The organism is Chromohalobacter sp. 11-W (assembly GCF_029889905.1).
Classification (GTDB): domain Bacteria; phylum Pseudomonadota; class Gammaproteobacteria; order Pseudomonadales; family Halomonadaceae; genus Chromohalobacter.
On sequence record NZ_JARANZ010000004.1, the window covers coordinates 1 to 229,974 of the forward strand.

198 protein-coding genes, 6 tRNA genes, 1 other RNA gene, 1 pseudogene and 1 riboswitch (1 of these 207 only partly in view) are annotated in these 229,974 nt (G+C 61.5%); of the genes and pseudogenes, 123 read left to right on the forward strand and 83 right to left on the reverse strand.

What is annotated here, in order from left to right; all coding sequences use genetic code 11:
- Positions 1 to 233: 233 nt before the first annotated feature.
- The 5 genes from OP494_RS06705 to OP494_RS06720 all read left to right on the forward strand — a co-directional run bounded on the left by OP494_RS06705 (position 234) and on the right by OP494_RS06720 (position 3,682).
- On the forward strand, positions 234 to 824 hold the full coding sequence (locus OP494_RS06705) for a hypothetical protein (protein ID WP_280539978.1): 591 nt from the start codon (positions 234 to 236) through the stop codon (positions 822 to 824).
- Entirely contained in the window at positions 824 to 1,750 is a 927-nt protein-coding gene (locus OP494_RS06710; protein WP_280539980.1) for a Kiwa anti-phage protein KwaB-like domain-containing protein, read from the forward strand. Before OP494_RS06705 ends, OP494_RS06710 begins: the two co-directional genes overlap by 1 nt.
- Before the next feature lie 3 nt (positions 1,751 to 1,753).
- Positions 1,754 to 2,095, forward strand: coding sequence for an SOS response-associated peptidase family protein (locus tag OP494_RS17175; protein ID WP_348521698.1), 342 nt, complete (start codon positions 1,754 to 1,756; stop codon positions 2,093 to 2,095).
- A 182-nt stretch (positions 2,096 to 2,277) separates the two neighbouring features.
- A complete protein-coding gene (locus OP494_RS06715) occupies positions 2,278 to 3,333 on the forward strand; it encodes a hypothetical protein (RefSeq protein ID WP_280539982.1) in 1,056 nt (351 codons plus the stop codon).
- Complete coding sequence (locus tag OP494_RS06720) at positions 3,311 to 3,682, forward strand: ASCH domain-containing protein (protein ID WP_280539983.1); 372 nt, start codon at positions 3,311 to 3,313, stop codon at positions 3,680 to 3,682. The genes OP494_RS06715 and OP494_RS06720 overlap by 23 nt, the downstream gene beginning before the upstream one ends.
- Before the next feature lie 200 nt (positions 3,683 to 3,882).
- Here OP494_RS06720 and OP494_RS06725 read toward each other — a convergent pair whose 3' ends face one another.
- Positions 3,883 to 4,161 carry a hypothetical protein gene (locus OP494_RS06725; RefSeq protein ID WP_280539984.1) on the reverse strand — a complete coding sequence of 93 codons (279 nt, stop codon included), beginning with the start codon at positions 4,159 to 4,161 and terminating at the stop codon, positions 3,883 to 3,885.
- A 186-nt stretch (positions 4,162 to 4,347) separates the two neighbouring features.
- Here OP494_RS06725 and OP494_RS06730 point away from each other — a divergent pair, with 186 nt between their 5' ends.
- A complete protein-coding gene (locus OP494_RS06730; RefSeq protein ID WP_280539986.1) occupies positions 4,348 to 5,001 on the forward strand; it encodes a hypothetical protein in 654 nt (217 codons plus the stop codon).
- Positions 5,002 to 5,160: 159 nt separating this feature from the next.
- On the opposite strand, the gene OP494_RS06735 is transcribed toward OP494_RS06730, so the two are convergent.
- Both OP494_RS06735 and OP494_RS06740 read right to left on the reverse strand, forming a co-directional pair.
- Entirely contained in the window at positions 5,161 to 6,237 is a 1,077-nt protein-coding gene (locus tag OP494_RS06735) for a type I restriction endonuclease (RefSeq protein ID WP_280539988.1), read from the reverse strand.
- A gap of 209 nt (positions 6,238 to 6,446) precedes the next feature.
- Complete coding sequence (locus OP494_RS06740) at positions 6,447 to 6,971, reverse strand: cytochrome b/b6 domain-containing protein (RefSeq protein ID WP_280539989.1); 525 nt, start codon at positions 6,969 to 6,971, stop codon at positions 6,447 to 6,449.
- 196 nt (positions 6,972 to 7,167) lie between these two features.
- On the opposite strand from OP494_RS06740, the gene OP494_RS06745 reads away from it, so the two are divergent.
- Positions 7,168 to 8,382: an ABC transporter substrate-binding protein gene (locus OP494_RS06745; protein WP_280539990.1), complete on the forward strand. Its 1,215-nt coding sequence runs from the start codon at positions 7,168 to 7,170 to the stop codon at positions 8,380 to 8,382.
- Positions 8,383 to 8,520: 138 nt separating this feature from the next.
- Here OP494_RS06745 and OP494_RS06750 read toward each other — a convergent pair whose 3' ends face one another.
- The 7 genes from OP494_RS06750 to OP494_RS06780 all read right to left on the reverse strand — a co-directional run bounded on the left by OP494_RS06750 (position 8,521) and on the right by OP494_RS06780 (position 16,897).
- Positions 8,521 to 9,465 carry a branched-chain amino acid ABC transporter permease gene (locus tag OP494_RS06750; RefSeq protein ID WP_280540243.1) on the reverse strand — a complete coding sequence of 315 codons (945 nt, stop codon included), beginning with the start codon at positions 9,463 to 9,465 and terminating at the stop codon, positions 8,521 to 8,523.
- Positions 9,465 to 10,334 (reverse strand): branched-chain amino acid ABC transporter permease, encoded by an 870-nt coding sequence (locus OP494_RS06755; protein ID WP_280539991.1) that lies wholly within the window; start codon positions 10,332 to 10,334, stop codon positions 9,465 to 9,467. The genes OP494_RS06750 and OP494_RS06755 overlap by 1 nt, the downstream gene beginning before the upstream one ends.
- A 3-nt stretch (positions 10,335 to 10,337) precedes the next feature.
- Entirely contained in the window at positions 10,338 to 11,045 is a 708-nt protein-coding gene (locus tag OP494_RS06760) for an ABC transporter ATP-binding protein (protein ID WP_280539992.1), read from the reverse strand.
- Entirely contained in the window at positions 11,042 to 11,857 is an 816-nt protein-coding gene (locus tag OP494_RS06765; protein WP_280539993.1) for an ABC transporter ATP-binding protein, read from the reverse strand. Before OP494_RS06765 ends, OP494_RS06760 begins: the two co-directional genes overlap by 4 nt.
- 142 nt (positions 11,858 to 11,999) lie before the next feature.
- On the reverse strand, positions 12,000 to 13,754 hold the full coding sequence (locus tag OP494_RS06770; protein ID WP_280539994.1) for a methyl-accepting chemotaxis protein: 1,755 nt from the start codon (positions 13,752 to 13,754) through the stop codon (positions 12,000 to 12,002).
- Between the two features lie 108 nt (positions 13,755 to 13,862).
- Positions 13,863 to 15,377: a Na+/H+ antiporter NhaC family protein gene (locus OP494_RS06775; protein WP_280539996.1), complete on the reverse strand. Its 1,515-nt coding sequence runs from the start codon at positions 15,375 to 15,377 to the stop codon at positions 13,863 to 13,865.
- A gap of 293 nt (positions 15,378 to 15,670) precedes the next feature.
- Positions 15,671 to 16,897 (reverse strand): multidrug effflux MFS transporter, encoded by a 1,227-nt coding sequence (locus tag OP494_RS06780; RefSeq protein WP_280539998.1) that lies wholly within the window; start codon positions 16,895 to 16,897, stop codon positions 15,671 to 15,673.
- A gap of 235 nt (positions 16,898 to 17,132) precedes the next feature.
- Between OP494_RS06780 and OP494_RS06785 the strand changes: the two genes are divergently transcribed.
- Complete coding sequence (locus OP494_RS06785) at positions 17,133 to 18,134, forward strand: aldo/keto reductase (protein WP_280539999.1); 1,002 nt, start codon at positions 17,133 to 17,135, stop codon at positions 18,132 to 18,134.
- A gap of 227 nt (positions 18,135 to 18,361) precedes the next feature.
- Here OP494_RS06785 and OP494_RS06790 read toward each other — a convergent pair whose 3' ends face one another.
- Complete coding sequence (locus OP494_RS06790; protein ID WP_280540001.1) at positions 18,362 to 21,484, reverse strand: efflux RND transporter permease subunit; 3,123 nt, start codon at positions 21,482 to 21,484, stop codon at positions 18,362 to 18,364.
- Positions 21,484 to 22,629, reverse strand: coding sequence for an efflux RND transporter periplasmic adaptor subunit (locus OP494_RS06795; RefSeq protein ID WP_280540003.1), 1,146 nt, complete (start codon positions 22,627 to 22,629; stop codon positions 21,484 to 21,486). The genes OP494_RS06790 and OP494_RS06795 overlap by 1 nt, the downstream gene beginning before the upstream one ends.
- 289 nt (positions 22,630 to 22,918) lie before the next feature.
- Here OP494_RS06795 and OP494_RS06800 point away from each other — a divergent pair, with 289 nt between their 5' ends.
- Complete coding sequence (locus OP494_RS06800; RefSeq protein WP_280540004.1) at positions 22,919 to 24,103, forward strand: NAD(P)/FAD-dependent oxidoreductase; 1,185 nt, start codon at positions 22,919 to 22,921, stop codon at positions 24,101 to 24,103.
- A 29-nt stretch (positions 24,104 to 24,132) separates the two neighbouring features.
- Positions 24,133 to 24,555, forward strand: a complete 423-nt coding sequence (locus OP494_RS06805; RefSeq protein ID WP_280540006.1) for a hypothetical protein — start codon at positions 24,133 to 24,135, stop codon at positions 24,553 to 24,555.
- Positions 24,556 to 24,601: 46 nt separating this feature from the next.
- Here the strand turns inward: OP494_RS06805 and OP494_RS06810 are convergent, their stop codons facing one another.
- From OP494_RS06810 to OP494_RS06825, 4 genes are all read right to left on the reverse strand, one after another.
- Positions 24,602 to 24,892, reverse strand: coding sequence for a YqjK-like family protein (locus OP494_RS06810; RefSeq protein ID WP_246939257.1), 291 nt, complete (start codon positions 24,890 to 24,892; stop codon positions 24,602 to 24,604).
- Positions 24,879 to 25,274 carry a phage holin family protein gene (locus OP494_RS06815; RefSeq protein WP_280540007.1) on the reverse strand — a complete coding sequence of 132 codons (396 nt, stop codon included), beginning with the start codon at positions 25,272 to 25,274 and terminating at the stop codon, positions 24,879 to 24,881. Before OP494_RS06815 ends, OP494_RS06810 begins: the two co-directional genes overlap by 14 nt.
- Complete coding sequence (locus tag OP494_RS06820) at positions 25,274 to 25,606, reverse strand: YqjD family protein (protein WP_082021365.1); 333 nt, start codon at positions 25,604 to 25,606, stop codon at positions 25,274 to 25,276. Before OP494_RS06820 ends, OP494_RS06815 begins: the two co-directional genes overlap by 1 nt.
- 83 nt (positions 25,607 to 25,689) lie before the next feature.
- Complete coding sequence (locus tag OP494_RS06825) at positions 25,690 to 26,754, reverse strand: phospholipase A (RefSeq protein ID WP_280540011.1); 1,065 nt, start codon at positions 26,752 to 26,754, stop codon at positions 25,690 to 25,692.
- 116 nt (positions 26,755 to 26,870) lie between these two features.
- Between OP494_RS06825 and mscK the strand changes: the two genes are divergently transcribed.
- Positions 26,871 to 30,356, forward strand: a complete 3,486-nt coding sequence (mscK, locus tag OP494_RS06830) for a mechanosensitive channel MscK (protein WP_280540013.1) — start codon at positions 26,871 to 26,873, stop codon at positions 30,354 to 30,356.
- Between the two features lie 15 nt (positions 30,357 to 30,371).
- Here mscK and OP494_RS06835 read toward each other — a convergent pair whose 3' ends face one another.
- The 5 genes from OP494_RS06835 to OP494_RS06855 form a co-directional block, all read right to left on the reverse strand.
- Entirely contained in the window at positions 30,372 to 31,130 is a 759-nt protein-coding gene (locus tag OP494_RS06835; protein WP_280540016.1) for a TlyA family RNA methyltransferase, read from the reverse strand.
- Positions 31,131 to 31,213: 83 nt separating this feature from the next.
- On the reverse strand, positions 31,214 to 32,314 hold the full coding sequence (locus tag OP494_RS06840; RefSeq protein ID WP_280540017.1) for an ABC transporter substrate-binding protein: 1,101 nt from the start codon (positions 32,312 to 32,314) through the stop codon (positions 31,214 to 31,216).
- Positions 32,311 to 33,693: a sensor histidine kinase gene (locus tag OP494_RS06845; protein WP_280540018.1), complete on the reverse strand. Its 1,383-nt coding sequence runs from the start codon at positions 33,691 to 33,693 to the stop codon at positions 32,311 to 32,313. The genes OP494_RS06840 and OP494_RS06845 overlap by 4 nt, the downstream gene beginning before the upstream one ends.
- Complete coding sequence (locus tag OP494_RS06850; protein ID WP_280540019.1) at positions 33,690 to 34,379, reverse strand: response regulator transcription factor; 690 nt, start codon at positions 34,377 to 34,379, stop codon at positions 33,690 to 33,692. The genes OP494_RS06845 and OP494_RS06850 overlap by 4 nt, the downstream gene beginning before the upstream one ends.
- A complete protein-coding gene (locus tag OP494_RS06855) occupies positions 34,376 to 34,966 on the reverse strand; it encodes a helix-turn-helix domain-containing protein (protein ID WP_280540021.1) in 591 nt (196 codons plus the stop codon). The genes OP494_RS06850 and OP494_RS06855 overlap by 4 nt, the downstream gene beginning before the upstream one ends.
- Positions 34,967 to 35,163: 197 nt before the next feature.
- On the opposite strand from OP494_RS06855, the gene OP494_RS06860 reads away from it, so the two are divergent.
- Genes OP494_RS06860 through OP494_RS06870 form a run of 3 tightly spaced genes read left to right on the forward strand, consistent with a single transcriptional unit; the run spans position 35,164 to position 38,113 of the window.
- Positions 35,164 to 36,150, forward strand: coding sequence for a tripartite tricarboxylate transporter substrate-binding protein (locus tag OP494_RS06860; protein ID WP_280540023.1), 987 nt, complete (start codon positions 35,164 to 35,166; stop codon positions 36,148 to 36,150).
- Positions 36,147 to 36,599, forward strand: a complete 453-nt coding sequence (locus tag OP494_RS06865; protein WP_280540025.1) for a tripartite tricarboxylate transporter TctB family protein — start codon at positions 36,147 to 36,149, stop codon at positions 36,597 to 36,599. The genes OP494_RS06860 and OP494_RS06865 overlap by 4 nt, the downstream gene beginning before the upstream one ends.
- Complete coding sequence (locus tag OP494_RS06870; RefSeq protein WP_280540027.1) at positions 36,599 to 38,113, forward strand: tripartite tricarboxylate transporter permease; 1,515 nt, start codon at positions 36,599 to 36,601, stop codon at positions 38,111 to 38,113. The genes OP494_RS06865 and OP494_RS06870 overlap by 1 nt, the downstream gene beginning before the upstream one ends.
- Positions 38,114 to 38,224: 111 nt before the next feature.
- Here OP494_RS06870 and OP494_RS06875 read toward each other — a convergent pair whose 3' ends face one another.
- Entirely contained in the window at positions 38,225 to 40,210 is a 1,986-nt protein-coding gene (locus OP494_RS06875) for a hypothetical protein (protein WP_280540244.1), read from the reverse strand.
- 69 nt (positions 40,211 to 40,279) lie between these two features.
- A complete protein-coding gene (locus tag OP494_RS06880; protein ID WP_280540029.1) occupies positions 40,280 to 41,503 on the reverse strand; it encodes a carboxylate--amine ligase in 1,224 nt (407 codons plus the stop codon).
- Between the two features lie 224 nt (positions 41,504 to 41,727).
- On the opposite strand from OP494_RS06880, the gene ffs reads away from it, so the two are divergent.
- The 7 genes from ffs (at position 41,728) to OP494_RS06915 (ending at position 46,940) form a co-directional block, all read left to right on the forward strand.
- Positions 41,728 to 41,824, forward strand: an RNA gene (gene ffs, locus OP494_RS06885) — signal recognition particle sRNA small type.
- Positions 41,825 to 41,995: 171 nt separating this feature from the next.
- On the forward strand, positions 41,996 to 44,044 hold the full coding sequence (dnaX, locus tag OP494_RS06890) for a DNA polymerase III subunit gamma/tau (RefSeq protein WP_280540030.1): 2,049 nt from the start codon (positions 41,996 to 41,998) through the stop codon (positions 44,042 to 44,044).
- A gap of 45 nt (positions 44,045 to 44,089) precedes the next feature.
- A complete protein-coding gene (locus tag OP494_RS06895) occupies positions 44,090 to 44,416 on the forward strand; it encodes a YbaB/EbfC family nucleoid-associated protein (RefSeq protein WP_280540031.1) in 327 nt (108 codons plus the stop codon).
- Positions 44,417 to 44,419: 3 nt separating this feature from the next.
- Positions 44,420 to 45,031: a recombination mediator RecR gene (gene recR / locus OP494_RS06900; protein WP_040243845.1), complete on the forward strand. Its 612-nt coding sequence runs from the start codon at positions 44,420 to 44,422 to the stop codon at positions 45,029 to 45,031.
- A 28-nt stretch (positions 45,032 to 45,059) separates the two neighbouring features.
- A complete protein-coding gene (rnd, locus tag OP494_RS06905; RefSeq protein WP_280540033.1) occupies positions 45,060 to 46,187 on the forward strand; it encodes a ribonuclease D in 1,128 nt (375 codons plus the stop codon).
- Between the two features lie 12 nt (positions 46,188 to 46,199).
- Positions 46,200 to 46,490, forward strand: a complete 291-nt coding sequence (locus tag OP494_RS06910) for a YcgL domain-containing protein (RefSeq protein WP_280540035.1) — start codon at positions 46,200 to 46,202, stop codon at positions 46,488 to 46,490.
- A 3-nt stretch (positions 46,491 to 46,493) separates the two neighbouring features.
- On the forward strand, positions 46,494 to 46,940 hold the full coding sequence (locus OP494_RS06915; protein WP_280540036.1) for a YcgN family cysteine cluster protein: 447 nt from the start codon (positions 46,494 to 46,496) through the stop codon (positions 46,938 to 46,940).
- Positions 46,941 to 47,019: 79 nt separating this feature from the next.
- Here the strand turns inward: OP494_RS06915 and OP494_RS06920 are convergent, their stop codons facing one another.
- Complete coding sequence (locus tag OP494_RS06920; RefSeq protein ID WP_280540037.1) at positions 47,020 to 49,140, reverse strand: prolyl oligopeptidase family serine peptidase; 2,121 nt, start codon at positions 49,138 to 49,140, stop codon at positions 47,020 to 47,022.
- Positions 49,141 to 49,188: 48 nt separating this feature from the next.
- Between OP494_RS06920 and OP494_RS06925 the strand changes: the two genes are divergently transcribed.
- The 13 genes from OP494_RS06925 (at position 49,189) to pstB (ending at position 67,321) form a co-directional block, all read left to right on the forward strand.
- Positions 49,189 to 49,644 carry a hypothetical protein gene (locus OP494_RS06925; RefSeq protein WP_280540039.1) on the forward strand — a complete coding sequence of 152 codons (456 nt, stop codon included), beginning with the start codon at positions 49,189 to 49,191 and terminating at the stop codon, positions 49,642 to 49,644.
- Positions 49,645 to 49,682: 38 nt separating this feature from the next.
- Positions 49,683 to 51,497 (forward strand): vWA domain-containing protein, encoded by a 1,815-nt coding sequence (locus tag OP494_RS06930; protein WP_280540041.1) that lies wholly within the window; start codon positions 49,683 to 49,685, stop codon positions 51,495 to 51,497.
- A 436-nt stretch (positions 51,498 to 51,933) separates the two neighbouring features.
- Positions 51,934 to 53,625: an AMP-binding protein gene (locus tag OP494_RS06935; RefSeq protein ID WP_280540043.1), complete on the forward strand. Its 1,692-nt coding sequence runs from the start codon at positions 51,934 to 51,936 to the stop codon at positions 53,623 to 53,625.
- Between the two features lie 82 nt (positions 53,626 to 53,707).
- On the forward strand, positions 53,708 to 57,691 hold the full coding sequence (hrpA, locus tag OP494_RS06940; protein WP_280540045.1) for an ATP-dependent RNA helicase HrpA: 3,984 nt from the start codon (positions 53,708 to 53,710) through the stop codon (positions 57,689 to 57,691).
- Positions 57,692 to 57,740: 49 nt separating this feature from the next.
- Positions 57,741 to 58,883: a beta-ketoacyl-ACP synthase III gene (locus tag OP494_RS06945; RefSeq protein ID WP_280540047.1), complete on the forward strand. Its 1,143-nt coding sequence runs from the start codon at positions 57,741 to 57,743 to the stop codon at positions 58,881 to 58,883.
- Positions 58,883 to 59,632, forward strand: a complete 750-nt coding sequence (locus tag OP494_RS06950) for a VacJ family lipoprotein (RefSeq protein ID WP_280540049.1) — start codon at positions 58,883 to 58,885, stop codon at positions 59,630 to 59,632. Before OP494_RS06945 ends, OP494_RS06950 begins: the two co-directional genes overlap by 1 nt.
- A gap of 15 nt (positions 59,633 to 59,647) precedes the next feature.
- Entirely contained in the window at positions 59,648 to 60,787 is a 1,140-nt protein-coding gene (locus OP494_RS06955; protein WP_280540050.1) for a PP2C family protein-serine/threonine phosphatase, read from the forward strand.
- The gene (locus OP494_RS06960; RefSeq protein ID WP_280540052.1) at positions 60,780 to 61,295 is read left to right on the forward strand and encodes an STAS domain-containing protein; all 516 of its coding nucleotides are present in this window, start codon (positions 60,780 to 60,782) and stop codon (positions 61,293 to 61,295) included. Before OP494_RS06955 ends, OP494_RS06960 begins: the two co-directional genes overlap by 8 nt.
- 196 nt (positions 61,296 to 61,491) lie before the next feature.
- Complete coding sequence (locus tag OP494_RS06965) at positions 61,492 to 62,709, forward strand: Bcr/CflA family multidrug efflux MFS transporter (RefSeq protein ID WP_280540053.1); 1,218 nt, start codon at positions 61,492 to 61,494, stop codon at positions 62,707 to 62,709.
- A gap of 97 nt (positions 62,710 to 62,806) precedes the next feature.
- Entirely contained in the window at positions 62,807 to 63,847 is a 1,041-nt protein-coding gene (locus OP494_RS06970) for a PstS family phosphate ABC transporter substrate-binding protein (protein ID WP_280540054.1), read from the forward strand.
- Positions 63,848 to 63,961: 114 nt separating this feature from the next.
- On the forward strand, positions 63,962 to 65,218 hold the full coding sequence (gene pstC / locus OP494_RS06975) for a phosphate ABC transporter permease subunit PstC (RefSeq protein WP_280540055.1): 1,257 nt from the start codon (positions 63,962 to 63,964) through the stop codon (positions 65,216 to 65,218).
- A gap of 17 nt (positions 65,219 to 65,235) precedes the next feature.
- A complete protein-coding gene (gene pstA / locus OP494_RS06980) occupies positions 65,236 to 66,402 on the forward strand; it encodes a phosphate ABC transporter permease PstA (protein WP_280540056.1) in 1,167 nt (388 codons plus the stop codon).
- Positions 66,403 to 66,427: 25 nt separating this feature from the next.
- Positions 66,428 to 67,321, forward strand: coding sequence for a phosphate ABC transporter ATP-binding protein PstB (gene pstB, locus OP494_RS06985; protein ID WP_280540057.1), 894 nt, complete (start codon positions 66,428 to 66,430; stop codon positions 67,319 to 67,321).
- A 137-nt stretch (positions 67,322 to 67,458) separates the two neighbouring features.
- Here pstB and OP494_RS06990 read toward each other — a convergent pair whose 3' ends face one another.
- The 7 genes and pseudogenes from OP494_RS06990 to arsH all read right to left on the reverse strand — a co-directional run bounded on the left by OP494_RS06990 (position 67,459) and on the right by arsH (position 74,011).
- Positions 67,459 to 67,800, reverse strand: coding sequence for a TraR/DksA family transcriptional regulator (locus OP494_RS06990; protein ID WP_280540058.1), 342 nt, complete (start codon positions 67,798 to 67,800; stop codon positions 67,459 to 67,461).
- 13 nt (positions 67,801 to 67,813) lie between these two features.
- Entirely contained in the window at positions 67,814 to 69,037 is a 1,224-nt protein-coding gene (locus OP494_RS06995; protein WP_280540059.1) for an MFS transporter, read from the reverse strand.
- 28 nt (positions 69,038 to 69,065) lie between these two features.
- Positions 69,066 to 70,232 carry a cyclopropane fatty acyl phospholipid synthase gene (gene cfa, locus OP494_RS07000; protein ID WP_280540060.1) on the reverse strand — a complete coding sequence of 389 codons (1,167 nt, stop codon included), beginning with the start codon at positions 70,230 to 70,232 and terminating at the stop codon, positions 69,066 to 69,068.
- 207 nt (positions 70,233 to 70,439) lie between these two features.
- Positions 70,440 to 70,627, reverse strand: a pseudogene (locus OP494_RS07005) (sodium-independent anion transporter); the annotation flags it as partial.
- Between the two features lie 358 nt (positions 70,628 to 70,985).
- Positions 70,986 to 72,206, reverse strand: coding sequence for an organoarsenical effux MFS transporter ArsJ (gene arsJ, locus OP494_RS07010; protein ID WP_280540061.1), 1,221 nt, complete (start codon positions 72,204 to 72,206; stop codon positions 70,986 to 70,988).
- Positions 72,207 to 72,216: 10 nt separating this feature from the next.
- The gene (locus tag OP494_RS07015; protein ID WP_280540062.1) at positions 72,217 to 73,233 is read right to left on the reverse strand and encodes an ArsJ-associated glyceraldehyde-3-phosphate dehydrogenase; all 1,017 of its coding nucleotides are present in this window, start codon (positions 73,231 to 73,233) and stop codon (positions 72,217 to 72,219) included.
- 67 nt (positions 73,234 to 73,300) lie between these two features.
- Positions 73,301 to 74,011 (reverse strand): arsenical resistance protein ArsH, encoded by a 711-nt coding sequence (arsH, locus tag OP494_RS07020; protein WP_280540063.1) that lies wholly within the window; start codon positions 74,009 to 74,011, stop codon positions 73,301 to 73,303.
- Positions 74,012 to 74,069: 58 nt separating this feature from the next.
- Here arsH and OP494_RS07025 point away from each other — a divergent pair, with 58 nt between their 5' ends.
- On the forward strand, positions 74,070 to 74,396 hold the full coding sequence (locus OP494_RS07025) for a metalloregulator ArsR/SmtB family transcription factor (protein ID WP_280540064.1): 327 nt from the start codon (positions 74,070 to 74,072) through the stop codon (positions 74,394 to 74,396).
- 16 nt (positions 74,397 to 74,412) lie between these two features.
- On the opposite strand, the gene OP494_RS07030 is transcribed toward OP494_RS07025, so the two are convergent.
- The 3 genes from OP494_RS07030 to OP494_RS07040 form a co-directional block, all read right to left on the reverse strand.
- On the reverse strand, positions 74,413 to 75,705 hold the full coding sequence (locus OP494_RS07030) for an arsenic transporter (RefSeq protein WP_280540065.1): 1,293 nt from the start codon (positions 75,703 to 75,705) through the stop codon (positions 74,413 to 74,415).
- 109 nt (positions 75,706 to 75,814) lie between these two features.
- Complete coding sequence (locus OP494_RS07035; protein WP_280540066.1) at positions 75,815 to 77,176, reverse strand: TrkH family potassium uptake protein; 1,362 nt, start codon at positions 77,174 to 77,176, stop codon at positions 75,815 to 75,817.
- 55 nt (positions 77,177 to 77,231) lie between these two features.
- Positions 77,232 to 77,888, reverse strand: coding sequence for a TrkA family potassium uptake protein (locus OP494_RS07040; RefSeq protein WP_280540067.1), 657 nt, complete (start codon positions 77,886 to 77,888; stop codon positions 77,232 to 77,234).
- Between the two features lie 204 nt (positions 77,889 to 78,092).
- On the opposite strand from OP494_RS07040, the gene OP494_RS07045 reads away from it, so the two are divergent.
- Complete coding sequence (locus OP494_RS07045; RefSeq protein ID WP_280540068.1) at positions 78,093 to 79,553, forward strand: sodium-dependent transporter; 1,461 nt, start codon at positions 78,093 to 78,095, stop codon at positions 79,551 to 79,553.
- 102 nt (positions 79,554 to 79,655) lie between these two features.
- On the opposite strand, the gene OP494_RS07050 is transcribed toward OP494_RS07045, so the two are convergent.
- The gene (locus tag OP494_RS07050; protein WP_280540069.1) at positions 79,656 to 80,429 is read right to left on the reverse strand and encodes an SIMPL domain-containing protein; all 774 of its coding nucleotides are present in this window, start codon (positions 80,427 to 80,429) and stop codon (positions 79,656 to 79,658) included.
- 105 nt (positions 80,430 to 80,534) lie between these two features.
- On the opposite strand from OP494_RS07050, the gene OP494_RS07055 reads away from it, so the two are divergent.
- The gene (locus OP494_RS07055) at positions 80,535 to 81,413 is read left to right on the forward strand and encodes a cobalamin-binding protein (RefSeq protein ID WP_280540070.1); all 879 of its coding nucleotides are present in this window, start codon (positions 80,535 to 80,537) and stop codon (positions 81,411 to 81,413) included.
- Between the two features lie 23 nt (positions 81,414 to 81,436).
- Here the strand turns inward: OP494_RS07055 and cobO are convergent, their stop codons facing one another.
- Positions 81,437 to 82,036 carry a cob(I)yrinic acid a,c-diamide adenosyltransferase gene (cobO, locus tag OP494_RS07060; protein ID WP_280540071.1) on the reverse strand — a complete coding sequence of 200 codons (600 nt, stop codon included), beginning with the start codon at positions 82,034 to 82,036 and terminating at the stop codon, positions 81,437 to 81,439.
- Between the two features lie 73 nt (positions 82,037 to 82,109).
- Positions 82,110 to 82,841, reverse strand: coding sequence for a ParA family protein (locus OP494_RS07065; protein ID WP_280540072.1), 732 nt, complete (start codon positions 82,839 to 82,841; stop codon positions 82,110 to 82,112).
- A 194-nt stretch (positions 82,842 to 83,035) separates the two neighbouring features.
- Between OP494_RS07065 and OP494_RS07070 the strand changes: the two genes are divergently transcribed.
- Positions 83,036 to 83,947 (forward strand): oxygenase MpaB family protein, encoded by a 912-nt coding sequence (locus OP494_RS07070; protein WP_280540073.1) that lies wholly within the window; start codon positions 83,036 to 83,038, stop codon positions 83,945 to 83,947.
- On the opposite strand, the gene OP494_RS07075 is transcribed toward OP494_RS07070, so the two are convergent.
- The gene (locus tag OP494_RS07075) at positions 83,901 to 84,218 is read right to left on the reverse strand and encodes a hypothetical protein (protein WP_052445088.1); all 318 of its coding nucleotides are present in this window, start codon (positions 84,216 to 84,218) and stop codon (positions 83,901 to 83,903) included. The genes OP494_RS07070 and OP494_RS07075 overlap by 47 nt on opposite strands.
- 150 nt (positions 84,219 to 84,368) lie before the next feature.
- Between OP494_RS07075 and OP494_RS07080 the strand changes: the two genes are divergently transcribed.
- From OP494_RS07080 to OP494_RS07090, 3 genes are all read left to right on the forward strand, one after another.
- Positions 84,369 to 86,045: a VRR-NUC domain-containing protein gene (locus OP494_RS07080; RefSeq protein ID WP_280540074.1), complete on the forward strand. Its 1,677-nt coding sequence runs from the start codon at positions 84,369 to 84,371 to the stop codon at positions 86,043 to 86,045.
- Positions 86,042 to 88,363 (forward strand): helicase C-terminal domain-containing protein, encoded by a 2,322-nt coding sequence (locus OP494_RS07085; protein ID WP_280540075.1) that lies wholly within the window; start codon positions 86,042 to 86,044, stop codon positions 88,361 to 88,363. The genes OP494_RS07080 and OP494_RS07085 overlap by 4 nt, the downstream gene beginning before the upstream one ends.
- 171 nt (positions 88,364 to 88,534) lie before the next feature.
- On the forward strand, positions 88,535 to 89,554 hold the full coding sequence (locus OP494_RS07090) for a sodium:calcium antiporter (protein WP_280540076.1): 1,020 nt from the start codon (positions 88,535 to 88,537) through the stop codon (positions 89,552 to 89,554).
- Positions 89,555 to 89,582: 28 nt separating this feature from the next.
- On the opposite strand, the gene OP494_RS07095 is transcribed toward OP494_RS07090, so the two are convergent.
- The 7 genes from OP494_RS07095 to OP494_RS07125 form a co-directional block, all read right to left on the reverse strand.
- Positions 89,583 to 90,659, reverse strand: a complete 1,077-nt coding sequence (locus OP494_RS07095) for a PA0069 family radical SAM protein (RefSeq protein ID WP_280540077.1) — start codon at positions 90,657 to 90,659, stop codon at positions 89,583 to 89,585.
- 94 nt (positions 90,660 to 90,753) lie between these two features.
- Positions 90,754 to 91,053 carry a winged helix-turn-helix domain-containing protein gene (locus OP494_RS07100; RefSeq protein WP_280540078.1) on the reverse strand — a complete coding sequence of 100 codons (300 nt, stop codon included), beginning with the start codon at positions 91,051 to 91,053 and terminating at the stop codon, positions 90,754 to 90,756.
- Between the two features lie 91 nt (positions 91,054 to 91,144).
- A complete protein-coding gene (locus OP494_RS07105) occupies positions 91,145 to 92,986 on the reverse strand; it encodes a TonB-dependent receptor (RefSeq protein ID WP_280540079.1) in 1,842 nt (613 codons plus the stop codon).
- 120 nt (positions 92,987 to 93,106) lie between these two features.
- Positions 93,107 to 93,325: riboswitch (cobalamin riboswitch) on the reverse strand.
- Positions 93,326 to 93,402: 77 nt separating this feature from the next.
- Positions 93,403 to 94,647, reverse strand: coding sequence for a NupC/NupG family nucleoside CNT transporter (locus tag OP494_RS07110; protein WP_280540080.1), 1,245 nt, complete (start codon positions 94,645 to 94,647; stop codon positions 93,403 to 93,405).
- 202 nt (positions 94,648 to 94,849) lie between these two features.
- Positions 94,850 to 95,692 (reverse strand): OmpA family protein, encoded by an 843-nt coding sequence (locus OP494_RS07115; RefSeq protein WP_280540081.1) that lies wholly within the window; start codon positions 95,690 to 95,692, stop codon positions 94,850 to 94,852.
- Positions 95,689 to 96,507 carry a MotA/TolQ/ExbB proton channel family protein gene (locus OP494_RS07120; RefSeq protein WP_280540082.1) on the reverse strand — a complete coding sequence of 273 codons (819 nt, stop codon included), beginning with the start codon at positions 96,505 to 96,507 and terminating at the stop codon, positions 95,689 to 95,691. The genes OP494_RS07115 and OP494_RS07120 overlap by 4 nt, the downstream gene beginning before the upstream one ends.
- A 143-nt stretch (positions 96,508 to 96,650) precedes the next feature.
- Positions 96,651 to 97,403 carry a glycerophosphoryl diester phosphodiesterase gene (locus tag OP494_RS07125; RefSeq protein ID WP_280540245.1) on the reverse strand — a complete coding sequence of 251 codons (753 nt, stop codon included), beginning with the start codon at positions 97,401 to 97,403 and terminating at the stop codon, positions 96,651 to 96,653.
- A gap of 313 nt (positions 97,404 to 97,716) precedes the next feature.
- Here OP494_RS07125 and OP494_RS07130 point away from each other — a divergent pair, with 313 nt between their 5' ends.
- Positions 97,717 to 98,289: a hypothetical protein gene (locus OP494_RS07130; RefSeq protein ID WP_280540083.1), complete on the forward strand. Its 573-nt coding sequence runs from the start codon at positions 97,717 to 97,719 to the stop codon at positions 98,287 to 98,289.
- Positions 98,290 to 98,430: 141 nt separating this feature from the next.
- Positions 98,431 to 99,408, forward strand: coding sequence for an NADPH:quinone reductase (locus OP494_RS07135; protein ID WP_280540084.1), 978 nt, complete (start codon positions 98,431 to 98,433; stop codon positions 99,406 to 99,408).
- Positions 99,409 to 99,646: 238 nt separating this feature from the next.
- Here the strand turns inward: OP494_RS07135 and OP494_RS07140 are convergent, their stop codons facing one another.
- The 7 genes from OP494_RS07140 to betI form a co-directional block, all read right to left on the reverse strand.
- Positions 99,647 to 102,097, reverse strand: coding sequence for an acyl-CoA dehydrogenase (locus OP494_RS07140; RefSeq protein ID WP_280540085.1), 2,451 nt, complete (start codon positions 102,095 to 102,097; stop codon positions 99,647 to 99,649).
- A 165-nt stretch (positions 102,098 to 102,262) separates the two neighbouring features.
- Positions 102,263 to 105,358 carry an efflux RND transporter permease subunit gene (locus OP494_RS07145; RefSeq protein WP_280540086.1) on the reverse strand — a complete coding sequence of 1,032 codons (3,096 nt, stop codon included), beginning with the start codon at positions 105,356 to 105,358 and terminating at the stop codon, positions 102,263 to 102,265.
- Positions 105,355 to 108,489, reverse strand: coding sequence for an efflux RND transporter permease subunit (locus tag OP494_RS07150; RefSeq protein WP_280540087.1), 3,135 nt, complete (start codon positions 108,487 to 108,489; stop codon positions 105,355 to 105,357). Before OP494_RS07150 ends, OP494_RS07145 begins: the two co-directional genes overlap by 4 nt.
- Complete coding sequence (locus OP494_RS07155; RefSeq protein ID WP_280540088.1) at positions 108,486 to 109,709, reverse strand: efflux RND transporter periplasmic adaptor subunit; 1,224 nt, start codon at positions 109,707 to 109,709, stop codon at positions 108,486 to 108,488. Before OP494_RS07155 ends, OP494_RS07150 begins: the two co-directional genes overlap by 4 nt.
- Before the next feature lie 239 nt (positions 109,710 to 109,948).
- Positions 109,949 to 111,631, reverse strand: a complete 1,683-nt coding sequence (gene betA, locus OP494_RS07160; RefSeq protein WP_280540089.1) for a choline dehydrogenase — start codon at positions 111,629 to 111,631, stop codon at positions 109,949 to 109,951.
- Between the two features lie 81 nt (positions 111,632 to 111,712).
- A complete protein-coding gene (betB, locus tag OP494_RS07165; protein WP_280540090.1) occupies positions 111,713 to 113,182 on the reverse strand; it encodes a betaine-aldehyde dehydrogenase in 1,470 nt (489 codons plus the stop codon).
- A gap of 43 nt (positions 113,183 to 113,225) precedes the next feature.
- Positions 113,226 to 113,837, reverse strand: coding sequence for a transcriptional regulator BetI (gene betI / locus OP494_RS07170; protein ID WP_280540091.1), 612 nt, complete (start codon positions 113,835 to 113,837; stop codon positions 113,226 to 113,228).
- A 237-nt stretch (positions 113,838 to 114,074) separates the two neighbouring features.
- Between betI and OP494_RS07175 the strand changes: the two genes are divergently transcribed.
- The 5 genes from OP494_RS07175 (at position 114,075) to OP494_RS07195 (ending at position 115,818) form a co-directional block, all read left to right on the forward strand.
- Positions 114,075 to 115,025 carry a choline ABC transporter substrate-binding protein gene (locus tag OP494_RS07175; RefSeq protein WP_280540092.1) on the forward strand — a complete coding sequence of 317 codons (951 nt, stop codon included), beginning with the start codon at positions 114,075 to 114,077 and terminating at the stop codon, positions 115,023 to 115,025.
- A gap of 94 nt (positions 115,026 to 115,119) precedes the next feature.
- Positions 115,120 to 115,196 (forward strand) — tRNA-Met (locus OP494_RS07180).
- 345 nt (positions 115,197 to 115,541) lie between these two features.
- Positions 115,542 to 115,617: transfer RNA gene (locus tag OP494_RS07185), tRNA-Asn, on the forward strand.
- A gap of 21 nt (positions 115,618 to 115,638) precedes the next feature.
- A tRNA-Asn gene (locus OP494_RS07190) sits at positions 115,639 to 115,714 on the forward strand.
- A gap of 28 nt (positions 115,715 to 115,742) precedes the next feature.
- A tRNA-Asn gene (locus OP494_RS07195) sits at positions 115,743 to 115,818 on the forward strand.
- 19 nt (positions 115,819 to 115,837) lie between these two features.
- Here the strand turns inward: OP494_RS07195 and ligB are convergent.
- Positions 115,838 to 117,646, reverse strand: coding sequence for an NAD-dependent DNA ligase LigB (gene ligB / locus OP494_RS07200; protein WP_280540093.1), 1,809 nt, complete (start codon positions 117,644 to 117,646; stop codon positions 115,838 to 115,840).
- Positions 117,647 to 117,758: 112 nt separating this feature from the next.
- The gene (locus OP494_RS07205; protein WP_280540094.1) at positions 117,759 to 119,825 is read right to left on the reverse strand and encodes a carboxy terminal-processing peptidase; all 2,067 of its coding nucleotides are present in this window, start codon (positions 119,823 to 119,825) and stop codon (positions 117,759 to 117,761) included.
- 131 nt (positions 119,826 to 119,956) lie between these two features.
- Here OP494_RS07205 and OP494_RS07210 point away from each other — a divergent pair, with 131 nt between their 5' ends.
- On the forward strand, positions 119,957 to 121,255 hold the full coding sequence (locus OP494_RS07210; RefSeq protein ID WP_280540095.1) for a M18 family aminopeptidase: 1,299 nt from the start codon (positions 119,957 to 119,959) through the stop codon (positions 121,253 to 121,255).
- 68 nt (positions 121,256 to 121,323) lie between these two features.
- On the opposite strand, the gene OP494_RS07215 is transcribed toward OP494_RS07210, so the two are convergent.
- The 9 genes from OP494_RS07215 to OP494_RS07255 all read right to left on the reverse strand — a co-directional run bounded on the left by OP494_RS07215 (position 121,324) and on the right by OP494_RS07255 (position 128,501).
- Positions 121,324 to 121,400: transfer RNA gene (locus tag OP494_RS07215), tRNA-Met, on the reverse strand.
- Positions 121,401 to 121,485: 85 nt separating this feature from the next.
- Positions 121,486 to 122,577 (reverse strand): redox-regulated ATPase YchF, encoded by a 1,092-nt coding sequence (ychF, locus tag OP494_RS07220; protein ID WP_280540096.1) that lies wholly within the window; start codon positions 122,575 to 122,577, stop codon positions 121,486 to 121,488.
- A 98-nt stretch (positions 122,578 to 122,675) separates the two neighbouring features.
- A complete protein-coding gene (pth, locus tag OP494_RS07225) occupies positions 122,676 to 123,260 on the reverse strand; it encodes an aminoacyl-tRNA hydrolase (protein WP_280540097.1) in 585 nt (194 codons plus the stop codon).
- A gap of 20 nt (positions 123,261 to 123,280) precedes the next feature.
- The gene (locus OP494_RS07230; protein WP_280540098.1) at positions 123,281 to 123,937 is read right to left on the reverse strand and encodes a 50S ribosomal protein L25/general stress protein Ctc; all 657 of its coding nucleotides are present in this window, start codon (positions 123,935 to 123,937) and stop codon (positions 123,281 to 123,283) included.
- A gap of 117 nt (positions 123,938 to 124,054) precedes the next feature.
- A complete protein-coding gene (locus OP494_RS07235; protein WP_175575845.1) occupies positions 124,055 to 124,996 on the reverse strand; it encodes a ribose-phosphate pyrophosphokinase in 942 nt (313 codons plus the stop codon).
- A 63-nt stretch (positions 124,997 to 125,059) separates the two neighbouring features.
- Positions 125,060 to 125,134: transfer RNA gene (locus OP494_RS07240), tRNA-Gln, on the reverse strand.
- 75 nt (positions 125,135 to 125,209) lie between these two features.
- The gene (ispE, locus tag OP494_RS07245) at positions 125,210 to 126,094 is read right to left on the reverse strand and encodes a 4-(cytidine 5'-diphospho)-2-C-methyl-D-erythritol kinase (protein ID WP_280540099.1); all 885 of its coding nucleotides are present in this window, start codon (positions 126,092 to 126,094) and stop codon (positions 125,210 to 125,212) included.
- Entirely contained in the window at positions 126,091 to 126,729 is a 639-nt protein-coding gene (gene lolB / locus OP494_RS07250; RefSeq protein ID WP_280540100.1) for a lipoprotein insertase outer membrane protein LolB, read from the reverse strand. The genes ispE and lolB overlap by 4 nt, the downstream gene beginning before the upstream one ends.
- Positions 126,726 to 128,501: a tetratricopeptide repeat protein gene (locus OP494_RS07255; RefSeq protein WP_280540101.1), complete on the reverse strand. Its 1,776-nt coding sequence runs from the start codon at positions 128,499 to 128,501 to the stop codon at positions 126,726 to 126,728. The genes lolB and OP494_RS07255 overlap by 4 nt, the downstream gene beginning before the upstream one ends.
- Before the next feature lie 257 nt (positions 128,502 to 128,758).
- On the opposite strand from OP494_RS07255, the gene hemA reads away from it, so the two are divergent.
- The 5 genes from hemA (at position 128,759) to OP494_RS07280 (ending at position 133,423) form a co-directional block, all read left to right on the forward strand.
- Positions 128,759 to 130,033 (forward strand): glutamyl-tRNA reductase, encoded by a 1,275-nt coding sequence (hemA, locus tag OP494_RS07260; RefSeq protein WP_280540102.1) that lies wholly within the window; start codon positions 128,759 to 128,761, stop codon positions 130,031 to 130,033.
- Positions 130,030 to 131,115, forward strand: coding sequence for a peptide chain release factor 1 (gene prfA / locus OP494_RS07265; RefSeq protein ID WP_280540103.1), 1,086 nt, complete (start codon positions 130,030 to 130,032; stop codon positions 131,113 to 131,115). Before hemA ends, prfA begins: the two co-directional genes overlap by 4 nt.
- Positions 131,115 to 131,972, forward strand: a complete 858-nt coding sequence (prmC, locus tag OP494_RS07270; protein ID WP_280540104.1) for a peptide chain release factor N(5)-glutamine methyltransferase — start codon at positions 131,115 to 131,117, stop codon at positions 131,970 to 131,972. Before prfA ends, prmC begins: the two co-directional genes overlap by 1 nt.
- Positions 131,973 to 132,130: 158 nt before the next feature.
- Positions 132,131 to 132,628 carry an Lrp/AsnC ligand binding domain-containing protein gene (locus tag OP494_RS07275; protein ID WP_040243754.1) on the forward strand — a complete coding sequence of 166 codons (498 nt, stop codon included), beginning with the start codon at positions 132,131 to 132,133 and terminating at the stop codon, positions 132,626 to 132,628.
- A 39-nt stretch (positions 132,629 to 132,667) separates the two neighbouring features.
- Positions 132,668 to 133,423, forward strand: coding sequence for a HesA/MoeB/ThiF family protein (locus OP494_RS07280; RefSeq protein WP_280540105.1), 756 nt, complete (start codon positions 132,668 to 132,670; stop codon positions 133,421 to 133,423).
- Between the two features lie 134 nt (positions 133,424 to 133,557).
- Here OP494_RS07280 and OP494_RS07285 read toward each other — a convergent pair whose 3' ends face one another.
- Complete coding sequence (locus tag OP494_RS07285) at positions 133,558 to 134,817, reverse strand: 6-phosphofructokinase (protein ID WP_280540106.1); 1,260 nt, start codon at positions 134,815 to 134,817, stop codon at positions 133,558 to 133,560.
- 142 nt (positions 134,818 to 134,959) lie between these two features.
- Between OP494_RS07285 and mpl the strand changes: the two genes are divergently transcribed.
- The 3 genes from mpl to OP494_RS07300 are packed head-to-tail and all read left to right on the forward strand — an operon-like array spanning position 134,960 to position 137,566.
- Complete coding sequence (mpl, locus tag OP494_RS07290) at positions 134,960 to 136,330, forward strand: UDP-N-acetylmuramate:L-alanyl-gamma-D-glutamyl-meso-diaminopimelate ligase (protein WP_280540107.1); 1,371 nt, start codon at positions 134,960 to 134,962, stop codon at positions 136,328 to 136,330.
- Positions 136,320 to 136,946, forward strand: coding sequence for a flavin prenyltransferase UbiX (locus OP494_RS07295; RefSeq protein WP_280540108.1), 627 nt, complete (start codon positions 136,320 to 136,322; stop codon positions 136,944 to 136,946). Before mpl ends, OP494_RS07295 begins: the two co-directional genes overlap by 11 nt.
- Positions 136,943 to 137,566 carry a LysE family translocator gene (locus tag OP494_RS07300; protein ID WP_280540109.1) on the forward strand — a complete coding sequence of 208 codons (624 nt, stop codon included), beginning with the start codon at positions 136,943 to 136,945 and terminating at the stop codon, positions 137,564 to 137,566. Before OP494_RS07295 ends, OP494_RS07300 begins: the two co-directional genes overlap by 4 nt.
- Before the next feature lie 40 nt (positions 137,567 to 137,606).
- Here OP494_RS07300 and OP494_RS07305 read toward each other — a convergent pair whose 3' ends face one another.
- The 3 genes from OP494_RS07305 to OP494_RS07315 are packed head-to-tail and all read right to left on the reverse strand — an operon-like array spanning position 137,607 to position 140,810.
- Positions 137,607 to 139,010 carry a bifunctional DedA family/phosphatase PAP2 family protein gene (locus OP494_RS07305; RefSeq protein ID WP_348521700.1) on the reverse strand — a complete coding sequence of 468 codons (1,404 nt, stop codon included), beginning with the start codon at positions 139,008 to 139,010 and terminating at the stop codon, positions 137,607 to 137,609.
- Between the two features lie 2 nt (positions 139,011 to 139,012).
- Entirely contained in the window at positions 139,013 to 139,948 is a 936-nt protein-coding gene (locus OP494_RS07310) for a diguanylate cyclase (RefSeq protein WP_280540111.1), read from the reverse strand.
- Positions 139,941 to 140,810, reverse strand: coding sequence for a hypothetical protein (locus OP494_RS07315; RefSeq protein ID WP_280540112.1), 870 nt, complete (start codon positions 140,808 to 140,810; stop codon positions 139,941 to 139,943). The genes OP494_RS07310 and OP494_RS07315 overlap by 8 nt, the downstream gene beginning before the upstream one ends.
- A 63-nt stretch (positions 140,811 to 140,873) precedes the next feature.
- Between OP494_RS07315 and OP494_RS07320 the strand changes: the two genes are divergently transcribed.
- The 11 genes from OP494_RS07320 to lipB all read left to right on the forward strand — a co-directional run bounded on the left by OP494_RS07320 (position 140,874) and on the right by lipB (position 151,236).
- Positions 140,874 to 142,223, forward strand: coding sequence for a glutamate-5-semialdehyde dehydrogenase (locus OP494_RS07320; RefSeq protein WP_280540113.1), 1,350 nt, complete (start codon positions 140,874 to 140,876; stop codon positions 142,221 to 142,223).
- Positions 142,210 to 142,866 (forward strand): nicotinate-nucleotide adenylyltransferase, encoded by a 657-nt coding sequence (gene nadD / locus OP494_RS07325; protein WP_280540114.1) that lies wholly within the window; start codon positions 142,210 to 142,212, stop codon positions 142,864 to 142,866. The genes OP494_RS07320 and nadD overlap by 14 nt, the downstream gene beginning before the upstream one ends.
- A 141-nt stretch (positions 142,867 to 143,007) precedes the next feature.
- Positions 143,008 to 143,379 (forward strand): ribosome silencing factor, encoded by a 372-nt coding sequence (rsfS, locus tag OP494_RS07330; protein WP_178998144.1) that lies wholly within the window; start codon positions 143,008 to 143,010, stop codon positions 143,377 to 143,379.
- Entirely contained in the window at positions 143,376 to 143,843 is a 468-nt protein-coding gene (gene rlmH, locus OP494_RS07335; RefSeq protein ID WP_280540115.1) for a 23S rRNA (pseudouridine(1915)-N(3))-methyltransferase RlmH, read from the forward strand. Before rsfS ends, rlmH begins: the two co-directional genes overlap by 4 nt.
- A gap of 63 nt (positions 143,844 to 143,906) precedes the next feature.
- Positions 143,907 to 145,808, forward strand: coding sequence for a penicillin-binding protein 2 (gene mrdA / locus OP494_RS07340; protein ID WP_280540116.1), 1,902 nt, complete (start codon positions 143,907 to 143,909; stop codon positions 145,806 to 145,808).
- A 34-nt stretch (positions 145,809 to 145,842) separates the two neighbouring features.
- On the forward strand, positions 145,843 to 146,940 hold the full coding sequence (gene rodA / locus OP494_RS07345; RefSeq protein WP_280540246.1) for a rod shape-determining protein RodA: 1,098 nt from the start codon (positions 145,843 to 145,845) through the stop codon (positions 146,938 to 146,940).
- Positions 146,941 to 146,995: 55 nt separating this feature from the next.
- Positions 146,996 to 148,030, forward strand: a complete 1,035-nt coding sequence (gene mltB, locus OP494_RS07350; protein WP_280540117.1) for a lytic murein transglycosylase B — start codon at positions 146,996 to 146,998, stop codon at positions 148,028 to 148,030.
- On the forward strand, positions 148,027 to 148,932 hold the full coding sequence (locus OP494_RS07355) for a septal ring lytic transglycosylase RlpA family protein (RefSeq protein WP_280540118.1): 906 nt from the start codon (positions 148,027 to 148,029) through the stop codon (positions 148,930 to 148,932). The genes mltB and OP494_RS07355 overlap by 4 nt, the downstream gene beginning before the upstream one ends.
- Before the next feature lie 48 nt (positions 148,933 to 148,980).
- The gene (locus tag OP494_RS07360; protein WP_280540119.1) at positions 148,981 to 150,159 is read left to right on the forward strand and encodes a D-alanyl-D-alanine carboxypeptidase family protein; all 1,179 of its coding nucleotides are present in this window, start codon (positions 148,981 to 148,983) and stop codon (positions 150,157 to 150,159) included.
- A 117-nt stretch (positions 150,160 to 150,276) separates the two neighbouring features.
- Positions 150,277 to 150,573 (forward strand): DUF493 domain-containing protein, encoded by a 297-nt coding sequence (locus tag OP494_RS07365; RefSeq protein ID WP_280540120.1) that lies wholly within the window; start codon positions 150,277 to 150,279, stop codon positions 150,571 to 150,573.
- Positions 150,574 to 151,236, forward strand: coding sequence for a lipoyl(octanoyl) transferase LipB (gene lipB / locus OP494_RS07370; protein WP_280540121.1), 663 nt, complete (start codon positions 150,574 to 150,576; stop codon positions 151,234 to 151,236).
- Between the two features lie 139 nt (positions 151,237 to 151,375).
- Here lipB and lipA read toward each other — a convergent pair whose 3' ends face one another.
- The 3 genes from lipA to OP494_RS07385 form a co-directional block, all read right to left on the reverse strand.
- Entirely contained in the window at positions 151,376 to 152,428 is a 1,053-nt protein-coding gene (gene lipA / locus OP494_RS07375) for a lipoyl synthase (protein WP_280540122.1), read from the reverse strand.
- A 267-nt stretch (positions 152,429 to 152,695) separates the two neighbouring features.
- Positions 152,696 to 153,718 (reverse strand): zinc-binding alcohol dehydrogenase family protein, encoded by a 1,023-nt coding sequence (locus OP494_RS07380; protein WP_280540123.1) that lies wholly within the window; start codon positions 153,716 to 153,718, stop codon positions 152,696 to 152,698.
- 88 nt (positions 153,719 to 153,806) lie between these two features.
- Positions 153,807 to 154,781, reverse strand: coding sequence for a LysR family transcriptional regulator (locus tag OP494_RS07385; protein ID WP_178998154.1), 975 nt, complete (start codon positions 154,779 to 154,781; stop codon positions 153,807 to 153,809).
- A 176-nt stretch (positions 154,782 to 154,957) separates the two neighbouring features.
- Here OP494_RS07385 and OP494_RS07390 point away from each other — a divergent pair, with 176 nt between their 5' ends.
- Entirely contained in the window at positions 154,958 to 156,373 is a 1,416-nt protein-coding gene (locus OP494_RS07390) for an acetyl-CoA carboxylase biotin carboxylase subunit (protein ID WP_280540124.1), read from the forward strand.
- 13 nt (positions 156,374 to 156,386) lie between these two features.
- On the forward strand, positions 156,387 to 158,201 hold the full coding sequence (gene oadA, locus OP494_RS07395; protein WP_280540125.1) for a sodium-extruding oxaloacetate decarboxylase subunit alpha: 1,815 nt from the start codon (positions 156,387 to 156,389) through the stop codon (positions 158,199 to 158,201).
- A gap of 12 nt (positions 158,202 to 158,213) precedes the next feature.
- On the opposite strand, the gene OP494_RS07400 is transcribed toward oadA, so the two are convergent.
- Both OP494_RS07400 and pyk read right to left on the reverse strand, forming a co-directional pair.
- The gene (locus OP494_RS07400; protein WP_280540126.1) at positions 158,214 to 160,424 is read right to left on the reverse strand and encodes a DUF3141 domain-containing protein; all 2,211 of its coding nucleotides are present in this window, start codon (positions 160,422 to 160,424) and stop codon (positions 158,214 to 158,216) included.
- Positions 160,425 to 160,583: 159 nt separating this feature from the next.
- Entirely contained in the window at positions 160,584 to 162,053 is a 1,470-nt protein-coding gene (pyk, locus tag OP494_RS07405) for a pyruvate kinase (RefSeq protein ID WP_280540127.1), read from the reverse strand.
- A gap of 432 nt (positions 162,054 to 162,485) precedes the next feature.
- Between pyk and topA the strand changes: the two genes are divergently transcribed.
- The 6 genes from topA to OP494_RS07435 all read left to right on the forward strand — a co-directional run bounded on the left by topA (position 162,486) and on the right by OP494_RS07435 (position 168,644).
- Positions 162,486 to 165,119, forward strand: a complete 2,634-nt coding sequence (gene topA, locus OP494_RS07410) for a type I DNA topoisomerase (RefSeq protein WP_280540128.1) — start codon at positions 162,486 to 162,488, stop codon at positions 165,117 to 165,119.
- Positions 165,116 to 165,577 (forward strand): DUF6586 family protein, encoded by a 462-nt coding sequence (locus tag OP494_RS07415; protein WP_280540129.1) that lies wholly within the window; start codon positions 165,116 to 165,118, stop codon positions 165,575 to 165,577. Before topA ends, OP494_RS07415 begins: the two co-directional genes overlap by 4 nt.
- A 99-nt stretch (positions 165,578 to 165,676) precedes the next feature.
- The gene (locus OP494_RS07420; protein WP_280540130.1) at positions 165,677 to 165,916 is read left to right on the forward strand and encodes a hypothetical protein; all 240 of its coding nucleotides are present in this window, start codon (positions 165,677 to 165,679) and stop codon (positions 165,914 to 165,916) included.
- Positions 165,917 to 166,093: 177 nt separating this feature from the next.
- Positions 166,094 to 167,206, forward strand: coding sequence for a cobalamin-independent methionine synthase II family protein (locus OP494_RS07425; protein ID WP_280540131.1), 1,113 nt, complete (start codon positions 166,094 to 166,096; stop codon positions 167,204 to 167,206).
- A gap of 379 nt (positions 167,207 to 167,585) precedes the next feature.
- Positions 167,586 to 167,849: an Lpp/OprI family alanine-zipper lipoprotein gene (locus tag OP494_RS07430; RefSeq protein ID WP_178998162.1), complete on the forward strand. Its 264-nt coding sequence runs from the start codon at positions 167,586 to 167,588 to the stop codon at positions 167,847 to 167,849.
- Positions 167,850 to 168,029: 180 nt separating this feature from the next.
- Entirely contained in the window at positions 168,030 to 168,644 is a 615-nt protein-coding gene (locus OP494_RS07435) for a L,D-transpeptidase (RefSeq protein ID WP_280540132.1), read from the forward strand.
- Here the strand turns inward: OP494_RS07435 and OP494_RS07440 are convergent.
- Together OP494_RS07440 and mfd are read right to left on the reverse strand one after the other, a co-directional pair.
- The gene (locus tag OP494_RS07440; RefSeq protein ID WP_280540133.1) at positions 168,626 to 169,735 is read right to left on the reverse strand and encodes a L,D-transpeptidase family protein; all 1,110 of its coding nucleotides are present in this window, start codon (positions 169,733 to 169,735) and stop codon (positions 168,626 to 168,628) included. The genes OP494_RS07435 and OP494_RS07440 overlap by 19 nt on opposite strands.
- A gap of 152 nt (positions 169,736 to 169,887) precedes the next feature.
- Positions 169,888 to 173,340, reverse strand: a complete 3,453-nt coding sequence (mfd, locus tag OP494_RS07445; protein ID WP_280540134.1) for a transcription-repair coupling factor — start codon at positions 173,338 to 173,340, stop codon at positions 169,888 to 169,890.
- Positions 173,341 to 173,613: 273 nt separating this feature from the next.
- On the opposite strand from mfd, the gene OP494_RS07450 reads away from it, so the two are divergent.
- The 11 genes from OP494_RS07450 (at position 173,614) to OP494_RS07500 (ending at position 184,604) form a co-directional block, all read left to right on the forward strand.
- Positions 173,614 to 175,068, forward strand: coding sequence for a glyceraldehyde-3-phosphate dehydrogenase (locus tag OP494_RS07450; RefSeq protein ID WP_280540135.1), 1,455 nt, complete (start codon positions 173,614 to 173,616; stop codon positions 175,066 to 175,068).
- A 309-nt stretch (positions 175,069 to 175,377) separates the two neighbouring features.
- On the forward strand, positions 175,378 to 176,727 hold the full coding sequence (locus OP494_RS07455; RefSeq protein ID WP_280540136.1) for a Na(+)-translocating NADH-quinone reductase subunit A: 1,350 nt from the start codon (positions 175,378 to 175,380) through the stop codon (positions 176,725 to 176,727).
- Between the two features lie 2 nt (positions 176,728 to 176,729).
- Positions 176,730 to 177,965 carry an NADH:ubiquinone reductase (Na(+)-transporting) subunit B gene (locus OP494_RS07460; RefSeq protein WP_280540137.1) on the forward strand — a complete coding sequence of 412 codons (1,236 nt, stop codon included), beginning with the start codon at positions 176,730 to 176,732 and terminating at the stop codon, positions 177,963 to 177,965.
- Complete coding sequence (locus tag OP494_RS07465) at positions 177,962 to 178,738, forward strand: Na(+)-translocating NADH-quinone reductase subunit C (RefSeq protein ID WP_280540247.1); 777 nt, start codon at positions 177,962 to 177,964, stop codon at positions 178,736 to 178,738. The genes OP494_RS07460 and OP494_RS07465 overlap by 4 nt, the downstream gene beginning before the upstream one ends.
- A gap of 2 nt (positions 178,739 to 178,740) precedes the next feature.
- Positions 178,741 to 179,415, forward strand: a complete 675-nt coding sequence (locus tag OP494_RS07470) for an NADH:ubiquinone reductase (Na(+)-transporting) subunit D (RefSeq protein WP_280540138.1) — start codon at positions 178,741 to 178,743, stop codon at positions 179,413 to 179,415.
- The gene (gene nqrE / locus OP494_RS07475) at positions 179,415 to 180,035 is read left to right on the forward strand and encodes an NADH:ubiquinone reductase (Na(+)-transporting) subunit E (RefSeq protein ID WP_040243701.1); all 621 of its coding nucleotides are present in this window, start codon (positions 179,415 to 179,417) and stop codon (positions 180,033 to 180,035) included. Before OP494_RS07470 ends, nqrE begins: the two co-directional genes overlap by 1 nt.
- Before the next feature lie 22 nt (positions 180,036 to 180,057).
- Positions 180,058 to 181,290: an NADH:ubiquinone reductase (Na(+)-transporting) subunit F gene (nqrF, locus tag OP494_RS07480; RefSeq protein WP_280540139.1), complete on the forward strand. Its 1,233-nt coding sequence runs from the start codon at positions 180,058 to 180,060 to the stop codon at positions 181,288 to 181,290.
- The gene (locus tag OP494_RS07485) at positions 181,287 to 182,339 is read left to right on the forward strand and encodes an FAD:protein FMN transferase (protein ID WP_280540140.1); all 1,053 of its coding nucleotides are present in this window, start codon (positions 181,287 to 181,289) and stop codon (positions 182,337 to 182,339) included. The genes nqrF and OP494_RS07485 overlap by 4 nt, the downstream gene beginning before the upstream one ends.
- Positions 182,336 to 182,593 carry a (Na+)-NQR maturation NqrM gene (gene nqrM / locus OP494_RS07490; RefSeq protein WP_040243697.1) on the forward strand — a complete coding sequence of 86 codons (258 nt, stop codon included), beginning with the start codon at positions 182,336 to 182,338 and terminating at the stop codon, positions 182,591 to 182,593. Before OP494_RS07485 ends, nqrM begins: the two co-directional genes overlap by 4 nt.
- Before the next feature lie 175 nt (positions 182,594 to 182,768).
- The gene (gene sthA / locus OP494_RS07495; protein ID WP_143333958.1) at positions 182,769 to 184,187 is read left to right on the forward strand and encodes a Si-specific NAD(P)(+) transhydrogenase; all 1,419 of its coding nucleotides are present in this window, start codon (positions 182,769 to 182,771) and stop codon (positions 184,185 to 184,187) included.
- Positions 184,188 to 184,319: 132 nt separating this feature from the next.
- Positions 184,320 to 184,604: a YrhK family protein gene (locus tag OP494_RS07500; RefSeq protein WP_280540141.1), complete on the forward strand. Its 285-nt coding sequence runs from the start codon at positions 184,320 to 184,322 to the stop codon at positions 184,602 to 184,604.
- 5 nt (positions 184,605 to 184,609) lie between these two features.
- Here OP494_RS07500 and OP494_RS07505 read toward each other — a convergent pair whose 3' ends face one another.
- From OP494_RS07505 to OP494_RS07515, 3 genes are all read right to left on the reverse strand, one after another.
- Positions 184,610 to 185,470, reverse strand: a complete 861-nt coding sequence (locus tag OP494_RS07505; protein WP_280540142.1) for a DNA replication terminus site-binding protein — start codon at positions 185,468 to 185,470, stop codon at positions 184,610 to 184,612.
- A gap of 139 nt (positions 185,471 to 185,609) precedes the next feature.
- Positions 185,610 to 186,509: a carbon-nitrogen hydrolase gene (locus OP494_RS07510; protein ID WP_280540143.1), complete on the reverse strand. Its 900-nt coding sequence runs from the start codon at positions 186,507 to 186,509 to the stop codon at positions 185,610 to 185,612.
- A gap of 4 nt (positions 186,510 to 186,513) precedes the next feature.
- A complete protein-coding gene (locus tag OP494_RS07515) occupies positions 186,514 to 187,611 on the reverse strand; it encodes an agmatine deiminase family protein (RefSeq protein WP_280540144.1) in 1,098 nt (365 codons plus the stop codon).
- A gap of 226 nt (positions 187,612 to 187,837) precedes the next feature.
- On the opposite strand from OP494_RS07515, the gene OP494_RS07520 reads away from it, so the two are divergent.
- Positions 187,838 to 189,079: a lipoprotein-releasing ABC transporter permease subunit gene (locus OP494_RS07520; RefSeq protein WP_280540248.1), complete on the forward strand. Its 1,242-nt coding sequence runs from the start codon at positions 187,838 to 187,840 to the stop codon at positions 189,077 to 189,079.
- Positions 189,072 to 189,800 carry an ATP-binding cassette domain-containing protein gene (locus tag OP494_RS07525; protein ID WP_280540145.1) on the forward strand — a complete coding sequence of 243 codons (729 nt, stop codon included), beginning with the start codon at positions 189,072 to 189,074 and terminating at the stop codon, positions 189,798 to 189,800. Before OP494_RS07520 ends, OP494_RS07525 begins: the two co-directional genes overlap by 8 nt.
- Positions 189,801 to 189,809: 9 nt before the next feature.
- Here OP494_RS07525 and OP494_RS07530 read toward each other — a convergent pair whose 3' ends face one another.
- A complete protein-coding gene (locus tag OP494_RS07530) occupies positions 189,810 to 190,337 on the reverse strand; it encodes a DUF2062 domain-containing protein (RefSeq protein WP_247619981.1) in 528 nt (175 codons plus the stop codon).
- Between the two features lie 120 nt (positions 190,338 to 190,457).
- Here OP494_RS07530 and OP494_RS07535 point away from each other — a divergent pair, with 120 nt between their 5' ends.
- The 7 genes from OP494_RS07535 to murB all read left to right on the forward strand — a co-directional run bounded on the left by OP494_RS07535 (position 190,458) and on the right by murB (position 198,061).
- On the forward strand, positions 190,458 to 192,734 hold the full coding sequence (locus OP494_RS07535; RefSeq protein WP_280540146.1) for a DNA internalization-related competence protein ComEC/Rec2: 2,277 nt from the start codon (positions 190,458 to 190,460) through the stop codon (positions 192,732 to 192,734).
- Between the two features lie 112 nt (positions 192,735 to 192,846).
- Entirely contained in the window at positions 192,847 to 194,586 is a 1,740-nt protein-coding gene (msbA, locus tag OP494_RS07540) for a lipid A export permease/ATP-binding protein MsbA (protein WP_280540147.1), read from the forward strand.
- Positions 194,583 to 195,575, forward strand: coding sequence for a tetraacyldisaccharide 4'-kinase (lpxK, locus tag OP494_RS07545; RefSeq protein ID WP_280540148.1), 993 nt, complete (start codon positions 194,583 to 194,585; stop codon positions 195,573 to 195,575). The genes msbA and lpxK overlap by 4 nt, the downstream gene beginning before the upstream one ends.
- A 3-nt stretch (positions 195,576 to 195,578) precedes the next feature.
- Positions 195,579 to 195,803 (forward strand): Trm112 family protein, encoded by a 225-nt coding sequence (locus OP494_RS07550; protein ID WP_280540149.1) that lies wholly within the window; start codon positions 195,579 to 195,581, stop codon positions 195,801 to 195,803.
- Positions 195,800 to 196,573, forward strand: a complete 774-nt coding sequence (gene kdsB, locus OP494_RS07555) for a 3-deoxy-manno-octulosonate cytidylyltransferase (RefSeq protein WP_280540150.1) — start codon at positions 195,800 to 195,802, stop codon at positions 196,571 to 196,573. The genes OP494_RS07550 and kdsB overlap by 4 nt, the downstream gene beginning before the upstream one ends.
- Entirely contained in the window at positions 196,570 to 197,073 is a 504-nt protein-coding gene (locus OP494_RS07560) for a low molecular weight protein-tyrosine-phosphatase (RefSeq protein ID WP_280540151.1), read from the forward strand. The genes kdsB and OP494_RS07560 overlap by 4 nt, the downstream gene beginning before the upstream one ends.
- Positions 197,060 to 198,061 carry a UDP-N-acetylmuramate dehydrogenase gene (gene murB / locus OP494_RS07565; protein ID WP_280540152.1) on the forward strand — a complete coding sequence of 334 codons (1,002 nt, stop codon included), beginning with the start codon at positions 197,060 to 197,062 and terminating at the stop codon, positions 198,059 to 198,061. Before OP494_RS07560 ends, murB begins: the two co-directional genes overlap by 14 nt.
- Positions 198,062 to 198,194: 133 nt before the next feature.
- On the opposite strand, the gene rne is transcribed toward murB, so the two are convergent.
- Entirely contained in the window at positions 198,195 to 201,701 is a 3,507-nt protein-coding gene (gene rne, locus OP494_RS07570; RefSeq protein WP_280540153.1) for a ribonuclease E, read from the reverse strand.
- 718 nt (positions 201,702 to 202,419) lie between these two features.
- Here rne and OP494_RS07575 point away from each other — a divergent pair.
- From OP494_RS07575 to sppA, 3 genes are read left to right on the forward strand one after another with little or no spacing between them, the layout of a single operon-like run.
- Positions 202,420 to 203,367: an RluA family pseudouridine synthase gene (locus OP494_RS07575; RefSeq protein WP_280540154.1), complete on the forward strand. Its 948-nt coding sequence runs from the start codon at positions 202,420 to 202,422 to the stop codon at positions 203,365 to 203,367.
- Between the two features lie 57 nt (positions 203,368 to 203,424).
- A complete protein-coding gene (locus OP494_RS07580; RefSeq protein WP_280540155.1) occupies positions 203,425 to 204,135 on the forward strand; it encodes an HAD-IA family hydrolase in 711 nt (236 codons plus the stop codon).
- Positions 204,132 to 205,211, forward strand: coding sequence for a signal peptide peptidase SppA (sppA, locus tag OP494_RS07585; protein WP_280540156.1), 1,080 nt, complete (start codon positions 204,132 to 204,134; stop codon positions 205,209 to 205,211). Before OP494_RS07580 ends, sppA begins: the two co-directional genes overlap by 4 nt.
- A 32-nt stretch (positions 205,212 to 205,243) precedes the next feature.
- Here the strand turns inward: sppA and OP494_RS07590 are convergent, their stop codons facing one another.
- The gene (locus OP494_RS07590) at positions 205,244 to 205,825 is read right to left on the reverse strand and encodes a nucleoside triphosphate pyrophosphatase (RefSeq protein WP_040243670.1); all 582 of its coding nucleotides are present in this window, start codon (positions 205,823 to 205,825) and stop codon (positions 205,244 to 205,246) included.
- A gap of 122 nt (positions 205,826 to 205,947) precedes the next feature.
- On the opposite strand from OP494_RS07590, the gene OP494_RS07595 reads away from it, so the two are divergent.
- The 15 genes from OP494_RS07595 (at position 205,948) to OP494_RS07665 (ending at position 218,804) form a co-directional block, all read left to right on the forward strand.
- Positions 205,948 to 206,475 carry a YceD family protein gene (locus tag OP494_RS07595; RefSeq protein WP_280540157.1) on the forward strand — a complete coding sequence of 176 codons (528 nt, stop codon included), beginning with the start codon at positions 205,948 to 205,950 and terminating at the stop codon, positions 206,473 to 206,475.
- 29 nt (positions 206,476 to 206,504) lie between these two features.
- Positions 206,505 to 206,675, forward strand: a complete 171-nt coding sequence (gene rpmF / locus OP494_RS07600; protein WP_040243667.1) for a 50S ribosomal protein L32 — start codon at positions 206,505 to 206,507, stop codon at positions 206,673 to 206,675.
- Between the two features lie 24 nt (positions 206,676 to 206,699).
- Positions 206,700 to 207,833, forward strand: a complete 1,134-nt coding sequence (plsX, locus tag OP494_RS07605) for a phosphate acyltransferase PlsX (protein WP_280540249.1) — start codon at positions 206,700 to 206,702, stop codon at positions 207,831 to 207,833.
- A 5-nt stretch (positions 207,834 to 207,838) separates the two neighbouring features.
- Positions 207,839 to 208,795 carry an ACP S-malonyltransferase gene (gene fabD / locus OP494_RS07610; protein WP_280540158.1) on the forward strand — a complete coding sequence of 319 codons (957 nt, stop codon included), beginning with the start codon at positions 207,839 to 207,841 and terminating at the stop codon, positions 208,793 to 208,795.
- A gap of 20 nt (positions 208,796 to 208,815) precedes the next feature.
- Entirely contained in the window at positions 208,816 to 209,559 is a 744-nt protein-coding gene (fabG, locus tag OP494_RS07615; RefSeq protein ID WP_280540159.1) for a 3-oxoacyl-ACP reductase FabG, read from the forward strand.
- 98 nt (positions 209,560 to 209,657) lie between these two features.
- Entirely contained in the window at positions 209,658 to 209,891 is a 234-nt protein-coding gene (gene acpP, locus OP494_RS07620) for an acyl carrier protein (protein ID WP_011506901.1), read from the forward strand.
- 173 nt (positions 209,892 to 210,064) lie between these two features.
- Positions 210,065 to 211,297, forward strand: coding sequence for a beta-ketoacyl-ACP synthase II (gene fabF, locus OP494_RS07625; protein ID WP_280540160.1), 1,233 nt, complete (start codon positions 210,065 to 210,067; stop codon positions 211,295 to 211,297).
- A 5-nt stretch (positions 211,298 to 211,302) separates the two neighbouring features.
- Positions 211,303 to 212,118, forward strand: coding sequence for an aminodeoxychorismate lyase (pabC, locus tag OP494_RS07630; RefSeq protein ID WP_280540161.1), 816 nt, complete (start codon positions 211,303 to 211,305; stop codon positions 212,116 to 212,118).
- Between the two features lie 14 nt (positions 212,119 to 212,132).
- Positions 212,133 to 213,134: an endolytic transglycosylase MltG gene (gene mltG / locus OP494_RS07635; RefSeq protein WP_246894641.1), complete on the forward strand. Its 1,002-nt coding sequence runs from the start codon at positions 212,133 to 212,135 to the stop codon at positions 213,132 to 213,134.
- Positions 213,135 to 213,152: 18 nt separating this feature from the next.
- On the forward strand, positions 213,153 to 213,791 hold the full coding sequence (tmk, locus tag OP494_RS07640) for a dTMP kinase (RefSeq protein ID WP_280540162.1): 639 nt from the start codon (positions 213,153 to 213,155) through the stop codon (positions 213,789 to 213,791).
- Positions 213,782 to 214,759 carry a DNA polymerase III subunit delta' gene (locus OP494_RS07645; RefSeq protein ID WP_246894639.1) on the forward strand — a complete coding sequence of 326 codons (978 nt, stop codon included), beginning with the start codon at positions 213,782 to 213,784 and terminating at the stop codon, positions 214,757 to 214,759. The genes tmk and OP494_RS07645 overlap by 10 nt, the downstream gene beginning before the upstream one ends.
- Before the next feature lie 33 nt (positions 214,760 to 214,792).
- On the forward strand, positions 214,793 to 215,161 hold the full coding sequence (locus OP494_RS07650) for a PilZ domain-containing protein (RefSeq protein WP_075367911.1): 369 nt from the start codon (positions 214,793 to 214,795) through the stop codon (positions 215,159 to 215,161).
- Positions 215,162 to 215,213: 52 nt separating this feature from the next.
- On the forward strand, positions 215,214 to 216,041 hold the full coding sequence (locus OP494_RS07655) for a TatD family hydrolase (RefSeq protein ID WP_246894638.1): 828 nt from the start codon (positions 215,214 to 215,216) through the stop codon (positions 216,039 to 216,041).
- Positions 216,042 to 216,057: 16 nt separating this feature from the next.
- On the forward strand, positions 216,058 to 216,612 hold the full coding sequence (locus OP494_RS07660; protein WP_280540163.1) for a DUF1285 domain-containing protein: 555 nt from the start codon (positions 216,058 to 216,060) through the stop codon (positions 216,610 to 216,612).
- Entirely contained in the window at positions 216,609 to 218,804 is a 2,196-nt protein-coding gene (locus tag OP494_RS07665) for an ATP-dependent helicase (protein WP_280540164.1), read from the forward strand. The genes OP494_RS07660 and OP494_RS07665 overlap by 4 nt, the downstream gene beginning before the upstream one ends.
- A gap of 67 nt (positions 218,805 to 218,871) precedes the next feature.
- Here the strand turns inward: OP494_RS07665 and OP494_RS07670 are convergent, their stop codons facing one another.
- The gene (locus OP494_RS07670) at positions 218,872 to 220,512 is read right to left on the reverse strand and encodes an electron transfer flavoprotein-ubiquinone oxidoreductase (RefSeq protein WP_280540250.1); all 1,641 of its coding nucleotides are present in this window, start codon (positions 220,510 to 220,512) and stop codon (positions 218,872 to 218,874) included.
- A 380-nt stretch (positions 220,513 to 220,892) separates the two neighbouring features.
- Between OP494_RS07670 and OP494_RS07675 the strand changes: the two genes are divergently transcribed.
- The 8 genes from OP494_RS07675 (at position 220,893) to OP494_RS07710 (ending at position 227,974) form a co-directional block, all read left to right on the forward strand.
- A complete protein-coding gene (locus OP494_RS07675) occupies positions 220,893 to 221,645 on the forward strand; it encodes an electron transfer flavoprotein subunit beta/FixA family protein (protein ID WP_280540165.1) in 753 nt (250 codons plus the stop codon).
- Positions 221,642 to 222,568 (forward strand): FAD-binding protein, encoded by a 927-nt coding sequence (locus OP494_RS07680; protein WP_280540166.1) that lies wholly within the window; start codon positions 221,642 to 221,644, stop codon positions 222,566 to 222,568. The genes OP494_RS07675 and OP494_RS07680 overlap by 4 nt, the downstream gene beginning before the upstream one ends.
- Before the next feature lie 237 nt (positions 222,569 to 222,805).
- On the forward strand, positions 222,806 to 223,582 hold the full coding sequence (locus OP494_RS07685) for a DUF3450 domain-containing protein (RefSeq protein WP_280540167.1): 777 nt from the start codon (positions 222,806 to 222,808) through the stop codon (positions 223,580 to 223,582).
- Positions 223,579 to 225,003: a MotA/TolQ/ExbB proton channel family protein gene (locus OP494_RS07690; protein WP_280540168.1), complete on the forward strand. Its 1,425-nt coding sequence runs from the start codon at positions 223,579 to 223,581 to the stop codon at positions 225,001 to 225,003. Before OP494_RS07685 ends, OP494_RS07690 begins: the two co-directional genes overlap by 4 nt.
- Complete coding sequence (locus OP494_RS07695) at positions 224,987 to 225,520, forward strand: MotA/TolQ/ExbB proton channel family protein (protein ID WP_280540169.1); 534 nt, start codon at positions 224,987 to 224,989, stop codon at positions 225,518 to 225,520. Before OP494_RS07690 ends, OP494_RS07695 begins: the two co-directional genes overlap by 17 nt.
- Complete coding sequence (locus OP494_RS07700) at positions 225,513 to 225,923, forward strand: biopolymer transporter ExbD (RefSeq protein WP_280540170.1); 411 nt, start codon at positions 225,513 to 225,515, stop codon at positions 225,921 to 225,923. Before OP494_RS07695 ends, OP494_RS07700 begins: the two co-directional genes overlap by 8 nt.
- Positions 225,920 to 226,702, forward strand: a complete 783-nt coding sequence (locus OP494_RS07705; RefSeq protein ID WP_280540171.1) for a TonB family protein — start codon at positions 225,920 to 225,922, stop codon at positions 226,700 to 226,702. The genes OP494_RS07700 and OP494_RS07705 overlap by 4 nt, the downstream gene beginning before the upstream one ends.
- A 3-nt stretch (positions 226,703 to 226,705) precedes the next feature.
- Positions 226,706 to 227,974 carry a hypothetical protein gene (locus OP494_RS07710; RefSeq protein ID WP_280540172.1) on the forward strand — a complete coding sequence of 423 codons (1,269 nt, stop codon included), beginning with the start codon at positions 226,706 to 226,708 and terminating at the stop codon, positions 227,972 to 227,974.
- 29 nt (positions 227,975 to 228,003) lie between these two features.
- Here the strand turns inward: OP494_RS07710 and xthA are convergent, their stop codons facing one another.
- Both xthA and OP494_RS07720 read right to left on the reverse strand, forming a co-directional pair.
- The gene (gene xthA / locus OP494_RS07715; protein WP_280540173.1) at positions 228,004 to 228,819 is read right to left on the reverse strand and encodes an exodeoxyribonuclease III; all 816 of its coding nucleotides are present in this window, start codon (positions 228,817 to 228,819) and stop codon (positions 228,004 to 228,006) included.
- Entirely contained in the window at positions 228,819 to 229,067 is a 249-nt protein-coding gene (locus tag OP494_RS07720) for a hypothetical protein (RefSeq protein ID WP_280540174.1), read from the reverse strand. The genes xthA and OP494_RS07720 overlap by 1 nt, the downstream gene beginning before the upstream one ends.
- Positions 229,068 to 229,297: 230 nt before the next feature.
- Between OP494_RS07720 and OP494_RS07725 the strand changes: the two genes are divergently transcribed.
- Positions 229,298 to 229,974, forward strand: the 5' portion of a protein-coding gene (locus OP494_RS07725; protein WP_280540175.1) for a DEAD/DEAH box helicase. The gene runs 598 nt beyond the window's last position; 677 of the gene's 1,275 nt are visible here — the first part of the coding sequence; it begins with the start codon at positions 229,298 to 229,300; its stop codon lies beyond the right edge, outside the window.

A 229,974-nucleotide genomic window follows, 5' to 3' on the forward strand; every position in this document is an offset into this window, starting at 1 on the left:
TCCACTCAGGTATTGCTGCACCACTTGCCACTTAAACTGGTCGCTGTACTGGTTCTTCATAGAAACACCCCGAAGGTTGGATTGGGTGTCCAACTTTCGGGGTGCAGTTCAGATGCCGGGCGTGGAGATCCGGTGCCGGGACAGGATTGGGCGGGTGTCGTGAGCGAGAAAGCAATAGTATGAGGAGTGTGCTTTGTTTAGATTTTTTATTTCTCCTCCCTTGAGGCAGGGAAATGCAGCTTAAAATTCTTTCGGCTTTTTTGATTTTTTGCGGATCATACTTGCCGCTAAGTCTTATACTTTTGATTAAGGATTTTGAAAGCTCTGCGCTGAAGGATAATATTTGCTGGGGTTATTTTAAAGATAGTGATGCATGCTATATCCCGTTCTCCAATCCCTTTTTAAGCTTTGGAGTGGTGGTTCTTTGCTTTCTTTGTCTGCTATTGTCAGTTTTGGTTCTTGGGCAAATACGGTGCAAGCACGAAGTTAAGATCACAGAGGTTAAGCATGTGCCAATGGATTTGATGAATTATGTTTTGCCATACCTGGTTGCCTTTATATCGATTGAGTATTCACAAGGAAAAGAGTTTTTAGGTTATTTGTTGTTTTTGTTGTGGCTTTTTTGGATAACTTATAAGTCGGGGCGAGCCGTATTAAACCCTGTTCTTACTGTTTTTAATTGGAAGCTTTATGAGGTCTCTTACGTTGTAGGGGGGAGCGGTGCTAAGCGAACGGGGGTTATGCTTTCTAATGCAGAAGTGATTCCTGCGGAATATATTAGTCATAATAAAATACAGGATGTGATGATAGTGCGGAGGGAATAATGAGTGATGATTTAAGCTCTCTAAAAAGTTTTAATTTTGATGAGGCAAATGTTCACCTTTGGGTGTTCAAGACTGGTGTGGATGTGAATAACAAACAGCTCCCGAGATACACTGGACGCTGGGTAGAAACAGGAGGTTATCTTGATGATGGTCTGTCAGATGTTGCTAGCTCTGTAATTCAGGATGTTACAGAAACAACACCTTATAGTATTCTGGCGCAAAACAATGAAGGCAGTGCTCTTACTATACCTTTTGAAGAAACACATGTGGGTTTGATTATTGATGCTTGTGGTGAGCAATCGCAAAAAAAGAAAATAGCAGATGTTAAGCATCTTAGGAATGGTGTCTTTTACGTGGCTAAGTTTGAAATAAATGGTGAGGCTGTATACGGAATAACAAGAACTCCTCCGGAGTGGAAAAATGTTAAGCGTCGAAATTTGATTTCTGCAACATTTAGAGACCAAGCGCTTGAGGTTGAAGAAACCGATACGTTCTCACTCCATAAAACTTTTGATGTTTTTGTTTGTGGCTCTACAGTTTTTGCTCTTCATAAAAATAACTGTGAATCTATCCTCAGTTATAAGCAGGCGCATCTGGAGAATTTCGACCAACTGAATCAAGATGCAGACTTTGTTGATCTTTTTAGTGACGTTGAGCCAATTAAAAGGTACGTGGGAAGAGACAAGATACAGTTAAGGAGAGCTGCTGCTATTCAGCAGAAAGGGCATTATAAGAACGCCGATTTCATCAATAGTTTGATAGCAAACAAAGATCGTTTGAAGCTAAATATTACTATTGATGGTAATAACAAGATAGTTGTTACAGATGATGCTTGTAGAGATATATTTCAAGCGCTTCTCGATCATCGTTTGATATCACATTATCAAGGCAATGTTTATGACGTGCAGCACACTGTAGATGTGTGATGAGTGATATGTGCCCGCTTTGCTCTCTATAGCCCATATCCCAAGCTCGTCCAGCCCCTTCGTCTACCGCTGGAATCGGGTGAGGTGAAGCCACGCTATAATATGGCGCCGGGCACCTGGATCACCACGGCGCGTCATCCTGGCGATGACGCGCCGTTTGTAATGGACGAGGTGTGGTGGATCTACCGGCCGCACTGGGCTAAAGAGCAAGCGTTCGATCGATCTGGTTCGATCCTTATTAGACGGGTCGCGAGACAATCCATCACGTTACGTTGTTCGTCTTCTGCTTGCCGAGCTGCTCATCCATTGGCTGGTGAACTCGCGGGTTCATCGGTCCGCGAGTGACGGTGTCTGCTGGACCGTTCCTGTATAAAACGCCTTTTCTTATGTAGCCGTTTGACTATCGTGGGCATTCCCTTCCTGTGGTATAACTTATAAGATTGGCCTTAAGAATCATTCGGTATGGGGTGATTCTATGTAAAAAATTATTAGCAAAGTGATCAATATCTACGACAGGGGCTGTTGGCATGAGTATGTATTTTCAACTATTTTCAGACATAAACTTCTCGGATCCATTTTTTGAATCATTGAAGCATGATTATTCGGAGTTTTCTGACTGGCTTTCTCGTAAGGCCGCACAAGGGCATTCAGCTTATGTTTTCTACAATGCGCCAGGAGTGATTGATGGCTTTCTTTACCTAAAGAGAGAAGATGAAGCGGTAGATGATGTCTATCCTTCTCTACCGGCCTCGCCTCGTCTTAAGGTCGGTACTTTTAAAATAAATCCGCATGGCACGAGATTGGGCGAGAGGTTTATTAAGAAAATATTCGATCATGCGATTGAAATGTCGTTGCCCGAGATCTATGTGACTGCATTTGCTAAGCATGAGGCCTTGATTAACCTTTTGATGCGATATGGTTTCGGTGTCTGTGGTGAAAAAAATACTCATAACGGCACTGAGCTTGTCCTTATCAAGCGCATGGCGTTGACGAGCCCTGATCCCTTGATTAATTATCCCATGATCAACCTCAGGCCCGGGCGTTGCTTTTTGTTACCTATCCATCCTGAGTATCATACGCGTTTGCTGCCTGATTCTATCCTGAACAATGAAAATATGAGCATGATTCAGGATGTCTCGCACACAAACAGTATTCACAAGGTTTACCTGACGGCGATGCATGGTGCGCGGAATCTACAGCGTGGAGATTTGCTGATGGTCTATCGCACAGGCGACGGCGTTGCACCTGCCAGGTTTCGCGCTGTCGTCACTTCCATTGGCGTTGTTGAGGAAATTAAGAACATTCAGGAGTTCAGTAGCTACGAAGGTTTTTACCGTTACTGTGCTTCTTATAGCGTATTTTCTGACGATGAATTGGCGCGTTTTTATAGGTCAGGAAAGTATCCATATATCATCAAATTCAGCTATAATGTAGCCATGAGGAAGCGTATCACTCGCGGAGATCTCCTTGACAATTTTGGGTTTCCTGATGGTGTGCGTTGGGGGGTTGATTCGGTCAATACTGACGCTATGAGGCACATTATGATGAGAGGCGGGGTCGATGAAAGTATTATTGTCAATTAAGCCTGAATTTGCTGAATCCATCCTTGATGGAAAAAAGCATTTTGAGTTTCGAAAGAGAATTTTTAAGAGAGATAACATCGAAAAGGTAATCATCTATGCAACGATGCCTGTCGGCAAGGTCATAGGTGAGTTCGATATCGATGGAGTCCTTGCCATGGAGCCTAAAGATCTTTGGCAAGAAACCAAGGATAATGCTGGGATTAGCTTGAACTTCTTTGAGTCCTATTTTTCTGGTAAGCAGCAAGGGTTCGCGATAAAGGTGAAAAACCCTAAGCGCTATGAAAATCCATGCAACCTCAATGACATTTTGGACAACGCCGTAGCTCCCCAATCCTACCGCTATCTCTGAGCTTTATTTTCTCCTTTAAGCCCTGGCCTCCCCGGGGCTTTTATCTAATAGCGCCTTTACTTTAGGCAACTCATCCCACCTCGTCGTCCGCCTAGGTGTACGGTGCGCTCAGCGCAGGCGCCAGGCGGCGTTCTGACGCGGCGCGCCCAGGCGCACAGTGCCTTTGCCCATCTTCCCGTTGAGCGCGTCCAAGGCGGCCATCAGTTGGTGGTCGCGTTCGGGCAGGGCTTCCCGCTCGGGGGGGGGGCGAGTAGCGAGAGCTGCTCGCGCTTGGCGTCCAACAGGTCGGGCAGCATCACGCCGCCCTTCATGAATCGGTAACCACGGCGATAGATCGTCTCGAGCCCTTGGCGGGCGGCGGCGAGGATCGGTCGGCTGTCGTCGGTGGGCTCGGGCAGCTCGAAGACGATGCTGGGCGAGTACTGGGTAAGTCGAGGGGTGCGGTTGGCCTTGAGCAAGGAGATCACCGATCGCAACACTATTCGCACGCTTCGTGCGCCACATTCCCACCGAGGCCGTTACGAATTCACCTTCTCGACTTCGTGAAGAAGCAGGGGAGGGCTGGTGAATCCAGCGTAAGCAATTTTCTACAGCTCTGGTTGACTGGGCTGAATATCCGTTATCATCTGTTGTGCATTATTAATATACGAATAATAGGGGAACGCATGAAAAATCTACTCGCGGTAGTCAGCATGATGATGCTGGTCGGGTGTACATCAGTCGCCTACAACGGCGGTGGTAATGTCGTAGACCGGGTTAGTTATCCGAAAGTTGGCGAGGTGGTGACTGCGCAGGTGGGAGACCACTTAGTCGAGAAGGGATCACTAGTTAAAGAGGGGGTGCTCAAAGTCAATCAGCGCGTAGATGGTTTTCTATATGACATCCCCGCCCAAGCATACCGGCAAGTCGGCGCTGACTCCGAGAATGATTTTTATGGAAGTGTTGGCGTGACTCGCAATCCACTGGCAGACCCTGTGCAGGCGTTGGCTGTGGCGAAGGAAGACGATGCTCAGGTTTGTGTCATCTCAACATTCGGAGCATCGAATTGCTACAATGCCAACTACGATAAGACTTCACGGCTTTCCGTTTCGGATGATGGGTTTAAGCAGACTCTTATTTATAATGGGAGGGTTGGTGATCGTATCAATATTGGCTACCGGGAGTTTAGCAATAACTCAGCGCGGCCAGCTTTCAATAATGAAGTCGAGTATGATTTGAGTAGTTCGCATCGCATTGGTTACAAGGGGGCTAGTATAGAGGTTCTTGAAGCCGGCAATAATTCCATTACTTATCGACTTATTAGTAATTTTCCAGATTGACTGTCATGGATTTTAGTTTCTGTGCAGTAGAGCAGGGAGATATATGACATGGATTATGCTGATCTCCTGAGCAGGAGGTCAGCATAATCCGCGAGACGATCGGCCCGCGCATGATAATGGGGCTTCACGGTCCCCAGATGATTCAGGGCCATAGGCCTGTTATTCGAGGTATTCGCTCACAGTCGTTTTCAGTCGATCTTTGTGCTTAAAGAGGTCACTAACGGAGTCTATCTCGATGCGGCTTTCTTGTTTGTCGGTGAAAAAGCCTACCCGTTTGACTGATTTCGCGTTGAAGTGGAAGCGGCAAATGGGCTTGCGGTTGTTGTCGTCGAGGAGCACTGCGCAGTAGGACTTCGCATCGCGCATGGCTATACGGCTGACATCGACCTGTTCTGCGAGCAGTGATCGTACGATGTTATAGGCGTCGATTTCTTCTTGGGTAGTGATGATTCCATCATCATCAGGCTCGGGCTCTTGCGACGAACTTTCGGGAGTCGAGGTAGGGTGGGGCGCATCGATATCGTTGCTGGCCAGAGCGCCACGTAGTCGCTGGGCGACTTGCTCTTTGATATAGAGCTTGCCTGCTTCCTTGATGATCGGCGTGAATTCTTCGACCACTTGCCGTGTCTGGCGACCCTCGTAGATCTTGCCCACTACGAACTTGACGAATTCTTCCGGTGTGTCTCGGAAGACCTCACCAATGGCCTGTTTGGCAAGGTTGGTGTACTTGAGCCGGTTGGCCGTACTGAGAATGGCATCAACATCAAAATTGGGCTTGGTAAATTTCTGAAGCTCGTCGATATCCTGTTCGTTAAAGTCTTCTAGGTCGAAAGTGAAAAAGGGGCGCGTGTCCAGCTTGTTCTCGGAGTCCAAGTCAGAATAGAAGCGGTATTCAAAACCGTTCGTCAAGATGGCGAATTTGGCATCCGTGCAAGAAAAGTAACGATAGAGCTGGTTGTACTGGACGTTGGCGAGATTGGTGCCCAAGGGTTTGCATTCCATAAGGATCGAAATGTTGCCATCTGCACGAATGGCGTAATCGACCTTTTCACCCTTCTTGGTGCCTACATCCGCCGTGAATTCTGGCACTACCTCTCGGGTATCAAAGGGATCGTATCCAAGCGAGTTGATGAAGGGGAGTACTAACGCCGTCTTGGTCGCTTCCTCGTTCTTGATGTGTTCGACCTGTTCTTCACCACGACGTGCGATGCCGTAAAGCTTCTCGCTCAAGTCCATGATGCCCCCTGTGTTTAGTTTTTGGCGTATAGGTAACCTTACATTACGCGAAGTTTCCTGAGTTTACCAAAAGACCAAAGTCAAATGAGAACCTCGTCCTGTCGACTCCCATGTTGTTCTATTCAGGCGACCAAGCCCGGCCGCTGATCGAGCAACGGCAGGGAAGTAGGCCATCAAGGGGGCGCTAGACGATACGATACCGTGAACGCCTAGCGCCCGAGCATCCGTTGCAGCGTGTCGTCGCGCCGGATCAACCGGTGGTAGCCGGCCATGACGATATGCCCGGTCACCAAGGCGGAGAGTAACCAGGAAAGGGGCGCATGGAGTTGGCCGACCGCGGCGGCCCAGGGCACATCGGCGTCGATCCAATACGCCGTATCGAATATATAGACGCCGTAGCCTAATCCCCATGTGAACGCCATGCCCGAGAGTGGCATCAGAAGCAGCACCAGATACATCAGCGCGTGACCCCATATCGCCGCCTTTTGAAGTGCGCCACGGTGCTCTGGCCGGTTTCTGAGTTGCGAGATAGCCCACAGCGTGCGTATGGCCATCAATGCCAGAATGCCGACGCCGATGGTTGTATGCCACTGCACGATAAGCTGACTGTAGGCATTCCCCTGCCATAAGATATTGAAAAAAGAGCTGGTCAGTTGAAGGATGACCAGAATCGCGATGAGCCAGTGCAGGCATCGCGTGATGCTGCCGTAATGGCTTGGTGAATCACCCAACATGATGTGAATCCGCTTAAACGAGAATATTTCATATTCTCATCTTTGGATTCAAATTTCCTCATCGATGTTCTCTCTGCCCGACGCTTTGTCTATTACCAGCGATCCGCTTATGCTGAACCACGGGTTGATATCAAACATGAAGGGTCATACCCGCCGATCACTCAACAATTAAGGTCTGCACAAGGAGTCTTCTGCAATGACCGTCAAGAAACCGCTTATCGGTGCTATTTCCGCGGTGGCCTTGGCCACCAGTCTTTCCGCCCTGGCCGAACCGCTCAAGATCGGTGTGCTGGTGCCGCTGACCGGCGACCTGCAAAGCTATGGTGAGCCCGCGCTCAAGGCCGCGCAGCTGGCTGCCAAGGAGATCAATTCCGCCGGCGGCGTACTCGGCGAAGACGTCGCGCTCAGCAGTGGCGACACTCAGACCTCACCGCAGCCCGGCGTCGCCGCGGCTCAGAAGCTGGTCAACATCGAAGGCGTCAACGCGATCTTCGGCGCGCTCTCCAGTGGGGTGACCATCCCCGTGGCGCAGAGCGTCTCCAAGCCCGAGCAGGTGCCGCAGATCAGCAGTGCCTCGACCTCGCCGGTAATTACCTCGCTGGATGACGACGACTTCCTGTTCCGGACCGTACCCTCGGACGCTTTCCAGGGCGTGGCGCTCTCCGAGGTGACTCAGGAGAAGGGCTACAAGAACGTTAGCATCATCTATATCAATAACGACTACGGCAAGGGGCTTGCCGACGCCTTCACCAGCGCCTTCGAAAAAGCGGGCGGCACGGTCTCTGCGACGGTGGCTTACGAGCAGGGCCAGGCGGCCTATCGCGGTGAGCTGCAACAGGCCGCCAATGACGCCGCCGAGGCGCTGGTGTTGATCGGTTATCCGGAGAATGGCCAGACCATCCTGCGTCAGTCGCTGGAAGGCGGATTCTTCAAGAACTTCGTGTTCACCGATGGCATGAAGGCGCCCGAGCTGGTCGACAACTTGGGTGCGCAATACCTCGAGGGGTCGGTGGGCACGGTTCCCCAGGCTCGCGCCGACTCGCCGGGGGCGCAGCACTTCAGTAGCGCCTACGAGAGCGAATACGGCTCGCTGCCGCCCAAGCCCTATCTGGATACCGCCTACGACGCCTTCTACCTGCTGTCGCTGGCGGCTCAGGCGGCCGGCTCCACCGACAGTGTGGCGATTCGCGATCAACTGCGCGCGGTTGCCAACCCGCCGGGCGAGCAGGTCGGTCCGGGCGAGTTCGAGAAAGCCGTCAAGCTGCTCGAGGAAGGTCAGGAGATCGATTACGAGGGCGCTTCCGGCTCGGTCAACTTCGACGACAACGGCGACGTGCCGGGGACGTTCGGCGAGTGGACCTTCAAGGATGGCGAAGTGGTCACCAACAGGATCTTCGAACCCACGATGTAAGCGCGAACAGTCGATCGACCGATCGCCTGTCAACACGCCCAGAACTAAAAAGCGCCCCCGGCCAAAGTCGGGGGCGCTTTTTAGTTAGCAACGAGTAGCTGCTTTAGCGACCGTCCGCGCCGCGGGCGGTCTTTACGCTCAACGCTTTTTGGCGATCAGCTTGGGTGGCTTCTCGGGCAGTATCCCCTCGGGGCGCAGCACCAGGATCACCTGCAGCAGTACGCCGATCAGCAGCACGCGCAGGGCTGCCGCTTGGGTGGCGTGCTCGGAGGGTAGCAACCCGGTGAGCAGGTCGGTACCCGACCATACGCCCCACACCACGATGGCACCGAGGATCGCGCCTCGATTGTTACCGCTGCCGCCGGCAATCAGCATCACCCAGACCAGGAAGGTGCCGTAGAGTGGCATGAACGCCTCGGGACTCAAAAAGCCGAAGAAGTGGGCATAGAGTCCGCCGCCCAGGCCCATGATCGCCGAACCCAGCACGAACGCCTGCAGGCGGAAGCCGGCTATGGATTTACCCGCCGCTGCGGTGGCCGGTTCGTTCTCGCGAATGGCGCGGAGCACACGGCCCCAGGGCGAGGCGTAGGCGCGTTCGACCAGGAAATACACCCCGGCGACGAACAGCGCGACGATCACCAAATAGGCGAAGGAGCTATCCAGTGCAATGCCGGCCAGCGGCCGGTCGATGCCGGCGATGCCGCGCACGCCGTTGGTTAGCCAATCCTCGTTCTTGACGAACAGACGAACCATTTCGGCGATGCCGATCGAGGCGATGGCCAGGTAGTCGGTACGCAGCCGAGCGGTGATCAGGCCGACGACCAAGCCGAGCACGGTCGAGGCGATGACGGCGCCGAGCAGGCCGATCAGGAACGGCATGCCGAAGCCGCCTAGGTAGGCGGGGCTCGAGGGCGTGGTGAGGATCGCGCTGGTGTAGGCGCCGACCGCGAAGAAGCCGGCGATACCGATGTTGAATTGGCCGGTGAACCCCCACTGCATGTTGAGGCCTAGCGCGAGCACGGCGTAGACGCCGGCGAAGGTCAGAAACGAGACCAGGTACGAGGCGATGCCGGTGAGTTCCATCACACAGTCCCCTTGAAAATACCCTGCGGACGCAGGATGAGCATGCCGACCATGATCGCGAAGGCCACGGCGGGTTTATAGGCGGCGGGAATCAGCAGCGTCGACATCTCCATCGATACACCGATGATCATGCCGCCGGCGATGGCGCCATAGGGTCGGCCGATGCCACCCAGGATCGCCGCGGCGAACACCGGCAGCAGCGTGGTCCAGCCCATCATTGGGTGCAAACGCGTGTCGATGCCCAGAAACACCCCGGCGGCGGCCGCCAGTGCACCACCGATCACCCAGGTGACCATGATCACGCGCTCGGCGGGGATCCCCGAGACCAGCGCCAGGTCCATGTTGTCGGACATCGCGCGCATCGCCTTGCCCAACCGGGTGCGGGTCAGGAACAGATGCACGCTGGCGACTAGGCCCAGCGAGATCAGCATGATCCACAAATGGTCGGGCTTGAGCCGCAGCCCGCCCAGCCAGTCGAGACGCCAGGGGAACTGGATGCCCGAGGCATAGGTCTGGTTGTCGGAGCCCCAGATCAACTGCACCAGGCTGCGCAGGATCAAGGCCATGCCGAACGACGCGATCAGCAGTATCACCGGCTGGGTGCGGCGAATGCGCCGGTAGAGCACCTGGTCGATGAACACCGCGACCGCGGCCATGCCGACCATCGCCGCGGGCAGCGCCCACCACGAACTCAGCCCGAAGGCCGAGATGAAGGATAGGCCGAGGTAGGCGCCCAGGGTCATGAAGTCGCCATGCGCGAAGTGCGCGAAGCGCAGGATGCCGAAGATCATCGACACGCCAATCGCGCCCATGGTCAGGACGCTGCCCAACACCAGGCCATAGACGAGCAGTTGCAGGATATCGGTCATGGTTCAGCCTCCCAGGAACATTTCGGCGACTTCCGGGTTGGCCAACAGATTGGGACCGGTGTCTTCGTGGCGGTTACTGCCGGTGGCCAGCACGTAGCCCCGGCTGGCGATGGACAGTGCCTGTTTGGCATTCTGCTCGACCATCAGCACGCCGATGCCCTGGGCATTGATCTCCTTGATGCGCTCGAAGGTCTCGTCGATCAGCAGCGGCGAGAGGCCGGCGGTGGGTTCGTCGAGCATCAAAAGCTGCGGGTCGATCATCAGCGCGCGGCCCATGGCGACCATCTGGCGCTCGCCGCCGGACATCAGCCCGGCCTGCTGGCGGCGCCGCTCGGCGAGTTTGGGAAACAGCGTATAGACCTTGTCGAGACGCTTGGATAGATCGCCTTTCATCAGATAGGCGCCCATCTCGAGATTTTCGCGCACCGTCAGCGATGGAAAGACGTTCTTCTCCTGGGGCACATAAGCGATGCCGCGGCGAACCATCTGCTCCGGCTTGGCGTTGGTAATCGCCTCGCCACGGTAGAGTACCTCACCTTCGCGAATGCGCAGCAGACCGAATACCGCCTTCATGGCGGTGGATTTGCCGGCGCCGTTGGGGCCGACGATGACCACGATTTCATCGGTCTCCACGCGCAGATTGGTGCCTTGGAGGATGTCGGCACCGCCATAGCCGCCATACAGGCCCTTGGCTTCGAGCAGACTGCTCATGAGGGCTCTCCTTTATCCGCTGCAGGCTTGGTGGCGGATTCACCCATCCGGCCGCTGGCACCGCCGCCGAGGTAGGCCTCGCGGACCTCCTCGTCCTGGCGCAACACATCCATCGAGCCGGAGGCGAGCAGTTCGCCGTTGGCCATCACGTGAACCGGTTCGCACAACGCCGAAATCAGGTCCATGTCGTGCTCGATGACGCAGAAGGTGTAGCCGCGTTCGCGGTTGAGCCGCAGGATCGCTTCGCGGATCTTGCCGAGCAGGGTGCGGTTGACGCCGGCGCCGGGTTCGTCGAGAAGTACCACCTTGGCGTCGGTCATCATCGTGCGCCCCAGGTCGAGCAGCTTCTTCTGGCCGCCCGACAGGTTGCCGGCCAGCTCGTCGGCGACGTGGGTGATCTCGAGAAATTTGAGTACGTCGTCGACGCGGTCCAGCACCTCACTGTCCTGTTGCTTGACCTTGCCCCAGCGCAGCCAGCTCTTGAACAGGTTCTCGCCGCTCTGGCCGGACGGCACCACCATCAGGTTCTCGCGCACCGTCATGCGTGAAAATTCATGGGGGATCTGAAACGTGCGCACCAAGCCGCGGTGAAACAGCTTGTGCGGTGGCAGGCCGGTGATGTCTTGGCCGTCGAGCAGTACGCGGCCGCTGGAAGGGGGGAAGAGTCCGGCGACCATATTGAACAGCGTACTCTTGCCGGCCCCGTTGGGGCCGATCAGCCCGGTAATGCTGCCCTGCGTCACCTCGAAGGAAACGCCCCGTACCGCCTGCAGGCCGCCGAACGCCTTGGAGACGTTGTCGATTCGAATCAAGAGAGAATGCCTCGTAAGCGTTTTGTTGTGGTTGTGTGCGTGCGGATCTGGCGGTTAGCCGGGCTCCTCTCGCCTAGTCGAACTTGTTCACGCAATAACACAATTGAGCCTATCAGGCGATTGATATCAATGTCATGTTTGCCTAGAACGCCTCCCAGTCATCACCCTCGCTGGGTACCGGCGATCTGGTTTTCTCGCTTCGCACCGGTGCCGAGTATCCCGCCGGCTGCGAAGCAGATGGACGGGAAGTCGTCGATCCCTCGTCCTCGCCGAGCACGAAGCCGTTGATCAATTGGCTCAGACGCTGGGAGTGTTCGCGCATGGCGTCGGCGCTGGCAGCGGTATGCTGGACCATGGCGGCGTTCTGCTGGGTCATGGTGTCCATTTCCGTCACCGCGACATTGACTTGGCTGATGCCACTGCTTTGCTCTCTTGCGCCTGCGCTGATCTCGCCGATCACATCGGTGACGCGGGCGACGCTGGAGACGATCTCCTGCATGGTCTCGCCCGTACTGCGCACCAGTTCGGTGCCTGAGCGGGTGTACGTGACGGACGTATCGATCAGCTCGCGTATCTCCCGCGAGGCCTCGCTGGAGCGGCTGGCGAGTGTGCGCACTTCCTCGGCGACCACGGCGAAGCCGCGACCATGCTCGCCGGCGCGGGCTGCTTCCACCGAGGCATTGAGTGCCAGGATATTGGTCTGGAAGGCGATCGAATCGATCATGGTGATGATCTCGCCGATCTTGGCCGCCGAGGCATTGATATCGTTCATGGTGCGCTCGACCTGGCTCATCGAGGTTTCACCGCGGCGTGCCACGTCGGCCGTGGTCTGGGCCAATTGATTGGCCTGCTGTGCCGATTCGGCGCTATGCGTGACGGTGGAGGTGATCTCTTCCATCGAGGCCGAGGTTTCTTGCAGGTTGGCGGCAGCTTGGTCGGTACGTGTTGCCAATTCTTCGCTACTGCGGGCAATTTCGTCCGAGGCGTGAGAGACCTGAGCGGTGCTGGCGCGCACATCGCGCAGGGTCTCTTGCATGCGCGCCACGAAGGCATTGAATTGGGTAGCCAGCTCGCCGACCTCGTCGCGACTTTCAATTTCGAGTCGCCGCGTCAGGTCACCCTTGCCTTGGGCGATGTCCTGCATGGCATGGGCGGTGCGACGGATGGGCTGGATGGTGCGCCGGATCAACCAGTAGGCGATGAGAGCAACGGTGACGAAAATGGCTGCACCGATCAGTACGGTAGCGATTAGAACCCTGCGCAGTTCGGCAGCTTGAGTGGCCTCGACAGCAACCATGGCCTCGTCGATTCCGGTTACATACGTGCCGGCGCCCAGCATCCAGTTCCACTTGTCGATCCCGGTAGCGTAGGAATACTTGGTTTCGATCTCGCCGCTGTCCGGATGCGGCCAGGCGTACTGGTAATGACCGCCACCTTGCTTGGCGAGCTCGATCATGTCGCTAATCAGCAGATTGCCATGCTTGTCCTGGGTCTTGATGGCGTTCTTGCCGATGCTCTCCGGCTTCAACGGTTGCACCAGAGTGGTACCTTGATAATCGTAGACGAAGACATAGTTGCTGCCATCGAAGCGCATGCTGCTGAGGATCTCTTTGGCGCGGGCCTTGGCTTCGGTGTCGTTGGGACCGGCCTCGGCGACGATCGGTGCAATGGCAGACTTGGCAGTCTCGATAACGTTCTGTACGGCGGCTTTACGCGACTCGACCAACATGTCGCGCTGCTCAGCCAAGGCGGTGCGTGATGCTTGGACGAGATCGTAGGCGACCACCCCAATCAGCGTCATCGTCGTCAGCAATAGTGGAACGAGTACCAGCAGCAGAACCTTGCCCTGCAGGCTTAGCGAAATACCGCGGTGCGCCCCGTGTTTTGTTGTAGCCATCCAGACGAGCTCCCGTCTACAGAGTGAATGCTTCATGCCATTGTCATATCGGCATATCCGAGAGCGTCTGGATGCGACTTTGGTTAACCGTGGGGCTGCTGTTTCGCGTTATGAGCCCCTCGAGGCCAAGAGCTTGATGATCACGGCCTGAAGCACCAGACCGATAGCCAGCAGGATATAGGGGGACGCGATGACGATCGTCCCGAGGTAGAGCAGGGCGCTGACGGAAGCCGGGACAAGCGCATAGGGGATCTGGGTTTTGACGTGAGCGACGTGGTCGGAGCCGGAGAAGATGGAGGCCATCACCGTCGTGTCCGAGATGGGAGAGCAGTGATCGCCGAATATCGAGCCGGAGAAAATAGCGCCGATCGCCATGCTCACGAGCGTCATGTCGCCGATGTTGTATGCCAAGGGGACTCCAATCGGCGTCAGAATCGCCATGGCGCCCCAGGAACTCCCGGTCGAGAAGGAGATCACCATGGCAATGGCGAAAATGAGGATCGGCAGGAGCGTTGGCGATAGCCAGCTCTGCGTGGCTTCTATGACGTGATCGCCGGTTTCGAGAGCGCCGGTGACGGTGCCGATCGACCAGGCCAACACCATGATGACCAGCGCCGGTAGCATGGTCTTGAAGCCCGCCAGCAAGGTGTTCTCGCAGGCCTCCAACGATTGGCGCTGAAGCAGCGCCATGACGATTCCCACCACGACCATCGCGAACGCGGCCCAACTCAGCGAGACACTGACATCGGTATCTGCAATCGCCTCCATCAACGGCTTGCCTTCGTTACCGCCGCCCGTATACCAAAGCGCCCAGCAAGCGACGCCGATAAGCACCACAAGCGGGATCAGGAAATTCCAGACGCGTCCTCTATCTTCGGGAACGTCTCCCAGATCTTCCTCGACGCTGGAGAGCGGGCTATCACCGGGAGCGACGAGTTCACCGCTCTCTTGCGCGCGCCGCTCAGCTCGCTGCATGGGGCCGAAGTCACCCATGAGAATGATCATGGGCACCGATGCCAGGCAAAGCAGGGCATAAAAGTTCCAGGGAATCGATTGCAGAAAGGTCCAGTAGGGTTGTTCGCTGGTCAAACTGAGTACGGCGAACGCGCCAGCGATGAGCGAGACCTGATAACCGATCCAGTCGGAGACGGGGCCCAAGGTCGCCATGGGCGCCGACGTTGCGTCGATGGTCCAGGCGAGCTTTTCCCTCGAAACGTTGTGTCTGGCCGTCAGGTCTCGCGACGCATTCCCCACGATGACCGAGTTGACGTAGTCATTGAAGAAGATGACGACGCCGAGCAGCCAGGTAAGGAGAAGAGACCCTCTTGAGGAGGAAACCTTGCCTGAAAGCCACTTCGCCAAGGCCTGAGAGCCACCGGTGGTATGCATGAAAGCGGCACCGGCGCCGAGCAAGGAGACAAGGACGAGAAAGCGGGCATTCCATTCATCCGTCATCACCTCCGCGAACCAGTCGAACGTCTGGCCAACGGCGGCAAACGGATTGCCAGCGACGATCCAGGCGCCCAGCAAAATGCTCAAGAAGAGCGAGATATTGACTCGGCGCGTGAGTAGCGCCAGCACGACAGCGGCGATAGGGGGAGCCAGCGATATTAGAGCATCCATGCGATTGATCCCTTTGTGTCTTTTTGACTGATGCGTAGCAGGATCGAGCGTAAGCATTAGGCCGAGGTCTAGTGCTTATTCCTTTTTAGCCCCATCGTTTTAGCAGCACCCAAGGACCGCCGTCGATACCCATTCGCGCCTGTGTACTAAGCCTATAGTTTTAGGCGTTCGCGTATGTCGCCGCCGGCCTCGGTGGACGAGTTGGCTGGCCTGGCCGAGAACAAGCAGGTGGAGAAATACGATGAGTATTTGCCGGAGGATCTTCTATGCAGGCAAAACCGATCGATCCGGCGTCACTTTGCCTGGCGATCGAATCGCAGAGCGGTTCTTAGCGCTATCTGTCCGATGATGGCGGCCGTGGCAAGCACCATGGCCGCTGCCTGAGCCGGATTGTCACCTAGTCCGGCGAGCGCGGTACACAGAGCGCCGATGCCCATCTGGGCAAATCCGTAGAGGCCGGCGGCCGAGCCCACGACCTTGGGGTTGATGCTGACGGCCAGCGTCAGTGCCGTCGGGCCGGTCATGCCCACGCCCAGCGTGAACAGTAGCATCGAAGCCTCGAGGGTGACGACAGACGCCCAGCCGGCGAACACGACGACCAGCATCGAGATGCCACCGGCCAGGCTCAGCAGGCTCGCCGATAGCATCAATCGAACCAGCCCGACACGATGAGTGGCGCGGTTGGTGATGAAGTTGCCCAACGAAATGCTCAGAATCAGCAGGGAGAGATAATACGCCACGTGACTCGCTGGCTTTCCCAACTGTTCGACGAAGATGAACGGCGCCGAGGCAACGAAGGCAAACATGGCCGTGGTGGCGCAGCCGCCCCCGATCGCGTAGCCGATGAAAGCAGGGGAGCGAATCAAGGTGCGATACTCATAGGCCAGACCGGGCAGATTGATACGCCCCGTGGCTTGCGTGGTTTCCGGCATCAGCCGCCACACGAACAGCAGGTTACCGATCCCCATCAAACACAACGCCAGTAGTACGCTACGCCAGCCCAGAGTGGTGGTTAGCAGGCTCCCGGCCAACGGCGCTAGCGCTGGGCCGATGGCCACCACCAAGTTGAGTACCGCTAGCCGTTGTACGGCGCGGTCCGGGGCGGCAGTATCGCGGATCATGGCGCGCCCCAATGCCAGGCCTGCACACCCGCCAAAGGCCTGAAAGAAGCGGGCCGTGATCAGCGTTTCGACGCTCTGAGCCTGCCAGGCGACGATGCCCGCAACGCTATAGATCAACATGCCCAGCATCAGTGCGGGTCTTCTACCCAGCGCATCGGACAGTGGCCCATAGAAGAGTTGGCCGAGCGCCAGTCCCAGAATGTAGAGGCTGATCGTCAACTGCATCTGGGCGTTGTTGGCGTGCAAGGCCTCGCCGGCAATGGGTAGCGACGGCACGAAAATATGCATGGCCAGTGTGCCGGCCAACGTGATGAGCACCAGCATCCATAGCGCCGGCACTGCACGTGCGGGAGTGCTCTGCGTAGCGGAGGTGGGTGTCGAATTGGTGGGGTCGGTCACGAATCGCCTCGTGAAGATGAAATAAGAGTGTGCAAGAATTAAATAGCACGATATCTATTAGCACTTTACGCGAGTTAGCGTTGTATGACTATTTGACCAACGCCTCGCGAATGTTCTTGGCGTGGCGAACGCGCTTAGCAACGCTAGCCGCAGCCTTGTCCGCCGTTATTTTGCTAAGCTGTGTGTCTGTCATCCTGGCTGCTGCCCAGTCTTTTCACCCGACAAGGATTTCCCCATGCCGAATGTGTTGTCTCTTCTCGAGGAGGTTGCGTCGCCGAGCATCGGGCTTGGCTGCATGAACTTGTCCCATGGCTATGGGACGCCGGTGCCGGAAGCCGAGGGTGTGCGGGCGTTGCAGGCGGCGTTCGAGATGGGCTATCGCCATTTCGACACCGCGACGCTTTACGGGGCGACGGCGAACGAGTCGCTGGTGGGCAAGGCGCTCGAAGGGCGGCGCGATCAGTTGATGCTGGCCAGCAAGTGCGGCATGGCGATTGACCCGGCGCTGGGCCGCAAGGTGATCGACGGGCGCCCCGAAACGCTGCGTCGCCAGTGCGAGGCGAGCTTGCAGCGCTTGCGTACCGACCGGTTGGATCTCTATTACTTGCATCGCATGGATCGCCAGGTGCCCATCGAGGAGAGCGTCGGGGCGCTGGGACGGCTGGTCGAGGAGGGCAAGCTGCGTGCGGTGGGCTTGTCTGAGATCTCTGCCGAGACGCTACGCCGTGCCCACGCCGAGTATCCGGTGGCGGCGGTGCAGTCGGAATATTCGTTGTGGACGCGCAATCCCGAGATCGCCTTGCTCTCGGCATGTCGCGAACTGGGCTCCACGCTGGTGGCGTTCAGCCCGCTGGGTCGGGGCTTTCTGGCGGATGCGGTGCCGGACACGGCGCGTCTGGAAGAAAGCGATATGCGGCGCGGTATGCCCCGTTTCAGCGATGAGCATTATCCGCACAATCAGCGTCTGTTGGCGGATTTCACCGCGCTGGCCGCTGAGCTTGAGATCACGCCAGGGCAGTTAGCGCTGGCGTGGGTGAAGGCGCAGGGCACCGATATCGTGCCCATTCCCGGCACGCGTGATGTCGCGCACATGCGCGAGAACCTGGCAGCGGAGACATTGCGATTGGATGCCGACTCGCTCGAAAAGTTGAACGCGATGATGACGCCCGATCAAGTGCGCGGCGGACGCTACAGCGATGCCCAGCAGGCGGATATCGATACCGAGGAATTTGCCTGATGCCGAGGCGTCCCACGCGCCGTCTTTAGCGCACAGGTCGTGTCGGTAATATCTGACAGGCAAACGACCGTCCAGGTTTTAGTATAAAAGTGCGGCAAGGGAAACGCCGTGCAAACACCCGGCCAGGATGGCCGGGGTTTTTATTATCCCCCTCCGTGCTGCGTTTCTATCCCTCTCTTCCCAGCACCGTTGATCAAGACGTGAAAGTGATCATGAAGCGAAAGTGATCAAGAAGCGAAAGTGTCATGTGACGTCATGCCCATTTCGCGCTCGAGGCGTCGTGTCACATCGCTGGGCGAGCCGGTGTGCCGTGCCAGAAGATCGTAGGCCACGGGCACGACGAGGAGCGTGAACAGCGTCGCGGCGGCCACGCCACTGAAGATGACCGTGCCGATGACCAGGCGTGTTTCGGCGCCGGGGCCGCTGGCGAGAATCAACGGCACGGCGCCGGCCATGGTGGTCACAGCGGTCATCAGGATCGGGCGTAGGCGCGTCACCGAGGCGTCGATCAGGGCGTCGCGGAAGGCGCGCCCTTCGTCGCGGAGCTGATTGGCGAACTCGACGATGAGGATGCCGTTCTTGGCGGCGAGCCCGACCAACATCACCATGCCTACCTGGCTGTAGATGTTCAGCGACTGACCGGTCAGCCATAGGCCGAGCAGGGCGCCGCTGATCGCCAGGGGGACGGTCAGCATGATGACCAGCGGATGCACGAAGCTCTCGAACTGCGCCGCGAGCACTAGGAAGACCACCAGCAGGCCCATGAGCATCAGGAAGGCGGTAGCGCCACTGGCTTCCTGATAGTCTCGCGACGGGCCCTTGTAATCGATCATGGCGTCGGCGGGTAGTTCCTCGTCGGCGATGGCGTTGAGATATCCCAGCGCCTCGCCCATGGAAGTGCCGTCCTCGAGATTGGCTTCCAGGGTGATCGCGCGGACGCGATTGAAGCGGTTGAGCTCGCTGGCATCGGCATAGTTGCTGAGAGTGACCAGGCTCGCCAGTGGAATCAATTCGCCGCTGCGCTCGGAGCGCACCTGGATGTTGTCCAGTGCACTGGGGCTGCGCTGCGTGTCGCGCTCGCCTTCGAGCATCACGTCGTATTCCTCGCCGTCATCCACGTAGCTGGTCACACTGCGCCCACCGAGTAGCGTTTGCAGGGTGCGGCCGATGGTGTCGACGGTCACGCCGAGGGCGGCGGCGCGCTGGTAGTCGATCTCGATACGCAGTTGGGGCTGGGTTTCCTTGTAGTCGCTCTCCACGGCGGTGAGTCCCGAATCGTCCTCGCGAATGCGCTCGAACAGGCGGTCGCGCCAGGCAACCAGCGATTCGTAAGTGCCGCCGCCGATCACGAATTGCACCGGTTTCTGAATGCGCCCGCCGAAGCCTTGTCGCATCACCGGGGCGGCCTCGACCCCGGGGAGGTCCGCGAGGCGCTGCCGCACGTCGGCCATGATGTCCCAGGCCGAACGTCGCTCCCCCCAATCCGAGAGACTGACAATCACCATGCCGTCGTTGAAGTTCTCGATATTGCCGTAGCCGCGCGGTGCGCGTACCGAGATGTTGCGGATCTCGCCTTCGTCGACCAGTGGCAGCAGGCGCGCTTCTATCTCGTCCATGTAGTCCTGCATGTAGTCGAAGGTGGCACCTTCGGGGCCGTTGACGAGGATGAAGAAATTACCGCGATCCTCCTTCGGGGTGTACTCGTTGGGTAGCTCGGTGAACAGCCAGGCCGTGGCGCCCAGCAGTGCGACGAATACGACCAGGCACAGCCAGCGCACGCCTAACAGAGTAAAGAGTACGTAGCGATAAAGGCGCTGGGTGGCGTCGAGCAAGGTATGTACGGCATGGCTGATGCGGCTTTCGTGCATCCGCGGGTCGAGGATCTTGGAGCACATCATGGGGGCCAGCGACAGCGCCAGCAGGCAGGAGATCGCCACGGCGGCGGCCAGGGTCAACGCGAATTCGGAAAACAAGCGCCCGATATCGCCGCGCAGAAAGCTCAATGGCACGAACACCGCGATCAGCACCAAGGTGGTAGCGATGACCGCGAAGCCGATCTGGCGTGTGCCATGAAAGGCGGCCACCAGCGGTGTTTCACCATAGAGCTGCATGCGGCGGTGGACGTTTTCGAGTACCACGATGGCGTCGTCGACGACCAGGCCGATGGCCAGCACCAGGGCGAGCAACGTGAGCAGGTTGAGCGTGAAGCCGAAGGCGTTCAGGGCGATGAAGGTACCAATGATCGAGATCGGTACGGTGACCGCGGGCACCAGCGTTGTCCGCACATTGCCCAGAAACAGGAAGATCACGATGACGACCAGCCCCATGGCAATGAACAGCGTGGCGACGACTTCCTTCAGGGCGCCGGAGACGAACACCGAGGAGTCGAAGTTGAGGCGTAGTTGCATGCCGTCGGGCAACGTCGGTTGCAGACGTTCCATCTCTGCCTTGACGCCCTGGGAGACTTCGAGAATGTTGGCGGTTGATTGTTTCATGACGCCCAGGCCGACCATGGGCACGCCGTTGCCGCGAAACAGTGAACGCTCTTCCACCGAGCCCACTTCGACACGCGCCACGTCGCTCAGTCGCGTGAGATAGCCGTCATTGCCCTGGTCGATGACCAGGTCGCGAAAGTCCTCGGCGGTCTCGAAGCTGCGCGGCAGTCGCAGGGTGAACTGGCGCGAGTCGGACTCCAGAAAGCCTGCCGGGAGTTCGACGTTTTCGGCGCGCAATGCGCCTTCCACATCGCTGACGGTCAGGTCGCGGGCGGCCAGTGCATTGCGCTTCAACCACACCCGCATGGCGTATTCTTTGCCACCGCCGACGCGTACGCGCGAAACGCCGGTTTGCGTGGAGAAACGGTCGACCAGGTAGCGATTGGCGTAATCGGTCAGTTCGGGTACCGAGTAGCCTTCAGCCGTGAGGCTCAGCCACATGATGACGTCGTCGCTGCTATCGGATTTTTCCACTTCCGGTGGGTCGGCTTCCTCGGGCAGGTTATCGCTGACCCCGGACACCCGGTCACGAATATCATTGGCCGCCGCTTCGATGTCGCGGTCGAGGTTGAAGGTGATGTCGATCTCCGATTCGCCATCGCTGCTGGTCGACTCGATGAGATCGATGCCTTCGATGCCGGCAATGCGGTCTTCGATCACCTGGGTAATGCGCGTTTCCACGACATTCGCCGACGCGCCCGGGTAGTTCGTCTCGACGCTGACCACCGGTGGGTCGATGGCGGGGTATTCCTGCACCGGCAAGCGTTCGAGCGCGAGGATGCCGAAGGCGATCAACAACAGGGCGAAGACGGTCGCTAGCACCGGGCGCTGAATGGCGGTATCGGAAAGGCGCATCAGCCGTCTTCTCCGTCACGTTCTTGCTCGCCGCGTACCTCGCCGTCGCGCGCGGTCTCGAGGATTTCGCTGATGGTGCGGCTGCCATCGTCGAGCGCCAGGATATCCACGTGATCGCCATCGCGTACCTTGTTCATGCCATGGCTGACGACCCAGTCGCCCGGCGCGAGGCCGTCGAGGATTTCGACGTTCCCGGCGCGGCGTTTGCCGATCTCCACTTGGTGGCGTTGGATGCGGTTGTCCGCATCCCGGAGGATGCGCATGACGTATTGGCGGTCGCCGCTGGGCACCAGGACGGACTCCGGCACTACCAGTGTCTGGCGTGGATTGCGTTCTAGCGTGACCACCATCAGCATGCCAGGGCGCAGCATGCGCTCGGGGTTTGGCAGGCGCGCGCGTACGCTGACGCTGCGCGAGACGGGGTCGATACGCGTGCCGATGCTGGTCACCTCGCCACGAAAGGTGCGTTGGGGATAGCTGGGAGTGGTGGCGCTGAGCGAAAGCCCTGGTGTGAGCATGTCGAGTACCGTCGCGGGAACGGTGAAATCGAGTTTCATGTAATCGAGCTTGTCGAGCGTTACTAGCTCGGTGCCGGGCGTGACCAGTGCCCCGACGCTGAGATTGCGCTGACCGACGGTGCCGTCGAACGGCGCGCGCAAGCGGTGATCGGCGAGGCGTGATTGGATCTCGTCGATTTGGGCGTCGACCTGGGCAAGTTGGGCCTGGGCATCCTCGAAGTTGGCGCGGGTACCGACGTTGCGGTCTTGCAATTGCCGGGCGCGTCGCACGGCGTTTTCGCGTTCTTGACGCAATGCGCGGGCGGCGCGCAGTTCGGCCTGTTCTGCGCTATCGTCGAGGCGAATCAGTAACTCGCCCTCGGCGACGCGCTGGGCGTCATCGAAATTGAGTTCGGCCACGGTCTCGGTCACGGTTGCGGAAAGCGTCACGCTCTCGTCGGCACGCAGCGTGCCCAGTGCTTCCAGCGGATCGCTCCACGTGGCGGTGGAGGCCTTCACGGCGATGACCTGCGTGCGGTCGGTGTCTTCCTGTGCCTGAGCGCCTGTCAGTGCCAGCAGGCTCAATGCCGCCAGCCCGAGAGTGTACCGACCGAGTGCGCTCACGGCCGGGAGAGGAAATACGGGCATAGTGTCTCGTTATTATGCTACTCGTTGACGATGAGCGCGGGCACGCCCCTGCGTGGTGCTGACCCTGTGACACCGGATAATACGCGCCCGGGAGACTGTCGTTGTATCCGACCTGGACGCTGGATAAAAGTACGTATTGGCTCACAAGGCATCATGCACGCTTTTTTCACGTTTGGCGCGGCCGGTCACGACGTTGCGTTCAACGCGATAGGCGGGTGCAGAGTCCGTGCTCGTCGCTTTCTCGGATAACGCTTAGAATGTTCGCCTTTGCCAGCAATGAGACGCGACGATGGCGCAAACCTATGACGTAGTGGTGATCGGTGCCGGCGCGGCGGGACTGATGTGTGCACTGACCGCTGGTTACGAGGGGCGGCGTGTGTTGGTGCTCGACCATGCCAACAAGGCGGGCAAGAAGATATTGATGTCCGGGGGCGGGCGCTGCAATTTCACCAACCTGGCGACGGGGCCGGAGCATTTCTTTTCCGCCAACCCGCATTTCTGCATCTCTGCGCTCAAGCGCTATACGCCGGGCCATTTCGTCGAGCTCGTCGAGCGCCATGGCATCGAGCATGTCGAGAAGGCGCCGGGGCAGCTCTTCTGTGCCGATTCGGCCAAGCAAGTGGTGTCCATGTTGCTCACCGAATGCGAATGGGCCGGGGCGGAGGTGCGCCTCAAGACGCGTATCACCTCCCTCGAACGACGCGGCGAGGGCATGCGTCTCGAGACCTCGGGTGGCGTCATCGATGCCGGTGCGGTGGTCATCGCCACCGGCGGATTGTCGATTCCCACCATGGGGGCCACCGGTTTCGGCTATGACATCGCCCGTCAGTTTGGCTTGGGCGTCACGGAGATGCGCGCCGCGCTGGTGCCGTTCACGCTGACCTCGCAATGGCGAGAAAGAGCCGCGTCGCTGGCGGGGGTGAGTTGCCCGGTGACGGCCGAGGTCGGCGAAGGGCGTTATCGTGAACCCATGCTGTTCACGCATCGCGGTGTCTCGGGGCCGGCTATGCTGCAGGCCTCCAGCCATTGGCAGCCGGGCATGGCATTGTCCATCGACTTGCTGCCGGATATCGACGTTGCCGGGGAACTGGCCAGCATGCGTCATGAAGCGCCCAAGCGGCATGTGTCCACGTGGCTGGGTGAGTGGCTTCCCAAGCGCCTGGCGCAGGCCTGGTGCGAATGGCAAGGGGTGACGGAACAGCCGCTGGGAGCGCTTTCCAACCGTGAGGTGGCGCGCCTGGAGGGTGAACTAAAACGCTGGCAGCTCAAACCCGCCGGGACCGAGGGTTGGCGGACCGCCGAGGTGACGCTGGGAGGCGTCGAGACGCAGGCGATTTCTTCCAAGACCTTTGCCGTGGAAGGGCTGCCGGCGCTGCGTTTCATCGGCGAGGCGTTGGATGTCACCGGTCAGTTGGGCGGCTTCAACTTTCAATGGGCTTGGGCCTCGGGCGTGGCTTGCGGACAGGCTCTGTAATAAGAGGCAAAAAACAAGAGGAGGCGTCCATGCTGCAACGCGCATCGCAAGCGCTCTGGCAGGCCATAGGCCAGTGGCTCCCTTCCCGTCGTGCCAAGAAAGCAACGCGGGAGCGATTACCGGTCGTCGTTTGCGGGTTGGAATACGCGCATTACCGACTGCTGACGCATTTCGCACGCTCGACACGCTATAGGGCGCTGGCGGTGGTCGACGACTACCCCTGGCATCACGGCACGCAAGTGGAAGGCGTACGTGTCTACTATCCCAGTGAGGTGCCGTCATTGGTGGAACGTCATGGCGTGGCGGCGGTGGTTTATTGCCATGCGGACGAGCTGGCCGTCTTCGCCGATGCAACGCGTGAGCGGCTGACGACATGGGGCGTACCCTATGTACGCCTGTCGCCGGACGAAGAGGATATCGATGCCGAGCTGACGCGCCGGCTGACACTTTGAATATGAAAAAGCCCCCGAGCGGGGGCTTCATGCCCATAGCATGGGGCTAACGGCGTACGAGGTGATACAAGGCGCGGGCTCGATTGAACAATAAGAAGGTCGAAAGTCCGCGACGCATCCAGGCGCGTGTGGACCTCGGCCGTCGCACGCCCTGCGCCGCGAGCAGACCGAAGCCGCCGAGCAAAGGCGCACGCCACTGCATCAAGCGCTGCCAGCCATGATCGATAGGCGCCGTGGCATCGCGCCAGTCATGCAATGCATGCCCCATATCGAGACGCTGCTGCAGGATGCGGGTCTCGAGATATTCGAGTTCCGCAGCGCGTTCACGACGATTCACGAGAGCCTCCCAACGCTTGGCGGTCTTGTTCCAAATGACTCAAGGTGGACTGCATCAAGCGCCGACGTTTGGCGATGCGCTTGGCACCGAACGCAAAGCATGCGGTGATGATGAACAGTACAGCCGCGCAAACACCAATGGCTAGCAGGCGATGATCTTCCCAATACAGAACCACCAGCATTAAAAGCAACATGCCGAGGGCGAAAGAGAAAGTGATCAGCGCTGCGCCCGCCAGCAATAGCAGGCTGAGCATACGATCGCGTTCGGCTTCCAACTCGAGCACGGCGAGACGCAAACGCGTCTCGCCTGTGGCGATCATATTGGAAAGCAGACGGCGCGCCGAGGTGATGACGCGCTCCGCCGGTCCCTGGCGATCCGCCATTAGCGACGCCCGATGAGCAAGCCAATGACGACCCCGACACCAGCGCCGATGCCGATGCTGGTCCAGGGATTGTCACGCACGTAACGATCGCAGCAATCCATCTGGTCGCGTGCGCTTTCGTAGAATTTTTCGCCGCGTGCTTCGAGCTTGGCGCGCGTTTCGCTCAGACGCTGTTGAGCACGCTCGCGTGCCTCGGTGATGTGGCCGCGGGAATCGTCAGCTGTCGCCTTGACCAGTTCTTCAACGGTCTGTGACAGGTGGCGCAGGTCATCCTTGAGCTGCTCGGTGGAAGCTTCGCTTTCGCGGTGGCCGCCGGTAGGCTGCATGGTCATGGTGTCTTCCTCTGACAGGTTAATGGCGTCTTCAGCATAGCAGGCCAAGCAGGCGTATCAACAGCCCTTCCTGGCCTGCATCGTTACTCTAGACCAGGAATGCCGGCCAGGAAGGTGTTGATGCTGAAACCGAGCCCTATGCGGCGGTTGCTGTGGTCGTAGTCGATCAGGCTTTCGCCATAGCCGTGATAATACTGAACGTAACCGCGCACCTTACCGAATAGCGGGAACGAGTAGTCCAACTGGGCGCCGTAATGGTCCTTGCCGGGATTGCCGCGCATCAGCAGGGAAATTTCCTGATCGCCAAAAGCGCGCACCATGGTGATGTCGCCATAGCCGATGTAGTCCTCAAGGTCGGGATTGTCGTCGTCTTTTTCGTTCTCGGGAACTCGCCAGTGGGGCGCGACGCTCACCGCCCACTCGCCGCGTTGGAACACCATATCGGCGTAGACACGATTCCAGCTACGCGACAACGGGTCGGAGCGGCCGTTGGACTGGTGAGCGAAGCCGATGCGATTGATGGTATTGGTCCAGCCTAGGGCACTCATACGGTTATCGAAGCTGATGAAAGCCTCGGGTTCGTAGTTGGTCTCGCGAAAGGGGGCCGACGCTTCGGAATTGTAGGCTTGCCACCAGCTTCGCTGGGTGTAGGCGAAGTACACATCGCCGTTATCGTCGAACAGATCTTCGATCAGGTTGACCTTGAAACTCAACTGGTACTTGACCTCGGCGCTATCGGCGTTGGCCGCATCGCTGACCTGGCGGAAGCGGTCTTGATCCGGATTGGCGTTGTAGGCCCACGGCAATAGATAATTGCGCCGATACGTGGTCACCGCCAGAGGGTTGCGCGACGACTCGCGTTCCAGCTCGCGACGTTTGTCGGCGCGGGTTTCTACGTTCTGCACCTTGCGTTCTTCGGGCGTGGCGTCGGCCTCTGTGGTCGTGGCGTCGTCGGCCAATGTTTCACGCAGTTCGTGAAGCTCCGCTTCCAGTGACTGGACGCGTGCTTCAATGGCCTCGCGCTCGCTGTCGCTCAGGGTGGCGGCGGCCTGCGCAGGAGCGGACAGCACGAGCGTGAGCAACATGAGAATCGGCAAGCAGGGGCGTGGTGACTCCATGTCATTTAGTACCTTGTCGATGGCTAGCATTGGTCATCGTGAATGTTTCTATCACGCTGGTGTTAGAACGCAAATATCCGCACAAGATTGCCATGTGCGTGTCACGCACCGACAATCGGCGCAACGCATGGGGACGAGGACAGAGCATGTCGTGTCGACGCTGGCATCATTTATTCGCTTGGCAATGCTGGCCTGGGCGGCATGGGCGTGCGCATGCCATGTGGCGTGTCAGCCATTGTATCGTATATGTGGCGATTTGCCTGCTGTGGGCGATTGGCGACGCCTCGGCGCAGTCGGCATTACCTGAACATGACGCGCTGACGACGCGCCTGGATCGACTGCAGTCCATTGAGCAGCCCAATAGCGGCCAGCGCGCGGCCATAGACGATACCCGCGCGACGCTGGAGGCGCTGAAAGAGCTCGACACGGTCGACGCTAAACTCGACGCGCTCGAGCAGCGTGCACAGAACGCGCCTCAGGAATCGCAATCCTTGACGCAACAGCTGCAGCGTCTGGAAAAGGCGTCGGCGTCACCGAGTGAGCGCGATCTTGGCGATTTATCGCTGGACGAGTTGCGCGAGCGCACCGGCGATGCCCTAGAACAGCTCGAGACGCTGCAAAGCCGTCTGGCGGACGTCAACGCCCAGTTGATCAGTGCCCAGACCCTGCCCGAGCGCGCCCAGACGGCGATCGCCGAAGCTCGAGAACGTGCCGATACGCGCCAGTCGCAACTTGCCGATCTGGACGACGTCGAAGAATCAAACGAGGTGGAGCTGGCCAAACGCGACCGCTACCGGGTCGAGCAGACATTGGCTGAGCACCGCGCGCGGTGGCATCAGAGCGAGCTTTCTCACAACACTCGGCTGCGCGAGTTGGCAATGCAGCAGCGCGATGTGTTGGAAAAGCGCATCGCGCTCCAGGAAGACCAATTGTCGGCGTTACAGTCTGCGCTGGACCGGGAGCGACGTGAGCAGTCGGAGAAGGCTATCGCCGATGTCGGCCGTGACGATGCCGAGGCCATCGCTTCTCATCCCGTGTTGACCAAGGTTCAGCAGGTCAATCGTGATCTGAGCGATGAGTTGCTGGAGGTGACCGACCGTGCTAACGACCTGGTGCGTGAGGGTATCGAAACGCGTACCCAACTTGACCGTGTACGTCAGGTCCAGCGCACGCTCAACGAACAAATCGACGCGATTCGCGGCAGCCTGTTGCTGTCGCGCATTCTCCGTGAGCAGCGTGAGTCGTTACCCGAGGTGGATGAGCTAGGCGGTTTGCAGGATGAGATCGCCGACCTGCGTCTGCGTCAGTTCGATCTATCGCAGCAACGCGATGTTCTGCGTCGCCCCCAGCAACTCGCTGATAAAAGCCTGGCCGACGCGGATATCGACGACGCCTCGGGCCTGCGCGAGGCGTTGATCAAGCTATTCGAGTCGCGCCGTAAGTTGCTCGATCAGCTCGACGAGGAATACGGCAATCTGCTGACGATTGCCATCAACCAGCAGCTCAATCAGCAGCAGTTGCTGGAGATCAGCGGCGCGCTGCGCGCGACCATTGAAGAGCAGCTGTTTTGGGTGGCCAACGGACGGCCTCTCGACTGGACATGGCTGCGGCAATTTCCACGCACGCTGTGGCAAGCCATGACGCAGGGCGACTGGCGTTCGACGTTGGTGTCCGCCTGGCAGCGCCCCGATGCTGAGGCGTTTGCCATGATACCGCTGTGGCTGCTTTCCGCTGGACTGTTGCTGTTGCGGCGTCGTATCAAGGCGTCGCTACTCCGGCTTCACGAGGAAATCGGGCGTCTCAAGCGCGATACTCAGATGCATACGCCCCGGGCGATTGCGCTCAACGCATTACTCGCCGCGCATGGTCCCTTGTCGTTGGCGGCCGTCGGCGGCGTGCTCAACTTGGGCGGTCATGGGTTTGCCGTCATGTTGGGCGCCGCGCTGTTGCAGTTAGCGCTGGCATGGGGCGTCGTCGCCTGGTCGCGACGCTTGCTGGTCGCCGATGGTGTGGCGGCGCGTCACTTTCATTGGTCGCCGCAATACGTGTTGCGCTTGCGGCACTTGTTGTTGTGGCTGGGCATCGCGTTGATTCCGGTCATTTTGATCAGCAACGTCGCGCCCTACAGCGATGTGCGTCTGGCGGAGCAGCCGTTGTCGCTGCTGTTGCTGCTGCTGGGGCTGGTGACGATGACCGTCGTATTGGTGCGTCTGATCCTCGCGCATGTGCCGTTTTTCGGCCTCAAACTCTTCCGTCTGCTGCTGGGCTTGGCGTTGTCGGTCGTGCCTTTGATACTCGCGGGCCTGATCGTCATGGGGTTCGAGTACACCGCGCTCAGTTTGGTCGGACGTTTTATCACCTCGCTCTATATTCTCGGGTTGTGGATTCTTGTTGAAGCGGCGGTCGTTCGCGGGTTGGCGGTCGCGGCACGGCGACTGGCTTATCGGCGCGCGGTGGCGCGTCGCCGTGCGCAGGCCAAGGAGGACACCGAAAGCGGACTCGAGGTGATCGAAGAGCCACCGCTGGACATGGAGCAGGTCAACCAGCAGTCGCTGCGCCTGTCCAAGCTGATTCTGTTTCTGGGTTTTACCTTGCTGCTTTACGTGGTGTGGGCGGATTTGCTGAGCGTGTTGTCTTATCTCGATAACGTCACCGTGTGGCAGATCGAGCGCGGCCAGGGCGAGGCGATGACCACCAGCCCGATCACCGTGGCCGATGTACTCACGGCGCTGGTGCTGGTCGCGTTGACCTTGATGATGGCGCGCAACCTGCCCGGGCTTCTGGAGGTCATGGTACTTTCGCGCTTGAGCCTCAAGCAGGGCAGTGCCTATGCCATTTCCTCGCTGTTGTCCTACACCATCGTGGGCACCGGGGTCGTGGTGTCGTTGGGAACGCTCGGGGTGTCGTGGGACAAGCTGCAATGGCTGGTCGCTGCGCTGGGCGTGGGGCTGGGCTTCGGGCTACAAGAAATCTTCGCCAACTTCATTTCGGGGCTGATCATCCTGTTCGAACGCCCGGTGCGTATCGGCGATACCATCACCCTAGGGAACTTGCACGGGACGGTCAGCCGTATCCGCATTCGCGCCACTACGGTGACGGATTTCGACCGCAAGGAAATCATCATTCCCAACAAGACCTTCGTCACCGATCAACTGATCAACTGGTCGCTTTCCGACAACATCACGCGGGTGGTGCTGACCTATGGTGTCTCGCACGGCTCCGACCTGGAGCAGGTGCATCGCCTGATGCGCCAGGCCGCCGAGGAAAATCCACGCGTGCTGCGGGAGCCCGAGCCGCAGATATTTTGCCTCGAATACGGCGCGACGGCGTTCAGCTTCGAGTTGCGGATCTTCGTCAATGACTTGATGGATCGCCTTTATGCCAGCGATGAAATCAATCGACGCCTCGATGCCTTGTTCTACGAGCACGGCATTCGCATTGCGTTCAATCAGATGGATGTCTGGCTGCATGATGCGTCGGGGCGGCAGGCCTGGGTAAGTTCGCAGCCCCAGGCGGATGCCCCATTGGGTGGCGAGGTGTCGACATCGAGGCCGGCGCGACGCGATGGAATCGAGGATGTCGATACCGGTCGCAGCCCCGGCGGAGACGGTACGACTGGCAGCGATGAATGAGGGGAAGGGCAGCCGTCAGATACTCTTGACCGCATGCAGCAGGAACTCGCGGTTACCATCGCCGCCGCGTAGCGGGCTTTCCTGCCAGTGGCGGATCTCGAAGCCGGCGTCGGCGCAACTCTCGCGGATGCGAGCTTCCACCGCCGCGTAAAGAGCCGGATCGCGGACGATGCCGTGGGCGTCGACCTTGTGGGGACCGACCTCGAATTGCGGCTTGACCAGTGATACCAGGTGCGCGCCGGAGGATAGCACGGCGGCGAGCTGGGGCAGGATCAAGGTCTGCGAGATGAAGGAAACGTCCATGACCGCCACGTGCAGTCCTTCCGGCGCCAGGGCAGCGAGCCGTTCTTGGGGAAGCGCGCGGGCGTTGACGCCTTCCAGGCAGATAACGCGCTCATCCTCGCGCAGCGATGCGTCGAGCTGATCGCGCCCGACCTCGATACCCACCACGCGCATGGCACCGTAGCACAGGGCGCAATCCGTGAAACCGCCGGTGGATTGCCCCACGTCGAGTACCGTCATGCCTTCGAGGCGAAGTCCCAGCGTGTCGAGCACGGCCTCCAGCTTGAGGCCGGCGCGCGAGACGTAGCGTTCCTCCGGGTCGTCGGCGAGCTGGAAACGGCTGTCGTCGGCGACTTTCTCGCCGGGCTTGGTCAGCGTGCGCGGAGGGTCCGTCGAGACCAGCGTGACGCGCCCATGACGGATCAGACGCTGGGCCCGCGTGCGTGAGCGTGCCCAGCCCTGGGCGACGAGAAGTTGGTCGAGACGTTGCATGCCCACACCGCTGGAGGAGTTGATAAAAAGGCGTCGCTAAAACGCCGCGCAGTATAGCGCGAGGCCGCGTGACGTTCATGCGGTCACGGTCCGCTGTCGCTGAGTCGCGTGTACTCACGCTGCCAACGCTCGAGCAGCGAGTGGCGCTTGAGGGTGTCGAGCGTGGCCAGCAGGCTGGGATCGATGGCGATCGGGTGAAGGGCATCGCCAAGGGTCTTGCGTAAGTCACGGGCAGTGCCTTCGCCTTCGAGTGCAGTGTGTACCGCCCCGAGGGGCGTATTGTCGCGGATCACCTGTTGGCCTTGACGACTGAGAAGGTAATTGACGAAGCGCTCGGCGGTCTCGGGGTGGGGCGCGCGCTTGGGAATCAGCACCAGGCGCTGTGTCACCAGGGCATAATCGCTGGGAATGACCATTTCCAGTTGCGGGTGATCGGCCACGAAATCGCGCGCATAAGAACCCAGCAAGTTATAGCCGACGGCGTAGCGTCCGTCGGCCAGACCGTCGAGCATTTCGCCGGTGGTATCGGCCAGCGCCGCTTTCACGCCGCCCAAGGCGGCCACCAGTTCCCAGTAGCGCGGTGACATGTGCGCGTCTTCGGTGGCATAGGTATAGCCGGCGCCGCTGCGCCAGGGATCGTAAGTCACCACGCGGCCTGTTAGGCGCTGGCGTTCGTGGGTGAGCAAGCGCAGCAAGGCTTCGTGGCTATCCGGTGGTGTGGCGCCCTCGAGGGCATCGCGTCGATAGACGATGACTACGGGCTCGAAGGTGAAGCCGAACAATTCGTGGCGCCAGCGAGACGCCTGGGGCCACTGCCTGGCTGCGGAGGTGGTCAACGCCTGTGCATGGCCTCGGTTGGCGAGTTGGTATTGCCAGGGCATCGCCGAGGACATCACCACATCGGCGGAAGCCTCGTCTTCCGCCAGGAAGCGCCGGTACAACGTGAGCGTGGTCAGGTTGCGGTAGGTGAGGTCGATATCGGGATAGCGCGCATGAAAGTCGGCAAGTAGCGGGGCCATCAGATCATTGTCCAGCGCGCCGTAAATTTCCAGTGGCTGCGCGGTGGCCTCGTGGGCGGCGGCGTAACGCAGCACATGGGCGTCGTCGGCCAGCGCCATGGCCGATAGCATCAAGCCGGTGAGGGCGACGACCCAGTGCGCGAGTAAGCGACATGGCGTGGTCATGGTGTTGAGTCCTCGGTGAAATGCAAGCGCACGCGCAAGCCCTGAGATTCGGCATTCGGGCGTGCCGGCACCAGGGTGAGTCTGGCGGCATGGGCGCGAGCGATACCGTCGACGATCGCCAGGCCAAGCCCCGAGCCTTGGCCGCCTTCCATGCCCCGATGAAAGGGGCGTAGCACCAGCAGGCGTTGCGCCTCGGGGATGCCGGGGCCGTTATCCTCGACCTCGAGACGCGTCGGGGCCTCGCCGACGCGTACCGTAATACGCGATGCGCCGTAGCGGCTGGCGTTATCGATCAAGTTGGCCAGAGCCTCGGCGAGCTGCCATTGAACTGCACGCTGGATGACGGCATGTGACGGTGTCTCGACGCCCAGGTCGATCCCTGCGCGATGACAGCTCGACAGGGCGTCGCGTACGGCTTGCCGTGCGATGTCGCAAAGATCGATGTCGCGGGCTTCCGGCATCGACTCGGGATTGTTGAGGCGCGTCAGGGAAAGCAGTTGTGACGCAAGGCGCGCGGTCTTGTCGGCACTACCGCGCATGACGCCGAGTGCATCGTGCCAGGCGCGGGGATCGTCCTGGCGCAGGGCAAGCTCGGCGCGTGCCGAAAGCCCCGCTAGTGGGGTGCGCAATTGGTGTGAGGCGTCGCCGATGAAACGTTCCTGGTTGGCGCGCACACGGCGCATGCGCGCCAGCAGGTCGTTGAGGGTCTCACGTAGTTCGGCGAGCTCGCGGGGGAGCGTCAGGTCGAGCGGTGCCAGGGTGCGCGGGTCGCGGGCGCGGATCGCCCGGCGTAACTGGGTCAGGGGCATCAACGCCATGCGTACCCCGAGCAGCACTACGCCAATGGCCAACATCGCCATGGCAATCAAACGCAGCATGCTGCCCTGGAACAGCGTCTGCGTCAGTGCCTCGCGGCCTTCGCGGGTATGCGCCACGCGGACCTCGAAAGGCTGGCGGTCGCGCCACCCTTCGAGTTGAGAGCGCCGCACACCGAGGCGCAGTGCCATATCGTGCCACTGGATGTTGGTGAAGCGCATGTTGCCTTGGCCGTCATCGATGCGCGGTAGCTCGGCATTGCCGCTGATGAAGTTGTCATGGGCATCGTAGAGGGCATAGAAAACGCGTTCTTCGGCGTTCGAGGCCAGCATTTTCAGGGCCGCCGGGGGCAGATCCATCCACAGCTGGCCTTGCTGGCGCTTGACCTGCTCGGCGATGGAGAGCGAGGCCGACTCGAGCAGGCGATCGAACGCCCGGTCGGCGGTATCGCGCGAGGCCAGATAGGCCTGAACGAGCATCAAGGTCCCCAGGGCCAGCATGGGCACCAGCAGCCAGATCAGCAGTCGCCGGTAGAGGCTGGGGGAGTTGACCGGTGGGCTCACGCGTCGCTCTCCAACAGATAACCCAGCCCCCTCACGGTGCGCAGTGTCAGCGACGAGCCGGCAAGACGCCGCCGTAAGCGGTGGATATAGACCTCGATGGCATTGTCACCGAGCGTTTCCTCGGCGAAGACCTGCTCGAGCAGGTGGGCTTTTTCCACCGCTTCGCCGGCATGGCGCATCAGGTAAGCCAGCAGGCGCTGCTCGCGAGGCGGCAGCTCGAGCGTGACATCATCCAGAGTAAAGCGTTGCGTCAGGGTGTCGAAATGCAGCGCTCCGACATGCAACTGTGTGCCGTCGTCGTGCTGACGCCGACGCAAGAGGGCGCGCACCCGGGCTTCCAGTTCGTCCAAGGCGAAGGGCTTGGCCAGGTAGTCGTCGGCGCCCAGGTCGAGCCCTTTGACGCGATCTTCGATGGCGCCGCGTGCGGTTAAGATCAAGACCGGCGTGTCGCGATCATGGCGTCGCATGGCATCGAGTATCTCGAGGCCACCACGGCCTGGCAGGTTGAGATCGAGCAGGACCAAGGCGTGGCCATGGTCGGGAGCGGCGAGGCGCGTAAAGGCGGCGTCGCCGTCCTCGAGGGCGTCGACTTGGTAGCCCGCCAAGCTCAGGACGTCGTACAACGTACTGGCCAGCAGGGCATCGTCCTCGACCAGCAACAGGGGGGCGGTGGTCTCGGGCGTCATGACGGATAGTCCTGCAATGCGCGGTGGCTTAGTACTGTCGCGGCCTCTTGCAGGGCGCGTCGCGCGTCGCGGGCGGACAAGCGTCCCTTGGGGCCGGAAAGGCTCAACCAGTACGCGGTGTCGGGGACCGCTTGGCAGATCATCGTCCCGCCCGGCAAGGCCAAAGTGGGATCACTGTCCTGCCACTGCCAGCGGTAGCCAGGGCGCAACGCATGGCGTAGATCCGTGTCCGGCAAGGCGCTCAAGCGGCATTCCATCTGGCCTTCCTCACATGACAGCAGCGCGGCGGTTTCTCCTGTGTCGCGGCATAAACGTTCGAGAACCGGCATCACCAAGCTGGCCAACTGACGCGAGGGCGCATGCCGACGGGCCAGGCGCGCCGGCGTAGCCCCCAGGCGGTAGCGCCCGCGTGCATCGCGCTGCACGTAATCGTAACGCTCCAGCGAGCCGAGCAAGCGTAAAAGCGTGCTTTTATAGAGTGTGGTTGCCTCGGCCAGCTCGGCCAAGGACAGGCTTTCATGCTGCGTGTCGAAGGCTTCCATGACGGATAGTGCACGTTCGACAGCCTCTACCCGGTCTTGCGCCATGGCGGGTCTCCCAAGGTGTTTGTGTGCCGCAATGGCGATATTCAACTTTAGTCTTGAACGGCGGTGCGAGCGTTGACGCTCGCGCATGACACGCCTAGTTTTCTGCTCAAGGGAACGTTGTTCTGCCTTACAGAACTGTAAGGTAAGTGTCAGGTTGCCTGCAACCCATTTCAATTCTCGCAAAGGGGATAACAACAATGGCTTTCAAAACGCCGCTCAAAATCATCATGGCGGCCGCGCTGACACTGGGTGCCAGTACGGCCATGGCCTTCGAACCGTCCGGCAAGGTCGAGTGCATCGCGCCTTCTGACCCGGGCGGCGGCTGGGACTTCACGTGCCGTAGCATTGGCAATGTACTCGAGGATCTCGACCTCGTGCCGCGCAGCGTGCAGACCATCAATATGGCGGGCGCCGGCGGTGGGGTTGCCTATGCACACACCGTGAGCAAGCGTGCCGGAGACGAGCAGTTGCTGGTCGCTGCCTCGACGGCTACCACCACACGCTTGGCGCAGGGCCAGTTTCAGGGCCTGGATGCTGACATGGTCAATTGGATCGGCGCGCTGGGGGCCGATTATGGCGTCATCGCGGTCAGCAAGGATTCCAAATACGAAAACCTCAATGAGCTGATGGATGCCCTCAAGGACGACCCGCGCGCGGTGAAGTTCGCCGGTGGTAGTGCCAAGGGCGGCTGGGACCATCTCAAGGTGCTGATCGCGGCGAAAGCGGCCGACGTCGGCAAGCTGCCGAAGATCCCCTATCTCTCGTACAACAATGGGGGCGAGGCGCTGACGCAGGTGGTGGGTGGCCACGTGGACGCGTTTACCGGTGATATTTCCGAGGCGAAAGGCTTTATGGAATCCGGTGATCTGCGCATCCTGGCCGTGCTCTCGGAAGAGCGCCTGCCCGGCGAATTCAGCGACATTCCTACCGCACGTGAGCAGGGTATCGATGCGCTGGGCCCCAACTGGCGTGGTTTCTACATGCCAGCGGATATTTCCGATGACGCCCGTGAGTACTGGATCGATGCGATGGACACCGTCTACGCAAGCGACGAATGGAAAGAACTCATGAAGAAAAACGGATTGATGCCGTTCCACAAGAGCGCCGATGAGTTCAACGAATTCGTGAAAAAGCAGATCCAGGATATCCAAGAGCTCTCCAAGGAAATCGGACTGGTTAAATGAAATGCAATGACCGCGTCTTCGGTCTACTGATGCTCGTCCTGGCCGTCGCGTACGGCTGGGGCGCCACTCAGTTTCCCGAACCATTCGGAGGAGGCGAGGCCATTGGGCCCGAGACCTTCCCCCTCTTGCTGGCCGTGGTGCTCGCGCTAAGTAGTTTGTATCTGATCGTCAAACCCGATCCGGGATCAAAATGGCCACCGATGCGAACGGGGCTGGAACTGCTGATCGCCGTGGTGGTGTTGATCGCCTATGTGCTGTTGCTTCAGCCCTTGGGCTTCATCATCACCACGACCCTAGCCGTCGGCACCTTGTGCTGGCGCATGGGCGCGGCGCCCATTCGCGCCTACGTCACGGGGCTGATCGCGGGCATCGTGGTGTATTTTCTGTTTACGATCGGCCTTGATTTGTCCCTGCCGCTGGGCGTGCTGAGTGTACTGGAGGGAAGCTGATGGAAACCCTGGGCTATCTGATTGATGGGTTTGGCGTCGCGTTAGCGCCGCACAACCTGATGTTTGCCTTGATCGGGGCCTTTCTGGGGACCTTGATCGGGGCCTTGCCGGGGTTGGGACCCGCCAATGGCGTGGCCATCCTGATCCCGCTGGCCTTCACGCTGGGCCTGCCACCGGAAACCGCGCTGATCATGCTGACCTCCGTTTATGCCGGGGCCATGTATGGCGGGCGCATCTCGTCGATACTGCTCAATATTCCTGGCGATGAGCCGGCGATGATGACCTGTCTCGACGGTTACCCGATGGCCCAGAAAGGCAAGGCCGCCGAAGCGCTGGCGATCTCGGCGATTGCCTCCTTCATGGGGAGCTTGATCGCCACTATTGGCCTTATCTTGCTGGCGCCGTTGCTGGCCAAGTTCGCGTTGACGTTTGGGCCTGCGGAGTATTTCGCGTTGTTTGTGCTGGCCTTCGCGACTCTGGGCGGGATTACGGGCAAGAATCCCGTCAAGACGATCCTGGCCGCGGCTATCGGGTTGATGATCGCGACGGTGGGTATCGACAGCACCGGGACCCAGCGCTATACCTTCGGGGTGCTGGAGCTTTACGAGGGCGTCGACTTCATCATCGCCATCGTTGGCTTGTTCGCGATTTCTGAGTTGCTGTTCTTCATCGAAAGCCGTGCTGGCGGTGGTAAAGGGCCGATGAAGGTCAACAAGCTCTCGCTGTCCTGGAAAGAGATCGGTTCCATCTTCCCGACCACGCTGCGTGGCGGTGTGCTGGGCTTCATCTCCGGTGTGCTACCGGGGGCCGGCGCCTCGCTGGGTAGCTTCATCAGCTATACCCTCGAAAAGAAAATTCTGGGCAGCAAAGGACGTTTCGGCGAGGGTGATCCGCGCGGTGTTGCGGCACCTGAGGCGGGTAACAACGGGGCATCCTCCGGCGCCTTGGTACCCATGCTCACGCTCGGCGTGCCGGGAAGTGGCACGACGGCAGTGCTGCTGGCGCTGCTGATCTCGATGAATATCACTCCCGGGCCGATGATGTTCACCCAGAATGCCGATATCGTCTGGGGGGTCATCGCCGCCTTGTTGGTGGGTAACTTCCTGCTGTTGTTGCTCAACATTCCGCTGGTAGGCATCTTCGTCAAGCTGCTCTCGGTGCCGCCCAAGTATTTGCTGCCGATCGTCACGATGGTGGCCTTCGTGGGCATCTACTCGATCAGCAATTCCGCCTTCGATCTCTATTTCATGGTGGCCTTCGGCGTGGCGGGCTATATCCTGCGTAAGCTGGAGATCCCGCTGGTGCCGATTATCCTGGGCTTGTTGCTGGGGCCGGAAATGGAAAAGAACCTCGGCCATGCGCTAACCCTCTCCAATGGCGACTGGAGCGTGCTCTGGAGTAGCGGACTGTCGATCACGTTGTGGGCGCTGGCCATCATCGGGCTGGTGTTGCCCGTAGTCGTGGGGCCGATCCTGCGGCGTCGCATGCGTGCCGCGCAGGATAACGTCGAGTAACTCGATCCCCGGCGTTCGATCAGTACGATGTAATTAGTACGATGTGATAAGTACGACGCGTGTTTCTCGCCCCCGCCGGTATGCCGGTGGGGGCGAATGTCGTTTACGGCTTCAATGCGGGGAGGAAAGCGCCTGTAGTTCCGCAGCAGGGACACGATTAGCTCCCCAGCTGCGATAGACATGGCCTATCACGCGATCGAGTTCGGCCTGAGGAATATGCGCCAGTTCGCCGTGTTCCAGCGGGTCGTAGTGGAAGATATAAAGCCGCGAGGCGAACTGCTCGAAGGGCAGCGACGCCTCGCCGAAGCGTTCGCCGCAACCGGCGGTGCTGACTTTGGTGTCGTCGCCCCAGTCCTGGCCGCTATCGTTGTTGGGGTTGAAGAAGTAGGCGCGCATCACGTCCTGGGGGTCCAGATTGACCCGCAGCAGGGTGATGGCGTGCCAGCCAATGAAACGTGCCGCACTGTCGGTCACCGCGATGCCGGCAGGCTGCGGGTGTATCAGCGGCTGATTGCCGTTGTAATACGGATGGTAGCTGGCATAGAAGTGACGTAGGAACGCGTCGAGATCCTGAAGCTGGCCGGTCTCGACGTCGACATTGATGCGAAAGCCGCGGCCGGCCCACCAACCATGGAATTCCGGGTTGACCCAGCGATGAGGGTCGCCCTCACGGCCTGCACAGCGCCGGCCCATTTCGGCGTAGATGCGGTCGAGATGCGGCACCACGATCAGCGATACCGGGTCGAGATCCAGCGGCAGGGCGGTGGCCACGCCGGATAGGCTGGCCATCGACGATAGCGGCATGCCCTCAAAATGCATGATGATCTCGTCGTCGCGGGCTGCCCAGGTAACCATCTGCAGCAGGTAGTCAGGGTCGTTATAGGCCCACATCGATAGCGCTCGGGCCGACTGGCAGGTCGGGTTGTTGCCCTGGCCGACGCCCAGCGGCAGACCGAGCATGCATAGCACGCCTTCAAGCAGTCGCGCGCGGGGCGCCACGGCGTCGCCATAGGCCATGCGGATGCGTTCCTGCGACCAGGCCGAGACCGGCAGGCCGATCTGGCGCCACAGCGCGGGAGCGACCGGCGGCTGGTAGAGGATGCCGCGCTCGAGCATCAGCGCCAGCCCATACACCGCCTGGGGCGTCTCGGGGAAGATGCTTTCCTCGATGAGCGCCTGAACCAACTGGCGGTAGCAGAGCAGGCAGTCGCGCCCGGTGGCTGAAAGGCCCAGCGCCTCGGCGAGAAGATGATCGCCCTGGTCGAGCAGGTGGCGCAGCAGTACCGCATGATAGGCCGAGACCAGCCCGGTATCGTGCATGGCGCGGGCGAAGCCGGTGGCCTCGTACTGCAGGGCACCGCTGTCCATTGCTTGCAGGCGCTCGAGGTAGACCTCGACACCGGGGTCCTCTCGGGACGCCTGGGTCGCCCCGAAGAGGCTGCTGACCAGGCGGTCGGCACCTTGGCCGCTGGCGCCCAGATCGATATCGGGGTTGGCCTGGCAGATGGCGATCTGGGTGATCATGCGCTTGATCGCCTCGACCTGGATGGGGCGCTGCTGAAGGATGCGCCAGATCTCGTCGATCAGCTGGTCGATGACATGTTCGTAGCCGATGGTCTCGGCCAAGTGCGCGAAAAGGCCACGCGTCAACTGCGCCAAGCGGCCCTGGGTTTCGCGCTCGGCTTCGCTGGGTGCGCTGAACAGCAGCTCGAGATTGAGCGCCAGGACCTGAGTGAGGTAGTGGTGCGCCTGCTCGTCGGAGATCAGCGCATGCTCGTAGCGGCCCTGAGCCACGGCAAGCAAGCGCAGCTCGCTGAGCGCCTCGAGCACCACGGTGTCGCTCTCGGGGCTCTTAAGCGAATGCACGGTTAGCGGCGGTATCAAAATCTGCGGCTGGGCCCAGTCGGAGCCGTCGAAGATGCCGGCGGCCTCGATCGTTTGGGCGCGCGCCTCAATAGCGGCGCAGCCACCCGGTTGCAGCATCACCTTGCGGGCGCCGTCGAAGACCCGGCGTAGCTTGCCGGGCTTGGCGAAATCGCGGGCGTTGGCGAGGATCTCGACCGCTTCGTCGAGCTTGGCCAGCGCGGCGTCCAGCATGGCGCTATCCGGCGCTTGTTCGTCGTAGCTCGTCACAAGGGCTCCTTTTGCCCAAGAGTACAGGCGTGATTATACATAGAAGTCGAGCTCTTCCTGATGCTTGAGCAAATCTCGCATGGTGTGCGGGTCATCGCCGAAGAAATACAAAAGCCCCCAGTGCGTGCCGAAAGCCGTCCGCTTGGTGACGGTTTCCTCGAGCGGCGCGGTCAATTCATGAGACTCGAAGTAGGGGTGGTCCTCGGTTTCCTCGGGCATCTGCAGGCGGCTGACCACACGGCGGCGCGGATAAACGCCGAAACAGCCAGCGACGCCCTTGGCATCGACCACCTCGCGAGGGAAGAAGTCGGTGATCTCTTGTTCGGTGGTCTTGGGATCGAAGGACAGGATCAGCCCCTGATAGGCGTTGAAGCCGTAGGCGCGTTCGAGCAGCTCGAAGACCTTGAAACCGGGCGGACGGTAGGCGACTTCGCCGAAGTACATTTCGCCATCGCTGGTGACGAAGTATTCCGGATGTACGAAGCCGAAATCGATGTCGAAGGTCTTGATCAGTTTCTCGATCTGGCGGGTGATCGACTCGCGGTACCTTTCGAGTTCCGGCGTTGCCGGGACGAACACCGAATATCCCAGGGTCACGTATTCGGAGATGTTGAGAAAGCGGATCTTGCCATTGTGGATCCACGCCTCGACGGCGAATTCCCAACCATCGAGGTGCGATTCCATGAGCACCGGGAATTCTTCCTCGGGAATGGTATCGACCTCGTCCGGGGTACGAATCACACGGTGTCCCAGACAGCCCGCCTTGTCGAAGGCCTTGAGGTGGATCGGATCGTTGGGATCGCCATCGAGTTTCAGGAGCGTCTGGTTGACCCGTTTGAGGAAGCGGATGACGTCTTCCTTGTCATGCGCTTCCTCAAAGATGCCCACGCGGATGCCGCCCAATTGCGCGCGGCGCTTCATCAGTGCCTTGTCGCGCAGCAGCAGGGCTTGGCCATAAAGGCGGGGATTGTCGAGCAGCACCGAATTGATCGCGCCGGCCCATTCGACGGTTTCCTCGTACAGCGGAATGGCGACGTCGACGCCCATCTCCTGGAGCGTCTCGGCGATTTCCATCGAGCGGTCGTTGAGGCGCTCGAAATTCCAGGGCACGTAGGGGATTGCGTGTTCTTTGCAGTATTCTTCGGCCCATTCGGGGGCTACGACGACATAGCGTCGGTCGAAGTTCTCGGCGGCCTCGATGGCATTCAGGCTCCAGCCCAGAAGCGCGATATGTCCCTTGTCGAGGGATTTTTCCATGATGATTCTCCTTTAACGCGGGGAAGGGCCGTGCCCTTCCAGCCTAGCCTATAATGCTGGGTGGGCGTTGGATTGTTTGATGCCTTGCCGAGCAGTGGTCTCGCTGTTATAGTGCAGCGGCGTTCGAGGCAAGTCATTGAAAGCGCATAGCGTTTTCTGATGTTCGAACGACTCGGTGGCGACAAGCAACACGACGCTCGCAACCGATTTTGCTGTGGTGGCCCTGTCGGTCCTCCCGCAACGCTAAACCGCGAACCCCGCCAGGCCCGGAAGGGAGCAACGGTAGTGGTGGCTGCGTGTGCCGGGATGTGGCTGATGGGGCCGCCTCCATTTCGTCCCCCCGTATTGCTGTTCGACCTCGATGTCGACTCGCCCCTCGTCGAAGTTCTCGCTACCCGCTAGAATGGACGCTTTAACGATCTTCCCCTCTGTGTCGAGTGCTTGGTGCTGCCAGGTGGGAATCGGCCCGATCTGCAAGGACATCCCGACGGTATGAGTTACCAGGTTCTGGCCCGCAAATGGCGCCCCCGAACGTTTCACGAACTGGTCGGCCAGGAGCATGTCTCGCGTGCGCTGGTCAATGCGCTCGATCAGGGGCGTCTGCATCATGCCTATCTGTTTACCGGCACGCGTGGGGTCGGCAAGACGACGCTGGCGCGGATTCTCGCCAAGTGCCTGAACTGCCGGCAGGGCGTGACCTCGGTGCCATGCGGTGAATGCGAGACTTGCCGCGAGATCGACGAGGGGCGTTTCGTCGACCTGATCGAAGTCGACGCCGCCTCGCGGACCAAGGTCGAGGATACCCGCGAGCTGCTCGACAACGTGCAATACGCACCGACCCAGGGGCGTTACAAGGTGTACCTCATCGACGAGGTGCACATGCTTTCCACGCACAGTTTCAATGCGCTGCTCAAGACGCTCGAGGAGCCGCCGCCCCACGTCAAGTTCTTGCTGGCGACGACCGATCCGCAGAAGCTCCCGGTGACGGTACTTTCGCGCTGCCTGCAGTTCACGCTCAAGAACATGCCGCCGGAGCGCGTGGTCGGGCATCTGACGCATATTCTCGAAGCCGAGTCGGTGGCCTTCGACGAGCAAGCGCTGTGGCTGCTGGGCAAGGCCGCCGAGGGCTCGATGCGCGACGCTTTGAGTCTGACCGACCAGGCCATTGCTTTCGGGCAGGGTGAGGTGCGCCATGCCGATGTCGCCGCGATGCTGGGCACGCTCGATCATCGTCACCTATTGGCATTGGCCGAGGCGCTGGCCGAGGTCGATGCCGCGCGGGTATTGCAGGAAGTCGCCAGCCTGGCCGAACAAGGGCCGGATTTCGGTGCCATCCTCGACGATCTGGCCGGCGTCTTCCACCGCCTGACCATCGCCCAGATGGTGCCGGATGCGCTGGATAACGGCCACGGCGACCGTGACACACTGCTGCCGTTGGCCGCTCGCTTCACCGCTGAGGATGTGCAGCTCTATTATCAGATTGCGCTGCAAGGCCGCGGTGACATGGAGAGCGCGCCGGACCCGCGTACCGCGCTGGAGATGACGCTGCTGCGCATGCTGGCGTTCCGGCCCCAGGGCGTACCCAAACCGCCGCAGACCCCGTTGCCGATTCGCGGCTCGGCCGAGAATGAGGCGCCAGCTGCAGCGCCGCCGAGCACTCCCGCTGCTGAGCCTGCGCCTAGCCAGCCGGCACCTAGCCAGCCGGCGCCGGCCGTCGCGCCTTCGTCTCGCGAGCCGTCGCCTCCCGAGACCCAGGCGCCCGGAGCGGGTGATAGCAATCCCGTGGCGGATGATAGCGGCGAAGAGGCACCGCGCGAGCTGCCTGAGACTGAGACATCTGAAGCCGAGGCGCCTCCGGTAGCGGAAGAGGCGCCGCCTCCCGTGGCCGATGCTCCCGATGATGCCGGCGATGCCGCGCTCGAAGACGAGGCGCAACGCCAGGCGGACGCCGCTGGCGTAGCCGCTGTGGACGATGCGCCGCCTTGGGCGCTCGATGACGCCCCGGCGCCTGTCGCCTCCGAGTCACCCGCCGCTGCGCCGGAGCCCCCGGCGATGGATGCCGCCGCAGAGGCGAGTGAGCCTGATCCCGAGCCCGCGACGCCGGCCCTCGTCGCTGTCACGCACGAGGCGGGTGCTTTCGACCACGCGCGTTGGCTGGCGGTTTTCGAATCGCTGGCGCTGGGTGGCCTGACGCGTAACCTGGCGGCGCACTGCATCGTCGAGCACGACGACGGCGAAACGCTGGCGCTACGGCTGGACCCTTCGCAGGGGGCGATGCTGGCCGATGTGCACATCGAGCGTCTCACCAAGGCCTTGGCCGATCAGGGCGTCGAGCGGCGCTTGAATGCCACGGTCGAGGCTCTGCCCGAGGACCTGGATACGCCACGTTCGCAAAGCGAGCGGCTGGCGCGCGAGCGTCATGCCCAAGCGGTTGAAGCGTTGCGCCGCGACCCGCATATTCAGATGCTAGAACACGATTTTGGCGCCCACTTGCTGGAACGCAGCGTGACGCCGACCGATGGCGCCGCTTCCGAGACGTAAGACGTCGGCGGCTCTGACTTTTTAGAACTCCTTGAGGATACGACCATGATGAAGGGCGGAATGGGCAACATGATGAAACAGGCCCAGGAAATGCAGGAAAAGATGCAGAAGGTCCAGGAGGAAATCGCCGAGACCGAAGTCACGGGCGAGGCCGGGGCCGGCATGATCAAGGTCACCATGAACGGTCGTCACGACGTGAGTGACGTGAATATCGATCCCTCGGTGATGGAAGAAGACAAGGAATTGCTCGAAGACTTGCTGGCCGCCACCGTCAACGACGCGGTGCGCAAGGTCGAGACGACATCCAAGGAGCGTATGGAAGAAGTCACCGCAGGGATGAACCTGCCGGCGGACTTCAAGATGCCGTTCTAAGCGATGGCGTTTTCTCCCCTCGTCGATCAACTGCTGGAGACGCTGCGTGTGTTGCCGGGCGTGGGCCCCAAGACCGCGCAGCGCATGGCCCTGCATCTGCTTGAGCGCGACCGCGATGGCGGCCGTCGGCTTGTCGCCTCATTGGGCGAAGCCTTGGAGCAGGTTGGCTATTGTCAGCGCTGCCGCACGCTAACAGAGACGCCGCTATGCACCATTTGCGAGGATGCACGGCGCGATGAAGGGCTGCTGTGCGTCGTCGAGTCGCCGGCCGATATGCTGGCGATCGAGCAGGCTGGCGGCTATCGCGGCCATTATTTCGTGCTCCACGGCCATTTGTCGCCGCTGGATGGCATCGGTCCCGAGGACATTGGGCTCGATCAGCTCGATGAGCGGCTCGCGAACGGTGCTATCGAGGAACTGATTCTGGCCACCAATCCCACCGTGGAAGGCGAGGCCACCGCGCACTACATTGCCGAACAACTGCGCGGCACTGGCGTGCGTCTATCGCGTCTGGCGTACGGTGTGCCCATGGGTGGCGAGCTGGAATACGTGGATGGCGGCACGCTGAGTCGTGCCTTCAATGGCCGTTTGCCGTTCGCGCAAGAGTCGAGCTGACCCTCATTATCGTCAACAAGGATACGGGATGCCCCCGAGTTTCGAGATTCGCTGGGTGGAAACGCCCACCGCGCTGGCTGAGGCGTGCGAGACGCTGGCCGACGCCGATTGGTTGGCGGTGGACACAGAATTTCACCGCGAGTCGACGTTCTTTCCCATCGCAGCGCTGGTGCAGCTCTACGCCGGCGGCGATGAGGCCTTCCTGATCGATCCGCAAGTCGTCGCGGCCGATAGTGCGCTGCAGGCGCTCTTGGGGGCCGACGGACCGCTCAAGTTGCTACATGCCAGCGGCGAAGACCTCGAAGTGCTGGAGAGCTGGGCCGATGTCGCCGTCGCGCCAATCGCCGATACGCAGGTGGCACAAAGCCTGCTGAGTACTCAGGCATCGCTGGGTTATCAACGCTTGGTCGAGCAGTGGACCGGCGACGTGTTGCCCAAGGAAGAAACGCGCTCGGATTGGCTACAGCGTCCGTTGTCCGACTCACAGCTACGCTATGCCGCGCTGGACGTGGTCTATCTGCCGCTTGTCTGGCAGGCGCAGCGCGACGCGCTGGTGCAACAGGGGCGCCTGACTTGGCTGGAAGAAGAATGCGCACGCCTGTGCGAGGCCAATCGTCGCAACCGCGATGCCGATGAACAGTGGTATCGTCGTCATCGCCAGTTATGGCGTCTTGAGCCGCGTCAGCTGGCGCTTTATCAGGCGCTCACGCGGTGGCGCGAAGGCGAGGTGCGCCGTCGCGATCTGCCACGAGGCTGGCTGGCGAGTGACAAGGTGCTGTTCGCGATCGCGGTGGAAATGCCGCACAACCGTTATCAGCTCTCGAACATCGAAGGCGTCAGGCCCAAGCTGATCAAACATGACGGCGATACGTTGCTGGCGATGGTACAAGCAGCCGTTCACCTCGATGACGAGGCATTGCCGGCACCGCTTCCACCCCCGCATTCAGCGGCGTTCAAGACGCGGCTCAAGGCGCTCAAGACTGTCGTCAACCGCGAGGCTGAACGCCTGGACATCGCCCCTGAGGTGCTGGCCAATCGTCGCGATCTCGAAGCCCTGGTGATGGCGGATCTGGACGGCGTGCCGTTGTCATTACCCCAGGGCTGGCGCGGCACCTTGCTGGCCGAGGCGTTCACCCAGGCACTGGCCGATCACTGAGAGGCGAAGACGATGTCCAAACGACTCTGTGAAATCTTCAAGAGCCCGCGTCGCGACGAGATGTATCTATACGTGGATCGCGCACGAGGGCTGACGGATGTGCCCGAAGCCCTGCTCGAGCGGTTCGGCAAACCGGTATCGGTGACCGTGATGATGCTCAGCGAAGACAAGACGCTGGCGCGGGCGAAGGCCGGGGACGTGTTGGCCGCCATCGAGACACAAGGCTTTTATCTGCAGATGCCGCCGGCGCGCGAGGCCTACATGCTGGATTCATACAAGGCACCCACCGAGGCGCGGTACTGACCCATGCGTGAACGTTTCTGGGAGCGCTTTTCCCTGCAAGAACTCGACGATGAAGAGTGGGAAGCGCTTTGTGATGGGTGCGGTCTGTGCTGCCTGCTCAAGCTCGAAGACGAAGAGAGTGGCGATGTTGCCACGCTCAACGTGGCCTGCCAGTTGCTGGATATCGATACTTGCCGTTGCAGCGATTACGAAAACCGCTTCGAGCACGTGCCGGGATGCACCAAGTTGACCCGCGACAACTTGGCGGCGTTTCACTGGCTGCCGGTATCATGTGCCTATCGTCGATTGGCCGAGGGGCGCAAGCTCGCGGCCTGGCATCCGCTGATCGCGGGCGATGCGCGGCGCATGCATCGCAAGCAGAAGAGCGTGCGCCACTTCGCGGTGAGTGAGTGTGAGGTGGCCGATGAGGCGCTCGAGGATCACATCATCGACATCATTCCATGCCAGTGACGTGTTCGGTGGCATGGCGTAGTGATTGATACGAAGAAGGCCCCAGCACGGGGCCTTCTTCGTTACGGGGCCTTCTTCGTTACGGGGCATCACTCGCTGGGTCAGCGCGCATTTCGTTGTCGGCGAGGCCCAGGGCCCAAAGCAGAAAGGCATCCTGGCGGGCGTTGTCGTGCCAGGCCTTGAAGCGCCCCGAGGCACCACCATGCCCGGCGGCCATGTCAGTGCGCAGGAGGATGGGGCGTTCACCCGCCGGGTGGCGCTGCTCGGCGGGCAGTTGTGAGACGATCTCGGTCAGGCGCGCGTAAAGCTTGGCCGGTTCCCAGTAAGGCACGCGCGAGTCATGCCAACTGCCTTGCAGGAACAGCGCGGGGTAGGGCTGCGAGACGAGGTTGTCGAGGGGCGAATAGTCGCGTATGCGGCGTTTCGCTTCGGGCTCATTGGGGTTGCCCCATTCGCTGTATTCCGCGGTCGTCAGCGGCAGGTCGGGATTTTCCATGGTGCGCAGCACATCGACGAATGGCACGTCGAGCACGGCGGCACAGAACGCGTCCGGTTCGAGATTGAGACTGGCACCCACCAGCAGCCCACCGGCACTGGCGCCATAGGCGGCGATGCGATGGGTATCTGCTACACCATTTGCCACCAGGGCATGACGCGCCGCGAGAAAGTCGCGGAAGCTGTTTTCCTTGTGCGCCAGCTTGCCGGCCAGGTACCAGGGTTCGCCCCGGTCGCCGCCACCGCGTACATGGGCGACGGCGAACGCCACACCCCGCGACAGCAGTTCGAGCCGCGCCACGGAAAACCACGGATCGAGCACTTCCCCGTAAGCGCCATAGCCATAGAGCAAGGTCGGCAGTGGCCCTTGCTCGATAAGATCGCCCCGCGCCACGACGGAGACCGGGATGCGTTCGCCGTCGTGGGCTTCGGCCCACAGGCGGCGGCATACCAGTTGCTCGGGGGCAAGATCGCCGTGCACGGGCTGGGCCTTGAGCAGGCGGCGCGCGTCGGTATCGAGATCGTGCTCGATCCAGCGCGGCGGCAGCGTGAACGATTCCTCGTGCAGACGCAGGCGGCGGGTGTCGAAGTCGGGTGTATCGCCCAGTATCAGGCTGCAGGGCGCTTCGGGCAGTGGCAGGCGACGCTTGATCGGCGTATCCGCGTCGAGCGTGACCACGCTGAGATGCACCTGGGCCTCGCGGTGGTCGCGTTCGGTGATGACGAGCCCCCAGGCAAAGGCATCGACGCCTTCCAGCGTCAGGTGCTCCTGGTGGTCGAGCAGCGGTGTCCAGTCACCCGGCGTGGACTCGGCCGCGATATCGAGCCGGAAGTGCGGTGCGTCCTGGTTATGCAGGATGTAAAAGTGACCGGGGCGATGTTCGAGGCCGTATTCGACGCCCTTGACGCGTTCGCGTACGCAGCGCGGCGGCGTATCGGGCGCTGTCGCGGGGATCAGGTGGCACTCCGAGGTGTCCTTGGAGGCGGTTTCCAGCACCAGCCAGGCGCGTGAGCGGGTCTTGCCGAGTCCCACCCAGAATTCGGCGTCCGTTTCACGGAACAGACACGCGCTTTCCCCGCTTTCGATATCCAGCCGCCAGATGCTGTCTGGGCGCTGCGTGTCGTCGTAACGCGTGAACAACAGGCTGCGGTTGTCCTCCGCGCAACATAGCTCGGGGCCGATGTCGGTCAGCAGACATCGGGGTTCGCCGCCGGGCAGAGCACGCAGGAAGAGGTCGAAATTCTCGTCGCCGCTGGTGTCCTCGGTCCACGCTAGCCAGCTTTCATCGGGGGCGATGGCCATGTCGGCGACTTCCATGAAGTCTTGATGCAGGGCGCGGGCCTGGACATCGAGCACGCATTCACGCCGTGACGCGTCGTGGTTGGGGTGGCGCCACCATACCGGATAGTCAGCGTCGTGGGCTGTCTCGCTCCAGTAGGTATGGTGATCGAGCGGCGTGCGCAGGCCATCGACGGCCAGTTCACGACGCGCCAGGTGGCCGGCGTAGAGCGACTCGACGAGCGGCTCGAGGGGCGCGAAGCAGGCAGTGGACTCTGCGTTGGCTTGCTCGAGAAAGCTCTCCACCTCGGGGTCGTCGCGATTCTCCAGCCAACGCCAGTGAGGATCGTCCTTGCGTTTGAAGCGTGCGACCGGCGAGAGTTGGGTCGCGTCGTGGAGCGCAAGGATGTGCGGCTGTGCTTTCATGTGCAGCGGTGTACCATGTCGAAGAAAGATCGAACGCGAGAGGACGCGATGCTGATTTCCGATTCCCTGCCACAGTTGTGGCTGAGTTACTTTGTATTATCGCTGCTGGTACTGGTCACCGGCTACCTCGGGGTGCGCTTTTTGCCCAAGTTACCGCGTTGGATCGTGACGGGGGCGGTCGCGGGGATGTTATGGGCGGTGGCGCCATTTACCTCGCCTTTGTTGGAGGACGGTGAGCATTATTCCGGTCTCGCGCCGGCCATCGTCGTCGCTGCGGTGGGCGTGTTGCAGGGCGATGGGGGCCAGCTTGCCGTGTCCACGCCGCTGTTGTTGGTCGGCATGGCGATAGGCGGCGTGCTAGGTGCGCTGCTGTATATATGGCGCCGGCGGCGCAATAGCGGTGGTGATCACGACGCACCACGCGGTGGTGGCAAGCAGCGTAAGTCGCCCTCCGGAAATGCGCAGGACGACGACGCTCGGCGTCGTGAGCCAGTGCTCAACTGACACTCTCTGATATCCGTATTACAAAAGAAGGAAGGGTCATGCGAGCGCTGTTCGCGTTGCTGTTGTTGTGCGTTGGTGGGGGGCTCTCGCCCCTCGGCTGGGCACAGGACTCCGCCGCATCCCAGACACCGGATGTCCGCATGATTTTCGATGTCTCGGGGAGCATGAAAGCCAACGATCCCGGCAACCTGAGGGCTTCGGCCCTGCAACTGGCGGCGACCTTGTTGCCCTCGCAGGCGCGTGGTTCGGTGTGGACGTTCGGCTCGCAGGTGCGCAACCCCTTGCCCGATGGCAAAGTCGACGCCCAATGGCGGCGACGTGCTCGGTCGCTGGCCCCGCAACTGGTCGATTATCAGCAGTTCACGGATATCGAAGGAGTGCTGCGTGACGCCACCGATGCGCCGGGCGGTAAACGCCATGTGGTGCTGTTGACCGACGGCATGGTCGATCTGCCGGGGAGTGGCGAGGAAAAACGCACCCGCGATACGGCGTCGCGCGAGACATTGCTGGCCTCGCTGGCGCCTGAGCTTGCCTCGCGCGATGTGGTGGTACATACCATTGCGCTATCGCATAACGTGGATCGCGAGTTGCTCGAGCGGATATCTCAGGTCACAGGTGGCTTGGCGGCGGTGGCCGAAACACCCGAAGCATTGCTGCGGGCGTTTCTCGATGTGCTCGAGCGCATCGTGCCCAGCGACCAGTTGCCGCTTGAAAAGGGAAGCTTCGATGTCGATGACGAGGTCGAGGGCTTCAATGCGTTGCTGTTTCACGACGAGGACGCGCCCGAGATCGCCCTGGTGGGCCCCGACGGTGAGCGTTACACGCGTGACGATCACCCCGACGACATGCTCTGGCAGAGCAACCCGCGTTATGACCTGATTCGCGTGCCCGAGCCACAGGTGGGCGAGTGGCATATCGAAGGGCCGGTGGGGCGCGATAGCCGCGTGAGCATCGAGTCGCCGCTGCAATTGCGCAGTGACACTCTGCCGCCAACCTTGTACTTGGGCTTCGATGTGCCGATCGATGCCTGGCTGGCCCGCGAGGGCAAGATTCTCAAAGGCGATACGTTGCCGGAAGACGTGCGCCTCCGGGGAGAGTTGCGCGGGCTCGATGACGAAACGCTGGCTTCCACGTCCTTGCAAGACAGAGGCGATGGGCACTTCACGGGTACGCTGGCGGCGCCCGAGGAGGCAGGCAATGCCCGCCTGGTGCTCAACGCCGATAGCGACTCATGGCAGCGCGAGCGCGTGCAGGGCGTCAATGTGGTCACTCCCGTAAGCGCGACGCTGAACGACGATGCCACGCAGGTCACGCTGGAAGCGCAGCATCCGCTCCTGAACGTCGACAACACGCAGATATCGGCGAGCCTGTTGGGCGAAACGCTCGACGTGGTGCCCGATGGCGAGCGGACATGGCAGGTCGCGCTGCCGGAGATCGATCCCGAGCAATCGGTGCCGCTGGATCTTGATGTGTCGGTGACACTCGATGATCGGACCTGGTCCATCGCCTTGCCCGCGCTACGCCTCAACCCCGAGGCGCGTATCGGCGTCTCCGGGGCCGATGTCGGTGGTGGGCCGCGTGCCGAAGCATTGTCGGACGGCGACACTACCGCCCCCCCAGAGGACGCAAGCGATGCGCGCGAAGAGGGCAATTTGACCGCCCTGGCCGGCGCGCTTTGGGACAAGGCCGGCGATGAGTGGCAGGCGCTGCGCCCCCATGTCGAACCCTATGCCAAGCGTCCCACGACCTGGGCTGTGTTAGCTGCGCTGTTACTAGCGTTGTTGCTCTTGTGGAGGCTGCGTCGTCGCTCCCAGCGGCGTCGTCATCGGCGGCGGCACGAACCGCAGGTATAACCCTCAGCAAGATCCAGAGCCTCGGCATGATTGCTGGGGCTCTTTGTCTTCCGTTCCTTGTGAACCGTTTTTTATGGATATTTGTCGGTGGTCGATATTGAACGTTAGTTTCAATCGACTGTTTTAATTCCTGCTGGCCTGTTATAACGGAAACGAAACCGTCAAGGATGTTGTCCGACAGATGTCGAACAACGTTTCATCACGCGCGCCGAACCGGCTGGTGTAGTGGCTGGTGTCGCGCTATCTTGCCGAAAGCCTGTGTTTTTTCAGCATGACCCAGGCGCGAGATTCAATAATAAATGTCGGCGCCCTGAGGGTGTTTACAAATGAGTATTTTGACCGGGCTCGCGTACGAGGCCGATTTTAACGCCGAATTGTCGAGTGCAGCCCTTTTGTAAGCACCCTCTGAAGTCGACCCGGTCAGCGGAGATATACGATGAGCCACGCCACCTCGCCGGTCGTTTCCGGTCCGCCTCTCGAAGGAATGGAGGAGTTCGCCTCGGTCAACGAGGTGTTCGTCCACACTTGCGGGCGCTTCGCCGACAAGCCGGCGTTTACCTGCATGGGACAAACGCTGAGCTATTCGGAACTCGAACGCCTCTCGCGGGATTTCGCCGCCTGGCTCAGCGAGGAAACCGACCTCGTGCCGGGGGACCGCATCGCCATCCAGTTGCCCAATGTGCTGCAATTTCCCGTGGCGATCTTCGGTGCCATGCGTGCCGGGCTGGTGGTGGTCAATACCAACCCGTTGTATACCGAGCGCGAGATGGCGCATCAATTTCAGGATGCCGACGTCAAGGCGATCCTGATTCTCGCCAACATGGCCGACAAGCTCGAGCGAATACTGCCGCGCACGGCGATTCGACACGTGCTAGTGACCGAACTCGGCGATATGCATGACTTTCCAAAGCGCACGCTGATCAATGCCGTGGTCAAGCACGTCAAGAAGATGGTGCCGCGCTACACATTGCCCGAGGCGACGCGTTTTCGCGATGCGCTGACACGCGGGCGAGGGCAGTCGAGTGAAGCCGCCATATGCCAGGCCGAGGATGTGGCCGTGCTGCAGTACACCGGCGGTACTACCGGCGTGGCCAAGGGCACCATGCTCACGCATCGCAACCTGATCGCCAACATGCTGCAAACGCGCCAGATGATCGCCGGACTGATCGAGGAAGGGCGCGAGACGATCATCGCGCCGCTGCCCGTCTATCATATCTACACCTTCACGGTGAATTGCCTGTTCACCATGGTCACCGGCAATCACACCGTGCTGATTCCCAATCCGCGCGATATCGACGGCTTCATCAAGACGTTGCGCAAGACCGATTACACCGGTTTCGTGGGGCTCAATACGTTATTCAATGCGCTCTGCCAGCGTGAAGACTTTCGCGCTCTGGATTTCTCGCGTCTCAAACTGACCATTTCCGGTGGCATGGCGCTGACCAAGGCCGCCGCGAAACGTTGGGAAGAGGTGACGGGCTGCGCGATCCTGGAAGGTTACGGGATGACCGAGACCTCGCCCATCGTATGCGTCAATCCGCCGGATGGTATTCAGTTGGGCACCATCGGCAAGCCGGTGCCCGGTACCTCGATCAAGGTGGTCGGGCCCGAAGGCGAAGAGGTCGCGCGGGGCGAGCCCGGTGAGCTGTGCGTCCAGGGCCCGCAGGTGATGAAGGGGTATTGGAACCGCCCCGAGGATACGGCCAAGACGCTGGACGCCGAGGGCTGGATCCGCACCGGCGATATCGCCGTGATTCAGGACGACGATTACGTGCGCATCGTCGACCGCAAGAAGGACATGATCATCGTCTCCGGCTTCAACGTCTATCCCAACGAGGTCGAGGACGTGGTAGCCACGCACGAGGACGTGATCGAGGTCGCCGCCATCGGAGTGTCCGACGATGCCTCCGGCGAGGCGATCAAGCTCTTCGTGGTGAGTCGCAACGAGGCGTTGGATGCCGAAACCTTGCGTGCCTGGTGCAAACAGGAACTCTCCGCCTACAAGGTGCCCAAGCTCATCGAGTTTCGCGATGAGTTGCCCAAGACCAACGTCGGCAAGGTGCTGCGCCGCGAACTTCGCGACAGCCAGGACGGCAAAGAATCGGCGCAGGATGACGGGGCAACATAGGCGCGAGGTCGGCCTTGGCGTTACAATTGACGGCTCGCCTTCCCGTGGAGGCGAGCCGTTTTGCTGATTTCATGAGGCGCCCTTGAGCACGACACCGACGAGCGATTCCCACGATCAATTGGCGCACCTGCGCGCGCAACTCGACGACTGCCTGCTGCGTGATGCCCACGATCAAGGGAGGCGTCTCGACAAGCTGGTAGGACGCGCGCGCGGCGGCAAACCCATCGACCGCTCGCTGCGTGAGATCGAGACGCGTCTGGCGCGCTCGCGCGAGGCCTTGGCGGCGCGGCGTGCCCAGCCGCTGACGCTGAATTATCCCGAGCATCTGCCCGTGGCCGAGCGGCGCGACGACCTGCTGGCGGCGCTCGACGAACACCAGATCGTCGTGGTGGCCGGTGAAACCGGCTCGGGGAAGACCACCCAACTGCCCAAATTGTGCCTCGAGTTGGGACTGGGACGGCGTGGCCTGATCGGTCACACGCAGCCTCGGCGCCTGGCGGCGCGTACCGTCGCCACGCGCCTCGCCGAAGAACTGGAAGTGCCGCTGGGGGCGCAAGTCGGTTACCAGGTACGTTTCACCGACCAGACCGATGAACGCACGCTGGTCAAGCTGATGACCGACGGCATTCTGCTCGCCGAGACGCAGAACGATCCGGATCTGATGCGCTATGACGCGATCATCATCGATGAAGCCCACGAGCGCAGTCTCAATATCGACTTTCTGCTCGGTTATCTCAAGCGCCTGACCGAACGGCGCCCGGACCTCAAGATCATCATTACCTCGGCGACCATCGACGTCGAGCGTTTCAGCCAACACTTCGGACGTGAAGGCAAACCGGCACCGGTGGTCGAAGTCTCGGGGCGCACCTATCCGGTGGATGTGCTCTATCGGCCGCTGGTCCGCGATGCCGACGACGAGGAAGATCGCTCCCTGCAGGAAGGCATCCTGCATGCGGTGGAAGAGATCGAGACCATCGAGCGCGAGCGACGCTGGTTCAGCGGGCCGCGCGACGTATTGATCTTTCTGCCCGGTGAGCGGGAAATCCGCGAGACGGCGGATACCCTGCGGCGTGCCGATCTCCGGGGCACCGAGATCCTGCCGCTCTATGCGCGCCTTTCCAACGCCGAGCAGAATCGTGTGTTTCAGTCGCACACCGGGCGGCGCATCGTGCTGGCCACCAATGTCGCCGAAACCTCGTTGACCGTGCCGGGCATTCGTTATGTCATCGATCCCGGCCTGGTGCGCATGAGCCGCTATAGCTACCGCGCCAAGGTCCAGCGGCTGCCCATCGAGCCGGTCAGCCAGGCGAGTGCCGATCAGCGCAAGGGGCGCTGCGGGCGCATCAGCGAGGGCGTGTGTATTCGCCTCTACAGCGAGGACGATTTCCTGGCGCGGCCGACCTATACCGAACCCGAGATTCAGCGCACCAACCTGGCCTCGGTGATCTTGTCGATGCTGGCGCTCAAGCTCGGCGACATCGAGGCGTTTCCGTTCGTCGACGTGCCGGACTCGCGCTTCGTCAAGGACGGTTATCGCCTGCTCTATGAGCTGGGGGCCGTGGAGGCCGACAATCGCCTGAGCGAGCTGGGGCGGCGCCTGGCCCGTTTGCCCATCGACCCACGCCTGGCGCGCATGGTACTGGCCGGCGCCGAGCAGGGTAGCTTGCGCGAAACCTTGATCGTGGTCAGTGCGCTGGCCGCCCAGGATCCGCGTGACCGTCCGGCCGACAAGCGCCAGGCCGCCGATCAGCAACATCGCCAGTGGCAGGACCCCGAGTCCGACTTCATGGCCTGGCTGAATCTCTGGCATGGCGTCGAGCATGCGCGTGAGACGTTGTCCGGCAACCAGCTACGGCGCTGGTGCCGCGACAATTATCTGAGTTATCTGCGACTACGCGAGTGGCACGATACCTTCCGCCAGCTCAAGCAATTGACCCGCGACATGGGTCTTGAGTCCTCCAGTGCGGTGCTGCCGCCCAAGGAAGACGCCCCCGCGACGGCGCATCCGCGTGTCGACGGCGAACGCCTGCACAAGGCGCTGCTCTCGGGGCTGCTCTCGCACCTGGGGACGCTGCAGGAAAATCGCGAATATCTGGGCGCGCGCAATCGCAAGTTCATGATTCATCCCGGCTCAGGCCTGGCCAAGAAGACGCCCAAGTGGGTCATGGCCGGCGAGCTGGTGGAAACCTCGCGGCTCTATGCGCGTGACGTGGCGCGCATACAGCCGGCCTGGGTCGAGCCCATGGCCGAGCACCTGATCAAGCGCAGCCACAGCGAGCCGCATTGGGAAATGAAGCGCGGCCAGGTGGTGGCCTTCGAGCAGGTTACGTTGTTCGGCCTGCCCATCGTCACCGGGCGGCGCGTCGACTATGCCAAGGTGGCGCCGGCGGAGGCGCGCGAAATCTTCATCCGCCGCGCCCTGGTGGAAGGCGAGTACCGCAGCCAGGCCGATTTCTTCCAGCACAATCGCGCCTTGATCGACGACGTCGAGGAACTCGAAGACCGTGCCCGCAAGCGCGATATCCTGGTCGACGAGGAGACGCTTTTCGCCTTCTACGATGCGCGCTTGCCGGCGGACGTCGCCGGCGCGCGCAGCTTCGAGCGCTGGCGCAAGAAGGCCGAGCGCGAAGCCCCCGAGGTGCTCAAGCTCGACCGCGACACGCTGATGGCGCGCGACGCCGAGGAGATCACGCAGGAGGCCTACCCCGATGTGCTGGTACACAACGGCGTGCGCTACCCGCTCAGCTATCACTTCGCGCCCAGGCAGCCCGATGACGGTGTGACCTTGACGGTGCCGGCGGCGATGCTCTCGCAACTGCCCGAAGGGCGCCTCGAATGGCTGGTGCCGGGGCTCTTGCGCGAGAAGTGCATCGCGCTGCTCAAGACGCTGCCCAAGGCGATTCGCCGCCAGGTGGTGCCGATTCCCGATTGGGTGGATGCCGCTCTGGCGACGCTGGTGCCCGATGAGCGTCCGCTGACCGAGGCGCTGGGCGAATTTCTGCGCCGGCGTACCGGCGTGCGCCTGGGCCCCGATGACTGGCACTCCGAGGCCCTCGAGGCGCATCTGATCATGAATCTGCGTGTGGTCGATCACGATGGCAAGGTGCTCGGCGAAGGGCGTGACTTGAGCGCTCTCAAGCAGCGTTTCGACGAAGCGGCGAGCCAAGGCGCCAAGGCGCTGGCGGCAAGCGGGCCGACGGCCGAGGCGCTGGCCGAGTTGCCGGCGCAGGCGATTCCCGAGTCGCGCTCCACCCAGCAGGCGGGGATTCGCGTCGAGGCTTATCCTGCGCTGGTCGATCAGGGCGATAGCCTGGCCATCGAATCGTTCGATCATCCGGACAAGGCGCATGCGGCGCACCGCCATGGCGTCAAGCGCGCGGCGATGCTGCGTCTGCCTGAGCAGGTGCGCTACCTCGCTCGCGAGCTCAAGGGTGTGGACCGCTGCGCGTTGCTGTTCGCCAAGGTGGGCAGCAAGCAACAACTCGTCGATGACCTGATCGAGGCGGTTTTCCTGCAAGTCGTCGCCGTGGATCCGCTGCCGCGCGATCGCGACGCCCTCGAGGCGCGTATCGAGGGCACGCGAGGTGAGCTCGTCGCGCATGCCGAATCCCTGGTCGCGACTCTTCAGAAGGCCCTGGAAGGGCATCTGGAGGTAACCAAGGCACTCAAGGGCAACCTCAATTTGTCCCTGGCCTTGGTCTACAGTGATTTGAAAGCCCAGATGGGGCGTCTGGTATATCCCGGCTTCATCAGCGACGCCGAAGCTTGGCTAGAGCAGTATCTGCGCTATATGCAGGCGGCGCTGATCCGGCTCGAGAAGGCGCCGCGCGAACGCAACCGTGACCAGGCCGCGATGCAGCAGGTGCATGAATTCGAGGAGCGCCTGTACGCGCGCCTCGAGGCCGATCAGCGCGAGGGACGTCGCGATCCATGTTTCATCGAGTTCGGTTGGTGGCTTGAAGAATTGCGGGTGTCGTTGTTTGCCCAGCAGCTTGGCACCCTGGCGCCGGTCTCGGTCAAGCGCCTCGAACGTCGCTGGGCGGAGCTGACGGGACGTCAGCAGTGACAACGCGAACCCTAACGACGACACGCCAAGCACACCTGGGAGCACGCTCATGACGCATGCGGTCATCACCGGAACGGGGCTCTACACGCCCCCCAACGCCATCGACAACGCGACGTTGGTGGCCTCGTTCAACGCCTGGGTGGATCGTGAAAACGCACGCCATCACGAGGCAATTCGCGATGGCCATCGCGAGCCACTCGAGCATTCGAGCAGCGAGTTCATCGTCAAGGCCTCGGGGATTCATAGTCGTTACGTGGTCGAGGCGGCGGGGATTCTCGATCCCGACCGCATGCGCCCGCAATTGGCGCCACGCGCCAACGACGAGCTCTGCGTGCAGGCCGAGATGGGCCTGGAAGCAGCGCGCCAGGCGCTGTCCAATGCGGCAGTCACGCCCGACGCCCTGGATATGGTGATCGTGGCATGCTCCAACCTGCAGCGCGCGTATCCGGCCATTGCCGTGGAACTGCAGGCAGCATTGGGCGCTGGCGGGTATGCCTTCGACATGAACGTGGCGTGTTCCAGCGCGACTTTCGCCATCGATGTGGCCAATAATGCGATCCGTGCCGGCAGTGCCAGGCGCGTTTTGGTGGTCAGCCCGGAGATCTGCTCGGCGCATCTCAATTTCCGCGACCGCGATAGTCACTTCATCTTCGGTGATGCGTGCACGGCGGTGCTGCTGGAAGCCGATGACGTGGCGCAAGCAGAGGAGCGCTTCGAGGTCATGAGCACGCGCTTGGTGGCGCGCTTCTCGAATGCAATCCGTAACAATTTCGGTTTTCTCGACCGAGTGACGGAGCACGGAGTCGACGCCGAGCCGGCGTTCGTCGCTGACAAGTTATTCGTGCAGGACGGGCGTCGGGTCTTCAAGGAGGTGTGTCCGCTGGTGGCCGAGTTGATTGGCACACATCTCGAAGCGCAGAATGTGGCACCCCGCGATCTCAAGCGGTTGTGGCTGCATCAGGCCAATCGACATATGAATGATCTGATCGCCCGGCGCGTGCTGGGGCGTGTTCCTGAGGAAAGCGAGGCACCGGTGATTCTCGACCGCTATGCCAACACCAGTTCTGCCGGTTCGATCATCGCCTTTCATCTGAATCGCGACAATCTGGCCGTGGGCGATGTTGGGGTGGTCTGTTCGTTCGGAGCGGGCTACAGTGCGGGCAATATATTATTGCGGAAGGTAAAGGCTTGATGAAAACGACCAAGTGGCTGGCCGTGGCATGCATGGTGACGGCGGTAAGCGGCTGCGCGACGCAGGGCCAGACGGAGGCCAACCCCGACGATCCCTGGGAGGGGTATAACCGTAAGGTATTCGCTTTCAACGACACACTGGATCGCTATGCGTTGAAACCCATTGCTCAAGGATATGATTATGTAACCCCCGAGCCGGTTCAGTCGGGGGTCGGCAATTTTTTCAGCAACCTGGGTGAGATTGGCACCACGGTCAACAGCGTGTTGCAGTGGAAGTGGGGCAACGCTGGCGTGGCGTCCGGGCGTTTCGTGGTCAACTCCATCCTGGGGATCGGCGGCATTCTCGACCCAGCCTCACGCATGGGGCTCGTCGAGCGCGAAGAAGATTTCGGCCAGACGTTGGCCACCTGGGGCGTCGGCGAAGGGCCTTACGTGGTCTTGCCGGTGCTGGGCGGGCGCACGCTGCGTCATACCTCGGGATTACCCGTGGATTGGTATACCGATCCGGTGACCTATGTCGAAGAAGATTCGGTGCGCTATGGTTTGCGCTTCGTCGATCTCATCGATACCCGAGCGGGACTCCTCGACCGCGAGGAGTTGATTAGCGGCGATCGTTACAGCTTCATCCGTGATGCGTATCTCCAGAACCGGCGCTATGAGGTCAACGACGGTGAAACGGGCAAAGATCCCTTCGCCAACGGTGATTTCGGCGACGATTTCGAATACGACGAAGACGCCTTCGCCGATTGATCTCGAGGCCCTTGCATGGCCAACGCACGTACTCTGATCGGTCTGCTCGACACGCCCGGCGCATCGCGAGATGCGCTGGCGCGTCTCATTGGAAGCGGGCAGTTTGCCGTATTGGCGACGACATCCGTGGACGCGCTACCCGACGACGTGGCTTTGGTGGTGGCCCATGTGCGAGCGGTCGCGCGGGATGACTGGGCCATGTTGGCCGCGCGCTGGCCGACCATCGTCATCAGCGAGACTCGCCTCGATGGCGACCTGCTGCAGGCCGTGGACGCCGGGTTGGTCGATTATCTGGTCGAACCGGAATGCCACGGCGATATCTTGCGTCGCTTGATCGATCGCTCCATCGAACATCATCGGTTGACCCAGGAGCATGCCCGCGATCGGCAACGCCTGTCCGAGCTCAACGAAAGCCTGGAAACCCATTTGGCTATGTTGCGGCTCGATCAGCAAGCGGGTTGGCAGATCCAGCGCAAGCTTTTGCCCGCCAATCCGATGACGCTGCATGGCGTGAGGGCCGATTACTGGCTGGCGCCATCTCTTTATCTGTCGGGCGACTTTCTGGACTTTCAGCGCTGTGATGCGCGCTACAGTTTCTTTTATTTCGTCGATGTCTCGGGGCACGGAGCGTCGTCGGCCTTTGTGACGGTGCTGCTCAAGTATCTTAGCAACCGCTGGCTGACACAGTGGCGGTCGCAAGAGGCCGAAACCTTCCCCGCGCGCTGCCTGACGGAGCTCAACCGCGAACTATTGGAGACGGGCATCGGCAAACATGCCACGGTGTTTGCCGGGGTGCTTGACCACGAGCAACGCTATCTCCACTATTCGCTCGGCGCGCAGATGCCGATGCCCTTTCTGCAAGTGGATCGCGACGTCAGCGTGCTCGAGGGCGAGGGGCCGCCGGTGGGGTTGTTTCCCCATGTCGAGTTCCCCACCTATGGCTGTACATTGCCGCAACGATTCCGCCTTTGGCTCTGCTCCGATGGCATCTTGGAGTGCCTGGGCGGCGATACCCTCGATCAGCGTCTCGAAGCACTGAAACGCCGGATTGCCTCTTGTGCGTCGGTGAACGCGTTGAAAGACGGGCTCGTGCTAGGCGATGAATTGCCGGATGATCTCACCGTGATGACTTTGAGTGGATTCGACCATGCATGAAGGGCGTATTCAGGCGGCGTTCGACGCCGGTGTGTTCGTTCTCAAGCTCAGTGGTGACGTGCGTCTGACGTTATGCGCGACGCTCGATCAGCAGGCGCAGCGCGTGGCCGAGAGCCCGGGCCTCGTCGCGGTGATGATTGACCTGCGCGAGGCGACCAACGTCGACTCCACGGCGCTGGGTTTTCTGGCCAAGGTGGCGATGGCCGTCCAGGGGCGTCTCGAACAGCCGCCGACCATCGTCGCTGAGCATCCCGATGTGCGCCGCATGCTCGACGTCATGGGGTTTTCGCGTTACTTCACCTTGCTGGAAGCACCGTTGACCGAACCGGCGAGCCTCGATGAGTTGCCACAGGTGAATGCCGATGAGCATGACATGCAGCAACGCATCCTCGAAGCACATCGTATCCTCATGCGCATGAGCGACCATAACCGCGACGAGTTCCAGCCGTTGGTCGACCTGCTAGAAGAGCAGAAATCCGACGAGGATTGTTCCAAGGCGCGACACTGACGCGCGGCCTGGCGCGATCGTTTCATCATGCTATCGCCGTGATTCCCGCTACCGACTCCAGTTGCCGACGCTAATCTCGGTCCTCAGCGCGACCGTTATCGGCTATGATGAGCGCACTAGCTTTTAGCCTTCTTCATGATCGCGTGCCGAGCCTCCAGGGCGTCGGTGCGTCGACGTACGTTTTTTGGGAGATGTCGTGACTCAACTCAATGCGCGGCGATTGGCCTTGCTGGTGGCGGCCAACACCGCTTTGGCGCCTTTTGCTATCGATGCCTACTTGCCTGCCATGCCCACGCTCGCCGAGGCGGTGAATGCCAGCGTTCACCACACCGAGCTGTCGCTGAGCGTGTTCCTTTTCGGGTTTGCCATTGGGCAGCTGTTATGTGGGCCGCTATCGGATCGCTTGGGCCGGCGCCCGGTGCTGTTGACCGGTCTGGTCGTATTCTTGCTCGCCAGCCTGGGAATCATGCAGGTCTCGTCTCTGGAAACGCTGTGGGGGCTGAGATTCATCCAGGCATTGGGTGGCGGAGCCTGTGTGGTCAACTCGGCGGCCATCGTGCGTGACTGTTTCAGCGGGCGCGAGGCCGCCAAGGTAATGTCGACCATGGCGATGATCCTGATGCTGGCGCCGCTCGTGGCGCCCACGGTGGGGAGCGTGCTGCTGGGGATTTTCAACTGGCAGTCGATTTTCCTGTTCCTGGCCTTGTACGCGGCATTCCTGTTGTTCTTCCTCGGCACAAAGCTGCCCGAGACCCACGGACGCGATCCCGATGCGCCGTCGCCACGCCAAGTGCTGGGCAATTATGCCAGCGTGATTCGTCATCGCGAGGCGATGGGGTATATCTGTGCAGTGTCGATGTCATTCGCGGGCATGTTCGCGTTCATCACTGGCTCGCCTTATCTGTATATGGAGCATTACGGATTATCGGCGGCGGTCTATCCGTTCGTGTTCGGTGCCAACATTATCGTCATGGCCTCCTCGAACCGGCTCAATATTTATCTGTTGAAAACCCGCACGCCGCAGCAGAATCTCGTCGTCGGGCTGGGTATCCAGCTATGCGCTGGGGTGGCCCTGGTGGCATTGATCCTCTCGGGGCTGGATTCGATCTATAGCGTGGCGCCGTTGATGGTCATCTTCGTAGGGATGCAGGGGCTGATCGCGCCGAATGCCATGTCGTCGATGTTGGATCACTTTCCGAAGATGAGTGCCACGGCGACGGCCCTGCAGGGATGCCTGCAATTTTCCAGCGGTGCGTTCGCCGGCATGCTGGTAGGGGCCTTCGAAATCGCCAGTGCCTGGCCAACGGTGTTGACGATGCTCGGTGCCTCGTTGCTGGGCAATATTGGTGTGCGCTTGCTGGCCGGTCGAGCGCTACGCGGGAGCGAAAGCGAAGAAGCAGTCGCCAGTCGTTAGGGAAAAATGCGTTCGCTCCTGTCATGAAGCTGTCATCTTCATTGGGCATCTTAGGTGTCGCGAAGGTTGAACACTCTCATCGACAGGAGTTACCCGCATGAACCGTATTCTCAAGAGCCGTGTCTTGAAGAGCACTGCGTTGGCCGCCGCCGTGATGAGCGTCGCGGGCGTCGCCCAAGCGCAGGACGACACGCGCGAACAGCTACGCATCGTCGGTTCCAGCACCGTCTACCCATTCGCAAGCTACGTCGTCGAGGAGTTCGGCGCGACCACCGATTACCCGACGCCCGTCATCGAATCCACAGGCTCTGGTGGCGGCTTGCGCCTGTTCTGTAATGGGGTCGGCCTGGACACGCCGGACATTACCAACGCCTCGCGTCGCATGAAGCCCTCCGAGTTCGAGCGTTGCCAAGAAAACGGCGTGACCGTTATCACCGAGGCTAAAATCGGCTATGACGGCATTGCGTTCGCCGAGTCCAACGCCAATGAGCCGATCAATTTCACCCGCGAACAGCTCTTCCTGGCACTGGCCGCCAAGGTGCCTCAGGACGGAGAGCTGGTCGACAATCCCTACACCAAGTGGAGCGATATCGACGCCTCGCTGCCGGACCGCGAAATCATGGTATACGGTCCGCCGACCACCTCCGGTACCCGTGATGCCTTCGAAGAGCTGGTGATGGAAGCTGCATCCGAGGACATGGAGGCATACGGCGGTGAGGGCTATACCGATATCCGTCAGGACGGCCCCTATGTCGATGCCGGCGAGAACGACAACCTCATCGTTCAACGTCTCCAGGAGAATACGACCTCGTTCGGCATCTTCGGCTACTCCTTCCTTGAAGAGAACGCCGATGCTCTGACGGCCGCGAGCATCGATGGGGTGGCGCCTGAGCCCGAGGCGATCAGCTCTGGCGATTACCCGGTATCACGCTCACTGTTCTTCTATGTCAAGAATCAGCACGCCGACAGCGTGCCGGCCATGTATCCCTACGTCGACTTGTTCATGAGCGAGCAGATGATCAGCCCAATGGGCTACCTCAAGGGTCTGGGACTGATCCCGCTGCCGGAAGATATGCGTGAACAGCAGCGTAACGATGTCGAAAGCCGCGCCAGCCTTGAGCTGAGCGACCTACAATAAGGTCGCATGCGGACCGATGAAGTGGCCGGCAGCGCAGCTGCCGGCCCATTTGCATGACGTCCCGCTAGAGTTTGAAGCCTCCCTCTGGGAGCAACGTTATCCTGAGAGACCGATATGCCGATGAATATCGTCTTCCTGCTGTTCTGCGCGGTACTCGTGGTGCTAGGCGGAATCGCTTTCACGCTGAGTCGCGCCAAGGCCACGCACGTGCGGGCCACGGGCATGACTATGCATGCACAGCCGGATCAATATGCCTGGTTTGCGGTACTCGTTACCGCCGGGCCGGCGCTTCTGGTCAGCGCCCTGGGGGCGTTTGTCCTGTTACTGATGGGGGCGGATATCCCCACGTTTTATCTGTTGGCGGCGAGCCTGGTCATTGCCTTGATTGGTCTGGTCATGGGGCTGAATCAGGTACGCTCCGATTTCCATGCCCGGCGCGCTATTGAAGGAGTAATTCGTAAGCTGTTGGCTGCCGCGGCGATGATCTCGATTCTCACGACGCTGGGCATTTTGCTGTCGATCATCAGCGAGGCGCTACGCTTCTTCCAGATGCACAGCTTCTGGGACTTCGTAACCGGTACGACCTGGAACCCTGGGGCAAGTTTCCTCGACGCCGCTGGACGTGGCGACGAGGGCGGCAGTGCCGCACAGTTCGGGTCGATCCCGCTCTTCGCCGGCACGTTCATGATCACCCTGATCGCCATGCTGGTGGCGATTCCCTTCGGCCTGGGCGCCGCCATCTACATGGTGGAATTCGCCCCCCTGCGCGTACGCAAGGCGGCCAAGCCGGTCATCGAAGTATTGGCGGGGATTCCCACCGTGGTATACGGCGTCTTCGCGGCCTTGACCGTGGCGCCGCTGGTGGTGGATATCGCCGGACTGTTCGGGTTGGATGCTTCCTATTCCAATGCGCTGGCGCCGGGGCTGGTGATGGGCATCATGATCATCCCGTTCATTTCCTCGCTTTCCGACGATGTCATCAACTCGGTACCCAACAGTCTGCGCGAAGGCGCCTTGGCGCTGGGGATCACCAAGAGCGAAATGGTACGCAACGTGGTGGTGCCGGCCGCCGCGCCGGGGATCATCTCGGCATCGCTGTTGGCCGTTTCGCGGGCCTTGGGGGAAACCATGATCGTGGTCATGGCGGCTGGCATGCGTCCCAACCTGACCGCCAATCCCCTGGAAGATATGACCACCGTGACAGTGAGTATCGTCGCGGCGCTGACCGGCGATCAGGAATTCGAAAGCGCACAGACACTCTCGGCCTTTGCCCTGGGACTGGTGCTGTTCATCGTGACGCTGACGCTGAATGTGGTGTCGGTCTTCATGATTCGCCGCTTCCGCGAGAAGTATCGCGTCAACAACCTGTAATCCGATAGGTCGAGAGCATGAGCCAATCGTTCGAAGAAATTTCCGCGCAGCTCAAGAAGCGCCATCGGCGTTCGGCGCGCATGAAATGGATGACCATGGGCGCCTTGATTCTATCGGCGGCGTTTCTGGTGGTCTTCATTTCCGACATGGTGGTGCGGGGATGGCCCGCTTTCCAGCAAGCGCAGATACAGGTCGAGGTCAGCTACGACGAGCAGTCCCGGAAGTTGCCGTTAGCCGCGGTCGATAAAGATGTGCGCCCGCTGATCTCGCGCGGGTTTTTCCGGCCCTTGCCGCGGAAAATGGAAAACAATCCGGCGTTGATGGGCACGACGCAGACGCAGTGGGTCATCGCCGATAGTCGTGTCGATCAGTATCTCAAGGGCAATGAAGACCGCTTGCGTCCCGCCGACAAGGAAACGCTCCAAGCATTGGTCGAAGAGGGGCGCGCGGAGCTGAAGTTCAATACCACCTTCTTTACCACCGGTGATTCCAAGATGCCGGAACTGGCGGGGATTGCTTCGGCGGCCATCGGCACGGTAATGACCATGCTGGTCACCATGGCGGTATGCTTTCCGATCGGCGTGATGACGGCCGTCTACCTCGAGGAGTTCGCCCCCGACAACAAGCTGACTCAGATCATCGAAATCAATATCAACAACCTGGCGGCCGTCCCTTCCATCCTGTTCGGCCTGCTGGGGCTGGCAATTTATATCAGCTTCTTTGGGGTGCCTCGCTCCTCGCCGTTGGTAGGCGGGCTGACCCTGGCGCTGATGACGCTGCCGGTAATAATCATCTCGACGCGCGCGGCGCTTCGCAGTGTGCCGGATAGTATCCGTCATGCGGCATTTGGCGTGGGGTGCTCACGTTGGCAGGTGGTGCGCGATCACGTGTTGCCGGTGTCGCTGCCGGGCATTCTTACAGGCTCGATCATCGGCTTGGCGCAGGCCATGGGCGAGACTGCACCGCTGATCATCGTGGGTATGGTGGCCTTCATTCCCGATGCGTCGATCTCGATTACGGGCGCCTCGACGGTCATGCCGGCGCAGATCTTTACTTGGGCCAGTGAGCCGAATAGCGCCTTCGCCGAGAAGACGGCGGGCGGCATCCTGGTGCTTCTGGCGGTGCTGATCTTTCTCAATGCGCTCGCCGTGTGGCTACGCAACAAATTCGAACGTCGCTGGTAAACGACTTCCGACAGGACACATCGCCATGAACGACACGACCCTGCAAAACTTTCAGACTCAGCAAAATCAGTCCCTGGCGTCGGGTGATGCCGTGCGCGGCCAATATAGCGCCGCGACGCCCGACAAGGGGCAGCCGGTAACACGTAACGAGAGCGTCGAAGAAAACCTGAGCGTACGCGTACGCGATCTCAGCCTGTGGTATGGCGAGCACCAGGCGCTGGATGACATCAGCATCGATGTGTTCGCAAATACCGTCACTGCCTTGATCGGTCCGTCGGGCTGCGGCAAGTCCACCTTTCTGCGTTGTCTCAATCGTATGAACGATTTGATCAGCAGCGTGCGGATCAAGGGACTGGTGGAAATGGATGGCCGCGACGTCAATGCCCGCGGCATGGACGAAGTAGCACTCCGCCGACGTGTGGGCATGGTGTTCCAAAAACCCAATCCGTTTCCCAAGTCGATCTATGAAAACGTCGCGTATGCACCGCGCATGCACGACATGGTCAGCCGCAAGGCCGACCAGGACGAACTGGTGGAGCGCGCGTTGCGCGACGCGGGACTATGGAACGAGGTCAAGGACAAGCTGCATGAGCCGGGCACGTCGCTATCCGGCGGTCAGCAGCAGCGCTTGTGCATCGCGCGTGCGATTGCCGTGCGTCCCGACGTCATCCTGATGGACGAACCGACCTCGGCGCTCGATCCGATTTCCACGGCAACGATCGAGGACCTGATGGATAAGCTCAAGCAGGACTTCACTATCGTGACCGTGACCCACAACATGCAGCAGGCAGCACGCGTGGCGGATTACACGGCCTTTTTCCACCTTGGTGAGATGATCGAATACAACGCTACCAAGCAGATGTTCGCCAACCCGCATACCAAGAAGGCGGAGGACTACATCACCGGCCGCTATGGTTGATGAGGTGAAACGCAGCTATTTTTTGGGGGCGCTTCGGCGCCCTTTCTTCGTGTCGCGAGGGCGGGAAAAGCAAGAGGGCGTTGGGGCTACCAGAGAGGCACTGGCCGATGTCTCAAAAGCTTGCGGGTAATGGAGCACTATTGTGCACAGTCGATGCACTTGAGTGTGGCGTAATCCAGCGCTAGTCGCTTGGTTGAGATGAACTCGCCACATGCGATGCATTCGCCGTAGCTCTCGTCCTCGATGCGTTTGAGGGCGAGGTCGATGAAGCGAATACTCGCCTCACGGCGTTGCTGGGTCGCCTTGGCCATGGCTTGAGACTGCATGGCGTCCATGCGCGTCAGGCGCCCGTTGGCGGTTTGATCGAGTTCTACGACCTCCCGGCTGTGGGCGGTTTCCTGACTCTCCTCGATAAGGCGCTGACGCTTTTCCTCGAGCTGCTGGCGTACCGTTGCCATGTCGAGATCCGGATGGTTCATGTCAGCGCCTCCTTCAGTCGTTGCGTTGCGCGTGTAAGCTGCGTGTCAGGGGGCCCCAGGCAAGTAGAAACCCGATACTCACCATGGCAATCATCAGCACGAGAATGGTGGTGAACGTTATACCTGCATCGAGTAGTAGCCCGAAGGTCGCGGGGGCGAGTCCTGAGGCAAACACCATGCCCGCCACGAGAATCGAGCGCAAACGCCCGAGGTGCTCGCTGCCCCAGAACTGGATGAGCAAGCTGGTGACGGTAGGTTCTTGCATGCCGGTCACGATGCCCGACAACAGCATGTACGCCAATATTCCCCAGGCGTTTTGCAGGATGACCGCCAGGACGAGCCCCGCGATCAAGGGTAATAGATAAAGCCGGCCCATCAGCGCCGGCCCCAAGCGGTCGACCAGACGCCCCGCGACAAGTGAGCCGACGACACGTCCTGCGGCTGCCAGGGCGAAGCCGATAGCGAAGGTCGAGGGCGTGGCGTTGAATTCATCGATCATGTCCGCCTGGAAGACGAAGATCCCCGTATTGACGATGGCAATCGACAGCATCATCAAACTCAAGCGCCAGAAGCGTGCTTCGCGTAACGGTCGTGGCGTGGGCGTGGTGGTCTTCTTCTGCTCGGCGTCGTGTTTCTGGGTTGTCCGTGTCTGGCTGGGCGGTGGCCAATTGGGGTAAAGCAGCAACGCCGGTATCCAGACGAGCAATAATACCGCCAAGGCGCCCCACCAGATTTCCCGCCAGGACCACACGTGCAGAGCGCTGGCGATGCCGCTGGGCAGAATGGCCTCGCCCAGTGGAATGGCCAGTGTCACCAGCGCCAGGGCGCTACCGCGTGCTTGCACGATGCGTCGCGCCGCCGTGGTGGTGCCCAGGTGCACGAACATTCCCTGGCCGCAAAAACGGATGAGCCCGAAGCCTATCAGAGCCAGGGCGGCCCAGGGCGATAGCGTCAGTAGCAGGATTCCCAGCGCCATCCCACACACGACGAACGTGGCGAAGCGGCGGGCCGGCCACCAATCCAACTTGGGTCCGATGAAGAAGATCAGGCAGCCCGAGATCAAGGTGACCAGCGAATAGGCAATACCAAACTGGCCACTGGTCAGAGAGAAGCTCTCGGAAATGGCTGGCTGGAAAAAACCCACCAGGAAGGTCTGCCCGAGATTGCCGGAGAAGACGGCTAGAAAGCCGATCGCCAGGATACCGTAATGCTGGACGATGATACGTCTATAGCCCACTACGCTTCCTTTCCAGTGAGTTGAATGCTCAGTTCGTGACGCGTGAATAGCCGCCAGGGACGCCGGGCTTGGCCAGGACCCACTGCCATAGCTGAATGTCGCGCGCGCGGAAGGCGGCGGCGCACGACAGCAGGTAATAACGCCACATGCGATAGAACTCGTTGCCGTAGCGTTCCTTGAATTGCGGCCAGTGAGCTTCGAAATTCTCCCACCAGGCCATCAGTGTCTTGTCGTAGTCGGCGCCGAAGTTGTGCAGGTCCTCGGTCACGAAAAGCCCACCGGCGGCATCACCGATCTGGCCGATGGAGGGAAGGTCGCCGTTGGGGAAGATGTACTTGTCGACCCATGGGTCCGGCGTACTTTCGCGGACGTTCTTGCCGATGGTGTGCAGCAGGAAGAGGCCGCCTTCCTTGAGGCAACGATGGGCGACCTCCATGTACTCGCGATGATTCTTGCGGCCGACATGCTCGAACATGCCGATACTGATGATGGCGTCGAACTCTTCGTTGATCTCACGATAGTCTTGAAGCCGAAATTCCACGGGAAGTCCCTTCTTCATCAAGGACTTCCCGTAGTCGGCCTGCTCGCGTGAGATCGTGAGCCCGACGCATTCCACCCCATAGTGCTCGGCGGCGTAGGCCATGAAGCTGCCCCAACCACAGCCGATATCCAGAATGCGCATGCCAGGCTTGAGATCCAGCTTGCGGCAAATTAGATCGAGCTTGGCCTCCTGAGCGGCATCCAGGGTCTCGGCGTCATGCCAGTATCCGCAGGTATAGGTCATGCGTTTGTCGAGCATGGTCGCGTAAAAGTCGTTGCCCAGATCGTAGTGCGCTTCGCCGACTTTCCAGGCACGTTTCACGCTTTGCAGATTGGTGAACTTGGCGCGCAGAGCATGGAACACCAGTTTGGAAGGTTGCACGGCTTTGTTGATCTTGGCGCGGAGCAGGCGAGTGAAGAACTCGTCGAGGCGCTCGGCGTCCCAAAGTCCGGCCATGTATGCCTCGCCAAGCCCAAGATTGCCCTCGGCAAGCGCGCGGTCGAAGACCTCGGACGAATGCACTTGCATGTCCCAAGGGCGCGAGCCGTTGATCTGGATATCGGCGCGGGCAAGAAGGTCGGCGACGAAGCGATAGCTCTTGTGTTGCTCGAGTGCCTGGGTCGAAGTGGTGGTTTCCTTGAGTGGAGCGTTCACTGCTGATCTTCCTCTTGCTCATGCTCCCGGCGCTGATACCGGGAGTCTGTTTTGAATTTTTCGTGATGATATCGAACTTTTTGCCCATTATACGTCATCATGACCGTTTGCATGCTACCTAATGACCTCGATATACTGAAACAATAACTCGCTGCCCAGGTGCCTTGCGGTCATGTTTTCAGTGGCCCATCAGCTTTTCGACCGGCCCTTGAAATCGAAGTAATCCCCGAAACGCTCTGTCGAGGTGAAGAAAATCTGCCCTACTACACGATAGACGCGTGCCTGTTCGTCTTCCATCTCGCTGGCGCCGTATAATCACTGGCGACTTTGCCAGCGAAAAACAACGCGGCGAGCAGCATACTGACGAAGACTCCGGTTGCCAGGTGATGCGTGGCGGCCACGATGCCCAAGAGCAAGCCAGGTCGAATGTCGGATAGCCATGCTTGGCGGAATGAACGAAGCATGAGGGAGTCCTTGTGTGGGGTCGTGGAGGCGGCTCCGCGAGGCTCATCGCATGGAGAGTGAGTCTGTTGTCAGTCTCGCAAACGCAGCCGTTTTGCATGCGTCGTCGCACGTCAAAAAAGCGCAGATTGAGTCAGTTTGCTAGTGTCGGAAATGCCGCGCTTCAGAAAGAAAGTAGAAGTGCGGTTGGCGTTGACACTTTCAGTGTGGAAAGCGCGCCAGAAAGCGTAATGCTAGGGGGAGTAAGACCACGCCCGTCATTTGTCATCCACGGGAGGCGACCATGAAGCGTTACTGGGCCTGTCTCGGCAGGCCCAGTGCGAGCAGAGCGCTGGCCAGTACCAGGGCGGCAGAGACCCCTAGGCATGCTGCCAAACCATACTCCTGGTACACCCAACCGGATAATACGGTGCCGATGAGGCGCCCCATGGCGTTGGCCATGTAGTAGAAACCGACGTCCATCGACACGCCTTCGGCGCGTGCGAAGCGCACGATCAAATAGCTATGCCAACTGGAATTGATGGCAAAGATCGCCCCGAAGGCCAGTAAGCCCGTCACCGGCCACAGTGCGGTGGCATCCAGAGGCGTCAAGGCGAGCACTGCCGGTAGCAGGGCCAGCGCCAGTGCCCAGCCGGCGGTGATGGTGCGCGTATCGCCGTGCAGTAACCGGGTAATGCGCGGCGCCTGGGTTTGAATGCCACCATAGCCGATGACCCAGACGGCCATGAGAATGCCGACGCTCCAGAAGTTCCAGCCATGCTGGTCATAGAGAAATACCGGCAGTGCCACCACGAACCAGATGTCGCGGGACGCGAATAGGCACAGCCGAGCCGCGGCGAGCACGTTGACGGCACGTGACATGGAAAATACCTCGCGGAACTTGGGCTTGGCTTTCTGGCGCCCAAGATCGGCGCGTAAACGCCATAGCGACAGGCCCAGCACGACGACGAGCATCAGCCACATGGCGAGTATTGCGCCCTGGAAGCCGACCAGGGTCAGCAGCAGGCCGCCAAGAAAAAAACCGGCGCCCTTGAGAGCGTTCTTGGAACCGGTGAGGATCGCTACCCAGCGATACAACGCCCCTTGAGTATTGGCGCTATTCGAAGGCACCAGCACCTTGACGGCGCTCTTGGCGCTCATCTTGTTGAGGTCCTTGGCAATCCCGGATATCGCCTGGGCGGCCATCACCCAAGGGACGGTCAACGCCGTCGCCGGCACCAGCAGCATCCCTAGCGCGATCAACTGCAGTCCCAAACCAAGATTCATGGTGCGATTGAGGCCGAGGCGCGCGCCGAGCCAGCCGCCGACGAAGTTGGTGACCACGCCGAAGGCTTCGTAGAACAGGAACAGCAGGGCGATCTCTAGCGGTGAGTAACCCAACTGATGGAAATGTAGCACCACCAGCATGCGCAGTGCGCCGTCGGTCAGCGTGAACGCCCAGTAGTTGCCTGTCACCAGCAGGTACTGGCGGATCTCGAAGGGAAGGGCGCGTAAGCGTTCGATGGCCGTCATCATCATTGTCCTAGGCGTTACCGACTTTCAGGGTGAGCTCGGCGGTACGATTGGCGTAGCCCCACTCGTTGTCGTACCAGGCGTAGAGTTTCACCTGCGTATGGTTGATCACCATCGTCGAGGGCGCGTCGATGATCGAACTACGCGGATCGGTGCGGTAGTCGATGGATACCAGCGGTCGGGTCTCGAAGCCCAGAATGCCGACCAGTTCGCCATTGGCGGCGTTTTCCAGGGCGGCGTTGACCTCCTCGACGCTGGTGGCGCGTTCCACTTCGAAGACCATGTCGGTGAGCGAGGCGTTGGCCAGCGGCACGCGTACGGCATGCCCGTTCAATTTGCCCACGAGCTCGGGAAATATCTCGGTGATCGCCTTGGCCGAGCCGGTCGTCGTGGGAATCAGACTCATGCCGCAGGCGCGAGCGCGGCGGAGATCCTTATGAGGTGCATCGAGGATCGTCTGGGTATTGGTTATGTCGTGCACCGTGGTCATCGAGCCGTGTCGAATGCCGAACGTTTCGTGGATAACCTTGACCGCAGGGGCAAGACAGTTAGTGGTGCAGCTTGTGGCGGTGACGATGCGATGCGTGCCAGGATCGTAGTCGCCATCGTTGACGCCCATGATCACGTTGAGCACGTCGTCGTCCTTGAGTGGTGCGGTAACGACCACGCGCTTCACCCCCTGATCGAAGTACGGCGACAGTTGCGTGCTCTTCTTGACGATGCCCGAGGCGTCGATCACCACATCGCACCCCGACCAATCGCTGTCCGCGAAGCCTCGGTTGGCGCTGAAGGGAACGGTCACGCCGTCGATGAGCAGCGCGTCTTCGCGTGTCTCGAGGCCCAATCCCGGGGCCCAGTGGCCATGAACCGAATCGAATTCCAGCAAGTGCGCGAACGTCTCGGCATCGCCGCCGGGATCGTTGAGGCGGGCGATCTCGATTGCCTGCGTATCACGCTTTGCCCATAAGGCGCGCAAGGCCAGACGGCCGATGCGGCCTAATCCGTTGATGCCAATGCGGAGTGTCATGGGGTCGTCCTTTCAATATATATGGTAAAAATAATGTAATGTCATTGTGTGTCAGTTTGATGAACGGCTACATGGCGCGTTGATTGACCCGCTGCGAGACCTGCTCGGTACTTTCCTTACGTTCGGAATAGCGATCGGTCAGGTAGTCACTGCGGTCCCTCACTAGTAGCGTGAACTTCAGCAACTCCTCCATGACATCGACGATGCGGTCATAAAGCGGCGAGGGCTGCATGCGGTCTGCGTCGTCGAATTCCAGGAATGCCTTGGGCACCGAGGATTGATTGGGGATGGTGAGCATACGCATCCAGCGCCCGAGAACGCGCAGCTGGTTGACCGTATTGAAGGACTGCGAGCCGCCGCAGATCTGCATGACCGCCAGCGTCTTGCCCTGGGTCGGACGGACGCCGCCAAGTGACAGCGGAATCCAATCGATCTGCGCCTTCATGATGGCGCTCATCGCGCCGTGACGTTCCGGCGAGCACCACACCATGCCTTCCGACCACTGCGCCAGATCGCGCAACTCCTGTACCTTGGGATGCATGGCATCTTCGCTGTCGGGAAGCGGCAGGTCGCGCGGATCGAATAGCCTTACGTCGGCTCCCATGGCGCGCAGCAAACGGGCGGCTTCCTCGCTGACCAGGCGGCTGAACGAGCGTTCGCGCAATGACCCGTAAAGCATCAGAATGCGCGGCGCATGCGTACCGGGCGGCGTATCGAACAAGCGCTCGGCGGAAGGGGTAGCGAAGTACGCGTCCTCAAGATTGGGAAGATCGTGCATGGGGGCCTCCTGTATGGGATAGTCGGGTGATCAACGTCACTTCAATTGTTGTGCAATTATGGAAACCAATGACGCGCTCAAGGCGCTCTCGGCGCTGGCGCAACGCACGCGCTTGGCGATTTTCCGTTATCTGGTCGGTATCGGCCCCGACGGCGCCTTTGCCGGCGATATCGCCGAGGCGCTGGAAGTGTCGCCCTCGACGCTTTCCTTTCATCTCAAGGAGCTGTCCCATGCCGGCCTGGTGCATGGCGAATCGCATGGCCGCCATGTGCATTACCGTGCCGATTTCTCGCACATGCGTGGCCTGGTGGATTACCTGACCGCGCATTGTTGTGACGACCAACCCGAACAGTGCCGCTTGCCGGATGATGTGGGGCGCTGCTGATCCCGAGCCGGCCGCTTCATGCCTCGAGAAGTCGTAGCCAGGCGGTCAGCGCCAATAGCGTGATCGTCAATACCGGGACGGTGAGGACGATGCCTACCCGAAAATAGTAGCCCCAACTGATCTGCATGCCCTTGCGCGCCAGTACGTGTAGCCACAGCAAGGTGGCGAGGCTACCGATGGGGGTGATCTTGGGCCCCAGGTCGCTGCCGATGACATTGGCGTAGACCATTGCCCGTTGAGTCAAATCGGCCACGTCGCTGGCGTCGATCGACAGTGCCACGACCAGCACGGTAGGCATGTTGTTCATCACCGAGGACAGCCCGGCGGCGATGAAGCCGGTGCCCAGCGTGGCGATCCATGGGCCATGCCCGCCTAGCCATTCCAGTCCGTCGGCAATCATGTCGGTGAGGCCGGCATTGCGTAGCCCATAGACCACCAGGTACATGCCCAGCGAGAACACCACGATATTCCAGGGCGCCTCACGGAGCACCTTGCGGGTGCGGATATGCTGGCCGCGCTGGGCGATGACGAAGAGGATCAGCGCGCCGATGGCGGCGATCACGCAGACCGGTACGCCAAGCGGTTCGGCGACGAAAAAGCCGATCAGCAAGAGTCCCAGCACCCACCAGCCGGCCTTGAACACCGCCGGGTCGCGGATCGCCTCGTGGGGCGCGCGCAGATCCTCCAAGGCGTAGGCGTCGGGGATGGCGCGGCGGAAGAACAGATACAGCATGCCAAGCGATGCCAGGACCGAGGCGACGTTGACCACCACCATTACCTTGGCGTATTCGCCGAAGCCGATCTCGAAATAGTCCGCCGAGACGATGTTGACCAGGTTGGAGACGACCAGCGGCAGACTGGCGGTATCGGCGATGAATCCGGCCGCCATGACGAAGGCCAGGGTGGCACCGGCACTGAACCCCAGGGCGAGGAGCATCTCGAAGACGATGGGGGTGAGAATCAGCGCGGCGCCGTCATTGGCGAAGACCGCTGCCACCAGGGCGCCGAGCAGGACCACCAGGGCGAATAGGCGAGCGCCTCGGCCGTTGCCCCAACGCCCGATGTGCAGTGCCGCCCACTCGAAGAAGCCGGCCTCGTCGAGCAGCAGGCTGGTGATGATGATGGCGATGAAGGTAAAGGTCGCGTTCCAGACGATATCCCAGACGGCGGGAATATCCTCGAGGTGGATGACGCCGGTGAGCAGGGCGACCAGGGCGCCGGCGCTTGCGCTCCAGCCAATGCCTAGGCCGCGTGGCTGCCATATGACCAGGACGAGCGTGACGATGAAGATGGGCAGGGCGAGTGGCATGCGCAGTCCGAGGCCGATGAGTGGGTCGCAATGATTCTATATTTAAATAATTATCGAAATGTTGCAAGCCACTAGGCTGTCGGCGTCAGCCACCCCGTAAGCCACCCCATCAGCCGATCTGAATATGGCCCTCGGCATAGCGCATACCGCCGGTGCGCCGCGTGGCGAGGAAGTAGCCCAACGACAACGGCCCAACACGCCCCAGCAGCATGGTCAGAATCAGCATCCATTGGCCGGGGCTCGAGAGCTCCTCGGTGATACCGCGCGACAGCCCCACGGTGCCGAACGCCGAGACGCTCTCGAAGGCCAGATCGAGAAACGCCTGGCGGCTATCGGTGATGGTCAGCACCAGCAGCGTCACGAACACCAGCGCGACCCCGGCGAGTGCCACGGCGATGGCCTTCATCACGGTCTGCTGAGAGATGGAGCGCCCGTAGGCCGCGGGTTGCGTGCCGCGTAGGAAGGCGCGGGCCACCAAGATCAGTACGATGAAGGTGGTGAGCTTGATCCCGCTGGCGGTGGAGCTCGCGCCGCCGCCGATGAACATCAGTAACATGGTGAGCAGCGACGAGGCATCGGTCATGGCGGCGGTGTCCACACTGTTGAAGCCTGCCGTGCGCGGCGTCACGGCCTGGAACCAGGCGGCCTGAAGCTTGTCGCCGAGAGTTTCCAACCCACCCAGCGTGGCGGGGTTGTGCCACTCGAGGCATCCCAGCGCCAACATGGCGACGAGATTGACGGCCAGCGTGGCGCAAAGCACCACTTTGGTCTGCATCGAAAAGCGGCCCCAGCGGCGCTTTTCACGTACATCGCTGATAACCACGAACCCTAGCCCGCCGACGATGAACAGCGCGCTTACGACAAGCGTCACCAGCGGGTTGCCGGCGTCACGCGTCAAGCTATCGGGCCACAGTGAGAAGCCGGCGTTGTTGAACGCGGACACGGCATGAAACAGGCTCGCCCAGAGCCCACGTGACCAACCCAGTTCGGGTACCCAATGCAGTGCCAGCAATGCGGTGCCCAGCGCCTCGACCACCAGGGCAAAAGTGACCACCATGCGTACCAGTTGCGAGAGCGCGCCGAACGAGGTTTCGCCGAGTGCCTCGCGCACCAGCGTTTGCTGCTGCAAAGGGAGGCGCGCGCCGAGCAAGAGCAGCGTCAGTGCGCCGAAGGTCATGAAACCGAGCCCTCCGATCTGGATCAGCACCAATAGGATGATCTGACCCAGGACCGTGAAGTTGCTGGTATCCATGACCGCCAAGCCGGTGACGGTGACCGCTGAGGTCGCCGTGAACAGCGCCTGATGCCAGGCAAGCGGTTGCGTCGCGGCCTCGGGTAGCATCAACAAACCGCTGCCCAGCAGACACAATAGGGTAAAACCCAGCAGTAAGGATTCCGGCGGTGAGAGTCGCAGAACGCGCCCGTGCGGCGCATGCCGGAACGGACGCGTCAGACGCTTCCAGCGACGCATGCTCAGCACTCTCCTTGGGTGTCGAATGCCCAGGCGCGGTGTGGCGGTGCGTCCATCATAGTTTGTTGCCGAGCTCGCGTAGGGCGGCGAGATCGCCCATCAACACGAGGTGATCGCCGCAGACGAGGGGGGTGTCGTTGCCCGGAGCGCGGATCACTTCGTCGCCTCGCTTGATAGCCACTAGCTGTAGCGCGCGTTCATCGATCCCCAGGTTGGCGACAGTCTCGCACTGCTCGGTGAGATGTTCGGTGGTTTCGATTTCGACGATGAATTCGCGTTCGCCGAGACGAATGAAATCGACCATGGCATGATAATTGAGGCTTTCGGCGACGCGGATGCCGCTATCGTATTCGGGGTAGACGATATGGTCCGCGCCGAGGCGATCGAGCAGTTTGTGATGGGCGTCGGAATGCGCCTTGGCCCAGATCTCGCGTGCCCCAAGCTCCTTGGCGTGCACTGTACAGATCACGCTGGCCTCGAGGTTGCCGTCGACATCGATGATCACGGCGTCGTAATTCTCGAGGGAAAGCTCGGCGAGGGATTTTTCGTCGGTGACATCGGCGATCACGGCGTGATCGAGATGCTCGGACAGCGCATCGACGCGCGACTCGTCGCGGTCGACGCCGAGTACCTGGTTGTCGTGGCGCTTGAGTTCGCGCGCGACCGTGCTGCCGAAATAGCCGAGCCCGAGAACGGCGAATTGACGAGACATGCGACCTCCTTGGCTGTCGCCCTTGCCGCCACGCGCGGGCGACATTTCGTGGCAGCTTCGCATATGCCGGGGCCGGGCTCCAGCGCACGCAATAATGGTATGGCGCGCGGTTCGCGAAATGCCAACGGAAAACGGTAGAATCTCGCGGTGGCAAGTGCTCGCGCCGCGCTGCATGAACCACAACAATAACCCTTCAGGTGAACCATGACGTCAAGACAGCAACCGAAAAATCTTTGGATCGGCCGCTGGGGCTTCGTGCTGGCGGCGACGGGCTCGGCGGTGGGCCTGGGCAATATCTGGAAGTTCCCCTACATGACCGGGGAGTACGGCGGCGGCGCCTTCGTGCTCGTGTATCTGGCATGCATTCTGTGTATCGGTATCCCCGCGATGATGACCGAGATCGCCTTCGGGCGTCGCGGTCGCGGCAGTCCCATCGATGCGGTCAAGCGCGTGGCGCAGGAATCCGGACGCGGCAAGATCTGGTCCGGCTTCGGCTGGATGTCGATGCTCGCCGGTTTTATGATCCTATCGTTCTATGTGGTCGTCGCCGGGTGGTCGCTGGCCTATCTGTGGAAGGCGCTCAGTGGTGGCTTGCAAGGCGGTAGTGTCGACGACATGGCGGCCATCTTCGGGGCCAATAATGCCAATCCGCTGAGCCTGGGCGCATGGAGCACCCTGGTCACGGTGGTGACCATGTGCATCGTCGGCAAAGGGGTGCAAGAGGGCATCGAACGCAACATGCGCTGGATGATGCCTGGCATGGTGCTGTTGCTGCTGGTGATGATCGTCTACGCCATGTTCTCGGGCGGCTTCGGCGAAGCGGTGACGTTCCTGTTTTCCTTCGAGGTCGGCAAGCTGTCGAGTGCGGGCCTGCTGGCGGCGATGGGGCATGCGTTCTTCACGCTGTCGCTGTCGGCCGGGGCGATCATGGCCTATGGCGCCTACCTGCCCGATAACAAGTCTATCGCGCGAACGACGTTCACCGTGGCGATCTGCGACACGCTGATTGCGTTGATGGCAGGCCTGGCGATCTTTCCGGCGATTTTCGCCAACGGTATGGACCCGGCTAGCGGCCCGGGATTGATCTTCATGAGTCTGCCTCTGGCATTCCAGCAAATGCCGATGGGAAGCGTACTGCAGGTCATCTTCTTCGTGATGCTCAGCGTGGCGGCGCTGACCTCGGCGGTGTCGATGATCGAAGCCACCGTGGCCTGGTTGACCGAACGCAAGGGCATGAGTCGCAAGGCGGCGGCCTGGAGCAGCGGTATCGTGCTCTGGTTGTTGAGCACCTTGGCCATGCTGTCGTTCAATCTGGGAGCCGATTGGACCTTCGCCGGCAAGAACTTCTTCGATTGGCTCGACTACCTGACCTCGCGCTGGATGATGCCGCTAGGCGGTCTGGGCCTCTGCCTGATGGCGGGCTTTTTGCTCCGCGATGAGATCTTCCGCGACGAGCTGCGTCTTTCCAAACGTCAGCATGCCTTGTGGCTGTTGATGGTGCGCTATGTCAGTCCGCTGGGGATCGTGCTGATCTTCATCGACGCGCTGGGCGTGATGAGCATCGACATCGGCAGCCAATGGCCGTGGTTCCTCTTGGTGCTGGTGGTGATCACCTTGCTCGGTGAGATGCTGAGCCCGCGCGTGAAGCGCCAGTTCACCGGCTGATCGCTGCTCAATCGTTAGATTGTTGCCGTACGATGACGATGCCCGGCCTTGTTGGCCGGGCATCGTCGTTGTGGGCAGCGCTTGGATTACAAGCGTGAGGCGTCAGTCAGCGATTTCCCAGGTGACGTTGACACCGGCGTCGATGGCGATTTCCCCGGCGCGGTATTCCGGTGCTGATTTAGCGTCGGCGGACTCGGCGCGCATCATCATGGTACGCGGCGTGTAGGTGGGGGACTGCGTTTCCTGGACATTGATCACATCGCCGAGCTTGACCTCGAGCGTGTCGGCCATCAGCTGCGCCTTGTGTGTGGCGCGCTCGAGGGCTTTCGAAAGCGCCTTATCGGTAGCCGCGTCGCGGTCCTTCAGGTCGTATTCGACGCCATCCAGTGCATCCACGCCGGCGGCGGTCAGGGCATCGAGAATGCCCGGCAAGCGTTCGAGATCGCGGATCGTGACACTGACGGGACGCTCGACCTGGGTCCGCACCTGATCTTCCGCGTCGTCGTTGTGCTGTGAGCGCGAGATGATTTCGGGACGGACATTGAGCGAGCCGGCTTGAATGTCGCGGCTTTCCACGCCGGCATCTTCCAGGGCGCGAATCAAATCGCCAGTACGTGATTCCAGTTGCTCGCGCGCATCGCCGAGGGCCTGGGCGTCACTGCCTTCCGCGCTTCGAGCCACGGCGGGGGTGCGCTCCCACAAGCGTGCGTTGAGGCGCGCCATGTCCGGCGCCACGTCGAGACTCGACTGTGCCTGTACGTGAAGTTCATGCGACGTCTTGGGGCCGGGCTTGGCCTGGGCTTGGGGCACGGCCACCAGCAACGCGCCGAGCAGCGCCGTCGCCATGAAAGGAAGGCGAATATCCTTGCGCATCATGCAAACCTCCTGTGGGTATTGAGAAACTGAGCCACCGCCAGAGGCGAGCGACTCATGCGAGCATGCTATCCTGCGTGCCCGAAAGTGGCTATGGGAGTCGTGAGGTTGCGCCGTATTTGCTCGTTTCTTGCATACCTGCTGACGATGACCGCGCTGTTATCGTCAGGCACGGCACTGGCGGCGCTCGAGGTGACCGACGATGCCGGCAACACGGTGACGCTCGAAGCCTCCGCCGAGCGTGTCGTGGCGCTGGCGCCGCATATCGTGGAAATGCTCTATGCGGTAGAGGCCGGCGAACGGCTGGTGGGGGTGCTGCAGGGCAGCGATTACCCCGAGGCGGCCAAGGAAGTGTCCCGTGTGGGCAGTTATCGAGGCATCGCGTTGGAGGCCATCATGGCCCGCGAGCCGGACCTCGTCGTGACCTGGCGCAGCGGCACGCCGCGCAGCGTGGTCGAGCGTCTCGACGCGCTCGGGGTGCCGGTCTACGAGAGCGAGCCACGTCATCTCGACGACGTGGCGGAGGACCTGCGTGATCTGGGGCGGCTCACCGGTCACGCGAAGGCAGGAGAACGTTCGGCCCGCGCGTTTGAATCGCGCCTCGCCGCTTCGCGGCAAACGCTCCAGGAGACGCCGCGCGTATTCTATCAATTGGGGCATAATCCGCTGACCACGCTGGGCGATGGGCATATCATCACCCAGGCGATCCGCCATTGCGGGGGGAAACCGTTGTTCGCCGAGCGCTCGGTGCTGGTACCCGAGATCGGGCGCGAGGCGCTGATCGAGGCGCGTCCCGAAGTGATTCTCTCGGCCGCGCGTAGCGATGACTGGCAGCGTGCTTGGCAAGGCCAAGACTGGTTGCCGGCGGTTCACGATGGCCACCTTTACACCCTCGACCCCGATCCCATCAGCCGCCCCGGTCCACGCCTCGTCGAAGGCGTCGAGCAAATCTGCCAGGCGCTGGAGCGGGCATCCCAATCCTCCTGAGGGGTGACGCAATCGCGAGTCCCTCAGTAGTCGATGCCGCGGCGTGCCTGGACCCCGTCATTGAAGGCATGCCGCACTTCCTGCATCTCGGTGACGGTATCGGCCATGTCGAGCAGTTCACGATGGGCATTGCGCCCGGTGACGATCACCGTCTGCTCGACGGGCCGGTTAGCGAGCGCCTCGCGGACCGTGGCGATGTCGAGATAGCCGAACTTGAGCATGTAGGTGATCTCGTCGAGCACCACGAGATAGACCTCGGGGTCGCTCAGCAGACGCGCCGCATCCGCCCACACGGCCTGGCAGGCTTGGGTGTCCGACTCGCGATTCTGGGTCTCCCAAGTGAAGCCGGTGGCCATGATATGCACGCTCAAGTTGGCATCGTCTGCGAGGCGTTCGCGCTCGCCGCATTCCCACATGCCCTTGATGAACTGCACCACGCCGGCTCGGTAGCCATAGCCGAGGGCGCGGGTAACGGTGCCCCAGGCGGCGGTGGTCTTGCCTTTACCGTTGCCGGTGAAGACGAGCAGCAAGCCGCGTTGCTCGGTGGCGGCGGCGACTTTCTCGTCGACATGCGACTTGAGGTTGCGCATGGCGTTGCGATGGCGGGACTGACGGTCGGTCATGACGTATTCTCGGGTAAAAGAAGCAACGTAACGCGACGCGGACCTGCACCACAACGTTGTAGACATGCATGATTTACAGACGCTGTTCGAGTTCTCGCCACAGGCTACGATAGGCACGCGCCGCAGGGGATGAGCGCGCGAACTGCGTGACCGGCGCGCGCTCAAGTCCCATGCGCTCGACCGCACTGGCGTTGGGAATGGTCGTGGTCAGCATCAGTGGCCAATCCTGTTTGAGGGTGGCCATGACCTCGAGATGGAGTTTCTTGCGGCGATCGGCGAGCGTAAAGAAAGGCCACACCGGGCAGGCGTGATCGGCCTCGTCGAGATGCTCGCGTAGTTGCTCCAGGGTGCGCAGCGAGAGCGTCGTCGGCACGGTGGGTACCAACAGGGCATCGACGCTCGAGAAAACATGCTCGGAGAGCGTGGAAATGCTCGGTGGGCAGTCGAGTATCACCAGGTCGTAATCGTCGTGTACCGGTTTGAGTATCTTGCGCAGCCGGCTGAGCTTGCGGCCTTCGAGCAGGTGGTCCATCTCCCGCGAGCCGAAAGACGCCGGCAGCAGGTCGAGATCGGGGATCTCGCTGGTACGAATGACCTTGTCGAATGAAGCCTTGCCCTTGACGAGCTTGTCCACGCCGCCGCGCACCTTGGGCTTGACGCGTAGATAGAAGGTGGTAGCCGCTTGTGGATCGAGATCCCAGAGCAGTACGCGATAGCCGGCTTGGCTCGCCAGGGCGGCGAGGTTGACGGCGGAGGCAGTCTTGCCCACGCCACCCTTGATACTGTAAATGGCTAGCATTTTCATCGAGACGTCTCCCGGCAAGTGGCGCGTCGGGCACGGTGACAGCCAGTTGTGACATTCATGTGTCAGCCAAACGCTTCAGTGAAGATTGTGCCAGCGATTCGTCAGGACATAACGCGGTATCATGGATAGCCCTTCATTATGTGATGATCGTCAGGCATCAAGGGGAGGATAGTCGTGGCGCTTGGGAGGCGACGGTGGAAATACTGAGACGGCGTATCGAAAACCAGATCATGGGCGTGACCGGCATGGCGCTGGGCAATATCGACTATGAATACCCGTCGGGCGACCCCGGCCTGTTCGGGCCGCAGAGCGTTTGCTGGCGGGTACATAGCGATTTCACCTCGATGCTTTGCGGCGGCATCAGCTCGTTGATGTTGCAGATGCTGCATCCGCTGGCGCTGGCCGGTGTATGGGATCACTCCAACTTTCGCGACGACATGCTCGGTCGGCTACGGCGCACCAGCCAGTTCATCGCCGCAACCACGTTCGCCTCCACGGCGGATGCCGAGCGTCTCATCGACCGGGTACGGCGCATCCACGACGATGTCATCGGGGTCGCCCCCGACGGTCGGCCCTATGCTGCCAACGATCCGGATTTGCTGACCTGGGTGCATGTGGCCGAGGTCAGTCGCTTTCTCGCCGCGCATCTGCGTTATCGCAACCCTGACTTGAGTGCGGCCGATCAGGACCGTTACTACGCTGAAGTGGCACGTATCGCCGAGGCGTTGGGCGCGCGTGATGTGCCGCGCACACGCGGTGAGACCGATGCCTATCTCGAGGCGATGCGTCCGCAGCTTCGTTTCGATGACCGTACGGAAGAGGTGTTTCGGCTGCTGATCGGGGCGCCGGCCCCCCACCCGTTGGCGCGCCCACTAGTGGCGTTGACGATGCGAGCTGGGGTCGACTTGCTACCTACCTGGGCAGCCGAGATGGCTCACCGCGACATGCCGCGCTGGCAGCGCCATACCGTGCGGGCGGGTGTGCATCGGCTGGTGCCGATCATGCGTTGGTCGGTGCGTAATGGCGCCTCGAGCCGTGCACGGCGACGCGTCGCTGGGGCTACGACGATGGCGGCTGAGTCACCGACGGAGCATGACCGTACTTGAGCTCGAACTGCTCGGTCATTTCCTGACAGCGTTCCTCGGTGGTGTGCCGTTGGCGATCGGTCATCTCCGGCGCTGCCATCGACTGCCAGCATTGCGCGATGCCGCGGTCCTCGCCGGCTTCGTCTTCCGGGGTCGCGCCTTGGCTGATGAAATAGATGATGATGGCGTACACCGCCACGATGAAGGCGATAGCGCCGACGATCAGGCCCAGGCAGCCCAGCTTGTTGGCACGTCGCGGCGTCGTGTCGCGCGAGGATGAGGCGTCTTTCACGGCGGGCTCTTTCTTCGTCGATTGAATGCGTTCCGAGATTATAACAAAGCAGGGCTCGGATACGGGGCGGCGCAATGTCGCGTTCTAACATATCGCCAGACAAGGTGCGCTTTGCTTGGGTCGCCAAGACGCGGTTGCTATCATGCGTTCATGAACGCTACGCCGCTCCCGCCGCGCCCCGCATCCCTCGACGATCCGCTTTATTATCTGCATAACTTCCGCAGTGCCTTGCGCTGGATCGAAGCGTGCTACGTGGATCTGTTCGATGACGAAGAGCGCGACTTTCTCACTCGTTTTGAAACCTTGCCCGAGCCCGCGCAGGCCCTGTGGGTGCGTATGGTCATGCGCAAAGGCGATACTTTTCGTGACGACCGGCTCGACTATGCGGAAATCGGAACGCCGTCTTCGGCGATGGTGGCGTTGATCGAATGCGAATGGGTGGAGGACGATCCGCCTCTATCGCTGGCGGCGCTGTGGTCCTTGCTGACCAAAGCCGAGATCGGCCGCCATCTGCACGGGCTGTTGCGGGATCACGGCCTCACACGTGGCGCGCGCAAGGCGGACATGCTCGAGGTGCTCGCCGAGGCCGACCTTGGCGAGCATTCGCTGACCGCATGGTGCCCCGAGATTCCCTTCAAGGTGGTGCGCATGACGCGCATGGCGCTGTGTGAGCGGCTGCGCTTGATGTTCTTTGGCAACCTGCATCAGGACTGGAGCGAGTTCGTGCTTGCCGATCTTGGCGTGCGCCGCTTCGAGCGGGTACCGCTGAGTCCTGCCTCGCGGGCCTTTCAGCGCCGCGAAGACATTCACACCTACGTACATCTGCATGCCTGTCGCGAGCGCCTGGAGGCTGGCGAGCCGATTGCCGACATACTTCATGACGTGCCGGCAGCGAATGACAATCCATGGCTGGAAAACCGGCGTGGCAAGCTGTTGTTTCTGCTGGCTCGGGCGCGTGAGCGCGAAGGTGCGCTGGAGGCAGCGGCAGGCCTTTACGCGCAGAGCGTTCATCCCGGTGCCCGTGGGCGCCGCCTGCGCATGCTGGAGCGCCAAACCTGCCATGCCGAGGCTTTGGCGCTGGCCAACGACGCCGCAGCGGCGCCGGAAAGCGAGGCCGAACGTCAGCAGTTGGACCGCCTGTTGCCGCGTCTGCATCGCCGTCTTGCACTCGCGCCGCCGTCCGTGACCGAGGAGCCGGTGCCGGCGCGCCTGGAAATGACGCTACCCCGCACGACGTCGGTGGAACGCGCCGTGGCGGCGCATCTGTCGTGCGCGTCGATGCCGGTGTACTACGTCGAGAATGCGTTGATCAATGCGCTGTTCGGTCTGCTGTGCTGGGAAGCAGTGTTCGCGCCGCTTGCCGGGGCCTTCTTTCATCCGTTCCAGCGGGCCCCCGCGGATCTGTTGCGCCCCGAGTTCGCCTCGCGTCGCGAGACGCTATTCGCACAGTGCCTGGCGCGTCTCGAGGTGCCCGAGGGCGAGCATGGCTATCGTGCCGTGATCCGCCGCACTTACCACGATAAGCATGGGCTCGAATCCGCTTTCGTGCAGTGGGAGGCGCTCGATGAAGCGTTGCTGGACATGGCGCTGGCGTGCCTGCCGGCGGCGCATCTGCGGCTGTGGTTCGAGCGTCTGCTGCGCGATGTGCGTGCCAACCGGGCGGGAATGCCGGATTTGATCCAGTTTCGCCCCGAGCAGGGCGACTACCGGATGATCGAGGTCAAGGGACCGGGCGATCGTCTGCAGGACAATCAACGCCGGTGGCTGGCGTTTTGCGCGCGTCACGACATGCCGCTCGATGTCTGCCACGTGACGTGGGCGTCATGAGCGAGGCAGTGGATTATACGGTGGCGGTGCGCACTCTGTGCGACTTCACCGCCAAGCGCGGCGATCTCGACTTGCGTTTCACGCCGTCGCCCAGCGCTGAAGAAGGCATCGAAGGGCATGCCCGAGTGGCCTCGCGTCGCGACGCCCATTATGAGCGCGAAGTCGCCGTGAGCGGTGTCTATTGGAGCGCTGCCGGATACAGTTTGCGCGTGCGTGGGCGTGCCGACGGTTTCGACCCGCAACGTGGACGTCTGGAAGAGATCAAGACCCATCGCGGAGACCTGACACGTCAGCCAGATAACCATCGTCATCTGCATTGGGCCCAGTTGCGCCTTTATGGCTGGCTACTATGTGAGGCGCGAGGTCTCGACGAACTCGAACTGGCGTTGGTGTATTTCGATATCGCCCGCCAGGTCGAGACACCGCTCGTCGAGCGTGTGGACCGTGAAAGCTTGCGTCATTTCTTCGAGGCGCAGTGCGCGGCGTTTCTCGACTGGGCGTTGCAGGAAACGGCACACCGTGCGGCACGCGACGAGGCGCTTGCGGCGATGCGTTTTCCCCATGCGAGCTGGCAGGGTGAGCAGCGCACGCTGGCGGAAAACGTCTACAAGGCGGCCAGTACCGGGCGCTCGCTTCTGGCCCAGGCGCCGACGGGTACCGGAAAGACCTTGGGCACGCTCTTTCCGATGCTCAAGGCGATGCCGACGCAGCGTCTCGATGGCCTGTGTTATCTCGCCGCCAAGACGCCCGGACGCCAGCTGGCGCTGGATGCGCTGAACCCCGTGGTGGAAACGACCCCACTGCGTGTGCTGGAGCTGACCGCGCGCGACAAGGCATGCGAGCATCCCGATCTTGCCTGCCACGGCGAGTCCTGCCCGTTGGCGGCGGGCTTTTTCGATAAGCTGCCTGATGCGCGTCGCGCACTGATTGCCGCTGGCGACTGGGATCGCGCGCGCCTGCGCGACACCGCCTTGGCGCATGACGTCTGTCCGTATTATCTGGGTCAGGAAATGGCGCGCTGGAGCGATGTCACGGTGGGCGATTATCACTATTACTTCGCCAGCGGCGGCTTGCTGCATCTATTGACCCAGGCCAACGACTGGCGCCTGGGCGTGCTGGTCGACGAGGCACATAATTTGGTCGAGCGTGCGCGTGATATGTACAGCGCAAGCCTCGATCAGGGCGATCTGCGCGCCCTGATCCGCGAGAAACCTACCGGGGTCAGCGCTGCGCTCAAGCAACTCAATCGTGAATGGAACGCGCTGGGCCGCGAGTGCGTCAACGAGCATACCGCACTCGAAAACGTTCCCGAGGCGTGGCTGGCGGCGTTGCAGCGCCTAGTGGGGACGATTGGGCAAGTAGCGGCCGAGCCGCCTTATACCTTGTCACCGGCCTTGCAGCGTTTCTATTTCGATGCCTTGAAGACGGTGCGCGTCGCCGAACTGTTCGATCGTCACTTCGTGTGCGACATCGCCATGCGCCCGGGCCACCGCGGTTTGCGTCATGCGCGCCTGAGCCTGCGCAACATCGTGCCGGCGCCGTTGCTGACCCCGCGTTTCAAGGCCGCGCATGCCAGCGTGCTGTTTTCGGCCACCCTGACGCCCGAGCGCTATCAGCGCGATCTGCTGGGGCTGCCTGAGGACAGCGTGTGGTTGGATGTCGCGTCGCCCTTCGCCAGGGAACAGCTCAGCGTGCATATCGCCCGGCATATATCCACGCGCTTTCGCGATCGCCAGGCATCGCTGGCACCTATCGCCGACTTGATCGCCGCGACCTATGCGCGGCGGCCAGGCAATTATCTGGCCTTCTTTAGCAGCTTCGCCTATCTGGAGGACGTCGCCGCGCGTTTGCGCGAGGCGCACCCCGAGGTGCCGCAATGGCAGCAGGCGCGGGGCATGGACGAAACGGCGCGGACGGATTTTCTGGCACGCTTCACGTCGCACGGGCGCGGGGTCGGGTTCGCGGTACTCGGAGGGGCCTTCGGCGAGGGTATCGATCTGCCGGGCGAGCGGCTGATCGGCGCCTTCATTGCCACCCTGGGGCTGCCGCAGGTCAATGCAGTCAACGAGCAGCGGCGACGCTATCTACAGGCGATGTTCGGTGCCGGCTACGACTATGCCTACGTCTATCCCGGGGTACAGAAGGTGATTCAGGCCGCCGGGCGTGTGATTCGCTCCCGTGAGGACCGGGGCACGATTCACCTGATCGACGATCGTTTCGCCGAGCCCCGTATTCAGGCGTTATTGCCGTCATGGTGGCACGTCACCCAAAACGTTGACGCTCAGGCTCGCAAGCCGGGCGGTGCTTCTTTAGGGTAGGGCGCACATGTCTCAGAGAGTGTTTACAAAAGGACTGCGCTCGACAATTCGGCGTTGAAATCGGCCTTAAAATACTCATTTACCCCACGTAAACTCCGCTTTTTCGCCCGATTTTGCCTTGTCTTGACGTCGCTCGCCTATTTTGTAAACCCCCTCTCAAGGACGCGTAGTATGAGCTTGATGCTGAGCGTGGCGCTATTCGTCGGATGCGCCCTGGTCATCGGTGTGGTCGGGACGCGCTTGACTAGCGTGGTGGACACACTTGCCGACCGCACCGGCATGGGGGAGGCCATTGCCGGGGCGGTGCTGATGGGGATGGCGACCTCGTTATCCGGCATCGTGCTGTCGGTGACGGCGGCCTGGAAGGGCCAGCCCGAATTGGCAATGAGCAACGCCGTGGGCGGGATCGCTGCTCAGACGTTGTTTCTCACCTTCGCCGATGCGGCGCTGCGACGCGTCAATCTCGAGCATGCGGCCGCGTCCATCGGCAATCTGGCGCAGGGCACGTTGTTGATGTGCCTGCTGGGTATGCTGTTGGTGGCGCGTTATTCGCCGGAGTGGACGCTGTGGGGCATTCATCCGGTCACGCCGCTTTTGTTTCTGGGCTACGTGTATGGGCTGCGTATCATCGATGAAGTGCGTAGCCAGCCGATGTGGATGCCACGACGCACGCGCGAAACCCGCGAGGATGCACCGGATGACGAAGCCCAGCGCTATTCCTTGATGCGGTTGTGGGGCGCGTTCGCCGCGCTGGCCTTGTTGCTGGGCGTCTCCGGCTGGGTGATGGAGAAAGCGGCGACGACGCTGGCGACCGAAACGGGCATGAGCCAGACCGCCGTGGGCATACTGCTGACTTCGGTCGCGACCTCCTTGCCCGAGCTGGTGACTGCGGTGGCCGCCGTACGACGCGGGGCGCTGACCCTGGCCGTGGGGGGGATCATCGGTGGTAACGCCTTCGACACGCTGTTCGCCGCCGCCTCGGATATCGCCTATCGCGACGGTTCGATCTATCACGCCGTTTCCGATCAGACATTGCTGTGGATCGCGCTGTCGGTGCTGATGACGGCGGTATTGCTGCTGGGGCTGGTGCGTCGCGAGAAGCACGGCCCGGCACGCATCGGCTTCGAGAGCGTGGCGCTGGTGCTGTTGTATGGCGCCGGGGTGGCGATGGTTTTCCACGAGGCTGCCTGAACCGCGTGATTCGGCGCGCGCGGTTGCCTCAGTCGAACAAGTCGCCCTGGGCATGCGGGGCGCGAAATGCACTGGTATCAAGCCCCATCTCGGCACGATCGCCGATGCCCAAGCGTCGGCAGGTGGTGCGGAAACGCTGCGCCAGCAGTTTCGCGAACACGCCTTCGCCGCGCATGCGATGGCCGAAGCGGGCATCGTAATCCTCGCCGCCACGGCATTGGCGGATCAGGCTCATGACCTTGTCGGCGCGTAGCGGGTAATGCTCGTTGAGCCAGGTCTCGAACAGCGGCGCGACCTCATGCGGCAGGCGTAGCAGCATCCAGGCGGCGGTGCGCGCACCGGCGTCGTGTCCGGCCTCCAGCAGGGACTCGAGTTCATGATCGGTCAGCCCCGGAATCACCGGCGAAATCAAGGTCCCCACGGGAATGCCCGCTTCGCTGAGTTCGCGGATGACCTTGAGGCGTGTGCGCGGTGCCGCCGTACGCGGTTCAAGCGTGCGCTTGAGGTCATCATCGAGGCTGGTCAGGCTGACGAAGACGCGCACCAGGCGGTGCTCGGCCATCTCGGCGAGCAAGGCCTTGTCGCGCAAGATCAAGGCACTCTTGGTGACCAATGTGACGGGATGGCGGGTATCCAGCAGCAGTTCCAGCAGGGCCCGGGTGGTGCCGCGCTCCGCTTCCAGAGGCTGGTAGCAATCGGTGTTGCCCGACAGATTGATCGGGCGACAGACGTAGCCGGGCTTGTCGAGTTCGTCGCGTAGCCGCTCGACCATGCCGGTGCGCGCGATCAGCTTGGTTTCGAAGTCGAGCCCCGGTGACATGTCCCAGTAGGCATGGCTGGGGCGTGCGTAGCAGTAGATGCAGCCGTGCTCGCAACCGCGATAGGGATTCAACGAGCGGTCGAAGGACAGATCCGGCGAGTGATTCCAGGACAACGCGCTCTTGGCGGGCTCGTCACGCACTTCGGTAGCCAGCCGTGTGGGCGCTTCTTCCTGCCACCAGCCATCGTCAATGGCTTCGCTGACCGTGGGTGCAAAACGATTGTGGGGGTCGAAGGTCGCGCCTCGCCCCTTGCGGGCCTGGGAGCGATCTCTGGGCGTCGTCATGGTTACGTCAACTAGACTGTATTTATAAACAGTATAGGCGCCTTGCCTGCACGTTCAAGTCGCTTGTGTTCGCGTGACGCTCCGGAAGCCGGGATCAGCTCGGCGGATAGCCCAGCGCCTCGCGCAAACGCGACGCATGCGCGGCGACCCACGTCGGGTCGATGGGCCCCCAGTCGCGGATGACATAGCGACCGATGTGATGCCGAGCGCCGGCTTGCTGCTCGAATTCGCAGTGAATGTCCAGCTCCACGAGGGCATTGACGGTGTCCTGCGCTGTGCGACGCGGCATGCCGGTGGCTTCGATCAGCGCGGGTACGCTAGCCGTCCCGTTGTCGATGAGGTGCGCAACATATAGCCGGCGATAAAAGCTGCTTTGGGTCTTGCTCAGCGCCATGGGTGTTCTCCTGTAAAGGGTCATACAGCATAACGCCCCGCTCCCATGAAGGGGCAGGGCGCATGCGTGGCAGCGTGTGGGAAGAGGCGAATCAGAAGCGCAGTGTCACGCCGCCTTCCACGTAGCGATCCTGGGTATTGTAGCCGTCGACCAATTGGTATTCCTTGTCGAAGGCGTTCTCCATCTTGGCCGAGAGCTCGATCATGGGCGTGACCTGCCAGCTGGTACGCAGATCGATGACGCCATAACCGGCGACAGTGGTGTCGCCATAGGTGACGAAATCGGTATCGCGACGATCGCCAGCGGCGCGCAAGGTAGCGCCGAACGACCAGTCGGCCAGCGCGTAGTCGGCGTCCATTCGTCCGAAGGTGCGGGCACGACGCTGCAGGCGCTCGCCGGTCTGCCGGTCCTCGGGGTTCTGGTGGGTGAGGCTGGCGCTGAGCGTCAGGCCACCGGCTTGCCAGCCGCCGCTGAGCTCGACCCCGCGAATGCGGGCCTTGTCGACGTTGTAAGGAACGGATGTGATGGGATCGTAGCCGATCAGGTCGTCGATACGGTTATCGAAGACGGTCACTCGCGTGTGCCAGTTGTCGCGCTCGTAGGCCCAGAACGCCTCGAGGTTTTTGGCGGTTTCCGCATCTAGATCGGGGTTGGTGCCGTAGGGCCCATAGAGATCGATCAGGTTGGGTGCCTTGTAGGCCGTGGAGACGCTGGCGCCGAGTCGCTGAAACGGCGTGAGTCGATAGGCGTAGCCGAGGCTGCCGGTGGTCTCGTCGCCAAACAGGGAATCGTCGTCATAGCGTAAGGAACCGGAAAGCTCGTGGGCGCCATAGGTGCGCTGCATCATGCCATAGATGCCGATATTCTCGCGGCTATCGCGGTCGTAGCTGGCACCGGCGCGGTTATCGAAGTCGACGCTGTCGTGGCGGTAATCGACGCCCAGCACGTCGACGCCGTTGTCGCGGGTGAAGCGGTGCTGCAGCCCGACTTCATCGCGGTGGCTCTCGATGAGGCTTTGGCGTTCGCCTGCGCGACGCTCCTCACGTTGCTCGTCGAAATGGCCGGCGGTGATCAGCATCTGCCAGTCCGGCTGGAGTTGGACATCGAGCTGGCCACCGAAGGACTGCAGATAGCCTTTGGTGGCACAGTCCTGTGACGCTGGTGCTAGGAAGTCGCCGGTGCGGAAGCAATTGTCGTATTCGCCCTCGAAGTTCTGCCGCAGGGCATTGACGCTCACCTCGACGTCATCGTTGATGCGATGTGAGAGCCCCAACTGGGCACCTTCGCGCTCGAAGCCGTCACGCTCGCCGCTGTCGTCCGCCTGCGTGGCATTGAAGCCATCGCCGTCGCGGTGGAAGAGCGAGGCGTTCAGCCGAGTGTCGTCATCGCCGGTGGCGACCCAGGCGCTTTGGCGTTGCGTGCTGTCGCTGCCTGCGCTCGCCTTGAGTCCGCCTTGGGTGCCGGAGGTTGCGCCACGCCGCGTGAAGACCTGGATGACACCGCCGATGGCGTCGGCGCCATAGGCAGCAGCCCGGGGCCCACGCACGATCTCGATGCGCTCGATGGCCTCGAGCGGCAGCATTTCCAAACTGGCGCCACCACTGGTTGCCGAGTTGATGCGCACGCCGTCGACCAGCACCAGGCTATGGTCGGATTCGGTGCCGCGCATGAATAGGCTGGATGTCGTGCCGGGCGAACCGCTTTGGGCTATTTCGATGCCCGCGCGGCCCTGCAGCAGATCGATGATCGAGCCGGCCTGGCTGCGTTCGATGTCATCACGGTCGATGACGGTGGTACTTGCCAGCACATCGCTTTGCGATTGGGGAAGCCGGTTGGCGGTGACCTGAAGGTCGGATAGTTGTTGATCGCCCTGCGCCTGTGCACTGCCCGCCATCACGAAGGCCAGCCACAGCAGATTCTTTTTATGCAACATAGAAAAACGCCTCATCAGCGTAAGAAACGAGTTACGCGATGAGGAGGACAAGAGGTGACGCCGCCGCGTCGCCTGGACGGCGTGAATGCAACGGTCGCCACTGGCGAAGCCCTCCGCATCAGCCAGTGCTGAGAACCAGGCCGGTCTCCGGACTGACGCGCTGGCGGCGGAGAATATCCGACACCGGGCGGAAACGCCTTCCCACTCGAGCTAACCAAAGAGCAGTGGCGGTCGCATGCGCGGCTGGCAGCGACGATTTCCGACGTGGCGCGATTACCGTTGCGGGGGCAGTACGGGACTTTCACCCGTTTCCCGAGCACCTGGGTCTCGACGGGCGGGGATTCTGCTTGGCGGCTTTGGGGAAGTCAAACGCCGGTCGCGGAGGGCGCGACCGGCATGCAAAGAGACGAAATCTCTCAGAGAGAGAGGAACACGCCGGCCAATGTCGCGCTCATCAGGTTGGAGAGCGTGCCGGCGGCCACAGCCTTGAGCCCCAGCCGCGCGATATCGCTGCGTCGACTGGGCGCCATCATGCCGAGCCCGCCCATCAGAATGGCAATGGAGGCGAGATTGGCAAAACCGCACAGCGCGAAAGTGACGATGGCCCGAGCATGCGCGCTCAGTGCTTGCGGATCGGCGGCGAGGTTGGCGAAGGCGACGAACTCGTTGAGTACCAGTTTCTGACCCAGGAAGCTGCCGGCATGGATCGCCTCTTCCCAGGGGACGCCGATCAAGAACGCCAAGGGCGCGAACAGATAACCGAGTAGCAGTTCCAGGGTCAGATCCGGGTAACCCAACCAGCCGCCGATGCCACCCAGAATCTGGTTGCCCAGCGCGATCAGGGCGATGAAGGCCAGCAGCATGCCGCCCACGTTGAGGGCTAGCTGGACACCGGAAGCGGCTCCGTTGGCCGCCGCCTCGATGACGTTGGCAGGGGCCTCGTCGTCTTCGCCGTCGATGACGTCTTCCACTGGCTGAGACGGGGGCTCGGTTTCGGGCACGATGAGCTTGGCCATCAGCAGCCCGCCCGGCGCCGCCATGAACGAGGCAGCCAGCAGGTATTCCAGGGAGATGCCCATCGCCGCATAACCGCCGAGTACGCTACCGGCCACCGAGGCCAGGCCACCGACCATCACTGCGAAGAGCTCGGAGCGGGTCATGCGCGACAGGAACGGACGCACGGCCATCGGCGCTTCGGTCTGTCCGACGAAGATATTGGCGGCGGCGGAAAGCGATTCGGTACGCGAAGTGCCCAGCAGTTTCTGCAGCGCGCCGCCCATCAGCTTGATCACCCAGCGCATGATGCCCAGGTAATAAAGCACGGCGACCAGGGAAGAAAAGAACACGATGATGGGCAATACGCGCAGGGCGAAGACGAAACCGCCGTCACCGAAGACCTCGAACATGGTGTCGCTGACCAGGCCGCCAAAGACGAAATTCATACCCGCTTGGGCACTGTCGATGACCGACTGTACGGCGTTGGTGAGCCCCAGCAGGACGCTTTGTCCGAAAGGGATGGCGAGCACGAACAGGCCAAGACCGGCTTGAATGGCAAGCGCCCCGGCGACGGTGCGCAGACGAATGGCTCGACGGTTTTCGGACAAGGCGAGGGCGATCAGCAGGACGACCACCACGCCGACGAGCCCCATGAGGGTTTGCATCGAATACTCCTGAATGACGCGGTCTGGGTTACGAGAAGTGCGGCCATGATGGCGATATCGCTGCCTTCTCTAAGGACCGAGAAGGCGCGCTGGGGTGGCACCCTTTGAGGCGACCGTGGGGTCGCCTCAAAGGGTGCGTACTTTATCAGGATCGCTGGCCGATGTGGGGGCGATTATGCCAAGGCACTGATCGAACAGCCGATCATTGGCTCTCGGGTTCATGCAGGACTAGCTCGACACGACGATTCGCCGCACGTCCCTCGGCCGTGGCGTTGCTTTTCAGCGGGTGTGTGTCGGCATATCCCACCGCGCGTAGCTCATCGCTATCGAGACCTTCTTCGACCAGGAACCGTAAGACGGCGGTGGCACGCGCCGTCGAGAGTTCCCAGTTGGAGGGAAAGCGGTCGGTGGCGATGGGGCGACTATCCGTATGGCCCTCGATGGTGATATCGCCCTCGTATTGCTGCAGCGAGTCCAGCAACTGACGCAGTACCTCGCGGCCTTCGTCGGTGAGGCCGGCGCGGCTGCTGGAAAACAGCAGGCGATTCTCGATGCGGAAGTTCAGGGTCTGGGCGCTTTGTGTCACTACCACGCCATCGATCAAGGGCTTGAGCGTACTCGTCAGCTGGCGCACGCGACGGGTATCGCGGGAGGCCTCGACGCTGGTCATCAAGGCCTTGGCGGGATCCGGGTTGACCATGATCACGCGTGGAGGCCGTGGCGCCATCGGCGGTGGCGTATAGAAAGCGGTGTCACGCGGCGGAACGTAGCGTTTGTTTGAACGCGGTGGGGTGTAGAAATTCGGTGACCATGCGGGCGCTTGCAGTGTGGGCACGCCCAGGGCCGGGAAGGCGAGCGCCTCGTCGCTGGCGCTGCTATCGTCGTTTCCGGTGAGTGCCAATAGTAGCACGAACAAGGTGATCAGCAAGGTGAGCATGTCGAGATAGCTCATCAGCCAGCCGCCGCCTTCATCGCCCGCGTGATTTACGGGGGCGATCAAGGTATCGCCGGCGTCGATGGCGTAGCGATGCGTCGCACGGCTCATGCCACCGTTTCCTCCTCACGTGACCGCTTGGATGTTCCAGGTGCCGGTTCGCGGATCTCGTCCTGGTGCTCGGCCATGAAGGAATTCAGCGTGTCCTCGATGAACGACGGCAGGCGGCGCTTGGCGATCAGCATCACCCCTTCCATGACCATGTGCATTTCGATCAGACGCTCCTCGGTGCGGCGTTCCAGTTTCACCGCAATCGGCTTGAAGAGCAGGTTGGCGAGCAGGATGCCGTAAAACGTCGACATCAGAGCAATGGCGAGACGCGGGCCGATGATCGTCAGGTCGCCGCCGTCGATCACTTCGAGCATGTTGATCAGGCCGATCAAGGTGCCCAGCATGCCGAACGCGGGCGCGTAGGTGGCCATGGTGCGAAAGATCTGCGACTCGGCGTATTCACGCGCGCGCATGCGGGCGATGCGCCAACGCAGGACATCGTGAATCTCGTCATCCTGAGTATTGGCGATCACCAGGGATACCCCGGTGCGCAAAAAGGGATTGCGCGTGTCTTCGAGCTCGGCTTCGATGGCGCGAATATTGCCACGAAACCAGTGCCGGGCCATGGATACCAGCGTCTGGATGTCATCGTCGATACGGCTGTTTTCGCGACGGAAGACGAGCCCTACCAGACGCGAGACGCGCACTACCTCACGCATGGGATAGCTGATGAACGTGGCGGCCAGCGTGCCGGTGATGACGATGGCGAGGCCGGGGAAATTGAAGAAGCTGCTGGGCGTTTGCGCGGTAAAAAGTACGACGGTGGCGAGCAGCAGCACACTGGCGGCGATGCCGATCAGAGTCGACGGGTTCATGGGCGTTGTCCGATGCAGGAGCAGCATGAAAGCGATAGAGCGATGTGGCCAAGGGCCACCATGACGCATGATACGCGCGGCTGGGGCGTGCAAAGCGTGTATTTGCCGTGTGCTTTGTGCGCTTTTCAACGACTAGAGGACGGCTAGGATAGGGCGTTCGTGAAACATGTCGGGTCGTCACTGATCACGGCGTCGACGCCCCATGCCCAGCAGGGCCGAAAAACCGCCGGGTTGTTGGCGGTATAGCACAGCAGGCGCAGCCCCGCGTCTCGTACGGCGCTGGCGCCGGCGGGCTTCAGCTTGCGCCAGTCGAGGTGGATGCTATACGCCAGGAGATTTTCGGCATCCGCGCGCCAGCCCTTGGGGAGCTTGTCGTAGAGTAGTCCCAGGCGTAGCCGGTGCGGATCGGTTTCGATATCGCGTGCCGTGCGCAGCGCGTCTCGGTCGAACGAGGACACCAGCAGTCGCGAGGGTGGGAGCGCTGCCAGCAAGCGCGGAACGACGGCCTTGGCCAGGGCGGCGGGGCTATGCCGATAGCTGATCTTGAGTTCGAGGTTGAGCCCCATGTCGCATTCGACGATCAGTGCCAGCATCTCGTCGAGCGTTGCCATGCGCTCGTGGCGAAACGCCGGGCTGAACCAACTGCCCACGTCCAGTTGGTGTGCCTGGGCGAGATCGAGATGCCGCAACTTGCCGCGTCCGTTGGAGCAGCGTCGTACGCCGGCGTCATGCCAGATCACTGGGGTGCCATCGCCGAGTTGCTGGACATCGAGCTCCACCCAACGGCATCCGGCCGTGTGGGCAGCGCGTACCGCGGCCAGGGTATTCTCGGGGGCATGCGCGGAAAGCCCGCGATGCGCGATAACGCGGGGGAGTGCGAGGCTCGTCTCGCTGATCGGTGAGGCTTGTGCCTCGCGCTGGGGGGTGATTGTCGGCGGCAAGGTAGTACCGCTTGAAGAAAGTGGCATGTAAATGAACCTCGCGAGTGGCCGATGGGCATTATGGCATGTCGTAGCGGTATTGGTTCAGTGGTGGGAGGCATGCCGTTCACGTTGGTATTGCCGCCTAGATTGAGACACCTTTTTGACAGAATCATGACCGTATCGCCATGGGGCGGCGTTCGGGGATATGCTAATCTGCGCGCCTTGTTTCGAGATCAGTCGTCTGGCGCTTTGGCCGACAGACGGCGCCCGACCGGCAGAGAGACCGATGAAAATCATTCATGTTAAGAACCCGGAAAGCCGCGAGGCCTGCCTCGCACAGCTGTGCGCCAATGTGTATGGCCAAAAAGCCGGGCTCGATCCCCTGGTGACCTTCACTGGCACGTTAGGGGTGTTGTTCGAGCAGGACGCGGCACGCATTTTCGTCCTGGCCGACGAGCAGCAGACGATTCTCGCCATGCTGTTGCTGGTCTCGGACATCGAAGGCCAAGGCATGGAAGTGACATTACTCTCGACACCGGAAACTGGGGGCGACGAAGAGCATGTCAAACGCCTGGTCAGGGAAATGGCCACGCGCGCGCCCTTGCGAGTGCATGCCCCCGACGAGGCCAGCGAGACCTTCTTTCGTGATTGCGGCATCACTCGATGGCTGGATATGCCGGACGGCATGCGTCTGGGCTTGGCCGCGCAACATGAAACAGTAACGCCGGATACCTTGACGAAACCGTTGCGTTTCAATGCCGAGGGCATCGTGCAGACCTTCAAGCGTGAGCCCGAGACCTTCGAGTCGTACAAGGCGCGTTTCATCGCCGGCCTGGAACGTTTCGACGGCCGCGTGTGACGCCACTCGCAGAGCGATGCCATGCGACTTTAGTGGCGATGCGCCACTCCGGGCACATTCTCGGGGCCGGACGGCTTGACCCGGCGAGCGTTCGGCGCTTGGATGAAAGTCCAGATTCGTTAGCTTCATAAGGAAGAATGTATGGCCAAGCGTATTCAGTTCGCGCGCACCGGCGGGCCCGAGGTCCTGGAATATGTCGACGCTACTCCCGCCGAGCCCGGCCCGGGCGAGGTTCGCGTTCGCAATCGCGCGGTGGGATTGAACTTCATCGACATCTACTTCCGTACTGGGCTTTATCCGGCACCGAGCTTGCCGTCCGGCTTGGGCACCGAAGGGGCCGGGGAAATCGAGGCGGTCGGCGAGGGCGTGAAAGGCTTCGCGCCGGGAGATCGTGTCGCCTATGCCCAAGGGGCGTTAGGCGCTTACGCCGAGCAGCACGTGTTGCCGGCGGAGAAGGTCGTGGCGTTGCCCGAGGCCATCGGCTTCGAGACCGCTGCGGCGGCCATGCTCAAGGGACTGACGGTGCAATATCTTCTGCGTCAGACATATCGGGTAAAAGAAGGCGAGACGATTCTGTTCCATGCCGCCGCGGGCGGCGTTGGCTCCATCGCTTGCCAATGGGCGAAGGCGCTGGGTGTGAAGTTGATCGGCACCGTCGGCTCGCCCGAGAAAGCCGAGTTGGCCAAGCGCAACGGCGCTTGGGCGACCATCGACTACACACGGGAAAATGTCGTCGAGCGCGTGCGCGAGTTGACCGGTGGCGAGATGGTGCCGGTGGTGTACGACTCGGTGGGCAAGGATACCTGGGAAACGTCGCTTGATTGCCTGCAAAAACGCGGCCTGATGGTCAGCTTCGGCAATGCCTCGGGCCCGGTCGAAGGCGTCAACATCGGTATCCTCAATCAGAAGGGCGCCTTGTTCGTGACGCGACCCAGCCTCAATGGTTATGCCGACACGCGTGAGCGCTTCGAGGCCATGGCCGAGGAACTGTTCGAGGTGATCGCCAGCGGCAAGGTCGCCATCGATGTCGCCAACCGTTACCCCTTGAGCGAGGCCGCCCAGGCCCAGGAAGCCCTGGCGGCGCGCAAGACCACTGGCTCGACGGTACTGCTGCCCTGAGACATTTCAGATAACGGTCAGATGACGACATTAAAAGCCCGGGTCCTGTCTGGTACAGGCCCGGGCTTTTTGGGTCTAGCCCTTAGGCACTGCCTGAAAAGTCGACGAGCGAAGGTCAGACAAGGCAAAAATCAGCGAAAAAGCGGAGTTTACGGGTTGTAAATGAGCACTTTGAGCTGATTTTTAACGCAGTATGGCTGAGCGCAGACAGTTTTCAGACAATGCCTAGGGTTAACGCTTAGTGAGTGTCGTGCCACACCACACTTTCCTTGTCGAGAGCGAAGGCATCGAAGGCGAAGTCGTCGACGCTGAGCATTTCCAGCACTTCCTTCTCGAATCGCCGCATGAAGTCGGCTTCTGCATCGTCGATCAGACCGGACTCCCAAGCTGCTTCCACGCGCTGCTCCGGATGCAGCGCCTCGGCGGGTAATTCACCCTTGCCATAGGCCTTGGCGATACGCCGGTAGAGCGGCTCGGCCTGCTCGCTGTCGGCGAGCAGGGCATTGTAGCGGGCCAGCGGGTTGTCCTGTTGCCCGGCGTCCTGTGTATCCCAGGTGTTTTCAGTCAGCTTGCGACGCAAGGCGCTGTCGGTGGAGACGGCGTGGGCGATATCGCGCGTGAAGCGATCATGAGGCTTGTGCCAGCGCCGTCCGAGCGGCATCGCGATGGCCGATAGGGTCGTCGCCAGGGCCCTATTGGGCAGGTTGTCGAACAATTCGATGAAGGCTTGCTCGGCGCGATGGAGCAACGTGCGGCAGCTGTAATGCAAAAGCGTTGCCTCATGCTCGACGTTGTCCGACTCGTGCCACTGCTTGAGCAGCATCGAGGTTAGATAGAGGTTGGACAGTACGTCGCCGAGGCGCGCCGAGAGCATTTCACGTTTCTTGAGGCCTGAGCCGAGGCTCGCCATGGCGGCATCGGCACACAGGCCGAAGGCCGCGGACAGCCGTGCGACTTCCTGCGCGTAAGGGGCGGCGATCTCGTCGAACGGAACGCTTGGCTTGCCGATCCCCAGGCCCAGAGTAAAAGCGCGCGCGGCATTGCCGAAGACCATGCCGGTGTGGCGGAAGATGGCCTTGTCGAAGGCCGGGAGGTCATCGTTGTCCTTGGCGGCGAGCTCGTTGAGCACATGGGGGTGGCAGCGAATCGCGCCCTGGCCGAAGATCATCAGGTTGCGCGTCATGATGTTGGCGCCTTCCACGGTGATCGACACCGGGTTGGCGGCATAGGCGATACCCAGGTAGTTGCGCGGCCCCAACGTGACGGTGCGGCCGCCGTGCACATCCATGGCATCGGCGAGCATGTTGCGTTGGAATTCGGTCAACTGGCTCTTGAGGATGGCCGAGGGCACCGCCGGCTTGACGCCGTGGTCGATGGTGTTGGCGGTTTGCATGACCGCTGCCTGGGCGATATAGGCATGCGCGGCGATACGCGCCAACGGCTCCTGGACACCTTCCATCTCGGCGACGGGCAGGTTGAATTGACGGCGGATGCGGGTATAGCCGCCAGCCCAGCCCAGCGCATAGCGGCCGATACCCGAAGCACCGGAGGGCAGGGTAATGCAGCGCCCCACGGACAGGCATTCGACCAGCATGCGCCAGCCTTGTCCGGCCATCTCGGTGCCGCCGATGATCCAGTCGAGGGGGATGAAGACATCCTGGCCGCGAATCGGGCCATTCATGAACGGGCTACCGATGGGATGGTGGCGGCGTCCGATCTCCATGCCCTGCGTATTGCGAGGGATCAGCGCGCAGGTGATGCCAAGGTCTTCGGTATCGCCGAGCAGGCCGTCGGGGTCGAACATGCGAAACGCCAGGCCGACCACGGTGGCGATGGGGGCCAGGGTGATCCAGCGTTTTTCGAAGGTGAGCTTGAGCCCGAGGACGTCCTCGCCATTGTGTTTGCCTCGGCAGACGACGCCGACATCGGGCAGCGAGGTAGCATCGCTGCCCGCGCGCGGTCCTGTGAGCCCGAAGCAGGGGATCTCGCGTCCATCCGCCAGGCGTGGCAAGTAATGGTCTTTCTGTTCCTCGGTGCCGTATTTGAGCAGCAGCTCACCCGGCCCCAGTGAATTGGGCACGCCGACCGTGACCATCAGCGTCTCATTGACGGCCAGTTTTTGCAGTACTGCCGATTGTGCCTTGGCGGAGAATTCCAGCCCGCCATAGCGCTTGGGAATGATCATCCCGAAGAAGCCTTCGCGCTTGAGGTAGTCCCAAAGCTCGGGCGGCAGGTCGGCACGCGTGCGGGCGATCTCCCAGGCGTTGCACATGCCGGCGGCCACGGAGCATTGATGGTCGACGAAAGCCTGCTCTTCCTCGCTCAGTTCCGTGGTGCCGAAATCCAGCAGCCGTTGCCATTGGGGGCGGCCTGAGAAGAGCTCACCGTCCCAGGCCACACTGCCCGCTTCGAGGGCGATACGCTCGGTCTCGGAGACCTTGGGCGCCGACTTCTTGAAGGCCGCGAACAGGCGCGGAGTCAGCCAGCGCCGCCGCAATGTGGGTAGCCCACAGGCCGCCACGGCCAGGGCGCCGAGCCACAGCAGCACGCCCACTGTCACTGCGCCGAAGACGATACCGAGGGCGCCGAGGATCAATAACAGCCCCAACGCCGGCAAGGCGCCTGCCTCCCGACGCATGATCCAGACCAGGCCTGCCAGCGCCACGACGATGAGCAACAGTTCCAACATGTGCACTCTCCCTGGATAATTTCTAACGCTTGTTTGAATTCAGCCTAGCGTACTCGTGTCGCCACGACTAGTCATCCATGGTGGAAGTCGTGATTCAGGAGGGAAGGCGTCCTTCAAGATTGACGAGAGGCCCCGCGCCGCCAGAGGCGGTACGGGGCAGTAAGGTCAGGGCGTGGACTGCGAAGCGTTTTCGAGTCGAGCCGGGCGCAATCGGCGATGTAGCCGGTCGAGGTAGAGATAGACCACCGGGGTGGTGTAGAGCGTCAAGACTTGGCTCAGGATCAGGCCGCCGATGATGGTGATGCCCAGCGGTGCGCGCAACGCAGCGTTTTCATCGGTGCCCAGCAACAGCGGAATCGCGCCGAGAATGGCGGCCAGCGTGGTCATCATGATGGGACGAAAGCGTACCACTGCCGCTTCGCGTATGGCCTCGAGCGCGCTCAGGCCGCGTTCGCGCTCGGCACTGACGGCGAAGTCGACCAGCATGATGGCATTTTTCTTTACTACGCCGATCAGCAGAATGATGCCGATCAGGGCGATGAGCGTGAATGGTGTATCGAGCAGCATCAAGGCGAGCAGTGCGCCGACCCCGGCCGAGGGCAGGGTAGAGAGGATCGTCAGTGGGTGAATGTAGCTCTCGTAGAGAATCCCCAGCACCAGGTAGACCGTCACTAGCGCGGCCAGGAGCAGCCACGGCATGGCTTGCATGCCGCTCTGGAAGGCGCCCGCGCTGCCCTCGAAATCCACCTGCACGGCAGTGGGCAACCGCAGGTCGTCCACCGTACGACGGATGCGCTGGGTAGCATCGCCCAGCGTGACGCCGTCTTCGAGATTGAACGATACCGTGGTGGAGGCGAATTGTCCCTGATGGTTGACGCTCACCGGCGTGGTACTTTCCTCGAGATGACTGAACGCCGAGACGGGTATTGCGTCGCCTGCGTCGTTGATGACGTGGAGTCGTGAAATGGCTTCCGGCGCGCTGCGGTGTTCGTCATCTACCTCGAGGATCACGTAGCGCTGGTTGTCGGCGTCAAACAGGCTGGTGATGCTGCGTTGCGCGAAGGCGTTACCGAGCAGTGTATCAACGTCTTGCATGTCGACGCCGAGGCGCTTGGCGGTATCGCGGTCGACGTTGAGTTCCACGGCTTGGCCCTCGCCCCGGCTATCGCTATCGACACCGGTCAGCCCGTCGACATCCTGCATGGCGTCACTGACGCGCTGGGACCAGGTATCGAGCAGCGCGAGATCGTCGCTCTTGAGGGTGATTTCGTATTGCGTGCCGGTATTCTGTCGGCCACCGATACGGATGTCTTGCAGGGCCATCATCGAGGTGTTGACGCCGGGAATATCGCCCATCGATGCGCCTAGACGATTGCCGATGGCCTGCGTGCCCGCCTCATGTTGGCCCTCCTTCAGGGTGATGAACAAGGTGGCGGAGGCGCCTCCGCCACGGCCGCCCATGAAGCCCAGCACACTATGCACCTCGGGCGCGTCGGACAGACGCTCGCGAATGGTGCGCAACTTGGCCGACATGGCATCGAACGACAGGCTTTGATCCCCGCGCACGAAACCGATCAGTCGTCCGGTGTCCTGCTGAGGAATGAACCCCTTGTCGACGGCGACGTAGAGGTAGCCGTTGAGTACGATCACGCCGACCAGCGAGAGTAGCGTTAAGCGTCGATGGCGCAGGGCAATATCCAGGCTGCGCGTATAAAGTCGCTGACAGCCCTGACCGAAAGCGAGCAGGGCTGCCTCCCAGCGCGGGGGCTGGCGCTCGCGTCCGGGTCGCAACCAGCGCGCACAGAGCATGGGCGTCAGGGTCAGCGACACCACTAGTGAGACCAGCACCGCCAGCGACAGGGTCATCGCGAATTCGAAGAACATGCGTCCGATGAAGCCGCCCATGAACAGCAGCGGCAGAAATACCGCCACCAGGGACACGCTCATCGAGGTCACCGTGAAGCCTACTTCGCGTGCGCCTTGCAGGGCGGCTTGTCGGGATGGCATGCCTTGCTCGATATGCCGGGCGATGTTCTCGACCACGACGATGGCGTCGTCGACGAGAAAGCCGATCGATACGATCAGTGCCATCAGCGACAGCGTGTCGAGCGAAAAGCCCATGACATGCATCATCGCGAAGGTGCCGATCAGTGACACGGGAATCGCCAGGCTGGGAATCAGCGTGGCGCGAGCGTTACGCAGGAACAGGAACACCACCAGGACCACCAGCGCGATGGCCAGCATCAAGGTGAGCTGTGTCTCATGCAAGGAGGCGCGTATGCCGGGGGCACGGTCGAGCTGCACGCTAAGCGAAGCACTTTGTGGCAACTGACTTTCGATGGACGCCATGCGCTCGCGGATGCCGGCGATGGTGTCGATGACATTGGCGCCGCTGCTGGCACTAATGACCAGTAGCACGGCCGGTTGCTCGTTCTGAAAGCCCACGTTGTAGCGGTCTTCCACGCCGTTTTCGATATCGGCGACATCGCTCAAGTGCATCACGGCACCGTTCTCGCCGCGCGCCACGATGAGGTCCTCGAACGCCTCGGCTTGCATTAGCTGCGAGTCGGTGTCGACTTCCCAGCGTGTGGCGGGGGATGCCACAAAACCGGTGGGCGTGCTGGTGGTGGCACTGCGTATTGCATTGGCCACGGCCGTCAACGATACGCCCGCATGCTCGAGCCGACGCGGATCGAGTGACACGCGTACCGCCGGAGAAGAACTGCCGCCGACATTGACGTCGCCGACACCGGGCACCTGCAGGATCGGCGGCGCAATGCGTTCGTCGGCGAGCTGGTAAAGCTCACTGGTGGGCAGCGTGTCGGAGGTGACCGAGAGAATCATGATCGGCGCCGCCGCCGGATTCATCTTGCGATAGCTGGGGCGGCTGGTCATGGCGCTGGGCAGCAAGGGTTGGGCATCGTTGATCGCGGCTTGCACCTCGCGTGCGGCGTCGTCGATATCCTTGTCTAGATCGAATTGCACGACGACGCGCGTTGAACCGTCAGAACTGCTCGAAGTCATCTGCGAGATGCCGGAAATGGTCCCTAGCGAGCGCTCCAGCGGCGTGGCCACGGTGGACGCCATGGTCTCAGGGTTGGCGCCGGAGAGGCTGGCGTTGACCACGATGGTAGGGAACGACACGTTGGGCAGCGGTGCCACGGGAAGACGCTGGTAGGCCAGCAGCCCCAGCAGCACGATGCCCAACGCCAGCAGCGCGGTGCCCACTGGACGACGCACGAAGGGACTGGAAACGCTCACGCATCCACCTCGGTATCCATTGCAGTGTCATGCGCATTGCCACGCCGGCGCCAGCGTTGGGCCAGCCGGTCGAAGAACAGGTAGATCACCGGCGTGGTGAAAAGCGTCAGCAATTGGCTCAGCAACAGACCGCCAACCATGGTCATGCCCAGCGGGCGGCGCAGCTCCGCCCCGTAACCGCTGGCGAGCATCAGCGGCAGTGCTCCGAGCAGGGCGGCGAAGGTAGTCATCATGATCGGCCGAAAGCGCAGCAATGCGGCGCTATGAATCGCGCGATATGCCGACATGCCTTGCGTTCGCTGCGCCTCGAGTGCGAAGTCGATCATCATGATGGCATTCTTCTTGACGATGCCGATCAGCAGGATGATGCCGATGATAGCCACCATGCCCAGGGCGTTGTTACTGAGCATCAGGGCCAGCAAGGCGCCGATGGCCGCCGACGGCAGGGTCGAGAGAATCGTCAACGGGTGGATGTAGCTCTCGTAGAGCACGCCGAGCACGATGTACATGGTGATGACGGCGGCGGCAATCAGCCATAGCGTGTCACGCGTCGAGGTAGTGAACGCCAGGGCGGTACCTCGAAAATCGAGCTGTGTGTCGGCGCTGAGGACGTCATCGCGGGCCGCTTCGACGGCATCGAAGGCATCCGACAGCGAATAGCCGGGCGCGGCATCGAACGACATCAATGCCGAAGGGAACTGATTGAGGCGTTGACGCGATAGTGCGGTGGGTTCTTCCTTGACGCTGACCAGACTCGACAGCGGCACCATGGCGTCGTCACTGCCGCTGACATATAGCCGGGAAATAGCCTCGGGGCCGGCGTCGTCGCCATGCGCTGCGCTCAGCACCACGCGATACTGGTTGGATTGGGTGAAAATCGTCGAGATCAGGCGCTGGCCGAAGGCATCGTAGAGGGCGTCGTCGATGTCGGCGACCGAGATGCCGAGCCGGCTGGCGCGATCGCGGTCGATACTGACCTCGAGCTTGCGACCTGCGTTCTGAAGGTCGGTGGCGATATGCGCGATGGCCGGGGCATCCTCGAGACGTTCGGTCATCGCCGAGACGTCGTGCGCCAATTGGTCGCGATCACCCTGGGTCAAGGCGAACTGGTACGGATAACGGCTGACGGTGTCTTCCAGCGTCAGGTCTTGCACCGGTGTCAATGCCAGGTCGATGCCAGGGACATCGGCAGCGGCATCGAGTAGCCGCGAGACGATGGCGTCCAAGTCGGCGTCGCGCGCGTCCAGGTCGGCCAGGTCGATTTGCAGCCGGCCGCCATTGAGCGTGGTGTTGGTGCCGTCGATACCGATGCTCGAGGCAATATTGGCCACGGCGGGATCGGCCAACAAGCGCTCGGCCAGATCCTGCTGACGCGCCGACATGGCACGGTAGGACGTCGTCTGCGTCGCCGTGGTGATGCCGCGCAAGGTGCCGGTATCCTGAGTCGGGAACAACTGCTTGGGCGTCATCCAGAACAGCACGGCGGTCAGCACGAAGGTTCCCAGTGCCATCCATAGCGTCGCCGTCTGGTGCCTGAGCACCGTGTCCAGGGCGCGTTCGTAGCCACGCGTGAGACGTCCGAAGAGGCCTTGGCGACTGCGCACCATGGCTTCGTCGTCGAGGGGCTGAGCGTCGCCCTCGGCATCGCGGGTGCGGCGCCGCAGCCAACGCGCGCAAAGCATCGGCGTCAGGGTCAGGGAGACGAACGCCGAGATGACGATGGAAATCGCCAGCGTCATGGCGAATTCACGAAACAGCACGCCGACCACACCGCTCATGAACAGCAACGGGATCAGTACCGCCAGCAGCGATACCGTCAGCGAAAGGATGGTGAACGCGATCTGGCGCGATCCCTTGAGTGCTGCCTGCAAGGGCGTTTCGCCGCGTTCCAAATAGCGTGTGATGTTCTCGAGCACCACGATGGCGTCGTCGATGACGAAGCCGGTAGCGATGGTCAGCGCCATCAAGGTGAGGTTGTTGAGACTGAAGCCAGCCAAATACATGGTGCCGAAGGTGCCGACGAGCGACAACGGTACGGCCAGGCTGGGGATCAGCGTTGCCGGTAGATTACGCAGAAACAGGAAGGTGACCATGATCACCAGCGCGATGGCGAGGACCAGCTCGAACTGCACGTCCTCGACGGCGGCACGGATCGTGGTGGTGCGATCGCTCAAGATGTCCACGTCGACGTTGCCCGGCAAGCTCGCCGATAACGCCGGCAAGCGACGCTCGATATCGTCGACGACGCCGACCACGTTGGCGCCGGGTTGACGCAGGACATCGACCAGAATCGTCTTCTCGCCATTGGCCCAGGCCCCGAGTTGCGCGTTTTCCGCGCCGTCCTCGATGCTGGCTACATCGCTCAATCGCAAGGGGGCGCCATTCTCGTACTTGAGGATGAGGTCGCGATAGCCTGCCGCGGAGGCCAACTGGTCGTTGGCCTCGATGCTATAGGCGCGGTAAGGACCATAAATGGTGCCCTTGGCCTGATTGACGTTGGCGCTTTCCACGGCGCCACGCACGCTGGAAAGATCGAGCCCGTGCGCGGCGAGCTGGCGCGAATCGACATCGATTAGCACGGCGGGTCGATTGCCGCCGGACAGACGTACCTCGCCGACGCCGCTGATCTGGGCGAGTTTCTGCGCCAGGCGGGTATCGACCAGGTCGTGGACCTTGGTCAACGGCAAGCTATCGGACGTCACGGCCAGTGTCAGTACCGGCGTATCGGCGGGGTTGACCTTGCTATAGCTCGGCGGACGAGGCAGGTCGTCGGGCAGCAGGGTTTCCGCCTGGTTAAGAGCGGCCTGTACTTCCTGCTCGGCGACGCCCAGGTCGCCATCGAGACCGAATCGCAACGTGATAAGCGACGCGCCACCGGTACTGGTCGAGCTCATGTCCTCGAGGCCGGCGATTTCTCCCAACTCGTCTTCCAGTGGTGCGGTGACGTGGGAAAGCATGACATCTGGGCCCGCGCCGGGGTACAGCGTGGTGACCTGAATGGTAGGAAAGTCGACTTCGGGCAGCGACGATATGCTGAGCAGCCGGTAGGTAAAGGCGCCGGTGATGAGGATGGCCAGCATCACCAGAGAGGTGGCGACCGGACGTAGAATGAACAGCCGCGATGGATTCATGAGGCGTCTCGCGACGTCTGCGTGTCGGCGTCATCGTCAGCCGTCGAAGAGGCGCTGGTTTCTCCCGGTAGGGCGTTGCTGACGACGCGTACCTTGGCACCGTCGCGGAGGCTATCGACGCCGTCCACGACCACGCGCTCGCCTGCCGAGACACCGCTGGCTAGGGCGCTGCGATGATCTTCGCTGGCACTGACGACGACATCGTGGCGGGTCACCGTGTCATCGTCGCCGACGACATACACGAACAGGCCGTCTTGACCGGTCTGAACGGCAGGCGCGGGGACGATGACGCGGTCACGCAGCGTGTTGACCGTCAGCCGCACGTCGACGAAGGCGCTGGGGTAGAGGCGGTCCGCTGCGTTGTCGAAGCGCGCGCGGAGTCGCACGGTGCCGGTGGCGGTGTCGATCTGGCTGTCGATGCTGGTCAGTTGTCCTTCGAGGCGTTCGTCACCCACCGTGGTCACCGAAACGCTGGGCGCGTCTCCTGATGCCAGTTGCTCGCGCAGCGTCGGTACGTATTGGCTGGGCAATGAGAAGACTACCGAGATCGGATCGAGCTGGGTGAGCGTGGCAATGGGATCGTCGTCACCACTGCTGACCAGGTTACCGGGATCGACGTTGCGGATGCCGATGATGCCGGCGTTGGGCGCAGTGATGTCGGTATAGTCCAGCTGCACTTGGGCGCTATCGATATCGGCTCGGTCGCTGGACACGGCGCCTTCGTACTGGCGGACTAGCTGGCGCTGCTGTTCGAGTTCCTGACGGGAGATCGACTGGCTCTGAGCCAGTGACTCGTAGCGTTCGAGGTCCGCGCGGGCCGATTCCAGTTGTGCCTGATCCTGAACCAATTGCCCCTGGGCGGCAGCGAGCTGAGCCTGATAGTCACGCGGGTCGATGGTGGCCAGGCGCTGTCCTTTCTCGACATGCTCACCTTCCTTGAAATCCACCGTGAGCAGTTCGCCTTCGACACGCGGATACACGTCAATGCTCGATAGCGAGCGCACGGTGCCCAGCGCCCCGACGGTAATCTCGAGATCCCCGCGTCGGGCCTCGATGGCGGCCACGGCCGTGCTTCTTTCCTCACCTGTACTTTCGCCACCTGCACTGGCTGGGGCATCGCTTGGCTGATCGTCGTTTTGCCAGTCGGGGATCCACCACACGGCGAGGGCGATCAAGACGACGATGAGTAGGGCGATCCAGAGACGACGAGAGTGGGGCATGACGGGGCATTGATCCTTGTCAGAGACATTCCGGCGCAGAGGCCGCGCGCGTTTTGGGCGGACGCGAGTCACCGGGATAAGAGGCGCATTGTAACGAAAGGTTCCTGTTAACGACGAATCGGTTGGACGATCGTGCACAGTCTAAGGGGGCGGTGGGCAAGAATTAAGGAAGGATAATGCAAAAACACCCGATGCACGTGCACCGGGTGTTCGAGGCGGACGTCATGTCATAAGCAGCGTCATGCCTTGCGGCGTGCCGGTGCGTCATGAGCGACGTAGTAATCGACCTCGGCGGGCGGCAGCGGATCGCGCCCGCGCACCTTGTCGGCCATTTTTTCGGCGATCATGATCGTCGGAGCGTTGAGGTTGCCGGTGGCGATCACGGGCATGATCGAGGCATCGATGACGCGCAGCCCTTCGAGACCATGTACGCGTCCCGCGCCGTCGACGACGGCCATCTCGTCATCGGCATTGCCCATCTTGCAGGAGCCGGCGGGGTGATAAGCGGTCTCCGCATGCTGACGCACGTATTCGTCGAGCTCCGCGTCACTTTGCGCATTCGGGCCCGGCGAAATCTCGCGGCCGCGATATTCGTCCATCGTTGGCTGCTCGATGATCTCGCGCGTGATGCGGATCGCGTCGCGGAATTCCTGCCAGTCCTTTTCCTCGGACATGTAGTTGAACAGGATGCTGGGCGCGGCGTTGGGATCGCGGGATGTCAGGCGGATGCGTCCACGGCTCATGGAGCGCATGGAGCCGACGTGGGCCTGAAAACCATGGGCCTGCACCGCGCTCTTGCCGTTGTAACTGATGGCGATCGGCAAGAAGTGGTACTGGAGGTTGGGCCACTCTTCCTGGTCGTTGGTACGAATGAAACCGGCCGCCTCGAACTGGTTGCTGGCGCCGACACCCTTGCCGAAGAAAAGCCATTCGGCACCGATCTTGGGCTGGTTGTACCACTTGAGCGCCGGATACAGCGAAATGGGCTTCTTGCATTCGTACTGGATGTACATTTCCAGGTGATCCTGGAGGTTTTCGCCGACGCCTGGCAGCGCGTGTACCACGGGAATGTCGAATTCCTTGAGGTGCTCGGGATTGCCCACGCCGGAGCGCTGCAGGATCTGCGGTGAGGCGATGGCACCCGCGCACAGCAACACCTCGCGACGTGCGCGAACACGCTGGGCCTGGCCCTTGCGCTCGTAGCTCACGCCGACGGCGCGCTTGCCCTCGAATTCGATGACATCAGTCGTGGCGTGCGTCTCGATCGTCAGGTTGGGGCGTTGCTTGGCGATATCCAGATAGCCACGCGCCGTGGAGGCACGGCGACCGTTCGGCGTCGTCGTGCGGTCCATGGGACCGAAGCCTTCCTGCTGGTAGCCATTGACGTCCTCGGTGGCCGGGTAGCCGGCCTCGATGCCCGCACGAATGAAGGCGCTGTAGAGCTCGTTGTTGCCTTCCTTGGGGGTGGCCACCGACACCGGGCCATCGCCGCCGTGGTAATCATTGGGCCCGATGTCGCGCGTCTCGGCACGCTTGAAGTAGGGCAGGCACTGCAGGTAGTTCCAGTCCTCCAGGCCCGGCGTCTTGGCCCAGTTGTCGTAATCCAGCGCGTTGCCGCGTAGATAGCACATGCCGTTGATCAGCGATGAACCGCCAAGCCCCTTGCCACGACCGCACTCCATGCGACGGTTGTTCATGTGGGGTTCGGGATCGGTCTCGAATGCCCAGTTGTAACGCTTGCCCTGCAGTGGATACGCCAGCGCTGCGGGCATCTGCGTACGAAAGTCGAAGCGATAGTCGGGGCCGCCGGCCTCGAGCAGCAGGACCTGGACGTCGGGGTCCTCGGTCAGGCGAGTGGCGAGTACGTTGCCGGCAGAACCGGCCCCGATGATGATGTAGTCGAATTCACGAGCCTGTGTCATGAGCGGCCCTCCTTCACGTGGTCGAACGAATGACAGGGATGCGCGCATGGCCGGCTGGAAACACCGGCCATGGTCGCTGCATCAGAACACGGCGGGGAAGGGCCCCATTTCGATCTGTACCGATTTGATCTGCGTGTACTGATCGAGCGACGAGAGGCCGTTTTCACGGCCGATGCCGGACTCCTTGTAGCCGCCCACCGGCATTTCCGCCGGCGAATCGCCCCAGGTGTTGATCCAGCAGATGCCGGCCTGCAGGCGATGAATGACGCGATGCGCGCGGTTCAGGCTTTCGCTGAACAGCCCGGCGGCGAGGCCGTAGCCGGTGTCGTTGGCGCGACGGATGACTTCTTCCTCATCGTCGAAGACCAGAATCGCCATCACCGGGCCGAAGATTTCCTCGCGCACGATGCGCATGTCGTCGCGGCAATCGGTGAACACCGTCGGTGCGGCCCACGCGCCCTGAGCCCAGTCGCCCTGGTCCCAGCGGCCACCGCCGACCAGCAGGCACGCGCCTTCCTGGGCGCCAAGATCGATATAGCTTTGCACCTTTTCCTGGTGCTCGAAGCTGACCAGCGGACCGAAGTTGACCGCCGGATCGAGCGGGTCGCCGGCCTTGATGCGCTCCACGCGCTCCTTGATCTTGGCTTCGAAGTCTGCCTGAACCGAGCGGTGGATGAAGACGCGCGTGCCGTTGGTGCAGACCTGGCCGCTGGAATAGAAATTGGCCAGCATCGCGGCGTCGGCGGCGCGCTCCAGGTCGGCGTCCTCGAAGACGATCAACGGCGACTTGCCACCCAGCTCCATGGTGACTTCCTTGAGCGTCGAACCCGCCGCGGCGGACATGACCTTCTTGCCGGTGCCGGCTTCGCCGGTGAAGGTGATCTTGTCGATGTCGGCGTGGTTGGTGAGCATCTGCCCGACGCGCCCGTCACCCTGGACGACGTTGAACACGCCATCCGGCAGGCCGGCTTCGGTGAGAATTTCCGCCAGTTTCAGGGTGGTCAGCGGCGTGACCTCACTGGGCTTGAAGACCACTGCGTTGCCCGCCGCCAGTGCCGGTGCGGATTTCCAGCAAGCAATCTGGATGGGATAGTTCCAGGCGCCGATGGCGCCGATTACACCTAGCGGTTCGCGGCGCGTGTAGAAGAACGAGTCCTCGCGCAGCGGCACCTGGGTGCCTTCGATGGAGGGCGCCAGATTGGCATAGTATTCCAGCGAGTCGGTGCCGGTGACGATATCCACGGCTTGGGTTTCGCTGATCGGCTTGCCGGTGTCCAGTGTTTCCAGATGGGCCAGTTCATCGTTGCGTTCGCGCAGCAGCGCGACGGCGCGATGCAGGATACGGCTGCGTTCCATGCCGTTCATTGCTGCCCATGTACGCTGGCCTTCGCGGGCCGAGGCGACGGCACGATCGACATCGTCCTGAGAGGCTTGCTGGATGCTCGCCAGCACACTGCCATCGACTGGATTGATCGTGTCGAATGTCTCGCCGGATGTAGCGTCGACGAATCGACCGCCGATATAGAGCTTTTGAGTCTCGAAAGTGGCCATGAGGTCCTCCCGTGTCGTGATTGAAAAGTGTCGAGGCCTGGTGTCAGGCGTTTATCGGCGCTTGATTCGTGGCATGAGCGAGTTGCTCTTCCACATAGTCATAGGCCAGTTGTCGCGCTCGGTCGACATCGATGCCTTGTGGCGCGAGCGCGCCGCGTAACCAGAGCCCATCGATCATTGCGGCCAGGCCGCGTGCTGCCTGCTGTGCGTCGGGCCTTGGCAGGCAGCGTTGGAAGTGGTGACAGATGTTTGAATATAGTCGCCGATCATTGACGCGCTGCAAACGCTGCAGATCGGGACGGTGCATGCTGACCGACCAAAAAGCCAACCAGGTCTTCATGACGATCTTGTTGACCTGGCTGCGGTCGAAGTTGCCGTCGATGATGGCATGCAGGTGTTGGCGTGGGGACTCGACATCGTCCCGGGCACGCCGCTGTGCGACGGCGTTGCCGAGGTCCCAAAGAATCTGACGCATGGTCGATTCGAGCAGCCCGTCCTTGCCGCCGAAATAGTGGCTGATGATGCCCGCCGAGACGCCGGCACGCTTGGCGATCCGCGCGATGGTGGCGTCCGCCAGGCCGACGTCGTCGATGGCTTCCAGTGTTGCTTGAATCAGCTGGCGGCGGCGAATGGGTTGCATACCGAGCTTGGGCACCGAGCATTCTCCTTTGCTGACGTTCTGGGTAGTCCGCTTGCGCACCTCATGAGCTACCCGTCATCGAATCATTATGGAATTTTTTTATTGAACGTTCAATCAATAAAAAATCTGCTATCTTTCCTATGGTAAATGAAATCCATAGTGGAAAAGAATCGCCGAATTCATTTAGCATAAAAAAACGTTATTGAATCGTCATTCAATGACTATATCAACATCAACGCAAGGGAGAATTCCATGTCCAACAAGACCCCATTGATTGCGCTGCTGGGCAGTGCCACGTTGCTTTCACCGCTGGCCATGGCGGACACGCCGGAGGCTTGCCAACCCGTGCGTTTCGCCGAAGTCGGCTGGACGGATATCACCGCTACCACTGCATTGACGCGTGAAGTGCTCGAAGGGCTGGGATATGAAACCACCTCCGATACCGTTTCCGTCCCCGTAGCCTACGCCGGCATGAAGAATGGCGACTTCGACGTCTTCCTGGGCAACTGGATGCCGTCGATGGCGTCGATCAGCGACGAGTACATCGACAAGGGGCAGGTCGATCGACTGGGCGCGAACCTCGAGGGCGCCAAGTACACCTTGGCGGTACCGCAGTATGTCTATGACGCCGGTGTCACTTCGGTGGAAGATCTGGACGATCATGCGGACAAGTTCGGTAGCCGCCTGTATGGCATCGAAGCCGGTAACGACGGCAACGAAATCATCCAGCAGATGATCAGTGACGATGCCTTCGGCCTGGGCGACTGGGAACTGATCGATTCTTCCGAATCGGGCATGCTCGCCGAGCTCAATTCCAGAACCCAGAACGAAGAGTGGATGGTGTTCCTCGGATGGGAGCCGCACCCCATGAACACCAACTACGACATGGCCTACCTGAAAGATGCCGATGACTACTTCGGCCCTAACCTGGGTGGCGCCACCGTGTATACCAACACTCGTGCCGATTACGCCGAGACGTGCGGCAACGTGGGCGAGTTGCTCAATAACTTGAGCTTTACCCTGTCCATGGAGAACGAAATCATGGGCGCGATCATGGATGAGGGCGAAGATCCGCGCGATGCCGCCCGTGCCTGGCTCCAGGACAATCCGGGTGTGCTCGACGAGTGGCTCGATGGCGTGACCACCGTCAAGGGCGAGCCTGGCCTGGATGTCGTGAAGCGCGAGCTCGACATCGACGCCTAAACGTCGGCACCTTGTCACTGCCATGGGCTTGCCAAGCGGCAAGCCCATGTGCATAATTCGCCCCCGTCGCCAAGCTTCCTGCTATGCGATATGTGGCTACGTAGCTCAGTTGGTTAGAGCACATCACTCATAATGATGGGGTCCCCTGTTCGAGTCAGGGCGTAGCCACCACCTCCCATCCCGCAAGTTCCGCTAAATTTCCTGCTTGCCTAAGCAGAGCCTCTCTGTCTGATGCACCTCGTTGGCGTTTTGCTGTGCTATGCGTTCTGCGGAACGTGTTGCGTCTGTATATCCGTCGCATTGCGCGCTTGGTGGGTGAGGCCCATCGCCGCCGTGAATTCGCCGGGGGAGGGATAATCCCCTTGCGACGCATCGTAGTCTTGCCCGGCGTAGCTAGGTGCCTGTTTCAATAGAAGAATGAGCGCGGGCTAAGGCGGCGTTCTGGCAAACGAATTCACTTCCAGCCTTGACGCCCTCGAACTAATCCGTATACTACGCCGCGTGCTCCGGCATCGTTCCCCGATAGCTCAGTTGGTAGAGCAAATGACTGTTAATCATTGGGTCGCAGGTTCGAGTCCTGCTCGGGGAGCCAATACCGGATCGCGCTCGGCGATCCCCGATAGCTCAGTTGGTAGAGCAAATGACTGTTAATCATTGGGTCACAGGTTCGAGTCCTGTTCGGGGAGCCAACTTCCCGCCGAGTGACATCGCTGATATTCCCCGATAGCTCAGTTGGTAGAGCAAATGACTGTTAATCATTGGGTCACAGGTTCGAGTCCTGTTCGGGGAGCCAGGCGATATTTTATGCTTCACTAACGCGCATCGTTGACCGTCACGGTCGCTCCTGCCTCGCGCGGTGTCCTATCTTTCTGCAGTGATTTCAATAAGCGTCGTATTTCCGGATGGTGGAAAAAGTCCTCCAGCTGTGTCGCACGCGTTTCTCCAATACCTGAATAACGTTGCCACTCGGATGGCGCCCATCGCGTGAGCTCACGCATGTCGTGTCGTGCGAGTATCGCCTCGAGGGCGTTCTGCGGGATGGCGGGTAGCCCCAGCGCACGCAGCCAACGGCGAGGAGAGCGTTTATCGGCCGCCGCGAAGCGAGCTCGCCAGTCATGTGCGGTCTTGGTGCCGACGCCGGGTAGCTTCTCCAGGAGCCGGGAATCTAGCGTGCGCCAGTCGAGAAGTCCCTCTATTAGCCCGGCATCGACGAGTTGGCGCCATGTAGCGGGGCCGATGCCTGCGAAGTCCAGGCCGTTGTCGCTCCCCAGCCATTCGAGCCGAGCGAGGAATTGTTCGCGGCACTTCGGTGTCAGGCGTAGACATGACAGGCGATCGTAACGCTCGGCGTCGGGTGCCGCGACTGTTGGGCGCGGTCGCGTGCGTATGACCACGTCCTGGAGTTGGGGGATGGTCAGGCCGGCCAGGCGCAGCCTGACTTGATCGCCGGGACGCACGTCGGTCTTGCGCCAATGCGCTAGCGAGCCAAGGCTGACGTGGGTGATGCGCTTGTCGCCAAGCATGACCGGCGTCAAGGTGGCAACGGCGGTGATGCGCCCGGTACGACCCACCGTGAAGTCGAGGGCGTCGATGTGTGCGATCGCCTGTTGGGCGGGATATTTCCAGGCCATGGTCCAGTCGGGAGGCGAAGCTTCCCATTCGTGTCCGTCGGGACGGTCGCCACGCTTGACGACGATGCCGTCGGTGGCGAAGGGCAGGGCGTGGTTATACCAGTATTCGCGCCACCGGGCGACGTCTTCCGGTGTGGTGATGGCGTGCGTGGTATCGGCGACATCGTCGAACCCCCAGTCGGCAAGCGTGGCAAGACGAGCGGGCATGGTAGCCGGGCCGTCGGGCCAGGCCCAGACGTACAAGCCAATCTCCTCGCCCTGGCGATCCGTCAGTGAATTGCGAGCCATCAGCCCGGCAACACGAGCGCGTGCGCCGTCGAGGCCATCGCGGGATTGTGTGTGGGCGTCGCGGCGTGCATAGAGTTCGCCTTGCAAAATGACGCGAGAGGGGGCCGTAGCGGGAAGCTTCAACGGGATGGCCGCGATGTGCGACGCCTTGGCAAGCCAGTCTTGTCCTTCGATGCCATCGCCACGGCTGATAGCTGCGACCAGGCGCGATTGCCGGTACATCAGGGTGACGGCGACGCCGTCGACTTTGGGCTGTATCCACAGTGAATGGTTTGTCTGCTGTGTGATCCAGTGGGCTACGGCGGTTCGGTCGGGAAGCTTGTTCACGCCGGTCTGCGGGATCGGTTGGCGTTGCGCGCCGCCCGGTTCATGCAAGGCGATGCGCGAGGCGGTCAAAGCGGGAAAGCAGCGCGCCCAGCGGGCGAGTTGGCGCTTGGCGGAGTCATAGGTGCCATCGTCGACCAGGCGCCGGCCTTGGTGATAGTAGGCTTGGTCCCAGCGCGCGAGTTGGGCATTCAGTGCCTGGTAATCTTCCTGGAGTGCCCGGGGTGGCTGTTGAGGGCACGTCGAAGCCGGTACTGGGGTGCCCATGGCGAGGGCATAGGCAACGAGACCTCGCAGGAGCCAGCGTCTCGAGAAGTAGGGCATGCTGCAGGGTAGAAGGGTTGAGGCGACGCGGAAGGAACGGCAAAAGGCGAGCATGAGGGTTCATCGCTTCCAAGGTTTAGATAAACCTCATTTAACTGGAAACGATGAAAAAGACCAACCCTCTGGCGACGAGTATTGCCGCCGGCGTATGCCGGCGGCGAGACGTTTACTGCGCTTCTTTCAGGTGCGCATAGTCGAGCAGGATTTCCGCTGCCTCGATGACTTGCGCGCGGTCGACCGGCTTGTCGTCCTCTTCCTTGTCTTCTGGATCGTCACTCTCACGGGCATCGGTCCATTCCTCGAGCTGATCGAGACCCAGCGCCTTGCGACGTTGATTCTCCAGCGAGAGTTGCTCGGCCTCCTGGGCATCCATTTCCCGCTGGCGCTGCTCGCGGTTCAAGCTGATGCTGGTCCGTTGCTCCTTGAGTTGCTTGGCCAGCGTGGCCTCGCGTTCGAGATAGACGAAGTTGGGGTCCTGCTTGGCGCGTTCGTCATGTTTCGCCTGCAGCGTGTCGAGATAGCGTTGTGGCTCGCCGTATTGGCGGTATTGCACGGAACGTACCTTGTCCCAGGGAAGGGCATTATCGAGTGCGCTTTCTCCGATTTCGTCCTTGCCGATGAGGCTGGGGAAGGTGATGTCCGGTTCGACGCCACGCAGTTGGGTGCTCTCGCCCGTGATGCGGTAGAACTTGGCGCGGGTCAGCTTGATCTGGCCATGGCTGAGGTCATTGAGCGTCTGTACGGTCCCTTTGCCGAAGGTCTGGTTGCCGACCACCAGGCCGCGACCGTAATCCTGAATCGCGCCAGCGAAGATTTCCGAGGCGGACGCCGAAAGACGGTTGACCAGCACGGTCAGCGGACCGTCGTAGTGGGCGCCACGGTCAGAGTCGCCGTAGAGGTTGATGCGGCCGCGGGCGTCGCGTACCTGCACGGTAGGGCCCCGATCGATGAAGAGGCCGATCAGCGAGTTGGCTTCCTGTAGGGCGCCGCCGCCGTTATTGCGCAGGTCCAGGACAATGCCCTCGACGTTTTCCTGCTTGAGTTTATCGATCTCCTTGGCGACGTCCCGCGTGCTACTGCGGTAGTCGTTGTCACCGGCCTGCCAGGCATCGAAATCGACATAGAAGGTGGGCACATCGATCACGCCGACCTTGTGATCCTCGCCATCGCGGGTCACGGTCACGACCTCGCTCTGGGCGGCCTGATCCTCGAGCTTGACGGTGTCGCGGGTGATGCGAACCGTGTGCGTGCGTGTCACGTCGACGGCCTTGGCCGGAATGACGTCGAGACGCACGGTCGAGCCCTTGGGGCCACGAATCAGATCGACGACCTCGTCGAGGCGCATGCCCACGACATTGACCATTTCGCCATCCTCGCCTTGTCCCACCGCAACGATACGATCGGCGGGTTCCAGGGCGTTGCCCTTGTCGGCGGGGCCGCCGGGCACCAGGCTGGATACTTTGACGTATTCCCCCTCGCTTTGCAGCAGCGCACCGATACCTTCCAGCGAGAGCTTCATCTGGATGTCGAAGGATTCGCTCTGGCTTGGGGACAGGTAGCTGGTATGCGGGTCGACGGTGCCGGTGACGGCATTGAGGAACAGCACCAGAACGTCTTCGGCATTGGTCTGTTCGACGCGGGAGAGTTGGTTCTCGTAACGATCGCGCAGGGTCTTGATGATGTCCTTGGCGTCATCTTCCTCCGGGGCGCTGAGAGATTGGGTCAGCGCGGCATTCTTGAGGCGCTTTTCCCAAAGTCGGTCGAGTGCGTCCGGCCCCTGGGCCCAGGATTCGTCTTCTCGGTCCAGCGCCAGGCGCTCGTTGCCCTGATAATCGAAATTGCTGCCATCATCGAGACGCTCGATCATCCATTTCAGGCGTGCCTCGAGACGTTCCTGGTAGCGTGCGTAGAGCTCGTAGACGCGTTCGAGCTTTCCTTCGTCGAGCGCCTCGTCGAAAGAAGAATCGAGATCTTGGAAGTCCTTTACGTCACGTGCTAGTAAGTAGGCGCGTTGGGGGTCAAGTACATCGAGGTAGCGCTGAAACGCTCTCGAAGACCACTCATCGTCCAGGTTGATATCGGCGTAATGTCCATATCGCAGCGATTCAGCGACTTCCGCCGCTGCTTGCCGCTGTTCGTCGGTGGGTGTTGGGGCATTGGCCAATGCCGGGGCACACACCACCAGCCACAGTGACAAGATCGCCGCGCGCCGAGCGGCTGCAAACAGGCTCATTAATCAAGCACTCCCGGTTTCATGTACACTCTCGTTCCCAGATTGCCGGTCCCTTGAGTTGAGTTTTCTCAGACCGGACTGGCATTGTAGCAGTCTGTATCATCCGTCACAGACACTTCTCCGAGGACGCCATGGCTCACGCCCCCACCCTTGATCGCTTGTTACATTTTCTCGAACGTTCCCCCACGCCTTGGCATGCCGTCGACAATATGGCCAGGCGACTCGAGCAAGCGGGATACCGTCGCCTCGAGGAAACCGAGGCTTGGCAGTTGGCGCCTGGCGAGCGCTTTTACGTTACCCGCAATGATTCGTCGTTGATCGCCATGCAGGTGCCGGAGGTGGCCCTGGGCGGGTTGCGCATGATCGGGGCGCATACCGATAGCCCGGGGCTGCGGCTCAAGCCCCAGCCGGTGGTCACCGGCAACGACTGGCTTCAACTGAGCGTCGAAGTCTACGGCGGTGCGTTGTTGGCGCCTTGGTTCGACCGAGATTTGGGCCTGGCCGGGCGTGTCCATGTACGGCGTGAGGATGGGCGACTGCAGGGCGTATTATTGCACGTTGATCGCCCCGTCGCGATCATCCCCAGTCTGGCGATTCATCTCGACAGGGAGGCCAATAATGGGCGTGAGCTGAACGCTCAGACACAGATGCTGCCGGTCATGCTGCAGGGCGGTAGTGAGCCCGATCTGGAGAAGTGGCTCAAGCGCTGGCTGTATGAGCAGCATGGTTTGGAAAACATCCAACTGATGGATTATGAACTCGCCCTCTACGACATGCAGCGGCCGTCGCGTGTGGGGATCGAGGGCGAGCTGATCGCCAGCGCGCGTCTGGATAACCTGCTGTCGTGCTTTATGGGTATCGAAGCGTTGTTGGCCAGTGATGGTCAGCAAGGCGCGGTATTCGTCGCCAACGACCATGAAGAAGTGGGTAGTGCCAGCGCCAGCGGCGCCCAGGGCCCGTTTCTGGGGGACGTGCTGCGCCGCGTGCATGCCCAATTGGGCGAGGGCGGCGAAGACGGCTGGGTGCGTCTGATTCAAGGATCGCGAATGATCTCCTGCGACAATGCCCACGCCCTGCACCCTAACTTCCCCGAAAAGCATGATGCCCACCACGGCCCGACGATCAACGGCGGTCCGGTGATAAAGGTCAACGCCAATCAGCGTTATGCCACCAATAGCGCTACGGCGGCGATGTTCCGGGATATCTGTCGCGAGGCGGGGGCGCCGGTCCAGACGTTTGTTACACGCGCCGACATGGGATGTGGCAGTACCATCGGGCCGATCACCGCCACCGAGCTCGGGGTGCCGACGCTAGATGTCGGGGTACCGCAGTGGGGAATGCACTCGATTCGCGAAACCGCTGGCAGTCGTGACGCCGACTATCTGATTCGCGCGTTGACGGCCTACGTCAATCGCGCAGAATTGAACTAGGCGCTTGTCTCGAGCACGGAAACACGAAAAAGCCCGCCGACACGAATGTCGGCGGGCTTTTTGGATCCTGGTGGCTACGCCCTGACTCGAACAGGGGACCCCATCATTATGAGTGATGTGCTCTAACCAACTGAGCTACGTAGCCGTTCAGTGCGGGCGAATACTACGTGTAACTCCCTGATGTGTCAACTATTCGCCGCCATCAGGGCGCCCGACGCCGCCGGGGGCGACTAGACATTGAAACGGAAATGCACGACATCCCCATCGACGACGATGTAATCCTTGCCTTCCAGGCGCCATTTTCCCGCATCCTTGGCGCCTTGTTCGCCGCCCAGTGTCACGAAGTCGTCATAGCCGACCACTTCGGCGCGGATGAAACCCTTCTGGAAGTCGGTATGAATCGCGCCGGCAGCTTCCGGGGCGGTGGCCCCGATAGGCGTGGTCCAGGCGCGGACTTCCTTGACCCCCGCGGTGAAATACGTCTGCAGGCCGAGCAGGGCATAACCGGCGCGAATGACCCGATCGAGGCCGGGTTCTTCCATGCCCATCTCCTCGAGGAAGGCGCTGCGTTCCTCTTCATCGAGCTCAGCGATTTCGGCTTCGATCTGGTTACACACCGGCACCACCACGGCGCCTTCCTCGGCGGCGATCGCGTGAACGGTGTCGAGATAAGGATTGTTCTCGAAACCGTCCTCGTTGACGTTGGCGATGTACATGGTGGGTTTTAGGGTCAAGAAGCCGAAGCTCTTGAGCTGGCGTCGCTCGTCGTCATCGAGGCCGAAACTGCGTAGCGGCTGGCCCTCGGCCAGGTGGGGCAGGATGCGGTCGAGGATGGCCTTGGTCGCCATGGCTTCCTTGTCGCCCCCCTTGACCACGCGGGCGAGGCGCTGGATGGCGCGCTCCACGGTATCCAGATCGGCAAGCGCGAGTTCGAGATTGATAGTCTCGATGTCGGTCTTGGGGTCGACCTGGTTGGCGACGTGAATGACGTTGTCATTATCGAAGCAACGCACCACGTGGGCGATGGCCTGGGTCTCGCGGATATTGGCCAGGAACTGGTTGCCCAACCCTTCGCCTTTCGAGGCGCCCGCGACAAGGCCGGCGATGTCCACGAACTCCATGGTTGTCGGGATGACTTTCTGCGGTTTGACGATGGCCGCCAGCTTATCCAGACGCGGGTCCGGCATGGGGACGATGCCGACGTTGGGTTCGATGGTGCAGAAAGGAAAGTTTTCGGCGTCGATTCCCGACTTGGTCAAGGCATTGAACAGCGTGGATTTGCCGACATTGGGAAGGCCGACGATACCGCAATTGAAACCCATGGGATCTTCCTGAATCGTATGCGAAAGGGCGTGATGAACGTGGCCCGCATTCTACCGATGTGGCGGGTGTGGGGCTATGGGCGCGAGGCGGCTTGTGTCTAGCCGTTGAAACTATGCAAGCGATTCATGGCGCTTGCCCAGTCGCCGGCGACAACGTCGGGGAGTGTGCGCAGGCATTCCTCGATGGCGGCATCGATGGCAGTGCGTTCCGCCTTGCCGGGACGTCCGAGGACATAGTTCGTCACTTGCTTGGCCGAGCCCGGATGGCCGATACCAACGCGCAAGCGATGGAAGGATTTGTCGTTGCCCAAGGCGCTGACGATGTCGCGTAAACCGTTGTGGCCGCCATGGCCACCGCCGTGTTTGTAGCGTGCCGTACCCGGGGCGATATCCAGTTCGTCGTGGGCGACGAGAAGTTCGTCAGGAGATATCTTGAAGAACTGGCAAAGCGCGGCGACAGCCTTGCCGCTGCGATTCATGTAGGTGCTGGGCACCAACAAATGAAGATCATGGCCGGCGTAATGGACCTTGGCATATTGCCCAAGGAACTTACGCTCGGCGCGTAGCGGGGTCAGGCTGTCGCGCGCCAGGGCTTCAACGGCCCAGGCGCCCGCATTGTGTCGCGTGGCATCATATTCGGAGCCTGGATTGCCCAGGCCGATCAACGCTTTGACGTGACTCATGCGGGCCCCTCGAAAACCGATTACTCGGTCTTTTCGCCGTCTTCTGCGGCAGCGTCGTCACCGCCTTCCTCGTCTTCTTCGTCACCTTCGGTGCCGGTATCGGCATGCGTGACGCTGACCACACCGAAGTCGTGCTCTTCGCCATGGCTCAGAGCGACCAGGGATACGCCTTCCGGCAGCGGCAGGTCGGACAGGTGCAAGGTCTCGCCCAGTCCCAGGGATGCCACATCGACTTCCAGGTACTCGGGAAGCTTGCTGGGCAGGCAGCTGATCTCGACGTCGTTGGCCAGCACGTGCAGCACGCCGCCTTCTTCCTTGACGCCCTTGCACGCTTCTTCACCGTTGACGTGCAGCGGCACGTTCATGGTGATTTCGTGTGTAGCATCGACACGCATGAAGTCGGCATGGGTTACCAACGCCTTGTAAGGGTGGCGCTGGATGTCACGGATGATGACCTGCTCCGATTTGCCTTCGAGATCGATGTTGATCACGGACGAGAAGAAGGCTTCATCCTCGATGGCCTTGTAAAAGGCGGGCTTATCGAGGGTGATCGGTTGCGGCGTCTCGTCGCCACCGTAGATGATAGCGGCGACTTTCTGGTTCTCACGACGCAGGCGGCGGCTCGCACCTTTCCCCAGGTCGTGACGAACCTTGGCGGATAGAGTGAATTGGGACATTGATTGTCACCTCATAGGTTATGTAAGGAAAGCGGCACCGCCCGCGACCAGACGATGCCGATTCCGTGAGGGCCTCGCGGCCCGCGTATCCGTGCACGCTCCCTGTGGCTTATTGCCTCAGTGGAACATGGCACTGACGGATTCTTCGTTACTGACGCGGCGAATGGCTTCCGCGATCAGACCCGCGACCGAGAGCTGGCGGATCCGGCCACTGCGGGAGGCCGTCTCGGAAAGCGGAATGGTATCGGCCACGACGAGTTCGTCAAGTACCGAGCCGACGATATTGTCGACGGCTGGCCCAGACAGGATGGGGTGCGTCGCGTAGGCGACGACACGCCGGGCGCCGTGGCCCTTGAGCGCTTCGGCCGCCTTGCACAGGGTGCCGGCGGTATCGACCATGTCATCGACCACCACGCAAGTGCGATCCTGAATCTCGCCGATGATATGCATGACCTGGGCTTGGTTGGCCTGTGGACGACGCTTGTCGATGATCGCCAGATCGGCGTTGAGTTGCTTGGCGATGGCCCTTGCACGGACGACGCCGCCAACATCGGGGGAGACCACGACGAGATCGTCGTAGTTCTGGCGCTCGATGTCATCGAGCAGGATCGGCGAGCCATAGACGTTGTCGACGGGGACGTCGAAAAAGCCCTGAATCTGATCGGCATGCAGGTCCATGGTCATGACACGGTCGACGCCAGCCTTGACCATCATGTCGGCGACCAGCTTGGCCGAGATCGGCACGCGTGCAGAACGCACTCGGCGGTCCTGGCGAGCATACCCGAAATACGGTACGACGGCGGTGATTCGCGTAGCGGAGGCACGGCGCAGTGCATCCACCATGAGAATCAACTCCATCAGGTTGTCGTTGGTCGGTGCGCAGGTGGACTGCAATACGAAGACGTCCTTGCCGCGAACGTTTTCATTGATCTCGACCGCGATTTCACCATCGCTGAATTGACCGACGGTTGCATGGCCCAGCCGGTTGTCGAGGCTTTCGGCCACCTTGCGGGCGAGTTCGGGATTGGCATTTCCCGCGAACACCATCAATTTAGACACGCGCAGCCACCTTTGGAGTCTTGAGGGATCTCGGAGTGGGATTCGTCGGGCGCTCTGAGAAATTGGCTGGGGTACCAGGATTCGAACCTGGGAATGTCGGTACCAGAAACCGGTGCCTTACCACTTGGCTATACCCCAGCAACACATCGACTCGTTGTTTCGTGTGTCGTATTGCCCACATGGAACACGATGCCGATATCAGGCGTCCCCGTATTAGCTCATGAGTGACATTTCATCGTGAATGTCGAGAGCGTCGTGGAGGGGGGAAGTGTTGCAGCCGCGTGCCTTGAATGCATGCCAATGGCTATCAACACGGCGCAAAATCCTATCGGCTTGTTGCTCACTCGTCAAGGGACAGAATAGACAGCTTCCTGTCCCCGTCAGCATGGCTGGGCCGAAAGCCGATAACCAGTCGAGCGCTTGCGCGACCTTCGGCGACAAGCGTTTTACCGCAGCTTCGCAGTCATTGCGCCAGGCGCGTCCCTGTTCGGCTTCCCCTCGCAGTGCGCGCGCCATACTAATGGGCGGGGTGTTGCGTGTCAATTCGGGGTGGCCGAACACAGCAGGCGTCGATATTTCTTCCCCCGGGTGAAGGACCACGAACCACGGGGTTTCGAGCGTCACGGGCGTCAGGCGTTCGCCAATGCCTTCCGCCCAGGCGCTCCGGCCGTATACGAAGACCGGCACATCGGCGCCCAGCGAAAGCCCTAGCTCAGCCAGGCGGGGAAGCCCCAGCGAGAGTGACCAGAGTCGGTCGAGCGCGAGTAGTGTGGTGGCCGCATCCGAGCTGCCGCCGCCCAAGCCGCCGCCCAAGGGGAGGTGCTTTTCCAGATGGATGTTCGCGCCCAGTGACGTGCCGCTTTCATGCTGCAGCAGGCGTGCGGCGCGCACGATGAGGTTGGCCTCGTGATCGACGCCCGCCATCGCGGGTTGCAGTTGGATGGCCCCGTCCTCGCGTGGCGCAAAGTGCAGGGTGTCGCCGCGGTCGAGGATTTGGAACAGCGTCTGCAGTTCGTGGTAACCGTCGGCGCGGCGGCCGACGATATGCAGCATGCGGTTGAGTTTGGCGGGCGCGGGCAGGCTGAGTCGTACCTTCATGAGTCGGTCATGGGGTTCCATTGAGTGACCACGAGCGTAGCGCGTAGCTTGCCATAGGTCATGACCAGTCGGCGCGGTAGCCATAGATCGTCGGCGTGCGTCCAATCACGGTACTCGATCGTCCAGCCGAATTGCTGCAGGCGTCGCGGGAAGTCCAGGTCGTCGTACTCGAGGCGCTCGCTGGCATTGGGCGTGGGAAGGCCACGGATCCAGTAATCGAGTGCGGAAATGGGCAACGACCAGCCGAGCTGTTGTTCCATCAAGGCTTCCGGTGTCTCGGCGTTGAAACGCCCTTCGCCGTTGGCCAATGTGACTTGCCCGGGTGCTCCCTTCAGCAGGGTACGGCCGGCCCCGAAGGGGCCGCTGATCAGGATGCGGTAGGTGTCGGGACGCTGCTGCCAGTCGATATTGGCGCTTTCGGAGCCTTCATTGGTGCGCAGTCCGACCTTGCCGGCGAGGCTCCAGGCGTCGAGTGCCTGCAGGCGCTTGGCTTGAGCGTCCCAATCGCCACGCTCACGGGCCTGGTCGGGGCTCGGGGTTTGGCTGGCACAACCCGCTAGCATGACGATGAGCAGCAGGCTGAGCCAGGCGCGAGGCGCAGCGCAGCGATGGCGCAATGAGAGAGAGCGGATCATGAGCTGGCTTCCATGTCGCGAGTAGAGTCCGGGTCGACGTTGCTTGCATCATTCTCGTCGGCCGGGGCGAGTTCGGGGTGCCGGCGCAGTAAGTCATCGATGAGCGGGTGCGGCGAAAAGTGCTGTAACGCTTCTTCTACCAGCGCGCGCGCCTGATCGTCACGCCCAGTAGCGGCGAGCACCTCGGCGAGGTGGGCGGCCACTTCCTGATCAGGCTGGCCGCGATAGGCCTCACGCAAATAAGGTAGCGCTTCTTGCGCGCGATCGAGGTGAAAATAGACCCAGCCGAGACTGTCGAGGATGGCGGGACTATCGGGCTCGAGGCGATGGGCCTTTTCGATCAGCGGCAAGGCCTCCTGATGGCGGCCCATGTCGTTGCTCAGCGTATAGCCGAGGGCATTGAGTGCTTCGGCGTTATCGGGCTCGCGTTCGATGATCGTACGCAGGTCGGCTTCCATGGTGTCAAGATCGCCTTGGTGATAAGCGCGCATGGCATGCTGGAAGCGTAGCTCGGTGGCCTCGGGCGTCTTGGCGATGGCTTCATCGAGCAGTTCGTCGGCGCGTGCGCGCTGTCCTTGGGCGTCGAGCACGTCGAGCTCGAGGCGCAACAGGGCGACGCGTTGATCGGGATGGCGAAGACGTTCGATGCGTAAAAACGCGCTGGCGTCCTGTGCCCGGTCCGCGCCGACCAGCATCTTGGCGGCCTGTGCGCGTGCCTCGATGAAACCCTCGCCGCTGGGTACCTGACGATAGTAAAGCAGGGCATTGTCGATTTCGCCGGCTTGCTCGGCAATGCTGCCTAACATCAAGTAGGCGGCCGTAGGCGTTTCGTCGCGGTCGAGCAAGGGCAGAAGAATGCGCCTGGCGCCATCGGGATGCGCGGCGTCGAGATAAAGCTGGGCGAGCGCCAAGCGTAGCGACGCCGTGTCGTCATGGCGAGCGAGCAAGCGCTCGACATCCTCGTCGGCGGCTTCGATATCGCCATCGGCGAGGCGCGCCTGGGCCTGGGTCAGGCGCAGGCGGCTGTCGCCGGGAAAACGCTCGAGTCCTTGGCGGGCATAGCGCCTAGCGTCGTCCAGGGTGCCATTGTGCAGGGCGATCATGCTGCGCGTCAGCCATACCTCGGCGGGCGCCTCTGCCGTGTCGGTCAGGCGTGCGAGTCGATCATCGGCGGCTTCGGTATCGCCGCTCGCGGCCTCGAGCTGGGCGGTCGCTAGCTGGGCATCAAGGTGATCGGGATGACGTTCGACGAAATCATGCAGAGGTGCCAGTAGCGGCGTGATATCGGCATCCTGCTCGATGGCGAGTTCGGCTAGCGCGGCAAGGTCCGCCTCGGGTTCCTGCTCGGCGATGCGCAAGCGTTGGGCCAGGGCGGTTTCCCAATCGCCACGTTGTACCGCGAGACTGGCAAGGACGTGGCGCGGCGTGGTGGCGTCGTCATCGAGCTTTTGCCAGCGCAGTGCGGCGCGTTCGAGCAGGGCACTGTCGTCGGCGTAGCGTGCCGCGAGAGTGGCGCGCTCTGCCAGGGCGGGCGATGCGTAGCGTTCGTTGACATCCAGATAGCCCTCGGCGGCGCGCCGATAATCGCCGCGCTGTCCCGCGAGTTCGGCAAGCAGCAACGATGAAAGGCCCTCGGCATCGAAGCCACGGGTCACCGGTGGCGCGTTTTCCATGGGGTCATCGAGCGGGATGGCGTTGGGCGTTGTCGGAGCGTTTTGGCAGCCCGCCAGCAGCAACGCCAGGACGGAGGCCAGGGTCAAGCGTATGCGCATGCCATCCTCGAATGTGCGTTTGAAAGCATCAGCATACCGGCTCGATCAGGCCGGGCAAAGCGTCAGGCGCGGGAAACCTCGCGCTGCGCGGCAACTTGCCGCCCCATGCCCAAATGTCTCAGTCCTATGCTAGGATATCGATCCTGCAGCGCATTAGGCGGGGCTAGTATTCCGGCTTCGTCACCCCCACATTGTCCGCCGCGCCCGAATGCAAAGGCCGGACGCTGCCGATAGACCGATGTGATGACCGTGATTTCATGACGCTTCTCGCCCTGGGGATCAACCACAAGACAGCGACCATCGAGGTTCGCGAGCAGGTCGCCTTTACGCCGGCCGAGTTGGCGGGCGCGTTGGCCGAACTCAAATCGCTGCCCGGCGTCAACGAAGCGGCGGTGCTGTCGACCTGTAATCGTACCGAACTCTATTGCGTGACCGACGCTCAGGGAGAGCGCTCGGTGCTCGACTGGTTGGGACGCTTCCACGGGCTGCCGCCCGAAACCCTGATGCAAAGCGCCTACCACTACCTGGATGGCGAGGCCGCTCGCCATTTGATGCGTGTGGCGGCGGGGCTCGACTCGATGGTGCTGGGCGAGCCGCAAATCCTTGGCCAGCTCAAGGAGGCTTACCAGCTGGCACGTGACAACGCTGGCTTGGGCGGAGAGCTCGAACGGCTTTTCCAACATACCTTCTCCGTCACCAAGCAGGTGCGCAGCGAAACCGGTATCGGCGAGAATCCGGTCTCGGTGGCCTATGCTGCCGTCAGTCTGGCGAGTCATATCTTCGACGATTTCGGGCGTGCTCGCGCACTCTTGATCGGGGCGGGCGAAACCGTCGAACTGGTCGCGCGGCACCTGCGTGAAGCGGGCATTCGTGGTCTGACCGTCGCCAACCGTACCCGTGAGCGCGCCGAGGCCCTGGCCAATGCCTTCGACGCCGAAGCGATTTCGCTGGGGGAGATTCCCCAGGCGCTGGCGCAGGCCGATATCGTCATCTCTTCCACGGCGAGCCCGTTGCCTATTCTCGGCAAGGGCATGGTCGAGAGCGCCCTGAAGAAGCGCCGCCATCGCCCCATGTTCATGGTCGATATCGCCGTGCCTCGCGATATCGAGTCCCAGGTCGGCGAGCTGGACGATGTCTTCCTGTACAGCGTCGATGACCTACAGGAAGTGATCGAGGAAAACCGCAAACAGCGTGCCGTTGCCGCGGCCCAAGCCGAGTCTCTGATCGAGCACGGCATCCAGCATTGGCAGCGTGAGCGCCGCGTGCGTGGCGCCGGCGATTTGATTCGCCGCTACCGTGAGCAGGGCGAGGCGCTGCGTGAAGAAGCCGAGCGCCAAGCGCTGGCGCAACTCGCCCGCGGCGAGGACCCCGAAAAAGTCCTGCAGCGGCTGTCGCGTCAACTGACCAATAAATTGCTGCACGGCCCGACGCTGCGCTTGCGCGAAGCATCGGGCGAGGAGCGGCACGATATCCTCCAGGCGGCCGATACATTGCTGATCGACCCGGCCGCATCGACACAGGACCCCGCATGAAAGCGACTCTGCGCACACGTCTCGATGGCTTCCAGGAACGCTTCGAAGAACTCGCCGCCTTACTGGCCGAGCCCGACGTGATCGCCGATCAGTCGCGCTTTCGCGATTACTCGCGCGAATATGCCGAACTCGAGCCTTTGATCGAGACATGGCGAGTCTACCGGCGCACCGAAGGCGATATCGAGGCGGCCGAGCAGATGCGCGAGGATAGCGACCCCGAAATGCGCGAGCTGGCGGAAGAGGAGTTGCGTCTGTCGCAGGCGCGCCTCGAGGAGCTGGATGCGGACGTCAAGCAGCTCCTGGTGCCCAAGGATCCTGATGACGGCAGTAACGTGTTTCTCGAGATTCGCGCCGGGACCGGCGGTGACGAGGCAGCGTTATTCGCCGGCGATTTGTTTCGCATGTATTCGCGTTACGCCGAACATCAGGGCTGGCGAATCGAGGCGATCAACGTCAGTCACGGCGAGCAAGGCGGCTACAAGGAAATGATCGCCCGGGTGCGTGGCGACAACGTCTATGCACGGCTCAAGTTCGAGTCCGGCGCGCATCGCGTGCAGCGAGTGCCTGCCACGGAGTCCCAGGGGCGTATCCATACCTCGGCGTGTACCGTGGCGGTCATGCCCGAGGCCTCCGCTGTCGGCGATGTAGAGATCAACAGCAATGACCTGCGTGTGGATACGTTCCGCTCCAGTGGCGCCGGGGGGCAGCACGTCAATACCACGGACTCGGCTATTCGCATCACGCACTTGCCGACCGGCGTGGTGGTGGAGTGCCAGGAAGAGCGTAGCCAGCACAAGAATCGCGCCAAGGCGATGGCGTTTCTGGCGGCGCGCCTCAAGCAGTCCGCCGTGGACGCGCAACGCCAGGAGCAGGCCGATACACGTCGTTCGCTGGTCGGCTCGGGCGATCGTAGCGAGCGTATCCGGACCTACAATTTCCCCCAGGGACGGATCACCGATCACCGTATCAATTTGACCCTCTATAAGCTGGGCGACGTGATGGCGGGCGAGCTCGATGAAGTGATCAATCCCCTGATTCATGAGTACCAGGCCGAGCAGCTCTCGGCGCTGCAGACGGTTTGATGACCTACGATACCTTGCTGACGCGCGCATCGCGGCGGTTGCAGGCGGCGGGCAGTGCCTCGCCGCGCCTGGATGCCGAGGTGCTGATGATGCACGCGGCCTCGGCGACACGCGCCTGGCTATATACCTGGGGTGACCGCGAACTCGCAGGCGTGCCCCGGGCACGTTTCGAGGCGTTGGTAGCGGCACGGGCGCTGGGCCATCCCGTGGCGTATCTCATCGGCGAACGCGAGTTCTGGGGACTACGGCTGCGTGTCGATGAGGCGACCCTGATCCCGCGGCCCGATACCGAGTGCCTGGTCGAGACACTGTTGGCTAAGATGCCGCATGGACCCGGGAAGGCGCTCGATCTGGGCACGGGAACGGGCGCCATCGCCTTGGCGCTGGCCACCGAGCGGCCGGCATGGCACGTCACCGGCGTCGATCGCGAAGAGGCGGCCGTAGCCGTAGCCAAAGATAATGCCCGGCGTTTGGGGGTTACCAACACTACCTTCCTCGTCAGCGACTGGTTCTCTGCTCTCGGCAATGAGACGTTCGACGTGATCGCGGCCAATCCGCCCTATATCGCCGAGGATGATCCGCATCTCGCGCAGGGCGATGTGCGCTTCGAGCCGCGCTCGGCGTTGGTGGCAAGCGATGCCGGGCTGGCCGATTTGCGCCATCTGGCGATGGCGGCGCGTGGTCACCTCGTGACGGGAGGCTGGTTGGCGCTGGAGCATGGCTGGGAGCAGGCCTCTCGAGTTCGTGAGGCACTGACGCGGGCCGGATATGAAGATATCGTCAGCGAGACCGATCTCGGCGCACGTGAACGCCTCACGCTAGGGCGTGCGCCAGTGATGCAGGATGGCCAACATTGACCGCGGTAAACAAGCACCGTCGGTTGCCTGGAGGCGCGGGCGGTGGTTGTGGTAGTAATACGTCTCGCATCGCTGGTCCTGCCCCTGGGTAAGCATCACTCGTCATAGGGCCTGGTTGCGATTTCTTTTGTCATTCATTGTCTCGGAACAACAATATAATGAAAGCCAAGACCCGTTCGTTGGATCGTATCGATCTCAATATCTTGCGTTGCCTGCAGGACAACGCGCGCATTTCCTATGTCGATCTGGCTTCCCAGGTCGGCTTGTCCACCACGCCGTGCCTGGAACGTGTCAAACGTCTGGAGAAGGCCGGGATCATCCGCGGTTACAAGGCGTTGCTCGACCCCAAGGCGCTCAAGGCCAACTTGCTGGTGTTCGTCGAGATCAGCCTGGAGACGCAATCACCGGCGGTGTTCGACGAATTTCGCCGAGCCGTGGCCAAGCTACCGCAGATTCAGGAATGTCATCTGGTCTCCGGGCAGTTCGATTACATACTCAAGTGCCGGATTCCGGAGATGTCGGCCTACCGTCAGTTGCTCGGCGATGTCGTGTTGACGCTGCCCGGGGTCAAGGAATCCAAGAGTTACGTGGTCATGGAAGAGGTCAAGGAGGATGTCTCGTTGCATGTGCCTGACACCGAGCAGCTCGATACCTGACGGACGCAGGCCGGGAGGCAATGGACGCAAATGAAGGAAATGGACGATAACGCACTACTGCGCTATAGCCGCCAGATCATGCTCGAACAGCTCGATGTGGACGGTCAGCAGCGCTTGCTCGAAGGCCATGCGCTGATCGTCGGTGCCGGTGGGTTGGGCTCGCCGGCGGCGCTGTATCTTGCCGCTGCGGGGATAGGCCGGTTGTCGATCGCCGACGACGATGTCGTCGAGCTTTCCAATCTGCAGCGCCAGATCGCGCATGGCGAGAGCGACGTAGGACATGCCAAGGCGGAATCGGCGGCGGCGGCGGCGCGGCGTCTTAACTCCGGCTGCGAGGTGGAGGTCATCGCCTCGCGTCTCGAGGAAGAAGCGCTCGAGCGTGCGGTAGCGGCGGCGGATGTCGTGCTCGACTGCACGGATCGTTTTTCCAGCCGCTATGCCATCAACCGTGCTTGCGTTGCGGCGAAGACGCCGCTGGTCTCGGGGGCGGCAATTCGCTTCTCGGGGCAGTTGGCGGTCTTCGACCCGCGTGATGCCAACTCGCCCTGTTACGCCTGCGTGTATGGCGAGGACGGCGACGACGATGCGCTGCGCTGTGCCGAAAACGGGGTGGTCGCGCCATTAGTGGGCGTCATCGGTACGTTTCAGGCGCTCGAGGCACTCAAGTTGCTCGCCGGTGTTGGGCATACTCATCGCGGACTGGCGACTTTCGACGCTTTGAGCGGCGAATGGCGCCGGTTCAAGGTAGGGCGCGATCCCGCGTGCCCCGTCTGCAGCGCATCGAGTACCGCCTGACGTTGGCGCCTTCCGCGCTACTGTATCCGTATGCCGAATAGGCCCCTCGTCGCGTGGGTATGAACGGCCGAACGCATACGAAACGCCCCGGCTCAGTGAGCCGGGGCGTGGTGTGTCGGGGGCGATAAAATGCGTCAGAGCTCGAAGGTGGGCAGCTTGCGCGCGACCTTGACCTTATCGAGCTTGGCCACCTTGGGCAGGCCGTTTTCGAACGGTGGGAAATCTTCGCCCTGGATCAGCGGCGAGAGGTAACGCCGTCCCGCTGCGGTGATGCCGAAGCCGTCCTCGCGAATGTACTCGCGGGGCATGAACTTTTCCTTGTTGGCCACTTCCGCCAGCGGTGCCGCTTCGATACGCCATTCGTAAGGTGTTTCGCTGACACGCTTGATGGTCGGCATCATGGCGTTCTTGCCGTCCAGGGCCAGCTCGACGGCCTTCTGGCCCACGGCATAGGCTTGCTCGACATCGGTCTTGGAGGCCAGGTGGCGTGCCGCGCGTTGCAGGTAGTCGGCGACCGCCCAGTGATACTTGTAGCCCAGATCCTGTTTGACCATCCCCGCGAGCGTCGGCGCCACGCCGCCCAACTGGCGGTGGCCGAAGGCGTCGGTATTGCCGGCGTCGGCGAGGAAGGTGCCGTCCTCGTAGCGGGCGCCCTCGGAAACGACGATGACACAGTAGCCGTATTTCTTGACGGCCTCATCGACACGCTGCATGACTTGCGTGCGCTGAAAGGGTAGCTCGGGGAAGATGACCAGATGGGGCGGCTCGCCTTCGCCATTGCCTGCCAGCGCGCCGGCTGCGGCGATCCAGCCGGCATGGCGTCCCATGACCTCGAGTACGAAGACCTTGGTAGAGGTGGCGCACATGGATGCGATATCCAGCGCCGCTTCCTGGGTCGAGGTGGCGATGTACTTGGCCACGCTACCGAAACCTGGAGAGTTGTCGGTGATCGGCAGGTCGTTGTCGACGGTCTTGGGCACGTGAATCGCGGTCAGCGGGTAGCCCATCTTCTCTGAGAGCTGCGACACCTTGAGGCACGTGTCGGCGCTGTCCCCACCGCCGTTGTAGAAGAAATAGCGGATGTCATGCGCCTTGAACACCTCGATGAGGCGCTCGTATTGCGCGCGATGCGTTTCGATGTCCTTGAGCTTATAGCGGCAGGAACCGAATGCGCCACCCGGCGTGTGGCGCAGTGCCGCGATGGCGTCGTCGCTTTCCTGAGAGACGTCGATAAGATCTTCGGTCAGGGCGCCGATAATGCCGTTATGGCCGGCATAGACTTTGCCGATCTTGTCCGAATGGCGACGACAGGTTTCGATGACGCCGCAGGCGCTGGCGTTGATGACGGCGGTGACGCCACCGGACTGGGCGTAAAAGGCATTGTGCTGGGCCATGGGACTTCTGGTGCTCCTGGGTCTGGGCGCATGAATGAGCGAATGATAGCCGACATCGGCCTTCGATGCCTATGCCGCGGCGCTCGGCTGGTGGGGCGCGCGGCGCCATGCTAGTCTCGCCGCATCACGGCAGGAGGCTCAGATGCACGTCCATATTTTAGGGGTTTGCGGTACGTTCATGGGCAGTCTGGCGCGCTTGGCCAAGACCCTTGGCCATCATGTCAGTGGCTCGGACGCCAATGTGTATCCACCGATGAGCACGCAGCTCGAGGAGGCGGGGATTGCGCTGTGTGAAGGCTATGCCGCCGACAACCTGATACCGCGTCCCGACCTTGTGATCATTGGCAATGCGTTGTCGCGCGGCAACCCTGAGGTGGAGGCGGTCCTCAACGCCAAACTGCCCTATGTCTCGGGGCCGCAATGGCTGGCCGAGCACGTCCTGCCTGGGCGGCAAGTGGTGGCGGTGGCGGGCACTCACGGCAAGACCACGACGGCTAGTTTGTTGACGTGGATCATGGAGGCGGCCGGCCACGCGTCGGGCTTCCTGATTGGCGGCGTGCCCCGCAATCTGGGTGTGTCCTCGCGATTAGGAGAGCCCGGGACGCCTTTTGTGGTCGAGGCGGACGAATACGATACGGCATTCTTCGACAAGCGCTCCAAGTTCGTCCATTACCGCCCGGATGTCGCGGTGCTGGGCAATCTCGAGTTCGATCACGCGGATATCTTCCCCGACCTGGCCGCCATCGAGCGTCAGTTTCATCATCTAGTGCGCACCGTTCCCGGCAATGGCCAGTTGGTCGTGGCGGCTGGAGAGCCAGCGCTCGAGCGTGTGCTGACAAAAGGCTGCTGGAGCTCCGTCGTTCGCTTCGGCGCCACCGACGAAGCGCAATGGCAGTGGCGGCTGGACAGCGCCGATGGACGCCGTTTCGAGGTGCGTTGCGGCGAGCATCATGCGAATGTCGAATGGTCGCTGAGTGGGCGCCACAATGTCGCCAACGCGGTAGCGGCATTGGCTGCGGCAGCGGCATGCGGTGTCGCGCTGGGAGAAGGCGCAGCGGCGTTATCGCGTTTCGAATCGCCCCGGCGGCGTCAGGAAGTGCGCGGCGAGATCGGCGGTATCCAGGTGATCGACGACTTCGCCCATCATCCCACGGCGATTGCCGCCACGCTCGAGGGCCTGGGGGCGGCGACCGGGGCAGGGCGGCTGCTGGCGGTGATCGAGCCACGCTCCAACACCATGCATCTGGGCAGCATGCGCGAACGCCTGCCGGCTAGTGTCGCGGCGGCGGATCGCGTCTGGTGGTACCAACCGCCGACGCTGTCATGGTCGCTGGACGCCTTGGTCGACGCCTGCTCCGTGCCGGCAGCGGTATGCGATGACATCGACACGCTGGTAGCGGCAGTGATCGCCGATGCCATGCCAGGGGACCGTATCGTGGTAATGTCGAACGGCGCCTTCGAGGGCATCCACGAGAAATTGCTCGCGGCTCTGGAGGTACGGCATGGCGGATGAGACGGCGTTCGAGAAACCGGTGACGGTGGCGTTGACGGGCGCCTCGGGCGCGCAATACGGGCTGCGACTCATCGATTGCCTGGTGGCGTCACGCCATCAGGTTCTGGTGCTGATCTCCAAGGCGGCGCAGATGGTGATTGCCACCGAGACCGATGTGAGTTTGCCGTCGAATCCCGAGCGTCTGAGTGAGGCGTTGCGAGAGCGAAGCGGCGCCGCACCGGGGCAGATTCGCTGCTTCGGTCGCGAGGACTGGATGGCACCCGTGGCCTCGGGTTCCGGCGCGCCGAGCGCCATGGTGATTTGCCCCTGTTCGACCGGCACCCTGTCCGCGGTCGCCACGGGCGCGAGCAACAACCTGATCGAGCGCGCCGCAGACGTGGCCCTCAAGGAGCGTCGCCAACTCATTCTCGTGCCTCGCGAGACGCCGTTTTCGGCCATCCATCTCGAGCATATGCTGACGTTGACCCGCATGGGGGCGGTGATACTTCCTGCAGCGCCGGGGTTCTATCACCGTCCGCAGACACTCGATGACATGATCGATTTCATCGTCGCCCGTATTCTCAACCAGTTGGGCATCGCCCACACACTGATGCCGCGCTGGGGGGAGTCGACATGATCAACTTGTCGATATTGTCGGTGTTCGTGCCGACATTTTTCATGGTCTCGTTGACGCCGGGCATGTGCATGACGCTTTCCATGACACTGGGCATGACGATAGGCGTGCGCCGTGCCATGTGGATGATGCTCGGCGAGCTGGTGGGTGTCGGCCTGGTCGCAGTCTCGGCGGTGATCGGCGTGGCGACGCTCATGCTGCGCTATCCCGAGATATTCGCGGCCTTCAAGTGGCTCGGGGGCGCCTATCTGATCTATCTCGGTGTGATGATGTGGCGCTCCAAGGGGCGCATGGCGATCCCTGATGCCAGCGATGCGGCGCCGAGCGTCTCGTCGTTGCAGTTGGTGGTTCAGGGTTTTGTCACGGCGGTCGCCAACCCCAAGGGTTGGGCGTTCTTCATCGCGCTGCTGCCGCCCTTCCTGGATGCCGGTCGACCCATGGCACCGCAATTGGTGGCCTTGGTGGGGGTGATTCTCACCCTGGAGCTGACCTGTTTGCTGATCTATGCCGGTGGTGGCCGTACCGCCAGTCGCTTCCTGCGTCGCGACGGCAACGTACGCTTGCTGAATCGGGTGGCGGGCAGCTTGATGGTGGGCGTCGGCCTCTGGTTGGCGCTGGGCTGAACGTTATCTGTCGCAGACGTTCGATCTAAACATGTTCGGCTTAGACGTAGGGCAGCCAGGCAATGCGTGCCGCTAGCAACAACAAGGAGGCGACCACCAGCGGTGCCCAAGGGCAGGGCGTAAGCGGTACGTGTACGAAGCGCTGATAGCTAAGGCGCGTGATGGCGCACACCACCAGGCCGAGAAGCGCGCCGCCGATCACATCGCTGGCCCAATGCACGCCAAGGACGAGGCGTGACAGGGCCATCGGCAGGCATACCAGTGTCGCCCCCCAATATACCCACATTCGCCGTTTCGCGGGCAGCGTCTCGGCCATGAACGCTGCCGCCAGGCCGATCAACACGATACTCGTCGAGGTATGGGCGCTGGGGTAGGAAAACGAACCCATGAGATAGTCCGGCGTATCGGGGCGAGCGCGACCGGCGAGATGCTTGAAGACAAGGTTGGCGAACCCGACACCTACCAACGCGCTACTGATATGAAGGAAGGCTGCGATACGCCGCGAAAAGAGCAGCCATGCCAGCCATGGCAGGGTCAGTGCGATGATGCCCAAGAGATCCCCGCTCAGGGCCATGAGAGTACTGAATTCTGCTAGCCAACTGTCTGCGAGGGGCGCCAGCAATGCCTGAATCTGTCGATCCATCGGCAACGAAGGCGCGGGGTGTTCGAGCACCCAGAGCGTCCACCCGCACAGGGCGATGAGGCTGACCACGAGAAGCGCGAGAGACGCCAGCGGTATTTCGTTGCGCGGGTGAGCGGCGCCCAACGCGAGCCATAGGCGTCGCCGACGTGGTGTCGCGCGGGAAAAGCGGGCCAGGCGCATGTAAACCCAGCCGCCGCGTCCGAGATGGTGGCGAAACCAGGAAAACCCTACCCCCAGCGTTATCAGCATGAGTCCCAGAGTAACGAGCCATCGTTCGCTGCTTGCAGGCAAAGCGAGGAGTTTGTCCCATGAATGGCCGAGCAGATAGCCGGGTAATAGATAGGCTGGAGCCCAAAGCAAGGCAGAGGCGATATTGACGGCGGCAAAGCGCCATGTCGGCATGCGTAGCATGCCGGCGACCATCGGCACGATAGGGCGTACCGGTCCCACGAAGCGACCGATGAGGATGGAAAAATCGCCATAGCGCTTGAAGAAATCGATGCCCCGCGCCAGCCATTCAGGATGGCGGGTGAATGGCCACAGTCGATGCACGCGTTCGCGCTGAGAGTGGCCCAGCCAAAAGCTTAGGCCATCACCGAGGGTCGCCCCCGCAAAGGCCGCCGCCAACAATAACGGCAGGGGAAGATGCTGATGCCCCGCCAGTGACGCGGCGGCGGTCAGTAGCACGATGCCGGGTACTAGCAGGCCAACCACGGCGAGCGATTCAAGCAGCGCCACCAACAGCACGATCAAGACCAATAATGTCGGCGAGGGGGAAAATTGGTACAGCCACTCGGTCACGTTCAAGTATCGGGCTCCAGCAAGTTGAATCCACGCTTGATCAGCCGTTGTTCGAAACGTTCGGCGCACTCGTCATCCGCCAGGTGGCAAATCCGAGCCTGGGCCTCGATGGCACCGATGTCGCGAAGCGGGGCTTCCCCGAGCGCATGCGTCAAGCGCTCACGGACGATGAGAGCGCCGGCTTCCCCGGCGTCGGCAAGCAGCAGCCAAAAGACGCTATGGCGATGTCGGCCCATGGCGTCGCCACGTCGAGAGTTGCGTTGTACCACCTGACAGAAGGTCGTCAAGAGCGTGTCTTGTGTCGTTTGGCCGAACTGCTCGTTGGCCATGTCGAGTTGAGGTAAATGAATGACTAGCGCGCTCAGTGATTGGTTCAATGCACGGGCGCGAGCGACCTCGGCGATAAGTCGTTCGCTGAGCGCGTCACGCGATAGCATGCCGCTTTGCGTATCGAGCTGATCGGTGGTCTTGAGTAAGCGGGCCTGTTGCATGTACCACCCGAGAGGCAGTATCGAGATGATGACGAGCGTGAAGTACTGCAGGCCACCTGCGGGCGTCGATAGTACAGAGTTGATAAGGAACAGCCATATGGGCGCGAGCAGTACGTTGAGAAGTAGCGCGGCGCCAGGCGGTAAGAGCAGCGTAGCGAGTATCGGGGGGACCCCCATCCAAAGTGCGCCGGACGCCTCGAGGTAAGGCGCTTCCACGGCAATCGCCAGATAGCCGCTGATCAGCACCAGGTAGGCAGGCAGTCGACGCGCGTAAGCGTTTTCGGCCATCAGGGCGGCGGTAGACACCATGATCGCCAGGATAGTGACCGGCAGGATGCGTGCGTAATGGCCCATCAGGTAGTGCCAGGCCGCGAGACTAGCGAGCACGAGCGCCCCGCAGGCGTATGCCATGGCGTGTAGGCGTGACGACGAGAGACGTTCAGGCATGCTCGGTTGTCTCCTGTCGGAAATGCAGGCCGCTGGCTTGCACAGAGAGTTCATGGCCCAGCGTGATGGGGTCTAGATGGGGGGTGACGGGCGCGATGCGTATACGACAGTGCGCCTGAAGCTCGGTCGAGATCGCGTCACGACGTAAGGCGGCGTGTTGCTCGTCCTTTGCAATCAGCAGGACCGCGAAGGTCTGTGCATCCACGCGGTAACATCCCTCGAAGGCGTAAATAAGCGCGGCCAGACGCTCCTTGAGACGCCGTCGAACATTGCGGCCTCGTTGATGGGGTCGCACCACGAGCAACTCAGCGTAGACGTTTTCGCGCTGGCGCCGCGACCATTCGACGGTCAGATCCTGACGCAGACGACTGAGTGACCAGAGCGAGTCCTCCGGGGTGAGGCGATGGCGACGCTCCAGCTCTTGACGTAGCCGGCTGTGCTCGATGGCCTTGGCAAGCCCCAAGGCCATGAGGGCGGCCAATAACGCGCCGCTCAAGGCGGCTTGCGCCACCCCGAGGGGCGCTTGAACGTGCCACCAGCCGAGTGCGGCGGCCACCAGGAGCATATAGCGCATGGGCCGAGGTTGCGGTGCGAGCAGCATGATCGGCCACAGCCATATGCTGATGGCGTATGTCATGGGCGCTTGCCAGAGTAGCGCCAGTAAAAGCAAGGCACACAACGGGATCGCCAATGTCCAGGCGCGGCGCGATAAGTGACGCCACGCAAGCGTCGTCAACCCTATGATGGCGGCGATGAGCAGGCCCTGCGTGATCGAGTCGTCTTCCTGCCAGGCGGTGATGGTCACCAGTCCCGCGCCCAGCAGGAAAAGCCCGGTTAGAGGTGTTTTGTATTTGCTCTGCATGGTGCCGTATAGTGATTCCTTTCCCAACGGTGCCGGCAGTATAGCCGTTGTGCCTCTGCCGTCATGCTTCGGAAAGCACCGATTATCATATGCTTCCCGGCGGATACCCAGGAGAAAATTGCCCGCATGGCCCTTGAAACTTCCGAGTCCGAGATCGTCGACGTCGATGCTTACATGCATGCGATGGGCGAACGGGCGCGTGGTGCGTCACGTGTGTTGGCCCGCGCCACTACCGCGCAAAAGAACCGCGCGCTACTCGCCATGGCGAGTGCCCTGGACGAGGCGCGCGATGCATTGGACACCGCCAATCGCCGCGATCTCGAGGCGGGACGCGACAACGGCCTCGCCGAGTCGCTGCTGGATCGCCTGGCGCTGACGCCGGCGCGTATCGACACGATGATCGAAGGCTTGCGTCAAGTGGCTGCCTTGTCCGACCCGATCGGCGAGATTCGTGACATGCGCTATCTACCTTCGGGGCTTCAAGTGGGCAAGATGCGCGTCGCGCTGGGCGTGGTGGGCATCGTCTACGAATCGCGCCCCAACGTGACCGTGGACGCCGCCAGCCTGTGCTTGAAATCAGGTAATGCCACGATCCTGCGTGGCGGCTCCGAAGCGATCCATTCCAACCGGGCCATTGCGGATTGTATCCGACAAGGGCTCAGGGCAGCAGAGCTCGACGAGGCCTGCGTGCAAGTCGTGGCGACGACCGATCGTGCAGCGGTCGGTGCATTGATCGCCATGCCGGAGTTCGTCGATGTCATCGTGCCGCGCGGCGGGAAGGGACTGATCGAGCGTATTTCGAGAGACGCACGTGTGCCGGTGATCAAGCATCTCGATGGCATCTGTCATGTGTATGTCGATCAGGCCGCCGATCCGGCCAAGGCGGTGGCCATTGCCGACAACGCCAAGACCCAGCGTTACTCGCCGTGCAATGCCATGGAAACGCTGTTGGTACACGCCGAAGCAGCGCCCCGAGTACTTCCCGAGTTGGCCGACATCTATCGCCGCAAGGGTATCGAGATGCGTGTGTGCGAACGGACGCGGGCCTGGGTGGCGGACGCCGTCGCCGTAACCGAAGAAGATTGGCATAGCGAATACCTTGCGCCGATCGTGGCCATCCGCGTGGTCGATACTTTGGAAGAGGCGATCACGCACATCAATACCTATGGCTCGCACCACACCGATGCCATCGTCACCGAGAACTTGACCGACGCACGGCGCTTTCTGACCGAGGTCGACTCCAGTTCGGTCATGGTCAATGCCTCGACACGTTTCGCCGACGGCTTTGAATATGGGCTAGGGGCGGAGATTGGCATTTCCACCGACAAGCTGCATGCGCGCGGGCCCGTCGGTCTGGAAGGCCTCACCAGCGAGAAGTACATCGTATATGGCGATGGCCATGTGCGCAGCTGAGGCCCCGCCGCGCGTCGCGATGCTGGGCGGTACCTTCGATCCCGTGCACGTGGGGCACCTGCGTAGCGCTATCGAGCTGCGTGAAGCCTTGGCACTCGATCGCGTTCACATGGTCCCGGCGCGAGTGCCACCGCATCGCGCCACCCCCGGTGTGGATGCCGAGCAGCGCGCGACCATGCTGGCGCTGGGCATCGCCGACACGCCGGGCCTTTACGTGGATGATCGCGAGATCCGCCGCGAGGGGCCTTCCTACTCCACCGCGACCCTGGCGTCCTTGCGAGAAGAATTGGGCACGCAGGCACGTCTGGTCATGGCGCTGGGGTACGACGCCTATCTGCACTTGGCCGATTGGCACGAGCCGGCGCGTCTGTTCGAGCTCGCGCATGTCGTCGTCGTCGATCGTCCTGATCATCAACAGCCGCTTCCGACGGCGCTCGAGACGCTGATCGACGGCCGTGAAGTGGCGAGTGTCGAGTCGCTGATGCAGTCGCCTGCAGGAGGCTTGCTGCATTTGAGCCTGCCCACGCGCATGGCGATTTCGGCTACAGCGATCAGAGAACGCTTGCAGCGCGGTGCAAGCGTGCGCTATTTGCTGCCCGAGGCCGTGGAGCGCTATCTCCTGGCACGTCGTCTTTATCGATGATGTCGTCATCAATCAATGAAAGGGGCCTGGCGAGTGGTGGTATCACCTCAAGGCCTTTTTAACCTTGCCCCTGGCGGTTTGGTGTCAGCGCGGTAGAATGCGGGCCTTGCCCGAAGGGGTATGACATATGAACGAGGAGCTATGCAGACTGAAGCACTCAAAACGCTGGTAATGGACACGCTCGAGGAACTCAAGGCACGTGACGTTGCCGAACTCGACGTCGCCTCGCTGACCAGCGTCACCGACACCATGATCGTCGCTAGCGGTACATCGAGCCGACACATCGGCGCCCTGGCCGAGAGCGTGGTGGAGAAAGTCAAGGAAGCGGGATGCCGCCCCTTGGGTATCGAAGGGCACCAGGGAAGCGATTGGGTCCTGGTCGATTTGGGCGATCTCGTGGTCCACGTCATGTTGCCCGAGACTCGTCAGCTATACGATCTTGAGCGCTTGTGGTCGGATCTGCCCAGCGATGGGGTATCCGTTGAGGGGGCGCTTGGCGAGGTGCGTGGATGAAGCTGCGTGTGCTCGCCGTGGGGACTCGCATGCCCGACTGGGTCACGCAGGGCGTCGATGAATACCTCAAGCGGCTGCCGCGTGATTTCAGCGTGGACATCGTCGAGATAGCGCCCGGCAAGCGAGGCAAGAACGCCGATGTGGCCCGTGCGGTTCAGAGCGAAGGCGATGCCATGCTGGCGAAACTGCGCGATCAGGAACGTGTCATCGCATTGGATGTCGAGGGTCGAAGTTGGAGTACCGAACGCTTGGCCGCCAACGCCGATCAATGGCGCCAGGACGGTCGCAACGTAGCGTGCCTGGTGGGTGGTCCGGACGGGCTCGACTCACGTCTGTTGGCGCGGGCCGAGCAACGTTGGTCGCTCTCGGCATTGACGCTGCCTCATCCATTGGTACGTATTCTGCTGGCCGAGCAGCTTTATCGCGCCTGGACCCTGCTGGCTGGTCATCCCTATCACCGATGAGCAACGGGGCTCGATACCTGCTCAGCGGCTACCTTCCACCTTCCCGCCTGTTATCGGGGACCCATGCGTAAACGACGCGACCCAATCAAGGATACCGCTCGAGAAGTCCGTGTATTCCGGGCACGCTCGCTACTGGCGGCATTACTCGTATTATTGATGGCCGGGGGGCTGGGCGCTCGTCTTTTTTATCTTCAGGTTGTCGAGCATGAGGTGTTCACCACGCGTTCCGAGAAGAACCGTGTGCGCGTCGAACCGCTGCCCCCGACGCGTGGGCTCATCTACGACCGCCAAGGGAAATTGGTGGCTGAAAACCGCCCAACTTATAACCTGACTATCGTACGCGAGCGGGTCCAGGATATTGATGCCACTCTCGATCGACTGGTCGACATCCTGGGGCTGGACGAAACGCAGGTCGAGGCGTTTCGCAAACGGTCGCGTCAGCGTCAAAGACCCTATCAACCGGCATTGTTGATGAGCGGTCTCAACGAACGGCAAATCGCGCGGTTAGCCGTCAATCGTTACCGGCTTCCTGGGGTCGAGGTTGAAGCACAGTGGCTGCGTCACTATCCCGATCCCAAGATTATGTCGCATGTGCTGGGCTATGTAGGTCGAATCAACGAGCAAGAACTGGCCTCGCTGGACAGTGGCAACTATGCGGGCACGCATTATATCGGCAAGACCGGTATCGAGAAGCAGTACGAAAAAGCGCTGCACGGGCAGGCTGGCCTGCGTAAGGTGGAAACCAATGCCCGGGGGCGTGTGCTGCGCGAACTCGAACGTACACCACCCGAACCGGGCAAGGACTTGACGCTGACCATCGATACACGGCTTCAGCAGATGGCTTACGATCTGCTGGATGGGCGGCGCGGCTCCATCGTCGCGATTCAACCCCAGACCGGTGACATTCTAGCGATGGTCTCCGCCCCAGGATTCGATTCCAACGAGTTCGTGACCGGTATTTCCTACAAGGACTATCAGTCGCTGCAAGACAATCTTGACCTGCCACTGTTCAACCGGGCCGTGCGCGGCCAGTATCCGATCGGGTCGACCATTAAGCCTTTCGAAGCCTTGGCTGCGCTTCAGAATGGAGTCGTGACGCCTCAAGAAGTCATCTATGACCCGGGGTATTACAAGCTGCCCAACGATTCTCGCCACTATCGGAACTGGTTGCGCTGGGGGCACGGTCGTGTCGATCTGGAGCGCGCGCTGGCCGTTTCCAACAATACTTACTTTTACACCATGGCTCATCGCTTGGGCATCGATGCCTTATCCAGCTTCATGTACAAGTTCGGGTTTGGGGAGGTCACTTCGTTGGATGTGCAAGGGGCTTCATCGGGAACCGTGCCTTCTCGTGAGTGGAAACGCGAGAAATACGGTCAAGTGTGGTATCCCGGGGAAACGCTCTCGGCGGGTATCGGGCAAGGCTACTGGATGGTCACGCCGTTGCAGCTCGCAACGGCGGAGGCAACGCTGGCCAATCGTGGGGATTGGGTGCGTCCACATTTGGCCAAGCGCGTCGGTGACACCTCGGTCGAACCGCCTTTCAAGAATACCAAGCCCGACGTGAAGCTCGACAAGGATGTCTGGTGGGATGACGTGTTCAACGGCATGGAAAAAGTCGTCAGTGGCAGAGAGGGCACTGCACGCCACATCGGTAAAGGGCTGAAATACGACATGGCGGGCAAGTCGGGCACGGCACAGGTGTTTTCCTTGGGGCAAAATCAGAAATACGATGCCGATGAGCTCAAGGAGCGCTTACGTGATCACGCCTTGTTCACGGCGTTCGCGCCGGTGGACGATCCGCAGATCGCCATCGCCGTGATCGTCGAAAATGCCGGGGGCGGTAGTTCGCATGCTGCGGGTCTGGCTCGCGCTCTGGCAGACGAGTGGCTCCTGTCCGATGACGAGAACACCCATCAAGCCGAAGAACTCATCAAGGAGGACGTCGAAGTTGAAGGGACTTGAATGGCGTCGCTTCAGTCGGGCACCGGCGGATGGCATGGGGCGCAAGCGTTCCCTCTGGTCACGCCTGCATCTCGACCCTTGGCTGCTTTTGCTGCTGCTGAGTCTGATGGGAGCGGGACTGGTCGTCTTGTACAGTGCCAGTGGCATGAGTCTCGCCGTCACGCTGGGACAGGCGTCGCGTTTCGGTGTGGCCTTGCTGGCCATGTTCGTGATCGCCCAGTTTTCGCCAAGTACGTTGTGCCGTTGGACCCCCCTCGGCTACTTCATAGGGGTAGCCATGCTCGTGGCGGTGGAGGTGATGGGCGATATGGGGATGGGGGCGCAGCGCTGGCTGGAAATCCCCGGAATAATCCGCTTTCAGCCATCCGAGTTGATGAAGCTGGCGGTGCCCATGATGGTGGCGGCGTACCTTTATAAGAGATCGCTACCGCCGAGCATGCGCGACTTGCTTATCTGTGCCTTGATCATCGGTGTACCGGTGATGCTAATCATGCGTCAGCCTGATCTGGGGACATCCTTGCTGGTGGCATGTGCGGCGGTGTTCGTCATCTTTCTCGCGGGCCTGTCATGGCGGGTAATCGGCTTGCTGGCGGTGCTGCTTGCATCCGCCTTGCCCCTGCTCTGGTTCAATATGCACGAATACCAACGCCAGCGTGTATTGACCTTCCTCAATCCTGAAAGCGATCCGCTGGGGGCGGGTTGGAATATCATCCAGTCGAAAACGGCCATCGGCAGTGGCGGCGTCTTCGGTAAGGGGTGGGGCTTGGGTACTCAATCTCAGCTGGAATTTCTTCCCGAGCGCCATACCGACTTCATCGGCGCCGTACTGGGGGAGGAGTGGGGATTGATCGGGATGCTGGTCTTCCTGGCCCTCTACGTGCTCATCGTGGGGCGTGGGTTGTTTCTCGCCAATACCGCCCAGGATACCTTCGGGCGTCTGGTCGGGGGCAGCATCGTGCTGACATTTTTCATCTATGTGTTCGTCAATATCGGCATGGTCAGCGGCATTTTGCCCGTTGTCGGCGTGCCGCTTCCACTGGTCAGTTTTGGCGGCACGTCCAGCGTGACCTTGCTGATCGGTTTCGGTATCCTCATGTCCGTTCATACCCATCGACGGTTGTTGCCTCGCTAGGTAGGGCGAGACACGGAAAGGAAGCGACGACAGCCCAGGGCCAAGGAGTAAGAGCGTGATGAAGTGGAATAATGCGCGGTCCCATTGGCGAGGGCTCTCCCCGGCGGCGTTGTTGCTGTGCGGGTTGGTCCTGTTTCCGTCGGCGCATGCGGCCGAGGAATTCGATCCGGCCTCGCATGCTGATATCCGCGCATGGGTCGATGACGTGTCGAGGGGCGGCATTTCTCGCGATGACGTGACTCAGGCCTTGCGTCACGCCCGATTTCGCCAGGAAGTGCTGGACGCCATGCAAGGGGCGGCGGAGCGTCGCTTGAGTTGGCACGAATATCGCGACATCTTCGTGCAGCCCAAGCGTATTCAAGAAGGCGTGGCGTTCATTCGCGAGCACCGTGACGCCTTCGCACGTGCCGAACGCGAATACGGCGTGCCGCCCGCCTACATTGCCGCGATCATCGGTGTCGAGACGCGCTATGGCCAGTACAAGGGCGAGCATCGTGTGCTCGATTCGCTCGCGACGTTGGCTTTTCATCACCCGTCGCGCGGCGAGTTCTTTCGTGGCGAATTGGCGGCGTTTCTCGAGATCACCCTGGATCAGGGGATTTCGCCGGAAGCCCCCAAAGGCTCCTATGCCGGCGCCATGGGCTATCCGCAATTCATCCCGACCAGTTACCGCGCTTATGCCATCGACTTCGATGACGATGGGCGGCGCGATCTGTGGGACGATCCCGTGGATGCGATCGGCAGCGTGGGCAATTACTTCGCCGAGCATGGGTGGCGTCGAGGGGCGCCGGTCGTGACGCCCGCCGATGGCCCCAAGACACCTCCGCAAGCGATCGACTTCAACCGCACGCGTGCGCCTTACGCGAGATTGGCGCCTCTTGCCGATGCCGGTATCCATCCGCGCGGTGAGTTCGACGCGTCGCGTGTCATTCCGCTGTCTCTGGCACTCGAGTCGGGGGGTTACCGCTACGCGCTGGGACATGAAAATTTTTACGTGATCACGCGTTATAACCACAGTTACCTGTATGCGATGGCCGTCACCGAGCTCGCGGCAGGTATCCAGGCAGCGCTCGACAAGGATGATGCATGAGGGTCAGCGGTGTGCTTGTGTGTATGTTGATGCTGTTGGTGGCAGGGTGTGCCAGTGACGGCGGCGGTCGTTATGCGCAGCAAAACGATGCTTATCCGGACGCGCCGCCCGATGTGACGGATGTTCCCGATGCGGTGCCCAAGGACGAGCCGCTTGCCAAGAGCGGCAATCGTTCCACCTATGAAGTGTGGGGCAAGACCTATCATGTGATGTCCGATCCCAACGGCTATGTGGAAGAAGGCGATGCGTCCTGGTATGGCACCAAATTCCAGGGCTACGACACCGCGAGCGGGGAAGCCTACGACATGTACAAGATGTCGGCGGCGCATCGCACATTACCGCTGCCGACGTATGTCCGCGTGACCAATCTCGATAATCGGCGCAGTGTCATCGTACGCGTCAACGATCGTGGCCCGTTTCATGGCGATCGGCTGATCGATCTGTCGTATGCCGCTGCGGCACGCTTGGACATCCTGGGACACGGAACAGGACATGTGCGCGTGGAAGCCATTGACCCCGAGCAATGGGCCGAGCAGCATGAGCGTTCCACCGAGTCAGCATCCCCAGGGGAGGTGGCCAAGGCATCCTCGGGCGTGCCGGCGCAGGGAGCAGTGGATGAAGCCTCGACCGTTGAGGCGCCTCAGCAAGATCCTGTCACCGAGCGCCAGGGTGGCACGGGACAATATGTTCAGGTCGCGGCACTGAGTTCCGCGGCCAGGGCCAAGACGCTGGAAAAGCGCTTGCAAGGACAAGTATCGCGTCCGGTACGCGTAAGGGAAGAGGCATCCGTGTATCGTGTTCAGGTAGGGCCTGTGCATGATGCGTCGCATATCGATTCCATCAAAGCGGAATTACAAGCGGCGGGTTTTGATCAGTCGTTTGTCGTTTCCGCTACCGAGTAACCCCGCTTAGCGAGAAAAGTTGTCATGAGAGTGTTTGCCCGATCGTCATTGTTACGCATTATTTTATTGGTCACGTTAGGTGTCGGTGGTCTCACCCCTGTAGCGCAAGCCGAGGATCCTCCCGAGCCCTCGCCAGTGCCGTCGTCGATGGTACCGTCGGCGCCGAATCTGGCGGCGTCTTCCTGGGTGCTGATGGACGCCGATAGTGGCAAGATCCTAGTCGAACATAATGCCGACAAGGAGCTGCCGCCGGCCAGTCTGACCAAGATGATGACCGCCTATATCGTCGAGCGTGAAATCGATGCCGAGAATATCGATGCCGACGACGAGGTGACGATTAGCGAGAATGCGTGGCGCACCGGTGGCTCGCGGATGTTCCTCAACCCGGGGAGCAAGGTAAGCGTCGACAACTTGCTCAGAGGGGTCGTGATTCAGTCGGGCAACGATGCCAGCGTTGCGCTATCCGAGCATATTGCGGGCAGTGAGGACGCCTTTGCCGATCTCATGAATCAGCAAGCCTCGCGTATGAACCTACAGCATACGCATTTCATGAATCCCACCGGCCTGCCGCACGACGATCACTACTCCTCGGCTCACGATCTGGCGATCATTGCGCAACACATCATCAAGGACTACCCCGATCACTACGAGGTGTATTCGGAGAAGTACTTCACCTGGAACGATATCCGTCAGCCCAACCGTAACCGTCTGTTGTGGCGCGATCCCAGCGTCGATGGCTTGAAGACAGGGCATACCGAGGCGGCGGGCTACTGCCTGGTGGCATCTGCCAAGAAGGACGATACACGCCTGGTGGCCGTGGTGATGGGGACCGATTCCGACGAGGCTCGGGCCCAAGAAACCCAGAAGCTGTTGAGCTATGGGTTCCGCTTCTTCGAGACACAGCGTCTCTACGAAGCTGGTGCCGTGCTCAACAAGCCGCGTATCTGGGGGGGTGAGAAGGACGAACTGCGTCTGGGCGTGGCGAATGACGTGTACTTGACCGTGCCGCGGGGACATAGTGACGAATTGAACGCCCAGCTCGATATCAAGAAAACCATCGATGCGCCGGTCGAGAAGGGAGATCAGCTCGGCACGTTGAAGATCAAGCTGGACGGTGAAGTGCTCGACGAGCGTCCCCTGGTGGCGCTGGAGTCGGTCGCCGAGGGTGGTTTCTTCAAGCGCCTTTGGGACAGCGTCCTGCAGTTCGTGAATGGATTCTTCGACTGATTCATTGTGGTTCGGCTCGAGGGCGAAGTGTTTTGAAAGCTTCGCCCTTGGTCGATACGATAAGGTTGAGTAGAATACTCGGAAATATCATGCCGAGCCCATGTGAGGCCGTTCTCCATGCAACAGACTTCACCAACCGAGCAGGGTGCATCGCCAGATGCGCCCAAGATCGAGTTCCCCTGTCAGTATCCCATCAAGATCGTCGGTGACGCGGCACCGGACTTCAAGGTCACCGTGGTGGATATCGTCGAGCAACACTCGCCTGGCTTCGATCGTCGCAGCGTGCGCATGGTCGATAGTCGCAATGGCCGCTTTCAATCCGTGCGCGTCGTGATTCACGCCACCGGTCAAGACCAGCTCAATGCACTGTTCCATTCGCTGAAGGCGACGGGTCGTGTGCATATGGTGCTGTAGGTGGCGATCAGCGAAGAGCGCCCGCCGGTGCAGTTGCACCGCCTAGGACGTCGCGCTTATGAGCCGGTGTGGCAGGCCATGCGCAAGCTTACCGACGAGCGTGATGCCACAACGCCGGATCAATTCTGGTTGGTCGAGCACGAAGCAGTGTTCACGCAGGGGCAGGCCGGCAAGCCCGAGCATCTGCTCATGCCCGGCGATATTCCGGTCGTCGCCACCGATCGTGGCGGGCAGGTGACCTATCATGGGCCGGGCCAGGTCGTGCTTTATCCGCTGATCGACGTACGTCGTGCCAAACTGGGCGTACGGGAGTTGGTATCGGCGCTCGAGAACACGGTGATCGCTTTGCTAGGCGAGTATGGCGTGGAGGCGCATGCGCGCCCTGACGCGCCGGGTGTCTATGTCGGCGAGGCCAAGATTGCCTCGCTCGGTTTGCGTATTCGACGCGGTGCCAGCTTTCATGGCGTCGCGCTCAACGTCGATGGCGACTTATCTCCCTTCCAGCGCATCAATCCCTGTGGCTATGCCGGCATGACCATGACACGGCTTGCCGACCTGATCGACGACTGTCCGGATAGCGACACGGTCGCTGTCGAGCTGGCCGAGCGTCTGGCGCGAACGCTGGAACGAACGCTCGTGCCGGTTGCCTCCGCGCACGTCTAATGGCCATAGTTGCCTGATCGCGCCGTCGTTCAGCGTCCTTCAACATCGGTCGGCGCGTCTCAATGAAAACGGCCCGCCGTGGACTGAGTCCACGGCGGGCCGTTTGTCTTGGGCCACTGAGGCTTGAAAAGCGCGGCCGTCAGCCGACGTTGACGACCGCAATGCGGTCCGGGTCGGTCGATTGACCGGGCACCTCAGCGGGCTCTGCCAGCCCCAGGTTGTTCTTCTCGAACACCCGGTCGGCACGATAGCTGGAGCGCACCAACGGCCCCGACGGCACTTCCATGAAGCCTTTTGCCAAGCCCTGCTGGCGATAATGCTCGAATTCGTCCGGCGTCACCCAGCGTTCCACCGGAAGGTGGTTACGGGTCGGTTGCAGGTACTGACCCAGTGTCACGATGTCGACGCCGATGGCGCGAAGGTCATCGAAGGTCTCGAGGATCTCTTCTTCGGTTTCGCCAAGCCCCAGCATGATGCTGGTCTTGGTGATGACCTCGGGGCGGTGGCGCTTGGCATGCGCCAGCACATCGAGGGTCTTGCGGTAACCGGCACGCGGATCGCGTACACGCCCGGTCAGGCGCTCCACGGTTTCGACGTTTTGGGCGAATACTTCCAGGCCGGAATCGACGACTCGCTCGACGGCGCTGGGGATCCCGTCGAAGTCTGGCGTCAGGGCTTCTACCGCCACCTGGGGGGTGCGTGCCTTGATCGCGCGAATGCAGTCGGCGTAGTGGCTAGCGCCCGCATCGGGTAGGTCGTCGCGGTCCACCGAGGTCAGTACCACGTAGCGTAGCCCCATCAGCTCCACCGATTCGGCAGTGTTCGCCGGTTCCTCGGGGTCCAGCCAGCCGCGTGGGTTGCCGGTGTCGACAGCGCAGAAGCGACAGGCCCGGGTGCATACCGACCCCATCAGCATGATGGTGGCAGTGCCGTTGCTCCAGCACTCACCCATGTTCGGACAGTGGGACTCGGCACAGACGGTACTGAGCCGGTGCTCCTTAACGTTGCGCTTGACCGCCTCGAAGCGTTCGCCGCCGGGCATCTGGACGCGTAACCATGAGGGCTTGCGGCCGCCGACGCCATCGCCTGCGGATTGCTCGCGTGACTTCATGCCATCCTTGATGGCGGCGATGCCCTGGTCGTTGCGGTATTTCTTGCCGCTGGTGACGCGTTGGGTAGGAGTGTCGCTCATAGCGTGAGCCTCTCTGCAAGCCGGCCGACGGCGCCGAGGCGACGCTACCACAGAAGGAGGGGAAGGGCGTCGGTCGACGTTTCCGGGGGGCCTGGCACGTCTGATGATGCGTGAATTGATGCGCCCAACATACCACAAAAGGCGTAGTGCTGGACAGGCTGGCCACGGCGCGTGAGTGTCAAGGACGGCGCCCGGCCGCACGCGATGCCACGCCCGGCCGATGCCGGGCGCGTGTCGTCTTGTGCAGGGGCGAGTCCGTGATGAATGTCACGCCTCTGGCATGGCACTCAACACCAGCTTACCCGTGGTATGACCGGTCTCGAGGCGGCGATGGGCTTCCCCGAGATTGGCTGGGGTCAACGGGCCGACGATATCGCTGAGTGTGCTGCGCAGATGACCGGCATCGAAATGCTCGGCCAGCTTGGCCAGGATGCTGCCCTGGTGAGCGATGTCGGTGCCGTGCAACGGCCGCGCGAACATGAACTCCCAACTGAAGGTTACCGCCTTGCCTTGCAGGGCGTTGAGATCGACGGTCTTCTGGGTCTCGGCGATGGCCACGATGTGGCCCAAGGGACGAATGAGCGTGGTCATATTCTCCCAGTGGTCGCCGATATCGTGGCAATTGAAGATGTAGTCGACCTGCTCGTGACCGGCGTGTTGCATGTTCGCCACCAGATCGTGGTGATCGACGACCTCATGCGCACCCATGCGTCGGCACCATTCGATGGACAGATCGCGCGACGCCGTGGCGATGACCTTGATGCCCGTGAGCTGGCGGGCCATTTGCGTTGCGATCGAGCCGACACCGCCCGCGCCATTGATGATCAGCAGGGTCTGGTCGCGGTGCGTATCGTCGCCTTGCGAGAGCTTGAGTTTGTCGAACAGGGCTTCCCAAGCGGTGAGTGCCGTCAATGGCATGGCGGCCGCTTCCTCGGCGCTTAATTTGCTCGGTGCCTTGGCAGTCAGGCGCGCATCGACGAGTTGATATTCGGCGTTGCAGCCGGGGCGTTCGACCTCGCCGGCATAGTACACGCGATCTCCCGGGGCGAAATGCTCGACGCTGGCACCGACGCGCTCCACCCGGCCCACGGCATCCCAGCCGAGGACGTTATGCTGATCGCTGGGCAGGAAGGCACCCTGGCGAATCTTGGTATCCACCGGGTTGACCGACACCGCCTCGACGCGCACCAGAAGATCCCATTCGCCGGGGGTGGGCATCTCGCGTTCGTGGACCTCGAAAGCGTCCAAGGGCGCCGCTTGAGGCTGACCGGTGGTGGCGACTACTTGCATGACTGACTCCCTCTAAAAGGCGAAACGTGATGACGCTGTCCCCTAGATGAGGGTCGTTCAGGTGGGAGTCAAGTCAAGCGTGGCTGATTCAGGGGGTGCAGGCGAAGCTGGGACCAGGCGCGGGGACCAGTGGCGCCTTGAAGTGCGCATTCAACTCGGGTAACAGTTCGCGGACGAAGCGCAGGAAGAGCTCGGTCACGGGCGTAGGGTAGCGATCCTTGGGGTGCACGGTACACCAGGACCGACGCAGCGGGAAGCCGGGTAGCGTCGGTGACGCTAGAAGCCCCGAAGCGAGCTCGAGCTGGACCGCCAGGCGCGGCAGCACGGCGACCCCGAGATGCGCCATGACCCCCTGCTTGATCGCCTCGTTGGTGCCAAGTTCCAAGGTATGGCGCAGCGATACCCGCTCACGGGCGACGAAGTCCTCGAACGCGGTGCGCGTCCCTGAACCGGGTTCGCGCATCAGCACGTAATAGCGCGTGAAGTCTTCGAGTGTGGGTGAGTCGGCCGTCAACAGCGGATGCCCAGGCCACACCACGGGAATCATTTCATTGTCGAGGATCGGCATGAAGGCGAGATTGGCATCCTCGGGCACCATGCCCATGATCACCAGGTCGTCGCGGCGCTCGGCGAGACGCTCCAGCGCCTGGCCGCGATTGCAGACGCGCAGGCGCACCTGCACCTCTGGGTAGCGGGCGCGAAAGCGGGCCAGGATGTGCGGCACGACATACTGCGCGGTGCTGACGGCGGCGAGGTTGAGCTCGCCGCGTATGGTCCCTGCCAATTCGGAAAGTTCCATCTGCAGGCTGGAAACCTGACCGAAGATCGACTGTACCGAGGCGGCCAGCGCATCGGCGGCCGGCAGCACGTGCAGCGTCTTGCCCGCGTACTTGAAGAGTGGCTGCTCGAGCGCCTGCTCGAGTTGGCGGATCTGTGCGCTGACGGCGGGCTGTGTGAGGCCCAGTTGTTCGGCCGCACGCGAATAGGACTGCTGCCGGTGCACGGCCTGGAAAACCTGCAACTGGCGAAAGGTCAGACGATTGAGCAGATTGGGTCGTGACATGACGCCCCCGGCGTGGTCATAAGCTATTACTTATAGCTTGGCAAAAAAATATCAATTTTTCTATTGATCCTTCGGTGGGTAGCGTGAGAGTACGATAACGACAAGCACTCAGCGACCCAGAGGGCGCCACGATGACACGCTGTGTCAACGCGACGTCCACAACCGGAGGGCAGACGGTGTTCAAGAAACTTCTCATCGCCAATCGTGGCGAAATTGCTGTACGCATTGTACGCGCCTGCGCTGAGATGGGCATCCGCTCGGTGGCGATCTACACCGAGCCCGATCGCTTCGCGCTGCACGTCAAGCGCGCCGATGAAGCGCATTTCGTCGGCGAGGACCCGCTGGCGGGATATCTCGACCCGCGGCGTATCGTCGACCTGGCTCGAGAGACCGGCTGTGACGCCATTCACCCCGGCTACGGCTTTCTCTCGGAAAATGCCGACTTCGCGCGCATCTGCGAAGACGCCGGAATAGCCTTCGTTGGACCAAGCGCCGAGGTGATCGCGCGGATGGGTGACAAGACGGCGGCGCGTGCGGCGATGCGTGACGCCGGCGTGCCCGTGACGCCGGGCTCGGACGGCAACCTCGAAACCTGTGCCGAGGCCTTGTCTCTGGCCGAGACCATCGGCTATCCGGTAATGCTCAAGGCGACCTCGGGCGGTGGTGGGCGCGGCATTCGCCGTTGTGATACGCCGGCGCAGCTCGAGCAAGCCTGGGAGCGGGTGATCTCCGAAGCGACCAAGGCGTTCGGCAGTGCCGATGTGTTCATGGAGAAATGCGTCGTCGAGCCGCATCACATCGAAGTGCAGATCCTGGCGGACAGCGTCGGCAACGTGATCCATCTCTTCGAGCGGGACTGTTCGATCCAGCGCCGCAACCAGAAGCTCATCGAAATCGCGCCGAGCCCTCAGCTAACGCCTGAGCAACGTGCCTACGTCGGCGAAATGGCGGTACGCGCTGCCAGTGCGGTGGGCTATGAAAACGCCGGCACCGTGGAGTTCCTCGTCAAGGGTAACGAGGTCTACTTCATGGAGATGAATACTCGCGTGCAGGTCGAGCACACCATTTCAGAAGCGATCACCGGGGTGGATATCGTGCGCGAGCAACTGCGCATCGCCGCGGGGCTAAAGCTCGCCTACCGCCAGGAGGACATACGCCACCATGGCTATGCCATCCAGTTCCGCATCAACGCCGAAGATCCCAAGAACGATTTCCTGCCGTCGTTCGGACGCATCACGCGCTACTACGCTCCGGGTGGGCCAGGAGTGCGCACCGATACTGCGATATACACCGGCTACACCATTCCGCCGTATTTCGACTCCATGTGCCTGAAGCTGATCGTGTGGGGCATGAGTTGGGAGGAGACGCTCGACCGCGGGATTCGCGCTCTCAACGACATGCGTCTGCAAGGGGTCAAGACGACCGCGCCTTACTACCAGGAAATTCTCCGCCACCCCGATTTCCGCAGCGGGCACTTCGATACCGGCTTCGTGCCCAGCCACCCCGAACTGCTCAATTATTCGGTCAAGCGCAATCCCGAGGAAGTCGCTCTGGCAATTGCCGCCGCCATCGCCGCCCACGCCGGTCTATAAGGAGATACCCATCATGAATGCCGTATCATCTTCCCAAGTCAATATCACCGACGTCGTGTTGCGTGACGGCCATCAATCGCTGATCGCCACGCGCCTACGCACGGAAGACATGCTGCCTGCCTGCGCCAAGCTGGACGCCATCGGTTATCACTCGCTGGAAGTCTGGGGCGGGGCGACCTTCGATGCCTGTGTGCGCTTTCTTAAGGAAGACCCGTGGGAGCGCCTGCGCGCCTTCAAGGACGCCATGCCCAACACCCCGCTGCAAATGCTGCTGCGCGGCCAGAACCTGCTGGGATATCGCCATTATGCCGATGACGTCGTCGAGCGCTTCGTCGCCAAGTCGGCAGATAACGGCGTCGATGTGTTTCGTGTCTTCGATGCGCTCAATGATCTGCGCAATCTGGAAACCGCCATGCGCGCGGTCAAGGCCAGTGGCAAGCACGCCCAGGGGACGATTTGCTATACGGTGAGCCCGGTGCACACCCTGGCGATGTATGTCGACCAAGCCAAGCGCCTGGTCGACATGGGCGCCGACTCGATTGCCATCAAGGACATGGCGGGGCTGCTGACGCCGTATGCCACGGGCGAGCTGGTGGCCGCCCTGGTCGAGGCCGTAGACGTGCCGGTTCATCTGCATGCCCACGCCACCTCGGGGCTGGCCCCGCTGTGCCATCTCAAAGCCGTGGAAGCGGGGTGCCGGCATATCGATACCTGCATCTCAGCGTTTGCCGGCGGTACCAGCCATCCGTCGACGGAAGCCATGGTCGCTGCCTTTCAGGGCACCGAATACGACAGCGGCTTGGATCTCGAAGCGCTCAAGGAGATCGGTGACTACTTCCGGGGCGTGCGCCAGAAGTATGCCGCCTTCGAGAGCGAGTTCACCCGTGAGGACGTCTCGGTACAGATCAATCAGGTCCCGGGTGGCATGATGTCCAACCTCGCCAATCAGCTCAAGGAGCAGAACGCGCTGTCCAAGATCCGCGACGTGTTCAACGAGATCCCTCGCGTGCGTGCCGATCTCGGCTATCCGCCGCTGGTGACGCCGACCTCGCAGATTGTCGGCACCCAGGCAGTGATGAACGTGCTCACTGGGGAGCGCTACAAGACCATTACCAACGAGGTGAAGCGCTATCTCCAGGGCGGTTATGGGCATCCGCCAGCGCCGGTGGACGACGACGTGCGCCGTCAGGCCATCGGCAACTCCCCGGTGGAAGAAGGACGCCCCGCCGATCGGCTGAATCCCGAGATGGTGCGCTTGACGAAGGACATCGGCGAATTGGCCGAGGGTGAGGAAGACGTGCTGACCTACGCCATGTTCCCTGAGTTGGGACGCGATTACCTGCAGGGGCGGCGCGACGGGTCATTGGTCCCTGAGCCAATCCCCGCGCCCGATGCGGGGGATGCCAACCGGCCGGTGACCGAAGGCGTGCCGACCGAGTTCGTCATCGACGTGCACGGCGAGTCCTACGAGGTGCAGATTACCGGTGTGGGCGGTAACAGCGGCGGCAAGCGTCAGGTTTATCTGACGCTCGACGGTATGCCGGAAGAGGTCGTCTTCGAGGCCAAGGACGCCTTCGTTGGCGGCGAGACTTCGGGTCGGGCACGTGCCTCGCAGCCTGGTCATGTCACGACCTCCATGCCTGGCAATATCGTCGATGTGCTGGTGGCCAAGGGCGATCGCGTCGAGGAAGGCCAGGCGGTCTTGATCACCGAGGCGATGAAGATGGAAACCGAGGTTCAGGCACGGGTCTCGGGTACCGTCGAGGCGGTCCACGTCGCCAAGGGCGACCGTGTGACGCCAGGCGAGGTGTTGATCGAGATCACCTGACGGTAACGTTGCTCATGCCCGTGGCGCGTCGTGATTCGGTGCTGCGGGCCTGGCTTGCTCGAACAGAGCGCGAACGTGCTCCAGGCGTTTCTGCACATGCTCGCTTTGCGGCCCGCTGGCGTCGAGGATGTGGGTGATGTGTGCCAAGTAGGCGTCGACTTCTGTGGCATCGCTGCGCGCGATGAGTGTGGGCAGCGCCTTGAGTGCCGCGCGCACGTCGAGCTTGAGGATGAAGAACTGCTCGCGGACCAGCATCTTGAACTGTTGAAGGTCCAGGCTCTTGCCGAGTTCCTCGCGCGTGGCCTTGAGGCGCTGGAAATTGCGCTCATCGGTGGCCGGCGCCCCGCCCAGAACGTAGATCAAGGCCCGCACCACCGCTTCGCGCGCGCCACCACTGGCGATGCGTTCCCGCAAGGCGGCGCGCCGTGTACGCAGGAAGTGTTGATGCTCCGGGGCACGTCCGGGGTGGGGACGCATACGTGCCGTATCCGGGCCAATACCGGCGAGCGCCTGTAGCCAGGGTTGGCCATAGACGTTCATGAATAGCGTCTCACTGATGCGGTCGCGCCATTCGCCATAGGCCTCGAGGTTTTCCTCGATACGAGTAGCCACGCTGCGCTCCCATTGCGCCAGAGGGTTGTCCGGCGAAAGCGGTTGGCGCTGACGACGAATACGCTCGGCCAGCACCGGCACGGTGGACATCAGAGGGTTGCGATCGGACAGCAGCTTGTAGCCCAGTCGAATGGGGTGCAATCGACGCATCCAGCGCCCCGCTTCGGGTGTCATGACGGCTTGTATCCACGGCTGTGTGTATTGTTGATACAGCGCTAGCCCGCTCTCAGACAGACGCGCCACGGTGGCGAAGCGGCGCTCGTCGTCATCGCGACGCTGCACCAGCGGTTGCAGGTCGTCGACGCCGCGTGGGCGGAATTCGAGCAGATAGTCGCCATCGGTGGCATCCTGTGTCGCATCGCGTGGCGTGATGGCGGTTTCGTACAAACCGGGCGGCAGGACGTCGATATAGTCCATGTTGGCGGTGAATTCGGCATGTTCGCGGCGCGAGATGCTGCCCGAGACGAAAATCCCCAGATGCCCGGTCGAGTCGTGAACGCAGTAGACGATGGTCTGCTCGTTGGCGACGATGTCGTCCACGCCATCGTAGAGATCGGATACCCAGCCCAGCGCCTGGGGCGGTGGCGTAATGTTGTCGCCTTGCGAGCAGAACACCACGATGGGCGAGCGGACGTTGCGTAGGTCGATGCGTCGCCCGTCGCGGGTGATCAGTTGGGCAGTGCTCAAGCGATTGCCAATGAAGAGGTTGTCGACGATGTACTGTATTTCCTCGGCATTGAGCACGATATGCCCGCCCCACCAGCGCTCGAATTGCAGATAGCGCTCGCTTTCGTCATCGACGTTGGCGTAAAGCCGATATTGCTTGCTCCATAGCGTATTCGCCGGGTTGAGGCGTTCGAAGTTCTGCACCAGCCAGGCCCCGTCGAACAGTCCTGCGCCCAGGTCACCGGCCAAGGCGGTCAACCAGCTACCGCCGAGCAGGCCCCCGCTATAGCGCATGGGATAGCGGCCGCGCTCGCCGGCCCAGTAGGACAGCGGTGCGCCGGCGACGAGAATCGGTCCGAAGGCGTCCGGTTCCAGGGCAGCGGCCATCATCAATTGCCAGCCCGCCTGGCAGTTGCCGATCACTACAGGTTTTTCATTGGCCTCGGCATGACGCGCTGCGACCTCGCGCATGAAGGCGATCTCGGCATCGACGACATCTTCGACGTGTTGTCCCGGAACCGGGAACGGTAGAAAGCCAATGAAGTAACACGGGTGGCCGGCGCGCATGGCGACGCCAATCTCGCTATCGGGCTTGAAGCCACCAATGCCGGGACCATGGCCGGCACGCGGGTCGACGATGACGAAAGGGCGCTTGAGCGGGTCGATCGTTACCCCGGACGGGGGCAAGATGCGCATCAATTCGTAGTTGACCGGGCGTGGCAAGTTGCGGCCATCCACGAGCACCTCGGCCTCGAACCCCAGCACGTTGGGCTTGGTCTGCTCCATGTGCTCGAGATACTGGTTGCCACGCTGACGCATGACATCCCAGTAGAGCACACTACGCTCGAAGGTATCCTGCCAGTAGTCCTGCGTGGCACGAATCAGACCGAAGGGATCGAGAATGGGGCTGGCGGCTTCCAGCCAAGCGGCGTGCATGGGAAACATGAGGGGCGCTCCTGGTCACGAATTGCTGCACTGCAATATTGAGCGTAACCCGAAAACGCGTGTCTGGCATGTGAAATCGACGCATGCCGCCAATACGTGGCATGCGTCGTAGTGTTTTACGGTGGCAAGGTGCGCGTGGCTTGCCGGCGGGGGCGTTGCTCAGTCAATGTCATCGCCTACTTGAATGATCTTCATGGTGTTGGTGCCGCCATGCGCATTCATATGGTCGCCACGGGTAAGAATGACGTGATCTCCCTGTTTGACGATGCCCAACGAGATGAGGTTATCGACCGCGTGGCGATTGAACTCGGTGGGCGCGAGGCTTAGCGTGTCGAAGGGTAGCGAGACGACCCCGCGATACAGCGCCATGCGACGTTGCGCGACTTCCGTGTGCGCCAAGGCAACGATCGGCAAACCCGAACGAATGCGCGAGGCGATCAGCGGCGTGTAACCGGTGGCGGTCATGCAGACGATAGCGGATACGCCAGCCAGATGGTTGGCGGCATACATCGCCGACAGCGCCACGGTCTCATCGACCCGGGTAAAGCCTTCGTGAATGCGGTGCTGCGACTGCTGTGCGGCGCGTTCGCGCTCTGCCCCTAGGCACAAGCGTTCCATGGCCTTGATGGTTTCCACGGGGTAGTCGCCCGCGGCGGTCTCGGCGGACAGCATCACCGCATCGGTGCCATCGAGCACGGCATTGGCGACGTCAAACACTTCGGCGCGGGTCGGCAGCGGCGACTCGATCATCGACTCCATCATCTGCGTCGCGGTGATCACCACTTTGTTAAGGCTACGGGCATGCTGGATGATGCGCTTTTGCACACCGATCAACTGGGCATCGCCGATCTCGACACCCAGGTCGCCACGCGCGACCATGACCGCCTCACTGGCACGGATGATATCGTCCAGGGTGTCGTCGTCGGCTACCGCTTCGGCGCGCTCGACCTTGGCGACCAGGCCGATGTCATTTCCCGCTTCGCCGAGAAGGTCGCGTGCTAGGCGCATGTCATCGCCGTGACGGGGGAAGGACACGGCGAGATAGTCGACGCCGATATCGATGGCCGTCTTGAGGTCCTCGCGATCCTTGTCGGTCAACGCCGAGGCGGAAAGGCCGCCGCCTTGTTTGTTGATGCCCTTGTTGTTGGAAAGCTTGCCGCCGACCTTGACCCGGGTATGGATAGCCGGTGCCTCTACGCGTTCGACCTCGAGCTCAAGGCGACCGTCATCGAGCAGCAGAACATCGCCGGGGATAACATCATCGGCCAGGTCTTTGTAATCGCAACCCACTTGTGTCGCGCCGCCAGCATCGCGTTCAAGGGAAACGTCGATGACGAAGGGCTGGTTCTGTTCGAGGGTGACGGCACCTTCCTGGAAGCGTGCGATGCGGATTTTGGGGCCCTGCAGGTCGCCCAGCGCGGCGACGGTCCGGCCGACGCGGGCGGCAGCTTCGCGTACCGCCTTCAGTCGGCGGCGGTGATCGTCTGCGGAACCGTGGGAGAAGTTGAGTCGTACCACGTCGACGCCTGCGGCGATCATGTCTTCGAGGACACCTTCGCGGTCACTGGCAGGACCCAGAGTCGCGACGATCTTGGTGCGGCGAATCGGACCGTGAAACGCATTCTGCATGGAATTCTCCTTGGCCTCATGAAAGGTAATGGCGGCTACGTGCGAGCCATGTCGTTATTTTACTACATTGTGCCTCATCGTCTCGATAGGTGCGATGCCCATAGGTCTGTGAGCGGCAGCGTACCACTTTCACATGACGGACATGCTTCATAGGTTGGATGACACGCGAGAGGCTTGCCAGTGTCACGGACTGGCCAGTGTGCCTATCAGGCGTTGGGTTTTGCTTGCCGATGGCCAGGCGTCGCGACTAGTGTTTTTCAAGTCAGTGATGCGCAGGGCGCCATGGACCTGACGCTAAAGGCTGCGTCGCGACGGACTGGCGCGCAACGAGGCGCTAAGGTAGGGTAGGCGCATTTTTCGCCGGGCGGTTCCCGGTCATGATATCACTGCCGGCGCCATGCTAGGGCGCGTCGGCCATTCGAGCGGAGCGTTATGGGCAAGTCACTGGTCATCGTGGAGTCGCCGGCCAAGGCCAAGACGATCAACAAGTATCTCGGCAACGATTTTGTGGTGAAGTCGAGTGTCGGGCACATCCGTGACTTGCCGACAAGTGGCAGCGGCAAGAACGCCACCGATCCCAAGGAGCGAGCCCGCCAGGCGGCGGCGACACGCAAGATGTCGCCCGATGAAAAAGCCACCTATAAAAAGCATAAGCAGTGGACCCAGTTGGTGCGGCGCATGGGGATCGACCCCGAACATGGCTGGGACGCCAACTACGAGATACTGCCGGGCAAGGAAAAAGTCGTCGCCGAGCTCAAGAAGCACGCCGAGAAGGCCGATGCCGTCTATCTCGCGACCGACTTGGACCGCGAAGGGGAAGCCATCGCCTGGCACCTGCAAGAAACCATTGGCGGCGATGCGTCCCGCTATCGTCGCGTGGTCTTCAATGAGATCACCAAGAATGCCATTCAGGAGGCGTTCAAGACGCCCGGCGAGTTGGACCTGTCACGCGTCGAGGCGCAGCAGGCACGGCGTTTCCTGGACCGTGTCGTAGGCTTCATGCTGTCGCCGTTGCTGTGGAGCAAGATAGCGCGGGGACTGTCGGCGGGCCGGGTGCAGTCGGTGGCGGTACGCTTGATCGTCGAGCGCGAGCGTGAGATTCGCGCCTTCGTTCCCGAAGAGTTCTGGGATGTCCACGCCGATCTCGTGCCTGAGAAGGGTGATACGACGCCGGTTCGCTTCGAGGTGGCACGTCATAAAGGCCAGGCGTTTCGTCCCACCTCCGAACAGGAAACGCTAGAGCGCATCGCGCCGCTGCGTGAGGCGGCGCTGGCGATCACCGATCGTGAAACCAAGCCGACACGCTCCAAGCCGAACGCCCCGTTCATTACCTCGACCCTGCAGCAGGCCGCCAGTGGACGCCTCGGGTTCTCGGTGAAGAAGACCATGACCTTGGCGCAGCGTCTCTATGAGGCGGGTTACATCACCTATATGCGTACCGACTCCACCAACCTGTCGCAAGACGCGGTGGAGAGTGCCCGAGCCTATATCGACGAGCGTTTCGGCCAAGCGTACCTGCCCGAATCGCCTAACCGTTATGCCAGCAAGGAAGGGGCGCAGGAAGCGCACGAGGCGATTCGCCCCACCGAGGTGGCACAAAACGGCGACGAGCTTGCGGTGGAGCGCGACGCCCAGCGTCTTTACGAGTTGATCTGGCGCCAGTTCGTGGCCTGTCAGATGGTACCGGCGGAATACCTGGCGACGACGCTTACCGTCGAGGCCGAAGAGTTCGAGCTCAAAGCGCGTGGCCGAGTGCTCAAGTTCGACGGTTACACGCGGGTGATGAAGCCGGCGGGCAAGAAGGAAGAGGACCAGGCGCTGCCGAATCTCGAGGAAGGGCAGTCGATGACCCTGCAGGCCCTCGATCCTCAGCAGCATTTTACTAAGCCGACGGCGCGTTATACCGAGGCGAGCTTGGTCAAGGAGCTCGAAAAGCGGGGGATCGGACGGCCTTCCACCTATGCTTCGATCATTTCCACGATCCAGGATCGCGGTTACGTCAAGCTTGAAAGCCGTCGTTTCTATGCCGAAAAGCTGGGCGATATCGTCACCGACCGGCTGGCTGAATCGTTCAGCGACCTGATGGATTACGGCTTCACCGCGCGCATGGAAGATCATCTCGACGAAGTCGCCACTGGTAACCGGGAATGGCGTGAGTTGCTGGACGCCTTCTACGCGGAGTTCAAGACCAAGCTCGAGCATGCCGAGGCTGAAGAGGGCATGCGGCCGAATCAGCCGGTGCCGACGGACATCGACTGCCCCACTTGTGGCCGCAAGATGCAGATCCGCACGGCATCGACCGGTGTCTTCCTGGGGTGCTCGGGATATAACCTGCCGCCCAAGGAGCGTTGCAAGACGACCATCGATCTTATCGCCGGTGACGAAGCGGTGGCCTCGGATGCCGATGAGGAGGCCGAAACCGAGGCCTTGCGGGCCAAGCACCGTTGCCCGGAATGTGGCACGGCGATGGATAGCTACCTGATCGATGAAACACGTAAGCTGCATATCTGCGGCAATAGTCCCGATTGCAGCGGGTATGAAATCGAGCAGGGCAAGTTTCGTATCAAGGGCTACGATGGCCCGGTCATCGAATGCGACAAGTGCGGTAGCGAGATGCAGCTCAAGTCCGGGCGGTTTGGCAAGTACTTCGGTTGTACCAACGAAAACTGCAAGAATACTCGCAAACTGCTCAAGAGCGGCGAAGTCGCCCCCCCCAAGATGGACCCGATCCCCATGCCTGAGCTGGCCTGCCAGAAGGTAGAGGATCATTACGTCTTGCGCGATGGCGCCAGCGGCTTGTTTCTGGCAGCGAGTCAATTTCCCAAGAACCGCGAAACGCGTCCCCCGCTGGTCAAGGAACTCAAGGCGCATCGCGACGAGCTACCCGAGAAGTATCACTTCCTGCTCGACGCGCCAGGGGAAGATCCTGAGGGGCGTGACGCGCAGATTCGTTTCTCGCGCAAGACCAAAAGCCAGTACGTGATGAGTGAGCGCGACGGCAAGGCCAGCGGTTGGCGGGCCGAGTTCGAAGACGGAAAGTGGCGAATCGAGGATAAGCGCAAATGACGCCGAGAGGTCGTACCAACCAGCTGCTCTATCATGCTCAGCTGTTATTGGATACCGCCTGGACCGACGACGAGCATACCGATGCCCGGCGCATGGCGCATGAAGAAGGCGCCTTGGCCACGCTGGAGCTGGCACTCAACGCGGCGCTGCGTGAGCTGACCGAGCATGCGCAGCTTTCGCGCCACGATTGGCGCGAACTGCTGGCCGATCAGGGCCCGGCTCTAGCGGGTGTCGTGCAGTTGCGCGAGCTGGCGCGACGTGAGGACAGCTGGCTGGATCGATTGCTGGCGCGTCTCGAGTCTTTGCATGACGTCGAGGGCGCCTCGCGTCGTCGTGCCGGCGGTTCGGGCATGATCGCCAGCGCCTCGGGCATGGCCTTGTCCGATGAGCTCGACGCATGTATCGCGGCGTTCAAGGCTCAGCTTGACCAACTGCGCGAGACCAGCGAGGAGTGGTGACGCCGCATGCATGCGGTGGTATCCTTGTCGGCAACGAAAAGAAACGACCATGGCGTTTGCCTTGGTCGTTTTTTATTGGGACAAACGGGAGAATATAGCGTGTCCGATACCGCGATTCTGGAAATCGTCGAGCTTGCCGATGGCGAAGTCGTGCTCCGGCCTTCCGAAGCCGACGGCGAGCCATTGGTAAGCATTCGCTTCTCGGAGGAGGCGCTGGATCTATTGCGTCAGAGCCGCTTCGAGGTGGCGCGTCAGATGATCGACCATGCGATCACGCGCACGCGCCTGTGGGAAGGCAATGAAGAAGAGTCGCAAGAGGCCCCGGAAACGGTGCATTGATGCGCCTTGCTTGAGGTTCGATGCTAGTGTTGGTGTCATGATGTCCGACTGCCGTTAAGGCGCCGAGCGCCATCATGAATTTCCTTCATGATGACTTGAAGGATATGCAGTGGTCATGGCCGCTGTGGCACGGCAAAGTGAGCACCCTAATCTTCGAGCCGAGAGTCGAGAAACGCTATGAGCCAGTATCAGCCTCCATTTCGTGCCGACACCGTGGGTAGCCTGTTGCGTAGCGACGAACTCAAGCAGGCGAGACACCGTTTCAAAGCCGGGGAAACCGACTATGAGGCATTGCGCGATGTCGAAGACGCCGAGATTCGACGTGTCGTCGCCAAGCAGGAAGCGCTGGGCCTCAAGGCGGTCACCGATGGCGAGTTCCGCCGCGCCTGGTGGCATTTCGATTTTCTCGAAGGCCTCAAGGGCGTAGAAGGCTATAGCTCGGATCAAGGGATCCAGTTTCAGGGGCGTCAGACGCAGGCGCGCAGCGTGCGCGTGACCGACAAACTGGGTTTCGATCCCGAGCACCCGATGCTCGGGCACTTCCGTTTCCTGGCGGACACGGTCGACAAAGCGACGCCGAAGATGACGTTGCCGAGCCCCAGTGTGCTGCACTTCCGTGGCGGTCGCCGCAATATCGACAGTAGCGTCTATCCCTCCTTGGATACCTTCTTCGCTGACCTGGCCGACACCTACCGTGACGTGATCAAGCATTTCTATGCGGCGGGCTGTCGTTATCTTCAGCTCGATGACACGGTGTGGGCGTATCTGTGCTCCGAGAAGGAGCTGGCGGCGGCGCGTGAGCGTGGCGAGGACGCCGATCGTCTGCAACACATCTATGCTGAGGTGCTGAACCACGCGCTGGCAGATCGTCCCGACGATCTGCATGTCAGCCTGCACGTGTGCCGTGGCAACTTCCGCTCGACATGGATCAGCGAGGGCGGTTACGAGCCAGTGGCCGAGACACTGCTGGGGCGCGTCGATGTCGATGCGTATTTCCTCGAATACGACACCGAGCGCGCGGGCGGTTTCGAGCCACTGCGCTTCCTGCCCGAAGGGCACAAACAGGCTGTCCTGGGGCTGATCACCAGCAAGACCGGCGATCTCGAGCCCGCCGATACGGTGAGCGCCCGGATTGCCGAAGCGTCGCGCTACACGCCGCTCTCCCAACTTTGCTTGAGCCCGCAGTGCGGCTTTGCCTCGACCGAGGAAGGCAATTTACTCAGCGAGACGCAGCAGTGGGACAAGCTGCGCCATGTCGTGGATATCGCCAAGGCCGTCTGGCAAGACTGAGTTCTGCCGCGCCTGTCTGTTAGTCGCCCTCACATGCTCGCATGTGAGGGCGTTTTATTGGGTGGGGCTTCGTTGCATATCAATGAAGACGATGCTGATGGAGCGTTAATCGCTGATTCATCCTGCCATGTAGCGGTAAGTCATCGCTTCTACAACGGTAATTATGACGCTTATCGGCGTCGGTGGTGTGTCCATTCGGCGACGAATGGGGAGCTCTGGGCCCCTTGATCATGGGCGGCGCGGGAAAATTTACCGTTTCTCAGGCAATTGATATTGGCGATATTAGCGGTATTCGTATTATCCTGTGGGCGGTACATGAGGGACCTGATGTATCAGGGCTTCATCACCACACACAGAAAGGTTTTCAAGGAGAACGCAGATGTTGTCCAACAGCAAGAATACGCTCAAGCTTCTGGTTGCCGCTGGCTCTCTGGCCGTGTTGGCAGGTTGTGCCTCTGGCCAGGAACAGATGAGGAGCGATATCGATCAGGCGCAGGCTGATGCGTCTGAAGCCAAGAGCATGTCTCAGCAGGCAATGAATGCTGCCCAGAAAGCTCAGCGCGATGCGAATGCCGCTCTCGAAGCGACTCAGCGCAACCGTGCCGAGATGGACCGTATGTTCGAGAAGTCCATGCGCAAGTAATGCGTAGGCAGTATGGGGCTAGCGTTTCGACGTCTGGCCCAGAAAAGGGCCCCGCCATTGGTGGGGCCCTTTTCGTTTGCAGCCGACGGGGATGACGCCCCCGGGGGCTTTCGGTGTACGCTAGCGCCTTGTCACGATCATTCGGAGTGAAACATGAGGCGATGGGCGCGTGCTTTGGTAATGACCTTGAGTGTTTTGGCGTTAGCGGTTTGGAGTGGGTCATGCGCGTTAGCGAACGCCGATGACGAGGTTTGGCTACTGATCGACGACAATGCTTCCACGCTGGATATCTATCGCGGCGATACACGCATTGAGCGTTTCGAGCCGGTGGCGTTGGGTCGGGGTGGAACGGCGCGCGTGCGCCAGCAAGGTAGCAGGATGACGCCTACCGGCGAATTTCATATCAACCGTATCAATCGCGACAGCAAGTTCAATACCTTCCTGGGACTGGATTATCCCAAACTCGATACCGCACGCGAGGCGATGCGGGCCGGATTGATGTCTCCGACCGAGTACGCCGATTTCCAGGATGCCTATTACCGTGACGGGGCGCCGCCGCAGGATACGGTGCTGGGCGGCTATATTGGCATTCACGGCTTGGGCAGCAGCGATCCCGATATTCACCGGCGCTTTAACTGGACGGAAGGGTGTGTAGCCGTCACCAACGATCAGATCGAAGAGCTGACTCGCCTGGTCTCGATCGGTACACGCGTCGTGATTCGGGGAGACGACGATGCACCGATCGATTCGCTGCGCGACAAGCCGCAGGCGAGTACTCAGATCTCGATGGATTGATAGAGCAGATGTGGCGGTGTCGGCAAGGCGTCGTACAGGCTGCCGGGCAGCGGTTCGCGCGGCGCCTTTTCTTCTGGCTCGACGTTCAGTGCTACTGCCGCGCCATCGGGAATCAACACTGCGTCCGCTAGGCGCCGGTGATCGATATCGGTGTCGATATCGTGGCGTTTCAAGGTGGCAACGAGCGCTTCATCGGCGTCGAGCACACGCTTGAGCACCGGCGACCGACGGTCTTCCTCGAGCAGAGGGAAAGACTGTACGTAGAGCGTGTCGTCGCGCCAGCCGAACTTGGTCGGTTCGCTGACCAGGTTCACCTGAGTACCCACCGGGAGCTTGCCGAAGAGATGCTCCACGTCCTCCGGGAACATGCGAATGCAGCCATGCGTCACGCGCATGCCGACACCCTGCGGGCGGTTGGTGCCATGGATCAAGTAGCCGGGAATGCCCAGGCGCATCTTGTACTTGCCCAGCGGGTTGTCGGGGCCGGGCGGCACCACGTCGGGGAGTTCTCGGCCGTCCTCGGCGTGCTCTTGGATGATTGACTGGGGCGGATACCAGGGCGGGTTTTTCTGCTTTTCGGTGATCCGTGTCTCTCCCAGCGGCGTCGACCAGTCCATGCGGCCGACGCTAATGGCGTAGGTCTCTACCTGGGCCGGTTCTCCCTCTTTGTGCTCGGGATAGTAATAGAGGCGCATTTCGGGAATGTTGACCACAACGCCTTCATGGTCGGCATCGGGCAGAATGAAACGCGTGGGAACAGTGACTTCGGTGCCTTCGCCGGGATACCAGACACTGACGCCAGGATTGGCGCGGCGCATTTCCTCGTAGCCGATCCCATAGTAGCGACCGATATCGAGCAGCGTGTCTTCCTTTTCGGCTTCGACGACGCGTGCTTCGCCGACGATGTTGCTGTCCTCGTCGATCTCGAAACGCGTGACACGCTGATCGTGGGGCGCCTCTTGGGTTTGCGGCAAGCTGATTGCCTCAGGGTCGATGACGGGGCCCGGGGCGGAATCGGCAAGCGCCATCGTGGACAGAGAGAGCAACGGGGCCAGCAGGAAAGGCGATAGGCCACGGGAAGTAACCGGCATGGATATGGACTCTTTTTCGTTCAGGCAAGTGGCGGACGCCACGGTCACCTGCATTCTGGCGTATTTTCATGCCGACACAAGCCTTCAGCAGGCTTGTGGCGCGCATCCGTGCAAGCGGCCTGGCAGGGCACCCGCAGGGCGGGTGCTGCCTGTTACGCTGCTTCCGTTTTGCGATTGAGTTGCCCGAGTAACGCCTCGAGCAGGGAAAAGCGCTTATCCTCGTCGCTCATATCGCCTTCAAAGCGTAACGTGTCCGCGCCGTCGAGTCGGTAGTGCGTTGGGTCCTGCTGAATCATCTGGACCAGCGTCATGGGGTCGACGGCGGTTTGCGTGCCGAAGGTAAGGCGACCACGTTCGGCGCCGGCCTCGAGGCGTACGATGCCCAGGCGCTCGGCACGCTGGCGTAGCCGGGTCTGACGGAAAAGCGTCTTGAGGGGCGCTGGTAGCAGCCCGAAACGGTCGATCATCTCGACCTGCAATTCCTTGAGCTCGGCTTCATCCTCGGCGTTGGCGATGCGCTTGTACATGATCAGGCGCTGTTGCACGTCGGGTAGGTAATCGTTGGGGATCAATGACGGCAAGTTGAGGCTGATTTCCACGCCATCGTCCAACGGAGACTCGATATTGGGTGTCTTGCCGCTCTTGATGGCTTTGACCGCGCGGTCGAGCATTTGCATGTACAGGCTGTAGCCGACCGTTTCCATCTGTCCGCTTTGTTCATCACCCAACAGTTCTCCGGCGCCGCGAATCTCCATGTCATGGCTGGCAAGGGTGAAGCCGGCCCCGAGATCCTCCGCCAGGCCGATCGCCTCGAGGCGCTTGAGCGCATCCTGGGTCATGGCCTTGGGCGGTGGCGTGAGGAGGTAGGCGTAGGCCTGGTGATGGCTGCGACCGACACGCCCGCGGAGCTGGTGCAACTGAGCGAGCCCGAACTTATCGGCGCGCTCGATGATGATGGTGTTGGCGCTTGGGACGTCGATGCCGGTCTCGATGATCGTCGAGCACACCAGCACGTTGAAACGCTTGTGATAGAAGTCCGACATCACGCGTTCCAGCGAGCGCTCGGGTAGCTGACCGTGGGCGACGGCCACGCGCGCTTCGGGCACCAACTCGGCAACGCGCTCGGCAGTGGTTTCTATCGTCTTGACTTCGTTGTGGAGGAAGTAGACTTGGCCGCCGCGTAGAATTTCGCGTAGTAGGGCTTCCTTCAGGACGCCTTCATTGCGCTGCTGGACGAAGGTTTTGACCGATAGACGGCGTGCCGGGGGCGTAGCGATGATCGAGAGATCGCGAATGCCGCTCATCGCCATGTTCAAGGTACGGGGAATCGGTGTCGCGGTGAGCGTGAGAATATCGATCTCGGCCCGTAGGCTCTTGAGCTTTTCCTTCTGCGAGACGCCGAAGCGGTGTTCCTCGTCGATGATCAACAATCCCATGTTGGGGAGCGACATCGACTTGGAGAGCAGCTTGTGGGTGCCGATGACGATATCGGCACGGCCTTCGTTAATGCGCTCCAGCGACGCTTGCTGCCCCTTGCCGGCAGTGAAGCGCGAGAGCAGCTCGATCTGCACCGCAGTATCCGCGAAACGGTCGCGGAAATTGTCATAGTGTTGCTGTGCCAGCAGGGTAGTGGGGACCAGTACCACGACTTGGCGACCGGAGTGCACGGCGAGAAAGGCCGCGCGCATGGCGACCTCGGTCTTGCCGAAGCCCACGTCGCCGCAGACCACGCGATCCATTGGACGCGGTGCGGTCATGTCGCCGATGACCGCATCGATGGCAGCGTGTTGGTCGGGCGTTTCCTCGAAGGGGAAGCTGGCCGTGAAGCGTGCGTATTCCTCGCCGGGTGCGTCGCAGGCGAAGCCTTCGCGCGCCTCGCGTCGGGCGTAGGTATCCAGCAGCTCGGCGGCGGTATCGCGTACCTTTTCGGCCGCCTTGCGCTTGGCCTTGTCCCAGGTTTCCGAGCCGAGTTTATGCAGCGGAGCCAGTTCATCGGTGGCCCCGGCATAACGCGAGATAAGATGCAGGCTGTCGACCGGAACGTAGAGCTTGGCGCCACCGGCGTATTCCAGCGCCAGAAATTCGGCGGCCTGGCCGCCGGCTTCCAGTGTCTCGAGCCCTTGGTAGCGGCCTACGCCGTGGCTTTGGTGGACCACCGGAGAGCCGGGGCGCAGTTCCGCCAGGTGGCGCACGGCGAGTTCGTTGTCATCGGTGACCCGCCCTCGGCGGCGTGCCTGGCGAACGACATCGCCGTACAGCTCGGTTTCGGTGATGACGCAGGTCGCGGGACTGTCGAGCCATAGCCCTTCATCGAGGCCGCCCGCGCAAATCGCCAGCGGCGCACTGCCATCCAGGAAATGTTGCCAGCCATCGGCCACAGCCAGAGGGCGCTCCAGGGGGGCGAGGGTTTCTTCCAGTGCTTCGCGGCGACCACTCGACTCGGCGACCAGCAGGACGCGCGGGGCGTCGGGGGCACCGAGAAATGCCTCCAGTTTGGCGAGCGGGTGATGGCCACGCGCATGAATGGCCACATCCGGGAGAGGGTGCGTGGCCGGCACCTTGGCATGCGGATGCGGTTCGTCGTCGTCAATCAGTGCCACGCGTGGATGCTGCTTGATGGAAGCGAATACCTCGGGCACGGGCACGAAAGCATGTGCCGGCGGCAGCAAGGGCCGCGTGGGGTCGACGCCAAGATTGTCGTAGCGACTTTCGATGGCGCTCCAGTGGTGCTCGGCCGCGTCGTGGACGCCGGGCATCAGTGCAATGCGCGTGTGCGCATTCAGATGCTCGAACAGGCTTGCGGTCTCCTCGAAGAAAAGCGGCAGGTACTGCTCCAGCCCGGGAGACGGAATGCCCTTGAGTGCGTCGTTGTACAGCGGGCATTGGCGCGGGTCGACGTCGAACAATGTCTCGAACCCTTCGCGGAAGCAGGCGATTGCCGAGCGCGACAGCGAATATTCGTGTGCCGGCAGCAACTCCACGCGCTCGACCTTCTCCAGGGAACGCTGAGAGTCGGGATTGAAATAGCGCAAGGTATCGACTTCATCATCGAACAGATCGATACGCAGAGGATGGTCGCTGCCCATCGGGTAAAGGTCGATCAAGGCACCACGAAGCGCGTATTCGCCGGGTTCGTAAACGGTCTCCACGGCGCGGTAGCCAGCCCGTGAGAGGCGTTCCCGGAAGCCTTCCCGGTCGAGTTGCATGCCGGTATGCAATGTCAGTACGCGACCGGCGATGTAGTCGGTGGGCGGGAGCCGTTGCATCAGGGTATTGATGGGCACCACGACGATGCCGCGCGTCCCTTCTTGCAGCTGGCGCAGCGTCTTGAGGCGTGTCGAGACGATGTCCTGGTGCGGCGAAAAACTATCGTAGGGCAACGTTTCCCAGTCGGGGAACGACAAGATGGGATGATCGGCGAAGAATTGCAGTGCGCCCTCGAGCCGTTGAGCGCTGGAAGTATCGGGAGTCACGACCATCAGCGGAGCGTCGTCGGCGAGGCGTGCCAGCGCCAGGGCGCCAGCGGCAGCGTGCGGACGTTGCCAATAGACAGTGTCACGCATGCCCTGAGGATGTGGTGGATCGAGCGGTGAAAAATACGACATGGTGCGCTTCATTTTCTAAGTCGAGACGATGATAGCAGGCAAAACAAGGGTTGGGGGCACTACGCGGGGATTTAAAGCCAGATACGGCACCGCTCTTGTAGTCGAAAAAAGCTACATAAATCGACGTTCAATGCCTGTTTTAAGCCCTGTAGTCAAGGGCCTATTGGTGTAGTGGAATTACACCGCATGCGACCAAGCAGGCATTGCTAAGGATGTGAAAGGCTACGGATAATGCATCCGATTTCGTTCCCTGCTGCCGTGACGAGGCCCGCCGTGAGTCAAGAAAAACTCGAGACCTATTTTCAGGATTGGCAAGAAAACGAAGCATTGGCCGAGGAGATGATCCCCCTGCTGGGTCGTCTCTACCGCAAGTACAATGTTGTGCCATCCCTGTACGGGCGTTCGTTGATCAATCGCTCGGTCATTCGCATTCTCAAGAATCATCGCTACGTCAAGAAGGTCGAGGGTATCGAACTCTCGGTGCGCGATACGTTGCCGATGGTCAAGGCCATGACCGAGCTCGAGCTAGGGCCGGCGCACATCGATATCGGCAAGCTGGGAGTGGCCTTCAAGCGCTCCGAGCAAGACGACATCAGGGCCTTCCTCGAAACGGAACTGGCCGATATCGTGGGTCGCCATGCCGATACCGGCATGGGTGGCGAGCCCAAGGATGTCGTGCTCTACGGCTTCGGGCGTATCGGTCGTCTGCTGGCGCGTATCCTGATCGAGAAGGCGGGCGGCGGTAATCTGCTGCGCTTGCGTGCCATCGTGGTGCGCGGCGGCGGCGATGACCTGGAGAAGCGTGCCAGCCTTTTGCGTCGCGATAGCGTGCATGGGCCGTTCGCCGGCACGATCCGAGTCGATCATGAGAACGAGGCGATCATCGCCAACGGAAATTACATCCAGATCATTCATGCCGATTCGCCCAGCGAAATCGATTACACCGCGTATGGCATCCAGAGTGCTCTGGTCGTCGATAACACCGGCAAGTGGCGTGACGCGGAAGGCCTGTCCCAGCATCTAGCGTCCAACGGCGCGGCGAAGGTGTTGCTGACCGCGCCTGGCAAGGGCGACGTCAAGAATATCGTGCACGGCATCAACCACGATGAGATTACCGACGACGACCGTGTGATTTCGGCGGCGTCGTGCACCACCAATGCGATCGTGCCCATCCTCAAGGCGGTCAACGACGAGTTTGGTATCGTGCATGGGCATGTCGAGACGGTGCATGCCTATACCAACGACCAGAACCTGATCGATAACTACCATAAGGGCGACCGGCGGGGACGCAGCGCCGCGCTGAACATGGTTTTGACCGAAACCGGCGCCGCCAAGGCCGTGGCCAAGGCGTTGCCCGAGCTGTCGGGCAAGCTCTCCGGGAATGCCATTCGCGTGCCCACGCCCGATGTGTCCATGGCCATTCTCAATCTTACGCTGGACAAGGCCACCGATCGCGAGGCGCTGAACGAGTACCTGCGCGATATGGCCTTGCATTCACGCATGCAAAAGCAGATCGATTACGTCGATTCGCCGGAGGTGGTGTCGTCCGATTTCGTGGGCAATCGTCATGCCGGCATCATCGATGCTCAGGCGACGATTGCCGATGATCGTCAGGTCGTGCTTTATGTGTGGTATGACAACGAATTCGGGTATAGCTGTCAGGTCGTGCGTATCCTGCAGCACATGTCCAACGTGCGTTTCGTGTACTTGCCGCGCGAGACGCGCTGAATATTCCTCGCCTCTTCTCACCTGCGCCCCGATCCCGGGGCGCCGTCGTTTCTCGCATGCGCCATCGTAAGCCCCATACTTCCTAAGGTTATGTAGTCATTCGGGACTTGTCTCTCTATAATGGTGCCCGATTTTGGGGACGGCCCTTGGCCATGGGCCGAAAGAAGCAATCGTCTGATAAGAAAAGAATCCGACTACCGTGAAGGGTGCCCGCGCTGTTCAGCATGCTTAAAAGACGCGTGGCAAGCGTGTGGGCGTTCATGGACCCCTTTCCTTTCGAAACATCAGATCCGACAACTGGGCGAGACTATGATCGAAGTCAAACGAGGCCTGGATCTCCCCATCGCCGGGTCGCCCGAGCAGCGCATATACGATGCGCCGCCCGTGCGGCAGGTGGCGATTCTTGGCACCGACTACGTGGGCATGAAGCCGACGATGGAGGTCCGAGAGGGGGACAAGGTTAAACTGGGCCAGCTACTGTTCACCGACAAGAAGATCCCGGGTGTACGGTTCACGGCACCAGGCGCAGGTGAGGTGGTGGCGATCAACCGTGGCGAGAAGCGGCGCCTGCTGTCGGTCGTCATCGAGCTCGATGATCACGAAGAGGCCGTACCCTTCACGGCGCATGGCGCGGACGCGCTGGATCGATTGGAACGCCAGACGGTCGTCGATCAGTTGGTCGATTCAGGGCTCTGGACCGCATTCAGGACTCGCCCTTATTCTCGCACGCCCGCACCCGATGCCACCCCCGCCGATATTTTCGTTACCGCCATCGATACGCACCCCCTTTCCGCCGACCCCAACGTGGTGATCGGCGAGGACGCCGCTGCGTTCGAGCAGGGGCTCAAGGTGCTCAAGCACCTGACGCCGGGCCAAGTGTTCGTATGCCATGGGCAAGGTGCCGAGCTGCCGGGCCGCGAGCTCGAAGGCGTGCGTTTCGAGGCCTTTGCCGGCCGGCATCCCGCCGGGCTGGTGGGCACCCATATCCATTATCTCTCGCCGGTGAGCCTTGCGCGTCAGGTGTGGCATCTTGGTTATCAGGATGTCATCGCCTTCGGCAAGCTGTTTGCCGAAGGGCGCCTGGATACACAGCGCGTAGTGGCCGTCGGCGGTCCGCGTGCCAAGCAGCCACGCTTGTTGCGGACGCGCCTCGGAGCGAGCAGCAGTGAATTGCTGGAAGGCGAGATCGAATCGCCCGAGGACACTCGCGTGATTTCAGGCTCGGTCTTCGGTGGCGAGATCGCCGAGGGCTCGCGGCGCTTCCTGGGACGCTTCCATCGCCAGTTCTCGCTGCTCGAAGAGGGCAATAAACGTGCCTTCCTGGGCTGGCTGTCACTCGGGTTGCGGCGTCATTCGGTGATGGGCATCTATGTCTCCCAGTTTCTGGGGCTCAATCAGTATTCGCCGAATACGTCCACCAACGGTTCCGAGCGCGCCATGGTGCCAGTGGGCGCCTACGAACGCGTGATGCCGCTGGATATCATGCCGACGCAGCTGCTGCGTTCATTGATCGTGGGCGACATCGAGAGCTCGATGGAGCTCGGCTGTCTGGAGCTGGATGAAGAAGATCTCGCGCTTTGTACCTACGTTTGCCCCGGCAAGTACGAGTACGGCCCCATCCTGCGTGATAACCTCACCATGATCGAGAAAGAGGTCTGACGATGGGAATTCGTAATACGCTCGACAAGCTCGAGCCGCATTTTCACCAGGGTGGTAAATACGAGAAGTTCTACGCGCTGTACGAAGCGGTCGATACGATCTTCTATACACCCCCGGACGTGACCAAGAGCACGGCGCACGTGCGTGATGGCATCGATCTCAAGCGCATCATGATCACGGTATGGCTGTGTACCTTTCCGGCGATGTTCTTCGGCATGTACAACGCCGGCCTGCAGGCCAACATGGCAATCGGCGACGGCTTCGGTGCGCTGGGCGGCTGGCGTGAAGCCATCACCATGGCGCTGGCGGGGAGCCACGATCCCGGCAGCATCTGGGCCAATTTCGTACTGGGCGCCACTTATTTTCTGCCTATCTATCTGGTGACCTTCGTCGTCGGCGGGTTCTGGGAAGTACTGTTCGCCGTCAAGCGCGGCCATGAGGTCAACGAAGGTTTCTTCGTCACTTCCGTACTCTATGCGCTGATTCTGCCGGCGACTATTCCGTTGTGGCAGGTGGCCTTGGGGATTACCTTCGGGGTTGTGATCGGCAAGGAAATCTTCGGCGGTACCGGCAAGAACTTCCTGAATCCGGCGCTGACCGGGCGCGCCTTCTTGTATTTCGCCTATCCGGCGCAGATCTCCGGCGATAGCGTATGGGTTCCTGCCGACGGTTATACCGGTGCCACCGCGCTCTCCACGGCGGCACAGAACGGCATGGGTGCCGTGCAGCAGGCGTATAGCTGGTGGGACGCCTTCCTGGGGTTCATCCCCGGTTCGGTGGGGGAAACCTCGACTTTGGCAATCCTCATCGGCGCGGTGGTCTTGCTGATCACGCGTATTGCCTCGTGGCGCATCATGCTGGGCGTGTTCGTAGGCATGGCGCTGACCGCGATGCTGTTCACCACCATTGGCTCGAACAGCAACCCGATGTTCGGCATGCCGTGGTATTGGCATTTCGTGCTCGGCGGCTTCGCCTTCGGGATGGTGTTCATGGCCACCGACCCGGTGTCGGCGTCGATGACGGACCGTGGCAAGTTGCTGTTCGGCCTCTTGATCGGGGTGATGACGGTATTGATCCGAGTGGTCAACCCCGCGTTTCCGGAAGGCATCATGCTGGCGATTCTGTTCGCCAACCTGTTCGCGCCGATGATCGATCACTTCTTCGTGCAGGCCAACATCAAGCGCCGCCAGAAGCGTGATGCCGCGTATTCCACCGCGACGACCGAGGAGACCACCTGATGGCCAGTAACAATTCCATCAAGAAGACGCTGACGGTCGCACTCGCGCTCTGCATCGTGTGCTCGGTGGTGGTATCGACCGCCGCCGTGGTCTTGCAGCCTACCCAGCAGAAGAACCAGGAGCTCGACCGCAAGAGCAACATCCTGCAGGTGGCCAATCTCTACGAGCCGGGGATGGACGTCGACGATGCGTTCGATGAGCTGATCACCTCGCGTGTGATCAATCTGGAGACCGGCGAGTACAGTGACCGTTTCGATCCGCAAAGTTACGATCAGTTCGAGGCCGCCAGAGACCCTGCGACATCACGCACTCTGTCCGGTGAAGAGGATAGTGCGGGCATCGGCCGCGAAGAAATGTACTCGACTGTTTATCTGGTGGGGGACGATCCCGATGACCCCGAGCAGATCATTCTGCCGATTCGCGGACAGGGCCTGTGGGGGCTGATGCGTGGTTTCTTCGCCATTGAAGGCGATGGCAATACCATTATCGGGTTGTCCTACTATTCTCACTCCGAAACACCGGGGCTTGGCGGCGAGGTCGACAACCCCCGTTGGAAGTCGAAGTGGAAAGGCAAGGAGATTTATGCAGAAGATGGCATGAGTCCCGATATCTCCCTGGTCAAGGGCGGTGCCGACAACAAGTATGAAGTCGATGCCTTGTCGGGGGCGACGCTGACGAGCCGCGGCGTTACCAATATGCTGCATTTCTGGCTGAGCGAGAGTGGCTTCGGTCCCTATCTCGCCCGCTTCCACGGCAACTCCGAAGGAGCGTGAACATGGCTGCTGATTCCGTAAAAGACGTTGTTCTCTCGCCGGTCTTCAAGAACAACCCGATCGCGCTGCAGGTGCTGGGGATTTGTTCGGCACTGGCGGTGACCAACTCCATGAGTGTGTCGTTGGTCATGGGCCTGGCCGTTATCGCGGTCACGGCGTGTTCCAACCTGTTCGTTTCGTTGATTCGCCAGCATATTCCGTCGTCGATCCGCATCATCGTGCAGATGACCATCATTGCCTCACTGGTCATCGTGGTCGATCAGGTGCTCAAGGCGTATGCCTACGAGATGTCCAAGCAGCTGTCGGTCTTCGTCGGTCTGATCATCACCAACTGCATCGTCATGGGCCGTGCCGAGGCCTATGCCATGCAAAACGGCCCTGTCATGAGCTTTCTCGATGGTGTCGGTAACGGCCTGGGTTACGCTGTGATCCTGCTGATCGTCGGCTTCTTCCGTGAGCTTTTCGGGTCCGGTAGCGTCTTCGGCTACACGGTGCTGACGCCAGTTCAGGACGGTGGCTGGTACGTGCCCAACGGCCTGATGCTGTTGCCGCCCTCGGCATTCTTCGTCATTGGCTTGATCATCTGGGTACTGCGGAGCATGCGTACCGAGCAGGTCGAAAAAGCCGAGTACCGAATCGTAGCCAACAGCAAGGCTAAGATTAAGGAGTCCGTGTGATGTTCGAGCATTACCTGAGCCTCTTCGTCAAGGCAGTGTTCGTGGAGAACATGGCACTGGCTTTCTTCCTCGGCATGTGTACGTTTCTTGCCGTTTCCAAGAAGGTGTCCTCGGCCATCGGGCTGGGGATCGCGGTCGTGGTGGTGCTGACCATCACCGTGCCGGTCAACAACCTGATCCTGACCTATCTGTTGAAGGAAGGGGCACTGACCTGGACGGGCCTTGAAGGCGCCGAAAATATCGACCTGTCGTTCCTGGGACTTTTGAGTTATATCGGGGTCATCGCGGCACTGGTGCAGATCCTCGAGATGTTTCTCGATAAGTTCGTCCCCTCGCTCTATAACGCGCTGGGGGTTTTCCTGCCGCTGATCACGGTGAATTGCGCGATTCTCGGCGCTTCGCTGTTCATGGTCGAACGTAGCTACAACTTCGGCGAATCGGTGATCTACGGCGCCGGGGCTGGCTTCGGCTGGGCGCTGGCGATCGCTGCATTGGCGGGGATTCGTGAAAAGCTTAAGTACAGTGACGTGCCAGCCAGCCTTCAAGGGTTGGGCATTACGTTCATTACCGTCGGACTGATGTCTTTGGGCTTCATGTCCTTCTCCGGCATCCAGCTCTAAGCAATGGAAATAGGAAACCGACATGGTTGATACATCCATCATCGTGCTCGGCGTCGTCATGTTCACCGTGATCGTGCTCGGTCTGGTGGCCGTGATCCTGACGGCGCGCAGTCGCCTGGTCAGCAGCGGCGACGTCTCCATAGAGATCAACGGCGACCCCGAGAACACCCTGACGACCCAGGCCGGCGGCAAGTTGTTGCAAACACTGGCTGCCAACGGCATCTTTCTTTCCTCGGCGTGCGGCGGGGGCGGTTCCTGCGCACAGTGCCGGTGCCGCGTGGAAGAGGGGGGCGGCTCGATCCTGCCCACCGAGGAGTCGCACTTCACCCTGCGCGAGAAGAAAGAAGGCTGGCGGTTGTCTTGTCAGGTGCCGGTCAAGCAGGACATGAAGGTCGAAGTTCCCGAGGAGGTCTTCGGCGTCAAGAAGTGGGAATGCGAGGTCACCGAGAATCCCAACGTCGCCACCTTCATCAAGGAACTCAACCTCAAGCTTCCCGAAGGCGAGGATGTGGCTTTCCGGGCCGGGGGCTATGTTCAGCTGGTGGCGCCGCCTTACGACATCAAGTTCTCGGACTTCGATATCGAAGATGAATACCGCGGCGATTGGGACAAGTTCAGCCTCTTCGATGTCTCCCACAAGAACGACGAGGAGATCATCCGTGCATACTCGATGGCTAACTACCCGGATGAAAAGGGTATCCTCAAGTTCAACATCCGTATCGCTACGCCGCCGCCCAACACCGATCATCCTCCGGGACTGATGTCGACGTATACCTTTGCGCTCAAGCCAGGCGACAAGGTAACGGTGATGGGGCCCTTCGGTGAGTTCTTTGCCAAGGACTCTGATGCGGAAATGATCTTCATCGGTGGTGGTGCGGGCATGGCGCCCATGCGCAGCCATATCTTCGATCAGCTCAAGCGCCTCGAGTCGAAGCGCAAGATCTCGTTTTGGTACGGTGCCCGCTCTTGGCGTGAAACCTTCTATAATGAAGAATATGATCAGTTGGCTGAAGAGTTCGAGAATTTCGAATGGCACCTCGCGCTCTCCGATCCCTTGCCGGAAGACAACTGGGAAGGCGACACCGGTTTCATCCATAACGTGCTTTACGAGAAGTACCTCAAGGATCATCCGGCGCCGGAAGACTGCGAATACTATATGTGTGGCCCGCCCATCATGAACGCATCCGTCATCAAGATGCTGACCGACATGGGCGTAGAGCCTGAAAACATCATGCTGGACGACTTCGGCGGATGAAACTGGCAGCATACTGTGCAGGGCCGGCCTGGAAAGGGCTGGTCCTGTTTGCGTTATTGGTGCTGGTCGGTTGCGATCAACCGCCGCAGGCGCATCGCTTCGAGGGCCCCATCTTCGGGACGGGCTATCATGTGACCGCCTATGGCGATTTCAGCGATAAGCAACTTGCCTCGCTGGAGGATGGAATAAAAGAGTCGCTCGACGAGGTCGACCACCTCATGTCGACTTATAAGTCCGATTCGGAGTTGTCGCGATTCAATGCCGCGCCGGTGGATGAGCCGTTCGCATTATCCTCGCCCACGGCAAGCGTGATCGGGGAAGCTATCGACATCGGCGATCTCTCGAATGGCGCATTCGATGTCACCATCGGTAGCGCGGTCAACCTCTGGGGCTTCGGTCCCGAGATGCGTCCGGAGGAAGTGCCCGACGATGACGAAATCGCCCAGGCGCTGGACAAGGTCGGCTATCAAGCGCTGAAATTGAATGGCAATCGTCTGACCAAGACCAAACCGGTGTATGTCGATCTTTCGGGCATCGCCAAGGGATTCGGGGTCGACCAGGTGGCGGCTCGTCTGGATGCACTGGGCGTGACGTCTTACCTCGTGGAGGTCGGTGGCGAGATCCGCACGCGGGGTGCAAAACCCAATGGCGAACCTTGGCGCATCGCCGTGGAAAAACCCGTGTCTCGGGAACGTAGCGTACAACGCGTGCTCGAGCTCGAAGACGTGGCGGTGGCGACATCGGGGGATTACCGCAATTATTACGAGGAAGATGGCCAGCGTTTTTCGCATACCATCGATCCGCGTACCGGCCGCCCGATCACGCATCACCTTGCTTCGGTGACGGTCGTTGCGGAGCGTTGTTCGACGGCCGATGGGCTGGCGACGGCGTTGGAAGTCCTGGGGCCAGAAAAAGGCATGGCGTTGGCTAACCGTAAGGATATTGCGGCGTATTTCATCGTCAAAACCGATGAGGGCTTCAAGACAGAGCTCAGCGAGGCGTTTCATACCTATCTTGCGGATGAGCCGTCCGAAGGGGAAAAGCAATGACAGTATGGCTTTTGGTATTCGCATTGATGCTATTGCTGTTGGCCGGCATGGCCATCGGCGTCATTCTCGGTCGTAAGCCCATTGCAGGCTCGTGCGGGGGGCTCAATCAGTTGGGCCTCAAGGAGGGATGCGACATCTGCGGTGGGAATGACAAGGTCTGCGAAGAAGAGAATCAAAAGCGCCGCAAGAGTGCACGTCGTTCCAGCGACGAGAACCGGGGCGCCGACCTCGGCTACGACGCCGTTCGACGCTGAGCGCACTCGTCAATCAATACTGACGCTGGAATCGTTGGTTGAGTCCAAGGCGCCCGAGGGCGTGTCCCGACATGCTATCGCGGGGAACCCGGGTATGTGCCCTGAACGCGGCACGCCTCGTCATCCCCGCTTGCCGTGGCCAGTCTTGCGTTGAGGCTTATCGCAGCGGTTCCTCATGCATCGAGAGGAGCAGGCGAACCTAATGGCAGTTCACAATTATGATGTGGTGGTGATTGGCTCGGGCCCAGCAGGAGAAAGCGCTGCGATCAACGCGGCCAAGCACGGTAAGCGCGTGGCCATCGTCGAGAAGCAGCAAGCGGTGGGTGGCAACTGCACTCACTGGGGGACGATCCCGTCCAAGGCGCTACGCCACCAGGTCAAGCAGATCATGCAGTTCAATACCAACCGCATGTTCCGCGACATCGGCGAACCGCGTTGGTTTTCTTTTCCTCGTGTGCTTGAACGTTCCAAGGTGACCATCGACCAGCAGGTCGAGATGCGCACTCAGTTCTATTCACGCAATCGCATCGATCTTTTCTTCGGCGTGGCGAACTTCCGTGACGAGCACACCCTGATCGTGCGGGACAATCAGGAAGGCGTCGAGGAGTTGTGCGCTCAACAGTTCGTGATCGCCACGGGCTCTCGCCCTTATCGTCCCGCCGATATCAACTTCCGGCATCCACGCATTTATTGCTCGGACACCGTCCTGGGGCTTTCCCACACGCCCCGCACCTTGATCATCTTCGGGGCCGGGGTCATCGGGTCCGAGTATGCGTCGATCTTTTCGGGGCTCGGCGTCAAGGTCGACTTGATCGATATGCGCGAGCGTTTGTTGTCGTTCCTCGACGACGAGATCAGCGACGCGCTTTCCTACCATCTACGCCAGAATGGCGTATTGGTGCGCCATAACGAAGACTACGAGAGCATCGAAGGCGATGAGTCCGGGGTGGTCGTCAAGCTCAAGTCCGGCAAGCGTCTGCGCGCGGATGCGTTTCTGTGGGCCAATGGGCGTACCGGCAATACCGATCAATTGGGGCTGGAAAACATCGGGCTCGAACCCAATGGGCGCGGTCAGCTACAGGTCGATGAGCATTATCGCACCATGGTGCCGCATATCTATGCCGTTGGGGATGTCATCGGCTGGCCGAGTCTGGCCAGTGCCGCCTACGACCAGGGGCGGAGTGCCAGCGATGACTTCCTGGAGGAAGACTTCCGCTTCGTCGAAGATATTCCCACCGGTATCTACACGATTCCCGAGATCAGCTCGGTGGGCAAGAACGAGCGCGAGTTGACCGAAGCCAAGGTGCCCTACGAGATCGCGCAGGCGTTCTTCAAGGACACTGCGCGTGCGCAGATCACCGGGGACACGGTAGGGATGCTCAAGATCCTTTTCCATCGCGAGACACTCGAGATTTTGGGCATTCACTGCTTCGGCGATCAAGCCTCCGAGATTGTGCATATCGGCCAAGCCATCATGCAGCAAAAGGGCGAGGCCAATACCCTGAAATATTTCATCAATACCACCTTCAATTATCCGACCATGGCCGAGGCATATCGCGTCGCGGCGCAAAACGGCCTGAATCGTATATTCTAATATGGGCCGACGGGGGGCTCGTAGTTCGAGAGCCTTGAGCGTTCGCCGGCGTGGTTCGGCATTCAATGAGCCGGCACTTGTGCCGGCTCATTGCGTTGGGCATCTATCGTCACATGAGCACAAGGAGGTTTTATGTACCGCGAAGACAAGCAGCATAGCGATGAAACGACGTTCACGCTGGGACGCGAAGAATTGGTCATTCACCGTCGTCATGAATTGGCCAGTACCGTGAACGATCTCTTGCTGGGGCTGTGGTTCACGATCGGTAGCGTATGCTTTTTCTTCCAGGGCAGTGTCAAGGAAGCGGGCGTCTGGCTGTTCGTGGTGGGCAGCCTGCAACTGCTGGTGCGCCCCGTGATTCGTCTGCACCGTCAGTTCACTCTCAAGCAGTTGCCGTCCAGTAGTCAGGAATTCTGAGGCGACTATCGGTAGCGATAGACCCTCAGGCTGGGCAGGAAGGGAGTGTCCTCGAGCTTCGTGTCGGCGCGTTGGGCACGGGTACGCGTGCTGGGTGGTGTCGCCTTCGGGGTGTTGTGCGAAGGCAGGCGGCCGTCCTCGCTGGGAATGAAGAGAGGCAACGGCAGATTCATGGCACGACGCATGCGCCCATCCGCGAGCGCTTCGCGAAAGAAAAGGTTGGCACGCATGACGGGGGCCTGGGTTTGCACCTGAGCCAATGGCTCGCTATCGGGTATGTCCGCCAAGTGACGTAGCTGAATGCGAATATGCGGACTCTCGGTATCCATTTCCATAAGCCGCCGTTCGGCATCGCGCACGTTCAAGCGCTTGATGGATCGCCCGCTGGTATACCAGGCGAGACGCACACGCGAAAGCGGTGCATCCGCCACGGGGAGGTGGCGCCAGCATTGCTTGAGATGCAGACGCGCCAAGCCCTGGCCGCGTAGATGGTCGTGTAGCGTGGGATGGCGAAAGGGCAGTACGGCCTTGATCTCGGCGAGCAGGCTCGGGGCATCCTGACGAATCTCGGCCAGTGTTGCCGCGAAGGTCTGCTTGGCGTGATTGATGTCGGCAACGTACGCCAGCAATGTGGGGTCGGCGGCGATCAGGCCGATGTAATTGCGCGTCGCGCGACCGTCCTGGCCGTCTTGATACCAGAAGTCGAGCAGTGCATGGCGTAGCCAAGCGATATCGAAGGGAATGTCGCCCAGTACCCAGCCCTTCGGGGGCGCGTGTTCGACATGGCCGATGAGCGCCTCGCAGGTTTCGATGACATGATCGAAGTCGTGCTCGAGCCGGGCCAGGAGGTGATATTGTCGCTCCATATTTATACCGTTATCTCAGTTCTCATGGCCACATAATGGCAAGCTTGGTGCGTCTTCGCAAGCATGCCTGGCGTTCAACATCGATCGTGGGGGATGGGCAGCGCCCGCTCATGGAGAGCGGGCCAGTGCGGCCCGCTATTCAACGATCGCGGTAACGCTTGGTGAGATCGGCGTAAGCATCGACGCGTCGGTCACGCAGGTAGGGCCAGGCTCGCCGCACTTGTTCGCTACGCGTCATGTCGAGCTCGGTCAGTAGATGTGTCGTGTCATCGTCGGCCTGGGCCAACATCTCGCCCTGTGGGCCGCAAATGAAGCTGCCGCCCCAGAAGTCGATGCCCGACGTCGCATTCGAGGGGTCTGCTTCGTGGCCCACGCGATTGGCGACCATGACCGGTAGACCATTGGCTACGCCGTGAGAGCGTTGAACCAATGTCCAGGCGTCCTTTTGCCGTTGCTTCTCGGGATTGTCGTCGGGCGGGTGCCAGCCGATGGCGGTGGGATAGAGCAAGAGATCGGCGCCGGCGAGGGCCATCAGGCGCGCGGCTTCCGGATACCATTGATCCCAGCAGACCAAGACACCGAGCCGGCCGACAGATGTTTCGATGGGCTCGAACCCGGCATTTTCTTCGGCATCGCCGGGTGTGAAATAGAATTTTTCGTAGAACCCTGGATCGTCGGGAATATGCATCTTGCGATAGTGGCCGACGCGCCCGCGCTGACGGTCGAAGACTACTGCCGTGTTGTGATAGAGCCCAGCGGCGCGGCGCTCGAAAAGCGAGCCGACGAGCACGATGTCGAGCTCGGCGGCCAGGGCGGCCAGATGCTGGGCGCTGGGGCCGTCGAGCGGTTCGGCCAGGTCGAACAGGCGGTCGTCTTCGGTCTGGCAGAAGTAATGCGTGGCATGCAGTTCCTGAAGCAGAATCAACTCGGCGCCTTTACCTGCCAGTTCACGAACACCGGCGTCGCTTTCCTGCAGGCTACGGGCTTTGTCGGGCCAGGCTTGTTGCTGAACGAGTCCTACCTTGAGCGTCGAGGACATGGCATCACTCCTTATTATTGGCACTGCGATCGTTGGCACCGCGGTCATTGGCCTCGGCGGTGGATGCGGTGAAGAAAGCGCCGCGTGGCAGCTGCATGGTCAGGCAGTGGAGGCTGCCATGTTGGCGGATCACGGTGCGACAGTCGATGGGAATGATATCGCGCCCGGGGAACGCACTGGCCAGTGCCGTTAGGGCCACGCCATCGGCGGCATCGGCATAGGTGGGCACGAGGACCGCGCCATTGATGATCAGGAAGTTGGCATAGGTAGCGGGCAGGCGATGGCCGTCATCGGGGTCATAGCATGCGCGGGGCAAGGGCAGGGGGATGAGGCGATAAGGCTCGCCATCGGCACGCTGAAAGGCCTTGAGTTCGCTTTCCATCTGCGCCAACGCGGAGAAGTGCGGGTCGTCAGGGTCTTCGCAGCGCACATACGCAATGGTCTCGGCATCGCAAAAGCGCGCCAGGGTATCGATGTGGCTATCGGTATCGTCACCTTCGAGATGACCTTGCGTGAGCCACAGACAACGTTCGATGCCCATGTCGTCGCGCAAGGCGGCTTCGATCTCTTCACGCGTCAGGTGTGGATTGCGGTTGGGATTGAGCAGGCAGGCTTCGGTGAGCAGTAACGTGCCATAGCCATCGCCGTCGATGGCGCCGCCTTCCAGAACCATTTCGCGTGCCTCCCGCAGGGCGGCGTAAATGCCAATACCCGAGAGAGTCGCGGTCAGCGCATCATCGCGTTCGGCGGCGAACTTGCCGCCCCAGCCCGTGAAGCGATAATCGAGCAGCACGATCTGGCCGTCGCGTTCGATAGCAATTGGCCCGTGGTCGCGGGTCCAGGTATCGTCCGAGGGCGCTTCAATGAGATGCCATTGCTTAGGATGAATGCCCAAGCGGAAAAAGCGTGAGTCGAGACGTTGGCGTGTCGCGTCATCGGCGACGATAACCAATACGGGCTGGTATCGTGTGATCGCCACGACCAAGGCTTCCAGAGAGGCTTCGATACGCTCGAGCAGAGGCTCCCAATCGCTTTCGGCACTGGGCCAAGTGAGTTGAATGGCGTCCTGAGGATGCCATTCGGGGAACAGGCGTGGGAGCATTGCGGTCTCCTATAGGGATTGAGGCACGACACCGTGGCAGGACCTCGTTCGTCATGTCGATATGACAGCGACCGCGGCATTTTAGTCTTCGCCGACACGGATGCAAGTATCACCAGGCGCTGCCCATGATGATGCCATCGGATGGTTTTTTCGCCGTCATTGGCTCATGCAGGAGCACGCAAAAACACGTACCATGAGCCCGGCTCATACCAAGGAATCGATGTCGATGCTGGATCGCTTGCCGTTTCTTATCGGATTGCGCTATGTACGCGCGAAACGTCGCAACCATTTCATTTCATTCATATCTCTGACGTCCATGCTGGGCTTGATGCTGGGCGTGGCGGTGTTGATCCTCGTGTTGTCGGTCATGAACGGTTTCGATCATGAACTGCGGACACGCATATTGGGTATGGTGCCGCATACCAAGATCGAAGCCCAGGGAGGCATGACGGACTGGAAGACACTCGCCGAACGCCTGGAGAAGCGTGACCACGTCATTGGCGCGGCGCCGTACGTTCAACAGCAAGGCATGTTTTCCTCCGAAGGACGTACCCAGGGAGCAATGGTCAACGGGATCGACCCGAGCTACGAAAGCAAGGTGTCGATCATCGACGAGCACATGACGCGAGGCTCGCTAGACGACCTTGCGCCCGGCGAGTGGCATGTGGTGCTGGGTGACTTGCTGGCACGCAACCTTGGCGTGGGTGTGGGGGATCGCGTGACCTTGCTGGTGCCTGAGGCCTCGATCACGCCGGGGGGCGTCTTCCCGCGCCTCAAGCGTTTCACCGTCAGCGGTATCTTCAAGATAGGCGCCGATCTCGACGCCAACCTGGCTTATGCCAACATCCATGACATGCAGAAGCTGGGCCGCCTGGGAGATGCGGTCGGTGGACTGCGTCTGGAACTGGATGATCTCTTCCAGGCGGGGCCGGTCACCAACGAGATCGTGAACGATCTGGGTAGTGGTTACCGGGGGGTAGACTGGACCTATACCCACGGCAATCTGTTTCAGGCGATCCAGATGGAAAAACGCATGATCGGGTTGCTATTGATGGTGATTGTCGCCGTGGCGGCATTCAACATCGTCTCCACACTGGTCATGGTGGTGACGGACAAGCATGCCGACATCGCGATCTTGCGAACCATCGGCGCCAAGCCGGGCACTATCATGCGTATCTTCATAGTCCAGGGGATGGCGATCGGGACGATTGGCACCGTCGTGGGGGTGGCGCTCGGCGTGGTGCTGGCGTTGTCGATATCGGACTTGATTGCCTGGTTCGAGGCGTTGACGGGGATCCAGTTCCTGGACCCCAATGTCTATTTCATCAGCTATCTACCCTCGCAACTTCAGTGGGGCGACGTGGGCATCATCGCGGGAGCGGCTTTCGTGCTGACATTCCTGTCAACGTTGTACCCCGCTTGGCGTGCGGCGCGTATTCAACCGGCCGAGGTATTGCGTTATGAATGAGGAAGCCGCGATGGCATCGAATGGCAACCCCACGTTCGCCAACAATGAGGTCATGCTGCAGTGCGACGGCCTGACGCGTATTTATCGCGAGGGTCCGCAGGACGTCACTGTGCTTGATGCGCTGGAATTGGAAGTGCGTGCCGGTGAGCGCGTTGCCGTAGTGGGTAGCTCAGGATCAGGCAAAACCACATTGCTCAATCTCTTGGGTGGCCTCGACCGTCCGAGTGCGGGACATGTACGCATTGCCGGCCAGTCGCTGACCGAAATGGGGGAAGCCGCATTGGGCGGCTTTCGCAATCGCCATATCGGCTTCGTGTATCAGTTTCACCACCTGCTGGCGGAGTTTTCGGCGTTGGAAAATGTCGCCATGCCATTGCTCATTCGTGGGCAAAAGCGGCAGGAGGCGCAGGAAAAGGCGCGTGACATTCTCTCCCGCGTGGGCATGGCAGAGCGCTGCGAGCATAAACCGGGCGAACTGTCGGGCGGGGAGCGGCAACGCGTGGCGATAGCCCGCGCCTTGGTGACCGATCCCAGCCTGGTGCTGATGGACGAGCCGACCGGTAATCTTGATCAGACCACGGCGGGCAATATCCTGTCGTTGATGGATAGCCTTGCCGCGCGTAGTGCCTGCGCCTTCATCATCGTCACCCACGACACCGGTCTCGCCGCCCACCAGGACCGCGTGATGCGCCTTGATCAGGGGCGCCTGAGTGCGGACTGAGTGAGGACGTTACGTCTGACGCTGGCGGCGTCGCCGTGCGCGGCGCTGCCAGCTTCGGGCCACCTGCCAACGCCAGATCAGGCGAATGATCAGGTTGCTGAGCAAACCGACGATGATCGCCACCACGAGCGAGCCCACGAGCAGGGCGGGCAAGATATCCGCCATTTTTTCGGCAATCCACGCCGTCGACAGCCTGTCGGGCATGTGGCGTGCGGGGGAGTCGAGCAGCCATGCGCCGACACGGTAATTAAAGTAGAAAATCACCGGCATGGTGAGCGGGTTGGTCAGCCAGACGAGGCTAACCGACAATGGCAGGTTGCAGCGCAACAGCCAGGCGCCGAAGGCGGCGACGACCATCTGTAATGGGATCGGTAATAGCGCAACGAAAAGACCCACCATGAAAGCATTGCCAACGCTACGGCGCGACAGCATCCATAGGGACGGGTCGCCCAGCAGGTGATGCATGAAACGCAGCGACCGTTGGCGTTTCAGCGTTTCCGGCCGGGGCATGTAACGCTGCAGAAATCGGCGAGGCATGATCCACGAGCTATCGAAGTGTCGATTCATTATCCATACAACCCTGGGCTCTCGCTATCGTTGCGCGTCGGCGCGCATCAGTCGATGATATATCGTCATTAGCTAAGAAAAGGATGGCGAATGAATCTGGGGTGGGCGATGCCGCTGGCCCTGGCGGCTCTTGTCGGCAGCGTCTGGGGTTGGTGGGGACTGGCCGGCGGTGTCTGCGTGTGGGGGCTGGCCGTCCTGTTGGCTGTGGCACGCGGACGCTGGCGATGGCTTGCGATGCTCGTCGTGGCGGGGATATGCGCGTGGCAGATTACCGAGCAGCGCGTAGGCACGTTGCCCGAGGGCTTGTCGCGTCAGGATGTCACGCTCGCTGGGCGGGTGACGCAGGTAAGTGAAGATCAAGGGCTGACACGCGTGCGCGTTGCGGTCACACACTGCGCGCCTCGAGAGACCGATTTACCGTCCTGCGAGGCGCTTTCGAAGGTGCGGCTGTCATGGTACGACGCCCCGGTGATGCACACCGGAGAGCGCTGGCGATGGTGCGTGCGCATGCGTCCGCCGCAGGGCTTCGCCAATGATTACGGCTTCGATTATGCGGCCTGGCTATGGCGCGAAGGCATCCAGGCGACGGGGTATGTGCGTGATTCGTCCGTGACACAGCGTTTGATGACTGCGTCTCCTACCATGCGCGATGCCGGCTTGGCGTTTCTGGATACGCAGCCATTGTCCGAGCTTGCTACCCGCTGGTTGGCGGCGCTTACGCTGGGCGCTAGTGAGCGTCTGACGCAGGACGACTGGGACTTGCTCAACGCGACTGGCACCACGCACCTGATGGTGATATCCGGATTGCATGTCGGCTTGGTGGCGAGCGTGACGCTGGTCTTGCTACGCCTGCTAGCGCGAGGTATGACACCAGGGCATTGGCGCCTCGCGACTTGGCCGTGGTGGCTAGCAGGGCTTGCGACGTTAGGATATGCCGGCATGGCGGGGTTCGAACCGCCCGCGCTACGCGCCACGGTGATGGCCTTGCTAGGGTTGTGGGTGGCCAGCGGACGTCATGCGCCAGGGCCTTGGCAGGCCTGGTGGCTGGCGTTGCTGGTGATCGTGGTGAGTGATCCTCTGACGATGTGGCGCCCTGGGCTGTGGCTATCGTTTCTGGCGGTGGGCGTGCTGATCGCGGCCTGGCAGGGGCGTCCCGCGCCGCGTGGTGTGCGGGGATGGCTGTGGGCATTGGCTCGTTCGCAATGCTTGCTGGCGCCGTTCATGGCCGCCGCCGTGCTGATCGGGTTCGAGAGGCTGGCGCCGGTGGGGCCGCTGGTCAATCTGGTGGCGGTGCCGCTGGTCGGCAGCATCATGGTGCCGCTGGGGCTGCTGGGCTGGGCGTTGGCCTGGTCGTCGAGTCTGGCGATGATCCCGTGGGGGATATTCGATGGACTCGCTCAGGGCGTTTGGAACGGGCTGACACTGGCTGCCGCGTGGCTGCCTGTGTGGTCGCCGCCGATATGGGAAACATGGCCGCTGGCGCTGATATTGGCTGTGCTGGGCATGGTGTGGCTGATCCCCGGGCTGTGGGGATATCTGCGCCTTTGGGCCTCGGTGAGCCTGATCGCTCTGGCGTTCGTCCTGCGTCCGCCCGCTATTGCGCCGGGGCGGGTCGTGGTCACCGTGCACGATGTGGGACAGGGGCAGTTGGTCGAGCTGCGCAGTGCCACTCAGCACTTGCTGTTCGACACCGGGCCACGTTATGGCTCGGGATTCACTCCCGCGGAGTCGCTGTGGCCACCGGGACGGCACTTCGACGATATCATCGTCAGCCATAGCGATCGCGATCATGCCGGCGGGGTGGAGACGCTTGACGAGATGCATCATGTGGCGCGCTGGTGGGGGCCGCCGGAGATGCCCCTGGGCGTCGCCACACGGGCGTGTCGTCGCGGTGTAGGGTGGCAGCGAGATGGCGTCGACTACCGTTTTCTATCGCCCGTTGGGGGTGACGTGACGCGCTCCGACAATGATCGTTCGTGCGTATTGCAGGTGACGGCTGACGATCAGCGCTTGTTGATCACGGGGGATGCGGGAGACTTCGTCGAAAAGCGCTTGCTGGCGGGGCTCGAGACCCCGTTGACGGTCCTGGTTGCAGGGCATCATGGCAGTCGTACCAGTTCCTCGCAGGCGTTCGTCGCCCGCACTCGGCCGGAGCACGTCATCTTTAGTGCCGGCCGGGACAATGCGCATGGGCATCCGCATTCCGAAGTGGTGCGCCGTTTTCGCCGCGCCGGCAGTTGCTTATGGAATACCGCCACGGACGGCGCATTGCGTTTCACGCTGGGCGTACCGGCGCCGCGCATGCATCCGGCGCGCCCGCCCGGCGGTGTCGAAGGGGCGTGCATTGGGGTAGAATCCGGCGATTGATGCTTGTGCATCGTATTCAAAATGGCACGCCGCCCCGCGGCTCATGCACCATTTACTTCAGTAGTTGCCCCCTTGAGTGGGGCGAGCAAGCCTCTCAACCAGCGGAGACGCCGTGAGAAACGCTACCAGTTGGTCCCTTTACCGTCGCTTGCTGGGATACGTTAAACCGCATTGGAAGGCGTTCATGGCCGCTGTGGTGGGGTATGCCATCTATGCGGCCTCGAGCACCGCGTTGGCGGAAATGATGAAGCGCCTGATCGACGGCATCCAGAACCCCGATGCGGCCTTTCGCCTGATGTTGCCCCTGTTCGTGATCGGCATGTTCGCGGCGCGGGGCGTGGGGACATTCCTGGGCACCTACTACATGAGTGATGTAGCCCGTAATGTGGTCCATGCGTTGCGCTGCGAAGTGTTCAACCACATGTTGCGCTTGCCGGGGCGTTTTTTCGATATGCACTCCAGCGGCCATCTGCTGTCACGCGTTACCTACCATGTCGAGCAGGTGACCGGGGCCGCGACCAACGCCATCACCATCATCCTGCGTGAAGGCCTGTTCGTGATCGGCCTGGTCAGTTATCTGCTCTGGACCAACTGGATGCTGACGCTGATCTTCTTGGCCGTCACACCGTTGATTGGCCTTGTGGTCAGTTACACTAGCAAGCGCTTCCGCCGCTTGTCGCGGCGTATTCAGAATTCGATGGGCGATGTCACCCACGTCGCTTCCGAGGCGCTATCGGGTTATCGCGTGGTACGTACTCACGGTGCCGAAGGCTATGAAAAGGCGCGCTTCGCCGAGGCCAGCGATTACAACCGCGAACAGAGTATGAAGGTGGCGTTGACCAAAGCCGTCAGCACGCCGGTCATCCAGTTATTGGTGGCGCTGTCGCTGGCGGGCTTGGTATGGCTGGCGATGTCACCGGCCTTGATGGCCTCGATGACGCCGGGTGAGTTCGTGGCCTTCATTACCGCTGCGTCGTTGATGGCCAAGCCGGTGCGGCAGCTCACCGAGGTCAACAGCACGATCCAGAAGGGACTGTCGGCCTCGCAGGAGTTGTTCGGCCTTCTCGAGCAACCGCCCGAAGTCGACGAGGGTACCTATGTGCCGACGCGCATCGACGGGCGTGTGCGTTTCGAGGGCGTTCGCTTTCGCTATGGCGAGGATCAGGCCGAGGTGCTCAAGGGTATCGATCTGGATATCCCCGCCGGGGAGATGGTCGCCATCGTGGGGCGTTCCGGCAGCGGCAAGTCGACCTTGGTGAGCTTGCTGCCACGTTTCTATCGTCCCACCGAGGGGCGAGTGACGCTGGATGACGTAGATATCCAGACCTATTCGCTGTCGCCGCTGCGTCAGCGCATCGCGCTGGTCTCCCAGCAGGTAACGCTTTTTAACACCACCATCGGTGCCAATATTGCGTACGGACATCCCGATTCCGACCGGGAAGCCGTCGAGCGCGCTGCGCGCGCCGCCTACGCGCATGAGTTCATCGAGCGTTTGCCCAATGGCTATGAGACCGTCGTCGGCGATAATGGGGTGATGCTGTCCGGCGGCCAGCGGCAGCGCCTGGCCATCGCGCGGGCCATTTTCAAGGATGCCCCTGTGCTGGTGCTCGACGAGGCCACCTCGGCGCTGGATACCGAGTCCGAGCGTTATATTCAGCAAGCGTTGGAAACGGTATGCCGTGGGCGAACGACCTTCGTCATCGCCCATCGCTTGTCGACCATCGAACGTGCCGACCGTATTCTGGTCATGGAGCAGGGCGAGATCATCGAAAGCGGCACGCATGCTGAATTGCTGGCGCAGGATGGCGCCTATGCTGCGCTTCACCAACTGCAATTCCAGGAGGCCGAGTGAGTCGCTTGCAGGATGCCTGGTACCGTGACGCGGCCTGGCTCATGCCGTTGCGTCCTTTGGCGGGGCTGTATGCTTCGGCGATGGGCGCGCGACGCAGGGCCTACCAGCGTGGCACGAAGACGGTCTGGGCACCTCCGGTGCCGTTGATCGTGATCGGCAATCTTTCCGTGGGAGGAACCGGCAAGTCGCCCCTGGTGGCATGGATGGCGCGCTGGCTCGCCGAACGTGGCTGGCATCCGGGCATCGTCTCGCGTGGCTATGGCGGCCATGCACGTCGTTATCCGCTGTACGTGACGCCGGAAACCTCTCCGGCAGAAGCCGGCGACGAACCGGTCATGCTGGCGGCCCAGACAGGACTTCCCGTCGCGGTGGACCCCGACCGCCCACGGGCCGCGCGCAAGTTGATCGCGGCCGGCTGCGATATCCTGTTGTCCGATGATGGGCTACAGCATCTGGCCATGGGGCGTGATATCGAACTCGTGGTGGTGGATGGTGCGCGCGGCTTCGGCAATGGTCGCTGTCTGCCCGCGGGGCCGCTGCGCGAACCGCTTTCCCGATTGGATGAGGTGGACGCAGTCATCGGCAACGGCCCGCTGCAGCAGGACTTGCCGGTACCTCACTACAGCATGCATCTGACGCCGTCGCGTTGGCGGCATCTGATCGATGATGTCTGCTATCCCATCGAGGGGCGGCCGTTCAATGGGCGCGTGCATGCCCTGGCGGGGATCGGCCATCCAGCGCGTTTCTTCGAGACACTGGCGGGACTGAACGTCGAATTCGATCCTTGCCCGTTGGCCGATCACCATCGCTTCGATGCTGCCGACCTGCAATTTTCCGACAATCGTCCGGTGGTCATGACGGCCAAGGATGCGGTCAAGTGTCGTCCTTTCGCGCATGAACGGTGCTGGGTATTGGATGTCGAAGCACATCCCGATCCGGCGCTCATGACCTGGCTAGAAGGCCGCTTGGCGGCGCTGACCGAGAGGTGAAACATGGATAAGCAAATGCTGGCAATGCTGGTGTGCCCCCACTGCCAGGGCAAGCTCAAGTACGACCGCGAGCGCGGTGAACTCAAGTGTTACTTCGATGGCCTGGCATATCCCGTGGAAGACGAAATCCCGGTGATGCTGGCCGAGCAAGCGCGCCGCATGGACGCCGACGAGAAGCTAGCCAAGTCGCGCAGTGGTGCCGGAGAGGCACGGGATGACGCGACATGAATGATGTGGTCGTGGTGATACCGGCGCGCTATGGCTCGTCGCGACTACCGGGCAAACCCTTGTTGGAGATCCACGGCGAGCCCATGATCGCGCGCGTATGGCGACGCGCCTGCCAAAGCGGGGCCACGCGTGTGGTGGTGGCCACCGATGATGCGCGTATCGAGACGGCTATGCGGCCCTATGAGGCCGAGGTCATGCTGACCGAGCACGACCATCCCTCCGGCACCGATCGCCTCGCCGAAGTGGCGGCACGTCTAGGCTTGGATGCCGATACCATCGTGGTCAATGTGCAAGGCGATGAGCCGTTCATTCCAGCGGCGCTGATCGATCAGGTGGCACGGCGTCTCGCCGACGATGCGAGTGCCTCGATTGCCACCCTGGCGGAGCCCATCGGTGACGTCGAGACCTTGTTCAATCCCAACGTGGTCAAGGTGGTGCGCGATCTATACGGGCGCGCTTTGTACTTCTCCCGGGCGCCGGTGCCCTGGGCCCGAGAGAGCTTCGCTCAGCGTCCCGATCATCTCGAGACCGATGCTTGGCTTCGCCATATCGGCCTCTATGCGTATCGTGCCGGTTTCCTGGCCGAGTATGTCGATTGGTTGCCGTCGCCGCTCGAGCAGCTGGAGCAGCTCGAGCAATTGCGCGCCATGCACCATGGGCATCGCATTCAGGTGGCGCTGGCCTGCGAGCCCCATCCGGCGGGGGTCGATACTCAGGAGGATCTCGAACGGGTGCGCCGTCTGATCGCCGAGGAGGAAGGCACGGCATGATCCGCATTCTCTTCGTGTGTCTGGGCAATATATGCCGTTCGCCCACTGCTGAAGGCATCGTCAGGGCGCGCTTGCAAGCGGCAGGCCTTGCGGAGGCCGTGGCGCTCGACTCCTGCGGCACCGGGCGCTGGCATGTGGGCGAATCGCCCGATCCGCGCGCCCAGGAGGAAGCGCGAGCGCGGGGTATCGATATCGCCTCGCTATGCGCGCGCCAGCTTCGAGTCGATGATTTCCATGCGTTCGATTACTTGTTGGCCATGGATGCGGACAACCTGGCCCATATGCGACGTATGGCACCTGCCGGCTGTGAGTCTCATCTCGGCTTGCTGCTGGATTTCACAGGGACACCCGGACGCTCGGTGCCGGATCCTTATTACGGGGCGGGGGACGGTTTTGCCAATGTGTTCGCCTTGATCGAGCAGGCGGCCGACGGCCTGATCGAAACTTGTCGTCAGCGCCTTGAAGCGCAGCGTTCGGAGCGTGGCGATGGCGTTCGCTGAGACCGCGACACTCGATAATACGCTGGGGTTGCCCTGTTTTGCGGAACGTTTCATCGCGGCCACCACGCACGATGAGATACGCACCGCACTGACCATGGCGGCGGATGATGCGGCGCCGCTCAACATCGTGGGTGGCGGCAGCAATCTGATCTTGGCGCCGTGTCTCTCGGGGGTGACCTTGCAGGTGACGTGTGCCGACTGGTGGTGGGAAGAAAGCGACGACCAGACGATTCTCGTATACGCACAGGCGGGGTTGCCCTGGCACGATCTTGTCACGGCATGCGTCGAACGCGGCTGGTGGGGGATCGAAAACCTAGCGTTGATCCCGGGCCATGTCGGTGCCGCGCCGATCCAGAATATCGGCGCCTACGGTGTCGAGCTCGCCGACGTATTGGACGCGGTCCATGTCATGTACTGCGATGATGGCCGCGCCGCCGTTTTCTCGCGCGATGATTGTGGATTCGCCTACCGAGACAGTATTTTCAAGCGCGCGCTGGCAGGGCGCGTCGTGGTAACGCAGGTGGTATTGAGATTGTCGCGCAGTCCTTCGCCTCGCTTGGGCTACGGCGATCTTGCCAAGCGTGTTTCGGTTCATCCCGAGGTGCGGGAAATCTTCGATGCCGTGTGTGCCGTGAGACGAGAGAAGCTGCCCGATCCCGCCGTGCTGGGTAACGCCGGCAGTTTCTTCACTAATCCCGTGCTCGAGGCGACCGAAGCCGAACGTCTCGTGCGGGAATATCCTGCGATGCCGCACTTCCCGCAACCGGATGGAAGCGTCAAGCTGGCTGCGGGATGGCTGATCGAGCGCTGTGGCTTCAAAGGGGCTCGATGGGGCGCCTTTGGCGTGCACGAGCGCCAAGCATTGGTGCTGGTTCACTTCGGTGGTGGCAACAGGCAAGAGCTTTTGGCGCTGGCCGATCATATTCGCGATAGCGTACATCAGGCATTCGGGGTGTTGCTGGAGCGAGAGCCGCGCCTGATGGGGTAGCGGCGTCCGCTATGTTTGTGACGATGCATTATTGAGCACCAAGATGAAGCGACCATAAAAAACGCCTGAAGGAGAAATCCTTCAGGCGTTTTTGTATCTGGCAGGCGGCCGAGTCGGCCGCCTTGGCAGTCGCTTAGGCGTTGTCGTCGCCGCGGAAGAGGTTTTCCTGGAGACGATGACGCTGTTCGCGTGGATCGTTGTGGGCGCGACGACGTTGGCGAGGCGCGGTCGTTTCCTGGGGCGCTTGCGACGCTACCGTGGTGGTGGCTGCCGGCGCGGATGCCTCCTCGGCGCGAGGCGTAGCCGTCGGTGCCGGGGACTCGGCCGGCGTCGCGGGCGTTTCCTCGGCGCTGGTCGGCGTGTCGACTTCGGGCGCCGATGCAGGCGTTGAAGTCGAAGCCGAGCTGACCTCTGCCTCGGCGCTGTCCTTGGGCGTTGTCGCGGCGGTCGTATCGGTGACTGTGGCGTTATCGTCTTCAGGTTGGGAGGACGGCGTCACGTCATCGTTGGCCGGCTTGTCATCGCTCGCCTTAGCCGCAAGGGGCTCGGTGGGCGTAGACGGAGCGGCTTTCTCGCTCGCGACCGGCGCGTCGCTGGCCTGCGGAGCATGCTTCTCGGCCTGAGAAGCTGTGTCACTTTCCTCCTTGGGGGCTACTTCGACGGTTTCGCCGGCATCCTCGGGCGCGGTTTGCGTCGGTGCCTGTGCCGGAGAGCCATCAGCAGACGCTTTTGCAGAGCCATCAGCGGACGCTTGTGAAGAGCCATCAGCAGGTGCTTTTGAAGCGTCATCCGCGGAAGCTTCTTCCGATGTCGCCTGGGCGGCGGGGCGTTCGGTGCTGTCCGCTGCCGGCGACGTGGTGTCGAGCTGTGCCGCGCCGTTTTTCGCGGCGTCGGTGGCGCTATCGGCTGCCGGTGCCTCGGCCGGGTATGACGGCTTCTTTGCGTCCGCGCGGGACGTATCCGCCAAATCGCGCTCGTCCGTCTTGGCGTGCTTGGGCGTGCTCTCTCGAGACTGAGGCTCGTGGGGCTGTGTCGTCGTCTCGGACGTCGCTTCGGTCGTGGCGGACGAGGCCGTCTGGCTCGGCTTGGCGCTCGCGTTGTCTTCTGCGGGCTCAGCGGGCGAGGGAGCGGCACTGGAGGTTTCGCCCTGGATGTCTTGTGCCGGTTCGCTTGCCGCTTCTTGCTGCTGAGCTTTCAGTTTTTCCTGCTCGGCGACGGATTGCGGATTCACGGCATGCTTGCGGCTGCGCTGACGCGGGTTATTGCGCGTGCGCTTTGGCTTGCTATCTGCCTTCGGCGTTTCGCCTTGCGCTGGAGAGGCCGAGGCCTTGTCCTCGGACGCCGCTTGTGAGGCAGACTCCGACTTGGGCTTATTGGCCTTGGTGTCCTTGTTTTCCGCGCGGGGCTTGTTGGATTTGCCGGCGTTACGTGCTTCGTTGCGACCGTCGTTACGAGTGTCCTGCTTCGAGTTCTCGCCGTTACTGGTGTTGTCGCTACGTTCGGCATTGTTCGACTTGCCGGAGCCACGCGAAGGCTTTGAATTGCGGTTGGACTGCGAGTTGTTGCTCTCCTCGCGACGGCCTTCGTTACGCGATGCCTGGCGCTCTTGTGATTCCTCGCCATTGCGACGCCGGCGGTTATTATTATTGCCGTTGCGGCTATTGTTGCCACTGTTGGACGCTGTATCGCGGCGCGCATCATCGTTGTCGTGCGACGTCTGACGCTGCTGTTTGTCGGCGGGCTTCTTATCGCCCGAACGTCCCGCTTGGCTGTTGCCGTTACGGTTGCGCTGTTGCGAGGAATCCGTCGTGGACGACTTGCTGGCCGCGCGCTTGGGCGATTCGGCGCCGGATGCGGTGTCCTGTGACGAGGCGGCGCTATCATCGCCATTGAGCAGCTTGCCGAGGCCTTTCACCATGCGTGAGAACAGCCCACTTTCGGGCGCTGCTGCAGGTGTCGTTGTGGCGCTCGGCGTAGAGTTCGCTGCGCTCGACTTGCCTTGGGGGGCGGTATCGGTCTGCAGCGAGGTGGGAGCCGGGGCGTTGTGCGCGATGCTCTTGACCGCTGCTTCCGCGCGCTGCACTGGCTTTTCGAGTGCCGGGTCGGGTTCCTGCGTCAGCTCGGTTTCGGTGGCCAATTCGAAGCTCGAGCGCTGACCGTCTTCTTCATTGACTTGGTCGTCGCGCAGACGCTGCATGTCGTAGTGCGGCGTATCCATGTCGGGGTTGGGCAAGAGGACGACCTGAACGCCTTGCCGCTGCTCGATGTCATTGAGCACGCTGCGCTTTTCGTTGAGCAGGTAGGTTGCCACCGGTACCGGAAGAACCGCACGAATCTGCGAGCTGCGCTCCTTCATGGCCTCTTCTTCGATGAGACGCATGATGGACAGCGAGATGGAGCGTACATCGCGGATGGTGCCTTGACCGTTGCAACGCGGGCAGACCACGCCACTGGTTTCGCCGAGCGAGGGCCGCAGGCGCTGGCGCGACATTTCCATCAGCCCGAAACGCGAGATGCGTCCGATCTGCACGCGGGCGCGGTCGAGCTTGAGCGCATCGCGGACACGGTTTTCCACTTCGCGCTGATTCTTGGCCGGTGTCATGTCGATGAAGTCGATGACCACCAGGCCGCCGATGTCGCGAAGCCGCAACTGCCGTGCGATTTCGTCGGCGGCTTCGAGATTGGTCTGCAGCGCGGTTTCCTCGATATCGCTGCCACGTGTGGCGCGTGCCGAGTTGATGTCGATGGACACCAGGGCCTCTGTGTGGTCGATGACCACGGCGCCGCCGGAGGGCAGTTTGACTTCACGCTGATAGGCGGTCTCGATCTGCGACTCGATCTGGAAGCGCGAGAACAGCGGCACGTCATCGGCGTAGAGCTTGATCTTGTTCTGGTAGGAAGGCATGACCTGGCGGATGAAATGCAGGGCTTCCTCGTGTACCTCGGGGCTGTCGATCAGGACCTCGCCGATATCATGGCGCAGGTAATCGCGCATGGCGCGAATGATGACGTTGGACTCACGGTAGATGAGGAAGGGCGCGCTACGCTTGCCGGCTTCCTCGGTGATCGCCTCCCAGACCTGGACCAGATAGTCCATGTCCCACTGGAGTTCCTCGGGGGAACGCCCGATCCCGGCGGTGCGCACGATGACGCCCATCTTGTCGGGAACGGTGAGTTGGCCCATGGCGTCCTTGAGCTGCGCGCGGTCTTCGCCCTCGATGCGGCGCGAAATGCCGCCGGCACGAGGGTTGTTGGGCATCAGTACGAGGAAGCGCCCAGCCAGGCTGATGAAAGTGGTCAGCGCGGCGCCTTTGTTGCCGCGCTCCTCCTTGTCCACCTGGACGATGACTTCCTGACCTTCCTTGAGGACTTCCTTGATGTTGGGGCGCCCGGAAGGCTCCTTGGTGAAATACTCGCGGGAGATTTCCTTGAGCGGCAGGAAGCCGTGTCGTTCGGCGCCGAAATCGACGAAGGCGGCTTCGAGGCTGGGCTCGATCCGCGTAATGCGGCCACGGTAGATGTTGGCTTTCTTCTGTTCCCGAGCACCGGATTCGATGTCGAGGTCGTACAGGCGTTGTCCATCGACGAGCGCGACGCGCAGCTCTTCGGGCTGTGTCGCATTGATGAGCATTCGTTTCATGCAAGTCTCACTGACTAGGCGTGCCGGTCTAACGACAAGGCGTGGCAACGGCGCGTCGAATCGTTTGCTTGCATGCTTGTGCTCAGTGCATGTCGTGACGATGTCTTGGCGACCCAGAGGGCCGTGGGCGACAAGACAGGCATACCAACGGTCGTCATCGCCCAACGGGGACGATGCGCGTGATGATGGCCGCCGAATGCGGTGGACGAGGGGGCCCGCCAGCGCTTCGAGGGGTGTTCAACTTCGTTATCCCGTTTGTATCGATCCTGTCGTATACATCCCTGAACACTGTAAGAGCATGTTGAGTACGCGACGGAGGCAGGACGTGTCCCGGCGGGAGTGTGCCCGTCCGGCCCTGCGGTCATCCGCCAGACAGCTAGCAATAAGTCGATTCGGCGACGCCGGCCCCGGCACGGTGTTTATGTCACCCCGTGTGGTGGCGCCGAAAATATCGTGCGCCCCTGGCGGGCATGGCGTTCCAAACGTTCTCTTCCCCTAGTGCGGCGATGGTGTCGTCGCCAGCGGGGATGTCATGTTCTTCGTTCGGGCCTGCGTGTCTGCAAAGCAGGCGCAACTGACGGGCGCTTGATACCCATTTGAACGAGTCTCGAATATAACAGTAAAGCGATAACGCAGCAATTGGCGTCAAGTCGGTCTCGCTGCGGTAGAATGTTGTCTGGCGACAATTCGGTGGCGATTCGTAAAGGAGAGGGTGCGCATGGCCGAAGGCCGCGACGTACAGTGGGTGGAAATAAGCGAAGGGCAGGTCGGGCAACGTATCGACAATTTTTTGCGTACGCGGCTCAAGGGAGCGCCCAAATCCTTGATCTATCGCATCGTGCGCAAGGGTGAGATCCGCGTCAACAAGAAGCGGGTCAAGGCGGACTACCGCCTGGAGCTCGGCGACATGGTGCGCATACCGCCGTTACGCCTGGCGCCCGAAGAAGCCGTGCGCGAAGTCAGTGACGGGCTGCGCAATCTGCTGGCGGGCAGCGTGTTGGTCGAAGGCCCTGACTGGTTGGTGCTCAACAAGCCGGCTGGGCTCGCCGTGCATGGCGGCAGTGGCGTGAAAATCGGGTTGATCGAGGCGCTGCGTCAGGTCCGTGACGATCTCGATTTCCTGGAGCTGGTGCATCGCCTGGATCGTGATACCTCCGGTTGTCTGTTGCTGGCCAAGTCTCGCGAGGCGTTGGTGACCTTGAATCAGGCGCTCAAGGCACATCAGATGGATAAGCAGTATCTAGCCCTGGTTCAAGGGCGCTGGCCGGCGCGGCGTGAGTTCGTCAGTGCCCGGCTCGATCGCTTCAATGCGGGCAACGGCGAGCGGCGAGTGCGTGTCGATAACCAGGGCAAGGTGTCGCGCACGCGCTTCGCCGTGCGCGAGGCGTTCTCGCGTGTCACGTTGATCGAGGCCGAACCGGTGACCGGTCGTACTCACCAGATTCGTGTGCATGCCGAGCATGCCGGGCATGCATTGTTGGGTGACGACAAGTACGGTACCCGCGAGGGCGCCCGTTTGGCGCGTGAGTTGAAGCTCGATCGCTTGTTCCTGCATTCCCATGCCTTGACCTTTCCCGAGCCCTCGAGCGGTCGCCCGGTGCATGTCAAGGCGCCGCTGGGAGAAACGCTCGAAGCGGTGCTGGCGAGAGCGCGCCGTGCCAGTTGACTGGCTCATGAGTCGCGCGGGTGCGGCATCGAATAACGCCGATGAGGGGAAAGTGGTTTGCGCTATCGTTTAGTGATCTTCGACTGGGATGGCACCTTGATGGATTCCGCGGCGCGGATCGTCGCCTGCATGCAGGCAGCCGCGCAGGATATTGGCTGGACGCCGCTGTCGGATGCGGCGGTACGGGACATTATTGGGCTGGGTCTTCCGGAGGCCATCGCCAAGTTGTGCCCGGGGATGGCTGCGCAGCAGCGTGAGCGTTTGCGCGAGCGCTACGCGGCACATTTCGTTGCTGCCGAGCGGGAGCCGATGCACTTCTTTGATGGGGTGGAGCCCGGCATGATGCGCCTGCGCGGCGAGTCGAGCCTGCGACTGGCAGTGGCGACCGGCAAGAGCCGTCGTGGTCTGGATCGCATTTTTACGAGCACGGGCAGTGGCGAATGGTTCCACGCTAGCCGTACGGCCGATGAAACCCTGTCCAAGCCGCACCCTCGCATGCTGGAAGAGTTGCTGGCCGAGACGCACTTGGCGCCGGAGGAGGCGTTAATGGTCGGCGATACCGAGTACGACATGGAAATGGCGCGGGCATTGGGCATGGATCGCGTGGCGGTGACCTATGGCGTGCATGCCCGCGAGCGCTTGGCGCGTAGCGAGCCAGTGCTGATGGCCGATACGTTCACGGCGTTGATGGATTGGCTGTATGTGGATCACCACGATGATGTACGCGATACCGGACCGGGCATCGTGAGTCGGAGCGAAATCTCATGAGTGACGATAAACGCGAGGACGCTTGGACGCAGGGCCCCGAGGTCGGGCGCGCGTCGCGCGAACGCAACCAGGCGGACGAGTCTGACGAAGAGGCGACAAGTAATCCCGAGCGCTTGCGTGAGCTGCGGCGCCTGCGCGAGCAACGCATGCTCGATCGCTGGATCGACGGTGTGCTCGTCGAGCAGCGGCGTTCACGGCGCTGGAAGCTATTCTTTCGCCTGGTGGTCGTGCTGCTGATTGCGTCGTCGCTGGCGATGACGGCTTATGCGCTATTCTTCGACGGTCGCGACATGACCGGTGGTGCCGGTGCACCCCATCTGGGCGTCGTCGAGGTCGAGGGTGTCATCGATGCCGATGGCGAGGCCAGTGCCGAGCGCATCATCGAGGGGCTGCGTGCCGCCTGGAAGGCGCCGTCTTCACGGGCGGTGGTACTGCATATCAATAGCCCTGGCGGCAGCCCCGTGCAGTCACAGCGTGTATATGATGAAGTGCGCCGTTTGACGGAAAAGGGCGACAAGCCCGTCGTTGCGGTGATCGAGGATATAGGTGCGAGCGGTGCCTATTACATGGCGTCGGCGGCGGACGACATATATGCCGCTCCGGCGAGCCTGGTGGGTTCCATCGGTGTCATTTATTCCGGCTTTGGAATGCAGGAGGCCATCGACAAGTTGGGCATCGAGCGCCGGGTCTTTACCTCCGGCGACAACAAAGCGTTTCTCGATCCCTTCTCCCCGATGCGCGATGAGCAGCGAGATTTCTGGCAGGACGTGTTGGACACCACTCATCGTCAATTCATCGAGGACGTCAAGGACGGGCGCGGCGAACGCCTGGCCGACGACCCCAGGCTCTTTTCAGGCTTGGTCTGGACCGGGGAGCAAGCGCTCGACCTGGGGCTGATCGACGGCTTGGAGAGCCTCGATGGATTGTCCCGGGAGCGCTTCGATGATGTGCGGCTGCATGATTATACGCCAGCGCTCGATCCCTTGACTCGTTTGTCACGCCAACTGGGGCGTGTCGCGGCCGACTGGGCTGGGATCTCCAGCAACGCGTCGCCCGTGCGCTATCAGGTGCAATGACAGCCAAGTGCAATGACGGCGCCAGGCCGGTGTCAGCCCAGCGGATCGAGACCGGCCTCGCGCAGCATTTCACAAAGGCGTATCAGCGGCAGGCCGATCAGAGTGTTGGGGTCACGTCCCTCGAGGCGTTCGAAGAGTGTGATGCCCAGCCCTTCCATGCGAAAACTGCCGGCGCTGTCCAGCGGGCGCTCTTTTTCGACGTAACGCTCGATCTGGGTATCGCTGAGTTCGCGAAACACCACGTCGTAACGTTCGTGATCGACCCAGTGGCGCGCGTGGGCGGTATCGATGAGTGCGATGCCGGTTAGAAAGCGAACGTGCCGGCCCGAAAAACGGCGTAGATTGGCGCGGGCGGTGGCCATGTCGCCGGGCTTGCCGAGTATCTCGCCGTCGAACAGGCAGATCTGATCCGAGCCGATGATCAAGTGCTCGGGATACTCGCCAGCGAGCGCCGTGGCCTTGCCGAGGGCGAGGCGATGCACCAGGGCCTGGGGCGATTCGCGGGGGTGCGGGGTTTCGTCGATGTCTGGCGCGGCCCACGCATAAGGCAGTTCGAGACGGTCGAGGAGCTGGCGGCGCCAACGGGAGCCGGAAGCGAGGACAAGGCGAGTCATGGCGTCTCCTGGAAAAACGATGGCGGGATGGCGCGTCAATTCGCAGTCTGCCGCGCTCCGTCGGTTCTGTACAGTGCGCTTGTTTTGACAGCGTCGGGGTGAGTCCCTATTATTGCGCGCCTATGTTGACCACACGACTTCCTAAGCAGGTCGAGCCTTATAAGCTCGCTGCCAATCGCGAACGTCTCGAAGGCCTGGCGGCACTCGATGCGATGTCGCGCCTTGGCGAAGAGATCGGCGCGCAGCAGAGCGACTGCGAGGTACGCCTGAGTTTCGATATCGATACCCAAGGGCGGCGCCTCATGGACGGCCAGCTTCTGGCGCATGTGCAGATGCCTTGCAGACGTTGCCTGGAGCCCATGCCGGTGACGCTGGAGAGTCACTTCCTGCTGGGACTGGTCACCGATGATAGTCTAGCGGGTGATTTGCCGAGCGACTATGAGCCGGTATTGGTGGAAAACGAGCAGCTGAATCTTCTGCCGGTGGTCGAGGATGAGCTCATCCTTAGCCTGCCTCAGGTGATTTATCATGACGAAGCGGATTGCGCCGTTTCGCGCGATCAGCTGGAAAGCGGCGCTGATGCCGAGGTGTCGGAGCAGCGTTCTACAAGCCCTTTCGAGATGCTGCGCAACTTGAAAGGCAAACTTTGAATCATCGTCGACACTCTGGAGTGTAACCCATGGCAGTTCAAAAAGTACGCAAGAGCCGTTCCAAGCGTGGCATGCGTCGTAGCCACGATGCGTTGAGCGCCCCGACCCTGTCTCAGGACAAGGAAACCGGCACCACGCATCGTCGTCACCACGTGGCGTCCGATGGCTTCTACCGTGGCCGCAAGGTCTTCGACGTTTAAGACGTCGTCGACGCGCACGTGACCGTGCGAATCGCTATCGATGCGATGGGCGGGGACCTGGGTCCCCGCGCCACCGTCACCGGCTCTCTCCAGGCGCTCGCCATGCACTCGAATCTCGAGATTCAGATGCACGGCCCTCGCGACGCCTTGGAAGCCGAGCTAGAGTCCCTTCCCAAACGCCTTTCCGGCTACCGTTCCCGTCTCGTCCTGCAGCACGCGCCGCGCGTCATTTCGCAGGCCATGCGGGTAGCGAATGCCGTGCGTGAGGCCAGCGGGACAAGCATGCTCGGTGCCATCGCGAGCGTTCGCGACGATCAGGCGGATGCCTGTGTCAGCGCCGGGAATACCGGGGCGCTGATGGCGTTGGCGAGGCGCGAATTGGGCACGGTCAAAGGCATTGCGCGGCCCGCTATCAGCACGGCGGTACCTACTCAAGGCGGCGGGCGTTGTTATCTGCTCGACCTGGGTGCCAACGTCGGTGTTCAGGCGCGTCATCTGGTCGATTTTGCGCGCATGGGCGCGATCATGGCGCGGGTGATCGACGATGTGGCGACGCCGCGTGTGGCGCTCTTGAATATCGGTGTCGAAGCCAGTAAAGGCGTGCCTAGCGTACGCGAGGCAGATGAGTGTCTGCGTCAAGGCGTGGCGTGCCATCGAGATGGTTATGGTTTCGAGTATATCGGTTACCTCGAAGGCGATGGCGTCTTCTCGGGGGCGGCGGATGTCGTGGTGTGCGACGGTTTCGTGGGCAATGCGGTCCTAAAGGCCAGCGAGGGCTTGGCGACGATGTTGCTAGCGCGTCTGCAGGAGACGTTCGAGGCGCATTTTACCACGCGCGTGGTGCGTGCCATGGCCAGGCCTGCGTTACTGCGTCTCAAGCGGCGACTCGACCCGGTACGCTATAATGGCGCTAGTCTGTTGGGACTGTCGGGTATTGTCGTCAAAAGTCACGGCGGGGCAGATGCCAAAGGTTTTGCCTATGCCATTTCACGCGCGGTGCGCGAGGTCGACATGGATTTACCTTCGCATCTGGCACGGGAGTTGGGCGATGCGGTGCACTCTGAGCCTTCTATCCTCTCGGTCGACTCCGATAGCGGTCGAGCGGATAGTGGGTTAGCGAGCGATGCTCAACCCGACGACCCCCATCCTCAAAGGTGACTGTCATGACACAATCCCTCGCCCTCGTCTTTCCGGGGCAGGGCTCCCAGCAGGTCGGCATGCTGAGGGAGCTGGCCGAGCGTTACAGCGTCGTGCGAACTACGTTCGACGAAGCGTCCGGTGCGTTAGGTTACGACCTCTGGAAAGTCGTACAGGAAGGCCCCGAGAGTGCCTTGAACGCCACGGCCTGCACGCAACCTGCACTGCTGACCTCTAGCGTCGCGATCTGGCGCGTCTGGCAAGAGCTCGAGGGCCCGCGCCCTCTGGTGATGGCGGGCCATAGCCTGGGTGAGTACAGCGCCATGGTATGTGCCGGCGTCATCAGCTTCGCAGAAGGCGTGCGCCTGGTGCGTCTGCGCGGTGAGGCGATGCAGGCGGCGGTACCGGAAGGCCAAGGCGCGATGGCTGCGGTGCTTGGTCTCGATGACGCGACGGTCGAGACGGCATGTCGTGAAGCGGCGCAAGGTGAAGTGGTCGCGGCGGTCAACTATAATGCCCCGGGCCAGGTCGTGATTGCGGGCAATAAAGCCGCCGTTGAACGGGCCATTGGCTTGTGTCAGGAAGCCGGTGCCAAGCGGGCCTTGCCGCTGCCGGTGTCGGTGCCTTCGCATTGCAACTTGATGCAGCCGGCCGCCGAGCGCCTCGCAGCGGAGATCGATCGACTCGATCTCAGAACGCCACGTTATACTGTGGTCCAGAATGTCGATGCGCTCGCGCATGAGGACGTTCAAACGCTCAGTCAGCGTCTCGTCGAGCAGCTTTATCGGCCGGTACGTTGGACGGATTGCGTCAATGCCATGTACGAACGTGGCGCCCGGGTCTTTGTCGAATGTGGGCCGGGCAAGGTTCTGACCGGGCTCAATAAGCGAATTCAACGCCAAGCCAAAGGGCTTGCCGTCAACGACCCCGAATCGCTTGAGAGTGCGCTGGAATTGGCGCGTAGCGAAGGGGGGCAGTCTTAGCAATGAATGCGGGAAACCAGATGACAAGCGAACGCAGGATAGCCCTGGTCACCGGTGCCAGTCGCGGCATTGGACAGGCGATCGCCCGTGAGCTGGGCCGTCAAGGACGTGTGGTGATCGGTACTGCAACCAGCCAGGCCGGCGCCGACAAGATCGATGCCGATCTAAAGGCGCACGATGTCGAGGGTGCTGGTCGTGTGCTCGACGTCACCGACCAGGCCAGCGTCGAGAGCCTGATCAAATCGATTGGCGACGAGTTCGGTGCACCGACCATACTGGTCAACAATGCTGGCATTACGCGTGACAATCTGCTGATGCGCATGAAAGAAGACGAGTGGGACGCGGTGCTCGACACCAATCTCAAGTCGCTTTATCGCGTCACCAAGGCGTGCGTGCGCGGCATGACCAAGGCGCGCTTCGGGCGTATCGTCAGTATCAGCTCGGTCGTCGCCAGCATGGGCAATCTGGGGCAGGCCAACTATGCGGCGGCCAAGGCCGGCATGGAAGGGTTTTCACGCTCCCTGGCGCGTGAAGTCGCCTCGCGTGGCATTACCGTTAATAGTGTTGCGCCGGGTTTCATCGCTACCGACATGACGCAGGCGCTACCCGAGGCCCAGCACGACGCGTTGTTGGGGCAGATTCCGCTGTCGCGTCTGGGCGCTCCCGAGGAAATTGCCGCTGCCGTGGGCTTTCTCACCAGCGACAATGCCGGCTACATTACCGGTGAAACGCTGCAGGTCAACGGCGGCATGAATATGCGTTGACGCTCTCCAAGGCGCTGTTGCGTCGTCTGGGAGCGGTCTATAAACTAGCCGCAGCTTTCCAGAGCTAGCGGATTCGTACCACTAGGAGTAACAAGAGAATGAGCACCATCGAAGAGCGCGTGAAGAAGGTTGTGGCTGAGCGCCTGAACGTCAAGGAAGAAGACATCCAGAACACGTCTTCCTTCACCGAGGATCTCGGCGCCGACTCGCTGGACACTGTCGAGCTGGTGATGGCGCTCGAAGAAGAATTCGATACAGAGATTCCCGACGAAGAAGCCGAGAAGATCACGACCGTTCAGGAAGCGATCGATTACGTCGTCGCTCATCAGTAAGTAGAGCGGTACCGGGTCGCCCGGTTCGACATCGACTCGCGAAGGCCGCTCTGTCATCAGGGCGGCCTTCGTCGTTTGTGCATGCGTGCGGTCTCCATCCCGTCGGTGTTTCGGGTATAATGCGCGCCAAACACGGCACTGCCGTGCCAACTCGCAAGTCTGGAGGAGAGCTGATGCCTCGTAAAAGGGTCGTGGTAACCGGATTGGGCCTGGTAACCCCGGTCGGTAACAGTGTCAAGGAAAGCTGGGACAACATCCTGGCGGGCAAGAGCGGCATCGCACCGATCGACCACTTCGATACTACGGGATTCAATACGCGTTTTGGCGGTTCGGTGAAGGACTTCGATATCAGTCCTTATCTGAATCCCAAGGAAGCGCGCAAGATGGATCTGTTCATTCAGTACGGGATCGCCGCGGCGGGGCAGGCCATCGCCGATGCCGGACTGGAGAGCGACGAGGACAATGCGGATCGCATCGGTGTGGCGATCGGTTCGGGCATCGGGGGGCTGCCGATGATTGAGCATAACCATAATGCCTTGAATCGCGGTGGCCCGCGCAAGATCTCGCCGTTTTTCGTACCCGGGTCGATCATCAATATGATCTCCGGCAATCTGGCGATCCAGCATGGCTTTCGCGGACCCAACATCGCCATCACCACGGCTTGTACCACGGGGACGCACAACATCGGCTACGCGGCGCGCACCATTGCCTATGGCGATGCAGATGCCATGGTCTGCGGGGGAGCCGAAATGGCCACCACGCCGCTGGGTCTGGGTGGTTTCTCGTCGGCGCGTGCGCTGTCCACGCGTAATGACGACCCTGCTGCAGCAAGCCGCCCCTGGGACCGCGAACGAGATGGCTTCGTGCTCTCCGATGGCGCCGGGGTGCTGGTGCTCGAGGAGTACGAGCATGCCAAGCAGCGTGGCGCGCCCATCTATGCCGAGGTTCTGGGCTTTGGCATGAGCGACGATGCCTACCACATGACCGCACCCAACGGTCAGGGAGCGGAAATGGCCATGCGCAATGCCGTCAAGGACGCCGCTATCGATGCCGGGCAGTTGAATTACATCAACGCACACGGAACCTCGACCCAGGCGGGCGATGTCGCGGAAAGCCAGGCCGTGGAGCGCGTCATGGGCGACGCGGCCAAGTCCGTAGCGGTCAGTTCCACGAAGTCGATGATCGGCCACCTGCTGGGAGCCGCCGGCGCTGTCGAGGCGATATTCAGCGTGCTCGCCATCCGCGATAGCGTCGTGCCGCCGACCATCAACCTCGAAGATCCCGACGAGGGGTGCACGCTAGATTACGTGCCCAACGAAGCGCGCGAGAAGTCGGTAGCGTACAGCCTATCGAATTCCTTCGGCTTCGGCGGTACCAATGGATCACTGATCTTCGGCCGCGTTTAGGCGTCATGACCGACGAGGCAGTGCCGTTCGACGATCGCGGCTTCGCTTATGGGGACGGTCTCTTTGAGACCGTCCTCGTGCGTGATGGGCAGCCTTTATTGTGGGACGCGCATCTACGGCGGCTGGCGCGCGGTGCCGAGCGGCTGGAAATCCCATTGCCGGATACGCAGACCTTGGCGAGCTTGCCGGGGCAGGCGGGGGCTGGGTTGTGCGTGCTCAAGTTGCTCGTGACGCGTGGCAGCGGCGGTCGTGGGTACGCATCTCCCGAACCGCCCGTGCCGCGCCTGCGTTGGCGATGTACGCCTTTCATGCCGCAGTCCGCGTATTGGCGCGAGGGTGTACGCGTTCGCCTGTGCCGGCTGCGCTTGGGGCACCAGCCTTTATTGGCAGGCATCAAGCATCTCAACCGTCTCGAGAACGTCATGGCGCGCCGTGAGTGGCGCGATCCCGATGTTGCCGAAGGGGTGTTGTGCGATCAGCACGAGCGTCTCGTCGAGGCGACCAGCATGAACCTGGTCTGGAGGCGGCACGGCCTGCTCGAGACCCCCGACCTGAGCGCATGTGGCGTGGAAGGTACGCTGCTGGCGGCGTTGCGCGAGCGTTTGCCGATTCACACGCGCGGAGCGGGGATCGAGGCGTTGATGGAGGCCGACGCAGCCTGGGTCATCAACTCGGTTCAGGGGGTGTGGCCCCTGAACCGGCTGGACGATACCGACGGTACCTGCCTGAAGCGGTGGGCGGTACATACCGCGCACCGGTATCTGCAACAGCATGCCCATCCATTGCTGGGCTATCCCCATGACGTCTTCGATGAGGCGTGAGACAAGGTATCGACATGCGAGTGGTGAAGGTTCTCATAGGGATTGCGATATTGGCTGGCGTGGCGGTATTGGGGGCCTATCAGTATTGGCAATCCCGCCTGGCGGCCCCGCTGGCCCTCAATGAAACGACGATTTACGAAGTCCCGCGTGGTGCGGGATTCTTGCGGGTCATCGGCGAACTCGAGGAGCGCGGCATCATCGATGCCACCTGGCCGTATCGCGTCCTGGCGCAAGTTTCGCCCGACAAGGTCAACGGACTGCGTTCCGGCGAGTTCGAACTCGACCCCGGAATGAGCGGCAACGACATGGTGGCGCGACTATCCAGCGACAATGTCGTGTCCTATCGCTTTACCATTCCCGAAGGGTGGACGTTCGCGCAGATGCGCCGCGAACTGGACGCCGCTGCCAAGCTCGAGCATCGCACTCGAGACATGAGCGATGACGAGGTCATGGCGGCCTTGGGGCACGAGGATGAATATCCTGAGGGACGTTTCTTTCCCGATACGTATCGCTATCACAAGGGGATGACGGACCTTGAGGTACTGCGTCGCGCTTACGAACGCATGGCGACCATTCTGGCGGATGTTTGGGCACAGCGGCAGGACGACTTGCCTATCGATAGCGCCTACGACGCGCTCATCCTGGCTTCTTTGATCGAACGCGAGACGGGCGTCCCGGAAGAGCGACGCCAGATCGCCGGCGTCTTCACGCGGCGCCTCGAAAGCGGCATGCGGCTGCAGACCGATCCCACGGTGATTTACGGCATGGGAGACGACTACGATGGCAACATCACGCGGGCCGATCTGCGTCGCGAGACGCCCTATAACACCTACGTGATCGACGGACTACCGCCGACGCCGATTGCCATGCCGGGGAAGGGGGCGTTGCAAGCCGCGGTGGATCCGGCCCCGGGAGATGCCTTGTATTTCGTCGCACAAGGCGACGGCTCGCATCAATTTTCCAGTACGCTGGCCGAGCACAATGCCGCGGTACGTCGTTACATTCTCAACCGCTGAGCGGGGTAGAGCATCGCCATGACGCCAGGACGTTTCATCACCCTCGAGGGGGGCGAAGGGGTGGGGAAATCCACCAACGTGGATTTCGTGTGCGACTGGTTGTGCGCTCGCGGTATCGAAGTGTTGCGTACGCGTGAGCCGGGCGGCACTCCGCGGGCCGAGGCGATTCGTGCGCTACTGCTCGACCCCACCCCGCAGGAGCCGCTCGACGAGACGGCCGAATTGCTGCTGATGTTCGCGGCCCGCGCCCAGCATCTGGCGGCCAAGATCCGTCCCGCGTTGGCGCGGGGTGTGTGGGTCGTCTGCGACCGCTTTACCGATGCGACCTTCGCCTATCAGGGCGGCGGGCGCGGACTGGATGAGACGCGTATTGCGACACTCGAAGCCTTGGTGCAAGACGATTTGCAACCCGACCTGACGCTGTTACTGGATATGCCGGTCGAGGCCGCCCAGCACCGTGTCGAACGTCGGGGCACCACACGCGACCGCTTCGAGCGCGAACGACAAAACTTCTTCACCGCCGTGCGTGAGAGCTACCTTTCCCGCGCCGCCCAAGCGCCGGCACGCTTCGCCGTGATCGATGCCGACCGAGAGCTGGATGCGGTACAGGCGTCGATCGCCGATCACCTGGCAGCGAGAAGCGCGTTATGGTCGTGACGCCATTACCTTGGCAGCGTGACTTGTGGCAGCGCCTGATTCGCCAACAGGACGCGGGCCGTTTAGCGCATGCGCTATTGATTTCGGGCCCGCACGGGGTCGGCAAACACGATCTCGCCGATGCTCTGGTAGCCCGCACGCTGTGTCATGCCCCGGGCGACACCGCCTGTGGCGAGTGCCATGCCTGTCACATGCTGGCGTCGGGATATCATCCCGACCTGCTCGATATCACCCCGGCAGAAAAGCGCCGCCAGATTCGCATCGATCCGATTCGGCAGGTCAATGCTTTCGTGTCGCAGACCGCGCAACAAGGCGGCTATCGCGTGATTCGTCTGCATCCCGCGGAAGCCATGAACGTGGCCGCCTCCAACGCTCTCCTCAAGAGTCTCGAAGAGCCGGGCGCGAAGACATTGTTCGTGCTCCTGGCGGACATTCCCTCACGCATGCTGCCGACCATTCGTTCGCGTTGCCAGCATTGGAGCCTGGGCGTGCCCGAGCCACACAGCGCCCTGGAGTGGCTGAACGAACGCTTCGAGGATCCCGAACAAGCGCGTTTCTGGTTGCGCGTGGCCGGCGGTTTGCCCCAGTTTGCCGTCGAGCTGGCCGAGGGACGCGGCTTGCGCCAGGAGCTTCGTGAGCTCTTCGATGCCCTGGTGCGTGGCGCGGAGCCAGTCGCCGAGGCGGCGCGTCTCGATCCCCAGTCGTTGGACCGCGTGCTGTGGTACGGTATCGTTTGGCTCGAAGACCTTATTCGCTTGGGCGTCTCCGGCGAAGCACAGCACGTGCGCAATCCGGACCTCCTGCCGCTGTATCGCCAGGCAGCCAAGAATGCGCGGGTGCGCGATTGGTTTCGCCTGCTCGACTACGCGCGCGAACAGCGCCGTTTGATCGCCGCCGGGGGCAACCCCAATGCACAGCTGGTACTGGAAGCCTGGCTGGTGCGTTGGGCATCGCTGTTGCGCTCGTGACAACGCCACGCTGGCGAGGCATAAACATCGTGCATGCAGCGAGTCGTGCATCCTGACCGAGGAGTACTCAGCGTGGCACAAAAAGCCTTATCTCTGACGTTCCACGATACACAGACCCTACAGGCAGCTTATATGCCCTGGCTGGAGCGGGGCGGCGTCTTCGTTCCCACGCAGGAGCGTTATGCGCTCGGCGATGCGGTGTATCTGCTGATCACCTTGCCGGAGGATCCCGAGCGCCTACCGGTCTCGGGCACGGTCGCCTGGCTGTCGCCGCCGGGTGTCGGCGGGCGGCGCGTCCCGGGGATCGGCGTGCATTTCAGCGACGCCGATCAGCGTGTGAGGGAGCTGATCGATATCCAACTCGCAGGTGTCACCGCCACACGCCCCAGCTATACCCTTTAGGCCTCGTCGACTTTTCAGACAGTCACACCCTTTTCGATTCTTTAGGTACCGCATGTTCGTTGATTCCCACTGTCATCTCGATCGACTCGACCTCACCGCCCATGACGGCAAGCTCGAGGGCGCTCTGGAAGCCGCCCGCCAACGTGGCGTGCGTCAATTCCTGGCAATCGCCGTCACGCTGGACGACGTACCTAACCTGGTCGATATCGCCCGTGCCCATGATGACGTCTCGTTATCCGCCGGGGTGCATCCGCTGCATCGAGTCGAGCACGAGCCCGACGTCCAGGCTATCGTCGATTGTGCCCAGCGTCATGATGCGGTAGCGATTGGCGAGACCGGGCTGGACTATCACTACGATGAAGTGGCTCACGATGTGCAGCGCCAGCGTTTCGCTCACCACCTGCGCGCCGCGCGTGAACTCGAATTGCCGGTGATCGTGCATACCCGTGATGCCAAGGAAGACACCCTGGCGTTGATTCGTGAGCATACCGATCCCGCGGTGGGGGGCGTCTTGCATTGCTTCACCGACGATCTCGACATGGCGCGGGAAGCGGTGAGGCTGGGTTTCTACATTTCGCTTTCCGGTATCGTGACCTTCCGTAACGCTACCTCGGTTCGCGAACTGGCGCGTCTTGTGCCCCTCGACCGGCTATTGATCGAGACCGATAGCCCTTATCTGGCGCCGGTGCCGCATCGTGGCAAGCCCAATGAGCCTCAGTGGGTCGTGGAGGTGGCGGAATGCATCGCCGCCGAGCGGGGCATCAGTGTCGACGAGGTCGCGATGCAGACGAGTGCCAATTTCTACCGGCTGTTCCGCGCTGCACTGCCCGAGGCGCCCGAGGATGTGCGCGAGGCATTGGCACAGATGAGCGGTCAGTAAAGCACGAGGAGCGAGCATGCCACTAGAATCGTTGACGGCACATCTCGACGCATCACCCACGGCAGCGTTGCCGCCGGTCGATACCTGGAACCCGCCTTTCTGCGGTGACATGGCGTTGACCATTGCCGCCGATGGCCGCTGGTGGCATGAGGGCACGCCAATCGGGCGCGCGCGTTTGGTACGTTTACTGTCGCGCCTGCTGCGTCGGGAAGAAGATGGCGATTATTATCTGGTCACGCCGGTCGAAAAACTGCGTGTTCAGGTTGAGGATCGCCCGTTTGTGATCGCCGATGCCGATTGTCGCGACGGGGTGTGGACGCTGACCACCAATCTCGGCGATAGCGTCACATTGGGTGCGCAACGCCGCCTCGTGGTCAGCCCCATGCCGGCCGGCGATCCGGTTCCCGAGGTCGCCATTCGCTTCGGATTGTCGGCACGGCTCAACCGCAACGTCTACTATCGCCTGATCGATATCGCCGAGATGTATGAGACGCCCAACGGTAGCGAGCTCGGGATATATAGCGCCGGCGTCTGGCAGCCTCTCGGCTGGTTGCCCGAGGAGACACCGTGAGGGAGGAGACGCCCGAACAGCGTGCCGTGGTCGCGCATCTCGAGGGGCATGCGCGTGTATCGGCGGTCGCCGGTGCCGGTAAGACCACCACCCTTGTGCAGCGCGTCTTGCACCTGCTGGCCAGCCGCGTGCCACCGCAACGCATGCTGGTGCTGATGTTCAATCGCGCCGCGCGCGAGGACTTCACCCACAAGCTGGCGCACGAGGCGGCGGGGCAGCGCCTTCCCGATGTGCGAACCTTTCACTCCATCGGCCATCGTCTGACCCAGACCCTGACGCGCTGGGGCTATCTATCATCGCGTCAGTTGATCGCCGCCGATTGGCAGCGCGAGCGGCTGTTGCGTCAGGCAGTACAGATGAGCCTGGAACACGCTGACGACAGTCAGCGCCACGCCGCGCTGGAGTCGGATCGTCTCGAAGCGCTGGCGCAGTTCTGCGAGCTGGTCAAGGCCGAGATGTGCGCCCCGGAGCTGCTCCACGAACGCCTGGATTTCGGCGAGAATACTCAGCACTTCTGCGAAGCGTATGCGGTCTTCGAGGGGTTGCTCGAGGATCACGCCTTGATGACCTACGCCGATCTTCTCTATCGACCGTTGCGCTGCCTGGAAGCAACCCCCGAGGCGCGCTCGCGGGTGCAGGGCTTTCTCGATCATGTGATCGTCGACGAGTATCAAGACATCAACGAGGTGCAGCAGCGCTTATTGGCGATTCTTGCGGGGTCTTCCGCCCAGGTGATGGCGGTGGGCGATGCCAATCAGTGCATCTATGAGTGGCGAGGCGCGCGCCCCGATGCCATGTTCGAACGCTTTACCACCTTGTTCGGCGCCGCCCACGATTATCCGCTGTCGTATACCTTTCGTCATGGCCATGTGCTGGCGTTGGCGGCCAATCATGCCATCCGCGCCAACCGTCGGCGTCCCGATCAGCTATGCCTGGCCGCACCCGGCACGCCGACGACCCGCGCCGACGTGGCGGTGGGCAGCAGTGAGCTGCTCGATGCCCTTCAGCAATGGCGCGGCGACGGGCGAGCCTTGGGCGAGGCCTGCGTACTGGTGCGCAGTTGGGCGTTGTCGGTCTCCGTGCAGTTGCAGCTGTTGCGAGCCGGCATTCCATTCCGGCTCGCGCGTGAGGATCGCTTCGTGTTTCGTCTGCCGCTGGTGCAGGCGCTGGCGGGGTATCTGGCCCTGGCGCGAGACGGACGCCGTCTGCAGGATCCCGAGCAGCTCAACTTGCTGTTGTCGCAGCCGACGGTGTTCGTGCCTCGCGAGACGCTGACCGCCTTGGCGCACCAACTGGCCCAGACCCAGCAATGGCCTGAGCGACACGACCCTTTGTTGAATGCGTTGAAGCCCCTTCAGCGACGCAACCTCAAGCGTCGCTGGCAGTTGCTATGCGAACTGCCCCGCATGTCGAATTGGCCGCCGGCCAAGCTGCTCGAACATGTCGTCGAGGCCACCGAGGCGGACAAGGCGCTCAAACGCGCCGCCTCGAGACGCGCCAAGGCCGAGGACGATGTGCGTCTGCTTGATGTGTTGATCGAACAGGCCGGTGAACTGGCCAACGATCCCGAAGGCTTCATCGAGTTGCTCAGCCAACCGGTCGAAGCGCGCGAGGATGGCGTGTTGGTGACCACGGTGCATGGCGCCAAAGGTCTCGAATGGCCGATGGTCGCGCTGTGGGGCGTCAACGAGGAAGACTTTCCGCACTACACGCGTGAGACACCTCTGGACGCCGAGCGTCTGGAGGAGGAGCGTCGCCTTTACTACGTAGCGATCACGCGAGCGCGGGAGCGTTTGCTGGTGCTGCACGATGGCGGCGATCATCGTCCCAGTCGCTTTCTCGACGAAACCGCTTGGGACGACTGCCATCGCGCCGCTGCCGCGCTCGGCGAGACACCGCCTGACGCGCTGGCGGTGCGTGCACCCGAGGTGGTCGGGCGTTATCTCGAACGTTGCGGCCTGAACCTAGCCGTCACTCGTGCGTCAGAACCAGTCGCTGAATCAGCGTCTGCGACATGGGCGGTGGGGGAATGGGTGCGGCATGAGGTCTTCGGCGATGGCGAGATCGTCCTCCTTGAGGGCGATCCCGCCAATCCAGTCATCGAGGTGCGCTTCACGCAGGCGGGACGTCGGCGGTTGATCGCCGCGCGCGCGCCGCTGGCGCATGTGGCGGATCAGGCAGTGCCGAGCTGAGGCGGGTACGACCCTTTTGCAAACATCTAGATGCCCCCGCCCCTTGGCGAGGACAGCGTGAGCATGACTACATGTTGGGATAGTTGGGACCGCCGCCGCCTTCCGGCGCCACCCAGGTGATGTTCTGGGAAGGGTCCTTGATATCGCAGGTCTTGCAGTGCACGCAGTTCTGGAAATTGATCTGGAATTTAGGCTCGCCGTCTTCCTCGACTATTTCGTAAACCCCTGCGGGGCAGTAGCGCTGCGCGGGCTCGGCGTATTCTGGCAAGTTGATACGTACCGGAATCTCGGGATCGGTGAGCCGCAAGTGACAAGGCTGATCCTCTTCATGGTTGGTATTGGAGAGGAACACCGACGAAGACTTGTCGAACGAGAGCTTGCCATCCGGCTTGGGATAGTCGATGGGCGTTACCTCGTTGGCATGGCGCATGCGCGCATGATCGGAGGTGGTGTCGTGCACGGTGGGCAACTTGCCGCCCAGCAATTGATCCAGGAAGTTGTAGGCGCCGCCCTTGACGGTGCCGTACTTGTGAATCGCCGGCCCGAAACTACGGCTTTCGGTCAACTCTGCCCAAGCCCAGCTATTTTGCCATTTCGAGGTGAACGCGGTCAGCTCCGCGCCGCCTTCGTCACCCGCGACGAAGGCCTCGAACACGGCCTCTGCGGCGACCAGGCCGGATTTCATCGCCATGTGGATGCCCTTGATCTTGGCAAAGTTGAGCGTGCCGGCATCGCAGCCGATCAACAAGCCACCGGGGAAGGTCATCTTGGGCAGGCTATTGGCGCCGCCCTTGGTGATAGCCCGAGCCCCGTAGGAAACGCGGGAGCCGCCCTCGAGATGTTGCTTGAGCACCGGATGGTGCTTCATGCGCTGAAATTCATCGAAAGGCGAGAGGTAGGGGTGGTCGTAGGAAAGATCGACGATCAACCCCACCACGACCTGCTGGTTCTCGGCGTGGTAGAGGAACCAGCCGCCATGGGTGTCATTGGGCAGCGGCCAGCCCGAGCCATGCAAGACGCGTCCGGGCGTGTGCTGATCGGCGGGCACGTCCCAGAGTTCCTTGAAACCCAGCGCATAGTGTTGTGGATCGCGGCCTTCGTCGAGGTCGAAGCGCTCGATCAAGCGCTTGCCGAGATGCCCGCGTGCGCCCTCGGCGAACAGTGTGTACTTGGCGCGCAGTTCCATGCCCGGCATATGGCCGGATTTTTCGCTGCCGTCGGCGGCCACGCCCATGTCGCCGACGAGGATGCCGCGTACTGTGCCATCGTCATCGTGCAGGCTTTCCTGGGCGGCGAAGCCGGGGAAGATTTCCACGCCCAGTTCTTCGGCCTGTTCGGCCAGCCAGCGACATAGATTGCCTGCGCTGATGACATAATTGTCATGCGCGCCGCCGGTATTGTGCATGCTCTTGGGCACCAGGGCATTGGGTAGCTTCTGGGCGTTATCGGCGTCCTTGAGCAGGTAGAGGTCGTCACTGACCACGGGGGTGGTCAACGGCGCGCCGCGCGATTCCCAGTCGGGGAAGAGTTCGCGAAGGGCACGTGTCTCGAGCACGGCACCGGACAGAATATGCGCGCCCACTTCTGAGCCTTTTTCGACCACGCAGACGCTGAGTTCGCGCTGGGCCTCGTGGGCCTGCTGCATCAGGCGACACGCCGCCGAGAGCCCGGATGGGCCGGCGCCGACGATGACGACGTCGAAATCCATGTATTCGCGTTCCACGGCTTGATCTCCTCCATCTTCGCGTTGGGCGGTCGACGCGCCCGAGCATGCACAGTGTCTTTCGAGCAATGGTGCATGGACAAGTCGCGTTTTTCTTGGTTGTATTCTAACGATTGTATTTTAAACGGCCGTTTGATTCCACCCGGAGTGGCCGGTCCGCATGATGTCATTTTCCATGGAGTTTGTCGTCCGGCACTGCCATGACGGCGCTTCAGGGTTTGACCAGGTTGGACGAGATCACGCAATATTATATAGGGTCGCCGAGTGTTTAACGGGCGACATTTTTCGGGACACGCCCCCTATCAAACGCTTGAATGAATTTATTCTAAGGGCATGCCTGCCGGTTCTAACCAAGCGAGGACACCATGAAAGTACTCGTCGCGGTCAAACGCGTCATCGATTATAACGTCAAGATCCGGGTCAAGCCGGATCACTCCGACGTCGACCTCACCAACGTCAAGATGGCCATGAATCCGTTCTGCGAGATTGCCGTGGAAGAAGCGGTACGCCTCAAGGAAAAGGGCGTGGCCAGCGAAGTGGTCGCCGTTACCATCGGCCCTAAGGCCGCGCAGGAGCAACTGCGTACCGCCCTGGCGTTGGGTGCCGATCGCGCGATCCACGTCGAGACCGACGACAAGGTCGAGTCGCTGACCGCCGCGAAGCTCCTCAAGCAGGTCGTCGACGACGAACAGCCGGGCCTGACGATTCTTGGCAAGCAGTCCATCGACACCGACAACAACCAGACCGGACAGATGCTGGCTGCGCTGGCAGGCATGGGGCAGGGGACGTTCGCCTCCGAGGTCCAGGTCGAGGGCGACGACGTCCAGGTGACCCGTGAAATCGATGGCGGTCTGCAGACTGTCGCGCTCAAGCTGCCGGCGGTGATTACCACCGACCTGCGCCTCAACGAGCCCCGCTATGCCAAGCTGCCCGACATCATGAAGGCCAAGAAGAAGCCCATCGACGTCAAGAGCCCCGACGATATGGGCGTCGCCGTGGCATCCAGCCTGAGTGTGCTCAAGGTGGAATCGCCGGCAGAACGCCAGGGCGGCACCAAAGTGGCCTCCGTGGATGAACTCGTCGACAAACTCAAGAACGAAGCCAAGGTGATCGCATGAGCATTCTGGTTATCGCCGAACATCATAACGGCCAACTGGCGGACAGCACCGCCCACGTGGTCGCCGCGGCCCAGGCCATCGGCGGGGACATCGATATCCTGGTGGCGGGTGAGAACGTCGCGGGCATTGCCGAGACGGCCGCCAAGCTGACCGGTGTCGCCAAGGTGAAGGTCGCCGATGACAGCGTCTACGCCCACCAACTCGCTGAGCCGGTGGCCGAGCTCATCGCCGGGCTTGCCGGCGACTACAGCCATGTACTGGCGGCCGCCTCCACGCAGGGCAAGAACGTCCTGCCGCGCGTCGCCGCGCTCAAGGACGTGGCTGCACTGTCGGAGGTGGTCGGTGTGGAAAGTCCCGATACCTTCCTGCGTCCGATCTATGCGGGCAACGCGATTGCCACCGTGCAGTCGAGCGATGCGCTCAAGGTACTCACCGTGCGCACCACGGCTTTCGATGCCGTCGACGCGACGGGCAGCGCCGGGGTCGAGGCGATCAGTGCCACCGTCGAGAATACACTGTCGCGGTTCGTCGGTGAGGAACTGGCCAGCAGCGATCGGCCTGAGCTTGGCAGTGCGCGCGTGGTCGTCTCGGGCGGTCGTGGCATGGGCAACGGTGAGAACTTCAAGCTGCTCGACGGCATCGCCGATAAGCTCGGCGCGGCGATCGGTGCTTCGCGCGCGGCCGTGGACGCTGGCTTCGTTCCCAACGACATGCAGGTCGGGCAGACCGGCAAGATCGTCGCGCCGGAGCTGTACATCGCCGTGGGCATCAGTGGCGCCATCCAGCATCTGGCGGGCATGAAGGACGCCAAGATCATCGTGGCGATCAACAAGGACGAAGAAGCGCCGATCTTCCAGGTCGCTGACTACGGCCTGGTGGGCGACTTGTTCGAAGTACTTCCCGAACTCGAGTCCAAATTGTAAGTCGAAGTCTCCACGCGGCCTGCCACTGGCTCGCGATGCACTGCCAAACCGGCCTTCGTGGCCGGTTTTCTGTATCATGGCGCATGATTGATAATTATTCTTGTTTGTATTAGCGTACTAGCCGTCCTTTGGTCGGCGCTAATGAGTGACCGACACGATCAAGCAACGGGAGAAAGCGTGGTGCCTAACGACACGCGAAGCCGAACATGTGCATGCCGGCGTGTGGTGTGCGCCGGTATGGCGTTATTGATGGGCGTTTCGGCAACGGCCTGGGCGCAGCAGACGTCATTGCGAGACGCCAGTGCGCAGGCGCAGCAAGAGCAGGCGGCGTTGCAGGACAAGATAGACGCCGCCGCCGACGAAACGCGTGAATTGCTGACGCGCTTGCGCGATGCCAGCCGCGAAGCCTCGCGTCTCGAGCGCTACAACGACGAGCTTGCCCGCCGTAATCAGGCGCAGCAGGCCTTGATCGAGAAGCGCCGCGAGGCCATCGATCAACTCTCGGTGACGCGCGAGGCCTTGCCAGGGCAATTGCGGGATATGGTGTCGCAATTGCGCACCTTGATCGAAGCCGACTTGCCATTCTTGCGCGAGGAGCGCCTGGCACGCGTCGAGAGCCTCGATGCGATGCTCGATGACAGCGAAATGAGCGCGGGTGACAAGCTCGATCGCGTACTCTCCGCCTGGCGTACTGAACTCGACTACGGCCGCGAGATGGATGCCTGGCAAGGCCCGCTGGTGGGTGATGACGACCGCCAGGTCGATTACCTCCGCGTGGGGCGTATCGGGCTTTATTACGCCACGCCGGACGGCCGCGCGGGGGGCGTCTGGCGCGCCGATGCCGAGGAATGGCAACCCCTCGAGGGCGATGCGCTCGATGAACTGCGCAAGGGGCTGCGTATCGCGCGCGATCAGCGGGCGCCGGCATTGCTCGATCTCCCGGTCTCGGTAACGGTCGAGACGCAGTCGGCCGGCGACGCGAATTCTCCAGCCGAGGACGAGGAGTCGTCATGAGCACATGGAAGTCTCTGCGGTCCCGGGTATTGGTGTTGGCCCCGGTGCTGGTATTGACGATGGCATTGCCGGGCATCGTGCCATCGGCGTTGGCCCAGGAGAGCGATTCAAGTCCCTCGCTGGAACAAATGCTAGAAAGTCTGCGTACGGATAGCGAGGCTGCCGAGGCGCGAGATCGGAAGCGCTTGAACGCGTTGGTGGATGACCGCTCTGCACTGCGTGACGCGGTGGAAAAAGCGGAGACCGAACGCAATGACGCGCGTCAACGGCGCGACGAGTTAGAGGCAACGCAAACGCGCCAGCGTGAAGCGCTCGATGCCGTTAACCAGCGGCGTCGCGATGAAGCGGGCGATCTCGATGGCGTGTTCGATGTGGCGCAAGGGCAAATCGGTGAGTTGCGTGATGCGCTGGGCGACGGCTGGTTGACAGTGGGGACGCAGACGACACTACCGGAACGGCTCGACGATGACGCCATCATCGATACCCAGACACTGGAAAACCTGGGGCGGACGTTCGCCGAGTTGACGGCGGAGACCGGGCGCGGCGTGCGCTTCGAGGCGCCCATCGCCGATGCCGAAGGTAATGTCGAACAGCGTGAGGCGGTGCGTCTGGGCGACTTTCTCGCCTTCAGCGGTGGCAAGCTTCTGAAGCGTGATGCGGGCAATCAAGCGGACGAGGCCGGTCTGCGTGTGGTGTCGCATACGCCCGAGGATGCCAGCGAGGCACTGCAGTCCTTCCAGCATGGCGAAGGGGAACGCGTTGTCTTCGACCCCACGCATGGCAATGTGCTCGATGCCCTGGCGCAGCAACCCTCGCTGTGGGAGCGTTTTCAGCAAGGTGGAGCGGTTGGCTATGTCATTGTCGTGCTGGGTATCGCGGGCCTGCTGGTCGCGCTGGCGCAATACGTGTACCTGCTGATGGTCAGCCTGCGCCTGCGTCGCCAGCTCCGCACTCCCGAGGCCCTGCGGAGCGATAATCCGCTGGGGCGGGTGCTCGGTCGCTTTGCGGCGCTGGGCCACGATCACGCACCGGAAGCGCTGGAGGCACGCCTCGATGAAGCGCTGCTGGCCGAAAAGCCGCGCCTCGAGCGGGGTCAACCCCTGGTCAAGCTCATGGCGGCCGTCGCGCCCTTGCTGGGACTCCTGGGGACCGTGACCGGGATGATCGGCACCTTCCAGGCAATCACCGTGTTCGGCACCGGCGACCCGCAACTCATGGCCGGCGGGATCAGCCAGGCGTTGGTGACCACTGTGTTGGGCCTGATCGTCGCCGTACCGCTTCTATTCGTGCATACCGCCTTGAGCAGTCGCAGCCGCGAATTGCTCGGCACGCTCGAGGGTCGAGCGAGTGCCGTGCTGGCCGAGCATCTCGAGGCCTCACATGGGCACACGAGGACGCAGGCCGATGTCCACGCTCGCTGAGCCCATCGTCTGGCTGGTCCAGGCCGGTGGTCCGGTGCTGGTGGTGATTGCCCTGGTTGCCATGGCGCTTTTCGCCATGGGGCTGGAGCGCGGCTTGTACTGGCAGTTCGTGCATAGCCGTCGTCGTCGGGCGCTGGTGGCGCGCTGGGTCGCACGCCACGATCACGCCAGCTGGAGCGCGTTGACACTGCGCGAGGTCTGGACCTCGGAGCTCATCGGTCAACTGCGGCGCCCTCTGCCGTGGCTCAAGCTGCTGGTCGGGCTGTGCCCGCTGCTGGGGTTGCTAGGGACGGTCACCGGGATGATCCAGGTCTTCGATAGCCTCTCCTTGACCGACGTCAACCAGGCACGGGCCATGGCCGATGGCGTGGCCCGTGCGACGTTACCGACATTGACCGGCATGGCGGTCGCCGTGGTGGGGCTATTGTTCACCACCCGTCTTGAACACGTGATTCGGCGCGAGGATCAGCGGCTACATGACCGCATGGCGCGTGCCGTGGAGGATGCCAATGCGTAGGCGTCGACTACAGGACGTCAACGACGACGCCCAGGAAATCAACCTCACGCCGATGCTGGATGTGGTCTTCATCATGTTGATCTTCTTCATCGTGACGACCAGCTTCATCAAGGAGAGTGGCGTGGAAATCGACCGCCCCGAGTCATCCTCCGCGACCGCGCGCCCCGAAGCGCAAGTCATGGTGGCGATCACCGCCGAGGACGCCGTGTGGGTCGATGGACAGCCGGTGGATGCGCATCGCGTGGGCAACGAAGTGTCCAGTCTGGTGAGCGACGAAGGCGGCGTCGTGATTCAGGCCGATCGCCAATCGACCACCGGGCTTCTCATTGAAGTCATGGATGCCATCCGCGATGCTGGCGTTGAAAACGTCGCCGTGGCGGCGGATCGAGGCGCCGACGGATGAGAACGATCGCAGGCGCTGTAGGCGGCATCTTGATGGCGCTGGGGCTTTTCTACCTGTTGGCTCTGCTGGTGGCGCCGCCGGAAGATAATCGTGAGCCGATAGAGCAGCCGATGTCGGTGTCACGCGTCGAGGCGCCCGAGGCACAACAGGCGTCGGCGCCGCAAGCGGCTGCACCGGATGCCCCGACGCCACCGGCGCAAACGCCACCGCCACCGCCGCCCTCGCCAGTGCCCGCGAGCCAGAGTGATAGCGCGCTGACGTTGCCCGAGCCGGAAACATCGGCGCCTCCCTCGCCGGAAGTGCCGGAGGAGTCGTTGCCCGAGCTTGAGGAAATCGAGCCCACGCCTGAGCCCGAGCCCGAGCCTGAACCGCAGCCCGATCCCGAACCGCAGCCCGACCCTGAGCCTGCACAAGAAACGTCACCCTCGAATGCGGCGTCGCAAGGCGACAGTGCTGAGGCCTCGGATGCCGACGCCTCGGCGAGTGGCGAAACGAGCGAGCAGAACGCTGAAAAAGTCGGCTCGCCGCAGCCCACCGAACGCGTACCACCGGAGTATCCGTCGCGGGCGCAACGACGTGGCATCGAAGGGTTCGTGGAGGTGAGCTTCACGATCAAGCCCAATGGGCGAGTCGATCGCGGCTCCTTGCACGTCACCGATGCCGAGCCGCGTAGCATGTTCGAGCGCGCGGCGCTCAAGGCCGTTGCCGACTGGCAGTTTCCGCAAAGCGATCACCCGCGTGAAGCGCGTCAGCGGTTAGAATTTCGTCTCAAGAGGTAACGCATGCAGTGGCGTCATTGGGGATGTGTAGCGATGCTATGTCTGGGCCTGGGGGTGGCCAGCACGAGTGCCAGTGCCGCCGGGCCGGCACTGGCACCGGACATGGTACAAGCGTTGGAGTCGCTGCAGCAGCGCATGCAGGATAACGCCAGCGAGAGCGCCATCGATGACGCCAAGGCGGCCGCTGAGCGGCTACAAGGCGGTAATCGGGCGGATCGCTGGGCGCGCGCCTTGTTTCTGCAACTGGCGGCCACCGGAGAAGCGCAGCGCGGACGGGATGCCGCCGCTGCGGATTTGTTTTATCAAGCGCGGCGCATTGACGGTGTGGGTAGCGATTCGCGCCGGCGCTGGCTCAATCAAGAGGCGCGTTTGAGGCTGCGCGCGGGGCAGACCGCGCAAGGCACCGAACTGCTCGGCGAGTGGATCGAGCGTCATGGCGGTGATCGCGACAGCCTGTGGCTGATGGTGCAAGCCCAGGCGACGCTCGATCAGTGGTCGCAGGCGGCGCAGTGGGTCGACCGCGCGCGGCGCGCGGGCGACATGGATGCCGAAAGACGTCGCCTGGCGGCCAGCGTTTATCAGCACGCCGAGCGTTACGACGCGGCACTGGCGCTGCTCGACGATCAGCTACAAAGCGAGACTGACGATCCCCAGGCATGGCGGCGTGCCGCAGCGCTGGCGCAGCGCATGCAGCAACCCGGTTTGGCAGCGGCGTTATGGGAGGCCGGTTGGCGGCGGGGCGCGCTCGCGGGCGAGGACGATCTCGAGCGTTTGATTCGGCTGCATCTGGCGGGCGGGACCCCGGCGCGTGCCGCTGAGCATCTGGAAACGGCATTTGAGGAAGGTACGCTGCCACGCGACAGCGAGCACCAACGTCTTCTTGCCGAGGCGTGGACGTCGGCGCGTGCGCACCACAAGGCACTGTCGGCGTGGCGCGCGCTGGCCGAAGAGACCCAGGCCGCCGAGGACTGGCGCCAGCTAGGCGAGCTGGCCTACGGCTGGGGCGTATGGTCGACGGCGATAGACGCGCTTCACCAAGCGCGTGAGCAGGGGGCCGATCCCGCACGAACCTGGCTGCTGGAGGGAGTGTCGCAACTGGCGTCGTCGGATGAAGAGGCGGCGCGAGAGGCGTTCGAAGCAGCGCGCGATGCCGGTGCGTCGCAGGCCGAGGCCTGGCTGGCATCGCTCGGCGAAGGGGATGTCGGGAAAGCGCCCGACGTCGACTCATCACTCGATGAGCCGACACCCCAGGCGCCTTCCGATACGCAATGACATCCGCTTTATACGCGCGTTGAGGCGTATTACAACGCTAGCTGTGCCCATACCGGAGCGTGATCCGAAGGGCGCTGGATGCCGCGTAGTTCGTAATCGATGCCTGCGTCTTCCACCCGCTCGCACAGCGTGGGGGTGACCATGATGTAGTCGATCCGCAAGCCGCGTTTGGGCTCGCGCTCGAAGCCCCGAGAACGGTAGTCGAACCAGCTGAAGCGATCGTCGACCTCGGGGTAACGCAGGCGGTAGCAATCGCTCAGCCCCCAGTCGGCGAGCCGTGTGAGCCATTCACGCTCGACGGGTTGGAAACTGGTCTTGCCCTCGCGCAGCCAACGCTTGCGATTGGACTCGCCGATGCCGATGTCGATATCGGCGGGCGAGATATTGAAATCCCCCATGACCGCGAGCCTTTCGCTGGGCGTATGCCGTTCTTGCAGCAATGCCGTGAGCCGGGCATAGAAATCGCGTTTGTTGGGAAACTTGGTGGGGTGCTCGATATTTTCACCCTGCGGGAAATAACCGTTGTACACGGTCATGCTCTCGCCGTCTTCACAATTGACGCGGACGCCGATCAAGCGTCGTTGGGTCTCGTCGCCATCGTCGGGGAGGCCGTAATGCACGGCCTCAGGAGCCTGTCGGGTGAGTAGTGCGACGCCGTAATGACCTTTCTGCCCGTGAAAAGCGACGTGATAGCCGAGCGCTTCAACGGCCTCGCGAGGGAACTCGCTGTCCTGGACCTTGGTTTCCTGGAGGCCGATGATATCGGGGCGATGCGACTTGATGAGCGCCTCAAGCTGGTGCAAGCGGGCGCGGATGCCGTTGATGTTGAAGGAGACCAGGCGCATCAGCGATCACCCCGTGAATCGTCGTCGGGTGTCGGTGCGCCATGCACATCGAGGGTTGGCGCCTGCTGTTGACGTGCCAGGCGACGTGCGGCCTGAAGTTTGCGTTGCTGACGTTTCTTCTGCACGTAGCGCGGCGACGATTTGACCTGATCGGGGTTGTCGTGGCGCCATTTACGAAAGTCCTTGCGACGCCCGGTGCGAATCGTCACCTTGCTGGCGATCGAGCGTGTTTTTTTACTGCGTGTCATGTCGTGACCCTGTGTCGTATTGACTTGAGGATCATTCTACCAGTCGCGTTGCCGGGCGACATCCGTGCTTGAGCGCGATGCCCGCGCGACGCTCGGCAATGACTGATACAATGCTCGCTTGCGTCGTGATCCAGCTTGGCTGTCGCGATGGCCGTGGCGCGCTCCGGAAAGGCGGACAAGCGCGCTGGATTCATGCATTTGCGTACGAATATGGACAGACATAGAAGCCTATGAGTGAGTCGGATAAAACCCCAGCACCGGCCCAGAACCGCAAGCCCAAGCGTCGGCGTCGCAAGCCGCGCCGGTCGCAGTCCCAGTGGGACATCAAGCAGTTCCAGGTGACACCGGTGGCGGGCAAGTGGCGTTTTCACGATTTCGATCTTCCTGTGCCGCTTATGCGCGCGATTCACGCCTTGGGATTCGAATACTGCACGCCGATCCAGGCAGAAGCCTTGACCCATACGCTGCTAGGCGGCGACGTGGTCGGCAAGGCGCAGACGGGGACCGGCAAGACCGCCGCTTTCCTGATTTCGATTCTGGCGTACTTCCTGGAAGAGAAAGCCCCCGACGGCCAGAAGCCCGGTGCGCCGCGTGCGTTGATCGTCGCGCCGACGCGAGAGTTGGCGCTGCAGATCGAGAAAGACGCCAAGGCACTGGCGCGCTTCACGTCGCTCAATGTGGCCAGCGTCGTCGGCGGCATGGACTATCAGAAGCAGCGCGATCAGTTGTCGCGCAAGCTCGATGTGCTGGTCGCGACCCCGGGGCGTCTGCTCGATTTCCACGAGAAGCGCGATGTCGATTTGACGCAAACCGAAGTGCTGGTCCTCGACGAAGCGGATCGTATGCTGTCGATGGGCTTCATCCCCGACGTCAAGCGCATCATCCAACATACGCCCAAGGCCGAAGA

What these genes read in the sequence shown, in the direction of transcription:
- OP494_RS06705 (WP_280539978.1), top strand. Translation starts at nt 234, where the DNA reads ATGCAGCTTAAAATTCTTTCGGCTTTTTTGATTTTTTGCGGATCATAC.
- OP494_RS06710 (WP_280539980.1), top strand. Translation starts at nt 824, where the DNA reads ATGAGTGATGATTTAAGCTCTCTAAAAAGTTTTAATTTTGATGAGGCA.
- OP494_RS06715 (WP_280539982.1), top strand. Translation starts at nt 2,278, where the DNA reads ATGAGTATGTATTTTCAACTATTTTCAGACATAAACTTCTCGGATCCA.
- OP494_RS06720 (WP_280539983.1), top strand. Translation starts at nt 3,311, where the DNA reads ATGAAAGTATTATTGTCAATTAAGCCTGAATTTGCTGAATCCATCCTT.
- OP494_RS06730 (WP_280539986.1), top strand. Translation starts at nt 4,348, where the DNA reads ATGAAAAATCTACTCGCGGTAGTCAGCATGATGATGCTGGTCGGGTGT.
- OP494_RS06735 (WP_280539988.1), bottom strand. Translation starts at nt 6,237, where the DNA reads ATGGACTTGAGCGAGAAGCTTTACGGCATCGCACGTCGTGGTGAAGAA.
- OP494_RS06740 (WP_280539989.1), bottom strand. Translation starts at nt 6,971, where the DNA reads ATGTTGGGTGATTCACCAAGCCATTACGGCAGCATCACGCGATGCCTG.
- OP494_RS06745 (WP_280539990.1), top strand. Translation starts at nt 7,168, where the DNA reads ATGACCGTCAAGAAACCGCTTATCGGTGCTATTTCCGCGGTGGCCTTG.
- OP494_RS06750 (WP_280540243.1), bottom strand. Translation starts at nt 9,465, where the DNA reads ATGGAACTCACCGGCATCGCCTCGTACCTGGTCTCGTTTCTGACCTTC.
- OP494_RS06755 (WP_280539991.1), bottom strand. Translation starts at nt 10,334, where the DNA reads ATGACCGATATCCTGCAACTGCTCGTCTATGGCCTGGTGTTGGGCAGC.
- OP494_RS06760 (WP_280539992.1), bottom strand. Translation starts at nt 11,045, where the DNA reads ATGAGCAGTCTGCTCGAAGCCAAGGGCCTGTATGGCGGCTATGGCGGT.
- OP494_RS06770 (WP_280539994.1), bottom strand. Translation starts at nt 13,754, where the DNA reads ATGGCTACAACAAAACACGGGGCGCACCGCGGTATTTCGCTAAGCCTG.
- OP494_RS06775 (WP_280539996.1), bottom strand. Translation starts at nt 15,377, where the DNA reads ATGGATGCTCTAATATCGCTGGCTCCCCCTATCGCCGCTGTCGTGCTG.
- OP494_RS06785 (WP_280539999.1), top strand. Translation starts at nt 17,133, where the DNA reads ATGCCGAATGTGTTGTCTCTTCTCGAGGAGGTTGCGTCGCCGAGCATC.
- OP494_RS06790 (WP_280540001.1), bottom strand. Translation starts at nt 21,484, where the DNA reads ATGCGCCTTTCCGATACCGCCATTCAGCGCCCGGTGCTAGCGACCGTC.
- OP494_RS06795 (WP_280540003.1), bottom strand. Translation starts at nt 22,629, where the DNA reads ATGCCCGTATTTCCTCTCCCGGCCGTGAGCGCACTCGGTCGGTACACT.
- OP494_RS06800 (WP_280540004.1), top strand. Translation starts at nt 22,919, where the DNA reads ATGGCGCAAACCTATGACGTAGTGGTGATCGGTGCCGGCGCGGCGGGA.
- OP494_RS06805 (WP_280540006.1), top strand. Translation starts at nt 24,133, where the DNA reads ATGCTGCAACGCGCATCGCAAGCGCTCTGGCAGGCCATAGGCCAGTGG.
- OP494_RS06815 (WP_280540007.1), bottom strand. Translation starts at nt 25,274, where the DNA reads ATGGCGGATCGCCAGGGACCGGCGGAGCGCGTCATCACCTCGGCGCGC.
- OP494_RS06820 (WP_082021365.1), bottom strand. Translation starts at nt 25,606, where the DNA reads ATGACCATGCAGCCTACCGGCGGCCACCGCGAAAGCGAAGCTTCCACC.
- OP494_RS06825 (WP_280540011.1), bottom strand. Translation starts at nt 26,754, where the DNA reads ATGCTAGCCATCGACAAGGTACTAAATGACATGGAGTCACCACGCCCC.
- mscK (WP_280540013.1), top strand. Translation starts at nt 26,871, where the DNA reads ATGTCGTGTCGACGCTGGCATCATTTATTCGCTTGGCAATGCTGGCCT.
- OP494_RS06835 (WP_280540016.1), bottom strand. Translation starts at nt 31,130, where the DNA reads ATGCAACGTCTCGACCAACTTCTCGTCGCCCAGGGCTGGGCACGCTCA.
- OP494_RS06840 (WP_280540017.1), bottom strand. Translation starts at nt 32,314, where the DNA reads ATGACCACGCCATGTCGCTTACTCGCGCACTGGGTCGTCGCCCTCACC.
- OP494_RS06850 (WP_280540019.1), bottom strand. Translation starts at nt 34,379, where the DNA reads ATGACGCCCGAGACCACCGCCCCCCTGTTGCTGGTCGAGGACGATGCC.
- OP494_RS06855 (WP_280540021.1), bottom strand. Translation starts at nt 34,966, where the DNA reads ATGGCGCAAGACCGGGTAGAGGCTGTCGAACGTGCACTATCCGTCATG.
- OP494_RS06860 (WP_280540023.1), top strand. Translation starts at nt 35,164, where the DNA reads ATGGCTTTCAAAACGCCGCTCAAAATCATCATGGCGGCCGCGCTGACA.
- OP494_RS06865 (WP_280540025.1), top strand. Translation starts at nt 36,147, where the DNA reads ATGAAATGCAATGACCGCGTCTTCGGTCTACTGATGCTCGTCCTGGCC.
- OP494_RS06870 (WP_280540027.1), top strand. Translation starts at nt 36,599, where the DNA reads ATGGAAACCCTGGGCTATCTGATTGATGGGTTTGGCGTCGCGTTAGCG.
- OP494_RS06875 (WP_280540244.1), bottom strand. Translation starts at nt 40,210, where the DNA reads ATGCTGGACGCCGCGCTGGCCAAGCTCGACGAAGCGGTCGAGATCCTC.
- OP494_RS06880 (WP_280540029.1), bottom strand. Translation starts at nt 41,503, where the DNA reads ATGGAAAAATCCCTCGACAAGGGACATATCGCGCTTCTGGGCTGGAGC.
- dnaX (WP_280540030.1), top strand. Translation starts at nt 41,996, where the DNA reads ATGAGTTACCAGGTTCTGGCCCGCAAATGGCGCCCCCGAACGTTTCAC.
- OP494_RS06895 (WP_280540031.1), top strand. Translation starts at nt 44,090, where the DNA reads ATGATGAAGGGCGGAATGGGCAACATGATGAAACAGGCCCAGGAAATG.
- recR (WP_040243845.1), top strand. Translation starts at nt 44,420, where the DNA reads ATGGCGTTTTCTCCCCTCGTCGATCAACTGCTGGAGACGCTGCGTGTG.
- rnd (WP_280540033.1), top strand. Translation starts at nt 45,060, where the DNA reads ATGCCCCCGAGTTTCGAGATTCGCTGGGTGGAAACGCCCACCGCGCTG.
- OP494_RS06910 (WP_280540035.1), top strand. Translation starts at nt 46,200, where the DNA reads ATGTCCAAACGACTCTGTGAAATCTTCAAGAGCCCGCGTCGCGACGAG.
- OP494_RS06915 (WP_280540036.1), top strand. Translation starts at nt 46,494, where the DNA reads ATGCGTGAACGTTTCTGGGAGCGCTTTTCCCTGCAAGAACTCGACGAT.
- OP494_RS06920 (WP_280540037.1), bottom strand. Translation starts at nt 49,140, where the DNA reads ATGAAAGCACAGCCGCACATCCTTGCGCTCCACGACGCGACCCAACTC.
- OP494_RS06925 (WP_280540039.1), top strand. Translation starts at nt 49,189, where the DNA reads ATGCTGATTTCCGATTCCCTGCCACAGTTGTGGCTGAGTTACTTTGTA.
- OP494_RS06930 (WP_280540041.1), top strand. Translation starts at nt 49,683, where the DNA reads ATGCGAGCGCTGTTCGCGTTGCTGTTGTTGTGCGTTGGTGGGGGGCTC.
- OP494_RS06935 (WP_280540043.1), top strand. Translation starts at nt 51,934, where the DNA reads ATGAGCCACGCCACCTCGCCGGTCGTTTCCGGTCCGCCTCTCGAAGGA.
- OP494_RS06945 (WP_280540047.1), top strand. Translation starts at nt 57,741, where the DNA reads ATGACGCATGCGGTCATCACCGGAACGGGGCTCTACACGCCCCCCAAC.
- OP494_RS06950 (WP_280540049.1), top strand. Translation starts at nt 58,883, where the DNA reads ATGAAAACGACCAAGTGGCTGGCCGTGGCATGCATGGTGACGGCGGTA.
- OP494_RS06955 (WP_280540050.1), top strand. Translation starts at nt 59,648, where the DNA reads ATGGCCAACGCACGTACTCTGATCGGTCTGCTCGACACGCCCGGCGCA.
- OP494_RS06960 (WP_280540052.1), top strand. Translation starts at nt 60,780, where the DNA reads ATGCATGAAGGGCGTATTCAGGCGGCGTTCGACGCCGGTGTGTTCGTT.
- OP494_RS06970 (WP_280540054.1), top strand. Translation starts at nt 62,807, where the DNA reads ATGAACCGTATTCTCAAGAGCCGTGTCTTGAAGAGCACTGCGTTGGCC.
- pstC (WP_280540055.1), top strand. Translation starts at nt 63,962, where the DNA reads ATGCCGATGAATATCGTCTTCCTGCTGTTCTGCGCGGTACTCGTGGTG.
- pstA (WP_280540056.1), top strand. Translation starts at nt 65,236, where the DNA reads ATGAGCCAATCGTTCGAAGAAATTTCCGCGCAGCTCAAGAAGCGCCAT.
- pstB (WP_280540057.1), top strand. Translation starts at nt 66,428, where the DNA reads ATGAACGACACGACCCTGCAAAACTTTCAGACTCAGCAAAATCAGTCC.
- OP494_RS06990 (WP_280540058.1), bottom strand. Translation starts at nt 67,800, where the DNA reads ATGAACCATCCGGATCTCGACATGGCAACGGTACGCCAGCAGCTCGAG.
- arsJ (WP_280540061.1), bottom strand. Translation starts at nt 72,206, where the DNA reads ATGACGGCCATCGAACGCTTACGCGCCCTTCCCTTCGAGATCCGCCAG.
- OP494_RS07015 (WP_280540062.1), bottom strand. Translation starts at nt 73,233, where the DNA reads ATGACACTCCGCATTGGCATCAACGGATTAGGCCGCATCGGCCGTCTG.
- arsH (WP_280540063.1), bottom strand. Translation starts at nt 74,011, where the DNA reads ATGCACGATCTTCCCAATCTTGAGGACGCGTACTTCGCTACCCCTTCC.
- OP494_RS07025 (WP_280540064.1), top strand. Translation starts at nt 74,070, where the DNA reads ATGGAAACCAATGACGCGCTCAAGGCGCTCTCGGCGCTGGCGCAACGC.
- OP494_RS07030 (WP_280540065.1), bottom strand. Translation starts at nt 75,705, where the DNA reads ATGCCACTCGCCCTGCCCATCTTCATCGTCACGCTCGTCCTGGTCATA.
- OP494_RS07035 (WP_280540066.1), bottom strand. Translation starts at nt 77,176, where the DNA reads ATGCGTCGCTGGAAGCGTCTGACGCGTCCGTTCCGGCATGCGCCGCAC.
- OP494_RS07040 (WP_280540067.1), bottom strand. Translation starts at nt 77,888, where the DNA reads ATGTCTCGTCAATTCGCCGTTCTCGGGCTCGGCTATTTCGGCAGCACG.
- OP494_RS07045 (WP_280540068.1), top strand. Translation starts at nt 78,093, where the DNA reads ATGACGTCAAGACAGCAACCGAAAAATCTTTGGATCGGCCGCTGGGGC.
- OP494_RS07050 (WP_280540069.1), bottom strand. Translation starts at nt 80,429, where the DNA reads ATGATGCGCAAGGATATTCGCCTTCCTTTCATGGCGACGGCGCTGCTC.
- cobO (WP_280540071.1), bottom strand. Translation starts at nt 82,036, where the DNA reads ATGACCGACCGTCAGTCCCGCCATCGCAACGCCATGCGCAACCTCAAG.
- OP494_RS07065 (WP_280540072.1), bottom strand. Translation starts at nt 82,841, where the DNA reads ATGAAAATGCTAGCCATTTACAGTATCAAGGGTGGCGTGGGCAAGACT.
- OP494_RS07080 (WP_280540074.1), top strand. Translation starts at nt 84,369, where the DNA reads ATGAACGCTACGCCGCTCCCGCCGCGCCCCGCATCCCTCGACGATCCG.
- OP494_RS07085 (WP_280540075.1), top strand. Translation starts at nt 86,042, where the DNA reads ATGAGCGAGGCAGTGGATTATACGGTGGCGGTGCGCACTCTGTGCGAC.
- OP494_RS07090 (WP_280540076.1), top strand. Translation starts at nt 88,535, where the DNA reads ATGAGCTTGATGCTGAGCGTGGCGCTATTCGTCGGATGCGCCCTGGTC.
- OP494_RS07095 (WP_280540077.1), bottom strand. Translation starts at nt 90,659, where the DNA reads ATGACGACGCCCAGAGATCGCTCCCAGGCCCGCAAGGGGCGAGGCGCG.
- OP494_RS07100 (WP_280540078.1), bottom strand. Translation starts at nt 91,053, where the DNA reads ATGGCGCTGAGCAAGACCCAAAGCAGCTTTTATCGCCGGCTATATGTT.
- OP494_RS07105 (WP_280540079.1), bottom strand. Translation starts at nt 92,986, where the DNA reads ATGTTGCATAAAAAGAATCTGCTGTGGCTGGCCTTCGTGATGGCGGGC.
- OP494_RS07110 (WP_280540080.1), bottom strand. Translation starts at nt 94,647, where the DNA reads ATGCAAACCCTCATGGGGCTCGTCGGCGTGGTGGTCGTCCTGCTGATC.
- OP494_RS07115 (WP_280540081.1), bottom strand. Translation starts at nt 95,692, where the DNA reads ATGAGCCGTGCGACGCATCGCTACGCCATCGACGCCGGCGATACCTTG.
- OP494_RS07120 (WP_280540082.1), bottom strand. Translation starts at nt 96,507, where the DNA reads ATGAACCCGTCGACTCTGATCGGCATCGCCGCCAGTGTGCTGCTGCTC.
- OP494_RS07130 (WP_280540083.1), top strand. Translation starts at nt 97,717, where the DNA reads ATGAAAATCATTCATGTTAAGAACCCGGAAAGCCGCGAGGCCTGCCTC.
- OP494_RS07135 (WP_280540084.1), top strand. Translation starts at nt 98,431, where the DNA reads ATGGCCAAGCGTATTCAGTTCGCGCGCACCGGCGGGCCCGAGGTCCTG.
- OP494_RS07140 (WP_280540085.1), bottom strand. Translation starts at nt 102,097, where the DNA reads ATGTTGGAACTGTTGCTCATCGTCGTGGCGCTGGCAGGCCTGGTCTGG.
- OP494_RS07150 (WP_280540087.1), bottom strand. Translation starts at nt 108,489, where the DNA reads ATGAATCCATCGCGGCTGTTCATTCTACGTCCGGTCGCCACCTCTCTG.
- OP494_RS07155 (WP_280540088.1), bottom strand. Translation starts at nt 109,709, where the DNA reads ATGCCCCACTCTCGTCGTCTCTGGATCGCCCTACTCATCGTCGTCTTG.
- betA (WP_280540089.1), bottom strand. Translation starts at nt 111,631, where the DNA reads ATGACACAGGCTCGTGAATTCGACTACATCATCATCGGGGCCGGTTCT.
- betB (WP_280540090.1), bottom strand. Translation starts at nt 113,182, where the DNA reads ATGGCCACTTTCGAGACTCAAAAGCTCTATATCGGCGGTCGATTCGTC.
- OP494_RS07175 (WP_280540092.1), top strand. Translation starts at nt 114,075, where the DNA reads ATGTCCAACAAGACCCCATTGATTGCGCTGCTGGGCAGTGCCACGTTG.
- ligB (WP_280540093.1), bottom strand. Translation starts at nt 117,646, where the DNA reads ATGCTCGCCTTTTGCCGTTCCTTCCGCGTCGCCTCAACCCTTCTACCC.
- OP494_RS07205 (WP_280540094.1), bottom strand. Translation starts at nt 119,825, where the DNA reads ATGAGCCTGTTTGCAGCCGCTCGGCGCGCGGCGATCTTGTCACTGTGG.
- OP494_RS07210 (WP_280540095.1), top strand. Translation starts at nt 119,957, where the DNA reads ATGGCTCACGCCCCCACCCTTGATCGCTTGTTACATTTTCTCGAACGT.
- ychF (WP_280540096.1), bottom strand. Translation starts at nt 122,577, where the DNA reads ATGGGTTTCAATTGCGGTATCGTCGGCCTTCCCAATGTCGGCAAATCC.
- pth (WP_280540097.1), bottom strand. Translation starts at nt 123,260, where the DNA reads ATGAGTCACGTCAAAGCGTTGATCGGCCTGGGCAATCCAGGCTCCGAA.
- OP494_RS07230 (WP_280540098.1), bottom strand. Translation starts at nt 123,937, where the DNA reads ATGTCCCAATTCACTCTATCCGCCAAGGTTCGTCACGACCTGGGGAAA.
- ispE (WP_280540099.1), bottom strand. Translation starts at nt 126,094, where the DNA reads ATGAAGGTACGACTCAGCCTGCCCGCGCCCGCCAAACTCAACCGCATG.
- lolB (WP_280540100.1), bottom strand. Translation starts at nt 126,729, where the DNA reads ATGATCCGCTCTCTCTCATTGCGCCATCGCTGCGCTGCGCCTCGCGCC.
- OP494_RS07255 (WP_280540101.1), bottom strand. Translation starts at nt 128,501, where the DNA reads ATGCGCATACGCTTGACCCTGGCCTCCGTCCTGGCGTTGCTGCTGGCG.
- hemA (WP_280540102.1), top strand. Translation starts at nt 128,759, where the DNA reads ATGACGCTTCTCGCCCTGGGGATCAACCACAAGACAGCGACCATCGAG.
- prfA (WP_280540103.1), top strand. Translation starts at nt 130,030, where the DNA reads ATGAAAGCGACTCTGCGCACACGTCTCGATGGCTTCCAGGAACGCTTC.
- prmC (WP_280540104.1), top strand. Translation starts at nt 131,115, where the DNA reads ATGACCTACGATACCTTGCTGACGCGCGCATCGCGGCGGTTGCAGGCG.
- OP494_RS07275 (WP_040243754.1), top strand. Translation starts at nt 132,131, where the DNA reads ATGAAAGCCAAGACCCGTTCGTTGGATCGTATCGATCTCAATATCTTG.
- OP494_RS07280 (WP_280540105.1), top strand. Translation starts at nt 132,668, where the DNA reads ATGGACGATAACGCACTACTGCGCTATAGCCGCCAGATCATGCTCGAA.
- OP494_RS07285 (WP_280540106.1), bottom strand. Translation starts at nt 134,817, where the DNA reads ATGGCCCAGCACAATGCCTTTTACGCCCAGTCCGGTGGCGTCACCGCC.
- mpl (WP_280540107.1), top strand. Translation starts at nt 134,960, where the DNA reads ATGCACGTCCATATTTTAGGGGTTTGCGGTACGTTCATGGGCAGTCTG.
- OP494_RS07295 (WP_280540108.1), top strand. Translation starts at nt 136,320, where the DNA reads ATGGCGGATGAGACGGCGTTCGAGAAACCGGTGACGGTGGCGTTGACG.
- OP494_RS07300 (WP_280540109.1), top strand. Translation starts at nt 136,943, where the DNA reads ATGATCAACTTGTCGATATTGTCGGTGTTCGTGCCGACATTTTTCATG.
- OP494_RS07310 (WP_280540111.1), bottom strand. Translation starts at nt 139,948, where the DNA reads ATGCCTGAACGTCTCTCGTCGTCACGCCTACACGCCATGGCATACGCC.
- OP494_RS07315 (WP_280540112.1), bottom strand. Translation starts at nt 140,810, where the DNA reads ATGCAGAGCAAATACAAAACACCTCTAACCGGGCTTTTCCTGCTGGGC.
- OP494_RS07320 (WP_280540113.1), top strand. Translation starts at nt 140,874, where the DNA reads ATGCTTCGGAAAGCACCGATTATCATATGCTTCCCGGCGGATACCCAG.
- nadD (WP_280540114.1), top strand. Translation starts at nt 142,210, where the DNA reads ATGTGCGCAGCTGAGGCCCCGCCGCGCGTCGCGATGCTGGGCGGTACC.
- rsfS (WP_178998144.1), top strand. Translation starts at nt 143,008, where the DNA reads ATGCAGACTGAAGCACTCAAAACGCTGGTAATGGACACGCTCGAGGAA.
- rlmH (WP_280540115.1), top strand. Translation starts at nt 143,376, where the DNA reads ATGAAGCTGCGTGTGCTCGCCGTGGGGACTCGCATGCCCGACTGGGTC.
- mrdA (WP_280540116.1), top strand. Translation starts at nt 143,907, where the DNA reads ATGCGTAAACGACGCGACCCAATCAAGGATACCGCTCGAGAAGTCCGT.
- rodA (WP_280540246.1), top strand. Translation starts at nt 145,843, where the DNA reads ATGGGGCGCAAGCGTTCCCTCTGGTCACGCCTGCATCTCGACCCTTGG.
- OP494_RS07355 (WP_280540118.1), top strand. Translation starts at nt 148,027, where the DNA reads ATGAGGGTCAGCGGTGTGCTTGTGTGTATGTTGATGCTGTTGGTGGCA.
- OP494_RS07365 (WP_280540120.1), top strand. Translation starts at nt 150,277, where the DNA reads ATGCAACAGACTTCACCAACCGAGCAGGGTGCATCGCCAGATGCGCCC.
- lipA (WP_280540122.1), bottom strand. Translation starts at nt 152,428, where the DNA reads ATGAGCGACACTCCTACCCAACGCGTCACCAGCGGCAAGAAATACCGC.
- OP494_RS07380 (WP_280540123.1), bottom strand. Translation starts at nt 153,718, where the DNA reads ATGCAAGTAGTCGCCACCACCGGTCAGCCTCAAGCGGCGCCCTTGGAC.
- OP494_RS07385 (WP_178998154.1), bottom strand. Translation starts at nt 154,781, where the DNA reads ATGTCACGACCCAATCTGCTCAATCGTCTGACCTTTCGCCAGTTGCAG.
- oadA (WP_280540125.1), top strand. Translation starts at nt 156,387, where the DNA reads ATGAATGCCGTATCATCTTCCCAAGTCAATATCACCGACGTCGTGTTG.
- OP494_RS07400 (WP_280540126.1), bottom strand. Translation starts at nt 160,424, where the DNA reads ATGTTTCCCATGCACGCCGCTTGGCTGGAAGCCGCCAGCCCCATTCTC.
- pyk (WP_280540127.1), bottom strand. Translation starts at nt 162,053, where the DNA reads ATGCAGAATGCGTTTCACGGTCCGATTCGCCGCACCAAGATCGTCGCG.
- topA (WP_280540128.1), top strand. Translation starts at nt 162,486, where the DNA reads ATGGGCAAGTCACTGGTCATCGTGGAGTCGCCGGCCAAGGCCAAGACG.
- OP494_RS07415 (WP_280540129.1), top strand. Translation starts at nt 165,116, where the DNA reads ATGACGCCGAGAGGTCGTACCAACCAGCTGCTCTATCATGCTCAGCTG.
- OP494_RS07425 (WP_280540131.1), top strand. Translation starts at nt 166,094, where the DNA reads ATGAGCCAGTATCAGCCTCCATTTCGTGCCGACACCGTGGGTAGCCTG.
- OP494_RS07430 (WP_178998162.1), top strand. Translation starts at nt 167,586, where the DNA reads ATGTTGTCCAACAGCAAGAATACGCTCAAGCTTCTGGTTGCCGCTGGC.
- OP494_RS07435 (WP_280540132.1), top strand. Translation starts at nt 168,030, where the DNA reads ATGACCTTGAGTGTTTTGGCGTTAGCGGTTTGGAGTGGGTCATGCGCG.
- OP494_RS07440 (WP_280540133.1), bottom strand. Translation starts at nt 169,735, where the DNA reads ATGCCGGTTACTTCCCGTGGCCTATCGCCTTTCCTGCTGGCCCCGTTG.
- mfd (WP_280540134.1), bottom strand. Translation starts at nt 173,340, where the DNA reads ATGTCGTATTTTTCACCGCTCGATCCACCACATCCTCAGGGCATGCGT.
- OP494_RS07455 (WP_280540136.1), top strand. Translation starts at nt 175,378, where the DNA reads ATGATCGAAGTCAAACGAGGCCTGGATCTCCCCATCGCCGGGTCGCCC.
- OP494_RS07460 (WP_280540137.1), top strand. Translation starts at nt 176,730, where the DNA reads ATGGGAATTCGTAATACGCTCGACAAGCTCGAGCCGCATTTTCACCAG.
- OP494_RS07470 (WP_280540138.1), top strand. Translation starts at nt 178,741, where the DNA reads ATGGCTGCTGATTCCGTAAAAGACGTTGTTCTCTCGCCGGTCTTCAAG.
- nqrE (WP_040243701.1), top strand. Translation starts at nt 179,415, where the DNA reads ATGTTCGAGCATTACCTGAGCCTCTTCGTCAAGGCAGTGTTCGTGGAG.
- nqrF (WP_280540139.1), top strand. Translation starts at nt 180,058, where the DNA reads ATGGTTGATACATCCATCATCGTGCTCGGCGTCGTCATGTTCACCGTG.
- OP494_RS07485 (WP_280540140.1), top strand. Translation starts at nt 181,287, where the DNA reads ATGAAACTGGCAGCATACTGTGCAGGGCCGGCCTGGAAAGGGCTGGTC.
- nqrM (WP_040243697.1), top strand. Translation starts at nt 182,336, where the DNA reads ATGACAGTATGGCTTTTGGTATTCGCATTGATGCTATTGCTGTTGGCC.
- sthA (WP_143333958.1), top strand. Translation starts at nt 182,769, where the DNA reads ATGCATCGAGAGGAGCAGGCGAACCTAATGGCAGTTCACAATTATGAT.
- OP494_RS07500 (WP_280540141.1), top strand. Translation starts at nt 184,320, where the DNA reads ATGTACCGCGAAGACAAGCAGCATAGCGATGAAACGACGTTCACGCTG.
- OP494_RS07505 (WP_280540142.1), bottom strand. Translation starts at nt 185,470, where the DNA reads ATGGAGCGACAATATCACCTCCTGGCCCGGCTCGAGCACGACTTCGAT.
- OP494_RS07510 (WP_280540143.1), bottom strand. Translation starts at nt 186,509, where the DNA reads ATGTCCTCGACGCTCAAGGTAGGACTCGTTCAGCAACAAGCCTGGCCC.
- OP494_RS07515 (WP_280540144.1), bottom strand. Translation starts at nt 187,611, where the DNA reads ATGCTCCCACGCCTGTTCCCCGAATGGCATCCTCAGGACGCCATTCAA.
- OP494_RS07520 (WP_280540248.1), top strand. Translation starts at nt 187,838, where the DNA reads ATGCTGGATCGCTTGCCGTTTCTTATCGGATTGCGCTATGTACGCGCG.
- OP494_RS07525 (WP_280540145.1), top strand. Translation starts at nt 189,072, where the DNA reads ATGAATGAGGAAGCCGCGATGGCATCGAATGGCAACCCCACGTTCGCC.
- OP494_RS07530 (WP_247619981.1), bottom strand. Translation starts at nt 190,337, where the DNA reads ATGCCTCGCCGATTTCTGCAGCGTTACATGCCCCGGCCGGAAACGCTG.
- OP494_RS07535 (WP_280540146.1), top strand. Translation starts at nt 190,458, where the DNA reads ATGAATCTGGGGTGGGCGATGCCGCTGGCCCTGGCGGCTCTTGTCGGC.
- OP494_RS07550 (WP_280540149.1), top strand. Translation starts at nt 195,579, where the DNA reads ATGGATAAGCAAATGCTGGCAATGCTGGTGTGCCCCCACTGCCAGGGC.
- kdsB (WP_280540150.1), top strand. Translation starts at nt 195,800, where the DNA reads ATGAATGATGTGGTCGTGGTGATACCGGCGCGCTATGGCTCGTCGCGA.
- OP494_RS07560 (WP_280540151.1), top strand. Translation starts at nt 196,570, where the DNA reads ATGATCCGCATTCTCTTCGTGTGTCTGGGCAATATATGCCGTTCGCCC.
- murB (WP_280540152.1), top strand. Translation starts at nt 197,060, where the DNA reads ATGGCGTTCGCTGAGACCGCGACACTCGATAATACGCTGGGGTTGCCC.
- rne (WP_280540153.1), bottom strand. Translation starts at nt 201,701, where the DNA reads ATGAAACGAATGCTCATCAATGCGACACAGCCCGAAGAGCTGCGCGTC.
- OP494_RS07575 (WP_280540154.1), top strand. Translation starts at nt 202,420, where the DNA reads ATGGCCGAAGGCCGCGACGTACAGTGGGTGGAAATAAGCGAAGGGCAG.
- sppA (WP_280540156.1), top strand. Translation starts at nt 204,132, where the DNA reads ATGAGTGACGATAAACGCGAGGACGCTTGGACGCAGGGCCCCGAGGTC.
- OP494_RS07590 (WP_040243670.1), bottom strand. Translation starts at nt 205,825, where the DNA reads ATGACTCGCCTTGTCCTCGCTTCCGGCTCCCGTTGGCGCCGCCAGCTC.
- OP494_RS07595 (WP_280540157.1), top strand. Translation starts at nt 205,948, where the DNA reads ATGTTGACCACACGACTTCCTAAGCAGGTCGAGCCTTATAAGCTCGCT.
- rpmF (WP_040243667.1), top strand. Translation starts at nt 206,505, where the DNA reads ATGGCAGTTCAAAAAGTACGCAAGAGCCGTTCCAAGCGTGGCATGCGT.
- fabD (WP_280540158.1), top strand. Translation starts at nt 207,839, where the DNA reads ATGACACAATCCCTCGCCCTCGTCTTTCCGGGGCAGGGCTCCCAGCAG.
- fabG (WP_280540159.1), top strand. Translation starts at nt 208,816, where the DNA reads ATGACAAGCGAACGCAGGATAGCCCTGGTCACCGGTGCCAGTCGCGGC.
- acpP (WP_011506901.1), top strand. Translation starts at nt 209,658, where the DNA reads ATGAGCACCATCGAAGAGCGCGTGAAGAAGGTTGTGGCTGAGCGCCTG.
- fabF (WP_280540160.1), top strand. Translation starts at nt 210,065, where the DNA reads ATGCCTCGTAAAAGGGTCGTGGTAACCGGATTGGGCCTGGTAACCCCG.
- pabC (WP_280540161.1), top strand. Translation starts at nt 211,303, where the DNA reads ATGACCGACGAGGCAGTGCCGTTCGACGATCGCGGCTTCGCTTATGGG.
- mltG (WP_246894641.1), top strand. Translation starts at nt 212,133, where the DNA reads ATGCGAGTGGTGAAGGTTCTCATAGGGATTGCGATATTGGCTGGCGTG.
- tmk (WP_280540162.1), top strand. Translation starts at nt 213,153, where the DNA reads ATGACGCCAGGACGTTTCATCACCCTCGAGGGGGGCGAAGGGGTGGGG.
- OP494_RS07645 (WP_246894639.1), top strand. Translation starts at nt 213,782, where the DNA reads ATGGTCGTGACGCCATTACCTTGGCAGCGTGACTTGTGGCAGCGCCTG.
- OP494_RS07650 (WP_075367911.1), top strand. Translation starts at nt 214,793, where the DNA reads ATGCAGCGAGTCGTGCATCCTGACCGAGGAGTACTCAGCGTGGCACAA.
- OP494_RS07655 (WP_246894638.1), top strand. Translation starts at nt 215,214, where the DNA reads ATGTTCGTTGATTCCCACTGTCATCTCGATCGACTCGACCTCACCGCC.
- OP494_RS07660 (WP_280540163.1), top strand. Translation starts at nt 216,058, where the DNA reads ATGCCACTAGAATCGTTGACGGCACATCTCGACGCATCACCCACGGCA.
- OP494_RS07670 (WP_280540250.1), bottom strand. Translation starts at nt 220,512, where the DNA reads ATGGATTTCGACGTCGTCATCGTCGGCGCCGGCCCATCCGGGCTCTCG.
- OP494_RS07675 (WP_280540165.1), top strand. Translation starts at nt 220,893, where the DNA reads ATGAAAGTACTCGTCGCGGTCAAACGCGTCATCGATTATAACGTCAAG.
- OP494_RS07680 (WP_280540166.1), top strand. Translation starts at nt 221,642, where the DNA reads ATGAGCATTCTGGTTATCGCCGAACATCATAACGGCCAACTGGCGGAC.
- OP494_RS07685 (WP_280540167.1), top strand. Translation starts at nt 222,806, where the DNA reads ATGGCGTTATTGATGGGCGTTTCGGCAACGGCCTGGGCGCAGCAGACG.
- OP494_RS07690 (WP_280540168.1), top strand. Translation starts at nt 223,579, where the DNA reads ATGAGCACATGGAAGTCTCTGCGGTCCCGGGTATTGGTGTTGGCCCCG.
- OP494_RS07695 (WP_280540169.1), top strand. Translation starts at nt 224,987, where the DNA reads ATGTCCACGCTCGCTGAGCCCATCGTCTGGCTGGTCCAGGCCGGTGGT.
- OP494_RS07700 (WP_280540170.1), top strand. Translation starts at nt 225,513, where the DNA reads ATGCGTAGGCGTCGACTACAGGACGTCAACGACGACGCCCAGGAAATC.
- OP494_RS07705 (WP_280540171.1), top strand. Translation starts at nt 225,920, where the DNA reads ATGAGAACGATCGCAGGCGCTGTAGGCGGCATCTTGATGGCGCTGGGG.
- OP494_RS07710 (WP_280540172.1), top strand. Translation starts at nt 226,706, where the DNA reads ATGCAGTGGCGTCATTGGGGATGTGTAGCGATGCTATGTCTGGGCCTG.
- xthA (WP_280540173.1), bottom strand. Translation starts at nt 228,819, where the DNA reads ATGCGCCTGGTCTCCTTCAACATCAACGGCATCCGCGCCCGCTTGCAC.
- OP494_RS07720 (WP_280540174.1), bottom strand. Translation starts at nt 229,067, where the DNA reads ATGACACGCAGTAAAAAAACACGCTCGATCGCCAGCAAGGTGACGATT.